This window comes from Streptomyces parvulus, assembly GCF_014648855.1.
Taxonomy (GTDB): Bacteria; Actinomycetota; Actinomycetes; order Streptomycetales; family Streptomycetaceae; genus Streptomyces; species Streptomyces parvulus.
Genome location: NZ_BMRX01000004.1, coordinates 168,896 through 396,680 on the forward strand (window position 1 = coordinate 168,896; position 227,785 = coordinate 396,680).

Below are 227,785 nucleotides of genomic sequence, written 5' to 3' on the forward strand. Positions count from 1 at the left end.
GGGCGGCCGCGCCGTCTTCGACACCCGGCGCGCGCTGTACGTGTGGGAGTGGCCGCCGTATCCGCAGTACACCGTCCCGCTCGACGACCTGGCCGAGGGCGTGGCGCTCTCCGCCGAGGGGGAGACCAGGACGCTGGGTGCCTGGCCCGCCCGGCGGCACGCGCTGCGCATGGGCTCCGAGGTCCGCGAGGCCGCCGCCTGGGTGTGGGACGAGGAGGCGCCCGCGCGGGTGCGCGGCACCGTCCGTTTCGAATGGGAGGCGCTGGACGGCTGGTTCGAGGAGGACGAGCCGGTCTTCGTGCATCCGAGGAGCCCGTACTCGCGCGTCGACGCGCTGCGTTCCTCCAGCCGCGTCCGCGTGGAACTGAACGGTGAGCCGCTCGCGGACGCCCCGCACTGCGTCACCCTGTTCGAGACGGGCCTGCCCACCCGCTACTACCTCGACCGCGCGTACGTCGACTGGACGCGGCTCGTGCCCTCGGACACGGTCACCCGCTGCCCGTACAAGGGGACGACGAGCGGCTACTGGTCCCTGCGCTCGGCCCCGGACGCCCACCCGGACATCCTGTGGACGTACGACTTCCCGACCCCGGCGGTCCACCGGATCGCCGGGATGGTCGCGTTCTACGGCGAGCAGGTCGACCTCCTGGTGGACGGCGCGCCTCTCTGACCTGGTCGTCAGTCCGTCGCTCCCTCCGGCGTGTCGCGCAGGTCGACGACGGTGGCGGCGAACGCCAACGGGCCCGGCAGCAGCGGGACCAGCACGGGTATGGACCAGGCGACCAGCGCGGCCGGCACCAGCGCCGCCGCCAGCAGCAGGGTGCCGCGCGGGCGGGCGACGGAACGCCGGAAGCCCTCACGGAGCGAGAGCCGGTGCGGGGCGGGCAGCGCCGTGGTGCGCAGGGCGACCACCGCGAGGCCCAGGGTGAGCAGTAGCAGCGCGGGGGCCATGAGGGCCGCCCCGGGCAGACTGGCGCGGATCAGCGCCGAGTCCACCAGCAGGACGCCGGCGAGCAGCGGCACGGCCAGGCCGCCGGACAGTGAGCCCGGCGTCAGGTGGGCCCGCAGATCGGCCAGGTAGCCGCCGGCGCCGACGGGCGCCCCGGCGTCCGCGGCCCGGCGCAGGGTCGCGGACGCGGCGGCGAACGCGGCGGGCGCGGTGACGACGGGGAGGCAGGCGAGGCTGGTGAGCAGGCCCACGAGCAGCATGTCGGCGAAGAGGGTGAAGCCCGCCGGGAAGACCTCCCCGGGTTCCCGGCGGTCGCTCGGCGGCAGGGTCGGTGCCTGGGTCACGGTGTCAGCCCTTCAGTCCGGAGGTGGCCATGCCCTGCACCAGGTAGCGCTGGAAGACGAAGAAGAACAGCACGATGGGCAGCACCGAGATGACCGACATCGCGAACATGGGCCCGTACGCCGAGGTGCTGGACTGGTCGACGAAGCTGCGCAGGGCCAGGGTGATGGTGAACTTCTCGGGGGCGAACAGGTAGATCATCTGCGTGAAGAAGTCGTTCCACGTCCAGATGAAGGTGAAGATCGCCGTGGTGATCAGCGCCGGCCGGCTCAGCGGAAGCGTCACCGACCAGTAGGTGCGGAAGGCGCCGCAGCCGTCGATGCGGGCGGACTCCTCCAGTTCGCGCGGCAGTCCGCGCATGAACTGGACGATGAGGAAGACGAAGAACGCCTCGGTGGCGAGGAACTTGGGCAGGATCAGCGGCCAGTAGGTGTCCACCATGCCGAGCTGGTTGAAGATGATGTACTGCGGGATGAGCACGACGTGGTGCGGGAGCATCAGCGTCGCCACCATGAAGGCGAACATCACCTTGCTCATCCGGAAGCGCAGCCGGGCGAACGCGTAGGCGGCCAGCGAGCAGGACACGACGTTGCCGACGACGGCGCCGCCCGCGATCAGCACGGTGTTCCAGAGCAGCCGGGTCACGGGGACGCCGGACACGCCGTCGAGGGCGGTCGTGTAGTTCGACCACTCCAGGTGGCTGGGCCACAGGTCGAGGCTGGTCACCACCTCGTCGGCGGGCTTCAGCGACGTGGCCAGCAGCCAGGCCAGGGGGTACAGCAGGACGAGCAGGCCCACGACGGCGATCGTGTGCGGGATCCATCGCCTGGTGGTGAGGTTCATCGTCCCTCCTCGTCCGCGTAGAAGACCCAGGACCTGGACGTCCTGAACAGGATCAGGGTGATGATGCCGATGACGACGAGCAGCAGCCAGGCCATGGCCGCGGCGTAGCCCATGTGCGAGGCGGTGAAGCCGCGTTCGTAGAGGTAGAGGGTGTAGAAGAGGGTCGAGTCGGCGGGGCCGCCCTCGCCGCCGCTGACCGCGAAGGCCGGGGTGAAGACCTGGAAGGACTGGATCATCTCCAGGACCAGGTTGAAGAAGACCACCGGGGACAGCATCGGCACGGTGACGGAGACGAACTGCCGCCACCGTCCGGCACCGTCCAGCGCGGCCGCCTCGTACAGCTCGGGCGAGATCTGCTGGAGCCCGGCGAGGAAGATCACCATGGGCGCGCCGAACTGCCACACCGTCAGCAGGACGATGACGTAGACCGCGAGGTCCGGGCTGCCGACCCAGCCGCCGGTGTCGATGCCGACGGAGCCGAGGATGTCGACGACCGAGCCGCCGTCGTTGAACAGCGCCCGCCACACCAGGGCGATCGTCATGCTCGCCCCGAGCAGCGACGGCGCGTAGAAGGCGGAGCGGTAGAAGGCGCGGCCCCGGCCGAGGTTCTTCAGGAGCATCGCCGCGCCGAGGGCGAGGAGCAGCTTGAGCGGGACGGCGATCACGACGTACAGCAGCGTGGTGCCGACCGACCGCCAGAACCGGGGGTCCTCGGTGAGCATCTCCTGGTAGTTGCGCAGGCCCACCCACCGCGGTGGGTCGAACAGGTTGTAGTCCGTGAACGAGAGGTAGAGCGACACGGCCATCGGGACGAGGGTCAGCACGGCGGCGCCGAGCATCCACGGCGTGAGGAACACGTAGGCGGGCCACCGCTGTTCGCGGCGCCGGGCCCGCCGGCGCCGGGCCGGTGGCCGTGTCCCGGCCGGGCCGTCGGCGCGCGCGGGCGCCCTGGTCGACACTGTGCTCATGACCGCAGCTCCCGTTCGGCTTCGTCGATGAATTCCCGGGCCGCCGCACGCGGAGAGGCCAGGTCGTACATCACGCGGTGGTAGGCGCGCTTGAACGCGGTCTGTATGGCCACGTCGCCCCGCGGCGGTGCGGGAGGCGGAGCGTCCAGGCCGTACTTCTCCATCCGCTGCGCGTACTCGTAGATCTCCTTCTCCGCGCCTTCCAGGGTCCTGGCGACGCGGGCGGCGATCCCCCGGTTGGGCGGCGTGGAACGGGTGAAGCCGAGCACGTCCCCGGCCCGTTCGTCGTTGAGCAGGAAGTCGACCAGCGCGGCCGCCTCCTTCGGATGTTCGCTGCCGGCACCGACCCCGAGGAGCATGGAGGGCTTGAAGTAGGCGCCCTGGCGCCCGTCGGCGGTGGGCACCGGCGCGAAGTGGACCTGGTCGCCGAGCAGGGCCGTGTAGCCGGGGAACGGCGCGTCCCAGGTGAAGTCGGCGGCGGCGAGCCCGCGGCCCATCGGCGACAGTTCGGTGGTGTTGGCCTGCGAGGTGTCCTCGGCCTCGGCGACCACGCCTTCGTCACGGAGCTTGTCGCAGAAGGTCCAGAACTCGGTCAGGTCGTCCTCGGTGAAGCCGAGTTCGGTCTGGCTCCGGTAGAGCTTGCCGCCGCGGCTGCGCAGCCAGTCTTCGAAGATGTCCTCGTTGACACCGTTGTCGTTGGCGCCCACCACGGTGCGTCCGTCGGGGGACTCGAGCCCCAGGTCGGTGATCCGGCGGTTGGCCCGCGCCCACTCCTCCCAGGTCCAGTCGGGCCGGGGCGTGGGGATGCCGGCCTTCTCGTAGACGGCGGAGTCGTAGGCGTAGCCGGTGATGCCGCGGCCCATCGGCAGGGCGTACTGCTCGCCCTCGTACAGTCCCGTGCGGACGAACTCCTCGTCCATCTCGGAGGTGCGTATCGTGCCGTCCGCCAGGGCGTCGCCCAGGGGCAGGAGCGCGCCGCCGCCCGCGTACTGGGAGATCTGCCGGTAGTCGAGCTGGGCCACGTCCGGGATGCCGCCGCCGGCCGCCTGCGTGGCCAGCTTCTGCATGTACGAGCCGAAGTCCGCGTTGGAGGTGCGGACGGTCACGCCGGGATGTTCCTTCTCGAAGAGCTCGACGGCCTTCTTGGTTCGTGCGGCGCGGTCGTCGTTGCCCCACCAGGAGAACGTGAGGGTCACGCCGCCGGACGACACGTCGCCGGAGGAGGAGCACGCGCTGAGCGAGGCCGTGAGCGCGGTGCTGAGACCGACGGCGGCCGCGGCCAGGACGGCCCGGCGGCTCAGCGGTCGGCGCCGGCCGCTTCGGGGCTCGGGCATGGGGGCCTTCCCAGGGGTTGCGAGGACGGATGGGCGGGAGCGGCGGGACGGCACGGGGCCCTCCCACCGGGATGCCACCGGCATGTCACCGGGGCGGGCGGTGCGGTCAGATGCCGGGGTAGACGGCCAGCCGGCCGCACATGCCGAAGCGTCCGGTCGCCGTGGGGCCGGTGGCGGACACCTTCGCGTCGGCCAGGTGTCCGTCGTCCTCGCCGCGCAGGGCGGCGAGCTGGGCCCGGGTGGCCTCGGCGGCGGCGTGTGCGCCGTCGGCCCAGCGCCGTCCCCAGTCGTCCAGGCGGGGCCGCACCAGGTCGGCCGCGGCCCGCCGGAACGCGGCCAGGGGTTCGGGGTCGCCGTTCTCGGTCGCCTCGCGCAGCTCCAGGAAGCGCCGCGTCGCCAGGTCGCGGCGGGCGCGCGCGACCCTCGCCTGCTCGTCCTCGGGGGCGTCGGACGGGATGCGGACGGCGTCGGCGTACGTGTCGGGGTCGGTCAGCCGGTCCTGGGGCAGGGTGAGGACCGCGTCGCCGGCCTCGGGCAGGCCGCTGTTCTGCATCACCACGGTGATCTCCAGACCGCCGTCGTTGACCAGGCGGTGGATCGTGCCGGGCGTGAACCAGGCGACCGTGCCCGCTTCCAGCGGGGTCTCCCGGAACCCGGAGGCGGTGAGGGTCTGCACCGTGCCCCGGCCGGCCGTGACGACGTAGCCCTCGCTGCACGTGAGGTGCAGGTGCGGGGTGCCGCCGCCGGGCAGGCCCTCGACGGTCGGCCAGTCGTACACGGTCAGGCGCGACACACCCACCGCGCCGGGGAAGCCGTCGTAGGCCGTGCTCACCATGCGAGTCCCTCCAGGTGTGCGGCGACCCGCGCGTGGTCCCAGGCCCCGTCGGCGACGACCACGCGGTAGGCGCGGGCCAGGGTCTCGCCGGGCGGGAGGACCAGTTCCTCGTGGAAGGCCCAGGACGGTGCGACGGCGGCGAACGGGTCGCTGCGCACGAACCAGTGCGCCGGGTGGGTGCCCTTCTCTCCCAAGTGGTCGTTGGACGGGGCGTGTTCGAAGACGACCGTGGCGTGGCCGTCCCGTCCGTCGTGCTCTCCGACGTAGGCGAGCCATGGGGCCTGGGAGCCCATCGGGTCACCGTCGGCGGACTCGGCGGTGAACACCCGGCCGTCGCGGAAGGCGCGCGGGCCGCGCCAGAAGAGGCCGGTGTATCCGGCGGCGGGGCGGCCGTGGGTGGTGGGGCTGCCGAAGCGCAGGTCCTCGTCGCGCCGGTTGGTGATCGCCGACGTCCAGACGAGCGTCCAGCTGCCGGACTCGGGGTCGACGTCCCGTACTTCGACGCGGCGCTCCTCCTCGGCCCACAGCTCGCCGCCGTGCGGGTGCCACGTCAGGCGTTCGGCGATGACCGCGCGGTCGCCCGCGGCCTCGACCCGCTCGAAGGAGACGTGGGCCATCGAGCCGACCTTCTCCGGCAGGGCGAGGTAGCCGTCGCCGTGCACGTAGGTGTTGCCGCCCCACAGGTTCTGGCCGGACAGGTGGGAGGCGGTCAGCTGGAGGCCCTTGTGCCAGCGGTGGTCGTTGGGCCGGTAGTCGGTGACGACGCCGCCGGAGAGGGTGCGGACCGGGTGCAGGTACGGCTTGGGCGCCTCCCAGTCGGCCTCGGGCCGGTACACGCACGAGAACAGCTCGGTGCCGGCCGCCCCGTGGGCCACGGTGATCCGGTCGCCGTGGACGTGGGTCAGTGAGAGCGTCATGCCTGGTCCTCTTCCTCGGGGGTACCGGCGGGCGCCCAGCCGGGGGCGCCGCCGTGCAGTTCGGTGTAGTAGGGGTCGCCGGGGCCGATGTCACCCGCGCGCACGGTCGTGTCGGTGAAGGCCGACTTGTAGAGGGCGGTGACGAGTTCGAGCGTGCGCCGGCCGCCCGCGCCGCTGGTGGCATGGCGCCGCCCGTTCCTGATGTCGTCGACCAGGACGCGCAGTTGGGCGAGGTGCGAGCTGGGCTCGTCGGCGCCGAAGTCGCGCCAGGCCGCCGCGGTCTCCTCGGGGACGCCGGGCGCGGGGGTGATGCGCCAGTCGGCGTTGCGGTAGCCGTAGAGGTGGGTCACCTCGACGGTGGCCAGTTCGCAGTCGATGCGTATCCGGCTGACCTCGTCGGGGCTGAGCACGCTGTTGACCAGGGTGGCGACGGCGCCGTCGGCGAAGCGGACCAGGGCGGTGGAGACGTCCTCGGTCTCCACGTCGTGCACCAGGCGGGCGGCCATGCCGCGCAGCTCGGTCCACGGGCCCATCAGGTCGAGCAGCAGGTCGGTCTGGTGGATGCCGTGGCCCATGGCCGGGCCGCCGCCCTCGGTGGCCCAGCGTCCCCGCCACGGCACCGCGTAGTACGCGCGGTCCCGGTACCAGGTGGTCTGGCAGTGGGCGACCAGGGGCCTGCCCAGGGCACCGCCGCGCAGCAGGGCGCGGACGTGCCGGGCCGCCGAACCGAAGCGGTGCTGGAAGACGATGGACGCGTAGGGCGCCGCGTCGTCTCCCGGCTCTGCGGCCCCGACGGCGTCGTAGTCGGCCAGCGAGGGGCAGGGCGGCTTCTCGCACCACACCCAGGCGCCGGCCCGGAGCGCGGCGACGGACTGCTCCCGGTGCACGGAGGGCGGGGTGCACAGCACGACGAGGTCCGGACGCACCCGGGCGAGCGTCGCGTCGAGGTCCGTGGACGCGTGCGGGATGCCGAACTCGTCGGCGAACGCGCGTACCGCCTCGCCGTTCACGTCCACCGCGGCCACGATCTCCACCTCGCCGTCGGCGGCCAGTCTCCGCAGGGCGGGCAGATGGCTGGAGCGTGCGATGGATCCCGTACCGACCACCGCCGTGCGCAGGGGTGCGGGCGAAACGTGCGAAGACATGCGGACCCTCTCGTGAGCCGGACGACGGGCACCGCGGGCACGGTGGCGATGTGCCGATGCGGGGCGGCGGGGATTCGGGTCACCGGGCGCGAGGCACCTCGTAGCAACCGCTTGCTATCGTGTTCCAACGTTGTAACCGGCGTGCGTCCGCAAGGTCAACCCTCCGTCCGGAAAAGACTCGAGGCCTTTCCACACATGCTGACAAGCGGGCCGACGGGCACATAATCTGCGGAGACTCGGGGTGAGGGGGACGAGCGGTGGCCGCGGCGACACTCAAGGACGTGGCGGAACGCGCGGGCGTTTCGATCAAGACGGTGTCCAACGTTGTACGCGGCGCCCCGCGGGTCTCGGACACGACCCGCGCGCGGGTGCTGCGGGCGGTGGAGGAGCTGGGCTACCGCCCCAACCCCTCGGCCCGCAGGCTGCGTACGGGGCGCAGTGGCCTGATCGCGCTGGTCGTCCCCGAGCTGGCCACCCCGTACTTCGCCGAACTCGCCCACCACGTGCGCAGGGAGGCCAATCTCCTGGGCCTGACGGTCCTGACGGAGGAGTCGATGGGAGACACCGCGGAGGAGCTGCGGCCGGCCAACGGGGTCGGCGCCTCCCTGCTCGACGGCGTGATCCTCTCGCCGCTGCGGGTGACGCCCGACGAACTCGCCTCCGTCACGGACGAGTTCCCGCTGGTCCTGCTGGGTGAGCGCACCTACGGGCGGGACCGGGTCGTCGCCGATCACGTGCTGATCGACAACGTCGCCGCGGCCCGCGACGTCACCGCCCACCTGACCGGGCTGGGGCGCCGCCGGATCGCCGCGATCGGCGTCGACCACCAGGGTTCGGCGACCAGCCGGCAGCGCCTGGAGGGCTACCAGCGGGCGCTGCACGCCGCCGGGCTGCCCTTCGATCCCCGACTGGCGCCGCGGGTCGAGGAGTTCGACCGGCGCAACGGCCTGCTGGCGATGCGCTCGCTGGCCGCCCTGCCCGCCGCCGAGCGGCCCGACGCGGTGTTCTGCTTCAGCGACCTGCTCGCCGTGGGCGCACAACGCGCGCTGCACGAGGCGGGCCTGGACATCCCCGGCGACGTGGCGGTGGCGGGCATCGACGGCTCCGAGGAGGCGCGGTACAGCACCCCGTCGCTGACCTCGGTGGTACCCGACAAGGCGGCCATCGCCTCGCTGGCCGTCAAGTGCCTCGCGGCGCGCATCCGGTCGCAGGCGCCGCTGCCGTTCGAGGTCCATGTGGCGCCGCACTGGCTGGCGGCGAGGGAGTCCACGGTGGGCGGGCGCCACCCGGTCGACGCCTGAGCCGCCCGGGGGTCGTGAGGGCAGACAACGTTGCCCCCGTCGCGGCGCGAGGGCGCGCGGGGGGCCGCTGAGCTTCACCGTTCGTCCACCTAGGCTCGGCGACCATGGAGATCCCGAGAAGCCTCATCGAGCTCAAGCGCGCCGCCGACGCCGCGGACGACCGGTACCGCAGCAACTCCGGGGAGAACGCGTCGGTCGCCCTCGCGGTGTGGTCCGACGCCACCGCCGCGCTGGTCCGCGGCATCACCGCGTACGCCGAGGAGCAGGGGATCCCGCGCCAGGACGTCGAACGCGCCGTGGAGCGGGCGGTGCGTCCGCACCTCACCATGGACTGAGCACGGGCCCGCCCGCCGGCGATCCGGGACGGCGCCGGGCCGGCGCCGTCGGGACGACCTGGTCGCCCGCCTCGCTCACTCCCCCGTCCCGGACGCGAGCACCGAGACCTTCGCCCGGGAGGAGTTGCCGGAGACCGGCACCTCGCCGCCCTTCCAGTCCACGGTCAGCGAGTCGCGCTCGTTCGGCGGCGTGACCAGGAGGGTGGCGGGGGTGGCCGTCTTGGCGCCGCTGATCTCGGGGTTGGAGAAGGAGAGGCCCGCCCAGGCGGCCGCGCCCGGCTTCAGCGTGATCGTGCCCGGGCTGCCGGACGTACGCTCCGGATCGCTGCCGACCTGCTCGCCGTCCGCGTCGGCGAAGGCGGCGCCGGGGTAGCCGCGCAGGGTGCAGGTGTGGCCGGAGGTGTTGGTGAACACCACGGAGAAGTTCTCCTGCCCGGCGCCGGGGTGGTTCGGCCCGACGGAGGCCCGCAGCTCCGAGGTGTGGCAGCGCTCGGTCGCCGTACCGCCCGCGGACTTGGTCGCGCCGGACCCGGAGCCGGACGGATCCGCCGGCTTCGCGGAGTCCGAGGGGGGTGTCTCCCCTGCGGGGTCGCCGTCCGGGGACGCGCTGCCGGCGGGGGACTCGCCGCCCCCGTCCGTGGCCATGGGGGCGGCCGTGCCCGCGACGGCCTCGGGGGTGTCCGCGCCCTCGTCGCCGGAACCGCACGCCGTGAGCAGCCCCAGCGCGGCACTCGCGCTCGCCAGCACGACGGCCGTCCGGAAGGTCCGCGATGTCTGCGCCATGTCCGTCTCCCCTGATCGCTTGCCGCACCGGCCGGTGCGGGCCTGCGGCGCCTCGTGCGCCGTCAGGTGATGCGATGCGCCTACCCGCGGAAAAGTTCGCGATCACCCCGAACGGATTTCCTCACTCCGCCGGAACGGATGGCGTCACCCCGCCGGCACCCCGCCGGACCGGGCCGGCGGCGGTTGCGCTCAGGCGGTGACGCGTACGGAGTCCAGCACCCGGCTGACGTCGGCTTCCGTGCCCCGCAGCCGGATCTGCACATACGCCTGGGGCCGGCTCGCGCCCCCGGCCGGACCGAGGGCGGCCTCGACCAGCGTCTCGCCCCGGTGGAAGCAGTCCGCCCAGGTGCGCACCCGGCCCGTGGACTCGGCGCCGGTGAAGGCACGCGCCCCTTCGTAGCGGCACTCGTCGTGGCCGATGCCGTCCACTTTGGCGGTGACGTCCCCCTCGCCGACGAGCCCGACGAAGACGCCCTGGGCCTCGGCGTCCCGATCGCCCCACGCGCTCAGGTCGTCGGCGACGGTCAGCCCCGGTTCGTGCCCCGCGCGCAGCCCCAGTGCCACGGGGTCCCAGCCGCCGGTCTGCTTCTGGCCGCCCCAGGCGGCGGGGACGCGGACGCCGACCCGGCCCGTGGTGTCCTCGACCGTCACCTCGGACGCGGCGGCGCGGCCGCGGTCGACGAGCACGGTCGTCGCGGTCACCGCAACGGCCAGGACGAGGGCGCCGGCGGCCAGGAGCAGCGTCCGCCGCCCGGCGCGGGGGCGGCGCAGGGGGATGCGGCCACGGTGCTCGCCGGCCGACTCCAGTTCCTCCGCGAACGCCCGCGCCGTGGGCCAGCGTCGCTCGCGGTCCGGCTCCAGGGCCCGCGTCACCGCGTGCGCCGGCCGCGGCGGGAGATCCGGCCGGAGTCGGCCCACCGGGGCCACCTGCCCGGGCGCGGCGGGGACGGTGCCGGTGAGCAGGTGGTAGGCGACGGCGCCGAGGGCGTACACGTCGGCCCGCTCGTCGATGCCCCCGCCGGGCTGCGCCTGTTCGGGCGGCTGGTAGCCGGCGCTCCCGGCGGCGAGGGTGAGCCCGGAGGCGTGGGCCAGGCTCTTGGCCAGTCCGAGATCGGCGAGGAGCACCCGGCGCGAACCGTCCGGTGCCGTGGCCAGCAGGACGTTGGACGGCTTGATGTCCCGGTGCACGACGCCGGACTCGTGCAGGGCCGCGGCCCCTCGGGCGGCCAGCGCGGTCAGGCGCAGGACGTCCGGCAGGGCCAGGTCTCCGTCGGCGAGGTCGCCGAGGGTGCCGCCGTCGGCGTACTCCATGACGAAGTACGGGCGTCCGTCGGGCAGCTCGCCGATGTCGTAGACCTGCACCACGTGGGCGGAGCGCACCTTGCGGAGCATGCGGGCCTCGGAGAGGAAGCGCTCCCGCACGTCCAGCCGCTCCGACCAGTTCTCGGCGAGGACCTTGACGGCCACGGGCGCCTGCAACTGGTCGTCGTGGGCCAGCCACACGACGCCGAAGGCACCCGTGCCCAGACGCCGCTCCAGCCGATAGCGCCCGATCCGGTCGGAGGAAAGCATGTGCCTATCATGCATTGCCCCGGATCCGCCCGACCGAGAGGACCACCGTGCACGACGCGCCCCGCACCGAGGAACTGGCCGGGCGGGCTGCGGCCGGTGACTCGGCGGCGCTGGACGAACTGCTGGTGGGCATCCGCCCGGAGGTGGTCCGGCGCTGCGGGCGCTTCCTGCCGTGCCGGGAGGACGCCGAGGAGGCGGCTCAGGACGCGCTGCTCCAGGTCGCGCGGAAGATCGGGACCTTCGAGGGCCGGAGCCGGTTCAGCACCTGGCTGTACACGGTCGTCGCGAACTGCTCCCGGCAGAAGTACCGCGAGCTGAAGCGGCGCAGCGCCGAACAGCCGGCGGTGATCGACGACTCGCAGCACGTCGATCCGCGCACCACGAGCGTCATCGCCGGCTCCCGGCTGCTGCTCCTGGACGCGCTCGACCGGCTGGAGCGGGAACATCCGCACCTGGTGGCGCCGTTGGTCTACCGCGACCTGTGCCAGCTGGAGTACGCGGAGGTGGCCGAGCGGGTGGGGGTGCCGCTGGGCACGGTGAAGTCGCGGCTGCACGAGGCGCGCCGGAGGGTGAAGTCCTACTTCGGCGACGCCTCGGCCTGAGCACGCCCGGCCCCGGAGCGCACGGGGCCCGCGCCGGAAACGCGGCCGTCACGCCGCGGAGAGCGGTCGGAAACGCATCCGACCTACCGTCGTCCGCCATGAACACGACGAGCGTGCCGCGCTCGTCCCCTACGGCGGAAGAGGCGTGGATGAGCGTCGAGCCACAGCTGACGGAGGCCACGGAACCACGGCCGGGACCGGGGCAGGCGCCCCGCACCGACCAGGCCGTACGGGAGACCCTGGAGGACTACACCCTGCGCTTCGCGCCGCGCGGTTACCGGCGTTGGAGCCCGTTGGTCGTGGCCACCACCGCACTGGGCGGGATCGCCTACATGGCGGACTTCTCCATCGGCGCCGGCATCGGGCTCACCCACGGCACCGGCAACGCGCTGCTGGCGATCGCGGTGGCGGCGGTGGTCATCTTCGTCACCGGCTTCCCGCTCGCCTACTACGGCGCCCGCTACAACATCGACCTCGACCTGATCACCCGAGGCTCCGGCTTCGGCTACTACGGGTCGGTGCTCACCAGCGTGATCTTCGCCAGTTTCACCTTCATCTTCTTCGCCCTGGAGGGGTCGATCATGGCCCAGGGGCTGGAGTACGGCCTGGGGATGCCCCTGTGGCTGGGCTACCTGGTCTCCACCGTCATGGTGATCCCCCTGGTCATCTACGGGATGAAGGCACTGAGCCGGCTCCAGGTCTGGACGACGCCCGTCTGGCTGCTGCTGATGGTCGCGCCGCTGGTCTACCTGATCGCGACCGATCCCGGATCGGTCGACCGGTTCCTCGCCCACGCGGGCACGGACGGGGACGGCGGGGTCGACACCGCGTCGGTCCTGCTGGGCGCCGGGGTGTGCCTGTCCCTGATCGCCCAGATCGGCGAGCAGATCGACTACCTGCGCTTCATGCCCCCGAAGACCGAGGCGAACAAGCGCGCCTGGTGGACGGCGGTCGTCATGGCGGGACCCGGCTGGGTGGTGCTGGGCGCCCTCAAGCAGGCCATCGGCGTCTTCCTGGCCGTGTACATCCTGGCGGAGGTCGGGCCGGCCAGGGCGACCGAGCCCATCCAGCAGTTCAGGAGTGCGCTGGACGCGATGCTGCCGTCGTGGACGGTGGTCCCGCTGGCGCTCGCGCTCGTCGTGATCAGCCAGATCAAGATCAACGTCACGAACGCGTACTCCGGTTCGCTGGCCTGGACGAACTCCTTCACCCGGGTGACCGGCACCTATCCCGGCCGTCTGGTCTTCGTCCTGGTCAACCTGGGCTTCGCCCTCGCGCTGATGGAGGCCGACATGTTCAGCTTCCTCAACAGCCTCCTCGGGTTCTACTCGAACTGCGCGATCGCCTGGGTGGTCACGGTGGCCACCGACATCGGCGTCAACAAGTACCTGCTCCATCTGTCCCCGCACGCACCCGAGTTCCGGCGCGGCATGCTCCACGCCGTCAACCCGGTCGGGGTGGTGTCCTTCGTCGCCGCCTCCGGGCTGTCCATCGCGATGTACTTCCATCTGCTGGGCGACGCCATGCAGCCCTACTCCCCCGTCGCCGCGGCGGTGATCGCCTTCGTGCTGACGCCCGTCATGGCCGTCGCCACCAAGGGCCGCTACTACCTGCGGCGCACCGACGACGGCATCGCGGAGCCGCTGCTGGACCCGGAGGGCAACCCGAGCGCGGTCACCCTCGAATGCCACGTCTGCGGGGAGCGCTACGAGCGGCCCGACATGACGGCCTGCCAGGCCCATGCCGCGTTCGTCTGCTCACTGTGCCTGAGCACCGACAAGACCGGCGTCCACGTGCTGCCCCCGTCCCCCGCACCCGCCTGAGCGCATCCCCGTTGACAGCGGTGGCTAACAGCCATAGCCTTGAGCTAACAGCGTTAGCCACTGCGGGTTCACCACGGGGAGTGTCATGACCGAGTACCTGGCCGTCGACGGCGGCACGATCGCGTACGAGGTGGCGGGATCCGGGCCGCTGATCGTTCTCGCCCACGGCATGGGCGACAGCCGGGCCGCCTACCGTGCGGTGGTGCCGCCCCTGGTGGCGGCGGGTTTCCGGGTCGCCGCCGTCGACCTGCGCGGCTGCGGCGAGTCCAGCGCCGACTGGCCGGCCTGGAGCCGCACCGACATCGCGGGCGACCTGCTCGCCGTGGTGCGCCACCTGGGCGGCCCGGCCGTGCTCGTCGGCCACTCGATCTCCGGCGGCGCGGCCACGGTCGCGGCGGCCCGCGAGCCCTCGCTGATCACCTCGGCGGTGGAGCTGGCGCCGTTCACGCGCGCCCAGTCGGTACGCCTCGGCGACCTGCGCGTACGGCGCGTGCGGCGGGGCACGCTGCGGCTGCTCGGCGCCGGCGTCCTCGGCAGCCGGCCGCTGTGGCGCTCGTACCTCGACGTCGCCTACCCGGGCGCGAAGCCGGCCGACTGGGCGGAGCGGCTGGGCCGGGTCGACGCCATGCTGCGCGAACCGGGACGCATGAAGGCCCTCCAGGGCATGGGCCGCAGCACCCCGGGCGACGCCGGCGCGCAGCTGGCCAACGTGCGCTGCCCGGTCCTGGTGGTGATGGGCACCCTCGACCCCGACTGGGCCGACCCGCGCGCCGAGGGCACGGCCGTCGTCGACGCCCTGCCCCCGGGCCTCGGACGCCTGGAGATGATCGAGGGCGCCGGGCACTACCCGCACGACCAGTTCCCGGAGCGGGTGGTCTCCCTCGTGCTGGACTTCGTGCGGACGGACGCCGCGCGGGCCTAGCCATCGGGCACGAGTGGCCGGTGTCCCGGGAGGAGACCACACTGGGGAGGGCGTGCCATCCGGAACCTCCGAAGGGAGGACGCCGCCGTGACCTCGTTCTCACCCGGCTTCCACGGACGCCCCCGCGCCCTCGCCGACCGGCTGCCGCCCGGCCAGTACCCCACCGAGTCCTTCCCGGTGCTCTCGGCCGGCCCGACGCCCCGCGTCCCGACCGAGACGTGGACCTTCACCGTCACCACGGAGACGGGTGCCACGCGCAGCTGGACGTGGGACGAGATGATGGCGCTGCCGCAGCAGGAGACGGTGCACGACATCCACTGCGTGACCCGGTGGTCGAAGTTCGACACCCACTGGCGGGGCGTGCCCCTGACCGCCTTCCTCGACGACGTCGAGACCGCGGCCGACCACGTGGTGGCCGAGGCCCACGGCGGCTACACCACCAACCTGCCGCTGGAGGACGTCCTCGACGGCCGGGCGTGGGTGGCGCACACCTACGACGGCTACCCCCTCTCCCCCGAACACGGCGGTCCCGCCCGTCTGCTCGTGCCCCACCTGTACTTCTGGAAGTCGGCGAAGTGGGTGAGCGGCCTGCGCCTCACGGTCGAGGACGAGCCGGGCTTCTGGGAGTCGGTCGGGTACCACAACTACGGCGACCCCTGGCGCGAGCAGCGCAACTGGGGCGACTGAGCGTGGCGGCCCACTGGTTCGGCGCCCGGCTCGTGGAGCGCCGCGCGCAGACCGCGACCGGCCGCACCCTCGTCCTCGACATACCCGGCTGGCCGGGCCATCTGCCCGGGCAGCATGTGGACGTGCGGCTGACCGCGGACGACGGCTACCAGGCCGTGCGCAGCTACTCCCTGGCCGCCCCCACCGACGGGGAGCGGGTCGAGCTGGGCGTCCAGGCCGTCCGGGACGGCGAGGTGTCGCCCTACCTGGCCGACGTGCTGCCGACGGGCGCACGGGTGGAGCTGCGCGGGCCGCTCGGCCAGTGGTTCGTCTGGCGGACCGGGCAGAGCGGGCCGGTGCTGCTGGTCGCGGGCGGGTCGGGGGTCGTGCCGGTCACGGCGATGCTCCGGGCCCACCGGGCGGCACGCTCGGACAGCGCTTTCAGCCTGCTGTACTCGGTACGCGATCCCGACGAGATCTGGTACCGCGAGGAACTCGCCGCCCCGGACGACCGGCTCGACGTGCGCGTGCTCTACACCCGGCGCGCGCCCCGCGGCGAGGTCAGACCGCCGGGACGCATCGCGGCGGCCGACCTCGGCCCGGCCCAGGCCGGCCCCGGGACCGTGTACGTCTGCGGCCCCACCGGCTTCGTGGAGTCCGTCGCCGACCTGCTCGTCGGCCTCGGGCGGCCCGCCGCCGACATCCGCACCGAGCGGTTCGGCTGAACCGCACGCACCCACGGGAGACGCTCATGGCACAGGACACCGGCCGTCCCTCCGGGACCCACCAGGACGGCAACCGCCTCGCCGGCCCGCTCTCGGAGATCCTCCGCGCGGAGCCCACCACCGCCTGGTGGCGCTGCCCCGACTGCGGCCGCTCGGGCCCTCTGGCCGAACTGCACGTCTACGGCCCGGAACCGGGCCTCACCGCCCGCTGTCCCGCCTGCTCGCGCGTCGCCCTGCGCATGGTGCCCGAGGAGGGGCACCTGTGGCTGAGCCTGGGCGGCGCGACCGGGGCCTTCCGGTTCCGCACGGCCTGACGCGGGGTCACGCGCCGGGACACGCGCGCGGAGCCCGGGCCTCAGCCCAACGGCACGTCCGCGGAGCGGCTCGGGACGGCGTCCAGGGACGCGAGAGCCGCGCCGTCGAGGGCGACTTCGCCGACCTCGGTGTTCGCGGCCAAGTGGGCGGCGTCGGCGGTACCCGGGATGAGCAGCACGTGGGGGGCGTGGTGGAGCAGCCAGGCGAGACCCACCTGGGCCGGCGTGCGGCCGAGGGAGCGGGCCACGGCGCGCACCGCGGGCTCGTCGGCGACCTTGGGCATGGCGGGGAAGGCGCCGCCGAGCGGGAAGTAGGGCACCCACGCGATGTCCTCGGCGGCGCACAGCCGGAGCAGGTCCTCGTCGGACCGGCTCACCAGGCTGTACGCGTTCTGCACGCAGACGACGCCGGCCGGCAGGGCCCGGCGCAGGCCCTCCAAGGTCACACTGCTGAGGCCGATCGCGCCGATCTTTCCCTCGTCGCGCAGGGCCGTCAGCACCGCCAGCTGGTCGTCGAGGTCCACCACCTGGTCGCCCTCGGCCCGCAGCCCCGGACCGGTGTCGAGGCGCCGCAGGTTCACCACCGCGAGCCGCTCGGTGCCGAGGCTCCTCAGGTTGTCCTCGACGCTCGCCCGCAGCTCCTCGGGGCGTTGCGCGGGACGCAGCGGGAGAGGGCCGTCGGGGTCCGGGCCCGCACCGACCTTGGTCACGACCACGACGCCGTCAGAACCGTCAGAGGGGCCCAGTGCCTCCCGGACGACCTCGTTGACGAACCCGTGGCCGTAGAACTGGGCGGTGTCGACGTGGTCGACGCCGAGCTCCACCGCGCGGCGCAGGAGGGCGACGGCGGCCGCCCGGTCGGTGTGCAGGCGTTCGAGCTGCATCGCGCCGTAGCCGATCCGCGAGACGGTACGGCCGGCGAGCCGTCCCGCGCCGCCGGGGCGGGGCACTCCGGCGGCCGTGACTCGGGCGGATGAGGTACCGGATGACGTCATGGGAGCCCGTCCTCGTGAGATGATGACAGAAGCGGAGGACCCTCCGCTAATTCGACTGTAGCACTACCGGAGGGCCCTCCGCTTTGAGTCCGGACCAGGAACCCACACCCCGGAGCACGGACCCCGGGACACCCGCGGCCGACCGCCCGCTGCGCGCGCACGCGCGGCGCAACCGCGAGAAGCTGATCGCCGCGGCCCGGGAGGCGTTCACCGCCGCGGACGACGGTGCCCCCCTGGAGGGCATCGCCCGGGAGGCGGGCGTCGGCATCGGCACGCTCTACCGGCACTTCCCGACCCGTGAGGCGCTGGTGGAGGCCGTGTACGCCGCCGAACTGGAGGCCGTCACGGCCGACGCGACGGCCCTGCTCGACGAACTGCCGCCCGAACGCGCCCTCCGCGCCTGGATGGAGCGCTACGCGGGCTTCGTCGCCACGAAGCGCGCCATGGTCAACACCCTGCACAGCGGATGGGCCTCCGGACGGATCACGGCACCGGCCACGCGGGAACGCATCACGGCCGCGATCGGATCGCTCCTGGCCGCCGGGGCGCGTACGGGCGCCCTCCGCGAAGACGTCGAGGCCGACGACGTCACCGCGATGCTGCTCGGCGTGTTCCTGTCGACGGCCGCCGAGGACGACCCGGCGCGCACCGGCCGGCTCCTCGACCTCGTCGTGGACGCGCTGCGCCCGCCGGTCCCCTCGCCGTGACGCGCTCAGCGGGCGAGACCGCGGGAGGCACCGGGCGCCGGCTCACAGGAGGCCGGCCTCCCTCGCCGTCCACACCGAGGGGACCAGGGGCCGGTAGCCCAGCTCGCGCCGGATGCGGTCGGTGGACAGCACGCCGTGCCAGGGGTCCGGGGTCTCGCGGTCGCGGACCTCCCCCGGCACGGGAAGACCGTTCAGCAGGAACAGGTCGACCGTGGTGACCGGGGCGTCGTCCGCGATGTTGTAGACGCCCCGCGCGCTCGGCGCGTACAGCAGCCGTCTGAGGCCCTGCGCCACGTCCACGTGGTGCCCCATGTGCAGGCGCTGCATGGCGGGCCACCGCGGAGCCCACGCCATCACGTCGGCGAGATGCGGGTCGCCCTCGCCGTAGACGAAGGGCAGCCGGGCGATGCGCAGGTCCCGCAGGCCCTCCAGCCGGGCGAGCGCGCGCTCCGCCTCCCACTTGGACTCGGGGTAGGCGCCCCACAGATGCGTGCCCGGCACGGTCTCGTCGCTCTCCACCAGCGGCCTGCCCCTCCCGGCGCCGTAGACCAGTCCCGTGCTGACCTGGACGAACCGCCCCACGCCCGAGGCGGCCGCCGCCCGGCCCAGCTCCACGGCCGCGTCGTGGTTGACCGCCCGCGCCTCCTCGTCCGGGACACCGCGGAAGGCGGCGGCGACGTTGACCACCGCGTCCACGCCCGCCGTGGCCCTGCCGAGCACCTCCGCGTCGCGCAGGTCGCCCACCAGCACCTCGGCCCCGAGCGCGGCGAACCGCTCGCCGCGCGCCGCGTCCCGTACCAGCACCCGCAGCCGCTCGCCGGGGGCCGCGCTCCGCAGCAGCCTCGGCACCAGCCGCCGTCCCACCTGTCCCGTCGCCCCCGTCACCAGGGTCAGCACGGCCGCCTCCTCATGTGTCGTATTCATGTCCGAAAGCGTGGCGCCGCCGCGGCCGCGGCGGGAGAGACGCGGTCATCCAGGGAGCGGCTCTCCCTGGATACGGGTGCGGTCGCGAGGGATGCTGGAGCCATGGATCGCACCGGTCTGGCCGACTTCCTGCGGCGCGCCCGCACCCGTCTGAGCCCCGGCGACGTGGGTCTCAGCGCGGGCCCGCGGCGCCGTACTCCGGGGCTGCGCCGCGAGGAGGTCGCTCTTCTGGCGGGGATGTCCACGGACTACTACGCGCGGCTGGAGCAGCGGCGCGGCTCGCACCCCTCCCGGCAGATGCTGACCGCTCTCGCCCGCGCGCTGCGGCTCACGGACGCCGAGCGGGACCACCTGTTCCACCTGGCGGGCGAGGAGCCGCCCCGGCCGGGTGGTTCCTCGGACCACGTCCGCCCGGGCCTGCTGCTGATCCTGGACCGCCTGCACGACCTGCCGGCCGCGGTCGTGAGCGACTGGGGCGTGATGCTGGCGCAGAACACGATGTCCGTCGCCCTGACCGGTGAGCACACCGGCACGAACCTCATCCGGCGCTGGTTCACGGTGCCCGGCGCACGGGGCATCGCCCCGCCGGAGAACCACGCCCAGCACACCCGGGCCCACGTGGCGAGCCTGCGGGCCGTCACCGCGGCCCGCCCCGACGATCCGGGGCCGGCCGCCCTCGTGGCCGAACTCCGGGCCCGGTCGGCCGAGTTCGAGGCGCTCTGGCTGGAGCACGACGTGGTGGTCCGCCGCCCGTCGCCGAAGAGCTTCGTGCACCCCGTCGTCGGCGTCCTCGACCTCGACTGCGAGGTGCTGCTCGGCGACGGCCACAGCCAGCAGCTGATCGTCCACTCGGCGCGTCCGGGCACCACGGCGTACGAGCGGCTGGCCCTGCTGCGGGTGATCGGGGTGCAGGACCTCGCTCCCCGGCCGTAGGGACGGCGCCACGGGGCGGGGAGCCGGGGCCGGCCGCCGCGGGCCGGTCGGGGCCGCCCCGTTCACGGTCCACGCGTACGGCGACGCCCGCCCCGGGACGGCCCGGGGCGGGCGTGTGGCGGCACGAGGCGGGCGCGGCTCACGGGCTTCCTGGTCCGGGACGTCCGGTAACGCGCCGTTCCCCGGTCGAGGCCCGCCCGGCAGGGTTCAGTTGGTGGCCAGCATGCCCTCCCTCAGGCGGCCCAGGAGACGCGAGATCAGCCGGGAGACGTGCATCTGCGAGACGCCGAGCCGCTCGCCGATCTCCTTCTGGGTCAGCTCGTCGACGAAGCGCCAGTGGATGATCTGCCGGTCCCGCTCGTCCAGTTCGGAGATCATCGGCGCGAGCGCGTGGAAGTCGTCCACGAGCGCCAGCGCGGCGTCGTCGGTGCCGATGAAGTCGGCCAGGGCCGCCTCGCCGTCCTCACTGCCGCTGATGGCCGCGTCCAGGGACGAGGAGTTGTAGCCGTTGGAGGCCACCCGGGCCTCGCGGACCTCCTCCTCCGGCAGGTTCATCAGCTCGGCCAGTTCGCCGGTCGTGGGGGTGCGCCCGAGCCGGCTGCGCAGCTCCTCGGTGGCGCGGGCCAGCTGGACGCGGGCCTCCTGGAGGCGCCGCGGGACGTGCACCGCCCACGAGGTGTCCCGGAAGAAGCGCTTCATCTCGCCGACGATGTACGGCACGGCGAACGAGGTGAACTCCACCTCGCGCGAGATCTCGAACCGGTCGATGGCCTTGATCAGGCCGATCATGCCGACCTGGACGATGTCCTCCATCTCCTCCGGCCCGCGGCTGCGGAACCGGCCGGCCGCGAACCGGACCAGCGACATGTTCATCTCTATGAGGGTGTTGCGCGCGTACTGGTATTCCGGCGTGCCCTCCTCCAGCACGGCCAGCTGGTCGAAGAAGAGTCTCGACAGCTCCCGGGCGTCCTTGGGCGCCACTTTGGACGGATCCGCCACTTCCGGCATCGCGGCGCGGCACCCGGCCGCCTGCACGGTCGTCGCCATCATCTATTCCCTCCCGCATCGCTCCGGCGCTCGCCGGACCGTGAAATTGACGTTGCACGGCGTACCCCGCCTTCCTCCCGACATGCCTGGCGATTTCGTCCGTGAGGCGAGGCTCACGTCGGACGGCCGTAGGCCCAGGTGGGAGGCGCGCCGACCGGCCCCCGCACGACCGGTCCTCCGACCCGGGACCAACCCGCCTCGGACCCAGGTCTGAGCCCTCCCTGGACCGCGGTCGGGGCAGGGGCCGTCCGCAGGGCCGATGTGCCGGCCGGAGCCGGTGCACAGACTCGTCACGTGCCGGTCCGGCCCCCCACAGGAGGACACCTCATGCGCAGAAGTATGTCCCTCGCCCTCACCGCCGCCGCCTTGGCGGCGACCGCGCTGCCCGCGGCCGCCTCGCCGCCGGCCAGCAGCCGGGCACCGGCACCGAGCGCCCTGGAGTGGGGCCCCTGCCCCGAGGGCGCCGACGCGCCCCGCCTGCAGTGCTCGACGCTCGAAGTCCCCCTGGACTACCGCGAACCGGACGGACGGCGGATCGAGATCGCCGTCTCCCGGCTGGCGAGCGAGAAGCCGTCCCTGCGGCGCGGCGTCCTGATCACCAACCCGGGCGGACCGGGCGGGGCGGGACTGTCGTATCCGGCCGTACTCGCCGCCTCGGGCCTGCCGCGCAGCGTGCTCGACTCCTACGACATCATCGGCTTCGACCCGCGCGGCGTCGGCCGCAGCGCCCCCGTGACCTGTGACCTGACGCGGGAACAGCAGTGGCGCGGCAACTTCCCCCCGTACGCCCGCACCGCGGCCGACGTACGGCGCGAGGTCCCCTACGCGCGGCGGATCGCCGAGCAGTGCGCCGGCTCGCGGACGGCGTGGATGCTGCCGCACACCACCACCCCCAACACCGCGCGGGACATGGACCGCCTGCGCGCTGCCCTGGGCGAGCGGAAGATCTCCTACCTCGGCGCCTCGTACGGCAGTTACCTGGGCGCGGTCTACACGACGCTGTTCCCGCGGCGCGGCGACCGGATCGTCCTCGACAGCAACATGGGGCCCGGCGGCTACGACATCACGGCCATGCGGCTGCTCGCCCGGGGGATGGAGGACCGCTTCCCCGACTTCGCGGCCTACGCCGCCGCCCACCCCGAGTACGGTCTCGGCTCCACGCCGGGGCAGGTCAAGGCCAAGTTCTACGAGCTGGTGAAGCGCCTGGACGCCGAGCCCGTGCAGGGCGTCAACGGCATCGCCTTCCGCGGGCACACCTTCGAACAGCTCTACGCGGACGGCTCCATGCCGAAGCTCGCCGAGTTCTGGCAGGCGGTCGACACGGGTGCCGAGCTGCCGGTTCCCGAACCGCCCGCGACGCTGGAGAACCTGCTGGCCTCGCGCTTCGCCGTGGTCTGCGGTGACTCTCGCTGGCCGGGTGCGGTCCGGCAGTACCAGCGCAACGTCGCCGTCGACCGGCTCAAGTACCCGATGCTCGGCGGCTCGACGGCGAGCATCAACCCCTGCGCGTTCTGGCCCGAGGAACGGACCGAACCGCCGGTGCGCATCACCGGCCGCGGGCCCTCGAACGTGCTGATGCTGCAGAACGAGCGCGACCCGGGCACCCCGCTGGCCGGCGCACAACGACTCCGGCGGGCGTTCGGCGGGCGGGCCACGATGGTGACCGTCGACCAGGGCGGCCACGGCGTCTACCCGTACGGCCGCAACACCTGCGCCAACGACGCGGCGACGGCCTTCCTCACCACCGGCGAACGCCCCGCGCGCGATCTCGCCTGCGCCGCCCGTCCGTAGCGCCGGCGCTCAGGGTGCGGTGACCCGCTTCACGACGGTCCCGGTGTCGGGGGCCGTCGTGAAGAAGTCCTCGAGACCCGAGAGCGTGAACAGACGCCGCACCGTAGGCCTGAGCGGCCCCGTGATGACGAGAGCGGGCAGCCGGTGGTGGGCGCGGATGAGGGCGTTGAGGGTGGAGGAGTCGCCGAAGACGAGCGCGGAGAGGTCCACCACGGTCGTGTGCGGTCTGTCCGCCACGCTCTGCTGGAGGGCGAACTGCAGAACGGGCGCGGTGTCGATGTCGACCTCTCCGGCGACGCGCAGTACGCGCAGCACGCCGCGGCCGGGCACGGTCATGTCCTCGGCCGTCACTTCGAGGATGCCGTCGTGCCAGCGCCCGCTGGGTACGAAGCCGTTCGCGGCCCAGTCGGCGATGTCCATCTCGGTCCTTCCTTGGGAGCGGGCGGTGCGGAAACGTCACAGCGGAAGGCAGGCCACTATCGTCTTGCCGCTGCCGTCCGGCAGCGGCCGGACGTAGAGGGTGCGGCACAGGCGGCTCGCCAGCGCCCAGCCGAAGCCCCCCGGCGTGCTGCGCTCCGCCTCCAGCACATGGGGCGAGAGGGGGCTGCGGTCGGTGATCTGGAGCATCAGCTCACCGTGCACGACGTGGGCGCTGAACGCCGTGAGGCCGCCGCCGTGCCGGTTGGCGTTGGTCACCAACTCGCTGGTCACCAGCAGCGCGTCCGCCACCTCGGTGCCGGACGGCCCGCCCCGCGCCGCGTAGTGGCCGTCGAGCAGGTGCCGGACGGTGTCCCGCGCCTCGCCCGCCGTCATCGGCGGCGGCGACTTGCCCGGAACCGGCGGACCGAGCGGTGCGACCCCCTCGGGGGGCGTCCGCGTCAGATCGCCGTGGTGCGAATCCATCACTTACCTCCCGGAACACCACCGGGACAGCCATCCGGCCCGGTTTGTCCCTACCTCCTGCCCCCACTCCACCAGTTCAACGCTGTCCCCGGGGGCATCACGCTCCACATACGCCGGAAGGTGGACACTTGACGGACCGTGAGAGGATGGTGTGACAAGAGTCCGACCGCCCCTCTGGACCTGAGGGGGCCCATTGGATCCGGGCGTTGCCCTCACCACGGGAAACCGGATCTGCCACCGCCACGGCCGCGACCACCCGGCCGGGCCGTCGCAGGTGGTGGACTCACACGACCCCCATGAAGGGGGGCGAGCATGAGCATCCCCGTCACGATCGACGGCGACCGGGCCGTGATCTCTCCGCGCGGAGCGATCGACCAGGACACCCGGCCCGGCCTGTCCACCGCGGCGGACTCGCTGCCGGCCTCGGTCACCTCGGTGACCTGGGACCTGCGCGAGGTCGTCTTCATGGACTCCGCGGGCCTGCACCTGCTGGAGGACCAGCACCGCACGGCACTCGGACGGGGCGGCAGCATCACGCTGGCCGGCCCGCAGACCCAGCCGCTGCACCTGCTGCGACTGGCCGCGCAAATGTACCCGGCGGGCCCGTGGAGCCCGCTCCTCGCCGGCCTTCCGCCGACGGACGCGGCCTGAGGACGGCGCCAGTGCGTCACACCGTGGCGCCCGCCGCCCCGCCGCCCCCGTCCGGCCGCCCGGCCACCCCGTCCCTCTCCGGGACGGCGCGTCAGGCGGCCGGGCGGGAGGCTCGGCGGCCACCCTGCCGACGCCGCCGGGCCACCGATACGGCGCCCGTCCGCTCCTGCCACTCCGCCTCGGCCGTCTCCGCGGCCGCACCCCGGTAGGCCGGGGCCAGGAACAGGTTCCTCCACTGCGGCGTCGGCGCCACCGCCGACGGCCGGCCGTCACTCGCCACTCGCTTCTCACTCGGCCCTCGTCGCATGCTCACACCTTCGCTCACCGGCGGCCGGCCCGCTGCGGGCCCACGACCGCGACCGCACGCGCGGCCACCCCTCCGATGTCCCGCACACCGGCCCGCAAACGTCCGGCGCGTCCCACGCGAGGGCCCGGTGCGCGCCGGCCGCCGATCCATGGACAGCCGCCAACCTGCTGTGATGTGATCCGTCCGGCGGACGGACGGGTCCGTCCCCCCAGGCTCGAAAGTTCCGTACACATGCAGAAGACCAAGGCCGCACTCTGGGAATTCCTCCAGGGGCTCGGCAAGACGTTCATGCTCCCGGTGGCCCTGCTCGCGTTCTGCGGCATCATGCTCGGCATCGGCTCCTCCCTGTCCAGCGACGCCGTCACTGACAACGTTGCCTTCCTGAAGGGCGAGGGCTGGCACCTCGTCTTCACGTGGATGGCCAACACGGGCCTGGTCGCCTTCACGTTCCTCCCCGTCCTCTTCGCGATGGCGATCCCGCTCGGCCTGGCCCGCGAGGACAAGGGCGTGGCGGCCTTCTCCGGCTTCGTCGGCTTCGCCGCCATGAACCTCGCGGTGAACTTCTACCTCACCGCCAAGGGCGTCGACTTCGAGGACGAGAAGGCGATCGAGCACTACGGCATAGCCGACGTGCTCGGCGTGCAGTCCATCGACACCGGACTGCTCGGCGCCGTGGCCGTTGGCATCGTTGTCAGCCTGCTGCACACGCGCTTCCGCACCCAGCGGATGCCCGACGCGCTCGCCTTCTTCGGCGGGCTGCGCTTCGTCCCGATCGTCTCCGCCCTGGTCCTGAGCGTGCTCGGGCTGCTGATCCCGCTGGTGTGGCCGACGTTCAACGGCTGGATCACCGCCGTGGGCCGGGGTATCGGGCACACGGGGGTCTTCGGGCCGTTCTTCTTCGGCATGGGCGAGGTCCTGCTGCGGCCGATCGGGCTGCACCACATCCTCGTCGCCATGTTCCGCTTCACCGACGTCGGCGGCTCCGGGGCCGTGTGCGGGGACCACGTCTCGGGTGCCCTGAACATGTTCTACGCCCAGCTCGACTGCTCGGCCGCGCCCACGTCCGCGGTCACGGACGCGACGCACTTCCTCTCCCAGGGCAAGATGGCCGCCTACCTGGGCGGTCTGCCCGGCGCCGCGCTGGCGATGTACCACTGCGCGCAGCGGCGGATGCGCCCGGAGATCAAGGCGCTGCTCGTCTCCGGCGTCGTGGCCTGCGTGGTCGGCGGCATCACCGAGCCGCTGGAGTTCCTGTTCCTCTTCGTCGCCCCGTGGCTGTACGCGATCCACGCGGTCCTCGTCGGCCTCGGATTCCTCACGGCGGCCGTGCTCGGTGTCTTCATCGGCAACACGGACGGCAACGTCATCGACTGGCTGGTCTTCGGCGTGCTCCAGGGCTCGACGACCAAGTGGTACCTGGTGCCGGTGATCGCGGCGGTGTGGTTCGCGGTGTACTACTTCCTCTTCCGCTGGGCCATCCGGCGCTTCGACCTGAAGACCCCCGGCCGCGAGGACGACCCGGACGAGGGCGCCGAGAAGGGCGCCGAGCGGCGGGACGAGGAGGCCGGGACGGCGGCGGAGGGCTCGGCCGTCGAGCAGGCGCCCGCGCGTGAGCTGGTCGCGGGGAAGTACGACGCCGTCGCCATCCTGGACGCGATCGGCGGCGCCGGGAACATCCGGACCCTGGACAACTGCATCACCCGGCTGCGCATGACGGTCGAGGACACCGGGCGGGTCGACGAGGCACGGCTGAAGAAGCTGGGCGCCGTCGGCGTGGTCAAGCTGGACGCGCACAACGTGCAGGTCATCATCGGCCCGCAGGTCCAGTCGGTGAAGGACGCCATCGCCACGATGATCCCGGTGGGCTGACCCGTGGCCTCGTCACCGACGTACGACTTCGACACCCCGGTGGACCGGCGCGGGACCTGGTGCACGCAGTGGGACTACGTGGAGGACCGGTTCGGCGTGCCGGACCTGCTGCCCTTCACGATCTCCGACATGGACTTCGAGACGGCGCCGGAGATCCTCACCGCGCTCCGCGGGCGCCTGGACCACGGGGTGCTCGGCTACTCGCGCTGGCGCCAGGACGACTTCCTCTCCGCGATCACGCACTGGTACGCCACACGGCACGCCACGGAGGTGGACCCCGGGTCCGTCGTGTACGCGCCCTCGGTGGTCTACCAGATCTCGCAGCTGCTGCACCTGTGGTCGCGGCCGGGTGACGGCGTGGTCGCCCACACCCCCATGTACGACGCGTTCCCGAGGACGGTGGCCGCGAACGGGCGCCGGCTGCGGGAGTGCCCCCTGGACGACTGGGCCGAGTTCGAACGGCTCCTGGCGCTGCCCGACACGTCCGTGCTGCTGCTGTGCTCGCCGCACAACCCGACGGGCCGGGTGTGGTCCGGGGCGGAGCTGGACCGCATGGCCCGGCTGTGCGAGCGGTACGGCGTCGCGGTCGTCAGCGACGAGATCCACTCCGACCTGGCGTACGCCCCGCACGTCCACCACCCCTGGGCCCGGCACGGCGGGGAGGGACGGTGGGCGGTGCTCGGCTCGGCGTCTAAGTCGTTCAACATCCCGGCGCTGACCGGGAGTTGGGGGATCATCGGCGACGCGTCCTCCCGGGAGGCGTATCTGCGCCGGCTGAAGGACGCCGACGGGCTCTCCTCGCCGGCGGTGCTGTCGCTGGTCGGCCACATCGCGGCTTACCGGCGCGGAGCCCCGTGGCTCGACGCGCTGCGCGGGTATCTCGCGGGCAACCTCGCGCTGGTCGCGGACCGGCTGGGCGCCGCCTTCCCGCACCTGGGCTGGGAGCCCCCGCAGGCCGGGTACCTGGCCTGGATCGACCTGCGGTCCCTGGGCGTGGACGACGACGCGCTCCAGCGCGCACTGGTGGAGGTGGAGAAGGTGGCCGTCATGCCGGGGTCCGCCTACGGCTCGCCGGGGTTCGTGCGGCTGAACGTCGGGTGCCCCCGGTCCAAGGCCGAGGCGGGGGTCGACGCGCTGGTGCGGGCGGTGCGGCGGGTCGCGCCCGGAGCCCGGTGAACACGGCGTTCGTGGAGCGCGGGGGCCGGGCCGGGCCGTAGGACCGGCCGGGATCCGGGCTCCGCGCCGTGGCCCGGCCCCGCGTTGCGGGCGTCCGGGACCCGGCGGACACTGGCCGGGACTGGCAGCCGGCCGGAGAGGGCCTGGACGATGGGTGACTACGCCGACCTTCCTGGGGTCAGGACCTGGTACGAGACCGAGGGGGCCGGCGACCCGCTGGTCCTGCTGCACGGCGGCTTCTGCACCAACGAGACCTGGGGCGCCCAGCGCGCCGACCTGGCCGCCGCCCACCGGGTCCTGCTGCCCGAGCGGCGCGCGCACGGGCACACCCCGGACGTCGCCGGACCGCTGACCTACCAGGACATGGCCGACGACACGGTGGCGTTCCTGGAGACGGTGGTGGGCGGCCCCGCGCACCTGGTCGGCTGGAGCGACGGGGGCGTCGTCGCGCTGCTGGTGGCCCTCGCCCGGCCGGACCTGGTGCGCCGGGCCGTGGTGGTCGGGGCCACCTTCCGGCCCGCCGGCGAGGCCTTCGCCGACCCCGGGATGCTGGACGCGATGACGCCCGGCAGCCCGGACATGGAGTTCTTCCGAGAGATGTACGAGGCCGTGTCGCCGGACGGCGCCGGCCACTGGCCGGTGGTGGCGGCGAAGGTCCTCGACATGTGGCGCACCCAGCCGGCCCTCACCGAGCGGGAGCTGGGCCGGATCGCCGCGCCGGTCCTGGTCGTGTCCGGCGACGACGACCTGATGACGCTGGAGCACACCACCGCCCTCTACCGCGCCCTGCCCGACGCGCGGCTCGCGGTGCTGCCCGGCGCCTCCCACCTGGTGCCGCTGGAGAAGCCGGGCCTCCTCAACGGGCTGATCCTGGACCACCTCGCTGAGCGGGGTCCGGTGGAGACGATGATGCCGGTGCGCCGCGCGGGCGGGTGACCGGCGTCAGGGCCGCCCGACCGGGTCCAGGGCCAGGGCCGCGAAGGTCGCCAGCCAGTGGTCGGTGGTGAAGTCGCCGCGCTCCACCGCCGGGAGGCCCGCCGCCAGGTGTGCCTCGGCCGCCGTGTCGAGGCGGGCGCGGGCCGGGCCGTCGGGCAGGGCGCCGGCGAGCGCGCGCAGGGCGGCGGCCCGGCTGAGCGCCAGGCCCAGCAGGTGGCCGATCTGCGGGTCGGCGTGGTCGGAGACCACGGGCACGTCGAGGAGGGCGCAGGGCGCACCGGTGGAGAGGGCGGGCAGGAACCCGTCCAGCCACGCCGCGAACCGGTCCGGCGGGAGCACCCTGCGCATCGCGTCGGCCTCGGTGAGCGCCGGGGAGAGGAAGTCCTGGCCGGACGGCTCCCAGTGCGCGGGCGCGTCGTGGTCGTCGGCGAACCAGGCGAGGAGCCGTTCGCGGACCGCCCGGTCGGTGCCGGGGGACAGTTCCCCCGAGTCGAGCGCGAGGCCCAGGGCGAAGGCGCTGTTGGGGTGGTTGCCGTGGCGTACGGGATAGGTGGCCTTGGGGAGCCAGTCGGCCAGCAGCGCGTCGACCGCGGTGACGGCGGGGGCCAGGGCCTCGGTCCAGCGGGCGCCGGCCGCGCCGCCGTGGGCGCGGCACTCCCCCGCCAGGGCGAGCAGCCAGGCCCAGCCGTAGGGCCGCTCGAAGGACGGGTGGTCACGGAGGTAGGCGGCCTCGACCGTCAGGTTCCCGGGGGTGAGGTGGCGGTCCAGCGCGTCGAGGAACGGTGCGGTCTCCGGCAGTGCGGGGGTGCCGGCGTGGCGGCGCAGCAGTCGGACGAGCAGCCAGTGCATGTGCGCCGAGGAGTGCCAGTCGTAGGCCCCGTAGAAGGCGGGGTGCAGGGAGCGGGGTGCCGGCTGCTCCCCCGCGGAGGTGATCAGGTGGGCCGGGAAGTTGGGGTACTCGCGGGTGATGTTGGCCAGGGCGATCCTGGCGAACGGGGCCGCGTGGGCGCCGAGCGGCATCAGTGGGTGGCTCCTTCGGTGACGTTCAGGTCGTGCCCGGCCGGGGTGCGCGCGGCCGTGGCCAGCAGGGCGCGCAGTCCGTGGGCGACGGTGGCGGGCGGCAGGCAGGGGGCGGTGCCGTCGGGGACCTGCTCCGGCGCCCAGGGCACGTGCGCGAACCCGCCGCGTACGTGCGGGAACTCGGTGGCCAGGAGGTGGCCGAGGCCGTAGGCGACGTGGTTGCAGACGAAGGTGCCGGCGGTGTTGGAGACGGCGGCCGGGACGCCGGCCTCGCGCAGCGCCGCGACGCACGCCTTGACCGGGAGGGTCGAGAAGTGGGCGGCGGGGCCGCCCGGCACCACCGGTTCGTCGACGGGCTGCCGGCCCGCGTTGTCGGGTATGCGCGCGTCGTCGACGTTGACGGCGACGCGTTCGACGGTGACGCCCGGCCGGCCGCCCGCCTGCCCGAGGCAGAGAACCAGGTCGGGGGCGTGCGCAAGGACGGCGTCGCGCAGTGCGTCGAGCGACGTGCCGAAGGCGCAGGGCAGTTCGACGGCGGTGACGTCGAGGCCGGCGGGCGGTTCGGCGGCCACCAGGGACGCCGCCTGCCAGGACGGGTTCACGCGCTCGCCGCCGAAGGGGGCGAAGCCGGTGATGAGGACGCGGGTCATGGGCGTTCCTTGCCGTGCGGTTCGGGGTGGGGTCAGAAGGCGAAGAGCGCCATGATGACGGTGCAGCAGCCGAGCAGGGCGATGCCCGTGGGGAGCTGTGCCTTGATCGGGCCGTACTGGTCCTTCAGTTCGAGCAGGGTGGCCGGGACGATGTTGAAGTTGGCGGCCATCGGGGTGCACAGGGTGCCGGCGAACCCGGCGAGCATGCCGATCGCGAGGACGGCCGGTTCGTTGCCGTGCATCTGCTGGATGAGCACGGGCCAGCCGATCGCCGCGGTCATGACGGGGAAGGCGGCGAACGCGTTGCCCATGATGACCGTGAAGAGGAACATGCCCACGCAGTAGGCGACGACGGCGAGGTACTTGGAGTCGTCCGGCAGCACCTTGTTCACGATGTCGCCGACCTGCTCGCCGACGCCGGCGACGGCGAAGATCGAGCCCAGCACGGCCAGCAGCTGGGGCAGCAGCAGGGCGGAGCCCATGGCCTCCAGCATGGAGCGCCCGGAGTGCAGCGGCACGGACGGCTTCTTCTCGCCGGTGACCAGCATGCCGACGACGAGCGCGACGACGCAGCCGAGTCCGAGACCGAGGAGGGTGGCCTTGCCGGTCTCGAAGAGCCCGGACTCGTCCAGCACCGAGGCGCACACGATGGCGACGAGCGGGATGGTCAGCGCCGGGATGAAGATCCGGTTGCCGAGCCGGCCGGCCGAGGCCTCGCGCTGTTCGCCGGTCGTGGTGACCGGGACGCCCTTGCCGAGGAAGTTGAAGCCGGCGAGCACGATGAGAGCGAGGACCGCCACGCCGAGCGGCTCGGCGGGCAGCGTCCAGCCGCCGTTCTTCGCGGTGGCGTTGGCGACGCCGGTGCCGTAGGGGAAGGTGAGGCCGAGCAGGCCCCAGAAGGCGGCGGACGTCCACCGCTTGGGGTTGCTGCGGTCGGCGGCCATCTGCGCGGCCATGACGACGAAGACGAGGCCTATCAGCCAGTACAGCCATTCGACCTTGATCACTTGTCGGCCCCCTCGGGAAGCGGCAGCTCGTGTTCGGCGGCGGCGAGCGCCATCTCGCGCTCCAGCTGCCTGTCCATCAGCAGCAGCCGCGCGCCGTGGATGAGGAAGGCGCAGACGGCGAGCGGGATCGCCCACAGGGCCAGCTGGGTCGGTTCGATGTCCTGGTGGTAGGTCGAGTTCACGAAGCCGGTGATCAGGAGGATGGAGCCGATGGCGATGAAGCAGTCCTCGCCGAAGAAGACGCCCACGGTGTCGGCGGAGGCCGAGTAGGAGCGCACCTTCTCGCGCAGCCGGTCGGGCAGCTTCGCCCCCGTCGTGCGTTCGGCGGCGGCCTCGGCCATGGGCGCCACCAGGGGCCGCACGGTCTGGGCGGGGCCGCCGATGCTGTTGAGTCCGAAGGCCGCGGTGACCTGCCGGACCAGCAGGTAGACGGTGAGGAACCGGCCGGCGCTGAGCCTGCCGAGCCGTCCGATGAGATTGCGGGCCTGTTCGCGCAGGCCGTAGCGCTCCAGCAGGCCGATCACCGGGAGCACGATGGCGTAGACGGTGACCGAGCGGCTGTCGGCGAAGGACCGGCCGAAGGCCGCGAGGACCTCCAGCGGGTCCATCCTGCCGAGCAGTCCGGTGACGATTCCGGCGACGCCCACCACGAGGACGGGGTTGCGGCGCGTGACGAATCCGAGGATCACCACGACCACACCGAGGAGAACGATCATTCGGTGGCCTTCTTCAGGCATGAGGGGGCGGGGCAGCACGGATCCGGGGTCATCGGAGCCGTGACTTCAGCGGTCCCCGGACCATAGCCCCAGATACGTGGCAGATGCACGGACACTAGCGATCGTTCAACGATCTAACAAGGGGTGGATTTCACGCCGCATTCCGGAGCACGATCGCCATGGCCTTGTCGGATCGTTCAACAATCGTCTACGTTCGGGATGTGATCGACCTCAACGCAGACCTCGGCGAGGGCTTCGGCCGCTGGACCCTCACCGACGACGACGCCCTGCTCTCCGTCGTCACCAGCGCCAACGTCGCCTGCGGCTTCCACGCCGGCGACCCCTCCGTGATGCACCGCGTGTGCGCCCTCGCCGCCGAGCGCGGCGTCCGGATCGGGGCCCAGGTGTCCTACCGCGACCTGGCCGGCTTCGGACGGCGCGCCATGGACGTACCGCCCGCGGAACTGGCGGCCGAGGTGGCCTACCAGATCGGCGCGCTGCGGGTCTTCGCCGAGGCCGCGGGGTCGGAGGTGGCCTACGTGAAGCCGCACGGCGCCCTCTACAACCGCACCGTCCACGACGCCGCGCAGGCCCGTGCCGTGGTGGCCGGGGTACGGCTGGCGGGCGGGGCGCTGCCGGTGCTCGGCCTGCCCGGCTCCCGCCTGCTCGACGCCGCCGCCGAGGCCGGGCTCCCCGGCGTCCCGGAGGCCTTCGCCGACCGCGCCTACACCGCGCGGGGCACCCTCGTCCCGCGCGGCGAGGCGGACTCCGTGGTGACCGACGCGGACGCGGTGGTCGACCGCGCGCTCGGGTTCGCGGTGCGGGGCGGGGTCGCGGCGGTGGACGGCACGACCGTCGCGGTCGCCGCCAGGTCGCTGTGCGTCCACGGGGACACGCCGGGCGCGGCCCGGATCGCGGCGCGGGTGCGGGCGGCCCTGGAAGCGGCCGGGGTCGGGATCGGGGCGTTCGCGTGACGGGCGCCCGGGCGCGCTCGGCCCACCCCGCCGGACGCCACGCGCTCCTCGTCGAGCTGCCGGACGCCGAGCACACCGCGGCCTTCCACGCCGAGGTGCTGCGCCGGCGGGCCGCCGGGACGCTGCCGCCGGTGACGGAGGTCGTACCGGGGGCGCGGACCGTGCTGCTCGACGGGGTGCCGGACCCCGCGGCGATGGCCCGCGAGGTGCTGGGCTGGGAGGTGCCGCCCGTCCCCGACGGCGACGGCGAGGTGGTGGAGATCCCGGTGCGCTACGACGGCCCGGACCTCGCCGACGTGGCCGCCCGGTGGGGAGTCGCACCCGAGGAGGTCGGCGCCCGCCACGGCTCGTACACCTACCGGGTGGCGTTCTGCGGGTTCGCGCCCGGCTTCGGGTACCTCACCGGCCTGCCGGACCACCTGCACCTGCCCCGCCGGGCCACACCCCGGACCCGGGTGCCCGCCGGGGCCGTCGCGCTGGCCGGCCCCTACAGCGCGGTCTACCCCCGTTCCACGCCGGGTGGCTGGCAGCTGATCGGCACCATGCCGGACCCGCGGCCGCTGTGGGACCCGGCGCGCGAGCGGGCGGCGCTCCTCACGCCGGGGACCCGGGTGCGCTTCGTCGCCCCGGACGGTGCCCGCGGGGAGGCCGCGGCATGACGGCCAAGCTCACGGCCGTGCGCGCCGGCGCGCTCACCACCGTGCAGGACGCCGGCCGGCCCGGCCACGCGCACCTCGGCGTGCCGCGGTCGGGTGCCCTGGACGCGCCCGCGATGCGGCTGGCCAACCGGCTCCTGGGCAACGATCCGGACGCGGCCGTCCTGGAGACCACGCTGACCGGCTGCGCCCTGCGGCCCGACCGCGGCATCACCGTCGCCGTCGGCGGCGCTCCCTGCCCGGTCACCGTCGACGGGCGGCCGGCGGCCTGGGGCGCTCCGGTGCGCGTGCCGGCGGGCGCGGTCCTGGACGTGGGCGCCGCCGTGACGGGCGTCAGGTCGTACGTGGCGGTCGCGGGCGGCGTCACGGCCGAACCGGTGCTGGGCAGCCGCTCCACCGACCTCCTGTCGGGACTGGGACCACTCCCCCTGCGGGACGGCGACCTCGTCCCGGTGGGCACGCCCGCGCGACCGGTGCCGCAGTCCGCGGCCGCCCCCTGGCCGGGCCCGCCCGGCGAACTGGTCCTGCCGGTGCGCCTCGGCCCCCGCGCCGACTGGTTCTCGCCGGCCGCCCTGCACACCCTCACCTCGGCCGTCTACCGCGTCTCCCCGCACAGCAACCGCATCGGCCTGCGCACCGAGGGCCCGCCGCTCGAGCGCACCTCGACGGGCGAACTGCCCAGCGAGGGAATGGTGTTGGGCGCCGTGCAGGTCCCGCCGGACGGACGGCCCGTGATCTTCCTCCACGACCATCCGACGACGGGCGGCTACCCGGTCGTCGCGGTCGTCGCGGAACCCGCCCTCGCGGCGGCGGCCCAGGCCCCGGCCGGCACCCCGGTACGCTTCACGGCCGGCTGACGGCGTTCCGCCGCCGACGCCCTATGGCGTACGCGCGTAGACCTCGGGCACCATCGTGCTGCACCGCATGCTCAACCACCCCACAGGAAGCATGACGTTCAGGCATGGAGGTTCCCCCATGAGGTCTCCCAGCACACGGGTCCGGGCGGTCGTCACGGCCCTCGCCCTGGTCGCCGCACCCGGCGCGGTCGTCGTCGCCGGGGCCGGCGACGCCTTCGCGGCCACGAAGATCAGTCACGCGACGGCCACCTCGATGTTCCGCGAGGTCGGCATCACCTGGTCGTCCTCCGGCAACTGCTCCAACCGCAACAACGGCACGTGCACCTCGTTCGACCAGCTCAACCTCGCCACCGCGCAGGGCGCGCAGACCCTCAAGCGGGCCAGCGGGTGCGCGCTGAACATCACCGGCGGGACCGAGACCGGACACGCCTCCGGCACCTACTCGCACTGGAACGGCTACAAGCTCGACTTCGGCAAGACCACCTGCGTCGGCAACTACATCAAGAACACCTTCACCTACATCGGCCTGCGCGGCGACGGCGCCCCGCAGTGGCAGTCCGGTTCGGGCAACGTGTACGCCGACGAGGGCAACCACTGGGACGTGACCTACCACAACTGCGGCGGCTGCTGAGCGGCGGCCGGCGTTCGCGGGGGGAGGCCCGGTGCTGCGAGTGGACTTCGACGAGGGCGCGTTGGCACGGATGGGCGTGGCCCGGGGTGCCGATCCGCTCTGGGAGACGGCACTGAGCCTCCACCTGCTCCAGAACGGCGAGGAGCCCCTGGTCTACGGCCCCTGGCGGCGCGAGGTGCGCGGCGCGCTGCGCCGGACCCAACTCGCGGACGAAGTGCGGGCGTTGATGCGGCTGTGCCCGCCCACCGGGTACTTCCCCGACTTCCTGACGCCCGGTCGCGGCGACCTGGACCTGGTGGACGGCGTGGACCGGGTGCGCTCCACGCCCCGGCGCCGGCTGGTCGCGGAACTGACGCGACTCTGCGGGGACCTGCGCGGACCGGTGCCGCCCGCGGTGCGGTGGGTGGCCTCCGGGGACGCGGCCGCGCTGCGCTGGCTCGGCGGGGCGCTGAGCCGCTACCACGCCGTGGCCGTGGCTCCCTATCTTCCCGTCATCCGCGCGCGGGCCGGCGAGGACCGGGCGCGGCGCGCCGAGGCGGCGCTCAGCGGCGGTGCGGAGGCCCTGCTGGCGAGCTACGCGGAACTGCCGGGCTGGCGGCGGGACGGCACCCGGCTCGCCGCCCCCTACCCCGAACCCCGCTCGCTCAGGCTGGGCGGACGCCCGCTGACGCTGGTGCCCGCCTTCTTCTGCGTACGCACTCCGCTGGCCCTCGTGGACGAGTCGCTGCCGCCGGTGCTGGTCCATCCGCTGCGTCCGGCGCCGGACTGGCTGCCGCGGCTGCGCGCCGGTGCGGCCAGACCCTCGGTGGCGCAGCTGACCGGTCCGTCGCGGGCCCGGATGCTGGAGTCGCTGGAGACGCCGATGACCACGACGTCGCTGGCCGCGGCGCTCGGCCTGGCACCGTCCACGGCGAGCCGCCACGCCTCCGTCCTGCGTGAGGCCGGACTGGTGGCGACCCGCCGTGAGGGCAACCGGGTGCTGCACCGGCGCACCGCCCTCGGGTCCGCGCTGCTGGACGGGGACGTTCAGCAGGTGGGCACGCCCGGGAGCCACGCGTCGGCGACGTCGATGAAGATGTTGGAGACGTAGCCGCCGTAGTCGGGCAGGTAGGACCAGGCGTCGTTGCTGTACTCGTCGTAGTTCACCAGCTCGCCGTGGACCTGGCAGCGGACCCGGACGGTCGTCGGTCCGGACAGGCTCGCCACCCGGGTGGAGCCCGTCGTCGCCTGCTGCCGGATGCTCACGTCGGTGCCCCACGTCGGGAACGACGTGGTGTCGCCGCCCGCGTCGGTCCACAGGTAGGTGACGGTCACCCAGCCGTTGTCGTTCAGGCCCACGTTGTAGAAGGTGCCGTCGGCCAGGTCGATGCCGGCCGGGTTGGCGACCTGGCGGCCGAACTCGTCGCGGCCGCCGTTGTAGTCGTCCTCGTAGGCGGCCTGCGCCTCGGGGAGGCCGCGCGGCAGGTCCTTCCACTGCTCGCGCTGGGTTGAGGGGTTCCAGTGGTCGTCGTGGGTGTTCCACGGACCGACGTCCCACACGGGGGCCGTCTCGCAGCGGGCGGGACCGCACACCTGCACCGAGTACTGGCCACTGCCCTTGGGCGACAGGGCCCGGCGGGAGGGGAGCGCGACGAAGTGGTCGTTGGCCGTGATGACGTGGCCGTTGGCCGTGGTGTGGCCGACGAGCCCCTCGCGGGTGGCGTAGACGCGGGCGGAGAAGGCGGCGGCCGTGGGCGCGGACCCGGCGGCGGCGCTGCCCGCGTGGTCCGCCGTGAGCGTCAGGGCGCGCACGGCGGCGGTGGCCTCGCCCTCGGCGTTCCACAGGGTGAGCCGGGCCTGGACGTCGACGACGTCGCGCGGCAGCCGCGCCGGGGTGCCGGCGGCGGCCCTGCGCCACTCGGTCCAGGTGCCGTCGGCCGCCCGTCCGCGCACGTCGACCTCCACTCCGGCGGCCTCGGGCACGGTCGCGTCGAGGGTCACCGAGACCCGGTTGACGGGCCGTTCCACGCGGTGCGTCTCCAGTACGGCGGACGCGTAGCCGCGGTCGCCGCCGAGGGAGGCGGGGGCGACGGACCCGTCCGTGACCCGCAGGGCGCCGTCGCCGTAGCGGACGTTGACGTCGTCGCCGCCCGCCGGGGTCAGGCCGGGGGTCCAGGACTCCGCGGCCGGCGGCGAGCCGGCGTCGGCGGCGGGGGCCGGGGCGGCGGCCAGTGCCGTGCCCGCGAGGGTGAGGGCGAGCAGGCACGCGGTGCCGGTCAGGGCTCGCACCGGACCCGGTCTGCGGCGCGGGGTGGGAGGGGTCAGCATGTGGGCACTCCTGGGAGCCAGGCGTCGTCGACGTCGATGAAGATGTTGGACACGTAGCCGCCGTGGTCCGGCAGGTACGACCAGGCATCGTTGCTGTAGCCGTCGTACTCGACGAGGCCGCCGCGGACCTGGCAGGCCACGCGGACGGAGGTCGGACCGGGCAGACTCGCCACCCGGGCGGAGTCCGTCGTGGGCTGCTGACGGACGCTCACGTCCGTGCCCCAGGTCGGGAAGGGGGTGCCGGTGCCGCCCCCGTCGCCGCGGACCAGGCTCATGTAGTACGCCCAGTCCCAGTGCGGGCCGGGGTCCGTGTGGTCGTTGCCGGGGACCTCGCTGTGCCCGACGATGTGCGCGCGGTCCCGGGGGATGCCGTACCTGTCGGTGAGGTGGCGGGTCAGCGCCGCCGAGGAGCGGTACATGGCGTCGGTGAACCAGGCGGGGTCGCTGACGTACCCCTCGTGCTCCACGCCCACGGAGTGGGGGTTGGCCGAGCGCGCGTGCCAGGCGGTGTCCCCCTCGCGGACGCTCTGGGTGATCTGGCCGTCGGAGGACCGCACCACGTAGTGGGCACTGACCTGGGCGGACGAGTTCTGGAACCAGCTGATGGAGCCCGCGTAGGAGCCCTGCGTGACGTGGACGACCACGGTGGTGACCGCCGCGCTGCGGCCGGCGGTGTAGTTGCCGGAGTACGCCGGGTTCCAGAGGGCCGGCGGGTAGTCGGCGGACGCGCTCACCCCTGCCCCGGTGCCGACGTCGGCGTACTCGCCGCGCTCGGGCCGCACCCGGCGCGGGGGCACGGTGACCTGTTCGCCGTCCTCGGCGCGGGCCCGGACGCCGTCGCCGAGGAGGTCGTAGACGGCGTCCGCGTACAGGCGTGCGGCGGCGTCGGTGCCGGGTGCCCCGTAGCGGGCGACGACCGGATACCAGGCGCCCGGGCGGTCCCGGTCCGCCGCGTCGAGACCGGCCTCGTCGGCCAGGGCGCGCAGCACGGCGGCACCGCCGTGGATGTTGGCGCGGGTGTCGCGGCGGAGGTCGGCGACGCTCTCGCCGGTGATGCGCGCCGCCTGTTCCAGGGTGTGCCGTTGCGGGTTGCTGACCAGGTGCATCACGCCGTAGCCGTTGTCCTGGCTGGGGAGGCCGTCGTGCCCGTCCAGGCGGGTCTCGCCGTAGCCGACGGCGACCAGCAGGTCGCGGGGGACGTCGTGGGCGTCGGCCGCCGAGGCGAACGCCCGGTCGAGGGAGGTGCCGGCCGGGTCCGGCGCGGGAGCGGCCGCGGCCGGGGACGCCTGGCCGGTGAGAGTGAGGGCCGCGGCGACCAGCGCTGCGCACAGCGCGGTTCTCGCACGTCGGACGGGGAGTGAGGAGGTCATGTGTGGGGGTGCTCCGCTCTCTCCGGTGCCCACGGCGTGTGGGGGCGGTCCGTGTGCGGCCGGGCGGGCTGTCCCGGCGGCGGCCGCGCGGGCACCGGGTGGTCGCGGCCTGCCGGGCGCGTGAACGGGCCCGTGCGGGACGGGGGTTCACGCGCTCCGGTCGTCGCATGATGGGCCGTCAAACTTGTCGTGAGCAAGTCATTGCAGTGTGAGCGAATGACGGCGTGGCGGCGGGCGCCCGAGGCCGTCGAGGGCTTCTGTACCGGGTGCCGGAATATTGCTTTGCCGGGCGGGCGTCGCCGCGGGTGCAATGTCCGGCACGGCCTACAGAGGGGACTTCGTCGCGTGAACACGCCTTCGCAAGCAGCACGGACCGGCGGACCGACCGTCCGGATCGGCGCCCTCGCTCCCCTGTCCCGGCCGGGGTGGGCCGAGGCGGGCCGCCATCTGCTCGCCGGTCTGGAACTGGGCGTGCGGGAGGTCAACGAGGGCGGCGGGATCACCGGCCGGCCGCTGGAGCTGCTGGTCCGGGACACCGCGGCCGACCCGCGCGGGGCCGAGGCGGCCGTGGAGGAACTGGCCGGCCTGGGCGTCGCCGCGCTGGCGGGCGAGTACCACAGCGTCGTCGCCCGCGCCGTCGCGGCCAGGGCCGGCGCCCTGGGCGTTCCCTTCCTCTGCTCGTCCGCGGTACTCGACGCGCTCGTCGACGAGCCGACGGACCTGGTCGCGCGGATCGCGCCGGCGCAGTCCCACGGCTGGCGGGTCTACGGGGACTTCCTGCTCGACGCCGGGCACGACCGCGTCGCGGTGGCGACCCAGCCGAGCGTGTACTGGACCGCCGGGACGCGCCTGCTGCGGGAGCACCTGGAGCCGCGCGGTGGCACCGTCACGGGACTCGACCTGAGCGCGCTCAGCCCCGCCGCCCTGTGCGACGCGCTCGCCGACGACGGTGCGACCGCGCTGCTCCTCCTGCTCGGCCATCCGGATCCGGTGCTGCCCGTCGTCAGAGCGGTGCGCCGGGATCCGCGCCTGGCCGGGATCGCGCTGGGCGCCCCCGCCGGGCAGCCGGAGTTCGCCGACTGGGCCGAGGAACTGGGGGCGGACGGTGCCGGGGTCCCCTTCCTGCGCTACCTGCCCGAGCGGTTCGGCCCGCTCGGCGTACGGGTCGGCGCGGCCCTGCGTGCGCGACTGTCCGCGGCGCCCTCCTTCGTCGCCTTCGAGGGCTACGACACGATCGTCGTCCTCGCCGACGTCCTGCGCGAGGGCGCCGAGGACCCGGCGGACGGCCCCGCCCCGTGGTCCCGGGCCGACGTCGAGGGCACCCGGGGGCGGATCCGGTTCACCGGCCCCACCGGCCCCGGTGTCTGGCAGTGGGCCCATGCCCCGGTCCAGGTCGTGGACCGCGACCCGGCGCGTCCCGGCGCGTTCCGCGTCCTGCGCACGGGCTGAGCCGGGGCTCCACCGGAGAAGAGACCGCACCGGCGCATTTATACAGCCTCATCTGTACAGCTGAGGCTGTGGAAGTTAACCTGGCGGCATGAGCGAGAACCAGAACCTGTCGCCGTCGGCGGTCGAGGCGTCGCGCGAGGTCCGCGCGGTCATCCGGCGGCTGCGGCGCCGGATCCTGAAGGCCTCCGAGGCCGAGGACATCACCGTGGGACAGGCGACCCTGCTCGCCCGCCTGTCGGACCGCGGCGGGGTCACCGCCAGCGAACTCGCCGCGAGCGAGGGGGTCAGGCACCAGTCGATGACGGCCACCATCGCTCCGCTCGCCGCCCTCGGGCTGGTGGAGCGGCGCCCCGACCCCGGCGACGGGCGGCGCCTGCTGATCACCCTGACCGACGAGGGCCGCCGCCGCGTCGCAGTGGACCGGCAGGCCCGCCGCGAGTGGCTCGCCGGGCAGTTGCAGGACAAGTGCACGGAGGAGGAGCGCGAAACGGTGATCGCGGCCATGGCCGTCCTGGAGCGACTGACCCGTGACTGAGGCGAAGACGGGCGGCGGCCGGACGCGCGCCGCGGACCGGCCCGGCTTCGACCGGCGGCTGCTGCCGCCGATGCTGCTCGGCTCGGTCCTCAACCCGGTCAACTCGACGATCATCGCCGTAGCCCTCGTCCCCATCGGCCGGGCCCTCGGAGCGCCCGCCTCGCAGACGGCGTGGCTGGTCTCCGCGCTCTACCTGGCCACCTCGCTCGGCCAGCCGGTGGTGGGCCGGCTCATCGACCTGTTCGGCCCGCGCAGGCTCTTCCTCCTGAGCACCGGTCTCGTCGGGGTCGCGGGAGTCGTGGGCGCCCTCGCGCCGAACCTGGGCGTGCTCATCGCCGCGCGGGTCCTGCTCGGCTTCGGCACCTGCGCCGGCTATCCGGCGGCGATGGCGCTGCTGCGCAGCGAGGCGGAGCGCACCGGGCGGGACAGTCCGGGCGGGGTGCTGACCGCGCTGGCGGTGGCCAACCAGACCATCGCCGTCGTCGGCCCGCTGCTCGGCGGGCTGCTGATCACCGTGGGCGGCTGGCGGGCCACCTTCGCGCTGAACGTCCCGCTGGCCGTCGTCGCGGTGGCGCTCGGGATGCTGCGCCTGCCCCGGCCCGCCGCCCCCGGCGGCCCCCGGCGGCGCGGGGAGCTGGTCGCGCGGCTCGACCTGCCCGGGATGGGGCTGTTCGCCGCGATGCTGGTCTCGCTGCTGCTCTTCCTGATGAACCTGCATCTGCGCGACTGGTACCTGCTCGCCCTCACCGTCGTCGCGGGCGCCGCGTTCGCGTTCCGGGAGCTGCGGGCCGCCACGCCCTTCATCGACCTGCGGGTGCTGGGCGGCAACACGCCGCTCCTGGCGACCTACGGACGCGCCCTGGTCGCCTACGTCGTCGCGTACGCCTTCCTCTACGGCTTCACCCAGTGGACGGAGGAGGGCTTCGGGCTGTCCCCCTTCCACGCCGGGCTGGTCCAGATACCGATGTTCCTGCTGGCCATCGGCGTCTCGGTCCTCTCCGGGCGGCGCCGGGGCGTGCGGGGGAAGCTGCTGCTGGGGGCGGTGGGCCAGATCGTCGCCTGTGCGGTGATCCTCACGCTGACGGGCGAGAGCCCGCTGTGGATGCTGATCCTGGTCGCCCTGGTCTTCGGTGTCCCGCAGGGGCTCAACAACCTGGCCCTGCAGAACTCCGTCTACTTCCAGGCGGATCCCGAACGCACGGCCTCCTCGGCCGGCCTGCTGCGCACCTTCGCGTACGTCGGCTCCATGATCGCCTCTTCCGCCTCGGCCGCCGCCTTCGGCCACCACGCGGACACCGCGGGCATGCACACCCTGGCCTGGGTCATGCTCGGCGCCGGGGTGGTGTACCTCCTGCTGACCCTCTTCGACCGCACCCTGGGCCGAGGAACCGGCCCGGACGCCAAAGCCGCGGCCTAAGGACTCTCCCCCTGGCTCTGCGAGCCCCCCGCGTTCAGGTGCTGCAGGGCCTCGACCAGTTCCTGGCAGGCACGCTCCACCGACCGCCTGGTGTTCAGCTGCTCGGTGATCACGGCGGACAGCAGGAGCGCGGTGAGCCCCAGCGTCCCGTTGAACGCCTGGAGCCGCATCATCGTCTCGATGTCGCTGAGCCTGCCGAAGGCGCCGACCTCCTCGCGGGCCACGACGGTGGCCAGGACCGAGGCGTACAGGGCGCACGGAATGCCGCCCGCCAGCTGGAAGCGCAGCACGGACCAGATCAGCAGGGGGTAGACCAGGAAGAGCAGGCTGACCGTGCTGTACATGATCAACGGGACCAGGAAGGCGACGAGCACGGTGAGCCCCACGGCCTCGGCCCAGCGGGCGGACGCCGGGGGCAGCCGCGCGCGGTACAGCAGGAGCAGCAGCGGCGTGACGAGGAGGACACCCATCGCGTCACCCACCCACCAGGCCAGCCAGACGAGCCCGAGGTCGCCGGACGGCAGCTTGTCCGACACCACGAGCATCCCGACGCCCATCCCCGAGCTGATCAGCATGGCGGTCAGCGCGCCCAGGAAGACGAGCGCCACCCCGTCGCGCAGCCGGCTCAGGCTCACGCGGAAGCCCACCGCCCGCAGCATCAGGTAGGAGCAGACGGGGGCGACGGTGTTACCGGCCACGATGCCGATGCTCTCGACACCCGGACGGCCCAGGGAGACGATCACCAGCAGCGCGCCCAGCGCGATGCCCGGAACGCAGCGCGCCCCGAACAGCAGCAGACAGGCCACGGCGAGGCCGGTGGGCGGCCAGATGGGCGTGACGACCGCTCCGTCGGCGGTCAGCTGCTGCGACAGGCCGAGGCGCCCCGCCGCGTAGTAGACACCGGCGACGAGCAGCGTCCCGCAGAGGAGGACGACCGGTCGCGGCCAAGCGCGGATATCCACCACAGGCCCATCAGACACCGGCCCCGCCCGGTCAGCGAGGCGGGAGCCGTCCCGTCCCGCCCTACGGCGTAACGCCGGGTCCGTGGCCGACGACGAGGACGGCGGCGTCGTCCTCGTGTCCGATCAGTTCGGCGTTCTTCAGCACGGCCGCCGCGAGGGCCTGCGCCTCCATGCCCGCGACGGCGGCCAGGCCCGCCAGCCGCGCCACCCGGTCCAGTCCGTCGTCGACGCTGAGGGAAGGCCCTTCCACGACACCGTCGGTGACGAGGACGAGCACTCCGCCCGAGGCGAGCCGGTAGCGCGTCACCGGGTAGTCGGCCCCCTCCAGGACGCCCAGCGGTGGCCCGCCCTCGTCGCGGCAGATCTCCGCCCTGCCGCCGGCGGTCGCACGGACGCAGGGGATGTGGCCGGCCCGGGCGCTCTCCAGGATGCCGGTGACCGGGTCGAAGCGGATGAACGTGCAGGTCGCGAAGAGGTCCTTGTTCAGGGTGAGCACGAGTTCGTTGGTGCAGGCGAGCAGGTCGCCGGGCTCGCTGGTCACGGAGGCGAGCGCCCGCAGGCCCACCCGGACCTGGCCCATGAAGGCGGCCGCGTCGATGGCGTGGCCCTGGACGTCGCCGACGGACAGACCGACGCGGCCGTCGGGCAGTTCGAAGGCGTCGTACCAGTCGCCGCCGACGTTGAGTCCGGCGTACGCGGGCGCGTAGCAGGCGCCCAGGCGGAAGCCGGGGACCTCGGGCAGGTCCGCGGGCAGCATGTCGCGCTGCAGGGCGATCGCGAGTTCGACCTGGGACCTGCGCAGCTCGGCCAGCTCCCGGGCCTGAGTGGTCAGTGACGCCAGCCTGGCGAGCAGCTCTTCTCCGTCAGGTGCGGGGCGCTTGCGGAACATCGGCCACTCCCGGGCCAGACCGCCTCCGTGCGGGCGTCGGCCGCCCGGCGGCCTGGCAGTGCAAGTCTGTCACCCGGCCCCTGGAAGAGCACCTCGGGACGTCGGGCCGGTCCCGCCCGCGGAACACGGCCCGGCACCGGCGGCCGGCTCCCGCTCCCCCACCGCCGACGGCCGCCGCCCGCGAAGGCACCGCGTTTCCGTACCCTTGCCGCATGCGCATGCGCCCCACCCTGAGCTGGACCCCGGACGCCGATCTGCCGCCGGGCACCACGGACCTGGAGCCCGTCGCCGAGGCGCTGGCCGCCGGCGGCGTGCTGGTGCTGAGCGGGGCCGGCATCTCGACGGAGTCCGGCATCCCGGACTACCGGGGCGAGGGCGGCAGCCTGAGCCGGCACACGCCGATGACATACCAGGACTTCACCGGCAGCGCGGCGGCCCGGCGGCGCTACTGGGCCCGCAGCCACCTCGGCTGGCGCACCTTCGGCCGGGCCAAGCCCAACGCGGGCCACCGGGCCGTCGCCGCGTTCGGGGACCGCGGCCTGCTCGCCGGAGTGATCACGCAGAACGTGGACGGTCTGCACCAGGCCGCCGGCGGCGAGGACGTCGTCGAACTGCACGGGAGCCTGGACCGGGTCGTCTGCCTCACCTGCGGCGCGTTCAGCCCGCGCCGCGAACTCGCCCGGCGGCTGGAGGCGGCGAACCCGGGGTTCGAACCGGTGGCCGCCGGGATCAACCCGGACGGCGACGCCGACCTCACCGACGACCAGGTCGGGGACTTCCGCGTGGTGCCCTGCGCGGTCTGCGGCGGCGTACTCAAGCCGGACGTGGTCTTCTTCGGCGAGGCCGTCCCGCCGGCGCGCGTCGAGCACTGCCGCGAGCTGGTGCGCGGGGCGGCCTCGCTGCTGGTCCTCGGCTCCTCGCTGACGGTGATGTCGGGGCTGCGGTTCGTCCGGCAGGCGGCCCGGGCCGGGACACCGGTGCTGATCGTCAACCGGGACCCGACCCGCGGCGACCGGGAGGCCGTCACGCGGGTCGCGCTGCCGCTGGGCGAGGCCCTCACCACCGTGGCCGCCCGGCTCGGTGTCTCCGCCGCCGACCCGGCCGGGACCTGAACGGGCCCGCCGAAGTCCCCGGCGCCACCCCCTTGACCGCGGTCGCTCCACTCCATATGGTCCTCGCACCTCACGAGGTACATCGATTAACCAATCGTTAACCGCTTGGTTGGAGACCCCCGCTGTGCGCTCATCGCTGACCCGGCGCGACCTGCTCGCCGCCGGTTCCGGTCTGGCTGCGGCCGCTGCCCTGCCCGCTCTGTCCGGCTGTTCGTCGTTGGCGTCGGCGGACTCCGATCCGGACACCCTCGTCGTCCACACCCAGCTCGGCACCACCGCGCCGGGCTCCCCCACCTACCTCGCCGCCGTCGACGGCTTCCGCGAGGAGAACCCGGGGGTGCAGGTCAAGAACCTCGTCAACGGCGACGACCTCGGCCAGGTCTACGAGACCTCGCGGCTGGCCCGCAAGGAGGCCGACGTCGTGATGGTCAACCTCTACGACAAGACGCTGGCCTGGACGGACGTCGGCGCGACCGTGGACGTCGGCCCCTACCTGGACGAGTGGGGGCTGCGCGGGCGGGTGCTGCCCGCCGCGCTGGCCGACTGGACCGACGACGAGGGCCGCCTCAGGGCGTTCCCCTACTTCGCCACGAACTGGCCCGTCGCCTACAACCGCGCGCTGCTCGACCGGGCCGGCGTCGACGAGATCCCCACCACGGGGGACGCGCTGATCGCGGCGGCCCGCAGGCTGCGCGCCAAGGGTCTCGCCCCCGTGACCGTGGGCGGCAACGACTGGACCGGCCAGAAGCTGATGGCGCAGATCATCCAGACGTTCCTCACCGAGGAGGAGGCCCGGCACGTCTACGCCACGGGCGACTTCGGCGGCCGCGGCGCCCTGCGCGGCATCGAGTACTTCACGCACCTGCGCGACGCCGGCGTGTTCGCGGACAAGGCGCAGGGGCTGACGTCCGACTCGATGACCACGCAGTTCAACACCGGCGAGGCGGCGATCCAGTCGGCCATGTCCTCGGCGCTCGCCAAGGTGCCGGAGCAGGTGGCCCGGCACACCGAGGTGGGTGGCTGGCCCCTGGCCGACGGGGCCGCGCACGAGGCGCCGACCGTGATCCGCGCCCAGACCCTCATCGGGTTCTGGGTCAGTCCCAACGGCGTGCGCAAGATCGAGCAGGTCGAGAAGTTCCTGCGGTTCATGTACCGGCCCGACACGGTGGCCCGGTTCGTGACGGAGAGCGGCCGGGACATGGCCCTGCGCACCGACGCGGTCAGCACGGACTTCCCGTTGGTGGGGGCGGCCCAGCGGCTGGGTTCCGAGGTGAGCCAGGTGCTCCTGCCCGACGTGTACGTGCCGCCCGCCGCCGCGCAGCCGCTGATCACCGCGACCAGCACGTCCTTCACCCGGGGCACGAGCGCGGCCCGGGTACGCGCCGCCCTCGAGTCCGCGTACCGGTCCGCATGAGCCGCCCGGTCCCCCTCGCATCCGCCACCCGTTCTCCGGGAGTCACCGCATGACGACGCTCACGACGACGCCGGACGGCCGCGCGGCCCGCCGGTCCGCACCGCCGCCCGCTCCGGCCTCCGCCGCGCGGCGGCCCCGGCAGGGCGGCACCGTCCTCGCGGTGCCCGCGCTGGTCTGGTACCTCGTGTTCATGGTCGGGCCGCTGCTCGCCATCTTCGTGATCGCGGCCCTGCACTGGCCGGGCATGCTGCAGCTGGTGTCCTTCGCGGGCCTCGACAACGTCCGCGCGGTGCTGGACGATCCGGTGTTCTGGGACGCGATCCGCAACACGGCCGTCCAACTGGCCGTCGCCCTGCCCGTGATGATCGTGTGCGCGTACATGCTGGGGTACTACGTCGCCCAACGGCCGCCCGGTCACCGGGTGATCCGGTACCTGCTGTTCATCCCGGGGCTGATCTCCACGCCGGCGAAGGCGATGGTCTTCTACGCCGCGCTGTCCCCGGACGGCCTGCTCAACGGCGCCCTGTCGGGTGTCGGCCTCGGCTCGCTCACCGACGCCTGGCTGGCCTCGCCCTCGACGGCGCTGGCCTGCCTGATCGCCCTCGACATCTGGAGCGGCATCGGCTTCACCGCCGTACTGTTCGCCGCGCGGCTGGGCAGTGTGCCGGACGAACTGGGCGAGGCCGCCCAGCTGGACGGGGCGGGCCACTGGCGGACGATGTGGTCGGTGCACTTCCCGGTGATCCGGGACTACGTGGGCGTGGTGACGATGCTCCAGTTCCTGTGGACGCTGTTCGGTTCGGCGCAGCACGTGCTGCTGCTGACGCAGGGCGGCCCGGGGACGTCGTCGACCACCCTGTCCTTCCTCGTGTACCAGAAGGCGTTCATCGCCGCCGACCTCGGATACAGCCAGACGGTGGGCGTCCTGCTCTTCCTCGCCGGTCTCGTCGGGCTGCTGACGATCCGCCGCGTCTTCCGCCAGAACTACTGATCGGAGCAGCACCCATGAAGCTCGGCAAGCGCTGGCTCCCGGCCCACGTCCTGGTGTGGACGTACGCGGTGCTGCTCGTCGTCCCGCTGTACTACTTCCTCGCCTCGGCCTTCAAGTCGAACGAGGAGATCTTCGCCCACCCCTTCGCTCCGCCCACCTCGCTGGGCCTGGACAACTTCCGGACCGCCTTCGACAGCGCCGACCTCGGGCTCGCGGTGGTCAACTCGGCGCTGGTGACGGTGTTCTCGCTGGCGCTGACGCTGCTGCTGGCGATCCCGGCCGCGTTCGCGCTGGCCCGTTCCACCGGGCGGCTGGCGGGGGTGGTGGAGAAGGTCTTCTCCCTCGGGTTCCTCATCCCGACCTTCGCGGCGCTCTTCCCCACCTTCCTGCTGGCGGCGGCCACCGGGCTGTTCCACACCCGGATCTTCATGGTGCTGTTCCTGCCGGCGACGGCGCTGCCGCTGTCGGTGGTGATCCTGGTGCAGTTCATGCGCACCATCCCGCCGGAGATGGAGGAGGCCGCGCGGCTGGACGGGGCGTCGACCTTCGCGGTGCTGCGGCACGTCTACACGCCGATGTGCCTGCCGGGCATCGCCACGGTGCTGCTGCTGAACTTCCTGACCTTCTGGAACGAGTACCTGTACTCGCTGGTCATCATCGGCCCGGACCCGGCGCAGCGCACGGTCCAGGTGGCGCTGCCCACGCTCAAGTCGATCACCGGTACGGACTACGGCGTCCTGACGGCGGGCACGGTGCTGACCCTGGTACCGGTGTGGGTCGTCTACACCGTGCTCCAGAAGCGCATGCAGCAGGCCCTGGTCAGCGGGGCGGTGAAGATGTGAGCGTGTCCACCGGGCGGCCGGGCCGGCGTCCGACCATCAAGGAGGTCGCCGCCGCGGCCGGCGTGTCGACGGCCGCCGTCTCGCAGGCCTTCAACCACAAGGGCCGGCTCTCCGAGGCGACCCGACGCCGGATCCTCGACGCTGCGCTGGAGCTGGGGTGGAGTCCCAACGCGCCCGCGGCGGCGCTGCGCAACGCGCGGACCCGCAGCCTGGCCCTGGTGGTCCGGCGCCCCACCGACGTGCTGGGCTCCGACCCGCACTTCAGCGAGCTGATCACCGGTATAGAGGGCGAGCTGGCGCCGCGCGGCTACGGTCTGCTGCTGCACCTGGTGAGCGGTCACCGGGAGGAGTACGCGCTCTACGAACGCCTCGCCGCGGAGGGCCGGGTGGACGGGGCGGTGCTCACCGACGCCCGCGACGCGGACGCCCGCCCCGCGCTGCTGGCCCGGCTGGGGCTGCCCGCGGTGCTGCTGGGCGCGCCGGACGGCACGGCCGTCGTCCCGCGCGTCGGGCTGCGCGACCAGGGGGCGGGGATCGCCGAGGCGGTCGCGCACCTGCTGGCGCTCGGCCACCGGCGTGTGGCCTACGTCAGCGGGCCGCCGGAGCTGGAGCACACCCGGGTGCGCCGAACCGCGTTCGAACAGGCCCTGCGCGAGGCCGGGTTGCGGCCCTTCGCGGTGCTGCCGACCGACTTCAGCGAGCGGCACGCCGTCGGAGCCACCGAGGCGCTGCTGGCGGCCGCGGAGCGGCCCACCGCGCTCGTGTACGCCAACGACTCGATGGCGGTCTGCGGCATCGGCACCGCGCAGCGCGCCGGCCTGGCCGTCCCCCGCGACGTGTCGGTCGTCGGCTACGACAACCTGCCGCTCGGCAGCTGGCTCCATCCCCGGCTGACCACGGTCGACCAGCAGGTGCAGCGGGTCGGCGCGGCCGCCGCGCGCACGCTGCTGGCGCTGTGCGGCGAGCCGGTCGAGGAGACCGGCGTCGACGGCCGGCCCCGGCTCGTCGTCCGCGAGTCCACCGGCCCCGCCCCGCCCGGCGGCGGCGCCACGGGTGCGGCCGCAGGCTGACCCGAGGGCCGCGGAGCGCCGCGGCCACGCACCATCCGAACCCCCACGACGCGAGAAGGACCATGCGACGCCACAGCGCCCAGCTCACCCACCAGCCCGCCGTCCTGCCCTGGCTCGGCGCCAACTTCTGGTCCCGCACCGGCGGTCCGCTGATGTGGCGGGACTACGACCCGAAGACGGTCCGCGAGGAACTGCGCGTGCTGGGCGAGCACGGACTCAACATGACCCGGTCGTTCTTCTACTGGCCCGACTTCCACCCGGAGCCGGACCGCGTCGACGAGGAGCTGTGCGCGAGGTTCGAGGACTTCCTCGACGCCCACCGGGAGGCGGGCATGGGGACGGTGCCGACCTTCATCGTCGGCCACATGTCCGGTGAGAACTGGGACCCGGCCTGGCGGGGCGGCCGCGACCTGTACGAGGACGTGTGGATGGTGGGCCGCCAGGCGTGGTTCGTCTCCCGCATGGCCCGCCGGTTCAAGGACCACCCGGCGGTGACCGGCTGGCTGATCACCAACGAGATGCCGGGGTACGGGCGCGTCTACCAGGTCGACCCGCCGTCCTCCGACGTGGTCACCGCGTGGACCCAGGCCATGTGCAACGCGGTGCGCGCGACCGGCGCGACGCAGCCGGTGTCCCTGGGCGACGGGGCGTGGGGCATCGAGGTCACCGGCCGCGACAACGGCTTCTCGCTGCGGGACACCGCGGAGTACGTGGACTTCGTGGGCCCGCACGTGTACCGGTCCGACACCGACCGGCCGCGCCAGCACTACCGGGCGGCCTTCGAGTGCGAGCTGGCGGCGGTGACCGGGCAGCCGGTGGTGCTGGAGGAGTTCGGGCTGTCCACCGACACCGTCTCGGCCGCCAACGCCGGCCACTTCTACCGCCAGACCCTGCACAACTCGCTGCTGGGCGGCGCCACCGGGTGGATCGCCTGGAACAACACCGACTACGACGACCTGTGGGACCGGTCCCCGTACGACCACCACCCCTTCGAGATGCACTTCGGCATCACCGACTCCACGGGTGCCCCCAAGGAACCGCTGCGGGAACTGGCCGCCTTCGCGGACGTGCTGAGGGCCGTGGACTTCCCCAACTGCTCGCGGTCGGAGGCCGACGCCGCACTGGTGGTGCCCGCCTTCCTGGAACGCGGCTACCCCTACAGCCGCCCCGCCGACCGGCCGCTCATCTTCACCTCCCTGCACCAGGGTTACGTCACCGCGCGCGCCGCCGACCTGCCCGTCGCCCTCACCCGCGAGGCCGACGGACTGCCCGGCGAGGCGTCGCTGTACCTGCTGCCCGCGACCCGGCAGCTCACCACCCGCACCCGGCGGGAACTGGCCCGCCGCGCCGCCGACGGAGCCACCGTCTACCTGTCGTTCTGCTCGGGCGAGCACCCCGGCACGCGCGGCCCCTGGTTCGACGACCTGGACGGGCTCTTCGGCGTGGAGCTGCAGTTGTCGTACGGCGTCGCGGAGCCGATAGAGGACGACGTCCTGGAGATGACGTTCACCGAGGACTTCGGCGACCTGCGCGCCGGCGAGGTGCTGCGCTTCCCGGTCGCGGGCAACGAGGACAGCCGCGCCTACCTGCCCGTGGTCCCGCGGGCCGGCCGGGTCGTCGCGGTGGACGCGCACGGCCGGCCGGCGCTGGTGGTGCACGAGACGGGCACGGGCCGTACCGTGCTGGCCACCTACCCGCTGGAGCACATGGCGGCCCGCACGGCGCGGGTGAATCCGGAGGAGACGCACCGGCTGTACGCGGCGCTGGCCCGGGTGTCCGGCGCGCGGCGGCCGGTCACCGTCGCCGATCCGCACGTGGCGGCGGACGTCGTCGCGCACGCGGACGGCCGGCGCTTCGTCTGGCTGGTCAGCCAGAGCGCCGAGCCGCTGGTGGTGCGCCCGCAGACGGACGGGAGGCTGCACGGCCTGTCCGACGGCGCGCCGGTCGAGGACGTGCGGATCGACGCCTACGGGGTCGTCGTCCTGGAGCTGCGATGACCGTCGCCGTCCCCCGCTACCGCGATCCGGCGGCGCCGGTGCCGGAGCGCGTCCGCGACCTGCTCGGCCGCATGACCCTCGCGGAGAAGGTGGGCCAGCTCAACCAGCGCATGTACGGCTGGCACGCCTACGAACGCACCCCGGACGGGCACCGCCTCACCGACGCGTTCCGCGCCGAGGTCGCCGCGTTCGACGGCATGGGCGCGCTGTACGGGCTGCAGCGGGCGGACGCCTGGTCGGGCGTCGGCTTCGGGGACGGCCTCGACGCCCGGGACGGCGCGCTCACGGCGGCGGCCGTGCAGCGGCACGTCGTGGACGGCACCCGGCTCGGCATCCCCGTCCTGCTGGTGGAGGAGATGCCGCACGGCCACCAGGCGCTGGACGGCACGGTGCTGCCGGTCAACCTGGCGGCGGGCGCCACCTGGGACCCGGAGCTGTACGCGGACGCGGTGGCCGGCGCGGCCGCCGAACTGCGGGCCCGGGGCGCCCACGTCGCCCTGGTGTCCGCGCTGGACCTGGTGCGCGATCCGCGCTGGGGGCGCAGCGAGGAGTGCTTCGCGGAGGACCCGTACCTCGCGGCGCGGATGACCGAGGCCCTGGTCGCGGGGGCGCGGCGGGCCGGCGTCGCCGTGGTGCTGAAGCACTTCGCCGGGCAGGGCGCGACGGTCGGGGGACGCAACAGCGCGGCGACGGAGCTGGGGCACCGCGAGCTGCACGAGATCCACCTGGCGGCGGCGCGGGCGGGGGTCGCGGCGGGCGCGGCCGGGGTGATGGCGGCCTACAACGAGTTCGACGGGGTGCCGTGCGTCGCCAACCGGTATCTGCTGACCGGGCTGCTCCGCGAGGAGTGGGGCTTCGACGGCGTCGTGATGGCGGACGGCACGGCGATCGACCGGCTGGTCCGTCTGACCGGCGACCCCGTCTCGGCCGCCGCGATGGCCCTGGACGCCGGCTGTGACCTGAGCCTGTGGGACGACTGCTTCCCCCGGCTCGGCGAGGCCGTGGATCGGGGGCTGGTGTCCGGGCGGGCGCTGGACGCCGCGGTGGCGAGGGTGCTCACGCTGAAGTTCCGGCTGGGCCTGTTCGAGCGGCCCGTGCCCGAGGCCGGTCCCGGGCCCGGGGCGGCGCGAGAACTCGGCGTCCTGGGCGAGCGGATCGCCCGCGCGTCGGTGACGCTGCTCGTCCACGAGGGCGGCGCACTGCCGCTGTCCCGGGCGGCGCGGCGGATCGCGGTGCTCGGCCCCAACGCGGATTCCGTCGCCCAGCAGATCGGCGACTACACGGCGCCGCAGCGGCCCGGGGACGGCGTCACCGTCCTGGAGGGCATCCGCGCGGCCGCCGGTCCGGACACCGAGGTGGTGTGCGCCCGGGGGTGCGAGCTGGTGGGGGACGACGTGTCGCGGGTGGCCGAGGCGGCGCGACTGGCCGCCGGGGCGGACGTCGCGGTGCTGGTGCTGGGCGGTTCCAGCGCCCGGACCCCGGACACCGCCTTCGAGGCGAACGGGGCGGCCGTCACCGGGGCGGGCGCCCCGTCCGGCATGACCTGCGGCGAGGGCGTCGACCTGGCGGACCTCTCGCTGCCGCCGGCCCAGCGGGCCCTGCTGGCGGCGGTGTCGGCGACGGGAACGCCGGTCGTGGTGGTGCTGGTGCAGGGCCGCCCGCACGCCCTGCCCGAGTTCGAGTCACCCGCCCGGGCGGTGCTGAGCGCCTGGTATCCGGGGCCGCGGGGCGGGCGTGCGGTGGCCCAGGTGCTGTTCGGCGACGCCGAGCCGCGCGGCCGCCTGCCGGTGTCCATGCCGCGTTCGGCCGCCCAGCTGCCCGTCTTCTACAACGGCAAGGACCACCGCTACCGCGGCTACGTCGACCAACGCGCCACGCCCCGCTACGCGTTCGGTCACGGGCTGTCGTACACGAGCGTCGAGTACGGGGCGCCCCACCTGTCGCGCACCCGGGTCTCCGTCGACGCGCCGCGCCTGACCTGCCGGGTGGCCGTCCGCAACACCGGGGCCCGGCCGGCCGACGAGACGGTGCAGCTCTACGTGCGCCGGCTGTCCGGAGGCGCGACCTGGCCGCGCGTACGGGAGCTGCGGGGATTCGCCCGCCTGCGTCTCGCGCCCGGCGAGCGGGCCGACGCGGTCTTCGAGGTGGACGCGGAGACGCTGGCGTCCGTGGGGCGGGAGCTGCGGCTCGTCGTCGAACCGGGCGCCGTCGAGCTGGAGACGGGCCCCGCGTCCGACCGCACCCGGGGAGTGCGTCTGGAGATCACCGACTCGGAATCGAACGAAACTTAGGCTAGCCTTCCCTTCATGGCGAAGGTTCGTCGGCTCACGCCCCAGCAGCCCGAGATGTTCCGCGCCCGCGTGGTGCGCACCGAGCGGGTCACCCCGTCCATGCAACGCGTCACGGTCACCGGACCGGGGCTCGGCGCCTTCCCGTGGATGGGGTACGACCACTGGTTCCGCCTCTTCCTCCAACTCCCCCACCAACGCGCCCTGCGGCTGCCGGAGTTCACCGGCGCCCAGTGGTGGCAGCCGTACCTCGCCATCCCCGAGGCCGAACGGCCGCACTGCGCCAACTACTCGGTGGCCGGCTTCCGCCGCGAGAGCGCGGAGATGGACATCGACTTCGTCGTCCACCGCGGCCCCACGGGCGAGGTCGAGGGCCGGGCCGCGATCTGGGCGTGCGCCGCCCGGCCCGGCGACGCGCTCGCGGTGCTCGACCAGGGCATCCTCTTCGACTGCCCGGAGGGCGCCTCCGAGGTCACGGTCGTGGCCGACGAGACCGGCCTGCCGGCCACCGCCGGCATCCTGCGCTCGCTGCCCGCCGACGCGGTGGGCCGGCTCATCCAGGAGATCCCGACCGAGGCTGACCGGCGCGAGCTGCAGGGTCCGCCCGGCGTGAGCGTGACCTGGGTCGTCCGCGAGGACCACGACGAGGTGCCGGGGGCCGCGGCCCTCGACGCGCTGCGCCGGGTCACCCGCGCCGACGCGGCGGGCTACGCCTTCGTCGTCGGCGAGTCGACGCTGGCCACCGAGGGGCGCAGGCATCTGCACCGCCTCGGCCTGCCGAAGGAGCGCATCACGTTCTCGGGCTTCTGGAAGCACGAGAGGGCCGAGGTCGCGGCCTGAGCGGGGTCGGGACCGGGCGCCCTCGACCCGCCGGCAGTGGCGACCGGCCACCGGCGGGTCGTCCCATGGCCGCACCCCGCCCCTAGGACCGTACGAAGGCCAGGAGGTCGGGGTTGACGACCTCCGGGTGGGTCCCGTGCATGCCGTGCGGGAACCCCTCGTACGACTTGAGCGTGCCGTTCTTCAGGAGCTTGGCGGACAGCGGCCCCGCGTCGGCGTAGGGCACGATCTGGTCGTCGGTGCCGTGCCCAACGAGGACCGGTACGTCGATCTGCCTGAGGTCCTCGGTGAAGTCGGTCTCGGAGAACGCCTTGATGCACTCGTAGTGCGCGTTGGCCGCTCCCCGCATCCCCTGCCGCCACCAGTTGTCGATGAGCCCCTGCGAGACCTTCGCGCCCTCCCGGTTGAAGCCGTAGAACGGCCCGGTCGGCAGGTCGATGTAGAACTGCGCGCGGTTGGCCGCGAGCGCCGCGCGGAGTTCGTCGAAGACCTCGATCGGCGTCCCGCCGGGATTGGAGTCGGACTTGACCATGACCGGCGGCACGGCGCTGAGGAGCACGGCCTTCGCCACGCGGCCCGGCTTGGCACGCGCCACGTAGTGCGCGACCTCGCCGCCCCCGGTCGAGTGCCCGATGTGCACGGCGTCCTTGAGGTCCAGCGCGTCGGTCACGGCCGCGACGTCGGCGGCGTAGGTGTCCATGTCGTGACCGGTGGAGGACTGGCTGGAGCGGCCGTGGCCGCGCCGGTCGTGGGCGATCACGCGGTAGCCGTGCGAGAGGAAGAACAACATCTGGTTGTCCCAGTCGTCTCCGCTGAGCGGCCAGCCGTGGTGGAACACGATGGGCTGGGCGTCGCGCGGACCCCAGTCCTTGTAGAAGATCGTCGTGCCGTCGGAGGTGGTGACCGTGCCCATTGCTGATCCTTCCGCTTCCAGGCATGAGAACGTGCGGGACCCGCACCGGGCGCCCGGGGGGCCGCGGTCGAGTCCGTCACGGCAACCCTACGCCGATGTCCGCCATGCCACATTTCCACCCGAAATGATGATCGCGAGCGCGCGCCGCGGCCGTCACACGGCGTTGACCGGGTGCCGCACGACCGCGTCGAACAGGTAGCCCTGCGTGTTGTGCGCGGTGGCGTCGGGCTGGGTCCGGCCGGTGCGGTCGGTCGCCCGCGCCAGCAGGGTGTACGGGCCCGGCGCCGTCGGGCGCCAGTGGGTGGACCAGCGGACCCAGCCGTCGCGACGGGGCGCGTCGTGCAGCCGGGCGGGGCGCCAGGAGGCTCCCCCGTCGGTGCTGACGTCCACGCGGACCACGCCGCCCCCGCCGGACCAGGAACGGCCGGTGAGGCGGTGACCGACGCCTGCCGCCAGGTTCGCCCCGGCGTCCAGTTCCCAGGCGCTCTTCACGGTCTGCCGGGTGAGCGGCGCGCTTCCCTCCTGCGGGTACCCGTGGCCGAACAGGCGGTAGAAGTCGGTGTTCCAGGGCGAGTACAGCGGCTCGGCGGAGACCTCGATGTCACCGACCCACTTGACGGACGCGATGCCGATCCAGGAGGGGACGAGGACGCGCACGGGGTGTCCGTGGTCGGGCGGCAGGGGTGCGCCGTTCATCTCGTAGGCGAGCAGTACGTCGTCGAGTGCCTTGAAGAGCGGGAGCGGACGCCGGACCCGCCCGAGGTCGACGCCCTCGGCGGTGACGTAGTCGGCGTCGAGGCCGCGGGGCATCACGTCCACGGCCCGCCGGCTCAGCCCCGCACGCCTGAGGACGTCGGCCAGGCGCACTCCCCGCCACCGGGCGACACCGATCGCGCCGAGGGTCCAGGCGGTCCCGCTGACGGTCTCGCCCTGCTGACTGCCGAAGAAGCCGCGGCCGTTGCCCGCGCACTCCACGAACGCGCTGTGGGAGACGGACGGCAGTCGCTTCAGGTCGGCCAGCGAGAACTCGGCTCTCCGCTCACGGGTGAGGCCGTCCCCGTGGACGGTGAGGGTCCAGTCCTCGGCGGACAGGACGGGGGTGGACGTGTGGTTGCGGACGAAGAAGCGGTCGTTGGGCGTGTGGTAGCCGGCGCCGGCCAGTGCGGCGAACCGTGTCTCGGCGTTCGTGCCGCGGAGGGTGAACAGTTCCTCGGGCACCGGTTTGACGATGCCGGGGGCGGCGCCGGTGGCGGCGCCTGCCGGACCGCCGAGAGCCACGGGTGCGGCGCCGGCGACCCCCGCCGCGGCGAGGAGCCGGAGCATGACACGCCGGGAGACGCCGTCCACCCGGGCCTCGCCGGACAGGAACTGGCGGAGTCTGCGGCGGTCGTAGGAGGACTCGGGGGTACGCATGAGGACCTGCCTTTCGCAGGGTGGACGACGCGGGGAGCCCCGCGCGGGTCAAGGGGTGCCCGCACATCGGGCGGCGGCGGGCGACGGACCGGCCGGAGGTGCGCGGCGCAGCGGCCGAACAGGCCTGTTCCGGCGGGGGCTTACGGGGTGAGGATCAACAACAGCCGTGGGGCACGAGCACGCGGGACCGCTGGACGGCGAGGCGGCGCGGGCTGAGGATCATGGCGCCATCGTACGGAAGGGGCGCCCCCGGTGAGTGCCGGTGCGGCGAACTCGCGGGAGAACGTAACGTCCGGCCGTATGGAACCGCCACTGGACCACGCGACCCCCTCGACCGGCACCCCCCGCCCCCGCGCCCGTGACCTCGGTCTCGTCATCGGGACGGGGCGCCCCGGGCCGCACAACGCCATCACGGACGTGCCGGGCGTCCGCGTGGGGCACACCACCGTGCGCCGGAGGCCCGACGTCCACACCGGGGTCACCGCCGTCGTGCCCGACCTCGTCGGACCGCACACCCCGCTGCCGGCCGGGGTGTTCACCGGCAACGGATACGGCAAGCTCGTCGGCGGCACCCAGCTCGCCGAACTGGGCACCCTGGAGACGCCGGTCCTGCTCACCTCCACCCTGTCCGCCTTCCGGGTGGCGGACGCGCTGGTCGGCTGGGTGCTGGAGCGGCCCGGATGCGAGGAGGTGCGCAGCCTCAACCCCGTGGTGGGCGAGTGCAACGACGGCTTCCTGTCGGACATCCGGGCGCGTCCCGTCCGCGAGGAACACGTGCGCGCGGCCCTGGACACGGCGTCCGGCGGTCCGGTGGCCGAGGGGTGCGTGGGCGCGGGCACCGGCACCGTGGCGCTGGGCTTCAAGGCCGGCGTGGGCACCTCGTCGCGCACCCTCGAAGTGGGCGGCCGGCGCGGCACGGTGGGTGTCCTGGTGCAGGCGAACTTCGGTGGCACGCTGCGGGTGCGGGGTCGGACCGTCACCCCGGGGTCCCCGGACGGCACCGGGGCGGAGGGTCCGGAGCCCGCCCCCGACACGGGCTCCTGCATGATCGTGGTGGCCACCGACGCGCCTCTAGACGCCCGGCAGCTGACCCGTGTGGCCCGCCGCGCCGTCTTCGCACTGGCCCGCACCGGCGCTTCGTACAGCCACGGCAGCGGTGACTACGCCGTCGCCTTCGCCACCCGTCCGGGCGGCGGCCCCCTCGTGGCCGACGCCGATCTGAACCCGCTGTTCGAGGCGGTGCTGGACGCCGTCGAGGAGGCGGTGCTCAACTCCCTGCTCGCGGCGACCACCACCACCGGCGTGGGCGGGCGGGCGGTGGCCGCACTGCCCCCGGAGTCCGTGGCCGTGCAGGCCTCGGGAAGGGGCCCGACCGACGCCACTTGATAGGCAAGTCGATACTTGCCTATGGTGGGGGCATGACGCAGGATGTGTTCAAGGCACTGGCCGATCCCACCCGTCGGCGCATCCTCGACGAACTCGCGGAACGGGACGGCCAGAGCCTGTTCGAGATATGCGCCCGCCTCACCGCCAAACACGGCCTGAACCTGTCCCGTCAGGCGGTCAGCCAGCACCTGGCCGTCCTGGAGACGGCGGGCCTGGTCGTCCCGAGGCGCGAGGGCCGCTACAAGTTCCACGACCTCGACACCCAGCCACTGGAGCGCATCGTGACGCGATGGCTCCGACCCGACCCACCGGAGGGCACCCCATGAGGATCCACATCACCAGCGTTTTCGTGGACGACCAGGAGACCGCGCTGCGCTTCTACACCGATGTCCTGGGCTTCGCGAAGAAGCACGACGTGCCCATGGGCACCGACCGGTGGCTGACGGTGGTCTCACCGGAGGACCCCGACGGGACGGAGCTTCTGCTGGAGCCCTCCGGCCACCCCGCGGTGCGGCCCTACAAGGAGGCCCTCGCCCACGACGGCATCCCCGCCGCCTCCTTCGCCGTGGACGACGTACCGGCGGAGTTCGAGCGGCTGCGCGGCCTCGGGGTGCGCTTCACGCAGGAGCCGCTGGAGATGGGTCCCGTCACCACCGCGGTGCTCGACGACACCTGCGGCAATCTGATCCAGATCGCGCACAGCAAGTAGCGGCGGGACCCCCGTCACGCGCCGGGCGGACGGAACTGGGGGCCGTAGGTGCCCCCGCCGTCCGGCAGGGCGGTCTCCATCAGCCGCAGCGCCGGGGCTTCCAGCGCGCCCATGGCGCGCACCGCGGAGCGCAGGGTGCGGGCGTCGCCGTCGGCCCACGCCGCCTCCAGGGTGGTCAGCACCTTGGCGTACGCCGTGTCGAACCGGTCGAGCAGGTCCTGGACCGGCGCGGAGACGCCGGACCAGCCGCCGGCCGGGACGCGGGCCATGGGCCGGGCGGCGGGGAAGGGCACGGGGGCGCCGGTGAACTGCCAGCCGTCCTCCGTCTCGCGCAGCTGCCGGCCGTGGTAGATCTCGCCGAACGCGTAGTAGTGGGCGGGGTGGTCGTCGCCGAAGGCGTCCGCCGGGGAACTGGCGGTGCCCTCGCCCTGCTCCTTGATGATCCCGATCGCGCGCTCGACGCCGTCGAGGTCGGTCACGGGTTCCAGGACGTCGGTGCCGATGCGCTCGGACAGCTGGCCCCGCGCCGACAGCTCGGGCGCCGTGGTCCTGAAGACGTCCAGCAGGGCGTCGTAGAAGTCGCCGATGCCCGGTGAGGCGCCTGCGCTCCGGGCCAGCGGCTCGTCGGGGGCCTCGATCGCCATCATCACGTCGTGCACGAAGGGCCGGGTGAGGCCCGAGAGGTACACGGTGACCTCGGACCGCACCCCGCCGGGGAGGGGCCCCGGATAGACGGGCGCCACGTCCGCGACACGGGGCCGGCCGCCCACGGCGACCAGCAGATTGCAGACCACACCCATGTGGTACATCTCGTCGGCCAGGATGCGCCGGATCAGCCGCGCCGCCTGGCCCGAGCGGTCCTCCACGGACCACCAGCCGCACAAGTAGGGCGGCAGCGTGGCGAGTTCGAGGGCGACGGCGACCTGCAGGGACTCCCTGAGCCAGGCGACGTCCCGGCTCGCGTCGGGGACGGCGAGCAGCGTCGCCACGGACCGGCAGCCGGCCGTGCCCGCCGGGCCGTCGGCCGCACGGACCGGAGCGGCCGCCGCCATGGGAGCCGCCGCCGCGGTGAGCGCGGCCGACGCCATGAAAGTACGCCGCCCGAGCGGGGCACGTGCCCCCGACGATTCCGCGCGCACACCTGTCACCCGCTGCTCCTTTCACCTGTGGACCCGCGCCTCGACCGAGGCGTCCGATTTCCTCCGACGGCTGGCGAAACTAGCAGCGCGGACGCCGTTTCCCCGGCGCGCGCCGCCGAGTGCGGCATCGCCCACCCGGTCGGCCCTGCCGGGGACCGGTCCCGTGCGGAGCCGGCCGGGGCTCCGAGCGGACGGCGCCCCGCACCACCTCAGCCGGTGGCGGGGCGGCAGGAGCGTCCCGTGCGCAGGTTCGTCGTCGCGCCGTCGATGACGGAGTCCAGCCGGGCGCGGCTGTCGGTCAGCTCGCCGATCCGGGCGTCGAGGCGGTCCCGTTCCTCGGCCAGCCGGTCGAGGAGCGCCGTGGTGGCCCTGCCGTCGGCGGCGTGGGGCAGCATCTCCAGGATCGCCCTGCTGGACAGACCCGCGGCGTAGAGCTCGCGGATCAGCCCGACCCGGTCGACGGCGCCCTCGGGATAGTGCCGCTGGCCGCTGGAACTGCGGTCCGGGACGAGCAGGTCCTGTTCCTCGTAGTAGCGCAGCGCGCGGACGCTGGCACCGGTCCGGGCGGCGAGTTCACCGATGCGCATCCCCGTCTCCTCCGCTCCCGTGAGCCGCGCCACAGCGCTTGCCTCTCACGTCGACGTGAGGTTTTAGCGTAACCCGCGTGGTCCCCGCCTCGTCCGGGGCGCCCGTTCCCTCCCTTCGATCCCCTCGATCCCTCGACAGCAGAAGGAAGTGCCCTTCCATGACCTCGTCAGCCACGGTGTCGCCCGGCGTCCCCGAAGCCGTACCCGTCGTCTCGGTCAAGCCCGTCGTGCTGGATGCGCCGGAACGCGGCGCGGACCTGCGGGTCCGCGTGTCCGCTCCGGTCACCGGCAGTGGCCTGCCCGTCGTGCTGCTGGCCCACGGCTTCGGCTCCTCCCTCGACGGGTACGGGCCGCTCGCCGATCACTGGGCCGCGCACGGCTTCGTGGTGGTCCAGCCGACCCACCTCGACTCCAGGACCACGGATGGGGCCGCCGGCGGCCCGCACGGCCCCCGGCTGTGGCGGTCGCGGGTGGACGACATGCGGCTGGTCCTCGACCGCCTCGACGAACTGACGGCGGCCGTCCCCGGTCTCGCCGGGCGCACGGACCACGGCCGGATCGCCGCGGCCGGGCACTCGTTCGGCGGCCAGACGGCGGGCCTGCTGCTGGGGCTCAGGGTGCGCGACCCCGAGACCGGGGTGGTGGAGGACCTGTCGGACCCCCGGGTCGGCGCGGGGGTGCTGCTCGCCACCGCCGGCCGCGGGGGCGACTCGCTGACGCCCTTCGCCGACGAGCACCTCCCCTGGCTGCGGGACCCCGACTTCACCCACATGACCGGCCCCGCCCTCGTCGTCATGGGTGACCGGGACGAGTTGCCGCTGACGGTGCGGGGCGCGGAGTGGACGGCCGATCCGTACGTCCTGAGCCCCGGCGGGAAGAGTCTGCTCACGCTGTTCGGCGCACAGCACTTCCTGGGCGGCATCTCCGGTTACGAGGTCGCCGAGACTACGGACGAGAACCCCGCGCACGTCGCCCTGGTCCAGCGGGTCACCCTCGCCTACCTCCGGCACGCGCTCGGCGTGGACGGGGACGGCTGGCGGGCGGTGCGGCGGGAGTTCGCGGACGGCGCCCACCCCCTGGGCCGCCTGGAGTCCAAGTAGGACACAGGCACGCCGGGCGGGGGCGCCCGCGGGGCCGACGGGTCCGACGGTCAGGAACCCGCCGTCGCGTCCGCCGGCTCCGGCGCGTCCACCGGGCCGGAGTGGCGCGGACCCCGCGCGAGGACGTAGAGGAACAGGACCGCCATGACGGCGACGCCGGCCCACATGGCCTGCTGCCAGCCCTCGACGAACGACTCCCGGGCCGCGCGCGCCAGCGCCCTCGCCTGCGGTCCCGCCCGGTCGGCGGCGTCGAGCGCGTTGGCGACGCCCTCGCGCGCGGTGTCCGCGGTCGCCGCGGGGACCCCGTCGAGCCGGTCGTCGACGGCACCGCGGTAGCCGGCGGAGAGCAGCGCCCCGAGCAGGGCGACGCCGAGGGCGGTGCCGAACTCGCGAGTGACGTCGTTGAGCGCGGAGGCGACGCCCTGGTGCTCCCGCGGGAGGGCGCCGGTGATGGCCTCGGTGGAGGGTGTCATCGCGAGGCCCATGCCGGCGCCCATGGCGAGCATGCCGGGCAGGACGGACAGGTAACCGCCGTCGACGGAGACGACGGCCGCCATCAGCGCCAGCCCCGCCCCGGCCAGCAGGATCCCGGCGGCCATGGTGGCCCGCGGCCCGACCCGCGCGGCCAGCCGGGGCGCGAGGCCGGAGGCGGCCATCATCAGCACCGCCATCGGCATCAGCGCCAGGGTGGACAGCAGGCCCGACCAGCCGAGGACGGCCTGGAAGAACGGGAACAGGACCACGAAGATGCCCGCCTGGACACCGAACACCGCGAGGAGGGTGACCGAGCCCCCGGCCAGGGCGCGTTCGCCGAACAGGCGCACGTCGAGCAGCGCGGCCTCGCGCAGGCGCAGTTCCCATGCCACGAAGGCGACCGCGGCGACGGCGCCGACGGCCAGCGCGAACAGGGTCACGGGCGCGCCCCAGCCGCGCTCGGGCCCCTCCTGCAGGACGAAGATGAGCCCGACCACGGCGACGACGGAGGTCAGCGCGCCGACCGTGTCGAAGGTGTGACGGGGCACCTCGCGGGAGTCGGGGACCGAGCGCAGCGTCAGCGCGAGGGCGGCGGCGACGAGCGCGACGGGCAGCACGAACAGCCACCGCCAGCTCGCCACGTCGACCAGGGCGGCCGAGAGGAACATGCCCAGGATGCCGCCGCCCCCGGCGACACCGGTCCAGACGCCGATCGCCTTCCCCCGTTCCTTCGCGGGGAACGTCGAGGTGATCACGGCGAGCGTGATGGGCATGATCATGGCCGCGCCCACGCCGCTGAGCGTGCGCGCGGCGAGCATGACCTCGCTGGACGGCGCGAGCCCGGCCGCGGCGCTCGCCACGCCGAAGACGACGAGTCCGGCGACCAGCGCGGGTTTGCGGCCGAGGCGGTCGCCGATCGCGCCCAGCGGCAGCAGCAGCGCGGCCAGGGTGAGGGTGTAGACGTTGATGAACCAGAGGATCGTGCTCTGCGAGGCGCCGAACTCCACGGCGAGGTCGGGCTGGGCCACGTTGAGCCCGGACACCGAGGCGATGACGGCCATCAGCGCGACGCAGACGGCGATCAGGATCACGCGGCGCCGGCGCGCGTCGGGCAGGGCGTCGTCCGGGGCGGCGTCGTCCGCCGCGCGGATCGGCTGGGGAGGCTGGTGCGTACTCATGGGTCCTCTCGGGCGGGACATGCGGAGCCGGCGGCGGCCGGGGCGCACGGACGGTGGAGGTGCGGCCCGGGCGGCCGTCCGGGTGGCGGCGCGGGGCGGCACACGGACGACGCTAACGGGACCTTGCCGTGAAGGCATACGATGTTGCCTATGACGCAAGACGATGGTGACCTGGACGGCCTGGTACGCAAACGCATCCGCGCCCTGCGCGTGGCCCAGGGCTGGTCGCTGGAGGAGCTGGCCGCCCGGGCCCGGCTCAGCCAGTCCACGCTCAGCCGCATCGAGAACGGCCACCGCCGCCTCGCCCTGGACCAGCTCGTCACGCTGGCCCGCGCCCTGGACACCTCCCTGGACCAGCTCGTGGAGACCGCCGCGGACGACGTCGTCTCCTCCCCGATGACCGACGCGGCGCACGGGCTGATGCGGTGGCCCGTGAAGTACGACCCGGGCATGACCGTCGTACGCCGGCGCATGACCGAGCCGGCCTCCGACCACCCCGGACGGATGCGGGCCCACCCCGGGCGCGAATGGCTGGTGGTCCTGTCGGGCACCGCGACGCTGCTCCTCGGCAACCGGCGCTTCCGCGTGGAGACCCACCAGTCCGCGGAGTTCCCGACGATGCTGCCGCACAGCATCGGCGCCGAGGGCGGGCCCTGCGAGATCCTCGGCATCTTCGACCGCGACGCCCGGCGCGGCCACCAGACGGGCGAGACGGAGCCCCCGGCGCGGTGAGCGCGGACCCCTCGCAACACTCTTGACACGCTCACGTCGACCGCTTGTATGGTCTAGTCCAACAGAACTCGCCGCTCCGTTTGCGGAGTTGGGCCCTGTCCGGGGCCCGGCTCCCCGCGAGGACGGCGAGTGCGCGTCACCTTCGCGCCTCTTGGCCCCACCCACGAGAGGCCGTACTCGGCGTGCGCGGCCACCCCCACATAAGGCCGCGTGCGTCCTGGAGCGGCCTGATGTGAAGGAGTTCCCCATGCACATGCGCAAGAAGACCGCCGCACTGATCGGGGCGGCCCTCGCCCCCGTCGTCGCCGTCAGCCTCCCCGCCTCCTCGGCGAGCGCGCACGGCTACATCTCCGACCCGCCCAGCCGCCAGGCGCAGTGCGCGGCGGGCACGGTGTCCTGCGGCGACATCCAGTACGAGCCCCAGAGCGTCGAGGGCCCCAAGGGCCTGACCAGCTGCAGCGGCGGCAACAGCCGCTTCTCGGAGCTGGACGACGACAGCAAGGGCTGGGCCGTCACCCCGGTGTCGAAGACCACGACGTTCTCCTGGAAGCTCACCGCCCAGCACAACACGAGCACCTGGGAGTACTACGTCGGCGGGCAGCGGATCGCGCTGTTCGACGACGGCGGCGCCAAGCCGGGCGCGGTCGTGAACCACCAGGTGGACTTCGGCGGCCTCTCCGGCCAGCAGAAGGTCCTCGCCGTCTGGAACGTCGCCGACACGTCCAACGCGTTCTACGCCTGCATCGACGTCAACGTCGGCGGCTGACGGACCGGCAGGAGGAGACCGGGAGCGCCCGCACCCCGACCGGGTGCGGCCGTTCCCCCTCCCCCGCCGCTCCGCGCCGTCCCCCCACCGAGCAGGAGTCGATAACCGTGCAGCACCGCAAACTCGCACTGCTGGCCGCCACCGGCGCGGCCGCCGCCCTGTGCAGCCTGACCATGGCACCTTCGGCCGTCGCCCAGAAGTCCGGCACCCAGGGGTCCGACGCCCGGGCCGCCGCCGAATTCGTGGTCAGCGAGAGCCAGTTCAACCAGATGTTCCCGAGCAGGAACTCCTTCTACACCTACAGCGGCCTCACCGCCGCGCTCAGCGCCTACCCCGGCTTCACCAACACCGGCAGCGACACGGTGAAGAAGCAGGAGGCCGCCGCGTTCCTGGCCAACGTCAGCCACGAGACCGGCGGGCTGCAGTACGTGGTCGAGCAGAACGAGGCCAACTACCCCCACTACTGCGACGCCAGTCAGCCGTACGGCTGCCCGGCCGGCACGGCCAAGTACTACGGCCGCGGGCCGGTCCAGCTCAGCTGGAACTTCAACTACAAGGCGGCCGGGGACGCGCTGGGCATCGACCTGCTCAACAACCCCGACCTGGTCCAGAACGACGCGGCCGTGGCCTGGAAGACGGGCCTGTGGTACTGGAACACGCAGAGCGGGCCCGGGACCATGACCCCGCACGACGCCATGGTCAACGGCGCGGGCTTCGGCGAGACCATCCGCGCCATCAACGGCAGCCTGGAGTGCAACGGGGGCAACCCCGGGCAGGTCCAGAGCCGCATCGACAACTACCAGCGCTTCACCCAGCTCCTCGGCGTCGAGCCCGGCGGCAACCTCAGCTGCTAGCCGGCCCCACCGGCCCTTCGCGGCCACCGGCGGTGCCGGTGGCCGCGAAGGGCCGCGCGCTCGTTTCCGGGCTCCCCGGAGGCCTACGCGGACAGGGTGGAGCGCAGCCGGTACAGGTCGCGGAGCACCGCGATCTCGGACATGTGGTGGATGAACTCCAGGTTGGCTCCCGCCAGGACGGTGATGTAGTGGTCGTCCGGGTCCGAGCCGTAGGGGTACTGGGAGAAGCCCACCGTGTCCAACTGCCGCTCGGTGACCCGGCCGACGTCGGCGCGCCAGCGGTCGATCAGCGCCCAGAAGCGTTCGAGGGCCACGTCGGCCGCGGGGCTGAAGTCCACCAGCAGGTGCGGGTCGCGGCGGCGTTCGCCGAAGGTCCACTCCCACTGGCCGGCGAAACAGGAGTGCAGGTGTCCGAGCCGCCAGGCCAGGGTGGTGAAGGGCGCCTCGTCCGGCGGCGGTTCGCCGGTGTGGGCCAGGACCTGCTCGATGCGCTCGACGCTCACACTCCAGTCCGCGGCGATCTTGGCCACCGACATGCCGCCGGCCGCCTGCCGGGCGACCTCCGCGTACTCGTTGGCCGGGATGTCCGGGGCGCCCTTGTCCAGCACCCACTCGCCCGGCCCGTACGCCCTGGGCGTCGTGGCCTCGGCCCTGCGCCGGACCGACCAGCAGCCGGCCAGCGGCTCCCACAGGTACTCCTCGTCGCCGAGCCCCGCGAGTCGCACCTCGGCCATCTCCCTGGCCTGGTCGAACTGGTCGAGCAGCACCCCCAACCGGTCGGTGCGCGCACCCGTCTCCTCCATCACCGGCTCCCTTCGCGGTCCCCCGCGCCTCGCTGCCTCGCTGCGGTCAGGCGGAGGCTAACCACTGACGGAGCGGGGCGCGACCGAATTCCCGGCGGGCACTACGGGGCGTCGGTCCCGGCGGGGCGGCCGTCGACCCAGGTGGACACCACCTCGATGCCGCCGATGCGTGACGGGTCGACGCGTCGCGGGTCGTCGCCCAGCACGGCCAGGTCGGCGCGCTTGCCGGGGGTGAGGCTGCCCAGGTCGTCCTCCCAGTGGCAGGCGCGGGCGCCGGCGACGGTGTAGGCGTGCAGGGCCTCGTCGACGGTGATGGCCTCGGCGGGGCCGATCCGCCGTCCCGACGCGGAGGCGCGTTCGACCATGAACTGGACGGCGCTCAGCGGCGCGCCGTCGGTGACGGGGCGGTCGGAGCTGCCCACCAGCGGGATGCCGTGGTCGAGGAACGCCCGGCCCCGGTAGAGCCAGGGGGCGCGCTCCGCGCCCATGATGCCGGCGTAGTCGTCGCCGAAGTGGCGCAGGAAGTTGGGCTGGACGACCGCGGTGACGCCGAGCCGGGCGAAACGCGGGAGCTGGTCGGGGCGGATCAGTCCGGCGTGCTCGATGCGGTGCCGGGCGTCCGGCCGGGGGCGGAGGGTCTGGGCGCGTTCCAGCGCGTCCAGGGCGACGTCGGCCGCGCGGTCGCCGATGGCGTGCACGGCGAGCTGCCAGCCGGCGAGGTGCCCGTCGACGATGGTCCGGGCGAGGGCGTCGGGGTCGTCCTGCAACTGGCCCGCGTGGTCGAGCCCTTCGTAGGGGCTGCTGAGCGCGGCGGTCCTGGCCATCATGCCGCCGTCGGTGAACACCTTCAGCGCGCCCACGGAGAGCCGGTCGTCGCCGAAGCCGGTGCGCAGCCCGAGGTCGAGCGCGCGGGGGATGCCGTCGGCCTCGTGGGCGCCGACGGGGTGCAGCCGGTCCGCGGCCACCATGAGCTGCACCCGCAGCGGCAGCAGGCCGCGCTCCCGGGCGAGTTGGTACGCCCCCAGCTCGACCGGGCTGTGGCCCAGCAGCGTGCCCCCGATGCCCGCCTCGGCGACGGCGGTGACGCCCTCGGCGAGGCAGCCGCGGGCGGCCCGCCCGATCGCCTCGGCCAGCTCGCCCTGCGCGTGCGGCAGGCGCAGGGCGCGGGCGGCGCCCATGGCGCCCTCGGCGAGGAAGCCGCCCTCGTGCGGGGTGCCGGGCGGGAGCAGGTCGAGTACGGCGGTGTTGACCGCGCAGCCGTGGCCGGAGTCGTGCGCCAGGTAGAGCAGGTGTCCGTGGCTGACGCCGTCCAGTTCGGCGGCGGTCAGGTGGCGGCCGAGGGCCCGCTGGTCGTAGCCGGCGACGCTCACCCAGGAGCCGGGCTCTCCCTTGCGGGTGACTGCCTCCGCCACGACCGCCAGGACGTCGTCGATCCGGGTCAGTCCGGCGATGCTCGGGGTGTTCTGCTTGAACCCGGTCCAGGCGAGGTGGACATGGGCGTCGACGAAGCCCGGCAGGACGGTGGCGCCGTGGAGGTCGACGACCTCGCGGGCGGGCAGCGAGGTCGCGGCCTCGTCCAGCCCCACGATCCGGCCCCGCCAGACACCCAGGTCGTGGGCGACGGGGTGGTCCGGATCCATGGTGAGGAAGCGGGCGTTGGTCAGCCTGGTGCAGAGCATCGGGGTCAGAACTCCGCGGGGCGGGCGAAGGGTTCGGTGCGCATTCCCGGTGCCTCCTGAGGCATTAGGTTAGGCTCGCCTAATGGACGGCGAGCTTAGCCGTCCCCCTTTCCGCTCCACAAGGAGACGTTGATGAGGCTGGTGGGGGAAGAGACCTTCGCCGCGTACGGGCTGGCCGGCGCACCCGGCACCGACGCCTTCTGGGCGGAGGCCCGGACACCCGCGACGGTCCCCGACGGCGACGGCTGGACGGCCCTGTTCCTGCGGCGCGCCGGGGAGGCGGCGGACATCGGCTTCGAGAGCTGGTCGCCGCCGGTGCCGCTGCGCCGGTGGGGTGTCACGGACTGCTGGTACGCCGAGGTCCGGATGCCGGCGCGGCTGCGGGTGACGTACCAGTTCCTGGAGGGCGACACGGCGTACGCCGATCCGCTCAACCCGGTGGGCGCGGGCGGCGAGCGGTCCCTGTTCGCGACGCCGGACGCCCCGCCCCAGCCGCACTGGCCCGCCCTCGGCGCCGACGACGTCCTGCCCCTCCCCCGCACCCGGCTGCGCTGGACCAGTGAGCGGCTCGGCGGGCGGCGCACCGTGCGGGTCCACGAGGTGGGCGGGGGCGGTCCGGTGGTCCTGCTGCTCGACGGGGACGACTGGCTGTACCTGCATCCGGCGGCGACCGCGTTCGAGTCGGCGGTCAGGTGCGGCGAGATGCCGCCGGTCACGCTCGTGTTCCTGCCGGCCAAGGACCGGCAGGCCGAGTTCGGCTGCCGCCCCGCCCTGTGGGAGGCGGTGCGGGACGAGCTGCTTCCCCTGATCGCGGAGAGCGCCGTGCACGCGGACCCGGACCGGCTCGTGGTCACGGGTCAGAGCCTCGGCGGGCTGAGCGCGCTCTACGCCGCCCTGGAGTTCCCGGACCTGGTCTCCCGCGTGGCCTGCCAGTCGCCGTCGGTGTGGTGGACGCCGGACGCCGTGCACCGGCCGGACCCGCTGGGCGGCCCGGTCGGTGGCACCGTCGCGGCCCGGCTGCGCGGCGGCCCGGACCTGTCCGGCCTCCGGGTCGCCTTCGACGTGGGGGAGCACGAGACGCGGATGCTCCCCCACTGCGCCCTGGTGGAGCGCCTCACCGAGCAGGCCGGCGCGACGGTGTCCGTCAACCGCTCGGCCTCCGACCACGACCGCGCGGGCTGGCGCCACGCACTGCTGCGGGACGTGGGCTGGGCGCTCAACGACGCCTAGGGTCTGTCGTTTGGATCATGCCGGCGTCGCGGGGCGTGGCATGCCCCGCTCGGGTGGGCCGGCAAGGACCCTCCCTCTCAGCCGGCCAGATCCAAACGACAGACCCTAGGGCGCCGGGACGGTGGAGAGGTCGAGTGCCCGGTCGGCGTCCTGGGGCCGCAGGACGCGCATGATGCCTTCCAGCAGGTAGTAGTCGGCGTACGGGAGGGAGATCTCGACGCCGTCCTCGGCGGGCCGGTTGCGGGTGCAGCGGGCGACGACCGCGTCGGCTCGGCGGGACTGCCGGGTCAGGCAGGTCCGTGCCAGCGCGGTGAGCAGCCGCAGGGCCGTGTCGCGGTACGCCTGACGGCCGGTGGCCTTCGCCAGGTCGAGCAGGCCGCAGGCCATGACGGCGCCCGCCGAGGCGTCCTTGACGTCGTACGGCTGCTGCGGCGCCAGGTAGTCCCAGACGGGGACGTGGTCCTCGGTCAGGGCGCCGGTCGCGAAGTCGGCCAGGGCGCGGGCGGTGTCCAGGAAGGCGCGGTCGCCGGTCCTGCGGTACATCGTGGTGAAGCCGTAGACGCCCCAGGCCTGGCCGCGCGCCCAGCACGAGGCGGGGCTGTACCCCTGGACGGTGCCGGGGCCGACCGGTGCACCGCTGCCCGGGTCGAAGTCGTAGACGTGCGGGGTCGATCCGTCGGGGCGGGGGAACACCCGCCGGGTGGTCCGGGCGTGCTCGGTGGCGATGTCCAGGTACTTCCCGTCCCCCGTCTCCCGGCTCGCGAAGGCCAGGAGGTCGAGGTTCATCATGGTGTCGATGATGACCCGGCCCGCGTTGCCCGGGTCGGACAGGGCGCCCCACGCGCGGATGAAGCGGCCGCGCGGGTTGTACCGCTGGATCAGGGAGTCCGCCGCCCGGACCGCGCCGTCCCGCCACTCGGCGTCGCCCGTCAGGCGCCAGGCGGTGACCCACGACGGATAGAAGAGGAACCCCAAGTCGTGGGTGGAGGTGTCGTACCGGCGGGGGGCGAGCCCGCGGGCCGAGTCGATCGCCAGGGTACGGAAGCCGTCGTCGCCGCTGTACAGGTGCGCCATCCACAGCGTTCCTGGCCAGAACCCGCCCACCCAGTCGCCGTTCGGCGAGTAGACCCACTTCTCGAACTTCGTCCCCACCGGGAAGCCGGTCACCCCGGGCGCGACGGCCCGGAGCTTGGCCACGGCGTAGTCCGCGGCGTCGCGCAGGACACGGTCGGTGGCCGGCGCGGGCGCCCCGGTGCCGGCGGCCGCGGCCTGCTGCGACAGGGCGTGCACGCCCACTGCGCCGGTGGCCGAGGCCAGCACGGTTCGACGGGAGACACTCATGGGTGCGTCCTCCAACTGAGCTACGGGGCCGGGGAGTTGTCCGAGCGTGGCACAAGCGGAACCGGGGTGTACACCCTTGAGCGCCGTTCTTATACGTGAACATCGAAGACCAGCCACGGCCTCGCGCACAGGGTCTTTCCCGTCCGGCGCACACGTGCGATGCTCCCCGGAATTCCATCGCGAACGCCATTCACATACATGTCCAACAACGAGGGGGCGGGTATGTCTCACGAGGAGAGCCGCGGCAGCTCGGGCGGGGACGCCGGTTCGATCGGCAGACGGGGTCTGCTCGGGGGTGCCGCGGTCGTGGCCGCGGGTGTCATGACCGGAGCACCGCCCGTGCTCGCCGCGTCCGGGACGCCGTCCGGCGCGGGTTCCGGTGTCGTGCCGTCCCTGTGGCGGGAGTTCACCCGGAACCCCTTCACTCACCCCCAGATCCCGTTCGTGGGCCGGGCGGGCTGCCGGGGCGGCTCGACGCGGCGGCCCAGGCCCCGCGTGGTCGCCGACGTCCGCGACTTCGGCGCGGTGGCGGACGGCACCACCGACTGCGCCCCGGCGATCAACCGCGCCCTCGCCGCCGCGGGACGGGCCGGCGGCGGCACGGTCACCCTGCCGCCCGGCACCCTCCGCATCGACGGCCTGATCCGCGTGGCCCACTCGGACGTCGTGCTGCGCGGCGCCGGAAGCGACCGGACGGTCCTGAAGGCCGCCCGGCACCTCACCGACCTGGTCGGCCCCTACGGCTCCCGGTACGGCGGCGACAAGTCGTCCTGGTCGTGGGCGGGCGGGCTGATCTGGCTGGCCCCCGAGGCCCGCTGGAAGTCTCTCACCGAGGCCATCGGGGCGAAGCAGTGGCCGTTCGAGGGCTGGACCGGCAACCGGCGCGACGAGTGGCGGACGCTGGCCACCGTCTCCCCCGCCCGCCGGGGCTCCTGGACGGTCCGGGTCAGCGACACCTCGCGGCTGCGCCCCGGCGACCTCGTCCTGCTGCGCGTCGCCGACGACGCCGAGCACACCCTGCTCGCCCACATGGCGGGCGACGGCCCCGGCACCGGTTCCTACTCCTGGGACGACAAGACGAAGCTGACGTCGTACGTGCCCTACGAGTGGCCGGTGCGGGTGACGGAGGTGCACGGCCGCCGCGTGACCCTGGAGCGTCCGCTGCCGCTCGACCTCCGGCCCGAGTGGGACCCCCGGCTGACGACCCACGTCGGCGCCCTGACGGGCGCGGGCGTCGAAGGGCTCACCCTGGAGGCCCCTAACCTGCCGCAGCAGCCGCACCTGCTGGACCTCGGGTACAACGGCGTCGTGCTCCAGTGCGCCTACGACTGCCGGATCGACGACGTCACCGTGCGCAACGTCGACAACGGGTTCGGGCTGGTCGCCGCCTCGGCCTGCACGCTGAGCCGCACGCGGGTCGCCGGACGCGGGGCCCACCACCCGTACTTCTGCCGCGAGGGATCCCACGACAACCTCGTCGAGGACTTCACCGTCGAAGAGCGCACGACTCCCGCGCCCGCGGGCACGCAGCTGCACGGCATCAACGTGGAGGGCCTGTCCTCGTACAACGTCTGGTCACGCGGTGTGATGGAGATGGGCACCTTCGACAGTCACCGCGGCATGCCCTTCGCGAACGTGCGCACCGACATCACGGTCAACAACAACGGACGGCACGGTGGCGACGCGAGCGCCGGCCCGCTCTTCGGGGCGCGCTTCGCCCACTGGAACATCCGGGTGACGAACGGCCGGGCCGGGCTGACGCGGATCGACGGCCTGGCGCCCTGGTCCGCCACCGTCGGCATCAACGAGGTGCGCGAGTTCGACCAGATCGACGTCCCCGACTTCACCGGCGACCTGAACGCGCGCCTGGAGCTGTACGGCACGACCGGCGCCGTACGCCCCGGGAACCTGTACGAGGCCCAGCGCGGGCTGGGGCGGTAGGGCCGCGCAAACGCGTCGGGTGGGTGGCTCGCGCCACCCACCCGAGACGACGGGACGTCCTCAGCTCTGCGGACGGCTACCGTGGTTGGCGCCGTTCTTGCGGCGGGCCTTCTTCTTGCGACGTCGCTTCGAGGACATCGAAACCTCCTTGCTGATCACTTTTCACACGCTGTGCACCGGATTGTCGGCTCCGGTGATCACAGATCCCCTTTCCCGTGTGTGCCACGGCAAACATCCGGGACGGGTGCATCGCGGGACACCTGTGCGAGACCTGCGTTACCGGCTTCACCGGGTCACCGGGTCACCGGGTCACCGGGTCACCGCCAGTCGGTACTCCTCGTCGGCGGCCAGCAGGTTGCGGTGGGTGTCCTCGGCCGTGATGACGCCCTCGTCGAGGACCAGGACGCGGTCGGCCGCGTCCAGGAGGGCGGGGCTGCTGGTGATCACGAGGGTGGTGCGGCCCCGGCGCAGCTTCGCGACGTTGCGGGCGATGAGCTGTTCGGTGACCGCGTCGACGGCCGTCGTCGGGTCGCGCAGGACGAGCACGTCGGTGTCGGCGGCGAGCGCGCGGGCCAGGGAGAGCCGCTGGCGCTGGCCGCCGGACAGGTTGGCGCCGCGGTCGCGGACGGCGTAGTCCAGGCCGTCGCGGTGCAGGGCCACGACGTCGGTCAGCATCGACGCCTCGACCGCCGCGTCGACCGGCCGGCCGGTGCCCGAGGGGTCGATGTTGGTGCGCAGGGTGCCCGCGAAGATCTCCCCGTCGTACGGGTTGACCAGCAGGTGCTCGCGGACGGCCGCCACCGGGAGGTCCGCCAGGTCGCGGCCGCCGAGCCGCACGGTGCCGTCGTACGCGTCGGGCGGCACGTTCAGCGCCAGCACCGAGGCCAGTTCGGCGGCGGCGCGCGGCTGGTAGGCGGCGATCGCCACGAACTCGCCGGCGCCCACCCGGAACCGCACCTTGCGCAGCGTCCCGTGCCGCACGCAGTCGACCTCCAGGTCCGGGCCCGACGGCGGCCGGCCCGTGCCGGGCGTGGTCACCGGCGGGGCGCTGAGCACCAGCGCCATCCGCTCGGCCGAGGCCCGGGCGATCATCACGTACTTCGGCATCTCCGAGAACAGCCTGAGCGGCTCCATGATGAACTGCGCGAGCCCCACCGCCATGACGAGTTCACCGATGTTGATCCGTCCGGCGAAGGCCAGCCAGCCCGCCGTCAGCGTCACGGCGGCGGCGAGCACCGCGTTGAGGGCCAGGGCGGTGCCCGCGTAGACGCCGTTGACCCGGGCGACGGTGATGGACTGCTGCTTCGCCTCCGTGCTGACCCCGCGGTACGCGCGGAAGGCGGCGCTGTTGCCGCCGAAGCCGTGCAGCGGGCGCAGGCCGATGATCAGGTCGGCGACCTTGGCGCCCGCCCGCGCCACCCGGGCCTGCTGTTCGCGGGTGCTGGAGCCGATCCGCTTGGACATGACGCTCAGCACCGTGAGGATCGCGGCCGTCCCCACGATTACCAGCAGGCCGAGCCGGACGTCGGCGAGGCCCAGCGCGACCGCCGCGATCAGCACCGCGACCAGCGAGCTGATCAGCAGCGGGACCACCTCGATGATGTCGGCGGTCTGGTCGGCGTCCTCGGTGGCGATGGTCAGCACCTCGCCGGACTTGAGGTCGGCGTCCCGGGCCACGGGCTCCAGTCCGCGGCCCGCGACCAGGACCCGCCAGCGGTGCGCCTCGGTGGTGTTGGCCTTCTGCAGCACCCGCATCCCGAACCGCCACGACAGCGACACGGTGGTGATGATCACGGCCAGCGCGCCGATGGAGACACCGAGCGAGCCCGGGCCGCGGTCGCGCATCGTGTGTTCCACGATCAGCCCGAGCGCGATGGGGAAGGCGGTCTCGGCGGCCTGGTAGAGGCCCATGAGCACGGTGCCCGCGACCATCGCGCCGAGGTTGCGCCGCAGGGCGGTGCGGAGGATGCCGGACCCCTGGCGGGTCCGCTGCTTGTCAGGAGTTTTCATCGAGGTGGCGGGCAATCGCTTCCGGGGTTCGCAGGGTGAACAGATCGCGGATGGTGATCACCGGACCGTACTCCCGGCGGAGCAGTCCGGTCAGCCGTACCGCCAGCATGGAGTGCCCGCCGAGGGCGACGAAGTCGCCGACCGCGCTCACCTCGTCGTCGTCCAGGTCCAGTGCCTCGGCGAAGAACTCGCACACGGTGGTCTCGGTCTCCGTGCGCGGGCCGCGCTCCCCCGCCGTGGTCAGCGCGCCGAGCGGCCTGGCCTCGGGCAGTGCCTTGGTGTCGGCCTTCCCGTTCACGGTCAGCGGGATGGCGTCGACCCGCGCGTAGTGCGTGGGGCGCAGGAAGTCCGGGAGCGCGGCGCCGACCTCGGCCGCGACCTCCGCCAGCTCGGCGCCGTCGAGGACCAGGTAGGCGGCCAGCCGGTGGGCGCCGTCGACCTGCGGGTCCGGCTGGGCGACGGCGGCGGCGAACCGTACCGCCGGGTGCGCGGCGAACACGGCCTCGACCTCGCCGAGTTCGACCCGGTGCCCGCGGATCTTGACCTGCTGGTCGGTGCGGCCGAGGTAGGCCAGATTGCCGTCGGGGCGGCGGACCACGAGGTCGCCGGTGCGGTACATGCGTTCGCCCGGGGCGCCGAACGGGCAGGCGACGAAGCGGTGCGCGGTCTGCGCCGGCTGGCCCAGGTAGCCGCGCGCGATGCCGATGCCGGAGACGTACAGCTCGCCGGGGACGCCGTCGGGCGAGGGGCGCAGCCAGGGGTCCAGGACGTAGACGTCGGTGTTGTCGATGGCGACCCCGACGACGGGGTCCTGGCATTCGAAGGTGCCGACGCCGAGGGTGTTGATGGTGTACTCGGTGGGTCCGTACAGGTTGTAGCCCACGGTCCCCTCGGTCTCGGCGAGCCGCCGCCACAGGGCGGGGGTGACGGCCTCGCCGCCGAGCAGCACCAGTGCGGGCCGGTGGGCGGGGTCGTCGAGCAGCCCCTCGGCGACCAGCTGCTGCGCGTAGGTCGGGGTGACGTTGACGACGTCGATGCCGTGCTTGAGGCAGTACTCGACCAGCCGGGGCGCGTCGCGGCGCAGTTCCTCGTCGCATACGTGCACCTCGTGGCCGTCGGCGAGCCAGAGCAGTTCCTCCCACGACATGTCGAAGGCGAACGACACGGTGTGGGCGATCCGGAAGGTCCGGTGGCCGTGCTCGGCGAGGACCGGTTCGAAGATCCGGCGCTGGTGGTTGACGAGCATGTTGGTCAGTCCGGCGTACTCGGTGACCACGCCCTTGGGCTTCCCGGTGGAGCCGGAGGTGTAGATCGTGTACGCGGGGTGCCGCAGCCGGTGCGGGTCGTCCGGCGCGAACGTCGTGTACGGGGCGGCGTCGGGCAGCGGGCGGTCCAGCTCGATCAGGTGGCCGGTCAGCCGCGGGGAGACGGCGCTCACGGTGAGAGTGACGTCGGGGCGGGCGTCCGCCACGATGGCGGCGATGCGCTCGTCGGGGTGGTCCAGCTCCAGCGGGACGTAGGCGGCGCCGACGCGCAGTACGGCGAAGAGGGCCACGATGGAGTCGAGCGAGCGCGGTACGGCGATCGCGACGGTCGTCTCGGGGCCGAGGCCGCGCCCGGCGAGCACGCCCGCCACCGCGCGGCTGCGGTCGCGCAGTTCCGCGAAGGTCATGGTGGCGCCGTCGGCGACGAGCGCCACCCGCTCCGGGGCGCGGCCGGCCGCGAGGTCGAAGCGGTCGACGACGGTGTCGGTGCCGACGTCGGTGCGTCCGGCGGGGCGGGGTGCGGGACCGAGGCCGGTCAGCGCGCCCACCGGGCCGGTGGAGCGGGCCAGGTCGTCCAGGACGCGCAGGTAGTCGTCGAGCAGGCGGCGGGCGTTCGCGTCGTCGCGGTCGCGGTACTCCAGCTTGACGGTGAGGCGTTCGCCCGGGGTGACGACCCAGGTGAAGGGGTAGTGCGTGGAGTCGTCGGCGCGCACGGAGGTGATGCCGTGCCGGGCGTTCATCTCGGCGAAGGCGTCCAGGTCCAGGAAGTTCTGGAGCACGAAGAGGTTGTCGAACAGGGTGTCGTGGCCGGCGGCGCGCTGGATCTCGCCGAGGCCGAGGTGTTCGTGCTCCATGGCGTCGGCCCTGGCCGTCTGGACGGCCGTGAGGTAGTCGCGGACCGTGTCGTGCGGCCGGGCGCGCGTCCAGGCGGGCACGGTGTTGAGCAGCACGCCGACGATGTCGCTCAGTCCCTCGCCGTCGCGGCCGGAGACGGTGACGCCGAACACGGCGTCGGTGCGGCCGGTGCGGGCGCCGAGGAGCAGGCCGAAGGCGCCGGTGAGGACGGAGTTCAGCGTGACGCCGTGTGTCCTTGCGGCCTCCCGCAGCCGCTCGGACCGCTCGGCGTCCAGGGTGTGGACCAGGGCGCGCGGCAGGTCGTCGGTGAGGTCGGGGCCGGGGCCGGCCAGCAGGGTCGGGCCGGACAGGCCGCTCAGGTGGCGCGCCCAGAACCGCTCGGAGACGGCGGGGTCCTTGGCGGCGAGCGTCCGGGCGTGGTCCTCGAAGCCGGGTGCGGCCGGGACCGCGGCGGGCGGCGAGCCCGCGAGGACGGCCTCGTAGGCGTCGAAGAGGTCCCGCAGCACGATCTCGCGCGACCAGCCGTCCCAGAGCAGCAGGTGATAGCTGAGGAGCAGTCCGTCGCGGCCGTCCGGCAGGCGTACGACGGTCAGCCGGATCAGCGGTGGTGCGGCGAGGTCGAAGCCCGTGTCCCGGTCGGTGAGCCGCAGCTCCTCGGCCTCGGCGTCCGTGGCCGCCTCGACGGTGCGGACGACGGCCCGCCGGCCGGCGGCGAGGACCTGTACGGGGTCGCCGTCGTCGTCCGTCGTGAAGCCGGCGCCCACGACCGGGTGCCGGGCGATCACGGCGGCCATGGCGTCGGCCAGCGCGTCGGCGTCCAGCCGCCGGTCGAAGGTGAAGTAGCTCTGGGCCACGTAGTGCCCGGCTGGGCCCGCCAGTTGGGCCTGGAAGAACAGGCCCCGCTGCAGCGGGGTGACCGGCGCGGTGCGTTCGGCGGTGGCGGCCGCCTCGGCGATGTGCCGCAGGGCGGCCAGCCAGTGTTCGGTGAGGGCGTCGGGGACGCCCGCGGCGAGGATGAAGTCCGCGTGCAGGGCGCCGGTGGCGGCGTCGGTCCACGCGTTCACCTCGACGGCGTACGGGCTGGTGCCCTCGTCCCCGGTCAGGCGCGGGGCGTGGGACTCGTCGCCCCGGCCCAGGTAGTTGAAGAGGACTTGCGGGTGGGTGTCGAGGAGCGGCGCGGTCTGCGGGTTGAGGTACCTGAGCCGGCCGTAGGCGGCGTGCGCGCCCTCGTCGGGCTGCCGTTCGGCGGTCTCGCGGGCGGCGGCCACGGGGTCGGTGTGCGGGGTGAGCCGTACGGGGGCGATGGCGGTGAACCAGCCGACGGTGCGGGTGTAGTCGTGGTGGGCGAGGGCCGGGACGCGGCCGTGCCGCTCCAGGTCGATCGCCAGGTCGGTGGGTTCCGTCTGGACCCGGGTCAGCGCGGTGCGCAGGGCGCCGCACAGCAGTTCGGTGAGGCCGAGTCCGAGTGCGGCGGGTGCGGTGCGCGTCAGGCGCTCGCTCACCTCGGCTTCGAGGACGGCCGTGGTCTCGCGCAACCCCTTGGCCGGGGGCAGGGGGGTGGGGGCCGCCAGCGTCGTGAGCCAGTGGTCCAGGCCGTCGGTGTCGGCGGCGGACCGGTGGGTCAGCGCCTCGGCGTACTCGGCGTAGGAGGTGGTCGGCGGTGCGAGGGGTGCGCCGCGCAGCGCGTCCGCGAGGTCGTCGAGGAGGATCAGCCAGGACACCGCGTCGACGGCGAGGTGGTGCACGACGACGACCAGGGTGCGGCTCGCCTCCAGCCAGGTGAACGCGGCGACCGCGCCGGCCTCGGGGTCGAGCCGGCCCGCGGCACGCTCGGCGGCGGCCGTCGTGTCGGTGCCGTCCTCGGGGACGACGGTCGCCTCGCGGGCGGGTTCCGTGCCGAGGGACCAGACGCCGTGCCGGACGCGCAGGCGCAGGCGCAGCGCCGGGTGCGTGTCCACGACGGCCCCGGCGGCGCGCCGTACGTCGGCGAGGCCGGCGCCCTCGGGGACCGGGACCGTCCTGGCCTGGGCGAACCGGGCGAGCGGGCCGCCCAGTTCGCGCCGGCGCAGGATGATCGGCGTGGGGGCCACCGGGCCGTCCTCGCGCGGGGTGGGCGCGGGGGGCGCGGTGCTCGGCACGCGGGTGCCGAGGTGTTCGGCGAGGGCGCGGGGTGTCCTCAGCAGGAACACGTCGCGCGGGGCGAGGGGCAGGCCGAGGGCCCTGGCGCGGTTGACGACGGTGATGGCGACGATGCTGTCGCCGCCGGCGGCGAAGAAGTCGGTGGCCGCGTCCACGGCGGTGCCGGGCAGCGCCTCGGTGAAGACGCCGACGAGGGCCGCGAGGGCGTCGGCGTCCGGCCGGTCCGCGGGGGCCGGGGCGGTGGGCGGTGCCGGGTCGGGGGCGGCCGCCGCGGCGCGCGCGGTCAGGGCCGCGCGGTCCAGTTTGCCGTTGACGGTCAGCGGGAGCGCGTCCAGCGGCAGCACCCGGCCCGGCACCATGTGCGCGGGGAGCTTCGCCGACAGGAGCGCGGTGAGGTCGTCGGGCGCGCGGCCCACGACGTGGGCCACCAGGTGGTCGCCGGTGTCCGCCACCGTGACGGCCGCGTCGACGACTCCGTCGAGTTCGCGGAGCGCGGCCTCCACCTCGCCGGGTTCGATGCGGAACCCCTTGAGCTGGACCTGGTCGTCGGCGCGGCCCACGAACTCCAGCTCGCCGTCGAGGGTGCGGCGGGCGAGGTCCCCCGTGTGGTACATGCGGGTGCCGTCCCCGGTGAACGGGTTGGCGACGAACCGGCCGGCGGTGAGTCCGGGCCGGCCCAGGTAGCCGAGCGACACCTGGTCGCCGGCGACGTAGATGGCGCCCACCCGGCCGGGCGGCACGGGGCGGAGCCGGTCGTCCAGCAGGTGGGTGACCAGGCCGGGGATCGGACCGCCGATGGGGCTGACGTCCTCGCCGGTGACGAAGTCCGCGTCGCCGAGGACGCGGTGCGTGACGTGGACGGTGGTCTCCGTGATGCCGTACATGTTGACCAGCTCGGGGGCGGCGGTGCCGTGCCGTTCGACCCAGCCGCGCAGGCGCCCGAGGTCCAGCGGTTCGCCGCCGAAGATGATCCGGCGCAGCGCCGGGAGCGGTCCGCCGGCGTGCAGGTCTGCCTCGGCGAACCGGTGGAACGCCGACGGTGTCTGGTTGAGCACGGTCACCCCGCGCTCGCGAACCAGCCGGTGGAAGTCGACCGGGGAGCGGGTCAGCGCGTAGTCGGGCAGCAGCAGTTCGGCGCCGTGGGTCAGCGCGCCCCACAGCTCCCAGACCGCGAAGTCGAAGGAGAAGGAGTGGAACTGGACCCACACGTCGTGCGGGCCGAACCCCATGTCGGGCCGCGTCCGGGCGAGCAGGGTGACCACGGCGGCGTGCGGGACGACGACGCCCTTGGGCCGGCCAGTCGAACCGGAGGTGTAGATGACGTAGGCGGGGTCGCGCCAGTCCGGCTCGCGGGCCGGCTCGGTGGTGTCCGCCGCTGACGGCTGCGGGGGCTCCTCGCCCGGTACGAGCAGGCGGGCGGGCACGCCGGCGCGGTCCAGCAGCCGGGCGAAGCGGTCGCGCTGTTCCGCGGCCACGAGGACGACCTGCGGAGCGGAGTCGGCCAGGACGTACTCCAGGCGCTCGTCCGGGTAGGCCTCGTCCAGCGGGACGTAGGCTCCGCCCGCGCCGACCACCGCGGCCAGGGCGACCACCTGCTCGGCGGAGCGCGGGACGGCGACGGCCACGCGCCCGCCCGGCCCCACCCCGGCCGCGCGCAGTACGGCGGCGAGGCCGTCCTTGGCGTGGGCCAGTTCGCCGTAGGTCAGGGACCGGGTGGTGCCGTCCAGGGCGCACTGGGTGACGGCGGTGGCGGCGGGGTCGCGGCGTGCGGCGGCGTCGAGTAGGGCGCCGAGGGTGGCGGGGGCGACCTGCTCGGCGGGCTCCTCGGTGGCGAGGTGGGCGGCCGGGGCGTCGGGGCGGGTGAGCAGGCCGGTGAGGGTCCGGGTGAAGGTGTGCAGGAGGTGCCGGGCGCGGGGCTCCCGCACCAGTTCGCCGTCGTGGATGAGGTTGAAGCGCGGCCGGCCGTCGGGGGCGCGCTCGACCACCAGCGTCAGCGGGTAGTGCGGGGCGCCCTCGTTCACGATCGCGGTGATGGCCAGGGTGTCGCCGGGCCGCCGCAGCTCGTCGGTGTCGGTGGCCACGTCGAAGACCACGAGGGTGTCGAAGAGGGGGCCCGCGCCCGCCTCCCGGGCGATGCCGGCGAGCGGGACGTGCTGGTGCGGCAGGACCGCGCTCTGGTGTGCGCGGACCCCGGCGAGCAGGTCGCGCGCGGTCGTGTCCGCGGTCCACCGGGCGCGCAGGGGGATGGTGTTGATGAAGAGGCCGACCATGTCCGCGATGCCGGGCACGTCGGCGTCGCGTCCGGAGACCGTCGAGCCGAAGACCACGTCGTCGCGTCCGAGGACACCGCCGAGGGTCAGCGCCCAGGCCGCGTGCACGGCGACGCTGAGCGGCACCCCGGCGGCGCGGGCGGCGGCGTCGACGTCGGTGTCCGGCACCACGGCGGTGTCGGCGAACCGCTCGGAGGGGGTGTGGCCCTCGGCGACGAGTGAGGGGCCGGGCAGTCCGGCGAGCTGCTCGCGCCACACCCGGGCGCTCTCCTCGCCGTCGCGCCCGGCGAGCCGGCGCACGTGGTCGGGGAAGCCGCCGAGGGGGTGGACGGTGCCCGGCGCGTGGTATTCGGCGAGCAGGGTGCGCAGCATGGGCGGCACCGACCAGCCGTCGGCGATGATGTGGTGCACCGTCTGGACCAGGACGTGCCGGCGCTCCGCGGTGCGGACGAGGGTGTACCGCATCAGCGGGCCGGTGGTCAGGTCGAAGCCGGCGCGGCGGTCGCGCTCGGCGAGTTCGCGGATCTCGTCGTCGGTGATGCCGGGGCGGTCGAGGACGGTGAAGGGCGCCTCGACGCCGTTCTCCAGGACGGAGACCACCCGGCCGTCGCCGATGGCCACGAAGCGCGCGGTCAGGTTCGGGTACAGGGCGAGCAGCCGGGTGGCCGCGGCGGCGAGCCGGTCCGGGTCGGCCTCGCCCTCCAGGGTGAGCAGTTGCTGTTCGACGTAGCTGCCGTGCGCGTCGTCGTCGTAGACCGAGTGGAAGTACAGGCCCTCCTGGAGGGGGGTGAGCGGCAGGACGTCCCGCAGCGCGGGGCCGTCGAGGGCGTCGACGTCGGCCTGCGTGAGGGCCAGCGGTCGGAAGTCGCTGGGCGAGTGGCCGCCCCCGTCGAGGGCGGCGAGCCCGTTGAGGGCGTCCAGGTAGTACCCGGTGAGGACGGTGATGTCCTCGTCGGTGAACATGCCGTCGGGCCAGGAGACGGTGGTGACGAGCTGGTAGCCGCCGCCGGCGCCGGGTTCGGCGACGGCGTTGAACTCCAGGGCGCGGGGCAGGCGCATGCGCGGGTCGCGCTTCTCGCCGAGCTGCTCGGTGTTGCCCGCCAGCTGCCAGTCGCCGGGCGCGCCGGCGTCGAAGCGGCCGAGGTAGTTGAAGAGCACCTGCGGTGCCGGGGCGTCGAAGGTGACGCCCGCCAGGTGGCGGAGGGCGCCGTAGGAGACGCCGTTGTCCGGTATGCGGGCGAGGTCCTCCTTCACCGCCTTGAGGGCGCCGGCCAGGTACCCGGGCGCGGTCGGGTCGGGGGCGGTGCCCGGGTCGACGACGACCGGGAAGAGCGTGGTGAACCAGCCGACGGTGCGCGAGAGTTCGGGCTCGAAGCCGGCGGACGGGGCGACGAACCGTCCCTCGCGGCCGTGGCCCTCCAGCTCGATGTGGGCGAAGGTCTGGTCCTGGCCCAGGTCGCGGCGGCGGCGGGCGAGGGCGACGGCGAGTGCGGTCAGCAGCACGTCGTTGACGCCGGTGTGGAACCGGGCGGGCGTCTCGCCGAGGACGGCGGCGGTGGCCTCGGGCGTGAGGGGCACGGTGCGCACCCGCTCCCGGGCGACGGTGTCGGCCGGGGACAGGGGGCGGTGGGCCAGCGGCTGGTCGGGCCCGGGCAGCGGGCGTCGGTAGGGGGCGCTGTCGGCGTCGTAGGAGGCGCGCTCGAGGAGCTGTGTCCAGCGCCGGAAGGAGGTGCCCTCGCGGGGCGGTTCGACGGGGGCGCCGGTGGAGAACTGGCGCCAGGCCGTGGCCAGGTCCTCCATGATGATCCGCCAGGACACGCCGTCGACGACGACGTGGTGGGCGACGACGACCAACTGCCGGGCCGCGCGGCGCCAGACGGCGCTCAGCATGACGCCGGCGGCGGGGTCCAGTGCCTCGGTGGCGAGGGCGACGCACGCGTCGAGCGGGCGGTCGCTCTCCTGCCAGGGGGCGGCGGGTGCCTCGTCGGGGATGTCGAAGCTCCAGCGGTCGCCGCGGACCAGCCGGGCGCGCAGCATGGGGTGCCGGCCCGTCACGGCGCCGAGGACCGCGTCGAGGGCGTCCGGGCCGAGGTCGGCCGGGGTGTTGAGGACGACCGACTGGACGAAGCCGTCGACGGCGTCCGTGGTCTCGCCGAGCCACTGCACGATCGGGGAGCCCACGACGGTGCCGGCCGGGACGTCCCGGTGGTCGACGACGGCGGTGTCCTCGCGGCTCGCCACCGCGGCCAGGGCTCCCACGGTGCTGTGGGTGAAGATCTGCCGGGCGGTGACGTACAGTCCCGCCTCGCGCAGCGCGCCCAGGAGGGAGATGGCGAGGATGCTGTCGCCGCCGAGCTGGAAGAAGTCCTGGTCGACGCCGACCTCGTCCAGGCGCAGGAGGGAGGCGACCGCCGCGCACACCGTCCGCTCGTCGTCGGTCGTGGGAGGGGCGGACGCGGCGGCGGGGGCCACCGGTTCGGGCAGCGCCTTCCGGTCGACCTTGCCGTTGGCGGTGAGCGGGAACTCCGGCGTCACGACGACGTGGGTGGGCACCATGTACTCCACCATGTGTTCCCCGGCCCAGGCCTTGACCTCCTCGGCGCGCAGGTCCTCGTGGCCGGCGGCGGGGATGACGTAGCCCACCAGATAGGTGCCGCCGGCGGCGTTCTTCTTCGCGACGACGCAGGTGTGGCGCACCCGGGGATGTTCCGCGAGGCCGATCTCGACGTCCTCGATCTCCAGGCGCATGCCGCGGATCTTGACCTGGTTGTCCGCGCGGCCGAGGAAGTCCAGGGAGCCGTCGGGGGCGTAGCGCGCGAGGTCTCCGGTGCGGTACAGCCTGGAGCCGTCGTCGGCGAACGGGTTGGCCACGAACCGGGACGCGGTCAGTCCGGGCGCACCCACGTAGCCGCGGCCCAACAGGAAGCCGCCGACGTAGAGTTCGCCGCCGACGCCGACCGGGACCGGCCGCAGCTCGTCGTCGAGGACGTACAGCTGGGTGTTGGGGTTGGCCTTGCCGATCGAGGTCGACAGGCGTTCGGCCGCACCCCGGTAGACGACGTGGGAGACGCCGATGGTCGTCTCGGCCGGGCCGTAACCGTGGTACAGGGGGATGTCGAGCCGGGTGCGGAAGCGTTCGTACAGTTCCGGGGTCAGCACCTCGCCGCCGCACCACACGTGCCGCAGGCTGTCCAGGCGCCCGGAGTCGCCCGCCATCTCCAGCAGGACGTCCAGCATGGACGACACGAGGTAGGTGAAGGTGACGCGCTGTTCGGCGATGACGCCGAGGAGGTGGTGGGGGTCGCGTTCGCCGCCGGGCCGCAGGACCACGAGCCGTCCGCCGCGGACCAGGGGCAGGAAGATCTCGTTGACGGAGATGTCGAAGGACAGCGGCGCCTTGAACAGCGACACGTCGTCGGGGCCGAAGCCCAGGATCTCTTGGGACTGCCACAGGAGGCGTTCGCTGATCGCGGCGTGGCGGATCATCGCGCCCTTGGGCCGCCCGGTCGATCCGGAGGTGAAGATGACGTACGCGAGGGAGTCGCCGTGCACGAGGGTCTGCGGGGCGTCGGCGGGGTGGGAGCCGTGGCTCCAGTCCCCGAGGTCGACGGGCAGCGCGTCGGGTTCGTCCGGCGCGGGTACGCCCGTGGCGTTGAGCTGCGCGACGATGCCGGCGTCCGCGATGACGACGGCGCGGCGCTCTGCGGGCCAGTGCGGGTCGAGCGGTACGAAGGCGCAGCCGGCCCGGAGGACGCCGAGCAGGCCGACGACCAGGTCGGCGGAGCGCTCCAGGGAGATGCCGACGGTCTGCTCCGCGGTCAGCCCGCGTCCGGCCAGCGCGTGGGCCAGCTGGGCGGAGAGGGTCGCCACCTGACGGTAGGTCAGCGTGCGGTGTTCGTCGACGACGGCGACCGCGTCCGGTCGGGTGCGGGCCTGTTCGAGGAACATCTCGACGAGGGTGGGGCGGTCGCGGTCGGCGTGGGTGTCGTTCCACTCGGCCAGGCTCGCGAGCCGGGCCGCCGGGCCGGAGGGGCCGATGGTGCCCAGGGGCCGGTCCGGGAAGTCGGCGAGGTCGTCGAGGGCGAGCTGCGCGTCCTCCGGTACGACACCGTCCGGGAGGGTGATGGTACGGCCCTCCGCTCCGACGACCCAGCCGCCGGGTGTGGCACCGCCGTTGGCGACCCAGCCGAGCACGTCGCCGAAGAGGGTGCCGTCGGTGAGGTCGAGCCCCGCGGGGCTGCGTCCGGTCGCCCAGTACGACAGGCCGACGGCGCACGCGGCGGCGATGGTCCGGTCGTCGAAGTCCCCGGTGCGCCTGCGGATGTCGGTGAGGTGCTTGGGAGAAAGCAGTACGAGCCGAGCGGTCGGTTCCATCATCGAAGACTCAACGCCCTTCCAAGGAATGACGGCAGGCTAACCCAAGTAAGGGTTACCTAACCACCCCTGATCAACTACCTTCTCGCCAGGCCCGCCACAGTCGCGCGTACCGGCCGCCCAGCGCCACCAGTTCCTCGTGCGTCCCCTCCTCGACCACCCGCCCGGCGTCCAGGACGGCGATCCGGTCCGCGGCCATGGCCTGGGTGAGCCGGTGCGCCACGAACAGGGTGGTGCGGCCGGCGCAGGCGGCCGTGACGGCCCGTTCCAGCTCGGCGGCGCCCTCGCTGCCGGCCTCCGCCGTGGACTCGTCCAGCACCACCACGGGTGAGCGGCTGAGCACCAGCCGGGCCAGGGCGACCTGGGCCACCTTCGTCCCGTCGAGGCGCTCGCCGCCCTCACCCACCGGGGTGTCCAGTCCGTCGGGCAGGGTGTCCAGCCAGTGGCCGGCGCCCACCGTCCGCAGGGCGCCGTCGAGTTCGGCGTCGGTGGCGTCGGGGGCGGCCAGCCGGAGGTCGTCGGCGAGCGGGCCGGAGAACACGTGCGTCTCCTGGGTGAGGATGCTCACCAGCGCCCGCGCACCGGCCTCGTCGACTCCGGCCAGGTCGACCGCTCCCACCCGCACCGATCCGGACTGCGGTGTTCCGATGCCGGCGATCAGCGCGGCGAGCGTCGTCTTGCCCGCACCCGTCGCGCCGACCAGGGCGAGCGAGCCCCCGGCGGGGATGGTCAGGTCGACGTCCCTGAGGACCGGTTCCTCGGCGCCCGGGTAGGTGAACGTCAGCCCCTCCACCCGCACCGGGTGGGCACCGGCGGCCGCGGCAGCGGCACCGGCGTCGCCGACCAGCCGGTCCTGCGTGTCCTCGCCCAGCACTCCGACCAGGCGGGTCAGGCTCGCGCCCGACTTCTGCGCCTCGTCGAAGGTGAACATGATGGCGCCCAGCGGGGTGAACAGCCGGTGGAAGAGGAGCGGGGCGGCGGACACCTCGCCGAGTGTCGCGGCGTCGGCCTCCAGCAGGGCGTACCCCACCAGGAGGATGAGCGTCAGACCGATGAACTCGGCGCGGTTCTCCCGGCCGACGAAGCGGCCGAAGAACCGGAACACCTCGATGCCGAGGTCGCGCACCCGCCAGGACTCGCGGTCCACCTGCTCGCGGAAGCGGTCCTCCAGCCGGTACGCCCGCACGGTGTCGATGCCGTTGAGGCCGCTGATCAGGGCCTGGGCGCGGTCGGCCTGGGCCACCCGCTGGCGCCGGTAGAGCGGGGCGGAGCGCGGCAGGTACCAGCGCAGGGCGAGGGCGTAGGCGGGCAGCGCGCCGGCGCCCGCGAGGCCGAGCCGCCAGTCCAGGCCGAACATGCCGGCCGTGGCGATGGCGACGAGCACACCGGCCGAGAAGACCGTGGGGACGGCGGTGCGGATGCCCTTGGAGAGGACGGCCACGTCGTCGCCGACCCGGGACAGCACGTCCCCGCGGCCCACCTGTTCGACGCGCGCGCTGGGCATCCCCAGCACGGCGCGCACCGCGCCCTCGCGCAGCCGGGCCAGCAGGTCGGCGCCGAGCCGCCCGATCAGGTACGTCGACACCGCGGTGGCGGCCGCGCCGAGCAGCGCGGCCGCGACCATCACGGTGCCGATCGTGACCAGGACCGAGCGGGACTCGCCGCCGACGACCGCGTCGACGACGCGGCCGAGCAGGAGTACCGGGAGAACCTGGAGGGCCGCTCCGGCCACCGTGGTGAGCGCCGTGGCGAGGGTCAGCCACGGCACCTCGCGGCAGTGCGCCCCGACCCAGCGGGCGGCCTCGCGTCCGGTGGCCGTACGCAGGGCGGCCGGGGCGACCCGGGTGTCTGTCGCGCTCACACCTACCCGGCCGACTTGACGAGTTCGTCGACCGCGTACGGCATGGACAGCAGGGTGCCCTGGGAGATGGCCGCGCCGACCGCGGGGCCCTCGCTGTCCAGGAGGTAGGTCACCTTGCCGTTCTTGGCGGCGTCGAGGTTGGCGAAGAGCTTGAACTTCTTCAGCGCGTCCTGGTCGGCCTGGTCGTTGATGACGAAGACGCGGTCGACGTCGACGAGGTCGACGCGCTCGGGCGAGAGCGTGGTGTAGAAGTCGCCGCCGGCCACTTCGTCGATCTTCGTCTGGTACTTGAAGCCGATGCCCGTCACCAGGCGTCCGCGCACGTCGGTGGAGGTGAACGGCGCGACCGAGTCCTTGTACCAGGAGAGCACCACGGCGGTCTGGTCCGCGAACTCGGGGTGGTCCTTCTTGGCCGCGTCGAGCTGTCCCTGGATGCCGGCCACCATCTTCTCGCCCTCCTCGGCCTTGCCGAGTGCCTTGGCGATGTGCACGGCGTTGTCCTGCCAGGGGGCGCTGAACGGCTCCTTCTCGGCCTTGGTGCGTCCCACGGTCGGCGCGATCTTGGAGAGCTTGTCGTAGGCGGCCTGGTCGACCTCGGAGTACACCGCGATGATGAGATCGGGGCGCAGGGCGGCGATCTTCTCGTAGTTGGGGCCGGTGTCGCCGTTCTTCATGATGACCTCGGGCTTGGCGTCGCCCCACTTGTCCTTCACCCACGGCCACTGGGTGTTGATGTCGGGGCTCTGGCCCTCGGGGTTCGGGTACTGGTCGACCATGCCGACGGGCTTGATGCCGAAGGCGAGGACGGTCTGGTCGTCGGTGTAGCCGACGGTGACGACCCGCTCGGGCGCCTTGGTGACCTTCGTGGTGCCGAACGCGTGCTCCACGGTGACCGGGAACGCGCCCGCCCCGGCGGTGGAGTCGTCGCCGCCCGCGCTGTCCGCCGGCTCGTCCGAGTCGGAACCGCACCCCGCGAGGAGGCCGACGCCGAGTGCGGCGGCGGAGAGCGCCGCCGCCAGTCGTCGCCAGGGCGTCATACGCGTCGTTCTGAGGAGCATCCGGAGATCCCTTGCTGTCGCGCCGTCCACTGCGCCCCGGATGAGGGCAGCAAACCATATCGCGTCCGAGTGAGGTTAGCCTACCCTCACTGTGCCAACTCCGCGGATACCGGGTCGAGTTCCACGTGGGCACGCCCGATCGGGACGATGAGGGGCCGGTCCCCCACCGGGTCGTCGATCACCTTGGCGCGCAGCCCGAACGCCTCGTGCAGCAGTTCGGCGGTGATCACCTCGCGCGGATGCCCCTGGGCGAGGATCGCCCCGTCCCGCATCACGACCAGGTTGTCGCTGTAGCGGGTGGCGAGGTTGAGGTCGTGCAGCACCATGACCACCGTGCACCCGGACTCGTGCAGGTCGTCCACCAGGTCGAGCACGTCGATCGCGTGCGCCAGGTCCAGGTAGGTGGTGGGCTCGTCGAGCAGCAGCAGGTCGGTGCCCTGGGCCAGGGTCATGGAGATCCAGACGCGCTGCCGCTGCCCGCCGGAGAGCGAGTCCACCGGCCGGTCGGCGAGGTCGGCAACCCCGGTCATGGCCAGCGCCCGGCCCACCACGGCCGCGTCGTCCGAGGACCACTGCCGCAGCCAGCTCTGGTGCGGGTGGCGGCCCCTGGCGACCAGGTCGGAGACCGTCAAACCCTCCGGGGCGACCGGCGCCTGGGGCAGCAGTCCGAGCTTCTTGGCGACGTCCCGGGTCCTGAGGCCCGCGATGTCCTCGCCGTCCAGCACGACGGTGCCGCTGGTGGGCTTCAGCAGCCGGGACAGGGTGCGCAGCAGGGTCGACTTGCCGCAGCCGTTGGGCCCGATGATGGTGGTGACGACTCCGGGCGGGATCGCCACGTCGAGCCCGTCGATGACCGGGCGGGCGCCGTAGCCGACCGCCACTCCCCTGGCGGACAGCCGTGCGCTGCCGCCGGCCGCCGGCACGGCGCCGGTGATGGACTCAACGGCCACTGGACCCCCCTCAATCAGGCTTGCCTTACTTTGTAGCAGCTATCGGCGGTTCGCCCGCACCAGCAGGTAGACCAGGAAGGGCCCGCCGATCGCCGCGGTGACCACGCCGACGGGCAGCGACACCGGCAGCGCCGTGCGCGCGACCAGGTCCGATCCGGTCAGCAGCAGGGCCCCCACCATGCCGGAGGCCACCAGCGGCGGCGTCGGGCACCTCGCCAGCCGCATCGCGACCTGGGGCGCCACCAGCGCCACGAACGGCACCGGGCCGGCCGCGCTCACGGCCACGCCGGCCAGCAGCACCGCGCAGAGCAGGAGCACCGCGCGCACGGCGGCGTAGCGGACGCCGAGCCCCGCGGCGATCTCGTCGCCGAAGTGCATCGGCTTGAACTGGAAGGCGGCGCACGAGACCACGGCCAGCAGAACGAGCGTGCACCAGAGCGCCACCCGCACCTCGTCCCAGGACCGGTTGTCCAGCGAGCCCACCAGCCACGCCTGGGCCCGCGCCACGTCCCTGATGTCGGCGGTGACGAGCAGCCAGGTCGTGACGGCCTGCATGACGGCGGTCACCGAGACGCCGATGAGGATGAGCCGGAGGCCGTCGACGCCGCGGCGCCAGGCCAGGAAGTAGACCAGCAGACCGGTGCCGAGCCCGCCCGCGAGCGCCGCCGCCGACAGGCCCACGGAGTCGACCACGGCCGTCGCGGCACCGCCCGACGCCGTCACCAGGAACACCGCCACGGCGCCCGCGCCACTGGTGATGCCGAGGACGTCCGGGCTGGCCAGCGGGTTGCGGGCGATGGACTGGGTGAGAGCGCCTGACACGCCGAGCGCGATGCCCACCACGAGTCCGGCCAGCGCCCGCGGCATGCGCAGGTCCAGGATGACGAACTCGTCGACCTGCTCGCCCCGGCCGGCGATCGTGGCCAGGACCCGGGGCAGCCCGATGGGGAAGTCCCCGACGCCGATGGACAGGCAGAACACCAGGAAGGCGGCCGCCGCGAGCAGCACCGTGACGCCCGCGGTCCAGGGCCGCCAGACGAACGACACACCGCCGAGCCGCACGCCCGGCGCCACCGGCACCTTCACGGCCGTCCCGCCCGGCCGCACGCCCGTACCGTCCTTCACACCCGCCCCGTTCACGTGTTCTTGAACTTCCCGCGCCACACCAGTACGGCGAAGAACGGCGCCCCGAGCAGCGAGACGACGACCCCGGCGTCCAGCTCCCCCGGCCGTACCACCAGGCGTCCCACGATGTCGCAGACCAGCAGCACCACCGCGCCGAGCAGACCGGCGTAGGGCACCAGCCAGCGGTAGTCGGGCCCGGTGAGGTGGCGGGCGACGTGCGCGACCATGAGCCCGAGGAAGGCGATGGGCCCGCAGGCCGCGGTGGCCGCGCCGGCCAGCAGGGTGATGGCGACGATGCCCGCCGTCCGGCTGCGGGCGGCGTTCACGCCGAGCCCGCGCGCCACGTCCTCACCGAGGTTGAGGAGGTTGACGGCGGGCAGCGTGGTGAGCGCCAGCAGGAGGCCGACGGCGATGAACGCGGTCACCGGCCAGATGACGTCGAAGCCGACCCCGGCCGTCGAACCCGAGTTCCAGAACCGCAGCGCGTTCAGCGAGGCCTTGTCCGTCAGCGAGACCGCCGTGGTCATCGCCGCGAGGAACACCGCGATCCCCTGGCCCGCCAGGGCGAGGGTCAGCGGGTTGCCCGCACCCCGGCCGATGCTCGACAGGCCGAACACCACGGCACCGGAGAGCGCGGCGCCGAGGAAGGCGAGCCAGACGTACTGGAACGGATCGGTCAGGCCGAGCAGGGCGATCCCCGACACGACGGCGAACGAGGCGCCGGCGTTGATGCCGAGGAGCCCGGTGTCGGCGATGGGGTTGCGGGTGTACCCCTGGATGAGGGCCCCGCCGACCCCGAGGGCGATGCCCGCCACGACCGCGAGCACCGTGCGGGGCACCCGCACGGTGCGCACGATGAGCCGGATCTCGGTCAGCCGCTGGTCCGCCTCGGGCGCGGCCGCCAGCCCGTGCCAGACCTCGGCGGGGGTCAGCGCCCGCGCGCCGACGGCCAGCGACGCGGCCGCCGCGAGCACGAGCAGCACCGCGAGCACCGCCAGCCCCGCGACCCGTCCGCGACGGGCCCGATCCGTGGTGCCCCCGGGCGCGGGGCGCTCAACAGCAGTCGTGGTCATGGCGGCTTACACTAACGCGCGCCGTCGCCGGTCCCGTCGGCGACGGTCCGGGCCTCGTCCGAGGCGGACTTGAGGCTCCGGGCGACCACCGACTCCAGGATCTCCCCCACCCTGATCGCGGTGTTGGAGAGCAGCGACGACGTGATGCCGTGCGTGTGCTCCGTACCGCCCTGGAGGTAGATGCCGCAGCGCAGCGCTGCGTCGGTGGCGACGCGGTAGTCGCGCTCGACGCGCACCCGTCCCTCGTCGTCGCGCAGGCAGCGGTCCGCGACCTCGCCGAGGAGGCCGAGGGGGTCTGCCGGGCTGTATCCGGTGGCGAGGACCACGACGTCGGCGTCGAGGTGCGTCTCCTCGCCGGTGACCAGGGACGTCACCGTGGCACGGACCCGGTCGGAGGTCTCCTTGACGTCGGTGAGCCGGGAGACGTTGAGGAAGCGCAGGCGCTCGGCGCCGAGGACCTTCTCCCGGTACATCTGCCGGTAGAGGTCGTCGATCAGGTCGATGTCGACCACGGAGTAGTTGGTGTTGCCGTGGTAGTCCATCAGCCGGCGTTTGACGGTGCCGGGCGCGGCGAAGTAGTCGTCCACGGCCGCCGGGTCGAAGATCCGGTTGGCGAAGCCGCTGTCGTCGGCCGGGCTGTAGCCGTAGCGGGCGAAGACCGCGCACACCTCCGCGCCGGGGAAGCGGCGGTGCAGGTAGGCCACGTTCTCGGCGGCGCTCTGTCCGGCGCCGACGACGACGAACCGCGAGGGCGAGGTGCCCTCCAAGGAGTCGACGCGCGCCAGCAGTTCGGAGTTGTGCCAGACCCGCTCGCCGCGCTCCACGCCCTCCGGCAGCAGCGGGCGCAGACCGGTGCCGATCACGAGGTTGCGCGCCCGGTGGACCTCCAAGCCCTGGCCCGAACGGACCGTCACCTCGACGTGGTCCACGGCTCCGTCGCGCTCCACGGGGGTGACGCCGACCACCTCGTGGCCGTAGGAGACCTGGTCGTCGACCTGGGCCGCGGCCCACTCGAAGTAGTCGTGGAACTCCACCCGCAGCGGGAAGAGGTTCTTGTGGTTGATGAAGTCGATCAGCCGGCCCTTGCTCTGCAGGTAGCAGAGGAAGCTGAACCGGCTGGCCGGGTTGCGCAGCGTCACGAGGTCCTTGAGGAAGGAGACCTGCATCGTCGCGTCGTCGATCAGCATGCCGCGGTGCCAGCCGAAGCGCGGCTGCTGCTCGAAGAAGCGGGCGCTGACCGCCTCCTGGCCGCCGGTCTGTGCGTTGTGCTCGCGGATCGCGATCGCCATGGCGACATTGGACGGGCCGAAGCCGACGCCAATGAGGTCGTGGACCAGCGTTGCGTCATCAGGAAGAACCTGTGACATGTCACTCCCATCGTGCGGGACAGTCGCCTGTGAGGCCTGGGGGGTACCGAAATGGGACATGCCGACGGAACGGCCCGCCGGAAACTTAGGTTAGCCTAAGTTAAGACTCTGAAACTGTCGATAGGGCGACCCGACGGGCATGGCCGCCAACTGGGGTGTTGCGCACCGACGTTGCACACTAAGGTAAGCCTTGCCCAACTTGCCGGGGCAGCCCCTGTCTTGAGGAGGTACCCCATGCGGGTCGTCATGTTCGGTTACCAGACCTGGGGGCACCGGACCCTGCAAGCCCTCCTGGACTCCGAGCACGACGTGGTGCTGGTCGTGACCCATCCCAAGAGCGACCACGCCTACGAGAAGATCTGGAGCGACTCGGTCGCCGATCTCGCCGAGGAGCACGGCGTCCCGGTGCTCATCCGCAACCGCCCCGACGACGACGAGCTGTTCGAGCGCCTCAAGGACGCCGATCCGGACATCATCGTGGCCAACAACTGGCGGACCTGGATCCCGCCGCGGATCTTCGCGCTTCCGCGCCGCGGCACGCTCAACGTGCACGACTCGCTGCTGCCGAAGTACGCCGGGTTCTCGCCGCTGATCTGGGCGCTGATCAACGGCGAGTCCGAAGTCGGCGTCACCGCGCACATGATGAACGACGAGCTGGACGCCGGCGACATCGTCCGGCAGGAGGCGGTGGCGGTCGGGCCGACGGACACCGCCACCGACCTCTTCCACAAGACGGTCGACCTGATCGCCCCGGTCACCGTCGGCGCTCTCGCGCTCATCGCCTCCGGGCAGACCGAGTTCACCCCGCAGGACCGGTCGCAGGCGACCTTCTTCCACAAGCGGTCCGCGGAGGACATCCGCATCGACTGGAACTGGCCCGCCGAGGACCTGGAGCGGCTGGTCCGCGCCCAGTCCGAGCCCTACCCCAGCGCCTTCACCTTCCACCGGGGCAGGCGGCTCGAGGTCCTGGCCGCCGTGGTCTCGCAGGGCCGCTACGGGGGCACGCCCGGCCGGATCTTCTACCGCGAGGGCGACGGGGTGGTGATCGTCGCCGGGGCCGACGCGCGGACGGGGCGCAACCACGGCCTGGCCGTCACACGGGTGCGGACGGAGGACGGCCGGGAGCTGTCCGCGGCCGACTACTTCACCTCCATGGGCGGCTATCTGACCAGCCGTCCGTGACCGGACGACCGTGACGAGGGCGGGGCCCGGCCGTGTCACCACGGCCGGGCCCCGCCTCGTACGACCGGTCCCGGTCTCAGCCGCTCTTGCGGCGGAACGACCGCTGGTTCGCGGCCGGTCCGTGGGCTCCGCGGATCTTCGCCACGTCGGCGTTGGCCGCGAGAGCGGCGGCCTCCGCCTGCTTGCCGCGCTTGCGCTCCAGGGCCTCGCGGAACTTGTCCTTGAGGTCGTACCGGCCGTTCTCGTCGGGTGTCAGGGCGGGCCCCCCGGTCTCCGCCGGTTCCGAACCTGCCTGCGATGAAGACTCTTCAGCCATGACGACCTCCTGGGCTCGGACAATCCGGAGCACAGCTTGTCACGGCCGGCCACCCGGAACCACCGAATACGTTCCCGGCCCGGCCGGCAGCGTCACCGTGTACTGGCTCAGGTAGGTGTCCAGGTACGGCGACCGGTCACCGGCGGTGGGGACGTCGTCGGCCGGGTCGTCCAGGGCGAGCCGCAGCCGGGCGTCGCCGACCCGGACGGTCTCGCCGGAGGGGGTGTCGCGCCAGGACCCGGTCTGGACGGACCCGATCTCCACGGCCAGCACGTGCCCGGCGGCCAGGGTCCAGTCGGTGGCCTTCAGATCGACGGCCAGCCGGCCGGAGTCCACCAGTGAGACCTGCTCGTCGAACATGACGGCGGTGCCGTCCGGGGCCACGTCGTACAGCTTGACCATGAGGTTGCCCTCCCCCCTGGCCTTCAGCGACAGCCGCGGGGTGCCGGTGACGCGTACGTCCTCGCGCAGCGGCCTCGACCACACGAAGAAGCTGGAGCCGGCCTCGCCGGCCCGCTGACGCTCCGCCAGCTCCGCCGCCAGTCCCCGCGGGGCGGGCGGCTCGGTCGCCGGGGCGTTCTCCATGTCCCACTCACCGGTCGGCCGCGGCGTCTCCGGGGGCGCCGGCCGCCCGGCCGCGGCCAGGTCCGCCCGGACGGACGCCCCGCCGTCGTCGACGTAGGAACCGCCGCCCAGCGGCAGGTCCACCGTCCGCTCCGTGACCGGCCAGGTGCGCTGGGCGCGCCAGGCTCCGGTGGAGTCCTCGACGGCGTAGGCGGGGTAGCGCACGGTCGGCCGGACGCCCTTGAGGTACTGGTCGTAGAAGGACAGTGTCTCGTCGTACCAGCCCTCGCGGCCCATCGCCAGACGGCCGTCGCCGACGCGGTCACCGCCGCGCACGTGGTCCCACTGGCCGACCCAGCCGCGCTCGGGGCCCCGGTGGTTGTCGAGGTACTCCTGCATCTCCTCGGGCTTGGTGTTGTTCTCGATGAAGCCCTGGGTGACGAAGAGCGGTGTGTCGCTGCCCCTGGCCATCCTCGCGAGGTCGCGGGAGGTCCAGTGCTCGTCCCGCTGGTCGGATATGCGGTAGCCGGCGGAGTTCTCGGTCAGGCACTCCGGATGGCTCTCCTCGTACCGCGCGGCCTCCTGATAGCGCGGATCGTCGTCGGCCATCGGCGGCATCGTGGCGATCGAGTTGTAGGCGCCGGCGGTGCCGGTCACGTTGGGGCGGGGCACGCCGTTGGAGTAGATGTACTGGTACATGTCCCACAGCGGCTCCTGGGCGACGACGGCCCTGAGCGCGCGCTGGTCCAGGTTGTTGCCGATGAGGCCGGTGACCGCGTCGTACGACTTGCCGTACATGCCCACCGCGCCGGTGGACCACGGCTGCCGCGACGCCCAGTCGATCGCCGCCTTCACGTCGGCCTGCTCACCGGGGCCGCCCCAGTCGAGGCAGCCGGTGGAGCCCCCGAAGCCGCGCAGGTCGACCATGACGAAGGCGTATCCCCGGTCGAAGAGGTCGGTGCCCTCGATGAAGTCCTGGAAGCGGGCGGACGGGCCGCTGCGGGTCCAGCCCTCCGGGCCGGTCTGGCCGGCGTGGGCGAAGTAGGGGCCGACCGAGAGGATGACCGGCACCTCCTCGTGTCTGCCCAGCCCCTCGGGGAGCAGGACGTCGGCGTGGAGCCGGGTGCCGGAGCGGTCGGCGGACGGGAAGTAGTGCTGGGTCCAGACCGAGCCCTCCGGGACCCGGTCGTTCTCCTCGTGCGTGACGGGGTCGCCCGGGGTGGCGGCCGGCCGGGCGCCGGCCGGGTCCGCGGCGACGGCGGGGCCGGCGAGTCCGGCGGTCAGGGCGAGGACGGCGACCAGCGCGGAGGCGCCTCGGACGGCCGCGCGACGAGCTCTCACATGCTCCTCCTTGGACGGTGGGTGCAGGTGGTGCGGGCAGGTCGGGTGAGGGGGGCGGTACCGGCGGTGCGGGCTGCTGTGCAGGTCTAGCAGTGATGCGCGCGTACGTCGATGGGGCGTCCGACTCCGGCTCTGCCGTGGGCAGATCCCGTGGCCTTGGCCCATGCGGCGCGCCAGCATGGGGACATGACGACGCGAACCGAGGTACGACGGCTGGACCTGGGGTACTTCGTGCGGCCGGCCGAGGAGACCGGCGGGCCGCGGCCGCGCGTCGAGCCGGTGCTCGCCCATCTGGTGCGGCACGAGCGGGGGCTCCTCCTCTTCGACACCGGGATGGGTCCTGCCGACGAAGCGACTGAGGCGCACTACCGGCCCCGCAGGCGTGCGCTGGGCGCGGCGCTGGCGGCGGCGGGAGCCGGGCCGGACGAAATCACCCTGGTGGTCAACTGCCACCTGCACTTCGACCACTGCGGCGGCAATCCGCTGCTGGCCGGCCGGCCGGTCCTCGTGCAGGGCCGGGAGCTGGCCGCGGCGCGCGAGGGCGGTCACACCTTCGAGGAACTCGTCGACTTCCCCGGCGCGGTGTACGAGGAGCTGGACGGGGAGGCCGAGGTTTGGCCGGGCGTCCGGATCGTCCCGACGCCGGGCCACACCGAGGGGCACCAGTCGCTGGTCGTCGCGCGGGACGACGGCACCGTGATCCTCGCCGGGCAGGCGCACGACTCCGCCTCGGAGTTCGGCGCGGACCAGCTGGCCCGCCTGGCCGCGCTGGAGGGCACGGCACCGCCCCTCCCGGAGTACCGCCCCTGGCTGGACCGGCTGGCCGCGTTCGATCCGCGGCGCGTCCTCTTCGCCCACGACTGCTCGGTCTGGGAACCCTCCCGCCCGCCCGGAATCGCCCGCGCGTCGAACCCTGCCTAAGGTTGAGCACGCCGACCGAACCGGAGTTCTTGCCGACCGCGGGAGAGTGGGACGACATGGCGCGCGGTGTCGAATCGATCCGGCGGGCCGCTCTCGGTGCCGTCGGCGCCGTTGTGCTGGTGATCGGCGTCGCGCTGCTGGTCCTGCCCGGCCCGGGGCTGCTGCTCGTCTTCGCCGGAGTGGTGCTGCTCTCGCGCGCGATCCCCGCCCTGGACCGGTTCGTCGCCCCCGTGCGGGCCCGGGCGCTGCGCGCGGCCGAGGAGAGCGTCTCCTCCCCCTGGCGGATCGCCGGGGCGGTGCTCGTGGGGCTGTTCCTCGTCGCGGCCGGGGTGGTGTGGGGCCTGCTGCCCGAGCTGCCGTACTCCGGTTGGGCCACCGGGACGAGTCTGATCATCTCCGGCTGCGTCCTCTTCGCGCTGCTGGTGTGGAGCCACCGCCGCGTCCTGGCGGAGCGACAGGCGGCGGAGACGGCCGGGCACCGCACGCCCTGACCCAACGGGCATACGGAGTTCCGGACTTGGGGCGTCCAGAACTTTGAACACATCGATGACAAAGTATGGACATGCCAAGCGGAAGTCTCCTACCTTTGCGGCGGAACACCGTCCTGCCGCTCATGACCGGAGCGATTTCCGGCACGGTCCGGTCCCCACCCCACTGGAGGACCAATGCCCCCACGGCTGTTCTCGCGCGCCCGAAGACACCTCATCCTGCTGCTCGCGTCGGCGGTGTCCGTCGGTGGCGTCCTGGCGGCCCCGGCCTCCTCGGCGGCCCCGGCGGACATCCCGCCGCAGGAGCCCGGGATCACCATGCGGGTGTTCGACGTCCAGACGCCCCTGAACGAGCTGTGCGCCCTCAAACCGGGCCAGACCCCCAACCACGACAGGCTGATGCCGACGGTCGACTGGTCCAGTACGGCCGACTTCGGCGGCATCGCCGACAACTTCGTGACGGAGGCCTCCGGTTACCTGGTCGCCCCGCGCGACGGCACCTACGCCTTCCGCCTCGTCAGCGACGACGGCTCCCGGCTCACGCTGGACGGCTCGACGGTGATCGACCACGACGGCCTGCACGGCGCGGAGCCGAAGGACGGCACGGTCGAACTCACCGCCGGAACGCACCCGCTGCGCATCGAGCACTTCGACCGCGGCGGCGACCAGCAGCTGCAACTGTCCTGGATGCCGCCGGGCGAGAGCGCCTTCGCCGTGGTGCCGCAGGAGGCGCTGAGCACCGACGCCGGGGTCGTCCGGGTGACGGCACCGGGCCGCAAGGAGTGCGAGGCGGGCACCGACACCCCCGGCGACGGCCTGCCGCTGAACTCCGTGCGCCCCGACCTCACCCTCACCGACCTGCGCCCCGAGGGCTTCGAGCCGCAGGTCACCGGCATGGACTGGCTGCCCGGCGGACGCCTCGCGATCAGTACCTGGGGCGGCACCGACAACGTTGCCGGTGAGGTCTACCTCCTCGACAACGTCACCGGCGAGACCAGCCGGGACGAGGTCACCGTCAAGAAGGTGGCCGAGGGCCTGCGCGAGCCGATGGGCGTCAAGTACGTCGACGGCGCGCTCTACGTCTCGCAGAAGCACGAGCTGACCCGGCTGGTCGACGCGGACGGCGACGAGGTGACCGACGAGTACCGCACGGTCGCCACCTGGCCCTACGGGGGCAACTTCCACGAGTTCGCCTTCGGCCTGCTCTACCGCGACGGGTACTTCTACGTGAACCTCTCCGTCGCCATCGACCTGGGCGGCGCGACCACCACGCCGCAGCCCGCACCCGGCCGCGGAACGACGTACAAGATCAACAAGAGGACCGGGAAGATCAGCCCCGTCGCGGGCGGCCTGCGCACGCCCAACGGCATCGGCTGGGGCCCCGGCGGCGACCTCTTCGCCACCGACAACCAGGGCGGATGGCTGCCCTCCTCGAAGCTCGTCCAGATCAAGCAGGACCGCTTCTTCAACCACTACACCGAGCCCGCGGGGCCCTTCGAGGGCTCCCCGGTCACCGAACCCGTGCTGTGGCTGCCGCAGAACGAGATCGGCAACTCGCCCTCCACTCCCCTGTACCTGAGCAAGGGCGCCTTCGCCGGCCAGATGCTGATCGGCGACGTCACCTACGGCGGTCTCCAGCGCGCCTACCTGGAGAAGGTGAAGGGCCAGTACCAGGGCGCCGTCTTCCGCTACACCCAGGGCCTGGAGGCCGGCGTCAACCGGATCTCCCTCGGCCCCGACGGCGCGGTCTACGCCGGCGGCCTCGGCGCGGACGGCAACTGGGGCCAGGAGGGCAAGCTCAAGTTCGGCCTGCAGAAGCTGACGCCGAACGGCGGCGACACCTTCGACATCCAGAAGATGCGCGCCGTGCCGGGCGGCTTCGACCTCACGTACACCCAGCCGCTCTCCGAGGAGACCGCCGCCGAACTCGCCGACCGCTACCAGGTCGAGCAGTGGGGCTACACGCCGACCGCCGACTACGGCGGCCCGAAGATCGCCGAAGAGGAGCTGGCCGTGCGGTCGGCGACCCTCTCGGCCGACGGCCGGACCGTCCGGCTCCGTCTCGACGGGCTCCGGGCGGACCGTGTGGTGCACGTGCGCTCACCGCGCCCGTTCGCCTCGGCATCCGGCGAGACGCTGTGGAGCACCGAGGCCTGGTACACGCTCAACGAGATGCCCGGCAAGGAGCCTCCGCCGGCCACCCTCTACGAGGCTGAGGAGGCGCGCCTGACGGGCACGGCCGGCATCAACACGGACCACGCCGGCTACTCCGGCAGCGGCTTCGTCGACCGCTACGCCACCGAGGGCAAGGCCGCCACGGCCTTCGACGTCACGGTCCCGAAGTCCGGCACCTACGACGTGGGCCTGCGCTACTCGAACGGTCCGAACCCCTTCGAGGGCACCAAGTCGCTGTCCGTGTACGCCAACGGGAAGAAGGTGCGCCAGACCGCGCTCCCCTCCACCGGGGACTGGGACACCTGGTCCACCCGCACCGAGCGCCTGCGGCTGAGGGCGGGGCACAACACGGTCTCCTACCGCTACGACGCCGGGGACACCGGCCACGTCAACCTCGACCTGGTCACGGTGCACCCGCCGGGCGCCCGCACCCTGTTCGACGGGACCGCGGCCTCGCAGGAGCGGTGGCAGCACACGGACGGGCGGCGGGTGGCGTGGCCGCTCGCCGAGGAGGAGTCGATGGAGGTGTGCTGCGGTGACATCCGCACCAAGGACGCCTACCAGGACTTCAAGCTGCACGTGGAGTTCCGCGTGCCCCTGCTGCCGCCCGACGTGACCGGCCAGGACCGCGGCAACAGCGGCATCTTCCTGCAGGACCGCTACGAGCTGCAGATCCTCGACTCCCACGGTGACACCACCCCGGACACCAACGAGGCGGGGGCGATCTACCTCAAGAAGGCGCCCGACACCAACGCGGCGGCGGCCCCGGAGACCTGGCAGACGTACGACGTGGTCTTCCGTGCCGCCCGCTTCGACGACGGCGGACGCAAGACCGCCGACGCGCGGGTGACGGTGGTCTGGAACGGCGAGACGGTCCACGACGACGTCGTTCTCGACGGGCCCACCGCCTCCGGGCGGGCCGAGTCGCCCGCCGCCGGGGCGATCCGGTTGCAGGACCACGGGAACAAGGTCCGGTTCCGCGACATCCGGGTGGAGCCGCTGACCTGACCCTCGCGTGTGCGGGGCGGCCCCCGACGGCCGCCCCGCACCTTTCCGGCTCCGCTCGGTAGGGTGAGTGACCAGGCCCTGTGAATCGAACAAGGAGCGGAATTGAGCGAGCCGGCATCCATCGCCCTGCAACTGGAGATCGCCCGGGAGCTGGAGGTCGCGGAGACCTTCGACGCCGACCGGGAGATCGAGCGCCGGGTGGCCTTCCTGGCCGACCGGCTGACCTCCACCGGCCTGCGCTCCCTCGTGCTCGGCATCAGCGGCGGCGTCGACTCCACCACCGCGGGACGGCTGTGCCAGCTGGCCGTGGAGCGGGCCAGGGACGCGGGTCACGAGGCGCGCTTCTACGCCATGCGGCTGCCGCACGGCGTCCAGGCGGACGAGCACCACGCCCAGCTCGCGCTCTCCTTCATCCGTCCCGACCAGGTGCTGACCGTCGACATCAGGCCCGCGAGCGACGCGATGCTCGCCGCCCTGCTCGACGCCGACGTGGCGTTCCGCGACGACCACCACCAGGACTTCGTGCACGGCAACATCAAGGCCCGGCAGCGCATGATCGCGCAGTACGCCGTGGCCGGGGCCCACCAGGGGCTGGTCGTCGGCACCGACCACGCGGCCGAGGCGGTCTCCGGCTTCTTCACCAAGTTCGGCGACGGCGCCGCCGACGTCGTCCCGCTCACCGGCCTGACCAAGCGGCGCGTGCGTGCCGTCGCGGACCGGCTGGGGGCGCCCGCCGAGCTGGTGGGCAAGGTGCCGACGGCCGACCTGGAGTCCCTCGACCCCGGCAAGGCCGACGAGGACGCCCTCGGCGTCACCTACGACGAGATCGACGACTTCCTGGAGGGCAAGCCCGTCAAGGACGAGGCCTTCCAGAAGATCGTCGACCGGTACCGGCTGACGGACCACAAGCGGAAGCTGCCGATCGCGCCCTGAGCGGCCGGTCACCCGTACGGAGCACCCGGGCCGGACCGGAGGGCGCCCCCGGGCGGGGGCGCCGGGCGGGGCGCCCCCGCCCACGTCCGGGCGCTCCGCCACGAGGTGACCTCTCGTCACGCTTGTCCTTTATGTGCGGTTTGCCGGAAGCGACCTTAGTCTGTGCGAGGAGAGGCTCGAACAGTCGACAGCCGGTCATGCCGGCGGAAGGTGAGCTTCCATGGCTGAGCGGCTCAAAAGACATGGTCTGATCGGTGAGGTTTCGGCCGAATTCGCCGGCACGATGATCCTCATCCTCTTCGGCTGCGGCGTGGTCGCCCAGGTCGCGGCGGGCGGTGCCCTCACCGACCCGGCCGGCGGCCTGGGAGACCACGACAGCATCGCCTGGGCGTGGGGCTTCGGTGTCACCCTCGGCGTCTACGTGGCGGCCCGGCTGAGCGGCGCGCACCTCAACCCCGCGGTGACGCTCGCCCTCGCCACGTTCAAGGGCTTCCCCTGGCGCAAGGTGCTCCCGTACGCACTGGCCCAGACGGCGGGCGCCTTCGTGGCGGCGCTCATCGTCCGCTGGAACTACAGCGAGGCCCTGGCGAAGGCCGACCCCGGTCACACCATCAAGACGCAGACGGTGTTCTCCACGCTTCCCGCCAACGGGAACCCGGCGCTGCCGGTGCACGAGTGGGGAGCCTTCCGCGACCAGGTCATCGGCACGGCCATCCTGCTGCTGCTGATCCTGGCCGTCACGGACATGCTGAACACCCCGCCGGGCGCGAACCTGGGCGCCTTCATCATCGGCCTCATCGTGGTCGCGATCGGCATGGCCTACGGCACCAACGCCGGCTACGCCATCAACCCGGCCCGCGACTTCGGCCCCCGGCTGGCCAGCTTCCTCACCGGGTACGGAGGAGCGTGGCGAGATCAGTACGGAAACCTCTACTTCTGGGTGCCGATCCTCGGTCCGCTGATCGGAGGCGTGCTCGGCGCCGGTCTGTACAAGGTGTTCGTCGGCCGGTTCCTGCCGACGGCCGAGCCCGAACCGCCGGGGCGTGTCCCGGCTTCAGAACGCTGACACCGGCCGGAGAGGCGGCACAACCATGGCGGACTTCATCGGCGCGGTGGACCAGGGGACCACCAGCACCCGGTTCATGATCTTCGACCACGGCGGCAACGAGGTCGCCAAGCACCAGCTGGAGCACGAGCAGATCCTCCCGCGCTCCGGATGGGTGGAGCACGACCCGGTCGAGATCTGGGAGCGCACCAACTCGGTGATGCAGAACGCGCTGCGCAACGGCGGGCTGTCGGGCAGCGACCTGGCGGCGATCGGCATCACCAACCAGCGCGAGACCACGGTGGTCTGGGACCCCCGCACCGGGCGTCCCTACTACAACGCCATCGTGTGGCAGGACACCCGCACCGACGCCATCGCGGCGAACCTGGAGCGCTCGGGCCGGGGCGACGTCATCCGCCGCAAGGCCGGGCTGCCCCCGGCGACGTACTTCTCCGGCGGGAAGATCCAGTGGATCCTGGAGAACGTCGACGGGGTCCGGGAGGCCGCGGAAGCGGGCAACGCCGTGTTCGGCAACACGGACTCCTGGGTGCTGTGGAACCTCACCGGCGGTCCCGACGGCGGCATCCACGCCACCGACGTGACCAACGCGAGCCGCACCATGCTGATGGACCTGGAGACGCTCGACTGGGACGAGGAGCTGCTGGGCTTCTTCGGGATCCCGCGGAGCATGCTGCCCGCCATCCACCCGTCCTCGCACCGGGAGGCCTACGGCACGACCCGGACCTCCCGGCCGCTGCGCGCCGCCGTGCCCATCACCGGCGTCCTGGGCGACCAGCACGCGGCCACCGTCGGGCAGGTCTGCTTCTCGCCCGGCGAGGCGAAGAACACCTACGGCACCGGCAACTTCCTGGTGCTCAACACCGGTACGGAACTGGTCCGTTCGCAGCACGGCCTGCTCACCACGGTGGCCTACCAGTTCGGCGACAGCCCGGCGGTCTACGCGCTGGAGGGCTCCATCGCGGTGACCGGGTCGGCCGTGCAGTGGCTGCGCGACCAGATGAAGATCATCAAGACCGCGGCGGAGAGCGAGGAACTGGCCCGCACCGTCGAGGACAACGGCGGCATGTACTTCGTCCCCGCCTTCTCCGGCCTGTTCGCCCCCTACTGGCGCTCCGACGCCCGGGGCGCGATCGTCGGGCTCGCCCGGTACAACGACAACGCGCACCTGACGCGCGCGACGCTGGAGGCCATCTGCTACCAGAGCCGCGACGTCGTCGAGGCCATGGAGCAGGACTCCGGTGTCCACCTGGACGTGCTCCGGGTCGACGGCGGCGTGACCGCCAACGACCTCTGCATGCAGATCCAGGCTGACGTCCTCGGCGTGCCGGTCAGCCGCCCCGTCGTCGCGGAGACCACCGCGCTCGGCGCCGCCTACGCGGCCGGGCTCGCGACGGGCTTCTGGCGCGACACCGACGAACTGCGCACCCACTGGAGCGAGTCCAGGCGCTGGGAACCGCAGTGGTCCGAGGAGCGGCGCGCGGAGGGCTACGCCGGGTGGAAGATGGCGGTCGAGCGCACCCTCGACTGGGTCAAGGTGCCGGAGAGCTGAGCCCGGCGCGGGTCCTCGCCCCGACCCTCACCTCGGGAGACGACGGGGGTTGCCCATAGGGTGACCTCCATGTCTGCCAGATTGAGTTCCGCGAGGACCCGCGCCGCGTTGCGCACCGGCGCGCGCGTCTCTGCCGAGTTGCTGCTCGTACTCGTCATGCTCGCGGTGGCCCTGTGGCTGCTCGGCCGCATGTGGTCGGTCGTGTGGCCCCTGATAGTCGGTCTGCTCCTGACCACGCTGACCTGGCCGCCGGCCCGTTTCCTGCGCCGGCACGGATGGCGCCCGGCGCTCGCCGCGGCGACGGTCACGGTCGGGTTCCTGCTGGCCGTGTTCGGCATCGTGGCGCTGATCGCGGTGCCGATGTCGTCCCAGACCGGCGAGTTGACCGACGGCGTGGTGGAGGGCATCGAGCGGCTGCGCGAGTGGGCGGCCGGCCCGCCGCTGAACATCGGCGACGACCAGATCACGGGTGCGCTCGACTCGGCCATGGCCCGCGTCCAGGACAGCGTCGGCAGCGTGGTCACCGCGGTGACCACGGGGGTGAGCGCCGTGGTCAACGGCCTGATCACCGCGGTGCTGGGCGTCTTCCTGATGTTCTTCTTCCTCAAGGACGGACCGCGGTTCCTGCCCTGGCTCACCCGCCAGCTGCCGGGCCGGCTGGCCACCGACGTCCCGGCCGTGGCCCTGCGCGGATGGGAGACGCTGGGCTCCTTCGTCCGCTCGCAGGCGCTGGTGGGCCTGCTCGACGCGGTCTTCATCGGTCTCGGGCTGTGGATCCTCGGCGTGCCGCTGGTGCTGCCGCTCGCGGTGCTGACGTTCGTGTCCGCCTTCGTGCCCATCGTCGGCGCCCTGTTCGCGGGCTTCGTCGCGGTGCTCATCGCCCTGGTGTCCAACGGCCTGACGGACGCGCTGATCGTGCTGGCGATCATCGTCGTCGTCCAGCAGCTGGAGGGCAACGTGTTCCAGCCGATCATCCAGAGCCGGGGTCTCGGTCTGCACGCGGCCGTGGTCCTGCTGGCGGTGACGCTGGGCGGCAGCCTGGCCGGGATCGTGGGCAGCCTGCTCGCCGTGCCGATCGCCGCGCTGATCGCGGTGGTCTGGAACTACGTACGGGAGCAACTCTCCGAACCGCCGGAGGAACCCGCTCAGTCCCCGGCGGCGGCGGGGGTCTGAGCGTCCGCCTCCCGGGGTCTCCCGGGACCGGCCGGAAACCGGTCGCCGCCGGCCCGCCCGTGCTGTTGGCTTGCGGGCATGGAACTCTTCTCCAGCTCCTGGGCGGCCCTGCGCTCCACCGTGGCCGGCCTCGCCGACGAGGACTTCGCACGACCGTCCGGCTGCACCGGCTGGCTGGTCCGGGACCTGGTGTGCCACCTGGTCATCGACGCCCAGGACGTCCTGATCACCCTGGCGACTCCCGCCACGGGGGAGCCGACCAGGGACGCAGCGACCTACTGGAACGTGGTCCCGACCCCCACGGGCGACGATCCGCTGGACGCGCTCACCGTCCGGCTGGCCGCCGCCTACGAGGAGCCGCGGCTGCTCAAGTTCCACCTGGACGACGTGGGTTCGGCGGCCGGCCGCGCCGCCGGACTCGCGGACCCGGGCGCCCGCGTGGAGACGCAGGAGCAGGTGCTCACGGCGGGCGACTACCTCTCGGCGTACGTCCTCGAATGGACGCTGCACCACCTGGATCTCGTCGCCGGTCTGCCGGACGCGGCCGGGCCTTCGGCCGAGGCCCTGGCCGGGGCGCGGGCGCTGCTGGAACGGGTGGCGGGCGAGGAGTTCCCCCGGTCCCTCTCCGACGCGGACGCGCTGCTGGTCGGCACGGGCCGCCGCGCCCCGACCGCGGACGAGGCGGCGGCGCTCGGCGCACTGGCCACGCGGCTGCCCTTCGCGGTGGGCTGACGCGGCCACCGCTACCGCACCGCACCGCACCGCACCGCACCGCACCGGCGGCCGGGTCGACCGATCGGACGACGGGCCCGTCCCCCGCCCGGTCACGGGCGAGGAGCCGGTGCGCCGAACGCGGCCCGGGGGCAGGGGGCGAGGATGGCGGTACACGCCCCCGACACCGCGGAGTCCTCCGTCATGACCCCCATCCCGCCCGACCCCGACACCCCCGATCTGGTGGCCGCCCTCGCCGACCGGGTCGAGACCGCCGGGGTGCTGGTCGCCGCGGGCGCCGACGTCAACGCGCAGGACGCGCGCGAGGACAGCCCGTGGCTCGTCACCGGGGTCACGGGCAGTGTGGCGATGATGCGGGCCCTGCTGCCAGGCGGCCGGGACGTGACGCTGACCAACCGCTTCGGCGGCGTGTCCGTGATCCCGGCCGGTGAACGCGGGCACCTGGCCTACGTGCGCGCGGTGCTCGCCGAGACCGGGACGGACGTCGACCATGTCAACCGGCTCGGCTGGACGGCACTGCTGGAGCCGGTCGTCCTCGGCGACGGCGACCGCACGCACCTGGACGTGGTGGCGGCGCTGCTCGCCGCGGGCGCGGACCCCTCCCTGCCGGACGGCGACGGGGTCACCGCGCGTGCGCACGCGGAACGCCGGGGCTTCGTGGCGATGGCCGGCCTGCTCCGGCGCGCCGAGGACGGCGCCACCCGCGGGCACCGGGGAGGCGGGCGGCCGTGAAGCGGCGCGCCCTCGCGGGCTCCCTGGCCCTGCTGGCCGCCGTCACCGCGACGGCGACCGGGTGCACGACGGCCGGGGACGGGGAGGCACCGGCGGCACCGTCCGCGTCCTCCCCCGGCGGGGCCCCGGGCGCCCGCTCCGCTCCCGCCCGCACCTCCGACGGCACCCTCGTGGTCACCGACTTCGGCGCCGACACCGTCACCTTCGTCGACCCCGGCCGACGCGGCGCGGCGGCCGATCTGGGCTCGGTCGAGGTCGGGACGGCCCCGTACGGCATCGCGGTCGGCGAGGACGGCACGGCCTGGGTGGCGACGGCGGAAGGCGTGGCCGCGGTGGACACCCGAACCCGGGAACGCACCGCGCTGATCCCCCACCGGACCGCCACCGGCCCGGTGACGACCGGCGAGTACCGGGGCGGGGGCATGGGGATCGCCCTGTCCCCGGACGGCCGCAGCCTGTACGTCGGCGTCAACGTGCCGGGAGGCGACGGCACGCTGGAGGTCGTCGACACCGCACGCCGGGAGGTGACCAAGACCGTGCGGGTGGGCCGCCGCCCCTTCGACGTCGACGTCTCGCGCGACGGCCGGCAGGTCTATGCCACCGGGCACGACTCCTTCGACGTGACCGTGGTCGACACCGGCGACTGGTCCACGCGCCGCGTCGAGGTCGCGCCGTACGGCACCGAGGGCGGCCTCGGCTCCTGGCTCAAGCCCCACTACGCCGCCGTACGCCCGTCCGACGGGGCGCTGCTGCTGCCCTTCGAGGGCGAGCGGCTGGCCGTGCTCGATCCGCGCGGCGGCCGGGTCCGGATCGAGGCCATGACCGCCGACACCCACCAGCACGGCGTGGCGGTCGGCGCCGACGGCACGCTCTACGTGGTGGGGACCGGGCCGATCGACCCGGCCGAGGACGAGGGGCCGTCCCTGACCGTCCGCGCGCCCGGCGGCGACGAGCGCGTCATCGCCCTGGACGGTCCGCACGAGTCGGTCGCCGTGTCGTCCGACGGCCGCACCGCCTACGTCTCGGGCGGCTTCACCCGCGACGGCCACTGGAACGGGCTGAGCGTCGTCGACGTCGGGAGCGGCACCGTGACGCGGCTGCCCGTCGGTGTTCGCCCGCTGGGCGTCGCGGTCCTCGGGGCCCCGGTGGCGGGGTGAACCGGGGCTTCGCGCGGAGGGCTTCGTTCCGTCTGTGCCCTCGGTGAACCGGTGTACAGGGGACGCCTGTTGCGACGTAGGTTGAGGGACGACATCCACGCCTCGGCTGAAAGACGGACCGCCACGATGAACGAGCCCGCGACGACGCCCGGTCACTCGGTACAGCAGAAGATCGACACTACGGTGCCGCACTCGGCCCGCATCTGGAACTACTGGCTGGGCGGCAAGGACAACTACCCGGTCGACGAGGAGGCCGGGGACGCGTACACGGCCGTCTTCCCGGGCATCGTCACCATCGCCCGCAGCAGCCGCGCCTTCCTGCGCCGCAACATCACCCACCTGGTCGCCGAGGCGGGCATCCGGCAGTTCCTCGACATCGGCACCGGCCTGCCCACCGCCGACAACACCCACGAGGTCGCCCAGCGCCTCGCGCCCGAGACCCGCATCGTCTACGTGGACAACGACCCGATGGTCCTCGCCCACGCCCGTGCGCTGCTCTACTCCACCCCGGAGGGCGCGACCGACTACATCGACGCCGACGTGCTCGACGCGGACACCGTCCTCGCGGCGGCCGCCGAGACGCTGGACCTCGAGCGCCCCGTCGCCCTCATCCTCAGCAACATCCTCGGCCACGTCGCCGAGTACGACCGGGCGCGTGCCCTCGTCACCCGGCTGATGGGCGCCCTGCCGTCCGGCAGCTACCTCTCCGTCAACGACGGGTCGCGCGGCACGGACCCGGAGTTCGAGCGGGCGCAGGACGCGTACAACGAGAGCGGCGCGGTGCCCTACATCCTGCGTACCGTCGACCAGATCACGGCATACTTCGACGGGCTCGAGCTGGTGGAGCCGGGCGTCGTGCCGGTCACCCTCTGGCGTCCGGAGGCCGGCGGCCCCGCCCCGGAGCCCATCGGCGAACACGGCGGCCTCGCCCGCAAGCCGTGACACCACGCGCGCCGCGTCCCGTGGACGGCGCGGCGCGCCCGACCGGGAGGAGCACCCGCCGATGTCGTCCTGGCAGCTGCCCGAATCGTTCCGCAGCGCCTCGGGCACCGTCCGCTGGAACCGGCTGGGTCCCGCGGACGGCCGCCCGGTGGTGCTCCTGCACGGCACGCCGTTCTCGTCGTACGTCTGGCGTGCGGTGGCCCGTTCGCTCGCGCCTGCGTACCGGGTGTTCGTGTGGGACATGCCCGGCTACGGGAGGTCGGAGAAGTTCGCCGGCCAGGACGTGTCGCTCGCGGCGCAGGGCCGGGTCCTCACCGAACTGCTGGACCACTGGGGGCTGACGGAGCCCCTGGTGGTGGCGCACGACTTCGGGGGCGCCGTCGCGCTGCGGGCGCATCTGCTGCACGGGGTCCCGTACCGGGCGCTGGCCCTGGTCGACCCGGTGGCGCTGGCGCCCTGGGGGTCGCCGTTCTTCCGGCTGGTCCGCGACCACGCCGAGGTCTTCGAGCAGCTGCCGCCGGCGCTCCACGGGGCCCTGGTGCGCGAGTACGTGGGGTCCTCCGGCGGTCCCGGGCTGCACCCGGCGGTGCTGGACGAGCTCGTGGGCCCCTGGCTCGGCGAGTCGGGGCAGCCCGCCTTCTACCGGCAGATCGCCCAGGCGGACCAGCGCCACACCGACGAGATCCAGGACCGCTACCCCCGGATCGGCGTACCGACGCTGATCTGCTGGGGTGAGGACGACGCCTGGATCCCCGTGGCCAAGGGACGGGAACTCGCCGGTCTCGTGCCCGGGGCACGGTGGGAGCCGATCGGCGGGGCGGGCCACCTGGTCCAGGAGGACGCCCCCGCCGAGCTGACGGCGGCGCTGCTCGGCTTCCTGCGCGAGGCGGCCTGACGGTATGCCACAGGGCAGGGCCCCCGGAAACTCATGGTCTCCGGGCGCCCTGCCCCGTTCGGCGGTCCGCCGGATCAGGCGGGGGTGATGTTCTCCGCCTGCGGGCCCTTCTGGCCCTGGGTGATGTCGAAGGTGACGGCCTGGCCTTCCTGGAGCTCGCGGTAGCCCTGGGCGTTGATGTTGGAGTAGTGCGCGAAGACGTCGGGACCGCCGCCGTCCTGCGCGATGAAGCCGAAGCCCTTTTCAGAGTTGAACCACTTGACAGTTCCGCTGGCCATGCCTTTTGCCTTTCAGCCGTTATCGGATCCGCACCGCGCGAACCCGGAGGTGGTCGTCCTGGTCCTCCGGCATTGCACAGCAAACCGCCCGCACTCCGGGGCGGGCGGTCTGGGCGAACCACGACATCTGCTGCTGACGCTACACGGCATGTCCGGGCCCCACCAGTGAGTAAGGGGTGTGAGCGGCAACGATGTTGCGTACGAGGGCCCGGAAAGGCCGCCGCGCGGGTCCGTTCTGCGCCATCCGGGGGAGACGGCGGGCCGAGCGGACACCCCGGTTCCGGAAGTGGTCTAGCTATGAGTAGTCCACATACGGAGTCGGAGATCGATATGACCGTCAGGAAATGCCTGGCCCTGGTGATCGGCGCTGTCCTGTGCACCGGCGCGCTGGGGACCGGCTGCGCCCGGCAGCACGCGGACGCCTCCCTGCAGGACGCGCACGCGCCCGGCACTCCCACGGCACGGCACGCCTCTCCCCTGCCCGCTCCCCCGCGCCACTTCCCCCGCCCCCTGCCGGGGGTCGGGCCGGTGATGCGGGACCTGGTGCCGGCCGGTACGCGGCAGGCCCTGGTGGTCACCGGCGAGAACGAGACGTCGTCGCAGGCCGAGGTGGTGCTCTACGAGCAGTACCCGGCGCAGGGCTGGCGGGCGGTCGCCGGCCCCTGGCCCGCCCACAACGGGCTGCGCGGGTGGACCGAGGACCACGAGGCGGGCGACCTCCATTCGCCCATCGGTGTCTTCGGGCTCAGCGACGCGGGCGGCAGGCTGCCCGACCCGGGCAGCCTGCTCCCCTACGACCAGGACCCCGAGTTCGCCGTGTCGGGCACCGGGCACCTGGGCGAGCCGCTGGAGGGGTCCTTCGACTACGTGATCGCCATCGACTACAACCGGGTCCCCGGCACCACCCCGCTGGACCTGACCCGCCCGCAGGGCGAGGACGCGGGCGGCGGCGTCTGGATCCACGTCGACCACGGCGGTCCCACCAACGCCTGCGTGTCCCTGGACGAGGAGCACATGCGCGCCCTGCTGACCGCCGTGGACCCGGACAAGGAACCGGTCGTCGTCATGGGCCCGCGGGAGATCCTGGCCCGGTAGCGCCTGCGGCCCGCGTCCACCGGATGTAGACGCGCGGTGCGAACCGGCAACGGAGCACGACGTCCCCGCGCCGGTCTCCGGGGACCGGTTCGCCCGGCACGGTCTTGACGCGACGGGGCGCGCTCGGCCTACTGGAGGCACACCTGGACGTCTTCGGGGGACTGGACCAATGTCGGCCCGTGCGTCCGCCCCGGCCGGGACTGAGGTCAGGAGTCCGAGAGTGCGGCGTCCACGGGCAGCGGCGGCGGTACTGCTGGCGTGGGCGCTGCTGTTCCTCCTCGCCCCCGGCTCCTCCGCACTCGCCGAGTCCCCCGCCGACCCTGCCCGGGTGGCGGTCGCCGCGGTGACCGAGACCGCCGGGGAGGCGGGCCCCGGCGAGGGGGAATCCGCCCACCGCCATGCCGCCGTACGGGCGCCGAGGGCCGCGGGGCCGTCGGGCGCCGACGACCGGGGCACCGCCCGCGCCGCGCGGGCCGACGCGCGGCTGCCGGACGGGACGCGGAGCCGCCGTCCGTGTCCGTCCCCCGGAGGGCCGGCCGGCGCCGGCGCCCGGGACGTGCGCGAACTCCAGACGTTTCGCTGCTGAGGGCGGTACCGACCAGGTCTGCACGGCGCTCACGGCGTACCGCCCGTGGCGACGCGCTGTCCGGCAGGCCTTCCGGGTGTCCCCAGTCACGACGACGCAGGAGGCAGGCGCGTGTCCGACAGGCGCGTAGAGGTGATCGGGCCGGGGCGGCTCGGCGCGGACGACCACAAGATCTGGCGGGAGATCAGGGCCGCCTCCGGGGCACCGGCGAACCCGTTCCTGGACCCGGTGTTCACGTCGGCGGTGGGGCTGGTCAGACCGCGGGCCGAGGTGGCCGTCCTGCGGGAGGACGGCGTCCCGGTGGGCTACTTCCCCTACGAACGCGGCTTCGCCGGCCAGGGGCGGGCGATCGGGCTCGGGGTGTCGGACAGCCAGGGCGCCGTGCTGCGGGACGGCGTCCGGCCGGACGCCCGGGCACTGCTGCGGGCCTGTGCGCTCTCGTCGTGGGAGTTCGACAACCTGGAGTCGGGGCAGGACGTCTTCCTCCCGCACACGGCCGAGGTGCTGGCCTCGCCGGTCGTCGACCTGGACGAGGGCTTCGAGCACTACGCGCGGGGCCTGCGCGCCGGGTCGCCCGGCTTCCTGAAGCAGACCCTCGCCAAGGAGCGAAGACTCGCCCGGCAGGCCGGGGAGGTCCGCTTCGAGTACGACGAAGCCGACCCCGGGGCCCTGCGGACGCTCATGCGCTGGAAGTCCGCGCAGTACCGGCGCACCGGCCGGCGCGACCGCTTCGCTCAGGAGTGGATCACCCGGCTGGTGGAACTGCTCGCCCGCGGCGAGGATCCGGGGTGCCGCGGAGTGCTGTCGGTGCTGTACGCCGGCGGCCGGCCCGTGGCCGCCCACTTCGGGCTGCGCTCGCCCACGGTCCTGTCCTGGTGGTTCCCGGCGTACGACCCCGCGTACGGCAGGTACTCCCCCGGGCTGCTGCTGTTGCTGCGGATGCTGGAGGCGGCGGCCGCGGAGGGGATCGAGGCGGTGGACCTGGGCAGCGGTCCGGCCCGTTACAAGGAGTCGTTCAAGACCCGGGACCTGCGGGTGTACGAGGGTGCGGTGGTGGTCCCCGGGCCGGGCGGCGCCGTGCACCGGCTGCGCCGGGAGCCGGTGCGGGCCGCCCGGCGCTTCGTGCGCGACCGGCCGCGGCTGGCCCGCACCGCGGCCCGGGCGCTGGCGGAGCTGGGCCGGGTGCGGGACCGCTGACGCGGACCGGGATACGGCGGACGGGGGTTCAGCGTGCGGGCGGCATCTCGGTGGGTGTCGAGTCAAGGCCGGGCCTGCGCTCGCGCCAGGCGCCCCGGGTGAAGTCGGGGATCTCGACCGGGCGGCCGCCCCTGTCCAGCGAGGCGGCGCTCAGCGGGACCGGCGCGCACCAGGCGGCCGAGTCGTAGACGTCGATGTCCGGTACCAGTCCGACCCGCATGAGCTGGACCAGGCGCCACTGGAGGACGTAGTCCATGCCGCCGTGGCCGCCGTTGTTCGCGGCGTCGTCGCCGACCTTCTGCCACAGCCAGTGGTCGTACTCCTTGCGGTAGGTCTCGAAGTCCCGCCAGGTGTGGCCGCTGTGGTCCGGTTCGACGTAGATCCGGGCGCCGGTCGGGGCGGGTCCGGCGTAGTCCTCGACGATGCCCCGGCTGCCGGCGAGGGTGTTGATCCGGCTGTAGGGACGGGGCGAACTGACGTCGTGCTCCGCCCGGATGGTCCGGCCCCGCGCCGTCTCGATCATGCAGGTGACCAGGTCACCGTTGATGTAGGTCTCCTTCCACGACGGGTGGTCGCGCGGGACGAAGCGCGCCCGGTAGTCGGCCAGGCCCTTCGGCGCGGTCGAGGTCGCGGTCAGGGTGGTCATGCGGTCGCCGCGGTTGACGTCCATGGCCGCGGCGATGGGGGCCAGGCCGTGCATCGGGTAGAAGGAGGCGGTGCTGCGGGTGTGCCAGAGCCGGCGCCAGGAGTCGGTGTAGTACGTGTCGGAGAAGAGGAGTTCACGCAGGTCGTGGAGGTAGCCGCCGTGGCCGTTGGTGATGTCGCCGAACAGGCCGTCGTGGGCGGCCTTCAGCATCGCCAGTTCGTTGCGGCCGTAGCTGCAGTTCTCCGACAGGAGCAGGTGCCTGCGGGTGCGCTCGGAGGTGTCGACCAGGTCCCAGAGCTGGCGCAGTTCCGTCGCGACGGGCAGTTCGACCAGGGCGTGCTTGCCGCTGAGCAGCGCGGCCCTGCCCTGCTCGTAGTGGAACTCCCAGGGGGTGGCGATGTACACGAGGTCGATGTCGTCGCGCCGGAGCATACGGGCGTAGGCGTCGGCCGAGCCGCCGTACTCGGCGGGGCGCGGGTGGCCCTTGCCCGCCAGCCGGTCGGCGGCGCTCTTGGCGCGGTCGGCGCGGATGTCGCAGACGGCTGTCACCGTACAGCCGGGTACGGCGGCCCAGCCGGTGATCATGCCGCCGCCCCGGTTGCCGAGGCCGATGACGCCGACGCGGACGGTTCTGCGGGGCTCGAAGGGCACGCCGATCATCGACTTCTGACCGGGCCGGCGGCGGGGCGCCTGGTCCGCGGCCGAGGCGGACGGGGCGGCCGCGGTCATCCCGGCGGCGGCCGCGCCGGTGGCGACGGCGGAGCCCAGCAGCAGTCGGCGTGAGACAGCGGGCTTTTCGGACATGACGGCAACACTCCTCGTGGGCGGTCGGCTGCACGGTGGGGGCGCGGACGGGCGTTGTCGAGCACTGTCGGGGCATGACTCTGCGGCGTCAGCCCTGACATGTCAACACGTGCTCGATACAAAGCCATTCCGAGCAACTCCGCGCACCGGAGGGTCAGCCGTCCCCGTGTCTACATGCCGTCCTGCACCACCCCGCGGGTCGAGAGCGTGACGGGGTCCTTGGTGGTGAAGTCGCCCGGCGGGATGCCCGGATGGTGTCCCTGTCCCGGGCCCTGGCCCTGCCCCGGCGGCGGTAGCTGGTCGCGCGGGCCCAGGGTGAGGCGGGAGACGATGCGGTAGCGGTCGCCCCGGTAGAGCGAGTGCACGTACTCGACGGGGCGGCCCGCCGTGTCGGTGGTCAGGCGCTCGAAGAGGAGCGCCGGGGAGAGTTCGGGGACGTCGAGGAGGTCGGCCTCGGCCCGGGTGACCACGGTGGGCTCGATCGACTGGACGGCCTCGCTGACCCGGACGCCGTGGCGCTCGGCCAGGTGCGCGTAGAGGTCGCCCTGCTCCAGTTCCTCACTGGTCAGGTCGGCCACGAGGTCGGCCGGGACGTGCAGGTACTCGATGGCCATCGGCGCCCCGTCGACCAGCCGCAGCCGGGCCACGTAGTGGATCCGCGCCGCCGGCGACATGCGCAGCTTGCGCCCCACCCGCGCGCCCGCGGGCAGGGTGCGGACCTCCAGGAGCCGGCTGGTCCAGGCGCCCGCGGCCTGCGGGAGGCTGAAGGCGCGGCGGTCCGAGACCAGTTCCTGGGTGATCTTCTCGGCGGCGACGAACATGCCCCGGCCGTGCTCGCGCACCAGCAGTCCGGCGACCACCAGTTCGTCGACCGCCGCCCGCAACGTGGGCCGGGACACGCCCAGTTCGGCGCAGAGGGTGCGCTCGGAGGGGATGGCATCCCCCGGGTGCCGCTCCTCGATGAGTTCCAGGATCGCGTCCCGGACGCGCTCGCGTTTGAGCACCGCCCCGGAGGCGGCGGCGTCGATCTCCATGCGGTACTCCCGTAACTGGTCTGCTGGTCAGCCGAGCTTACCTGTCCACCTCTGCCGTGATCCAGCCACCGATCGAGGTGCGGCGGCTGAACTTGCGTACATACACGAGGGGTTGACGCCCTCATTGGTCCATGCCACCTTCGTCCCACACCGACTGGTAAGCCCTGCGCCCCTTACTGGTCAAGTGTGGGTGCGTCTCCCTTCCAGCTCTCCCAGAGGTGAACCGTGAAGTACCGCTCCCTCGCCCTGTTCTCCACGCTGGTGCTCGGTGCCGGGCTGGCCGCCTGCTCCTCGGGCGGCTCCTCCGACGACGCCGGCACCGGCCGGACCGCGCTCGACGTGTGGCTCATGCGCGACAGTGTCTCGGCCGGCTTCCAGCAGGAGTTCGAGACGGGCTTCGAGAAGGCCCACCCCGAGATCGACCTGAAGATCCAGATCCAGGAGTGGGAGGGCATCGGCGAGAAGGTCACGGCCGCCCTGGCCAGCAACGACGCCCCCGACGTCATCGAGGTCGGCAACACCCAGGTGGCCCAGTACGCGCAGAGCGGCGGCCTCACCGACTTCTCGGACCGGGTGGACGAACTGGGCGGCGGCGCCTGGCTGAAGGGGCTCGCGGAGCCCGGGGCGTACGAGGGGAAGCAGTACGGCATCCCCTACTACGCGGCCAACCGGGTCGTCATCCACCGCACCGACCTGTTCGAGAAGGCGGGCGTGGACCCCGCCTCCATCAGGACCCGGGACCAGTGGATCGCCGCCACCCGCAAGCTCGACGCGGGCGGCACCCAGGGGATCTACCTGCCCGGGCAGAACTGGTACGTCCTGTCGGGCTTCGTCTGGGACGAGGGGGGCGACCTGGCCGTGAAGTCCGGCGGCGGCTGGAAGGGCGGCCTGGACAGCCCCGAGGCGCTGCGGGCGATGGACTTCTACCAGCGCCTCCAGGCCCTCGGCAAGGGCCCCAAGGACTCCGACGAGTCCCAGCCGCCGCAGGCGGAGGTGATGGCCAAGGGCCAGGTCGCCCAGATCATCGCCGTCCCCGGCGGTGCCAAGGTCATCGAGGAGAAGAACCCCGAACTCAAGGGCAAGCTCGGCTTCTTCCCGATTCCCGGCAAGACCGCCGACCGGCCCGGCGCGGTCTTCACCGGCGGTTCCGACCTGGTCGTCCCGGCCGTCGCCGCGCACCAGGAGGAGGCGTTCACCCTCATCCGGGAACTGACGGGCGACGCCTGGCAGAAGAAGCTCGCGGTCGCGATGAGCTACGTGCCGAACAAGACCACCCTGGCGGACGCCGTCGCCGGCGACCCGGGCACCGCGGCCATGGCGGCCGGCGCCGTCAACGGACACGCCACCCCCAACACCCCGCAGTGGGCCGCGGTCGAGGCCAAGAACCCGGTCAAGGAGTACATGACCGCCGTGCTCACCGGTGAGGACCCCGCGTCCGGGGCCGCGAAGGCCTCCCGGACCATCACCGACACCCTCAACAGCGACTCCTGACCGCCACCCCGACGACCCCGACGATCCCGAGGGACAGGAGACACCGTGTCGACCGTCCGTGAGCGGAGCGTGCCGCGCGAGGCGGCCCGCCGCCGTCCGGCCACCCCCGCCGGCTCCCCCCGCGGGCCCGGCGGGGCGGGGCGGGGCACGCCGTGGCCGTACCTGCTGGTCGCGCCCGCCGTGCTCGGCATGCTGTACCTGCTGCTCTATCCGCTGGGCCGCGCCCTGCTCATCTCCGTGCAGGACTTCCGGCTGCGCCAGCTCATCCTCGGCGACGCCGAGTTCGTGGGCCTGCGCAACTACCGGACGCTGCTCGGCGACCCGGAGTTCTGGGAGGTGGTGCGGCGCACCTTCGTCTTCATGGCGGTCTGCGTGGTCGCCATCATGGTCCTGTCGACCCTGGTGGCGCTGATGACCGAGCGGCTGGGCAGGGTGGCCAGGACCGTGGTTCTCAGCTCCCTGGTGCTGGTGTGGGCGGTCCCCGTGGTCGCGGCCACCACCGTGTTCCAGTGGCTGTTCCACTCCGAGTTCGGCATCGTCAACGAGACCCTGACCGGCCTCGGCCTCGACTCGTACGAGGGATACACCTGGTTCGCGCACGGCGGCACCGCGTTCGCCATCGTGGTGGTGCTGATCGTCTGGCAGTCCGTGCCGTTCGCCGCGATCACGCTCTACTCGGCGCTGGTCACCGTGCCGGCCGAGCTGTACGAGTCGGCGCGGATGGACGGCGCGGGCGGCACGCGCGTCTTCCGCTCCGTCACGTTCCCGCTGATCCGGCCGATCTTCATGCTGGTCCTGTCGCTGGAGGTCATCTGGACGTTCAAGGCGTTCGTGCAGATCTGGGTGATGACCCGGGGCGGCCCCGGCGAGGCCACCACCATCCTGCCGGTGTACGCCGTGCAGACCGCGCTCTCCGGGCAGCGCTACGACCTGGGCTCGGCCGCCTCGATGCTCACGGTGCTGCTGATGAGCGGCGTCCTCGTCCTGTACTTCCGTCAACTCTTCCGTCAGGAGGGCGAGCAGCTGTGAGCGTCCCGCGCCCCTCGCCGCCTCGCGCGCCCCGCCGCGCGCTGCGCCGGCTGCCGCTCAACGCGGCGGCCCTGTTCACCGTCCTGGTCTGCCTGTTCCCCGTGTACTGGATGGTCACGACCGCCCTCAAGCCGTCCACCGACATCCAGTCGTACGACCCCCGGCTGATCCCCGGCGCGTGGACGCTGGACCACTTCCGGCGGGCCGTCGGGGCCGACGGGTTCGCGCTGTTCTGGCGCAACAGCGTCCTGGTCACCCTGAGCGCCGTGCTCCTCGCCCTGCTGGTCGCCCTCGGCGCCGCCTACGCCGTGGCGCGGATGCGCTGGCGCGGGCGGCGGCAGTTCATGCTGGCGGTGTTCATCGCGCAGATGGCGCCCTGGGAGTCACTGATCATCCCGATCTACATCATCTCCCGCGACACGGGGATGCTCGACCGCCTGCCCACGCTGACCCTCGTCTACTTCATGATCACGCTGCCGTTCACGGTGGTCGTGCTGCGCGGCTTCATCGCCGGCATCCCGCCCGAACTGGAGGAGGCGGCGCAGGTCGACGGCTGCACCCGGGCCGCCGCGTTCCGCAAGGTCGCCTTCCCGCTGCTGGCGCCCGGTCTGATGGCGACCTCGCTCTTCGGCTTCATCACCGCCTGGAACGAGTTCACCTACGCCAACTTCCTCATCATCAAGCAGCAGGACAGCCGCACGCTGCCGGTCTGGCTGTCCTCGTTCCAGTCGACGTTCGGCACCGACTGGGGCGCCACCATGGCGGCCTCCACGCTCTTCGCCCTCCCCGCCCTGGTGGTCTTCCTCGCCCTGCAGCGCCATGTGACGGCGGGGCTGGCCTCGGGAGGCGTCAAGGGCTGACCGCGCACGGCCGCCCACCGCCCTCCCCCACCCGCCGCGTCCCCGCCCGACCCCCGGAGCCGCCCCGTGGACCTGCCACGCCCCGAACTGGCCCTCGTGCCCCGCCCCCGACGCCTGTCCACCCGTTCCGGCCGCTTCCGCCTCGACGAGACGACCCGGCTGCGGGTCACGCCCGGGGCCGGACCGGCGGCCGCCCTGCTGCGCTCCCTCCTCGCCCCGGCCACAGGCCTGCCGCTGCCGGCCTCCGCCGACGGGGCCTTCGTCCTCGCCCTCGACCCCGCCCTGACCGGCCTCGGTGAGGAGGGCTACGGCCTGACCGTCAGCCCGCAGGGCGTCCTCCTGCGCGCCGCCCACCCGGCCGGGCTGCTGCACGGCGTGCAGACGGTGCGGCAACTCCTGCCGTACGACGCCCTGTCCGGAGAGCCGGTGCGCGGCGTGCCGTGGGACCTGCCCGCCGTGGAGATCACCGACGTTCCCCGGCACCCCTGGCGCGGCTCCATGCTCGACGTGGCCCGGCACTTCCAGCCGGTGTCCTACCTGCGGCGGTACGTCGACCTGATGGCGCTGCACAAGCTGAACGTCTTCCACCTCCACCTCACCGACGACCAGGGCTGGCGGATGCCGGTGGCCGCGTACCCGCGGCTCACAGAGGTCGGCGGGGTGCGCACGGAGTCGATGGCCGGTCCCGCCGGCACCGACCGCTTCGACGGCGTGCCGCACGGCGGTGCGTACACCCGGGCGGAGCTGCGGGACCTGGTCGCGTACGCGGCCGAGCGCGGCGTGCGGGTGCTCCCGGAGACCGGCGTGCCCGGGCACGTGCGGGCCGCCCTGGCCGCCCACCCCGAACTGGGCACGGACCCCGGCCGGCGCCTGGACGTGTGGACCCACTGGGGGGTGTGCGAGAACGTCCTCGGCACCGACGACCACGTCCTCGACTTCTTCCGCACCGTCCTCGACGAGGTCATGGACGTCTTCCCCTCCCCGTACGTCCACCTCGGGGGCGACGAGTGCCCCACGGTCGAGTGGGAGCGCAGCGCGGCGGCGCGGGCCCGGGCCGCCGCGGAAGGGCTGCCCGGGCCCCGCGCGCTGCACCCCTGGTTCATCTCCCGCATGTCCGAGCACGTGGTGCGCGCGGGCCGCCGCCCGGTCGTGTGGGCCGAGAACGGCGTCACCCTCCCGCTGGAGTGCACGGTGATGAGCTGGCGCGAGCCCGCCCACGCGCACGCCGCGGCACGGCGCGGGCACGAGGTGGTGCACGCCGACCACCGGGCCACGTACTTCGACTACCCGCGCGGCCCCGGCGCCGGTGAACCGCCCGGCCAGCCCGGCGGGTTCGTCGACCTGCGCGCGGTGTACGACGTCGACCTGGCGCCGCCCGAGCCCGGGGCCGCGTCCCGGGTGCTGGGCGCCCAGGGCCAGTTGTGGACGGAGTTCGTCCCCACGCCGGAACACGTCGAGTACCTCACCTACCCGCGGCTGTGCGCGCTCGCCGAGCGGGTCTGGGACGGCGCGTACGGCTGGCGGGACTTCACGGCCCGGCTGGCCGGTCACCGGGCCCGGCTGGACGCCCTCGGCGTCCCGCACGCCGCGGCGCCGGCCCGGGTGCCGGCGCCGCACCCCACCGACCTCACACCCCCCACGCTCCCGCACCGGCGGGAGCCCTGCGGAAAGGACTCCGGATGAGCAACCGACCCACCGGCCGATCCACCGGCCGGCCCGGCCCCGGGCGCGCCCGACTGGCGCTCGCCCTCGCGGCCCTCCTGGGCGGCGGTGTGCTGACCGCCCTCCCGGCCCAGGCCGCCCCCGCGGCGGCGGACGGCCTGAGCGTCCAGTACCGAACGAGCGCGGGCGGAGCCACCGCGGACCAGACCGAGCCCTGGCTCAAGGTCCGCAACACCGGCTCCTCCCCGGTGCAGTTGAGCCAGGTGAAGGTCCGCTACTACTTCAAGGCCGACTCGCCGAGCGACACGTACCGCTTCGCCTGCTCCTGGGCGGTGCGCGGCTGCTCGGTCGTCACCGGCACGTTCGGCACGCTGGGCAACCCGACGGCGACGGCCGACCGCTACCTGGAGATCGGCTTCACCCAGGCGGCCGGCACCCTGGCCCCCGGCGCGGACACCGGCGACCTCCAACTGCGCTTCCACCGGGCGAACTGGCAGACCCTGCGGCAGAGCGACGACTACTCCTTCAACGGCGCCCAGACCTCGTACGCTAACTGGGACAAGGTCACCGCCCAGCTCGCCGGTGCCACCGTGTGGGGCGCGGCCCCCGAGGGCAACGACCCCACCGACCCCACCGACCCCACCGACCCCACCGATCCGACCGATCCGACCGACCCGCCGGGTGGCGGACAGTCACTGTTCGACGACTTCGACTACAGCTCGCACACCGACCCGGCCATCTCCGCGCACGGCTGGAACGTGCGGGCCAACTCCGGTGGGCCCGGCGTCCCGGGGGCCACCTGGGACCCGTCCAAGGTCACCTTCGTCTCGGCCGGGGGCAATTCGGTGATGAACCTGGAGACCTCCACGGCCGGCACCGGCGCCTCCACCACGCACACCGAGGTCCTCACCCGGGCCACGAAGTTCAGGAACGGCACCTACGCCGCGCGCGTGAAGTTCTCCGACGCGCCCAAGTCGGGGCCCGACGGCGACCACCTGGTGCAGACGTTCTTCACCATCAACGACCTCAAGGCCCCGATGGCCGACGACTACGCCGAGTACGACTTCGAGTACCTGCCGAACGGCGGCTGGGGCGAACCGGCGAACATCCTCTACACGACGTCCTGGGAGACCTACAACCCGGAACCCTGGCAGGCCGTCAACCAGCACTCGGAGCAGCGCCGGAGCTACGCGGGCTGGCACGACCTGGTCGTCACGATCGACGACAGCGCCATCACGTACTACGTGGACGGGCAGCACTTCGGCACGCATGACGCGCAGTACCTGCCCGAGCGGCCGATGTCGATCAACTTCAACCAGTGGCTGATCGACCTGAACGGCCAGACGTCGACGGCCCCGCGCGCCTACGACCAGCAGGTCGACTACGTCCTGCACGTCAAGGACCAGGTGCTCACCCCGGCCCAGGTCGCCGCGAAGGTCGCCGGCTACCGGAACGCCGGAACGGGCTTCGTGGACGAGGTGCCCGCCACCTGACTCCCGGCGGGGACGGTCAGAACAGCCGCTCCTGGGCGGGTGCGGACCGTCCCCGCCGGCCGCGGGGCCGGGAGCCGGGTGCGGGCGCCTCCTCCCCGAACAGCGGGGCGGTGCCGTACTCGTCGGGTTCGGCCGGCACGGTGGCGGGACCGGTGCCCACGTTGAGGACCAGCGGGGCGTCCCGGTCGAAGTCGCCGGGTGTCATCGCCACCCACTCTCGGTCCTGCCGCTCTCCCACGCACCGACACCTCTCTCGCGCCGCCCGCCGCGACCACGCGACGCTACCAGCCTCGCGGCCACCCGGTGATCAGGGCTCCGACCTGGCTCGCTCCCATCGTTCCCGGCGATCCGCCCACCGACGCATGATGATTGATTCTGCACCGAACAGAGCCTCTTCGATCAGCTTCAAGCACCCGCTCTCTCGATTCGAACCCTTGACAGAGCCTGGACCCGGTCGATTTACTCCCGGTCAACGCCGATGCCACGCGATCGGCGGCAGAGGTACGCCCAGCCGGTAGCTGGCCCGACGCCAGGAGCCCGGACTGAGTCGCCAGGACGGCCGAGCGCGTCCGAGGCGGGGCCGTGCCCACCATCCTCCGGAGCTCGAACCATGAGCCGCACGCAGGTGCACACCTCGAAGAAGAAGCCGGTGCTGGCGGGCGTCTGCGCCGCCGCCGTCCTCGCCACCGCCGCCGCCCTCGTCCCAGGCAGCACCCCCGCCGAGGCCGCGGTACCGGCCCCGCCCCCGGCCGGCGCCGGCTTCGACTACCAGATCGGCGGCGCCTACACCCCGCCTTCCGGCGTACGGGTGGTCAGCCGCGACCACACGGCCTCCCCCGCCGCGGGCCTCTACAACATCTGCTACGTCAACGCCTTCCAGGCCCAGCGGGGCGCCGAGGGCGAGTGGGACGACGACCTGCTGCTGCGCGACGGCGCGGGGAAGGTCGTCTACGACACCGAGTGGAAGGAGGCCCTGCTCGACACCCGCACCGCCGACAAGCGCCGGCGCATCGCCGACAAGGTCGGTACCTGGATCGACGCCTGCGCGGACAAGGGCTTCCAGGCCGTCGAGCCGGACAACTACGACAGCTACACCCGCTCGAAGAATCTCTTGGACGCCGCCGACGCCCAGGCCTTCGTCAAGCTGCTCGCCGAGCGCGCGCACGCCGGAGGACTGGCCATCGGGCAGAAGAACACCGTCGAACTCGCCGGGAACCGCGTCGCCAACGGTCTGGACTTCGCGGTCGCCGAGGAGTGCGGCGAGTGGGACGAGTGCGGGGACTACACGGCCGAGTTCGGCGACCACGTGATCGTCGTCGAGTACACCGCCGCGGGCCTGAGGAAGGCGTGCTCCGGGTTCGGCGACACGCTGAGCATCGTACGGCGCGACCTGGACGTCTCGCCGAAGGGCAGCAGCTCCTACGTCCGCGAGACCTGCTGACTTCACCCGACGGCCAGTCCTTGGAGGTACAGATGGATGCGGTCCGACGTGCCGTCGGCCCCTCCCGCAGGAGGGTGCTGCGCTCGGGCTCGGGAGCGGTCCTCGCGGCGGCCGCCGGCGGTGCGCTCGCCGGCTGCGGAGCCGGCGCGGACGACGGGGTCGGCCCCGACGGCACGGTCACCATCGAGATGTGGCACGGCCAGGCCGACACCGCGAAGAAGGTCCTCCAGGGCCTGGTGGCCGACTTCGAGCGCGGTCACCCGCGCATCAAGGTGTCGCTGGGCGGCGGGGTGCTGTCCGACGTGATGCTCCAGAAGGTGACCGCCGCGCTCGCCGCCGGCTCCTACCCGGACATCGCCTACATCTTCGGATCGGACCTGGCACGGGTGGCCCGCAGCCCGCAGGTCGTCGATCTCACCGAGACGGTGCACGGCGCCGCCGTGCCGTGGAAGAGCCACTGGGCGGCGGCGCGGGAGGCCGTGACGGTCAACGGCCGGGTCCGGGCCGCCCCCGCGCTGCTCGACTCGCTCGCCGTGGTGTGCAACAGGAAGCTGTTCCGCGAGGCCGGACTGCCGCTGCCGGAGGCCGGCTGGACCTGGCGGGAGTTCACCGACCGCGCGCGGCGCCTCACGGACCAGGGCCGGGGCCGCTTCGGCACCGGCTGGCCCGGCACCGGCGACGAGGACACCGTCTGGCGCCTGTGGCCGATGATCTGGGACCTCGGCGGCGACGTGGTGGACGACGGGGGCAAGGGCATCGGCTTCGCCGACAGCGGCACCCGCGCGCTGGAGGTGGTGGCCGGTCTGGTCCGCGACCGCAGCGTCTACGTCGACCCGAAGCCCGGCAGCGAGCAGATGTACCAGGTGTTCCTCTCCGGCCGGATGGGCATGGCGGTCACCGGGCCCTGGCAGCTGCCCGACATCGAGCACGCGGGCATCGACTACCACGTCGCTCCCCTGCCGACCTTCAGCGGCCGCCCGGTCACCATCTCGGGGCCCGACACCTGGACCGTGTTCGACAACGGCGAGGCGCGGTCCCGGGCCGCCCGCACCTTCCTGGGCTGGCTGAACCGGCCCGAGCAGGACGTCCGCTGGGACGTCGAGGCCGGCAGCCTGCCGCTCAGCCGCCGCACCGAGGCCCTGCCCGCCTGGCGCGACAAGGTCGCCCGCACCGAGGGCCTGGCCGTGTTCACCAAGGCACTGGAGACGGCGCGGGTGCGCCCCGTCCACCCGGCGTACCCGGAGGTCTCGCAGGCGCTGGGGCAGGCGATCGTCGCCGTGCTCCTCGGGCGGGCCACCCCGGAGAAGGCGTTGCGCGCCTGCGCCGACGACGCCAACGCCGCCCTGCTCATACCGCGCTGAGGAGCCACACCGCCATGCCGCGCCTCCCCCAACCCATCACCGTCGCGGGCCCGGCGCCCGAGCCGCCGGCCCTGCGCCGCAAGCGCCGGCGCGAGTCGGGCACCGCCTGGGCCTACGTCTCGCCGGCCGTCCTGATCGTCCTCGGACTGAGCATCGTGCCCGTCGTCTGGTCGCTGCTGCTGTCCTTCCAGGCCAGCGACCTGGTGACGCCGAGCCGCTGGGTCGGCCTCGACAACTACCGCGCCCTCGCCCAGGACCCGAACTTCAGCCAGGCGGTCCGCAACACCCTGCTCTACACGGTCCTGTACGTGCCGCTGAGCATGTTCTTCGGCCTGCTCCTCGCCCTGGTGCTCAACCGGCGGATCCGTCTGGTGGGCCTGTACCGGACCCTGATCTTCGTGCCGTTCGTCCTGTCGGCGACCGCGCAGGGCGTGCTGTTCTCCTTCATCCTGGACCCGGAGTTCGGCGCGGCCAACTCGGTGCTGCACCGCCTCGGCGTCTCGTCGCAGGGGTTCCTCTCGGACCCCTCCCAGGCTCTGCCGGTGCTGGTGGCGATCACGCTGTGGAGCGGTACCGGGTTCTGTGTCGTCGTCTACCTCGCCGCCCTCCAGGACGTTCCGCAGTCCCTGATCGAGGCGGCCCGTCTCGACGGCGCGGGCCGCCGGCACCTGCTGCGCCACGTCACGCTGCCCACCCTCACGCCGGTCACCGTCTTCCTGGTGGTGTGGCAGACCATCCAGTCGCTCCAGGTCTTCGACCTCGTCTACGTCACCACCAAGGGCGGTCCGCTCGGCTCGACCACAGTGATCGTCTACTTCATCTGGGAGCAGGCGTTCAAGAACGCCACCGCCGGATACGGGGCCTCGGCCGCCTACGTCCTGGCCGTCGCCCTCGGGCTGGCCGCCGGGGCCGTCCGCATCGTCCGGCGTCGGGGACGCCACCGTCTCGAAGGGGCCCGATCATGACGGCGACCTCCACCCGGCCCGGCACCGTGCGCGCCCTCGCGGCACAGCCCGCCGCGACCCGGCGGCGCCGGCCGCGGCTCCCGTTCAGTCCGTGGCACCTGCTGCTCGCGCCGCTCGCCCTGACCTTCGCCGTACCGCTGGTCTGGCTGCTGCTGAGTTCCGTGATGAGCAACGCGGAGATCAACCGCTTCCCGCCCGCCCTGTGGCCGTCCGGCATCGATCTCGGCGGCTACCGCTACGTGCTGGGCAACGCGATGTTCCCGCGCTGGTTCGCCAACTCGCTGATCGTCTCCGCCGTGACCGTCGCGGCGAACCTCGTCCTCGGTTCGCTCGCGGGATACGCCTTCGCCCGGATGCGGTTCGCGGGGTCCAAGGTGATGCTGGGGCTGATGCTGGCCACCATGGCGGTGCCGTTCCAGCTGACGATGATCCCCACGTTCCTGGTGATGAAGAAGCTGGGGCTGATCGACACCCTGGGCGCGCTGATCGTGCCGTCGCTGGTCACGCCCTTCGCGGTCTTCCTGCTGCGGCAGTTCTTCCTCTCGCTGCCGCGGGAGCTGGAGGAGGCGGCCTGGATCGACGGCTGCTCCCGGCTGCGGGTGCTGTTCCGCATCGTGCTGCCGCTGTCGCGGCCGGCGCTGAGCACCGTGGCCGTGCTCACCTTCCTCACCACCTGGAACGACCTCACCTGGCCGCTCATCGCGATCAACCACGACACGCAGTACACGCTGCAACTGGGCCTGACCACCTTCCAGGGACAGCACCACACCCAGTGGGCGGCGGTGATGGCCGGCAACGTCATCACCGTGCTCCCGGTGCTGCTCGCCTTCCTCGGCGCGCAGAAGACCTTCATCCAGTCGATCACCTCCAGCGGCCTCAAGGGCTGACGTCCCGACACGTCCCGCCCCGCCACCGCCCCCTCCGTCATCCCAGGGAAGACCCATGCCGCACACCTTCGACCTGCTCGTCGTCGGCGACGCCAATCCCGACGTCGTCCTCGGGCCGCTGGACGCCCCGCTCGCCTTCGGGCAGCGCGAACAACTCGTGTCCGACGGGGCCCTCACCCTCGGCGGCTCCGCCGCGATCATGGCGTGCGGCGCGGCCCGCCTCGATCTGCGGGTGGCGTTCGCCGGACGGGTCGGCGACGACGACGCGGGCCGCTACATGCGGGACGGCCTGCGCGCGCACGGCGTCGACACCACCGCCCTGCACACCGACCCGACGCTGCCCACCCCGCTCACCGTGGTGCTGACCCGGCCCGACGGGGACCGGGCCATCGTGACCGCGCCGGGCACGCTCCGGTCCACGACGGCCGCCGACGTGCCCGGAGACCTGCTGGCCTCGGTGCGTCACGTGCACGCCGCCTCGTACTTCCTGCTGCCCGGTCTCGCCGCCGGTCTGCCCGGCCTGCTGCGCACCGCGCGCTCGCACGGCGCGACCACGTCCCTCGACACCAACGACGACCCCTCGGGGCGCTGGGACCCGCCCGGTCTCGACGCCGTACTCGCCCACACCGACTACCTGCTGCCCAACGCGGCCGAGGCGCGGCGGCTCGCCGGACTCGACACCGCCGGCCCCGGCGAGTCCGCCGCCACCCTCGCGAAGCGGGGACCGACGGTCGTCGTCAAGAACGGGGCCGAGGGCGCCCTGTGCCACGACGGTGACGTCCTGCTCACCGTGCCGGGCGTCCCGGCACGGCCCGTCGACACGGTCGGCGCGGGCGACAGCTTCGACGCCGGCTTCGTCGCCGCCGTCCTCGCCGGGCTCGCCCTGCCCGACGCCGTACGGTTCGCCGCCGTCTGCGGCGCGCTGTCAACCCGGGCCCACGGCGGCACCACCGCCCAGCCCACCTGGGACGAAGCGTTCGCCCAGGTCACCCGCAACGGAAAGAACCCCGCATGAGCACCGCCCAGCCGACCGCCCCCAAGATCACCTTCGTCGGCGCAGGCAGCGTCGTCTTCACCCAGGGCCTGCTCGCCGACCTCTTCGCGTTCGACGAGCTGAAGTCCGCGCACATCGCGCTGCACGACATCGACCCGGAGCGCCTGTCCACCGCGCGGGCCGCCGCCGAGTACATCGCCGCCGAACGCGGCGCCCGCCCCCGCGTCACCGCCCACGCCGACCGCCGCGAGGCCCTGGCCGGCGCCGACTTCGTCATCAACATCGTGCAGGTCGGCATGCGGGAGGCGACGCGCACCGACTTCGAGGTCCCGGCCGGGTACGGGCTGCGCCAGACCATCGGCGACACCCTCGGCGTCGGCGGGATCTTCCGCGCCCTGCGTACCTTCCCGCTGCTGCGGGAGCTGGGCCGGGACATCGCCGAACTGTGCCCGGACGCCTGGCTGCTCAACTACACCAACCCGATGGCGATGAACGTCCAGTACCTGGCCGAGGCGACCGGCCTGACCCGGGTGGTCGGCCTGTGCCACTCGGTGTACTGGACCGTCCAGGGCCTGTGCGAGCTGCTCAAGGTCCCCTACGAGGAGGTCACCTATCGGGCGGCGGGCGTCAACCACCAGGCGTGGGTGCTGCGTCTGGAGCACGGGGGCGAGGACCTGTACCCGCGCCTCGACGCCCTGATCGCCGAGGACGGGCAGTTGCGCCGGCGGGTGCGCGTCGACATGTACCGGCGCCTCGGCGCGTACCCGACGGAGACCAGCGAGCACTCCTGCGAGTACGTCCCCTGGTACCTGCACCACGACGGCGAGATCGAGCGGCTGCGGCTGCCCGTCGGCGCCTACCTGGACATCGTGGACGAGAACGTGGCCGAGTACGAGCGCACCCGGGACGCGCTGGCCTGCGGCGCGCCGCTCACCGTCGAGGGCACCATGGAGTACGCCCCGCAGATCATCCACAGCATCGTGACGGGCACGCCCCGCACGGTCTACGGCAACGTGCCGAACCACGGCCTCATCGACAACCTCCCCGCCCACGGCGCGGTCGAAGTGCCCTGCCTGGTGGACGCCTCGGGCATCCAGCCCACCCGGATCGGCGCGCTGCCCCCGCAGTTGGCGGCCCTCAACCGCACGTACCTGAGCACCACCGAACTCGTGGTGCGGGCCGCGATCGAGGACGACCCGCGCCGCATCAGGCACGCCGCGATGACCGACCCGGCGACGGCCGCGGCGCTGCCGGTCGAGCGGATCTGGGAGCTGTGCGACGCCATGGTCCGCGCCCACGGCGACCGGCTGCAGCCGGGACTCCGGGCCGTGCTGGGCAGCTGAACCGGCGTGACGGACACCCCACTACGCGAAGGAGGCACGGCGATGCCCCGAGTGACGCTGGCCCTGGTCGGCGCCGGGCTGCGCGGGCTGACGTACGCGCGCCACGCGCTGGCCGCCGGCACGGGCGAGGTGGTGGCGGTCGCCGAACCCGACCCCGCGCGGCGGGCCGCCGCCGCGCGGGAGTTCGGCGTCCCGGCGGAGCGGCTGTACGCCGGCTGGGAGGAGCTGGCGGGGCGGGAGCGGCTGGCGGACGCGGCCGTGGTCGCGACCCAGGACCGCCTGCACACGGCACCCGCCGTCCGGCTGGCCGGGCTCGGCTACCACCTGCTGCTGGAGAAGCCGATGGCGACGGAGGAGCGGGAGGCGGCGGCCATCGCCGAGGCGGCCGAGCGGGCCGGGATCACGCTCGCGGTCTGTCACGTCCTGCGCTACACGCCCTACACGCGGGCCCTCAAGTCCCTGCTGGACGGCGGCGGGATCGGCAGGCTGGTCAGCGTGGAGCACCTGGAGCCGGTCGGCTGGTGGCACCAGGCCCACTCGTTCGTGCGCGGCAACTGGCGCCGGGCCGACACCTCGGCGCCGATGCTGCTCACCAAGGCGTGCCACGACGTGGACTGGCTGGTCCACCTCGTGGGCTCCGTGCCGCGGCGGGTCTCGTCCTTCGGGTCGCTGACGCACTTCCGCGCCGAGGAGGCGCCCGCGGGTGCCGCCGCGCGGTGCCCGGACTGCCCGGTCGAGTCGGACTGCCCGTACTCGGCGAAGCGGCTCTACCTGGGCTGCCTGGGCGACGCGGACACGGAGTTCTGGCCGCTGTCGGCGGTGACGGACACCTTCACCGAGGAGGGCGTGCTGCGGGCGCTGCGCGACGGGCCCTACGGGCGCTGCGTGTACGCCTGCGACAACGACGTCGTGGACCACCAGGTGGTCGCCATGGAGTTCGCGGACGGGGCCACCTGCTCGTTCACGATGAGCGCGTTCACGCCGATGGGGCACCGGCGCACCCGGCTGCACGGCACGCACGGCTTCGCCGAGGGGGACGGGACGAGTATCCGGCTGGTCGACTTCCGCACGGGCGACGAGTCGGTGGTCGACACGGCGGCCGGGGCGGGAGCCTCGGCGGCGGACGGGCACGGGGGCGGCGACGAGGCGCTGGTCGAGGCGTTCCTGAACGCGGTCGCCACCGGTGACGCGAGCGCGCTGGCGTCGGACGGGGCCGCCAGCCTGGCGACGCACCGGGTCGTCTGGGCGGCCGAACTGGCGCGCCGTACCGGTGAGGTGGTCACGGTCGACGCGTGACGCCGGGACGGCGGGACGGCGGGACGCCTGGGCGTTGGTGCGGCCCCGCGTACGGGGGATGACGCGGGGCCGCACCAGCAAGCTAGCGGAGGAATCCGCGCCCGGCCAGACCCGGCGCCCCGGCGGTCGCCCCGTTCGCGCCGGTTCTGCCCGTTCGGGCAGCTTCCTCTGCCTCGGCGTCTCATGACCCGCCCGGCGCCCCCGCGTTACCTTCCTCGGGTGAGCATCACGTCCCGGCGAGCGGCCAGATGAACGACGAGCGGCTGACCGTGGCGGAGGCGGCCGGCCCCGCGGACGGGGAACCGCCGGAGCAGCCGGAGGAGTCCGCGCGGCCGGAGAAACGGAAACGCAAGCGCCGGGGTCCGGGACCCTTCACGCTGTTGCTGCTGCCGGCCCTCGTGACGGTGATCGGGGTGGCCGGATTCCTCGCGCTGACGGGCGGACTGCCGACCCCCTGGCCCGACGACTCCGGCTCGAAGTCCGCCGCGGACGTCGACGTCGACCCCTCCTACGTCCCGTGGCTGCGCAAGGCGGCCTCGGCCTGCACCGTCCTCGACCCGTCGGTGCTCGCCGCCCAGATCGACCAGCTCTCCGGCTGGAGCGACGACACGGACGAACTGTCGGGACAGAAGGGCATCGCCGCCTTCACCGACTCCGAGTGGCGGGCCTGGGGCAAGGACGACGACGGCAGCGGCACGTCCTCGCCGCGCGACCCGGCGGACGCCATCATGGCGCTGGGCCGGCGGGACTGCTCCCTGGCCGGGGAGGTGACCGAGCTGCGCACCGAGGGGCGTGTCAACGGCGATCTCGTGGACCTCACCCTCGCCGCCTACGCGACCGGGACGGACGCCGTGCGGAAGGCGGGGCGCGTGCCCGCGGAGGCGGAGACCTATCTGGCGGAGGTGCGCGCCCTGCTGCCGCGTTACGAGGCGCTCGACCGGGAGGACCCCGCGGGTGCGGGCGGGGCGGCGGGTGCCCTGCTGACCGCGCCGGTCAGCCCGCTCACCGTCACCTCGCCCTACGGGTCGCGCGAGCATCCGCTGACCGGCGTGACCAAGCTGCACACCGGCGTGGACTTCGCGGCACCGCAGGGTGCGCAGGTCGTCGCGGCGCGCCGGGGCCGGGTGGTGTTCGCCGCGCACACCCGGGCGTACGGCAACCGCGTCGTGGTCGACCACGGCACCATCCAGGGAAAGCGGCTGGAGACGACGTACAGCCACCTGTCGGTCCTGGAGAGCGCCGTCGGGCAGTCGGTGGAGGCGGGGACACCGATCGGACGGGTCGGCTCCACCGGCCTGTCCACCGGTCCGCACCTCCACTTCGAGGTGGTCCTCGACGGGTATTACACGGATCCGGGGCCCTGGCTCGTCCGCGGCGGCTAGGGACGGCCGGACAGGGAACCCGTTTGATCCGCCGGATCCCGTCCAAGGACTCAACATGACCCAGTCGAAGCGAGAGACAGAACGCAAGTACGAGCCCGCCACCCGCGGCGTCGGCGGGCTGCCCGATCTCACCGGAACCGGCCCGGTCGCCTCGGTGACGGAGGCCGCGTCCGAGAAGCTCGACGCGGTGTACCACGACACCGCCGACCTGCGGCTGGCCGGAGCCTCGGTCACCTTGCGCCGCCGCACGGGCGGCGCGGACGCGGGCTGGCACCTGAAGCTGCCGCTGACCGGCGACACCCGGGAGGAGGTGCGGGCGCCGCTGTCGGACGAGGTGCCCGAGGCGCTGCGCGCGCTGGTCCTCTCCCGTACCCGGGGCGCACGGCTGCGTCCGGTGGTGCGGATCCGTTCCAGGCGGGTGGTGCGGCACCTGCGCGACGCCCGGGGCGCGGTGCTCGCCGAGCTGAGCCTCGACGACGTGCGCGCCGACTCGCTGCTGACCGGCGGCGGCCGCGCCGAGTGGAGCGAGCTGGAGGTCGAACTCGCCGACGGCGACGGACCGGACGGGCAGGCGGCGGGCACCGAGCTGCTGGACCGTGTGGAGAAGAAGCTGCGCAAGAAGGGCGTCGTGCGGTCCGACAGCCCCTCCAAGCTCTCCCGGGCCCTGCGCGACACCGGTTCGGGGGCGGCGCGCGAGGTGCCGAGTCCGGTCGAGGTGGTGCACGCCTCCCCCGGGTCGTACGTGCTCGGGTATCTGCGCGAGCAGGTCGAGGCCCTGGTGGCGCTGGACCCCGCGGTCCGCCGGGACCTGCCCGACGCCGTGCACCGGATGCGCGTCACCTGCCGGCGGCTGCGCAGCTGCCTGCGCTCGTACCGGTCGGTGCTCGACCGGCGGACCACCGATCCGCTGCGGGCGGAACTGAAGTGGCTGGCGGGCGAGCTGGGGGTGGCGCGGGATCAGGAGGTGCTGCGCGAGCGCATCGGCGGCGCGCTCGACGAGCTGCCCGAGGACCTGGTGCTGGGCCCCGTCGCCGCCCGGCTGCGGGTGTGGGACGTCTCCCGCGGCGGCGACGCCCTGACCCGGACCCGCGAGGCCCTGGACACGCCCCGCTACCTGCGGCTGCTGGACGCGCTGGACGCCCTGCTGCGGGAGCCGCCGCTGCGGGCCAGGGCCTCGGGGAAGCCGGCCCGGACGATGGCCGCCGCGGTACTCAAGGAGTACGGGCGTCTGGCCGGACGCATGGAGCACGCCTTCGAGCAGGAGGCGGGCCCGGCACGGGCGACGGCGCTGCACGAGGCGCGCAAGGCGGCCAAGAAGGTGCGCTACGCGGCCGAGGTCGCCCGCCCCGCCCTCGGCAAGCCGGTCGGCCGGCTCGGCAAGCGGGCCAAGAAGGTGCAGAAGGTGCTCGGCGACCACCAGGACGCGGTCGTCGCCCAGGAGGCGCTGCGGGCGCTGGCGGTGAAGGCCCACGGCGCGGGCGAGTCGGCCTTCACCTGGGGGCTGCTGCACGGCAGGGAGCGGGCGGCGGCGGAGGCGCGGCAGCGCGAGCTGCCCGAGGTGTGGCGGGCGGCCTCGGACCCGTCGCTGCGCGCCCCGCTGGAGCACTGAGCGTCCGGCGGCATCGAGCACCGGGCGTCGGCGGCCCCTCGGAGGCTCTGCTTCCGAGGGGCCGCCGTCCGGCCCGTCTCAGTCCTTCGATTCCGGGTGCAGCCCGGGGCCGTCGCCGTGGTCGGCGAGGGGGGTCGGCGAGAGGTCGGCCGGTTCCTCGTCGGCCTCCAGCAGGGTGTCGGCGGCGCCGACGATCAGCGGGTCGGGCCGGCCCACCGCCTGCTGGTCCTTCGCCGGGTAGTCGCAGCGGTCCAGCAGGCTGCGCATCGCCTCCAGCCGGCCGCGGCGCTTGTCGTTGTTCTTGACCACCGTCCAGGGCGCGTGCTCGGTGTCGGTGGCCCGGAACATGTCGACCTTCGCAGCGGTGTAGTCGTCCCAGCGGTCGAGCGAGGCGAGGTCGGTGGGCGACAGCTTCCAGCGGCGGACCGGGTCGACCCGGCGGATCGCGAACCGGGTGCGCTGCTCTGCCCGGGAGACGGAGAACCAGAACTTCACCAGCAGGATGCCGTCATCGGTGAGCATCCGCTCGAACAGCGGCGCCTGTTCGAGGAAGGCGCGGTACTCGGGCTCGGTGCAGAATCCCATGACGCGCTCGACGCCCGCCCGGTTGTACCAGGAGCGGTCGAAGAAGACGATCTCGCCGCGGGCGGGGAGCTGGGAGACGTAGCGCTGGAAGTACCACTGGCCGGCCTCCCGCTCGGTCGGCTTGTCCAGCGCGACCACGCGCGCGCCGCGGGGGTTGAGGCGCTCGGTGAAGCGCTGGATGGTGCCGCCCTTGCCGGCCGCGTCGCGCCCCTCGCACAGGACGACGATCCGCTGCCCGGACTCCTTGACCCAGCGCTGCATCTTCAGCAGCTCGATCTGCAGGACCCGCTTCTCCCGCTCGTAGTCGCTCCGGCGCACCTTGCGGTCGTAGGGGTGGTTCTCCCGCCAGGTGTCGATGGGGGTCCGGTCGGCGTTGAGGAGGACCGGCTTCTCGGGCCGGCGCTCGTCGATGCGCAGGCCGTCGAGGAGATCCCTCTCGGTGGAGCCCTCGGCCGCGTCGTCGCGCCCGGCCCCGGAGCCGTCGTGCCGTGCCGCCTCGTCGCGCTCGGCGCCGTCCCGGCTCACGCGGCACTCACCCGTCGGGGCAGCACGCGCACGGCCGCCATCGGGGTGCGGGTGGCGCGCACGCGGTACGTGGTCCGCGCCGGGTCGGCGACGGGGTCGCCGAGGGTGATCCGACCGGCGGCGTGCAGCGCGTCGCAGTCGGCGGTGGGCAGCGCGACGTAGCAGCCGCCCCGGCCGGTGGTGGAGTCCAGCGGGCGCCAGTAGCTGTATCTGCGCCGCCCGCCCTCGCGCACGGTGACGAAGACGGGGGTGCGCGCGTCGGCGACTATCCGCAGGACCTCGGCCTCACCCTGGCCCATCGGGGTGTGGCGCGCGGTCGCGCGGGAGGCGGTGGTCCGCGGTCGGACGGCGTGAAGCGGCATCGGCAATGGCCCTTCCAGGTCAGTGACTCGAGACCGCCTACCCGGTCCGGCCGGTGTTGATCTCGGTTACCCGCATTCTGCGGCAACACACTGACAACGACGCGGTCCGCCCGCCGGAACCACAGGTCAGCCGACGGCGGGGGCGCGCACGCCGCCGGACGTCCGGCGCAGCGGGTGCGGATTGACCCGGGCGAAGCCCTCCTGGCGCTCGTAGGGGAAGTACGGGTAGGGGGCGGTCTTGGCGCTCGCGGCGTCCAGCCTGGCCACCTGCTCCTCGGTCAGCGACCATCCCACGGCGCCGAGGTTCTGCCGGAGCTGCTCCTCGTTGCGGGCGCCGATGAGGACCGAGGAGACGGTCGGGCGCCGCAGCAGCCAGTTGACGGCGATCTGGGGGACGGTCCGGCCGGTCTCCTCGGCGAGCGCGTCGAGGCAGTCCGTCACCCGGTACAGGAGGTCGTCCGCGACCGGCGGCCCGTAGTCGGCGGTGGCGTGCAGCCGGCTGCCCGCGGGCAGGGGCCGGCCGCGGCCGATCAGTCCGGTCAGCCGTCCCCACCCGAGCGGGCTCCAGACGACGGCCCCGACCCCCTGGTCGTCGGCGAGCGGCATCAGCTCCCACTCGTAGTCCCGTCCGACGAGGGAGTAGTAGACCTGGTGCGCGGCGTAGCGCTGGTGTCCGCGGGTGTCCGCGTCGGCGAGCGACTTCATCAGCTGCCAGCCGCTGAAGTTCGAGACGCCGGTGTAGCGGATCTTCCCGGCGCGGACCAGGTCGTCGAGGGTGGCCAGCACCTCGTGGACCGGGGTGCCCGCGTCGAAGGCGTGGAGCTGGAAGAGGTCGATGTAGTCCGTGCCGAGCCGGCGCAGGGCCTGGTCCACGGCCCTGATCAGCCGGGCCCGCGAGGTGCCGGCGTCCGCCGGTCCGTCGCCGGTCGGCAGGCCCGCCTTGGTGGAGAGCAGCACCTGGTCGCGGCGGCCCTTGACGGCGGCGCCGAGGACTTCCTCCGAGGCGCCCGCGGAGTAGACGTCGGCCGTGTCGAACATGTTCACCCCCGCCTCCAGGCAGATGTCGACGAGCCGGCGCGCCTCGGCGGCGTCCGTGTCGCCCCAGGCGCCGAACAGCTCTCCGCGCCCGCCGAAGGTGCCCGCCCCGAAGCTCAGTGCCGGGACCATGAGTCCGGAGGCGCCCAGTCTCCTGTATTCCACAACCGCATCCCCTCGTCCGGCCGCGGCGTCGCGTCGCGGCACAACGGCAGCTTTTAACGGGACTTTCGTTCCGTTAACATGCCGCACAGGCTAGCACCGTCAGGCCCATTAATGGAACAGGAGTCCCGTTATGACATCCGAGAGCACCGGCCCCGGCAGCGTCCGCCCCGGAGGCCGCACCGCACGGGTGCGCTCCGCGGTGCTCCGGGCGGCCGGGGACGCACTCGCGGAGCACGGGCTGGCGGGCCTCGACCTCGCCGACGTGGCGCGCCGCGCGGAGGTGGGCAGGACGACGGTGTACCGCCGCTGGGGGACCCCGGCCTCCCTGGTCGCGGACCTGCTCGCGGACATGGCCGAGCAGTCGCTGCCGCGCACCGAGTCCGGCTCGCTTCTCGGCGACCTGCGGGCCAACGCCCGGCTGGTGCGGCGCACCCTCGCCGACCCGCGCCAGGGCGCCCTGTTCAAGGCGGTCCTGGCCGCCGCGACCTGCGATCCGCAGACCGCGGCCGCCCTGCACCGGTTCTACGAGGTCCGAGTCGCGGAGTGGGAGCCCTGCGTCCGCCAGGCCGTGGAGCGCGGCGAGCTGCCGGCGGCCACCGACACCCGCGAGGTGATCCGCGCCGTCTCCGCCCCCCTCTACTACCGCCTGCTGACCACCGGCGACCCGCTCGACGAGGCCGCGGCCGACCGGGCGGCGGAGGCGGCCGCGGCGGCCGCCCGGGCGGGGGCCTTCGTGCCGCCGACGGCCTGACGGGAAGGTCCGGACGGGCGCCGCCGTCCGGACGTCTTGCCCGAAGTCTTGCCCGGACTCTTGCCCGATCGAGACCTCACTACTTAAATCACACCTTGAACTAAGCCGCCGCGTACAGCGGTTGGCGCTGGGCCCCTCCTTGTCCGCACCCGCAGAAAGCCCACGTATGAGACTCAGATCCTTGGGTGTCGCGCTCGCCGCCACGGCGGCCCTCGTCACCCTTCCCGCACCCGTCACGGCCACCGCGGCCGACACGCCCCTCTCCCAGGGCCGCACGGCCACCTCGTCCTCGGCCGAGAACGCCGGCACACCGTCCGGCAGCGCCGTGGACGGCGACGCGAACACCCGTTGGTCGTCCGCCGCGAGCGACGACCAGTGGCTCCAGGTCGACCTGGGCGCCACCGCCTCCGTCACCAGGGTCGTCCTCAACTGGGAGGCGGCCTACGGCAAGGACTACAAGATCCAGCTCTCCCCGGACGGGAGCACCTGGACCGACGCGAAGACGGTCACCGGCGGCGACGGCGGCACCGACACGCTGGACCTCTCGGGCCAGGGCAGGTACGTCCGCATGCAGGGCGTCCACCGGGCCACGAACTGGGGTTACTCCCTCTGGGAGTTCCAGGTCTTCGGCACCGCCGGCGGTACCGCCCCCGGCTCCTGCGACAGCGCCGACGCCGCGCGCGGCCGTCCCGCCTCCGCCTCCTCCGTCGAGAACGCCGGGACGCCCGCCGCCGCGGCCTTCGACGGCGACGCCGGCACCCGCTGGTCCAGCCAGGCCGCGGACCCGCAGTGGCTGCGCGTCGACCTCGGCTCGGTTCGCGACCTGTGCAAGGTGGACCTGAACTGGGAGGCCGCGTACGCCAAGGACTTCCGGATCGAGGCCTCCTCGGACGGGCAGAGCTGGCGGACGCTGAAGAGCGTCACGGGCGGCACCGGCGGCAAGGCCTCCTACGACGTCAGCGGTTCGGGCCGCTACGTCCGCGTGTACGGCACCGCGCGGGCGACCGGCTACGGCTACTCGCTCTGGGAGTTCGCCGTGCACACCGGCACCACCGGCACTCCCCCGGTCGAGGGCGGCGGCGACCTCGGTCCCAACGTCATCGTCGTGGACCCCTCGACCCCGAACCTCCAGCAGCGCTTCGACCAGGTCTTCGCCCAGCAGGAGTCGGCCCAGTTCGGCAGCGGGCGCTACCAGTTCCTGCTGAAGCCGGGCACCTACAACGGCATCAACGCCCAGCTCGGCTTCTACACCTCGGTCTCCGGTCTGGGCCTCAACCCCGACGACGTCCAGCTCAACGGCGACATCACCGTGGACGCCGGCTGGTTCAACGGCAACGCCACCCAGAACTTCTGGCGTTCGGCCGAGAACCTCGCGATCCGGCCCGTGAGCGGCACCAACCGCTGGGCGGTGGCCCAGGCGGCGCCCTTCCGCCGCATCCACGTGCAGGGCGGCCTCAACCTCGCGCCCAACGGCTACGGCTGGGCCTCCGGCGGCTACATCGCCGACTCGAAGGTCGACGGCACGGTGGGCCCGTACTCCCAGCAGCAGTGGTACACCCGCGACAGTTCGGTGGGCGGCTGGACCAACGGCGTCTGGAACATGACCTTCACCGGCGTCGAGGGCGCGCCCGCGAGCAACTTCGAGACCGGCCCCTACACCACGCTGGACACGACGCCGATCTCCCGTGAGAAGCCGTTCCTCTACCTGGACGGCAACGAGTACAAGGTGCGGGTGCCCGCGAAGCGGACCAACGCCCGCGGGGTGTCCTGGCCCGCCAACGCCGGCGGCACCTCCCTGCCGCTCAGCCAGTTCTACGTGGTCAAGCCGGGCGCGACGGCCACGACCATCAACGCCGCGCTCGACCAGGGTCTCAACCTGCTGTTCACGCCCGGGGTTTACCACATCGACAAGACCATCGAGGTCGACCGCGCCAACACCGTCGTGCTGGGGCTCGGCCTGGCCACGATCATCCCGGACGGCGGCGTCGACGCCATGCACGTGGCCGACGTGGACGGCGTGCGGCTCGCGGGCTTCCTGATCGACGCCGGGCCGCAGAACTCCCAGACGCTGCTGCGCATCGGGGCGCCCGGTTCGAGCGCGGACCACGCGGCCAACCCGACCACCATGCAGGACGTGTTCATCCGCATCGGCGGCGCGGGCCCGGGCCGGGCCACCGACTCCGTCGTGGTCAACAGCGACGACGTGCTGATCGACCACACCTGGATCTGGCGGGCCGACCACGGCGAGGGGGTCGGCTGGGAGACCAACCGCGCCGACTACGGCCTGCGCGTCAACGGCGACGACGTCCTCGCGACGGGACTGTTCGTCGAGCACTTCAACAAGTACGACGTCTACTGGAGCGGCGAGCGCGGACGGACCATCTTCTTCCAGAACGAGAAGGCGTACGACGCCCCGAACGAGGCCGCCATCACCCACGACGGCATCGTCGGCTACGCGGCCTACAAGGTCGCCGACTCGGTGAACGAGCACGAGGCGGTGGCCCTGGGCAGCTACTGCAACTACACGTCCGATCCGGGCATCGTCCAGCACCACGGGTTCCAGGTGCCGGTCAAGCCGGGCGTCAGGATGCGCAACCTCCAGGTGATCTCGCTCGGCGGCATGGGCCAGTACCGCCACGTGATCAACGACACCGGCGCACCCACGTCGGGGACGAGCACCGTGCCGTCCAAGGTCACGCAGTTCCCGTGACCGGGAGGTAGGACGCGGTGCACCCGCGCGCACGGGGGTGGGCCCCGGGCGCGCGGGTGCATCCGCCGGGTCAGGCGAGTTGCACGAGCAGGTCGCCGCCCTCGACCTGCTGGATGCGGTTGATGGCGAGGCGGGTGACCGTGCCGGCCTTCTGGGCGGTGATCGTGGCCTCCATCTTCATCGCCTCGATGGTGGCCACGGTGGCACCGGCCTCCACCTCGTCGCCCTCGGCTACGGCGAGCGTCACGACACCCGCGAAGGGCGCCGCGACGTGACCGGGGTCGGTGCGGTCCGCCTTCTCGGTGACCGGGACGTCGGAGGCCGCCGAGCGGTCGCGGACCTGGATGGGCCGGATCTGCCCGTTGAGCGAGGACATCACGGTGCGCATGCCGCGTTCGTCGGCGTCGCCGACCGCCTGGAGTTCGATGAGCAGCCGGACGCCCGGGTCCAGGTCGACCGTGTACTCCTTGCCCGGGCGCAGCCCGTAGAAGAAGTCCTTGCTGTCCAGCACGCTGGTGTCGCCGTAGGACGAGCGGTGCGTGTCGAACTCGCGGGCCGGGCCGGGGAAGAGCAGCCGGTTGAGGGTCGCCCGGCGCTCCTTGTCCAGCCCCTCCCGGTCGTCGGCGCTCAGCTCAGGCACCGGCTTGGCCTCGGCCCGCCCGCGCAGCGCCTTGGTGCGGAACGGCTCGGGCCAGCCGCCGGGCGGGGTGCCCAGTTCGCCGCGCAGGAAGCCGACGACCGAGTCGGGGATGTCGAAGCGGTCGGGCTCCGCCTCGAAGTCGGCCGGGGAGACGCCGGCGCCCACCAGGTGCAGGGCCAGGTCCCCGACCACCTTGGAGGAGGGCGTGACCTTCACCAGGCGGCCCAGCATCCGGTCGGCGGCCTCGTACATCGCCTCGATGTCCTCGAAGCGGTCGCCGAGCCCGAGCGCGATGGCCTGGGTGCGCAGGTTGGAGAGCTGCCCGCCGGGGATCTCGTGGTCGTAGACCCGGCCGGTCGGGGAGGCGAGGCCCGCCTCGAAGGGGGCGTAGACCTTGCGGACGCTCTCCCAGTACGGCTCCAGGTCGCCGACGGCCCTGAGGTCCAGGCCGGTGGGCCGGTCGGTGTGGTCGGTGGCGGCCACGATCGCCGACAGGGACGGCTGCGAGGTGGTGCCGGCCATGGACGCGACCGCACCGTCCACGGCGTCCGCGCCGGCCTGGACGGCGGCCAGGTAGGTGGCGAGCTGGCCGCCGGTGGTGTCGTGGGTGTGCAGGTGCACCGGCAGGTCGAACTCCCGGCGCAGCGCGGACACCAGGGTCGCCGCGGCCGGGGCGCGCAGCAGTCCGGCCATGTCCTTGATCGCGAGGACGTGGGCGCCCGCGTCGACGATCTGCTCGGCGAGCCGCAGGTAGTAGTCGAGCGTGTAGAGCCGCTCGGCGGGGTCGGACAGGTCGGCGGTGTAGCAGAGGGCCACCTCCGCGACGGACGTGCCCGTCTGCCGTACGGCCTCGATGGCGGGCCGCATCTGCTCGACGTCGTTGAGGGCGTCGAAGATGCGGAAGATGTCGATGCCGGTGGCAGCGGCCTCCTGCACGAAGGCGTCGGTCACCTCGGTCGGGTAGGGGGTGTAGCCCACCGTGTTGCGGCCGCGCAGCAGCATCTGGAGGCAGATGTTGGGCACCGCCTCGCGCAGGGCGGCCAGCCGCTCCCAGGGGTCCTCGGCGAGGAAGCGCAGCGCCACGTCGTAGGTGGCGCCGCCCCAGCACTCCAGGGAGAGCAGCTCGGGCAGCGTGTGGGCGACCACCGGGGCGACGGCGAGCATGTCCTTGGTGCGCACCCGGGTGGCGAGCAGCGACTGGTGCGCGTCGCGGAAGGTGGTGTCGGTGACGCCGATGGTGGACGCCTCCCGCAGCCGGCGCGCGAAGCCCTCGGGGCCCAGTTCGGCCAGCAGTTGCCGCGATCCGGCCCGGGGTTCGCCGGCGGGCACGGCCGGCAGCTTGGTCATCGGGTCGATCAGCTCGGGGCGCTCACCGTGCGGCTTGTTCACGGTGACGTCGGCGAGGTAGGTCAGCAGCTTGGTGCCGCGGTCGGCGGAGTGCCGGGCGGTGAGCAGGTGCGGGCGCTGCTCGATGAACGAGGTGGTGACCCGGCCCGCCTGGAAGTCGGGGTCGTCCAGGACCGCCTGGAGGAAGGGGATGTTGGTGGCGACGCCGCGGATGCGGAACTCGGCCACCGCGCGCCGGGCGCGGTTCACGGCGGTGGTGAAGTCCCGCCCGCGGCAGGAGAGTTTGACCAGCATCGAGTCGAAGTGGGCGCTGATCTCCGTACCGGCGTGGGTGGTGCCGCCGTCGAGCCGGATGCCGGAGCCGCCGGGTGAGCGGTAGGCGCTGATCTGGCCGGTGTCCGGTCGGAAGCCGTTGGCCGGGTCCTCGGTGGTGATGCGGCACTGGAGGGCGGCGCCGCGCAGGGTGATGTTCTCCTGCGCGAGCCCGAGGTCGGCGAGCGTCTCGCCGGCGGCGATGCGCAGCTGGGACTGGACCAGGTCGACGTCCGTGACCTCCTCGGTGACGGTGTGCTCGACCTGGATGCGGGGGTTCATCTCGATGAAGACGTGATTGCCGTCGCGGTCGACGAGGAACTCGACGGTGCCGGCGTTGCGGTAGCCGATCCGCCGGGCGAAGTTCACGGCGTCCGCGCAGATCCGCTCGCGCAGGGCGGGATCCAGGTTGGGCGCGGGCGCCAGCTCGATCACCTTCTGGTGCCGGCGCTGCACGGAGCAGTCCCGCTCGAAGAGGTGGATGACGTTCCCCTGCCCGTCGGCGAGGATCTGCACCTCGATGTGGCGGGGTTCCACGACCGCCTTCTCCAGGAAGACGGTGGAGTCGCCGAAGGCGGAGGCGGCCTCCCGGGAGGCCGCCTCGATGGCCTCGCGCAGCTGGCCGGGTTCCTCGACCCGGCGCATGCCGCGCCCGCCACCGCCGGCGACCGCCTTGACGAACACCGGGAAGCCGATGCCGTCGGCGGCGCGGACGAGTTCGTCCACGTCGGTGGAGGGCGCGGAGGAGCCGAGCACCGGTACCCCCGCCTCGCGGGCGGCGGCCACGGCGCGGGCCTTGTTCCCGGTCAGTTCCAGGATCCCGGTGTCGGGTCCGACGAAGGTGATGCCGGCCTCTTCGCAGGCACGGGCCAGCTCGGGGTTCTCCGACAGGAATCCGTAGCCGGGGTACACGGCGTCGGCGCCTGCCCGCCGCGCCGCCCGGACGATCTCCTCCACGGAGAGGTACGCGCGCACCGGATGCCCCGGCTCCCCGATCTCGTAGGCCTCGTCGGCCTTGAGCCGGTGCAGCGAGTTGCGGTCCTCGTGCGGGAAGACGGCGACGGTGCGCGCGCCGAGCTCGTAGCCCGCCCGAAACGCGCGGATCGCGATCTCACCGCGGTTGGCGACCAGCACCTTGCGGAACATTCTTGATCCCTTCAGCCTGCCGGGTGACGAGACCATCGTGTCGGCGCCACCTCCGGTACGCCATGTGAGCCGGGCCACTCAAGACCCGGGGGTCTCCGGGGGCGGGTTCACACGTCGGAGTCGATCCCGGTGACGACCGAGGGCCCGAGCGGCACACTGTCGCGGTCGAGCCCGGCGGCGCGCAGGGCGGAGTCCGCCACCTCCTGTGCCCGGCCCTCCGCGTGGGCGCGGGAGTCCGCCTCGACGGTGAGGCGCATGGTGAAGGTGCCGTCGTCGTTGACCGACAGGGCGTCGAGGTCCTCCTCGTCCCCCAGGTGGGTGCGGTGCGGGTCGGCCGGGCGCAGCGCCCGGGCCAGCCGGTCCTTCGTGACGTCCGGTACGGCGCCGGTGAACGTACCCGGCACCGAGATGACGTACGTGGTCATGACACTCCTCCTTCGGGTGTCTCTTCCCCCTACCCCGGGACCGGCTCCTCACCTCAGCGGAGTTTGGCGGCTCTTTTAAGGCTTTCTGAAGATGACCTTCGAACGGCCGTTTCACCGCCGTTCGGGTCCTAGGCTCTCGGACACCCCCCACAGTCCCGGTGGGCGCGGTCGCGTCCACCGGGTCCGGGTGCGGGGTTTCCGACCGACGACAGACAAGCCGAGGTGTCCTGCGTATGGGTTCCCGCCGAGCCGCTCGCCCGTCCCGCTCCCACGCCCGCCCCCGCGGCGGGCTCCGGACCCGCGGTACCGCGCTGGTGCTCGGCGCGGTCACGCTGACGGCGGGCGTGGGGATCACGCTGGCCGTCGCGGACGGCGACGACGGGGCCTCGGACCGGGTGAGCGCGAACGCCGCCGGGCAGGCGGCGGAGGCCGAGGAGGCGGCGGGCGAGGCGTCGCCCCTGACGTCGCCGTCGGCGAGCCCGAGCGTCACGGCGAGCCCCTCGCCCAGCAGGAGCCCCGAGGCGAAGAAGAAGCCGACGAAGACGGCGAGCCCGTCCAGCGGCACCGCGAAGGCGGCCGCTCCCGCCTCCCGTACGCCCGAGCGGGCGACCGCGAAGGGCGGCGGCGACCGCTCGTCGGGCGGCGGTACGGGCTCGGACGGCGGCACGGGCGGCGGCACGGGGTCGGGCTCCGGCTCGGGATCCGGCGGCTCGGGCGGGCCCGAGGCCCAGGTGCTGGCGCTGGTGAACGAGGAGCGGGCCGCCGCGGGCTGCTCGCCGGTCACCGCCAACGACAGGCTGACCCGGGCCGCGGACGACTACAGCGACGTCATGGCGAGCAGCGGCGTGATGTCCCACACGGGTCCGGACGGCTCGACGATGGCGAGCCGCGTGGAGGCCGCCGGTTACCAGTGGTCCACGCTCGGTGAGAACATAGCGCGCGGTCAGGCGGACGCGGCGTCGGTGATGGACTCGTGGATGAACAGCGAGGGCCACCGCGCGAACATACTCAACTGCTCCTTCAAGGAGCTGGGCGTCGGCGTCCACTTCGGCGACGGCGGCCCCTGGTGGACGCAGGACTTCGGCACCGGCCGCTGATCCGCCTCAGCGCTGGGCGCCCTCGCCGGCGCCGGCCAGTGCGAAGGATACCCGCACCCGCGCGCCGCCCAGCGGCGCGCGGGTGATCGTCAGTTCCCCGTCCGCCGCGCGGGCCGCACGGGCCACGATGTCGAGCCCGAGCCCGGTGGAGCCGCCGACGCTGACGCCCCGGGTGAGCGCCGCCTCGGGGTCCGCCACGCCCGGCCCGGCGTCGTCGACGGTCAGGAACACGTGCCCGCCCTCCCGCTCCACCCGCACCACGAACGCGGTGCCCTGCGGGGTGTGCCGGAAGACGTTGCCGATCAGCGCGTCGACGACCGCCGCGAGGTCGTCCTCGGGGAAGGCGACGGGCGCCGGGCGCGGGGTCAGGGAGCGCTGGTAGGCCCGGCCCTGCTGGCCGGCGAGGACGGACCAGAAGTCGAGCCGCATGGCGACCACCTCGGCGACGTCGCACGGCTTGCCCGCGCCGGCCGCCGGGCCGCCGGACCGTACCGACGCCAGCGGGGTGCGCGCCGCCGCGATGATGGCGTCCAGCTCGCTCTCCAGCTGGCCGGCCGCCTCCGTGACCCGCCGGGCGCTCGGGGTGGCGCCCATGCGGTCGGCCTCCAGGTAGAGGGCGGTCAGCGGGGTGCGCAGCCGGTGGGAGAGGTCGGCGACCAGTTCGCGTTCGACGGCGAGCAGGTCCACGACCCGGTCGGCCATGCTGTTGAACGCCACACCGGCCTCCTGCAGCTCGGGCGGCCCGTCCGGTTCCACGCGCACGTCCAGGTTTCCGGAGCCGAGGGCGAGCGAGGCCCGCTTGAGGCCGCGCGAGGAGCGCACGACGCGGGCGCCGAGCCGGTCGGCGACGAGCACCGAGCCGCCCACCAGGCCGAGGGCGAGCAGGGCCATGACGCCCCAGGAGGCGGCGACGCCCCGGGTGAGGTCGGCGGCGGGCACGTAGGCCTCGACGACCGCGACCCGGTCGCCGCGCAGGACGACGGGCTGGAGGTAGACCCAGCCGTCGTCGGTGTCGACGGCCAGCGTCTCGCGGCCCCGCACGGCCCGGTCGAGGGCGCTCTCGGGGGCGTGCGGGGTGCCGACGAAGCCGCCGTCGGGCAGGCGCACCACGAGCTGGTCGGACGAGCCCAGCTCGGCGACGGCCTGCTGCACGTCCGCGCGCCGGGTGGTGAGCGCGAGCACCGGCGACAGGGCGGAGGCGCGCTGCTCGGCGGCGGTGGTGACCCGGTCGCGGGCCTGTTCGCGCACGAGCAGGGCGAGTGGGATGAGGAACGACAGCGCCACCATCGAGGTGACGGCCAGGGCGATCCCGGCGAGGGCACGTCTCATGGTGAGCTGACCAGCTTTATGCCGATACCGCGCACGGTGTGCAGGTAGCGGGGCTTGCGCGCCTTCTCGCCCAGTTTGCGCCGGAGTGCGGAGAGGTGGACGTCCACCGTCTGGTCCTCCACGTACGGCTGCTGCCACACCTCGGAGAGGATCCGCTGCCGGGAGATGACCTGGTCGGCGTTGGCGGCGAGGTAGGCGAGGAGGTCGAACTCGCGCCGGGTGAGGGGCAGTTCCCGTCCGGCGAGGTGCGCGGTGCGGGCGGTGGCGTCGATGCGCAGGTCGGCGACCTGGAGCACCGGCCGGCGAGCCGCCCGGACGTCGGCGGGTGCCGAGCGGCGCAGTACGGCGGCGAGGCGGGCGGCGAGCTGGCCGCCGGAGAAGGGCTTGACCATGTAGTCGTCGGCCCCCGCGTTGAGCAGCCGGATGACCTCGGTGTCGTCGTCGCGGGCGGTGGCGACCAGCACGGGCACGCGGGAGATGCCGCGGATCATGCGCAGCACGTCGAGCCCGTCGAGGTCGGGCAGCCCGAGGTCGAGCACGACGATGTCCGGCGGGCTCTGGGTGATGTCGCGCAGCGCCTCGAAGCCCTGGTGCGCGGTCTTCACGGCGTAGCCGTGCCCGGTCAGGACCTCGATCAGCGCGGCCCGGATCACGGGGTCGTCCTCGACGACGAGTACGGAGGCCATGGGCAGGCACGTTAGCCGGTCCGTCACTATGGTGTCGTGTCCCGCCTCCTGCGCTACCTGATCATCTGGCTGTCGTGCACCGCGGCCAGTGTCACGGCCGTCATCATCACGATCCACTTCGTGGTGGGTTCGACCCGGCCGACGGCACCGGTCGCGCAGTCGGCGCCGAAGGAGCTCCCGGCCTCCCCCGCGCCGGCGCCGTCCAGGACCGCGAAGCCCTCCCCCAGCCCGTCGGCGACCAGCCGCAGGCCCAGCCCGTCCCCGTCCCGCACGACGACGAGGCCGCCGAGCCCGGCCGCGACCCCGACGCCCACGGCGCCCGCCACCTCGGCGCGCCCGACGTCGGGCGGCGTGGACCCGGGGTGCGAGGAGGGAGGCGCGGGCGTCTACACGGTGCCGTCGGAGGGCGGCAAGGCGACCGTGCGGTTCGGCGGCTCGGGGGTGTGCCTGATCTCGGCGGTGCCCAACCAGGGCTTCACGGTGAGCACCGAGCAGACCGAGCCGCAGAACCTCACGGTGACGTTCTCCGCGAGCCGGCACCGGTCGGAGATCACCGCGACCACGCGGCCCCAGAGCCAGGCCGGTGTCCGCGAGGTCTCCTGGTGAGGGACGGTGGTGACCTCCCTCACGCCGCCGGCCTCCGGGCGCTCAGCCCTCCTCGCGCAGGCCCCAGGGCGAGCCGTACTCGGTGAGCAGGTCGAGGAAGGGACGCGGCGGGAAGGCCTCGGGGCCGAGGACCCCGGTGCCCTGCCAGGCGCCGGTGGCGAGGAGTTCCAGGGCGACGACCGGATTGACGGCGGTCTGCCAGACGACGGCCTGTGAGCCGTACTCGCGCATCGACCACTCGTTGTCGACCACGTGGTACAGGTACACCTCGCGCGCCGCGCCGTCCCGGGTGCCCCTGACCCAGGTACCGGCGCAGGTCTTGCCGGTCATCCGGTCGCCCAGGGTGGCGGGGTCGGGCAGGCAGGCGGCGACCACGTCACGCGGGGAGACGCGCACGGGTCCGTCCTCGCCGGGCACGGTCACCTTCGAGGTCGAGTCCAGTCCCAGTTCGTGCAGGGTCCGCAGCTTGGAGATGAAGTCCTCGCCGAGGCCGTACTTGAAGGTCACGCGCCGCGCGTCCACCCAGCGCGGGATCAGCAGCACCTCCTCGTGCTCGACGTTCACGCACTCGACGGGGCCGATGCCCTCGGGGAAGTCGAAGGTCTCGGGCTCGCTGAACGGCGCGGTGGTGAACCAGCCGCGGTCCTTCTCGAAGACGACCGGCGGGTTGAGGCACTCCTCGATGGTGGTCCAGATGCTGAAGGACGGCGCGAAGTCGTAACCCTCGACGGTGAGGTTCGCGCCGTCGCGGACACCGATCTCCTCGATGTCGTCGAAGAGTTCGTCGGCGGCGTACCGGGCGAAGACGTCGGACAGGCCCGGCTCCACGCCCATGCCGACCAGGGCGACCCGGCCGGACTCGTCCCAGCGGCCGGTCAGCGCGAACTGGTCGTCGCCGAGCTTCACGCCGCACTCCTCGTGCGGACGGGAGGCGTGCGGGACGGAGAGCGACATCGCCATGTCGAGGTAGTGGGTTCCGGCGGCGAGGGCGGCTTCGAACAGGGGCATCACGAAGCGCGGGTCCGTCGCGTTCAGGAGGACGTCGCAGCGCTGCTCGGCGAGCATCCGGCGTACCGCCCCGCCGTCCGAGGCGTCCAGCCGCGCGGCGCTGAAGCGGTCGCCGTCGGCACCGAGCGCCGCGACCGCGGCCTCGGCGCGGGCGAGGTCGTAGTCGGCCACGACCATGTGGGTCAGGAAACCCCTGCGGGCGGCGATCCTGGTGACGGCGGTACCGACACCGCCCGCGCCGACGAGAAGTACACGCATGTCGGACACCTTTCTGGCTCGTCACGGAAGACGGGCGCCTCCCGGGTACCCCCGATGGAACGGGAGCCCGAACGGTAAGGTCAACCGTGTTGGCATAAGGCCGCGGAGGGCGGCGCGACGAGGAGGAGTGCGATGCCCAAGCCGGTGGTACGGGACGAGGCGCGCCGCAGGCGGCGGCCGACCCGGCAGGGCACGGTGCTGTCGGAGGCGCTGATCGTGGACACGGCGCTGCGCCTGCTGCGGGAGCACGGCGGCGGCGGGCTGACCGCCCGGCGCCTGGGCCTCGCGCTGGGCGCGGATCCGAGCACGCTGTACCGGTACTTCGCGGGGATGGACGACCTGACGCGGGCGATCGGCGACGAGCTGATGGGCCGGGCGCTGGGGAGCTGGGCGGCGACCGGCCGGTGGCGCGACGACCTGCGGGCGCTGGGTCTCGCCGTCCACGCGGCCTACCTGGCGCACCCGCAGGCCGCCGTGCTCACCGCGAGCCGAGTCACCGGGCGTCCGCGCGAGATCGCGGTGGACGAGACGATCCTGGGCATCCTGCGCGGCGCCGGTCTGCCGGACGAGGACGCCGCCCGGATCTACCACACCTTCATCGACCAGAGCCTGGCCTTCGCGGCGCTCGACGCCGGGGCGCTCGCGCTGACGGAGGAGAGCCGCACGGCCGACGAGGGCATGTGGGCCACCACGTACGCGCGGCTGCCGGCGTCGTCGCACCCGCACATCGCCGCCACGGCTCCGCTGCTGGCCCGGCGGATGCCGCACAGCGCCTATCCGGGCGCGCTGGAGATGCTGCTCGACCACACGGCGGCGCGGCTGCGGGCGGCGCGGGCGGCGGGTGGCTGACGCGCGCGGTCAGTCCACCGTCACCACCACGGAGTGCCATCCGCTCGCGCCGTCCGGCACGGTCTTCGTGCGCTTCTCGGTCTGCACCTCGCCGGTGCGGTCGGTGGCCCGCACGGTCAGGGTGTGACCGCCCTTGGCGGCCTTCCAGGCGTAGGACCACTGGCGCCAGGTGTCGCGCGAGTCCTCGGCCGCCAGGGTCGCCTCCTCCCAGGGCCCGTCGTCGACGCGGACCTCGACCTTGTCGACGCCGCGGTGCTGGGCCCAGGCGACACCGGCGACCATCACCGTGCCCGCGCCGGGCCGCGCGAAGGGCTTCGGTGTGTCGATCCGGGACTGGGTCTTGATCGGGGCCTCGCGGGCCCAGTCGCGCTTGACCCAGTACGAGTCGTAGTCGTCGAACGTCGTCAGCTCGATGTCCTCGATCCACTTGCAGGCGGAGACGTAGCCGTAGAGGCCGGGCACGAGCATGCGGACCGGGAATCCGTGCTCGAAAGGCAGCGGTTGGCCGTTCATGCCGACGACGAGCATCGCGTCGCGGCCGTCCATGACGTCCTCTACCGGGCTGCCGATGGTCATGCCGTCCGTGGAGCGGGCCACCAGCTGGTCGGCCCTGCCGCCCGCCGACGGCGGCCGCACTCCGCACTCCTCCAGCAGGTCGGCCAGCCGGACGCCGATCCAGCGGGCGTTGCCCACGTAGGGGCCGCCGACCTCGTTGGACACGCAGGTGAGGGTGATGTCGCGCTCGATCAGCTCGCGCCGCAGCAGGTCGTCGAAGGTCAGCGTCCTCTCCCGGGTGACCCCCTTGCCGTGGATCCGCAGCTCCCAGGCCGTCGCGTCCACCTTGGGGACCACCAGGGCCGTGTCGACGCGGTAGAAGTCGCTGTTGGGGGTGAAGAAGGAGCTGGTGCCGTCGACCCGCACCTGGGCGCGGCGGGGTACCGCGGGCGCGGGTGAGGCGGGCTTCGGCAGGGTGATGTCGTTGCGGGAGGCGACCGCCTCCCGGCCGTCCGCGCCGCCCAGGGCCCGCCCGAGTACGCCGGCGCCGGCCGAGGCGGCGGCAGCGGCGGTCGCCGCGATCACGAAGCGGCGCCGGTCCCATGCGCCGTCCTGTCCCGCGGGCGCGTCCCCGCCCCGTGCGGGCAGGCGGCCGACGAGGAAGTACAGCAGCACCGCGCCGGCCACCGCGCCCAGCGCCGAGGGCAGGGCGTCCGGGGTGCCGGCGGAGTCGGGCCTGCTCAGCGCCGCGGCGGCGCCCACGACGCCGAAGACCAGGACGCCCGCGGCGCCGGTGCGCCGGTGGCGGAGGGCGAGCACGCCGAGGGCCAGGGCGATCAGCGTCAGGACGGCGAGGATGCCGAACTGGAGGACGAGCTTGTCGTTGGTGCCGAAGGAGCGGATCGCCCAGTCCTTGACCGCGGTCGGCGTCCGGTCGATGGCGGCGCCGCCGACCGCGACGACCGGGCCGGCCTGCGGGCGCACCGCCGCCGCCGTCAACTCGGCGACACCGAGGGCCGCGCCGCCCGCCAGCAGACCGCTCAGCGCCCCCAGTCCGAGGCGGGTCCAGCGGGCGGCCGGCGGCTTGCGCGGGGTCTTCTCGTCGTCACTCACGCCGGTAATCCGGCGCCGGGCGGCGGGCGGATTGGTGGCCGTGGGCGGCCGGCCCGAAGGTGTGCCGGAGTACCGCCCGCATGGCGTGCCGGATCGCCGCGCGCGCCTCGTCGGTGTGGTCGACGGTCTCGAATCCGTGGTGGCCGTGCGGTACGTCGACCACCTCCAGGTCCGCCCCGCGGTCCCGGGCCGCCGTCAGGAACTCCTCGACGGTGGCGGCGATCTCGGGCATCTCGCGTCCCACCCGGGTGAGTACGAGGGGCAGCGCCCCGGCGCCGGCCACCGCGCGCGCCGGGTGGAAACGGGTGCCGGACAGCCCCCAGTTGGGCAGCGGGGCGAGGACCGGATAGGTCGCGGCGAGGCAGCGCAGCCACGGCGGGGGCGCGGCCAGCCAGTCGGCGGCGAGCAGGCCGCCGCCGGAGAAGAACCACAGCGCGATCCGGCCGGCGTCCACGCGCGGGTGGTCCCGCACCAGTTCGACGGCGGCGGCGACGTCGGCGGCGGCGCGGTCGTGGTCGCCCAGGTCGTGCAGGCGGTGGTCGAGGAGGACGCCGACCGCCCCCCGTTCGGCCGCGTACCGGGCGTACCCGGTCAGGCCCGGCCAGTCGCGGGGGGTCGGGACGGCGTCGGCGGGCACCGGTCCGCCGTGCACGAACACCACGGCCGGCCGGGGCTCTTCGGCGGCGGGCAGGTGGAGGTCGACGCGGCCGTGCCGCTCCCGGGGGACTTCGGGGACGTCCAGCAGGAACGGCCTGAGGTGCGCGGGGTGTTCGTCGGCGTCGACGGATGTCAGCCGGTGCCCCTCGCCGGCCGCCGCGCGCAGCAGCACGTCGGCCAGTTCGGCGGGGCGGGAGAGCATCGGCCAGTGTCCGGTGGGGAGTTCGAAGAACGTCACGCGGGGGTCGGTGAGGGTGCGCAGCGCCGGGTCGCCGAGGCCCACCAGCATCTGGATCAGGTCGATGCTGCTGCCGTTGCCGGTGCAGAGCACACCGGTGGAGGGCAGGGTGCCGGCGGCGCCGGTCAGCCGCAGCGGCTGGAGCAGGGTGCCGAGCGGCTGCGGCGCGGCGAGGGCGGTGAGCCGGTCCAGCGAGGCCGCGGGTACGCCCTCGGTGCTGCCCCAGCGGGGCCATTCGTCGTGGGCCGGGGGCGCCAGCACTCCGTCCGCCCGTCCGTCCCCGGCCGCCGGGCCGGCCATCCGCTCGCGCAGGGACTGGTCGGGCACGGCGGCCAGGGCCGGGACGCCGTCCCGCGGCAGGCCCGAGTCGAGGTGCACGATCCGGGCCACCCGGTCCGGGCGGCGGTCGGCGGCACCGACCGCGGGGTGGATGCCGTAGTCGTGGCCTACCAGGACGACCTTGCCGTCCGGACCGGTCTCCACCGCGTCGACGACCGCGAGTACGTCCGCGATGTGGGTCTCCAGGTCGACGTCGGCGTGCCGCGCCGAGCGGGGTCCGTCGAGCCCGGTGAGGGCTGCGGTGTGCGCCCGAGCGCCGGCGGCGGTCAGGCGGGCGGCGGTGTCCTGCCAGACGTGGGTGCCGGTGAACAGGCCCGACACCAGGATGAAGGTGGTCATGGTCGCTCCCTCGTCGCGGGGGTCCGGTTGCGTCGCGGGTACGGTAGGAACTCCCCCTGAGGGAGGTTCAAGTGCTCGTTCCGGACGACGGCCTGTGCGGCATCGGCGAACTCGCCGAGCGGGCGGGTGTCACGGTCAAGACGGTCCGCTTCTACTCGGACCGCGCCCTGCTCCCTGAGGCCTCCCGCAGCGCGGGCGGACACCGGCGCTACGGTCCCGGGGCACTGGACCGGCTGCGGCTGATCCGCTCCCTGCGCGCACTCGGCCTGTCCGTGCCCGAGGTGCGCCGGGTGCTCGACGAGGAGGACGGAGAGGACGTCCCCGGTGGCGCGGGCGGGGTGCTGGAGGAGGCCGTCGCGGGGCGGCTGAGCGAACTGGGCTCGCAGTTGCGGGCGATGCGCTGGCGGGAGGCGGCGCTGCGGCTGGTGCAGGAGTGTCCGCCGGGCGAGCGGGCGGGGCGGCTGCGGCTCATCGGCGCCCTGTCGCTGCCGCCGAGCACGGTGCCGCTGGTCCGGTTCTGGCGCGGCTGGCTGCCGGCGCGGATGCCGGCCCCGGCGTCCGGAGCCTTCCTGGACGTCGCGGTGCCGCAGCCGCCCGACGACCCGTCGCCGGACCAGCTGCTGGCCTTCGCGCGTCTCAACGCCCTCACGCTCGCCCCGTGTCCGGGTGGCGCGCAGCCGCAGCCGGAGGCGCACCGTGCCGCCGGGGCGCGGGGGGCGGCGGTGCTGTACGCCGGGCTGGCGGAGGCCTACGAGCTGGCCGGTGCGCACCTGCGCCGGGGCCGGGAGCCGCGACCTGGCGAGGCGTTGGACGGTTTCGTCGCCGCGTACTCGGATGCGTACGGGGTCCGGGACACCCCGGGTTTCCGGAGCGGGCTGGCCGGGCAGCTCGCCGCCGATCCGCGTCTCGACAGCTACTGGGAACTGGTCTCGCGGGTGCGAACGCCGTCGGGTGCCAGGCCCGAGCCGACGCCCGGGGCGGCGCACGACTGGCTGCTCGCCGCACTGACCGCGCAGTCGCAGGCGTTCGGAGAGGGGTCGGCCGCGACGGGAGCCGTCGCGGACGAGGGGGTGGATCAGGGCACGTCGCCGCGCCAGTCGAAGCGGCGCGGGTCCCCCGGCCTCGGCGCGTACGCGGAGCGGCCGCCCGCGCCGTAGCGCCCGATCTCGGTCGCCAGCGCGACCGGCCGGGCGCGCTCCGGGTCGGTGAGGTCCGTGACGTCCAGGAGGAGGCCGTCCAGGGGGCCGCCCACGAGGTGCGCGTAGACGCGTCCGGCGCGTGGTCCGGGGCTGTCGTGGTCGGCGCCGTAGACCCTGCCCCGCATGAACTCCACTTCATCCATGACGGGCAGCCTCGCATCCGCCACTGACAACGGCCGGGCTCCGCGGACGGGGCGGCGTCAGAGCGGCGGGTCGTCGAGCAGTTCGAGCAGGCAGCGTGCGCCCGCCTCCGCGGTGGCGGCACCGGTGGTGCCGGACGTGGTGGGGAACAGCCTGCCGTAGGCGGCGGCGCGGCCGAGGGCGCTGAGCCGCCAGGCGAGGCTCACCGCGCGCCGCAGGTCGGCCGTGCTCCGGCCGGCGCCCGTCCAGGGCTCCAGGTAGGCGTCGCGCAGGCGGGGAAGTATCCCGGGCCCGTGGTCCTCGCGGGCCCGGCGGGCGGGGACGGTCAGGCCCGCGAAGGGGTGGGAGACGAGGGCGTCGCCCCAGTCGAAGAAGGTGAAGCGGCCCGGCCGGGGCCGGAACACCTGGCCGTCGTGGAGGTCGGCGTGGTCCAGGGAGTCCGGGACGCCGAGGGACGCCAGTTCCGCGCACCAGTCCGGCAGCCGCGGGCGCAGTTCTCGCAGGCGCGCGCGTTCGCGATCGTCCAGTGGGGTGGCGTCGAGGCGGTCGAGGACGCCGGGGAGCGAGGTGACGGGGACGGCGGGGACGCCCAGCCGCGTGATCTCCGCCGTGTGCGGGGTGAGGGCGTACTGCGTGGCCGCGTACTGGCGCACCAGTTCCTCCCAGTCACCGGCTCTGGCGGCACCCCGCGCGAGGACGTCGCGGAAGAGCGGTCCCCCGTCGGGGAGGAGCGCCCAGCCGCGCCGGGCGTCCACCGCCAGCGGTTCCAGCACGTGCCCCGGCACCCACCGGGCGAGGGCCTCGGTGAGCGCCCCCTCGAAGGCGCTGCCGGGCGGATTGGCCTTGAACCAGACCGCCTCTCGTCCGCCCGCGACGGGCAGGCGTACGAGCACGGACCACGGGCGCAGCCGCACCCGCCACTCCCCCGCAGGCCCGAGACCCCGGCGGGCCAGTACGTCCACGGCCCAGCCGAGGGCCTCGGCCCGCCAGGGCCGGTCCTCCCACGGGGTCACGGCGTCCTGGTACCGCCCCCGGTCCACGACCACCGGCACATCATCGAGCATCAGGCCATCCCAGCACCGCGCCCGGCGGGCGGCCACCGCGTTTCGTGCCGGTGGCCGCGGGGCTCGGGTCCGGGCCGGCCCCTGGGCCGGCCCGGACACCGGTGGATCAGACCAGGTCGAAGCGGTCGAGGTTCATGACCTTGACCCAGGCGTCGACGAAGTCGAGGACGAACTTCTCCTTGGCGTCGTCGCTGGCGTAGACCTCGGCCAGCGCACGCAGCTCGGAGTTGGAGCCGAAGACCAGGTCGGCGCGGCTGCCCGCCCACTTGACCTCGCCCGAGGCGGCGTCGCGACCCTCGAACGTGGTCTGGTCCTCGGACGTCGACTTCCACGTCGTGCCCAGGTCGAGCAGGTTGACGAAGAAGTCGTTCGTCAGCACGCCGGGCGTCCGGGTGAGGGCACCGAGCTGGGACTGCTGGTAGTTGGCGCCCAGCACGCGCAGCCCGCCGACCAGGACGGTCATCTCGGGGGCGCTCAGGGTGAGCAGGTTCGCCCGGTCGAGCAGCAGGAACTCGGCGGGCAGGCGGTTGGCCTTGCCGTGGTAGTTGCGGAAGCCGTCGGCGGCCGGCTCCAGCGCCTCGAACGACTCGGCGTCGGTGTGCTCCTCCGTGGCGTCCACGCGGCCCGCGGTGAAGGGGACCTGCACCTGGAAGCCGGCCTCCTTGGCGGCCTTCTCGACGGCGGCGGAGCCACCGAGGACGATCAGGTCGGCGAGGGAGACCTTCTTGGCGCCGGAGTTGAACTCCTGCTGGACGCCTTCCAGGACGCGCAGCACCTGCGCCAGCTCGTCGGGCTCGTTGACCTCCCAGCCGCGCTGCGGCTGGAGGCGGATGCGGGCACCGTTGGCACCGCCGCGCTTGTCACTGCCGCGGAAGGTGGACGCCGAGGCCCACGCGGTGGAGACCAGCTGCGCGACCGACAGACCGGACTCGAGGAGCTTGGTCTTGAGGGTCGCGACGTCCTCGGCGCCGATGGGCTCGCCCTCGGGCTCGGGCAGCGGGTCCTGCCACAGCAGGGTCTCCTGCGGGACCTCCGGGCCGAGGTACAGGGACTTGGGGCCCATGTCGCGGTGGGTCAGCTTGTACCAGGCGCGGGCGAAGGCGTCGGCGAACTCCTGCGGGTTCTCGTAGAACCGGCGGGAGATCGGCTCGTAGACCGGGTCGAAGCGCAGCGACAGGTCGGTGGTGAGCATCTTCGGGCGGTGCTTCTTCGACGAGTCGTGCGCGTCCGGGACGATCTCCGGAGCGTCCTTCGCCACCCACTGGTTGGCGCCGGCCGGGCTCTGCTCCAGCTCGTACTCGTACTCGAAGAGGTTCTTGAAGAACCCGTTGCTCCACTGGGTGGGCGTCGTGGTCCAGGTGACCTCCAGACCGGAGGTGATGGCGTCCCCGCCCTTGCCCGTGCCGTGGGTGTTGCGCCAGCCCAGGCCCTGCTCCTCCATGGAGGCGGCCTCGGGGTCGTCACCGACGGCGTCGGAGGGGCCGGCCCCGTGGGTCTTGCCGAAGGTGTGGCCGCCCGCGATCAGCGCGACGGTCTCCTCGTCGTTCATCGCCATGCGGCGGAACGTCTCGCGGATGTCGCGGGCCGCGGCGATCGGGTCCGGGTTGCCGTTCGGGCCCTCCGGGTTGACGTAGATGAGGCCCATCTGGACGGCGCCGAGCGGGTTCTCCAGCTCGCGGTCACCGGTGTAGCGCTGGTCGTCGAGCCAGGTGGTCTCGGGGCCCCAGTAGACGTCCTCCTCGGCCTCCCACACGTCCGCGCGGCCGCCGGCGAAGCCGAAGGTCTCGAAGCCCATCTGCTCCAGGGCGACGTTGCCGGTGAGGACCAGCAGGTCGGCCCAGGAGAGGCTCTGGCCGTACTTCTTCTTGACGGGCCACAGCAGGCGGCGGGCCTTGTCGAGGTTGACGTTGTCCGGCCAGCTGTTGAGCGGGGCGAAGCGCTGCTGGCCGGCCCCGGCGCCACCGCGGCCGTCGCTGATGCGGTAGGTGCCCGCGCTGTGCCAGGCCATGCGGATCATGAGCGGGCCGTAGTGGCCGAAGTCGGCCGGCCACCAGTCCTGGGAGGTGGTGAGCACCTCGGCGATGTCCTGCTTGACGGCGGACAGGTCGAGGTTCCCGAAGGCCTCGGCGTAGTCGAACTCCGCACCGAGCGGGTTGGCCACGGCGGGGTTCTTGGCGAGGATCTTCAGGTTGAGCCGCTCCGGCCACCACTGGCGGTTGCCGCCGCCCTGGGTCGGGTGCAGGGCACGTCCGTGGGCGACCGGGCAGCCGCCCGTCTCCTCGGGTTTGTCGTCGGTGACGATGGCGTCGTGGTTCTCGGACATGCGGGGGAAATCCTTCCGAACGGGGCGGATCAAGGTGCTGGGGAACTGCCGGGGGTGGAGCAATCGGGGCACAGGCCCCGGTAGATGACCTCGGCCTCGTCTATCGCGAAGCCGTGGTCGTCGGAGGCGGTCAGGCAGGGCGCGTCGCCGACCGCGCAGTCGACGTCGGCGAGGGCACCGCAGGACCGGCACAGGACGTGGTGGTGGTTGTCGCCGACCCGTCCCTCGAACCGCGCCGGGCTCCCGGGCGGTTCGATACGGCGTACGAGGCGTGCCGCGGTGAGCGCGTGCAGGGCCTCGTACACGGCCTGGAGGGAGACCTGTCCGACGCGTCGGCGCACTCCGGAGGCGAGCGCGTCGGCGTCGAGGTGGTCGCCCGCCCGGACCGCCTCCAGCAGCGCGACGCGGGCCGCCGTGGCGCGCAGGCCCGCCGCGCGCAGCTCGGCGGCCGTGGCCGGGTTCCGGGATGCCGTCATGGCGGCGAACCTACTCCCTGGAACACGAATGACTCAAGGAAACGAACGATTCCATTCTTGGTGGCCGTCCAGGACGGGCCGTCCGGGTCCTGTCGCGGCGGGCCCGGAAGATCGTGGTAGACAACCTGGGTGGCGGGCACTGGCATGGGATGCCACACCCGCACGTGACGACAGGAATGAGTGGCCGGTGCTTCTGAAGACGTTCCGCTGGGCCTTCGCCGTCACCGCCCTCGGTCTGGCCGTGGGCGTGCTGTACGACGGCTGGGCCGCCCTCGGCATCGTGGCGATCCTCTCCGTCCTGGAGGTGTCGCTGTCCTTCGACAACGCGGTGATCAACGCCGGGATCCTGAAGAAGATGAACGCCTTCTGGCAGAAGATCTTCCTCACCGTCGGCATCGTGATCGCCGTGTTCGGGATGCGGCTGGTCTTCCCGGTGGTGATCGTGGCGATCAGCGCCCGGCTCAGTCCCTGGAACGCGGTGCATCTCGCGCTCACCGACAAGCAGCGCTACCAGGAGCTGGTCACGGACGCCCATCCGTCGATCGCCGCCTTCGGCGGCATGTTCCTGATGATGATCTTCCTCGACTTCATCCTCGAGGACCGGGAGATCAAGTGGCTGGGCCGGCTGGAGCGTCCACTGGCCAAGCTCGGCAGGGTGGACATGCTGTCGGTCTGCGTCGCGCTGGTCGTGCTGCTGGTCTCGGCGATCACCTTCGGCGCCCACGCGCACCAGCACGGCGGCGTCCACGCCGACAAGACGGAGACCGTGCTCCTGGCCGGCGTGGGCGGCCTGATCACCTACATGGTCGTCGGCGGTCTCTCCGGCTTCTTCGAGCAGCGGCTGGAGGACGAGGAGGAGCGCGAGCGCGAGGCCGAGCAGCGGGCGGAGCGCGGCAAAGGCCCGGGGTCGCCGGTGAAGCTGGCCGGCAAGGCGGCGTTCTTCATGTTCCTCTACCTGGAGGTCCTGGACGCGTCGTTCTCCTTCGACGGCGTCATCGGCGCCTTCGCCATCACCAACGACATCGTGCTCATGGCCCTCGGCCTCGGCATCGGCGCCATGTACGTCCGGTCGCTGACCGTGTACCTGGTCCGCCAGGGCACCCTCGACGACTACGTCTACCTGGAGCACGGCGCCCACTACGCCATCGGCGCCCTGTCGGTGATCCTCCTGGTGACCATCCAGCACGAGATCAACGAGATCGTCACCGGCCTGATCGGCGTGGTCCTGATCGGCGCCTCCTTCTGGTCCTCGGTACGCCGCAACCGGGCGCTGCGGACCGCCTCCTGACGCTCCGAAGGGGTGCGCTACATTTTGCAGCGCCTTGACCACGATCACTCGCGATCCCTCACCCAACGGAGCCGGCTACCCCATGAGCGACATCGTCAACGGACTCGGGCGGGCCGCCGCTTACGGCGGCCTGGGCCTGGTCCTCCTGGTCCTCGGGATCGTCCTCGTCGACGTGCTGACCCCCGGCAAGCTCGGCCGGCAGATCTGGGAGCAGCGCAACCGCAACGCCGCCCTGGTCCTCAGCTCGGCGCTGCTGGGCATCGGCGGCATCGTCTTCACGTCCATCTGGACGACGTACGAGGACTTCGGCAAGGGCCTGGTGTCGACGGCGGTCTTCGGGCTGCTGGGCCTCGTCATGATGGCCGTCGCCTTCCTGGTGGTCGACCTGATCACCCCGGGCCGGCTGGGTGCCACGCTCGTCGAGCAGGAACCGCACCCGGCGGTGTGGGTGACGGCGTCCTGCAACGTCGCGGTCTCGGCGGTGATAGCGGCGTCCATCGCCTGACGCCGGCGCCCGGTCGCTGCAGGCGCCCGATGTCCCCGCGCACCCCGTGGAAGCCGCCCGGCGGGGCGTGCGGCGCGTCGACCGCGTACCGCGCGCCGGGCGGATCGCCCTCGGGAACTGAACGTTCCAGGACGGGTCGTACCCCTCCGACACCACGTGGATCCGGGTCCGGCCGCCCGGGGCACGGTCGTGCCTCTCCGGCCGGCGCCGGACGGTCCCGTCAGGCGGTCCGCTCGACGCTCCACGACGGCAGCGCCGCGAAGAAGTCGACCGCCTCCGCGCGCCACCGCGGCCGCCAGCCCTCCGCCACCAGCCGGGCCTGCTCGGCGTACCGCCGCATGTCGGCCCGCATCAGGGCGTCCACGCCGTGCCGTTCGCCGATCTCCCGGATCTCGGCGACGGTGCCGGGACCGCAGGTGGAGTCCCCGAGCGCCCGCTGCACCACCGCGCGCTCCGCGCCGGTCACGCCCGACAGCAGGCGGACGACGGCGTAGCTGCGCCTGCCCTCGCGGATGTCCGACCCGGTCGGTTTGCCCATGGCGGCCTCGTCGCCGAACACGTCGAGGTAGTCGTCACGCATCTGCCCGCAGATCCCGACCAGCCGGGCGTACCGCCGCAGCTCCTCCTCGTGGGCGCCCGGCGGCAGGCCGGCCGCCAGGAGTCCGAGGCGCATCGGTGCGAGCACCGAGTACCGGGCCGACTTGCGGTCGGCGACGTCGTGCAGGACCTCGTCGTCCGGGACCGTACCGGTGAAGTCGCGTTCCAGGTCGGCGATCTGGCCCACGACGGTGTCGGCCGCGGCCCGCGTCTGCACCTCGGCCATGGCCTGGCGCACCTCGGCCGGCAGCCCGGCGTCCAGCAGCGCGCGCAGCGACAGGGCGAGCGCGAGGTCGCCGGCGAGCACGGTGAGGGCGAGCGCCGCCCGCGGCTGCCCGGGGAACTTCTCCCGGTAGGCGTAGTACGTCGTCGGGCCGCCCCTGCGGGTCGCGCTGTCGTCGATGAGGTCGTCGTGGACCAGGCCGTGGGTCTGGAGCAGCTCCACGCTCAGCGCGGCCGCGTCCAGCCCCTCGACGGGCCCGTCGGTGACCAGCCGGGCGGCCTCGTGCAGGAGCACGACGCGCATCCGCTTGCCGCCGCGCAGGGACAGGTCCCGCAGCAGCTCCAGGCACTCCGGGGTGAAGCGGCTGAAGGACGGCGCGTCCAGCGTCCGGGCGAGGTCGTCGAAGTACTCCGCGAAGAGCCTGTCGAACCGGCGCCCGTAGCGGGCGAGGCGGGCCGGCGGCTGTTCGGTCATGGCGAAGTCCTCCTGAGGGCGGGCGGGTGACGCGCTCAGCAGTGTGTCAGCCGGCGATCGCGGCGCCGCCGCCCGGGCGGTGGGGCCGGTGCCGGGGGCCGGAGCGCACCCCACGCGCGAAAGGGCCCGGCCCCGCGAGTGCGGGGCCGGGCCGGGGACCCGGGCCGCTCAGCCCTGGCGGGCCTTGAAGCGCGGGTCCTTCTTGTTGATCACGTAGGTCACGCCCCGGCGGCGCACCACCTGCGCGCCGGGCCTGGCCTTGAGCGAGCGGAGGGATTTGCGCACCTTCATGGGGTCCTCCTCGTTCGGTGGCGGCGCGGGGTCAGCGTTCCTCGCGGAAGGCGACGTGCGCCCCCGCGACCGGGTCGTACTTGCGCAGCACGAGGCGGTCGGGGTCATTGAGCCGGTTCTTGCGCGTCACATAGGTGACGCCGGTGCCCGCCGTCGACTTCAGCCTGACGACGGGGCGTGTGGTGCTGCGTGCCATGGGTGCTCCTTCCGACCGAGGACGCGGTGCCGGTTCCTGTTCTGACCCGCGCATGTCAGTCGGACGTCTCAACACCGTCCCCCGCCGGCGCATTCCCGCCGCGGCGAGTCGCCTTCCCGGCGGGACTCAGCAGTCCTGCCACAACCGCGTCATGACCCGCACCCCGAACCGCAGCCCCTCCAGCGGCACCCGCTCGTCCACGCCGTGGAAGAGGCGGCCGTAGTCGAGGTCGTGGGGCAGCTTGAGGCCCTTGAAGCCGAAGCAGCGGATGCCGAGCTTGGTGAAGGCCTTCGCGTCGGTACCGCCCGGATTGCAGTACGGCACCGGGTGGCCGCCCGGGTCCTCGGCGCGCACGGCGGCGCACATGGCGTCGACGAGGGGGCCGTCGAAGGACGTCTCCATCGCGACGTCGTGGTTGACCCACCGCCGGGACACCGAGGGCAGGAGCAGCGCGTCGATCGCGTCGAGCAGTTCCTGTTCGTGGCCCGGCAGGAAGCGGCCGTCGACGCGGGCGGTGGCCCGGCCGGGGATGACGTTGGTCTGGTAGCCGGCGGTGAACATGGTCGGGTTCGCCGAGTTGCGCAGCACGACCTGCATGAAGTCGGCCACATGGCCGAGCCTGGCCAGCTCGGCGTCCAGGTCGTCGGCGTCGAGGTCGAGGTCGACGCCCTGGAGGCGCGCGGCCTCGGCGAGCAGGGCGCGCACCGGTTCGATCAGCCGGACGGGGAACGTGTGCCGGCCGATGCGGGTGAGGGTCTCGGCGAGGTCGGTGACGGCGTTCTCGTCGTTCGGGGAGGAGCCGTGGCCGGCGCGGCCGTCGGCGGTCAGCTCCATCCAGGCCATGCCGCGCTGGGCGTTCTCGATCGGGTAGAGGCGCCGGGTGTCGTCCAGGGCGTAGCTGAAGCCGCCGCCCTCGCCGATCGCCTCGGTCACCCCGGCGAACAGGTCGGGGCGGTGCTCGACCAGCCAGTGGGCGCCGAACCTGCCGCCCGCCTCCTCGTCGGCGAGGAAGGCGAGGACGATCTCGCGGGCCGGACGGGTGCCGGTGCGGGCGAAGTGGCGGGCGGTGGCCAGCATGACGGCCACCGTGTCCTTCATGTCGATGGCGCCCCGGCCCCAGAGGTAGCCGTCGCGGATCTCGCCGGAGAACGGCGGCACCTGCCATTCCGCGGGGTCGGCCGGTACGACGTCCAGGTGGCCGTGGACCAGCAGGGCGCCGCGCGCCGGGTCGGCGCCGGGGATGCGGGCGATCACGTTGGCGCGGCCGGGGGCGCTCTCCACCAGTTCGGAGCCGATACCCGCCTCGGCGAGCAGCTCGACGACCCGGTCGGCGCAGGCGCGCTCGTCGCTGGTGGGGTTGGAGGTGTCGAAGCGGATCAGCTCGGCGCACAGCTCGACGACTTCCCGCTGCGCCTCCTCGGAGGCCGGGACGGGGGCGGGGGCGGTGGTGCTCACGGTGCTCCTACGGGGGCCGTGCCGGTGGCGGCCGGGGTGGGTTCGGTGGTGTCGTCGAGGGCGGTGGTGCCGTACGTCCTGATCCAGCCGGGCAGGCCGAGGGCGCAGTAGAGGACGAACGCGGTCAGCAGGGAGTTCAGGGCGGGGATGCCGCCGTCGTAGAACTTGCCGACGCAGAACGCGGCCGCCCAGATGACCAGGGACATCGGCACCCAGGTCGGCGAGGAGGCGGGCAGCGTCCCGGCCTCGCGGGTGGCGTCCAGGGGTGCCCGCATGCGGCGTACGACCCAGTACTCGGCGACGATGATGCCGCCGACCGGCGGGATGGCGACGCCCAGCACGGACAGGAACTCGGTGAAGTGGGTCATCATGCCGACGGCGGACAGCAGGGTGCCGGCGATGCCGAGGGCGATGGTGACCGCGCCCCGGTGCAGGCGCTTGCCGAAGACGACCTGGAAGAAGTTGACGACGCCGAGGGAGGAGCCGTACAGGTTCCAGTCGTTGATCTTCGCGGTGGACATCAGGACGACGAGCACGCCGAAGACGCCCGACGTGGAGAGCACGATCTGGGAGACCTGGCCGCTGCCGACCATGTGGCCGAGGAGCACGCCGGTCAGGCCGACGATGTACTCGGAGAGGATCATCGACGACGCGCTCTGCAGGAAGACGTGGCTGCCCCTGCGGTTGTAGCGGGTCATCTCCGGGGAGACGATCGCGCCGGTCATGAAGCCGCCCGCGATGGCGGTCGCGGCGACGGCGAGCGGGATGGTCTCGCCGGGCGCCGGGGAGTTGATCAGCTCGGAGAGTGAGTGGTCGCTCAGCGCGTCGGTCACCGACCAGGCGACCATCGCGAAGAACAGCGGGGTGACGATCTTCGCGAAGACGGCCATGTACCTGAAGCCGAAGATCACCAGGACGGTGATGCCGACGCCGGCCGCCACGCACCACAGCCAGGAGGGGCCGCCGACGAGCGCGGAGACGCTGTCCCCGAAGATCGTGTTCTGGACGCCGAACCAGCCGACGAGGCTGACCGAGATGACCAGGCTGACCAGGGCCGAACCGTTGCGGCCGAAGCCGGCCCAGCGGGTGAGCAGCGGCGTGGCCAGGCCCTCGCGCATGCCGGCCAGGCCGATCGCGAAGATCACGACCTCCAGGATCACCGCGCCCAGGGTGAAGGCGAGGAAGGCGTCGCCGAAGGTCATGCCGACGCCGATGGTGGCGCCGAGGGTGAACTGGGAGATGGAGCCCGACTGCGCGAGCCACTGGAGCAGCATCGTCCAGAAGCCGAGCCGCTTGTCGCGCGGGACTCGGGAGAGGGCGTAGTCGTCGCTGCCGACGGCGCGCCCGGCGCCCGTGGCGGGCTCGGTGCCGGCGTTCTCGTCCGCGGTGCCGGTGTTCTTGTGCGTGGCCATGATCACGACTCCCCGGGTTCGCGGCCGAGGGTCTGCAGCCGGGTCAGCGAGCCGTAGCGGGACACGAGCGCGTCGAACTCCTGGTCGTCGTGGAAGTCGATCCGTCCGCCGCCGTACGCCTTCGCGGTCTCGACGGCGAACCGGGCCGCCGCCGCGATGTCCGTCTCGTGGCTTGCGCCCGTCTGGCAGCCGGGCACGGCCGCCGCGGAGGTGATCGCGAGGCCGACGACCGGGGCGGCCGTCGCCGTGGCCGGCTGAAGGATCGAATTGATGTGGTGTACACCGTTACCGTACGGGGTGATGTCCTGGGTGGTCACCGGGTACGTGACCAACGGCTCACCGGTCACCACGGCCAGCAGTTCGCCGAGCTGCTCGCTGACCCGGAGCACCCAGCCCTCCTTGACGGTGGGCGACAGGGCGAGCCCCTTGTGGTTGATGATCCGGTTGCCCTTGGTGGTGTCGACGGACAGCACGGCCTCCATGTCGGCGGTGACCTCGTGCCGGTTCATGGTCGCGATGTCGACGGGCGAGTCCATGAAGGGCACCGGGTCGTGCGGCGCGGTCGGGGCGTCCGGGCAGATGTGCGTGGCGACGACCACGTCGCCGTCGAGGACGTCGCCGCGGCGGCGCATGTCGAGGAGCTTGGCGGCGGTGGCGAGCGCGGCGACCGCGCCGTCGGCGTCGGAGACCAGGCCGGTCATCTCGGGGCGGGCACCGATGCCGCCGAGCCGCCCCACCACGCCCAGGGTCCGTGCCCGGCCGCCGCGGCCGCGGCCGCGGCGGCCCGGGATCCGCACGAGCACGAAGTCCGTCGAGCCGCGCTCGCCGGTGACGGTGGTGACCTCGGCGCCGGACCCCCCGGGCCCCGCGACGGAGTCGAGGTGGGCGGCGACGCTCTTTCCGTCGACGTCGGGATCGTCCAGCAGATCCACGAGGTCCAGGACGTACTTCAACATGGGCAGTTCTCCTGATCCGCACCGGGAGCGGTGCTGACAGCAGGTTCGGGATCGATTAACGTTCTCCGCAACTGTTTCCCGTTATCTGCAATACCCGTCTGCATGGCGAGATGGAGAGGAGGCACCATGACCGAGCCGCCGTCGGTGCGGACCGCGGACCGGAAGACCCCGGCCGGGGCGCTCCAGACCGTCGACCGCGCCCTGCTGGTGCTGCTGGCCTTCGAGCGCACGCGGCCGGACTGGGGCGTCACCGAGATCGCCGCCGAGTTCGGCTGGGACACATCCGTCGCCCAGCGCCTGCTGTCCACGCTCGCGGGCCGCGGCTTCCTGGTCTCCGACCCTGCGACCCGCCGCTACCGCATCGGGCCGGCCGCGCTGCGCCTGGGGCGCCTCTGGGAGCGCTCGGGCTCCCTGGAGCTGCTCGCCGAGCCGGTCCTCCAGGAGCTGCGCGCGGCGACCGGCGACACGGTGCTCTTCTGCCTGCCCGACAACTTCCACATGCGCTGCGTGGCCGCCGTCGAGGGCGAGGAGGGGCCGCTGCGCTACTACCCCCTGGTCGGCGAGCTGTATCCGGCGCACGCCGGGGCCACCAGCAAGTCGTTCTACGCCTTCCTCCCCGACGACCAGCGCCACCGGCTCTTCCGCGACCGCCCCATGGCCCGCTTCACCGAGCGCACCGTCACCGACGCCGACCGGCTGGAGCAAGAGTTCCGGCAGATTCGCGCGCAGGGCTACGCCTGGACGACCGGTGAGTACGACGCCGGCATCGGCACCGTCGCCGTGCCCGTGTTCCTCGGCGCGGAGCCGTACGGCAGCCTCAGTCTCGGCGCCGCCAAGGAGCGCTTCCCCGAGGGGCCCGAGGACCGCCTTGAGACGCTGCGCCGGGCGGCCCGCCTGCTGGAGCAGCGTCTGACGCATCCGCCCCAGCACCACCGGCGCCCCCGCCCACCCCGCACCACTTGACCCGCATCACCCCGCCCCACCCGACTCGCACCACCCCGCCCCGCCCATCGGCCCACCCGCCTTCAGCCCCGTCGACGAGGACCACCCCATGCATCTCCTGCTCCTGTCCAACTCCACCCAGCACGGCCGCGGTTACCTGGAGCACGCCCTGGACACCGTGACCGGCTTCCTGCCCGCGGGCGGCCGCCTGGTCTTCGTCCCGTACGCCATCGCCGACCACGACGGCTACACGGCGCAGGTCCGCGGCGCGCTCGCCGGGGCCGGGATCGACGTGCGGGGCGTGCACGAGGGCGGCGACCCGCTCGCCCGGCTCGGCGAGGCGGACGCCGTGTTCGTCGGCGGCGGCAACTCGTTCCGGCTGCTCTCCGCGCTGTACCGCACGGGGCTGCGGGAGGCGCTGATCAAGGCCGTCGGCGCGGGACTGCCGTACATGGGTGCCAGCGCCGGCACCAACATGGCGGCGCCGTCACTGCGCACCACCAACGACATGCCGATCGTCGAACCGCCCTCCTTCGAGGCGCTCGGCCTCGTCCCCTTCCAGATCAACCCGCACTACCTCGACCCGGACCCGGCCTCCACCCACAAGGGCGAGACCCGCGAGGAACGGCTGACGGAGTTCCTGGAGGAGAACGACGTGCCCGTCCTCGGGCTGCGGGAGGGTTCCTGGCTGCGGGTCGACGGCGATCGGGCCGCCCTCGGCGGCGCACGCGACGCCCGCCTCTTCCGCCGAGGTGCCGCGCCCCGCGAGATCGCGGTCGGCACCGACCTGTCCGAACTGCTCGACACCACCCCTGCGTTCGACTCCCCGGCGTAGGCGCCCGTCCGGCCGAGACGGGGCCGCGCGCGGGCTGTCGGGGCGGACGGGTGGTCAATAGCCTGTCGGTGTCAGGCCGTTGTCGACCGAGGAGCCCCATGTCCACCGCGCAGCAGGTCCCCGACATCCTCTCCCCCGAGTTCGCGGCGAACCCCTATCCGGTCTACCGGGCGATGCGCGAGAGCGCGCCCCTCGTCTGGCACGAGGCGACGCGGAGCTGGATCGTCTCGCGCTACGACGACGTGGAACGCGTCTTCAAGGACCGGAACGGGCAGTTCACCACCGAGAACTACGACTGGCAGCTCGAACCCGTGCACGGCAAAACCATCCTCCAGCTGAGCGGCCGGGAGCACGCGGTCCGGCGCGCACTGGTCGCGCCGGCCTTCCGCGGGGCCGAGCTACAGGACCGGTTCATGCCGGTGATCGAACGCAACTCACGCGAGCTGATCGACGCGTTCCGGGACACCGGACGCGCCGATCTGGTCGCCGACTACGCGACCCGCTTCCCGGTCAACGTCATCGCCGACATGCTGGGCCTGGACAAGGCGGACCACGGCCGGTTCCACGGCTGGTACACGTCGGTCATCGCCTTCCTGGGCAACCTCTCGGGGGACCAGGAGGTCGCGGCCGCCGGGGCGCGCACCCGCGTGGAGTTCGCCGAGTACATGCTCCCCGTCATCCAGGAGCGCCGTGAGAACCCGGGCGACGACCTGCTGTCCACGCTGTGCGCGGCGGAGGTCGACGGGGTCCGGATGAGCGACGAGGACATCAAGGCGTTCTGCAGCCTGCTGCTCGCGGCGGGCGGGGAGACCACGGACAAGGCGATCGCCGGCATCTTCGCCAACCTGCTCTCCCACCCGGAGCAGTTGGCGGCCGTGCGCGAGGACCGGACCCTGATCCCCCGCGCCTTCGCGGAGACGCTGCGCTACACCCCGCCGGTGCACATGATCATGCGTCAGTCGGCGTCCGAGGTGGAGCTGAGCGGCGGCACGATACCGGCGGGCGACACCGTCACCTGCCTGATAGGCGCGGCCAACCGGGACGAGAGCCGCTACCGCGACCCGGACCGCTTCGACATCATGCGGGACGACCTGACCACGACGACGGCCTTCTCGGCCGCCGCCGACCACCTCGCCTTCGCGCTCGGCCGGCACTTCTGCGTCGGTGCGCTGCTGGCGAAGGCGGAGGTCGAGACCGCTGTGGGGCAACTGCTGGACGCCATGCCGGACCTGCGGCCGGACGACGGCTTCGACGCGGCGGAGCGCGGCGTGTTCACCCGCGGCCCGCAGTCGCTGCCGGTGCGCTTCACGCCCCGCGCCGGCTGACGCGGTGTTCACCCCCGTCACGCCACGACGGGGGTGAACACCGCCGGCAGGGCGGTCAGTCCGCGCATCCAGATCGAGGGGCGCCAGGTCAGCGCCTCGGGCTCCACCGCGAGGACGAGGTCGGGGAGGCGTTCGAGCAGGGTCTCCACCGCGGTGCGGGCGATGACGTCGGCGAGCAGCGGTGCCGGGTACGGGCACCGGTGCTCGCCGTTGCTGAAGGACAGGTGCGCGGAGTTCTCGGCGCCGACGTGCGCCTCGGGCCAGAGCTGCGGGTCGGTGTTGGCCGCGGCCAGGCCGAGGACGAGGCAGTCCCCCGCGCGGATCTGCCGGCCGCCGAGCTGGGTGTCGTTCACGGCCCAGCGGCCGATGAAGTTCTGCGTGGGCGTGTCCAGCCACAGCACCTCGTTGAGCGCCTCCCCCACGCTGAGCCGGCCGCCGGACACGTTCAGGGCGAAGCGTTCGTCGGTGAGCAGCAGCCTGAGGGTGTTGCCGATCCAGTTGGCGGTGGGCTGCTGGGCGGCGGCGATGACGGAGATCAGGTCCTGCACGGTCTCCTCGTCGGTCAGGCCCGCGGGGTGGGTCAGCATCCGCGAGGTGACGTCGGGGCCGGGCCGCTCGCGCTTGTGCCGGACCAGGGCGTGGATGCGTTCGCCGACGCGCGTGTACGCGGCGACGGGGTCGTCCCCCTCGGCGGCGTCGAGGGAGATGCGCAGGTCCTCGACGAGCTGCGTGGTCTCGGCGGCGCCGTGCGGCATCCCGCACACGCGCACCGCCGCGCGCATGGGCAGGGCGTGGGCGTAGGCGCTCATCAGCTCGGCCCGGCCGCTGCCGGCGAAGGACGCGATGAGCCGGTCGGCGAGCAGGCGGCAGTCCCGGGCCAGCTCGAACTGGTCGACGCCGCTCAGTGCCTGGGTGATCACGTCGGCGCGCCGCCGGTGCTCCTCGCCCTCGGTGAACAGCACCGACGGCTGGTGGCCGACGTAGGGCATGAGCGGCCAGTCGGGCGGGATGCGGTCCCACTGGTTCCAGCGCCGCGAGTCCCGCGCGAACAGCTCGTCGTGGCTGGTCACGTAGCTGACCTCGGGGTAGCCGAGGACCAGCCAGGCGGGGATTGCGCCGTCCAGGAGCACCGGTGCGACGGCGCCGTGCTCGCCCCGCAGCCCCCGGTACAGCTCCGACGGCGACTGCTGGTACTCGAGGCCGGCCAGCGGCACGGCGTCGGGGTGGGCGGGGCAGCCGGGCGCGGCGAAGGGGTGCGGAGCGGGGTCGATGTCGGTCACGGTGCGCCCTCCTGGGCCAGGGCCAGTTGGTAGAGGTGGTCCACGAGGGTGACCAGCACGTGCTTGCCGGAGGTCCGCACCCGGGCGTCGCAGTCGATCAGCGGCACGCGGTCCGGGAGCGCGAGGGCCAGGCGGATCTCGTCCAGGGAGTGCCGGGCGGCGTCGTCGTCGAAGCGGTTGACGGCGACGACGAAGGGGGTGCCGTGGTGTTCGAGCCGGTCTATCGCGTACCAGGAGTCGTCCATCCGTCGGGTGTCGACGAGGACGACGGCGCCGAGGGTGCCGGAGAAGAGGCGGTCCCACAGGAACCAGAAGCGCTCCTGGCCGGGGGCGCCGAACAGGTAGAGCACCATGCGTTCGTTGAGGCTGATGCGGCCGAAGTCGAAGGCGACCGTGGTGGTGGTCTTCGCGGTGACCTCGCCGGTCTCGTCGACGCCGACGCCGGCCTGGGTCATCACCTCCTCCGTGTTGAGCGGCCGGATCTCGCTGACCGAGCGGACCAGGGTGGTCTTGCCGACGCCGAACCCGCCGACGACGACGATCTTCAGGCCGGTCTCCGCGGCGTGGGTCAGGGGTGTGCGGCCGGAGGCGGCGGGGTCCGCGGCGGCGGGGGTGTCAGAGGTTGCGGAGCCCATGGAGCACCTCCTGGAGAAGGGCGGTATCGGGGTGCGTGGCGGCGGACTGCCCCAGGCGCGGGTGGCGGGCGGTGATCCGGCCGGTGGCGAGCAGGTCGCCGAGCAGGATGCGGACCACCGTGATGGGCAGGGCCAGTTCGGCGGCGAGTTCGACCACCGCGGTCGGGTGCCGGCACAGTTCCAGGATCCGCACGTGTTCGGACTGCATGCCGGCCGACGGCTCGCACTCGCCGACCACGAGGGTGACGAGGTCGAAGGAGTCGTCGGCGCGGCTGCGTCCGCCGGTGACCGTGTAGAGCCGGTCGGGTGCGCCGGTGTCCACGGGCCTGCGTGTCACGACGTGCCGCTCCCGGGGACGGTGTGGCGCGGCTCGGCCCGCAGGTGCTCGCCGATCTGCTCGACCATCTCGGTCATCTGGTGGCCGACGACGCCGGGGTCGGCGTCCTCCACCGCCACGACGGCCAGGTGCGCGCCCTCGCCGGCCTCGACGATGAAGAGCAGTCCGCCGTGGAACTCGGTCATGGAGTGCCGCACGCCGCCGGTCCCGTTGCCGAACTCGACGGAGGCTCCCTGGGCGAGGGCCTGGATGCCGGAGCAGATCGCGGCGAGCTGGTCGGCCCGGTCCAGCGTGAGGTGTTCGGTCCAGCAGAGCCTGAGGCCGTCGCGGGACAGGACGAGGGCGTGGCGCGTGCCGGGGGTGCTGTCCAGGAGGTTCTGGAGGAGCCAGGTGAGGCTGTTGTCGGTGGTCTGCATGATGGGTGGGGCGACGGTGGGTGCTGCTGCTCCGGTCACCGGCCCGTTCCTCCAATCTCACGAACTCGGGGGCGAGGAGGCGCCGTTACGCGCCTGCGGTGGGGCGCGCGGTCTACCCCGAGGCGGGCGGCTCCGGCGGCCGCGCCACGCCGGCGGCCCCGGACCGGCGTCCGCGGTGGAAGGCGCCGAAGCTGGAGCCGGCGTCGCGGGAGGCCGTCGCCGGCCGGTCCGCGGGCCGCGGGGGCGGGTCCCGGCGTTCCCGTTCGGCCTCGGCCATGGTGCGACCCGGGGAGCGCACGGGAAGTCCGCCGGGGGTCGAGGCGGGCGGGCGGAGGGGCGGCGCCTGCTCGGGCGGCCGGGTGGCGGAGGGCCGGGCGTCGGGGACACGGGGCGCGGCCGGCGGCGCCTCGGCGGCCGGTGCGGGTCCGGGAACGGGGACGCGGGCCGCGCCGCCGAGGGTGCGACCGGTGAGGGCGGGCCCGGGGTCCCGTTGCTGGGCGAGCAGTTGCGGAGGCACCAGGACGACGACGCCGGTGCCGCCGCGCGAGGAGGGCCGGTAGCTCACGCCGACGCCGTACTTGGCGGCCAGCCGTCCGACCACGGCCAGACCCAGCCGGGTGCCCTGCAGCGTGGCCAGGTCGGTCGCCCGTCCCGACACGGCCTGTTCGGCGTGGCGCATGGCGGCGTCGGCCATCTTGAGGCCGCTGTCCTCGATGGTGATGACGATTCCGGCGGTACGTTCCTCCACGTAGACGTGGACCTCGTCGATGGGCGGCGAGAAGTTGGCAGCGTTGTCCATCAGCTCGGCCAGCAGGTGCATGACGCCCTCGGCGGCGTAGCCGGAGATGGCGGCGCCGGTGGAGCAGTGCATGCGGACGCGCTGGTAGGCGGCGATCCGGCCGACGGCGCCGCGCAGGATGCTCTCCATGACGATGGGCTTGTTCCAGGCGCGGCTGGAGCGTCCGCCCATCAGGAGTGCCAGGCGGTCGGTGATCAGGCCCAGCTGGGAGGTGCTGTGATCCAGCCGCAGCAGGTCCCCGAGGACCTCCTCGCCGTGTCGGTCCTGCATGTCCCTGAGGTCGGCGAGCATGCGTACCGCCTTGGCCTGGACCCGGCTGAGGGACTTGGCCGCGGCGGCCTCGGCGGCGGCGGTGCGGCGTTCGCTGTGGGCCAGTTCCCGGACGAAGAGTTCGGCGCAGGCGCGCGGTTGGGGCTCCCGGGGCAGTTCCAGCTCGGCGAGGACGACCTCGGCCGAGGTGCCCTCGCGCAGCCTGCGCACGGCGGCGGGCAGGATGTCGGCCGTCAGGTGCTCCAGCTCGCCGGCGGCGCGGCGCCGCTCCCGGAGCGTCTGCTGGTGGCGGTGCTCGGCGTCCGCGGCCCGGTGCGCGGCGTCGGCCGCGAGGGAGGCGAAGCTCTGCACGGCCTGGCGCAGGTGCGGCCCCGAGACCGGGGCGGTGGCGGCGACCGCCTCGTCCGCGCCGGCGCCCTCGCGCACCTGCTGGGCGACGCCCGGAAGCGCCACGTTGACGAGGTGCACCAGGCCGGCGTTCTCCTGGGCGAGCCGGGCCCTGAGGGTGCCGACCTCGGCCCTGCGGTCGGCCGCGGCGCGGCGGGCCCGTCCGACCAGGTGGGAGCAGAGGACGACGGCGACGGCGACGCACAGCCAGGAGGACAGGGCGAGGGTCGCGGTCCAGCCCCGGGCGTCCTCGGGCGCCGCGGCCCAGGCGGCGGCGGCGCCCGCGGCGGTCGCGGGCAGCACGAGCAGGGCGACGGCGGGTGTGCGGCGGGGGGCTTTCTGCGTCCGGGGCGGCGTGGGGGGTGCAGACACTGACATTCCGCGGTCCCTCTGGTCCTTGAGAGCGGAGAAGGGCCGATCGACAGGGGTCGGCCCGCGGGTCGGAGCCGTTCCACCGGGTGCTGTTGATCACTCCGGCGGGCTTCCGGCTCATGCTAGTCAGCGTCCACCACGCCCATCGCCGACCCGCCGGGAATGCCACAGAGGAGCGAACTTCCCGCGCTTCCCGTCGATCGAACACACCTGTGTGATACAGGCGTTGAGGGAGGGGCGAAGGGGAAGGACGCGCCGCCTCAGGGCCGTTCCGCCGGTCCCTCCGGCCGGGGCACCGGTGTCTCCGGCATGCCGTTGAGCAGCATCCGCAGGATCCAGGTCCGCCGCTGCCGGGGCGTGCCGGAGAGCAACTGCCCGGCCCGCCCGGCGACGTGGGGGTGGTCCCGCGGTGAGGCGTTCTCCAGCGCCCCGGTCAGCGCGCTCCACTCGTCGCCGGCGTGCGGCGACTGGGCGCGGGTGGACTGCTCCGCCGCGCTCGCGGTCGCCACGAGGAGCAGGACGTCCACGCCCCAGGCGGCCCGGTCGTCCGGGACGCCGCCCTCCTGGAGCAGCGCCAGCAGCCCTTCGAGCAGGTTCAGGTAGTGCGGTCCGGACGGGCGGGCGGTCACGGCGCTGCGGGCGAGCCCGGGGTGCCGGTGGAGGACGTCCCCGTAGGAGCCGAGGACGGCCTCGACCCGTTCGCGCCAGTCCCCCGCCGCGCGGACCGGGGCGAGGTCGACCTCGCCGAGGAATTCGTCCAGGACGGCGGCGTGCAGTTCGGCGGTGTCGGCGACGTAGACGTAGAGGGAGGCCGGCCCGGTGTCGAGTTCCTGGGCCAGCCGCCGCATGGTCACGCGCTGGAGACCCTCGGCGCGCAGGACGCGAACGGCGGCCGCCACGATCCCCTCGCGGGTGAGGGCGGGTTTGGCGGGGCGTTCGCGGCGGCTGGGGCGCGGGGTGGGGGCGGCGGGCATGGACTCACGCTAGCGAACATGTTCGGCGGGGCCAAAGCCGGCCGGGGCACCGCCGGGAAGGCGGTCGGCACCTGTGCGACCTGGTGCGAACTTGTTCGTAACGAACATGTTCGTTACCGTGGTGAGGCAAGGACGGAGCACCGCGTGAGGAGGCGGATCGCCATGAAGGAACACCAGCCGGTCGCGATCATCGGCGCGGGCCTCGGGGGACTGACCCTGGCCCGCGTGCTGCACACCCACGGCATCCCCGCCGTGGTCCACGAGGCCGAGGGGGCGCGCGGGATCCGCGCCCAGGGCGGCATGCTCGACATCCACGAGGAGAGCGGTCAGGCCGCCCTGCGCGCCGCCGGCCTCCTCGACGGGTTCCGCGCGCTCGTCCATCCGGGCGGCGAGGCCGTCCGGGTCCTCGACCGGCACGGCAGGGTGCACTGGGAGGAGGCCGACGACGGCACCGGCGGCCGGCCCGAGGTGGACCGGGGCCGGCTGCGCGACCTGCTGCTCGACTCGCTCCCCGAGGGCACGGTCCGCTGGGGGCACAAGGTCGCCGGCGCCCGCCCGCTCGGCGACGGACGCCACGAGGTGACGCTCGCCGACGGATCCGCCTTCACCACCGGCCTGCTGGTCGGGGCCGACGGCGCCTGGTCGCGGGTCCGTCCGCTGCTCTCCCCCGCGCTCCCCGCCTACGCGGGCGTCTCCTTCGTCGAGGCGGACCTGTACGACGCGGACGTCCGGCACCCCGCGAGCGCCGCCGTGGTGGGGGGCGGCATGCTGTTCGCGCTGGGCGGTGGCCGGGGTTTCCTCGCCCACCGCGAGACCGACGGCAGCCTGCACGTGTACGCCGCCGCCCGGATCGCGGAGGACTGGCTCGACTCCGTCGACTTCTCCGACGCCGGGGCGGCCGCGGCGGCGGTGCTGCGCCGGTTCGACGGCTGGGACGAGAGCCTCACCGCCCTCGTCGCCGACGCCGACGGCCCGTTGGTCCCCCGCAAGCTGCACGCGCTTCCGGCGGACCACCGCTGGGAGCGCGTTCCGGGGGTGACGCTGCTCGGCGACGCCGCGCACCTGATGTCGCCGTTCGCCGGCGAGGGCGCCAACCTCGCCATGCTCGACGGCGCCGAACTGGGCGGCGCGCTCGCGGCGCACGGGGATGACACCGAGAAGGCCCTGGCCGCCTACGAACAGGACCTGTTCCCGCGCAGCGGCGCGAAGGCCGCCGAGTCCGCGGCGAGCCTGGAACTCCTCCTCGGCTCCGGGGACCCGGTCGGCCAACTGATCGCGCTGTGGTCCGGGCCGGGCGAACGGGCCGGGACACCGTCTGGGTGACTGTGGGATGCGGTGGGGCGCGACAGCGGATCGTATGGGTGCCATGCGCAGACCCATAGCCGTGGCCTCGGGCCACACACGCCTGCTCACGGCAGGCGTGCTCCTCGCCTCCCAGTCACTCCTGCTGACCCTGTCGGCGGTCCCCGCGACCGCCGGCGACTCCACGACGCCCGTGCGCGGTTCGGCCTACATGGGCCGGGGCGTCCTCGCCCACGAGGGTGTCCAGGGCCGGCCCGTCGAAACCCGCGCCTCCCAGACCGAGGGCGTGGACGTCTCCAGCCACCAGGGCAACGTCGCCTGGTCGACCCTGTGGAAGAGCGGGGTCAAGTGGGCCTATGTGAAGGCCACCGAGGGAACCTCCTACCGCAACCCGTACTTCGCCCAGCAGTACGGCGGCTCCTACGACACCGGAATGATCCGCGGCGCGTACCACTTCGCGACCCCGGACACCTCCGGCGGCGCGGCCCAGGCGGACTACTTCGTCAGCCACGGCGGCGCCTGGTCGAAGGACGGCAAGACGCTGCCCGGCGTCCTCGACATCGAGTACAACCCGTACGGGGCCACCTGCTACGGGAAGACGAAGACCCAGATGGTCACCTGGATCCGGAACTTCCTGGACCGGTACCAGGCGCGCACCGGCCGCGAGGCCGCGGTGTACACCTCCACCAACTGGTGGACGCAGTGCACCGGCAACTACAGCGGTTTCGGCGCCAGCAACCCGCTGTGGGTCGCCCGTTACGCCTCCAGCGTGGGCACGCTGCCGGCCGGCTGGGGCTTCCACACCATGTGGCAGTACACGTCGACCGGCAAGACCGTCGGGGACCACAACAAGTTCAACGGGTCGCTGGACCGCGTCAAGGCCCTGGCCAAGGGCTGACAACGGGCCTTCGGGGCGCCGGCCGCGGTGTCAGCGGCCGGCGAGGGGGTCCAGGATGCCGGCGACCTGCTCGCGCATCACGTCCCGGGCTCCGGACGGGAGTCCGCCGAGATCCGTACCCTCCAGGGCGCCGACGGCCTCGTCGGCGCCCGCTTCGCACGGGGCCGACCCGCCGACCACCTCGTAGCCGTCCCGGACGGCGACCCGGAGCAGCGGCCGGCCCTCGCCGTCGGCGTGCACGGCGGTGGCGACGACCAGCGGAGGCGGTCCACCCGCCGCCGCGGGCTCCTTGCGGTAGCCGGAGGCGATCGGGGTGCGCCAGCGCAGACCGAGCAGCAGGTGGCGCTTGGCGATCACCTCGGCCAGGTCGGTCTCGTAGGCGCGGTCGGGGCCCAGCACCGTGGCGCGGGCGTCCAGCACCAGGGCCGCGGGCAGCAGGCAACGCAGGGTGCTGCCCACCAGGTTGCCGCCGACGGTCGCCGTCCGGCGCACCGCTCCGGTGCCCACCGAGCCCGCCGCGCGCCGCAGCACCTCGGGTACCCGCTCGTCTATGCGGTGCAGCAGGACGGCCGCGCCCAGCGCCTCGGGTTCGAGTGCGGTCGCCTCCGGCAGTTCACGCAGGGACATGGCCAGTTCGGGGAAGCCGTCGCGTTGCCAGGCGGCCCACACGAGAGTGGCCCCGCCGACGGGCACCGCTCCCTCCGCCAGGCACTCCTGTGCCTCGGACACGGACGTGGGCAGACGCAACAGCATGCTGATCGACCTGCTTTCCCGGCAGTAGGCGGTCGCGCGGCGAGGCGTCTCCGCCGTGTGATCACGGCCACTGCGATTGTCCGTTCGGCCGAGGGGGCGCGTACAGGGCTCACTCAATTCCGATGTGCGCCCTCCGCGCGCCGGTGCACCACCTCCGGCGCGCGCTACGGGCGCCGGGCGACGAACACGAGTTCGCGGCCCTCGCGGTCGGGAGCGCCGCGCACCTCGCGGAGTTCGAACCCCTCGCCGGCCAGGTCGGCCTCCACCTCCGCCCGCTGCCGGAAGCGCAGGGTCGAGTCGGAGGTCAGCTCCTCGCCATCCGCGGCGAAGACGTATGTCCACCGGAAGGTGACCAGCGGCCCGCTCACGTCCAGCACCCGGCACCAGCTCTCCACGGCGCCGCTGCCCGGGACCTCCACGACCCGGTGCGTGTGCTCCCGGTCCCACTGCTCCCAGGCGCGCCGGGCCGGGTCCCGGGTCTCGAACACCAGGTGCCCGCCGGGCCGCAGGGCCCGGTGGGCGCCCCGGAGGGTGGCACGCCACGCCAGCGGACCGGTGATGGCCTGGGCGACGTTCGCCGTCATGGTCGCGAGGTCCGCGCCCAGCGGGGGCAGCGCGGCCGCGTCGCCCTCGATCCAGCGCACCCGCGCGGCCCCCGGCTTGGCGCGGGCGACGTCGAGGGAGGCCGCGGCCGGGTCCACGCCCACCACGTCCAGGCCGCGGCCCGCCAGCAGCAGCGCGAACACGCCGGTGCCGCAGCCGATGTCCAGGACGGTGCGGGCGCCGAACTCGGCGGCCATGCCGAGGTAGGCGTCGAGGTCGCCGCGGTCCGCGTCGAGCGCGTCGTAGACGGCGGCGAGCCGGGGATGCCGGAAGCACTCGTCAGCCATACGGGCGACGATAGCGCCCACCCGCGCGCGTGCGGTCGGACGCGGGCCCCGCCGGGTTCCCGGCGGAGGCGGCCCGGCGGGAGCGGCGGAAGCGGACGCGGGGAGCACCGGCGCACCGGCCGCCGCCCGGCGTGCCCCCGCGCCGGGCCCGCGGGCGCGTCCCGGGGGCGCGCTCCGGGTATCTCCCAGGCAGTCCACCCGGACCGCCGCCCCGGACACCCGGGCGGCCGACCGTCCCTCACGGAAGGCGCACCGACATGACCGAGCCTCACGGCCTGGAGCCCGTGGCCACGTTCTGCGGGAACTGCGACTGCGGCTGCCCCCAGCTGTTCGTCGACCCCCAGGCGCCGGCGGAGCGGCGGGTCGTCCTGACCGACGACTTCGGCCAGCGCGTGCAGATGAGCGCCGACCAGTTCTCGTCGCTGATCGACGACGCCAAGCAGGGCAGGCTGGACGGCGTCGCCCTGGCCTGAGCGGTCCCGGGGGCCGCAGGCCGTCCGGGTGAACGAACGCGCGCTTCCCCGGTCGGCGCGCGCCGATCGGGGAACAGGGACAGACATGCGCGCACTGGTGGTCAACTGCACCCTCAAGCCCTCCCCCGAGCCGTCCAACACCGAGGCCCTCGCCTCCACCGTCATCGCCGCCCTGAAGGGCCACGGTGTCGAGGTGGACGTCGTCCGGGCCGTCGACCTGAACCTGAAACCGGGCGTCGAGACCGACATGGGCGACGGCGACGAATGGCCAGGGGTGCACGAGAAGCTCCTGGCCTCGCAGATCCTGATCCTCGCCTCGCCCACCTGGGTCGGACACCCGTCCTCGGTCGCCCAGCGCGTCCTCGAACGGATGGGGGCCATGCTGAGCGAGACGGACGACGAGGGCCGCCCCGTCGCCTACAACCGCGTCGCCGGCGTCCTCGTGACCGGCAACGAGGACGGCGCCCACCACGTCATCGCCGAGCTGAGCGGCGGACTCGCGGACATCGGCTACACCATCCCCGGCCAGGCCTGGACCTACTGGCACCTCGGTCCCGGCCCCGGACCGGACTTCCTCGACGACGAGCGCGGCCACGACTGGGCCCTCTCCACCGGCCGCGCGATGGCCTCCAACCTCGTCCACGCGGCGCGTGCGCTCGGCGCGATGCCCGTCCCCGCCCCGCCGTCCTGACCTCGCCGGCGTCCGGCCGGGCCGCGAGGCCACCGACCTGGCGCGCGGATGTCTGAGGGTGTCGATACGGGGCATTCGTGCACGAGGCAATGACGTACGAAACGCATGAGGAGCTGAGGTCCGCCATGACGCACGACCTGACCCCGAAGTACACGGTCCCCGGCATCGAGCGGGAGGCCGCCGGACGACTGATCGGCGTGCTGCGGATGCGCCTGCACGCCCTCAACGATCTGCACCTGACCCTCAAGCACGTGCACTGGAACGTCGTCGGGCCGCACTTCATCGCCGTGCACGAGATGATCGACCCGCAGGTCGACCAGGTGCGCGAGATGGCCGACGACGTCGCGGAGCGCATCGCCGCGCTCGGCGGTGTGGCGCAGGGCACGCCGGGCGCCCTGGTGTCGGAGCGCAAGTGGGACGACTACTCCATCGGCCGGGCCGACGCCATCGCCCACCTGGCCGCACTCGACGTCGTGTACACCGGGGTCGTGGAGGACATGCGCGCCGCGGTCGAGGAGGCGGGCAAGATCGACACCGCCACCGAGGACCTGCTGATCGGCCAGCTCCGTGACCTGGAGCAGTTCCAGTGGTTCGTGCGGGCCCACCTGGAGAGCGCCGGAGGCACCCTGGCCACGGGGAACGCGACGTCCGAGACGGAGGCGGCCGCCCGGGGCGCCGAGGTCGGCTGAGGGACCGTGCCGTGACCGGCGGGGCGTGCCGGAGGCGCCGTGAACGGCGTCCGGCCGCCCCGCGGACGGTTCAGCGCCGGCCCAGCCGCCGTTCGCCGCGGCTGCCCGGCTCGTACGGCAGGCGGTAGTGCTCGAAGACCGCGCCCTCCTCGTCGGCCGCCAGCTCGCCGTCCGGATCGATCCCGGGGGCGTCCTTGACCAGGTTCTTGTCGTAGGTCACCTTCACGTAGCCGGGTCCGACGGTCGCCTTGTCCACCGGGACGAAGACGAGCCGCCGCCGGGTCGGCAGACCGACGGTGACCGTGGCGAACGCGGGCCGGTCGGTCAGGGTGTCGAAGTAGATGGACTCCAGGGACCCGATCTTCTTGCCGTCCAGGTCGACGACGTCCTGGCCACGCCAGTCACGAATGTTCTCGGCTTCGAACATGCCCACTCTCCCCTTACGAGTACTCGCTGACTGACTAGTTCCCCGCTTCGCGCGACTGTCGCGCCCTGTCCCCTCACCGGCGTAGACCGGCGCACCCCACGTCTCCTTCGTCACATCCTGAAAATCGGCAGGTGTGCGGTGTCTGACCCGGGGTAAGCGCTCATTCGTCGGCCTACAAGGCGCAGACGACGGGGGCCGATCGACAGGGAGGGCACATCATGGCGACGACGACCGCACGGGCGACCGCACACAGCACGACGGAGATGCCGGAGATCACGGACCCGTCCAAGGTGGCGCCCAAGGACGCGCGGGAGTTGTCGAAGCTGTTCTTCGAGCAGCTGGCGGTGCTGGAGGAGGGCACGCCCGAATACCAGTACGCGCGCAACACCCTGATCGAGATGAACATGTCCCTCGTCCGCTTCGCGGCCGGCCGGTTCCGCAGCCGCGGGCCGGAGGAGATGGAGGACATCGTCCAGGTCGGCATGATCGGCCTGATCAAGGCCATCGACCGGTTCGAGCTGACCCGCGAGGTCGAGTTCACCTCGTTCGCCGTGCCGTACATCGTCGGCGAGATCAAGCGTTTCTTCCGGGACACCTCGTGGGCGGTGCACGTCCCGCGGCGCCTCCAGGAGGCCCGCGTCCAGCTGGCCCGCGCCACCGAGGAGCTGCGCAGCCGCCTGGGCCGCAACCCCACGACGCAGGAGCTGTCCGAGCTGATGAGCCTGCCGGAGGACGAGGTCGTCGAGGCCCGTCTCGCGGCCAACGGCTACAACTCGGCCTCCCTGGACGCGGCCATCAACGGCAGCGAGGACGGCGAGTCGGCGCTCGCGGACTTCATCGGCACCGACGACGCCGCGCTGGCCCTGGTGGACGACTTCCACGCGCTCGCCCCGATGATCGCCCAGCTGGACGAGCGGGACCGGCAGATCATCCACTGGCGCTTCGTCGAGGAGCTGACCCAGAAGGACATCGGCGAGCGGCTCGGCGTCTCGCAGATGCACGTCTCCCGGCTGATCTCGCGTCTCCTCGGCCGTCTGCGGGAGGGCATGCTCAGCACCAGCTGAGCACCCGGACACCTGATCCACGGGCGCCGCCCGGGCCGGACTCCGGCTCAGGCGGCGCTCTTCTTCTTCCCCCGGCCGCCGGTGCCGGCGAGCGCGTCCACGAGCTGGGCGCGGCTCATCCTCGACCGGCCGGCGATGTCCCGCTCGGTGGCCCGCTGGTACAGCTCGGCCTTGCTCAGCTCGCGCAGCTCGGCCCGGTCGGGGCGCGCACCGCCGGAGGGGGCGGTGGCCTTCTTCCGTTTCCGCGGCTCGGCCCCGCGCTTTTGCCGCTCGGCCGACGACCGCTTGCCGCCGGCGCCCCGTGCCTGCTCCAGGCTGCCGCGCAGCACGTCCATGAGGTCGACGACGTCGGTGGCGCGCGGGGCCTCCTCGGCCACGGCGATCTCCTCGCCCTCGGCCTTCGCCCGGACCAGCTCGCGGACCTTCTCCTGGTACGTGTCGTGGTAGCGGGACGGGTCCCAGGAGCCGCTGAGGGCGTCGACCAGGCGCAGCGCCATGTCCAGTTCCTTGCCGCGGCCGACCCGGCCGGACGGCAGCTCGGGCAGTTCCTCGACGGGGTCGCGGACCTCGTCGGCCCAGTGCAGCGTCTGGAGCAGCAGCACCCGGTCGGCGGCGCGGAGCGCGGTGAGGTACTGCCGGTTGCGCATCACGAAGGTGGCGACGCCCGCCTTGCCGGTCTCGGCGAGGGCGGTGCGCAGCAGCTCGTACACCCGGACGTACTCCTCGCCGCGCGGGGCGAGGTAGTAGGTGCGGCCGAAGTAGACCGGCTCGATCCGGTCCAGGTCGACGAAGTCGGTGATCTCCAGGGTGCGGGAGCGGCCCGGCGCGATCTCGTCGAGTTCGCCGGGTTCCACGACGACGTACTCGCCGTCGCCCACCTCGAACCCCTTGACGATGTCCGCGGAGTCGACCTCCTCGCCCGTGCGCTGGTTGACCCTGCGGTTGCGGATCCGGTCCGAGGTGCCGCGCTGCATCTGGTGGAAGTGGACCGTGTGGTCCTCGGTCGCGGTGAAGAGGCCGACGGGCACGGAGACCAGCCCGAACGTGATCACTCCGGTCCAGATCGCCCGTGCCATGTCCGTCCGCTCCGTCCTGTCCCGCGCCTTCCCGGCTCTCCACGCTGGCACCGGGCCCGCGCCCCCGCGCGCCGGGCGGAGCACTCGGGTGGGGCGGCGCGCCCGGAGATGCCGGGGCGGCCCGAACAGCCCGGCAGACCGCGCGGATCGGGCGCCGGCGGGGTTCCCTGTGTGAGGGGACGGCGGCCCCGCGGACCGCGCCCGCCGCCTCCCCCACCCGACGACGTCGAACGAAGGGGCGCCGCCCATGAGCCCGCACGTGAAGGCGATCAGCCGCGAGGAACACCTGCGTTTCGTCGCGGCCCGGCCGTCCGTGAGCCATCTGCAGACCCCCGCGTGGGGGGACGTGAAGCCCGACTGGCGGGCCGAGAGCCTGGGCTGGTTCGACGAGGGCGGCACCCTCGTGGGCGCCGGGCTGGCGCTGCTGCGGCCGCTGCCGGTGCTGCGGCGATGTCTGGCCTACCTGCCCGAGGGGCCGGTCGTCGACTGGGACGCCGCGGACCTGGCGGGCCTCCTGGAGCCGATGCTGGCGCACCTGCGGTCGCGGGGTGCCTTCTCGGTGAAGATGGGCCCGCCGGTGGTGGCGCGGCGCTGGAGCGCCGACGCGGTCAAGGCGGCGATCGCCGACCCGTCGGCCCACCGGCTCGGGGACGTGGAGCCCACGGTGCGGGAGGCCGGTGCCGACGAGATCGCGGAGCGGCTGCGCCGGATGGGCTGGCGGCGCGCCGAGGCGGGCGCGGAGGACGGCTTCGCCGCGGGCCAGCCGCGCCACGTGTGCCAGGTGCCGCTCGCGGGGCGGTCGCTGGAGGATCTCCGCAGCGGCCTCAACCAGCAGTGGCGGCGCAACGTCAAGAAGGCGGAGAAGGCCGGTGTGAAGGTGGTCCTGGGCGACCAGGAGGACCTCGCCACCTTCTACGAGCTGTACGTGGAGACCGCCGAGCGCGACCGGTTCCGCCCCCGGCCCCTGGACTACTTCCGGCGCATGTGGACGGCGCTGACGGCCGAGGACCCGGACCGCATGCGCCTGTACCTCGCGCACCACGACGGGGAGGTGCTGGCCGCGGCGACGATGCTGACGGTCGGGGACCACGTCTGGTACTCCTACGGCGCGTCCACCGCCCGCCGCCGCGAGGTGCAGCCCAGCAGCGCCCTCCAGTGGCGCATGATGTGCGACGCCCACGAAGCGGGCGCCGCCGTCTACGACTTGCGCGGCATCACCGACACGCTGGACGAGGACGACCACCTGCTGGGACTGCTGCGGTTCAAGGTCGGGGCGGGCGGGCAGGCGGTCGAGTACCTCGGGGAGTGGGACTACCCGCTCAACAAGGTGCTGCACAAGGCTCTGGGGCTGTACATGTCGCGCAGGTGAGGCGCGGAAGGGTGGGGGGCGATGGCGCGGGTGCTGGTCGTGCAGAATCACGCCGGCGGCGGGCCGGGCCGCTTCGGTGAGTGGCTGGCCGCGGAGGGGCTGTCGCTGGACGTGGTGCACGCCTACGCGGGCGCGCCGCTCCCCCGGCGGGCCGGCCACCAGGGCGTGGTGGTGCTCGGCGGCGGCTTCCTGCCCGACGACGACGAGCGCGCACCCTGGCTCGCACCGACCCGGGCGCTGGTCGCGGAGGCGGTGGAGCGCGGTGCCGCCGTGTTCGGGATCTGTCTGGGCGGGCAGTTGCTGGCGCGGGTCGCCGGCGGGACCGTACGGGGCGACCACGGCGAACCGGAGTACGGCAGCACCCCGCTGAGCCTGCGGGCCGAGGCCGGGGACGATCCGCTCTTCCGGCGGCTGCCGTCACGGGTGACGGCGGTCGAGCACCACAAGGACGCCGTCACCGCCCTGCCGCCCGGCGCCGCCTGGCTGATGGAGAGCGAGCGGTGCCCCTACCAGGCGTTCCGGGTCGGCGGGCGGGCGTGGGGCGTCCAGTTCCACCCCGAGGCCGGGGCGGACCGGGTCCGCGGCTGGGACGCGGGCCGGGTGCGGGCGAGGGGGCTGGATCCGGAGGAGCTGGCCCGCCGGGCGGAGCGCGACGAGCCCGCCGCCCAGGCGGTGTGGCACGAGGTCGCCCGGCGCTTCGCGGCGGTCGTGGCGAGCTGAGGGTCAGCCGCCGAAGGCCCCCCGGGCGGCGAAGGCCAGCCCGGCGAAGCGTTCGCCGATGCGGCGGTGGGTGGCCGCGTCGGGGTGGAGGCCGTCGGGCAGCGGCAGCTCGGCGGTGTCGGCCTCGCCGTAGAGGTCGCGGCCGTCGAGGAGGTACAGGTTCGGGTCCTCGGCGGACCGCCGGGCGACGATCCCGGCCAGCTCCTCCCGGATGACGTTCAGGGTCAGTTTCCCGGCCGCCCGCTCCGCGGGATCGCCCGTGGCCACCCAGCGCATGCTCCCGTCGGCGAGGCCGGAGAAGTCGGGGGCGAGCGGGCCGGGCGTGTCCTCGTGGAGGGGGCACAGGATGGGTGAGACGACCAGCAGCGGCGCGGTGGGGTGACCGTCGCGGATGGTGTCGAGGAAGCCGTGCACCGCCGGGCCGAAGGCCCGCAGCCGCATGGCGTCCGCGTTGACGACGTTGATGCCGATCTTGACGCTGATCAGGTCGGCGGGGGTGTCGCGCATCGCGCGCGCGGTGAACGGGTCGAGCAGCGCGCTGCCCGCCAGTCCGAGGTTGACGAGTTCGACGCCGCCGAGCCGCGCGGCGTGCGCCGGCCAGGTGGAGGTGGGGCCCGCGGCGTCGGAGCCGTGGCTGATGGAGCTGCCGTGGTGGAGCCAGACCCGGCGGCCGTGGTCCGGGACGGGGTGCACGGGGGCGTCGGTGCGCAGGGCGACGAGTTCGGCGGTCTCGTTGTGCGGCAGCCAGACCTCGACGTCCTTGTCCCCCTCGGGGAGGCCGGCGAAGCGCAGGGTGCCGGCCGGGCCCTTCTCCACCTCGGTGGTGCCCGTGGTCATGTCGATGGTCAGGGTGTTGCCGCCGGTGACGGTTCCGCTGCCGGCCGGGCGGCCGTCGACGAGGAGTTCGTAGACGCCCTCAGGTCGCGGCGGGGCACCGACGTAGACGCGCTTGGTGGGGAGGGTGTCCAGTTCGAGGACGGTGGCTCGGGTGCGCAGGACCAGGCGTACTCCGGAGGGCTGGGACTCGGCCATGGCCAGCTGGGCGTCGGTGTTCTGGGCGCGGGCGGCGGCGGGCAGCCGGTGGGGCAGCAGGCCGTGCTCCGTGCGCTCCACGTCGAGGGCGCCCCGCAGGAGGTCCCCGGTGAGGGGGGTGGTGATCCAGTCGTCCGTGCTGTGCATGTCGCCTCCGGCGGTGGTGGTGCGTTTCGCTGCCTCACACTTTCCTTCGCCGATTATGCGCTTGCCTAATTCAATTAGGCAACGTGGCCTGCGTCGCATGCGAGCAGTCGCCGTCCGGGAGATCCGCCCGGTCGCGCGTGGCGATGGTGACATCCTTCAACGGGAAAACGCCAAGCTCACGGAGACGTCGCTGACCTGCGGTTCAATGGACGTCGAGGCGGCCGGGGCCACGGCCGCCGTCCCGTGAGGAGGTGTCTTCCGGCCATGCACACCGTCGCCGTCCTGGCGCTGGACCGGGTGATCCCGTTCGACCTGTCCACGCCGATCGAGGTCTTCACGCGGACCCGCCTGCCCGACGGCCGCCCCGGCTACCAGATCCGGGTGTGCGCCGAGCGGCCCGAGATCGACGCGGGCGCCTTCACGCTGCGCGCGCCGTGGGGCCTGGAGGGGCTGCGCGACGCCGACACGATCATCGTGCCCGGCACGGCCGCGGTCACCGACCCGCCCTCCGCCGCCGTGGTCGGCGCGCTGCGCCGGGCCGCGGCCGACGGCACCCGCATCGCGTCCATCTGCTCGGGCACGTTCCCGCTGGCCGCGACGGGTCTGCTCGACGGGCTGCGGGCCACCACCCACTGGATGGCGGCCGACCTCCTGGCCGCGGCACATCCCGCGGTCGAGGTGGACCCGGACGTCCTGTACGTCGACAACGGGCGGATCCTGACCTCGGCCGGGGCCGCCGCCGGACTCGACCTGTGCCTGCACATGATCCGGTGCGACTACGGCTCCGCGGTCGCCGCGGACGCCGCCCGCCTGTCGGTGATGCCGCTCGAACGCGAGGGCGGCCAGGCCCAGTTCGTCGTGCACGACCACACCCCCGTGCCTCGCGGCTCCGCCCTCGAACCCCTGCTCGACTGGCTGCGCGACAACCTGGCCCGCGACCTCACGCTCGCCGACATCGCGGGCCACGCCGGGATGAGCACCCGGACGCTGATCCGGCGCTTCCGCGAACAGACCGGCAGCACGCCGCTCCAATGGCTGCACCGGGCCCGGGTCCGGCAGGCGCAGCACCTGCTGGAGACCACCCAGCACTCCGTGGAACGCGTCGCGTCACAGGTCGGCTTCGGCTCGCCCACCGCCTTCCGCGACCGCTTCAAGCGCACCACCGGGGTCAGTCCCCACACCTACCGGCGCACCTTTGCCGGGCGGTCGCCCGATCCGGCCCGGGACCACCCGGCGCACCTGCCCGGCGCCGTTCCGGTCGCGGGGCGCGCGGGGCGGCCGTAGACAGGAGGTACCGGCGCGGGCCGCGGTCAGCCGTCCGCGGAAGAGGAGGCGCAGGGGCATGCGGCGCAGGAGCGGGAAGGGCGAGGGGACCGGGGATCCCGGCGGAGGATCCGTCGAGTCGGTCCTCGACGAGCTGTACGCGACTCCGCCGCCCGAGTTCACCGCCCGCCGCGAGGAGCGCGCCGCCGCGGCCAGGACCGCCGGCCGCAAGGAGGACGCGCGCCTGATCCACGCCGCCCGCAGGCCCACGCTCGCGGCCTGGGCGGCGAACCTGCTGGCCCGCTCGGAGCCCGAGGAGAGCCGCCGGTTCCTGGAACTGGGCCGTGAACTGCGGGAGGCGCACCGCTCCCTGGACCCGGCGGGGCTCAGGGAGCTGTCGGCGCAGCGGCGGCGCATCGTCACCGCGCTGTCCCGGCAGGCCGCCGGGCTCGCCGACGAGGCCGGGCACCGGCTCTCCCAGGGGGCGCTGCGGGAGGTCGAGGCGACCCTGCGGGCGGTGCTCGCCGATCCCGAGGCGGCCGAACGGTGGTCCGGCGCGCGCCTGGCGGTCTCGCTCACCCCGCCGTCGGAGTTCCCCTCGGACACCGCCCCGGCCGCACCCGCGAAACCCGGGCCGCCCGGCGAACCGGCACCGGCCCGAAGCCGCGCCAAGGACGAACTCGCCGACCGGCGCCGCAAGCGGCGGGAGGAACTCGCCGGCGCCGAACAGGAGGCGGAGCGGGCCGCGGAACGGCTGCGCGACAGCCGGGCGCGGCGGGAGGACGCCGAGGAACTGCTCCGGCGGACCGGCGAGGAGCACGACCGGGCCCGCGAGGAGGTGTCGGCGGCGGAGGAGCGGCTGCGGGTCGCACGCGAGGACCTGGACGGGACCGGCCGGCGGCTGAAGGAGGCCCAGGAGGAGGCCCGTACGGCCGGCGGAGCGGTGACCGGTGCCGAGCGCGAGGCCCGTACGGCCGCCCGCAGGGTGGACCGACTGGCCGCGCGGGGCAGGTAGTACGGACCCTCCGGTTGAGTATCCGTACTCATGATGTGCCTCTCCCCCGCGCGGCACGCTTGCGGCACCAGCCACCCGAAGGAGCCCATCGTGCGTACCGGCAAGCGAGTTCACCTGATCCTGGCCTGCGCGGCCGCGGCGGCGGTCATGACCGGCTGCTCCATCGAGGAGGCGACCTGCGGCGGCGGTGAGTACCCCGTGCTGAGTGTCGGCGGCACCGGGAGCGCCTGTGTGCCCAACGACCAGGAACCGCCCAAGGGTTACACCCGCTACCCCGAGGGCAAGGTGCCCGAGCACGTGGGCGACGAGTGGGACACCTACTGGCAGACGCACACCGTCGACGAGGACGGAAGGATCGTGGAAGTGCCCCAGGGCGGGTGAACCGCGGGACACACATGGTGCGAACACACGCACGAGATTGCGACGGCACATACCACGCGGACGGCCGTACGTGGTATACCGGCCCGGCAGCAAACAGGGGAACAACAGGCGTTGTTCGTCCGTACTATCTGTGTGTCCCGCCGTTCCTCAAAGGCCTTCACGGCCGCGAATCGAGGAGAGTCACCCTCATGTCCGAGAGCACGACGCAGTCCGCCACCCAACTGGCGTCGCAGTACAGCGTCCAGGTCACCGACGACCTGGAGCGCAACGTCAAGGAGCAGGAACGTGTCAGCGCGGAACTCACCGCCCTCCAGCAGCAGTTGGCCGCGCTCCAGCACGACCACGCCCTGCTGGTGAACGTGCAGCAGGCGCTCGGCATCACCGCGCCGGAGCACCCGGCCGCGGCCGCCACCGTGCCCGCGCCCCGCGAGAGCGCACCCACGGCACCCGCCGCGCCGGCCTCCCGCGGACGCTCGCGGGCCAGGAAGGCCGCCACCGCGCCCAAGCGTGCCGCCGCGCCGAAGCCCGCCGCCAAGCAGGCCGCCAAGTCGCCGGCGACGAAGGGCACCGCCAAGCCGGCCGCCAGGCCCGCCGCGAAGCAGACGGGCAAGCCGGCCACCAAGCAGGCCGGCAAGGCCACCACGAAGGCGGCCACCAAGCCCGCCGCCAAGCCCGCCGCCAAGAAGGCGCCCGCGCAGGCGGCCGCCCAGCCCACGCTGGTCGAACTGGTGCGGACCCACCTCGTCGAGGCGAACGAGCCGCGGTCCGCCGCCGAGGTCACCACCGCGCTGGGCAAGGCCCACGCCGAGCGCAACGTCAAGACCACGGTCGTGCGCACCACACTCGAAGGGCTGGTCGCCAAGAACCAGGCCCAGCGCTCGAAGCAGGGTTCCTCCGTCTACTACACCGCCACCGGCGCCGCCGAGGCGCAGGGCAAGCAGGAGACCGCGGACGCGGAGCCGGCCGCGCAGAGCGGCAGCTGAGCACACCCTCCCCCTGGGCGCGGTGCGGCGCGCGGCCGGGGGGAATCGGGGTGAGTATCGGTGGATGGGCTTCGTGCTGCCGGTGCTCTTCGCACTCCTCGCCGCGTTCAGCAACGCGCTGGCCACCGTGCTCCAGCGGCGTGCCGCGCTGACCGTGCCGCAGTCGCAGGGCTTCCGCCCGGGACTCGTCCTCGACCTGCTGCGGCGGCCCGTGTGGCTCGGCGGCATGCTGGCCGTGGTGGTGGCGGGTGTGGGGCAGGCGGTGGCACTGGCGACGGGGCCCCTGTCACTCGTCCAGCCCCTGTTCGTGCTGGAACTTCCCCTGGCCCTGCTGCTCGCCTCGCTGCTGACCGGGGGCCGGATGCCGCAGGTGATGTGGCTCGCCGTGGGCGCGGTGGTCGTCGGCCTCGGTGTCGCGCTGGCCGCGGCGGCCCCGGACCACGGGGCGCAGGAGGTGCCGCTCGACCGCTGGATTCCGGCGCTGGCGGCCTGTGCGGGGGCGGCCGTACTGCTCGCCTCGGCCGGGCTGCGGCGGCCCGTCGGCAAGGCACGCGCCGGATGCCTGGGCGCGGCCACCGCGGTGTGCTACGCGCTGACGGCCGGTCTGATGAAGGACTCCATGCGGGTCCTGGACTCCGACGGGGTGACCGGCTTCCTGACCACCTGGCAGACCTACGGCTTCGCCGCGGCCGGGGTGTGTGCCGTGCTGCTGCTGGAGCACGCGATGCAGGGCGGTCCGCTGGTCGCCTCCCAGCCCGCCCTCACCCTGGGGGACGCGACGGTGAGCCTGCTGCTCGGGGTGGTGCTGTACCGCGAGGACGTGCGCGGCGACTGGTGGGTCGTGCCGCAGCTGATCGGTGTGGGCCTGATCGTGACGGGCGTGCTCAGCCTCGCCCGGCGCGGCACCGACCTGCGCACCGCGCAGTGAGCGCCGGCCCGGCCGGGATGCCCGCGACCACCACCTGAGGCACAGTGGTCCCAGTCGCCCAGCCACCCGGAGGGACGGCATGCCGCAGGCCACTGCGTCCGACGCCGACAGCGCGTCCCCGCCCACCGCCAAACTGCCGTTGCTCACGCTGACCGCCATGGTCGTCGGGTCGATGGTGGGCGCCGGCGTGTTCTCGCTGCCGGGGCGGTTCGCCGAGGAGACCGGTGTGGCCGGGGCCCTCATCGCGTGGGCCGTCGCCGGCACCGGCATGCTGATGCTGGCCTTCGTCTTCCAGTCCCTGGCCGTGCGCCGGCCCGACCTCGACGCGGGTGTGTACGCCTACGCCAAGGCGGGCTTCGGCGAATACCTGGGATTCTTCGCCGCCTTCGGCTACTGGGCGAGCACCTGCGTGGGCAACGTGACCTACTGGGTCCTCATCATGTCGACCGCGGGCTCCATCTGGCCGGCCCTCGGCGACGGGGACACCGCGCTCGCGGTCGTCCTGTCCTCCCTCGGGCTGTGGGCCTTCTTCTGGATCATCCGGCGCGGGGTGAAGGAGGCGACCGCCATCAACCGGGTGGTCACGGTCGCCAAGCTCGTCCCCATCGTCTTCTTCGTGATCCTGGCCCTGGTGTACTTCGAACCGCGGGTGTTCGCCGACAACTTCGGCGGCGCCGACTACGCCGGCTCCCTGTTCACCCAGGTGCGCGGCACCATGCTGGCCACCGTCTTCGTCTTCCTCGGCGTCGAGGGGGCCAGCGTCTACTCGCGGCACGCCCGGCGCCGCGCCGACGTGGGCCGGGCGACGGTGCTGGGGTTCCTCAGCGTCTTCGCGGTCTTCGCGTCGGTCACCATCGTGTCGTACGGCATCCTTCCCATGGACGAGATCGCGGCGCTGCGCCAGCCGTCCATGGCGGGCGTACTGGAGTCGGCCGTCGGCACCTGGGGCCGGGTGTTCATCAGCGTCGGGCTCGTCGTGTCGGTGCTGGGCGCCTACCTCGCCTGGACGCTGATGGCGGCGGAGGTGCTCTTCGTCGCGGCCAAGGACGACGACATGCCGCGCTTCCTGCGGCGCGCGAACGCCGCGGACGTGCCGGTGCCGGCGCTGCTGATGACCTCACTGCTCACCCAGGCGGTGCTGGTCGCGACGAGCTTCTCGGACGACGCGTTCAACTTCGCGCTCAACCTGACCAGCGCCCTCTCGCTCGTCCCGTACCTGCTGGCCGCGGCCTTCGCGGTGCGGATCGGCAGCCGGCCCGACCCGCGCACCGAGGTCGGCCGGACCTCGCGCCGGGAGCTGGTGTGCGCGCTGGTGGCGACGCTGTACACGGCGTTCCTGCTGTACGCCGCCGGCCTGAAGTTCCTCCTGGTGTCCTTCATCCTCTACGCCCCGGCGACCGCGCTGTTCGTGATGGCCCGGCGGGAGCAGGGCCGGCGGCTGTTCTCCCCCGGCGAACTGGTCGTCCTGGCCGTCTCGGTGGCGGGTGCCGTGCTCGGTCTCGTCGCCCTGGCGGCCGGGTGGATCAGTCTGTGAGTCATTCCCAAGGAGGCTGTGTGACCAGCAAAGAGAGCGTCGCGATGCCCGCGCTCGGCGTCCATTCCGAGGTCGGCAGACTGCGCAAGGTGCTGGTGTGCTCGCCGGGCCTCGCGCACCGGCGGCTCACCCCCACCAACTCCGACGACCTGCTCTTCGACGACGTGATGTGGGTGGAGAACGCCCAGCGTGACCACGCCGCGTTCGTCGGCGAACTGCGCCGGCGCGGGGTGGAGGTGGTGGAGCTGCACGACCTGCTGGCGCGGATCATGGCGATCCCGGAGGCGAGGGACTGGCTCCTGGACCGGAAGATCGTCGCCAACCGGGTCGGGGTCGGCCTCGTCGACGCGACCCGCGCCTACCTGGAGACCCTGTCGCCGAGGGAACTCGCGGAGTACCTCGTCGGCGGCCTCGCCACCGCCGACCTGCCCGAGGACTTCCGCTCCCCCTACCTTGCGCTCGCCCGCGAGGCGCCCGGTGCCCGCGAGTACCTGATGCCGCCGCTGCCCAACACCCTGTACACCCGGGACACCACCTGCTGGCTGTACGGCGGGCTCACCCTGAACCCGCTGTACTGGCCGGCGCGGCACGACGAGACGCTCCTCATGAAGGCGATCTACACCTTCCACCCCGACTTCAAGGGCTCGACGGTGTGGTGGGGCGACCCCGAACGCGACTGGGGCCAGGCCACCCTGGAGGGCGGGGACGTCATGCCGGTCGGCAACGGCGTCGTCCTCATGGGCATGAGCGAGCGCACCTCGCGCCAGGCGATCACCCAGGTCGCCGCCGCGCTCTTCCGGGCCGGCGCGGCCCAGCACGTCGTGGTCGCCGGGATGCCGAAGCTGCGCTCCGCGATGCACCTGGACACGGTGTTCACCTTCGCCGACCGCGACGTGGTCACCCTCTACCCGCGCATCATGGACGCGGTCCACACCTTCTCGCTGCGCCCCGCCGACCGGGCGCCCGGCTTCGAGGTCGTCGACGAGGGCACGACCCCCTTCGTCGACGTCGTCACCAAGGCGCTCGGCCTCTCCTCGCTGCGGGTGGTCGAGACGGGCGGCGACGCCTACGCCTCCGAACGCCAGCAGTGGGACAGCGGCAACAACGCCGTGGCCGTGGAGCCCGGCGTGGTCTTCACCTACGACCGCAACACGGCGACCAACGCGCTCCTGCGCGAGGCCCGCGTCGAGGTCGTCCCCATCGTGGGCGCGGAACTGGGCCGCGGCCGGGGCGGAGGGCACTGCATGACGTGTCCGCTGGTGCGCGACCCGGTGGATTTCTGAGCGGGCGATCCTTGCGAGCGCTGCCCCGTGGGCGGTCGGGCTGCTCCGTACGAGTGGTGGGTTCCCCGGGCCGGCCGTACGGTCGTACGGGAATAGGAGAGCGGGGGCAAGCGATCCCGAGACGACTGGGAGCCGACATGGGCAGGAACCCGATGAGGGCGGCGGTCACGCTGTGTGCCGCCGCCGCGCTCGCAGTACCCCTGGGCACGGCCTCCGCCGCGCCGTCGGCGCGGCCCGCGGCGCAGAGCCGGCAGGCGGCGGAGCCGGTGGTGGTGGACTGCGCCGGGCAGCCGGAGGTGCGGCCGGGGTCGTACATCCTGGCCTGCGGGGACGGCAACAGCCGTCTGGTCTCCCTGCACTGGTACCGCTGGGGCTCCGAGGCCGCGGTGGGCCGGGGCAGCAACGCGGTCAACGACTGCGACCCCTACTGCGCGGCGGGCGCGTTCCGCTCGTACCCCGTGACCGTGCGGCTGGACCGGCCGACGGCCGCGGACGGAAACGCGGGTGAGCGGCACTTCAGCCGGATCACCCTGACCTACACCGACGGCAGGCCGGACGGGGCCCCGCGCACGGTGAGCTACCCGCTGCCGGGCTGAGGGTCGCCCGGCGTCAGTCGGGGAGCACGAGGCGGCAGGTGTCGCCCGGCTGGAGACGCACCTCGCGGTCCGGCAGCCGCACGTCGATCGGGAGCGGACCGGACTCGGGTACGGCGATCTCCAGCCGCCCGTGCTCCAGCCGGAAGCGGACGCCCCAGTGGCCCTGGTAGCGGACGGAGAACCCGTACGAGGACAGCTCCGGCAGCGGCACCGGGTCCAGCCAGAGGGCGCCCGCGCGGGTCTCCAGGCCGGTCAGGCCGCGCTGGACCAGGTCGAGGGTGCCCGCCATGGCGCCGAGGTGGATGCCCTCGCCGGTGGTGCCGCCCTGGAGGTCCGCGACGTCGCCCTTGAGCGCCTCCTGGCAGAACGCCCAGGCCTCGGCGCGGCGGGCGCGGGCCAGGATCCAGCCGTGGACGAGGCCGCTGAGGGTGGAGCCGTGGCTGGTGCGGGCCAGGTAGTAGTCGACGGTGCGCTGCCAGGTCTCCTCGTCGAGGCGGTAGCCGAGCCTGCCGAAGAGGGCGAGGAGTTCGGTCGGGGAGAACAGGTAGCCCAGCATCAGCACGTCGGCCTGTTTGGACGCCTGGTAGTTGTTGACGCTGTCGTTCTCGGCCTCCAGGACGCGGTCGAGCCGCCGGATGTCGCCGTAGCGCTCGCGGTAGCCCGCCCAGTCGAGTTCGGCGAGGTCGCCGTAGCCCTCGAACTGGCTGACCACGCCCTCGTGGAAGGGGACGTGGAGGGTGCGGGAGACGCTGTCCCACTGCTCGAGTTCGCCGTCGTCCAGCGAGGTGCGCTCGACGAGTTCGCGGCGCCGGGGCTCGGGGAGGTCGGCGAGGACCTCCAGGGCGCGGGTGAGGACCCAGGAGGCGGTGACGTTGGTGTACGCGTTGTCGTCGAGGCCGGGGCGGCGGGCGCCGGGGTAGGCCTCGTGGTACTCGTCGGGGCCGACGACACCCCGGATGCGGTGCCGCCCGAGCCGGTCGTCCCAGTCGGCGGAGTCGGCCCAGAAGCGCGCGATCTGGAGGAGCGTCTCGGCGCCCTTGGTGTGCAGGAACTCGGCGTCGCCGCTTGCCTCGCAGTACTGCCACACGTTGTACGCGATCGCCGAGCCCACGTGGTGCTGGAGGTGGGAGTGGTCGGGCAGCCAGCGGCCGGACCGCGGGTTGAGGTGGAGCTGCTGCGTCTCCTCCCGGCCGTCGCTGCCGCTCTGCCACGGGTAGAGCGCTCCGCGTCGGCCGATCGCGCGGGCGGCGGCCCGGGCGCGCTCCAGGCGGCGGTGGCGGTAGTGGAGCAGGGCCCGGGACACCTCGGGGAAGTGCAGGTTGAGGTACGGCAGGACGAACAGCTCGTCCCAGAAGACGTGCCCGCGGTAGGCCTCGCCGTGCAGTCCGCGCGCGGGCACGCCGACGTCGAGTTCGGCGGTGTGCGGGGAGAGGGTCTGCAGCACGTGGAAGAGGTGCAGGCGCAGGATGCTGCCCGCCTCGCCGGGCACGTCGAGTTCCGCCCGGCGCCACAGCTGGCCCCAGGCGGTCCGGTGGGAGACCAGCAGTTCGTCGAAGCCGGGAGCGGCGGCCACCCGGTCGATCGCGGCCTGGAGCGGGTCGCTGATCGCCGGGTCGCGTGAGGTGTGCAGGGCCACGATCTTGTCGACGGTGACGGTGCGGCCCGGTTCCGGGCGCAGGGTCGTGCGCTGGGTGACGCACAGGTGCTCGCGCGCCGGGGTGACGGGCTCCTCGGCGGTCGTGCGGGCCGCCATGCCCACCCGGATGTCCGAGGTGCGGGTGCGGCAGCGCAGCCACACCGCGCCGTCGGCGCCGCCGGTGTGCACGTGGACGAGGTGGCGGCCCTCCAGTTGCCGGTAGCGGGGCACACCGGAGTTGGTGACACCGCCGTCCAGGGCCGACTCGACCTCCAGGTCGACCGGTCCGGACTCGGTGGTGAACTCCGTGCGCAGGGCGGCGAGATGCGGGTAGGCCATGTGCACGAGGCGCAGCTGGCGCACCGACAGCACGCGGCCCCCGCCGAGGCCGAACCGGGTGCGGCGCTCCAGGACGCCCGAGTCCAGGTGCACCGTCTGCCGGTGGTCGAGGACCTGCGCGGTGTCCGGCGTCAGCCACTCCTCCCCCACGGGTCTGAAGCGCAGCGGCAGCCAGTTGGGCAGGTTGACCATGTCCTCGTTCTCGACCTCGCGGCCGGCGACGGTGGAGGTGAGCCGGTTGTAGCAGCCGGCCGCGTAGGTGCCCGGGTAGTGGAGGTCGTCCGCGGCGCACTCGGGGAGCGCGCCGCGGGTGGCGAAGTAGCCGTTGCCGAGGGTGCACAGTGACTCGCGCAGCCGCTCCTCGGCCGCGTCGTAGTGGTCGTAGTCCCAGGTCGACGGGGTGGCCGTCACCGGGAGTCCTCCCAGCTCCAGTCGGCGATCTCGGGCAGGTCCACGCCGTGTTCGCGGATCCATTCGTGGTGGCGCAGCCGGGCGTCCGCCATCCGCTGCCGTACGTCCGCGGCGCGTACGGCGAGGCCGGGCACCCGGTCGATGACGTCCATGACGAGGCGGTAGCGGTCCAGGTCGTTGCCGACCACCATGTCGAAGGGCGTGGTGGTGGTCCCGATCTCCTTGTAGCCGCGCACGTGCAGGTTGGCGTGGCCGGGGCGCCGGTAGGCGAGCCGGTGGATGAGCCAGGGGTAGCCGTGGTAGGCGAAGATCACCGGCTTGTCGGGGGTGAACAGGCCGTTGTACTCGAAGTCGCTCATGCCGTGCGGGTGTTCGCCGCTGGGCAGCAGGCGGGCGATGTCCACGACGTTGACCACGCGCACGGCCAGTCCGGGCAGGTGGCGGCGGACGAGCTGGGCGGCGGCGAGCACCTCCTGGGTCGGGACGTCGCCGGCGCAGGCGAGCACCACGTCGGGTTCGCGGCCGCCGTCCTCGGTGCCGGCCCAGTCCCAGATGCCCGCGCCGCGCGCGCAGTGCGCCTTCGCCTCGTCCATGGACAGCCAGTCGAAGCAGGGCTGCTTGCCGGCGACGATCACGTTGACGTAGTCGCGGCTGCGCAGGGCGTGGTCGGCGACGGAGAGCAGGGTGTTGGCGTCCGGCGGCAGGTAGACCCGTACGGCCTCGGGGCTCTTGTTGAGGATGTGGTCGACGAAGCCGGGGTCCTGGTGGGAGAAGCCGTTGTGGTCCTGGCGCCAGACGTGCGAGGTGAGCAGGTAGTTGAGCGAGGCGATGGGTGCCCGCCAGGGCAGGCGGCGGGTCACCCGCAGCCATTTGACGTGCTGGTTGACCATCGAGTCGACGATGTGGACGAAGGCCTCGTAGCAGGAGAAGAGTCCGTGCCGGCCGGTGAGGAGGTAGCCCTCCAGCCAGCCCTGGCAGGTGTGTTCGGAGAGGATCTCCATCACCCGCCCGTGCCGGTCCAGGTCCTCGTCGACGGGCAGGGTCCGCTCCTGCCAGGCCTTGCCGCTGGCCGCGTAGACGGCCTGGAGGCGGTTGGAGGCGGTCTCGTCGGGGCCGACGAGCCGGAAGTCGCGCCGGTCCGCGGTGGCGTCCATGACGTCCCGGAGCAGGTCGCCGAGGACGCTGGTGGGTTCGTGCACGGTGGCGCCGGGCGCGTCGACGGTCACGGCGTACTTCTCCAGCGGGGGCAGGGGCAGCTCCCTCAGGAGCAGGCCGCCGTTGGCGTACGGCGTGGCGCCCAGCCGGCGGGAGCCCTCCGGGACGGCGGCGAGGACGGCGGGCCGCGGGGCACCGGTGTCGTCGAACAGTTCCTCGGGCCGGTAGGAGCGCAGCCACCGCTCCAGCTGAGCGAGGTGGCCGGGGTTGGTCCTCACACCGGAGAGGGGCACCTGGTGGGCGCGCCAGGTGTTCTCCACCGGCAGTCCGTCGACCTCGGCCGGTCCGGTCCAGCCCTTGGGCGTGCGCAGCACGATCATCGGCCAGCGGGGGCGTTCGGTGGCCCCGTCCTCCCGGGCGGCGCGCTGGATGGCGGCGACGCGGTCCAGGGCGGTGTCCATGGCGTCCGCCATGGCGCGGTGGACGGCGGCGGGGTCGTCGCCGGTGACGTGGAGCGGTTCGTGGCCGTAGCCGCGCAGCAGGGCGTCCAGCTCGTCCTCGGGGAGGCGGGCCAGGACCGTCGGGTTGGCGATCTTGTAGCCGTTGAGGTGCAGCACGGGCAGGACGGCGCCGTCGTGCACCGGGTCGAGGAACTTGTTGGAGTGCCAGGAGGTCGCGAGCGGGCCCGTCTCCGCCTCGCCGTCCCCGATGACGCAGGCGACCAGCAGGTCCGGGTGGTCGAAGGCGGCGCCGTAGGCGTGCGAGAGGGCGTAGCCCAGTTCGCCGCCCTCGTGGATCGAGCCCGGTGTCTCGGGCGCCACGTGGCTCGGTACGCCGCCGGGGAACGAGAACTGCCGGAACAGCCGGGCCATGCCCGCCGCGTCCCTGCCGACGTCCGGGTAGGTCTCGCTGTACGACCCCTCCAGCCACGCGTTGGCCAGGACGGCGGGCCCGCCGTGGCCGGGGCCCCAGACGCACAGGGCGTCGAGGTCGCGGGCCTTGATCACCCGGTTGAGGTGGGTGTGGACCAGGTTGAGTCCGGGCGAGGTGCCCCAGTGCCCGAGCAGCCGGGGCTTGACGTGCTCGGGGCGCAGGGGTTCGGCCAGCAGGGGGTTGGCCATGAGATAGATCTGGCCGACGGACAGGTAGTTCGCGGCGCGCCAGTGGGCGTCCAGTCCCGCGAGCTCCTCGTCGGTGAGCCCGGGGGGCGCCTGCTGCGTGTCGGCGGACATGGGGGTCCTTTCCGGGTCGGGACGGCGGTCGTGCGGCGAGGGCGCGGGGTCCCGTGCACATCCCAACCCCGCGCGGAGCGAGCGGGTACCCGAGAGGGCCGTTCGGCTCACGTCGCGTTCCGGACGGGCTAGGGGGAAGGAGGGCCGGCCTGCCGTGCCCGGCAGTCGGTGGCGGGTCGGCACGGCGGCGAGCAGCGCGGCCGTCACCGGCGCCGACCCCGGCGTCGGCCGCGCTGCTGCCGGTGTACCCCAACTTCGGCGCGGGCCATAGAAGTTGTTCATGCTCTGTGACAAAGGGGCGCGAGGGTGCGAGGACGGACGGTCCGGTCAATTTTGCAGACCGTGCATCTTTGCATACCATGCAACTTATGTCGGAGAAAGGTGCCGCGGGGGGTGGCCTGCGGGAGCGGAAGAAGCGGGCGACGCGCGCGGCCCTCGCCGAGGCCGCGGTGCGGCTGGCGGCCGAGCACGGGGCGGACAAGGTCACCGTCGAGGCGATCAGCGCCGCGGCCGGAGTGTCGGTGCGCACGTTCTTCAACTACTTCGACTCGCGCGAGGACGCCTTCGTCGTCATCGACGCGGACGCGGGAGCGCGCATGCGGCGCGCCGTCCTCGACGCGCCGGCCGCGCTCTCCCCGCTGGAGGCCCTGCGCGAGGCCATGGCGGCGGAACTCGCCGAGGCCGAGCAGCAGCACGAGCTGTGGCGGCTGCACGCCGAGGTGCTGCACGCCTCGCCCCATCTCCTGGCACGCGGCGTCGGCGCCCACATGGCGGCCGAGGCCGACCTGGCCGAGGCCCTCGCCGAACGCCTCCGCGCCACCGGCGGCGGGGCCACCGCGTCCGGCCTCTACCCCCGGCTGCTGGCCGCCGTGGCGGGCGCCGCCGTGCGGACCAGCGTGGACCACTGGTCCGCCCACCAGCAGGAAGCCGCCTTCCTGGACGTCTTCCACGAGGTGTTCACGCTCCTCGCCGCCGGCCTGCCGGCACCCTCCGCGTAGCCTGCGCCGGGCCCGCGACCCACCCCGACCACCACCGAAAGAGATGTCGTGACCACATCCCAGGCGCCCGCCGACGCGCCGCCCACCTCGATGACCCACCGGCAGATACTCCAGGCCATGTCCGGGCTGATGGCCGGCATGTTCGTCGCGATCCTGGCCGGCACCGTCGTGGCCAACGCGCTGCCCACGATCATCGCCGACCTGGGCGCCAGCCAGTCCTCCTACACCTGGGTCGTGACCTCCGAGCTGCTGGCGATGACCGCGACGGTCCCGCTGTGGGGCAAGCTGTCCGACCTCTTCAACAAGAAGCTGCTGCTCCAGCTGTCGCTCGCCATGTTCGTGGTGGGCTCGCTGCTGGCCGGCTTCTCGCACGGCGTCGGCCTGCTGATCTTCAGCCGGGTCGTGCAGGGCATCGGCGCGGGCGGTCTGACCGCCCTCGCGCAGGTCGTGATGGCCTCCGTCATCCCGCCCCGCCAGCTGGGCAAGTACGCCGGCATCTTCGGTGCCGTCTTCGCCGTGGGCACGGTCGCCGGGCCGCTGGTCGGCGGCGTCCTGGTGGACACCTCGTGGCTGGGCTGGCGCTGGTGCTTCTTCATCGGCGTCCCGTTCGCGCTGCTCGCCATCGCCCTGCTCCAGCGCACCCTGCGGCTGCCGACCACGCGCCGCGAGGTGCGGATCGACTGGCTGGGCGCCTTCCTGATCGTCGCCGGCGTCTGCGCGCTGCTCATCTGGGTCTCGCTGGCCGGCAACGAGTTCGACTGGGCGTCCTGGCAGACCGCCGCGCTCGCCGGCGGCGGCGTGCTGCTGCTGGTCGCGGCGGTGCTCGTCGAGGCGCGTACGCCCGAGCCGGTCATCCCGCTCGACATCTTCAGGAACCGCACCGTCACCCTGACCACGGTCGCCAGCCTCCTGGTCGGCGTCGCCATGTTCGGCGGGACCGTCTTCCTCTCGCAGTACTTCCAGGTCTCCCTGGGCAAGTCCCCGACGGTCGCCGGTCTGATGAGCCTGCCGATGATCCTCGGCCTGCTGGTGTCGTCCACCGTCGCCGGCCAGGTGATCAGCCGCACCGGCAAGTGGAAGCGGTACCTGGTGGCGGGAGCGGTCGTCATGGCCGTCGGTCTCGCGCTGCTGGCCACCATCGACGCCAAGACCCACTTCGGTCTGCTCAGCCTCTACATGGCGGTGCTCGGCGTCGGCGTCGGCATGCTGATGCAGAACCTGGTGCTGGCCGCGCAGAACGACGTGCCCGCCGCCGACCTGGGCGCCGCGACCTCCGTGCTGTCGTTCTTCCGCAGCATGGGCGGCACCATCGGCGTCAGCGTCCTCGGCGCCGTCCTCGCCAACCGCGTCGCCAGTGAGACGGCCAAGGGGCTCAGCCAGGCGGGCGTCAAGGTGCCCGGCGGTGAGGGCTCGGGCGAGGGCAGCGTCCCGGACATGTCCGTGCTGCCCGCGCCGATGCGGGCGATCGTCGAGCACGCCTACGCCGTCGCCACGGCCGACCTGTTCCTCATCGCCACGCCGTTCGCGGTGCTGGCCCTGGTCGCGGTCGTGTTCATCAAGGAGAAGCCGCTCAAGACCACCAGCGGTATGGAGCGCCTGGCGGAGGAGACCGGCGAGACCGCCGGGACCGCCGCCACCGCGGCGGACAAGGGTCCGGCGGCGCCCGTCGCCTGAGCCCGCCGGCGATCCGGTCGGCACAGGGTCGGCACAGGGGGGCCGCCCGTCCGCTTCGGACGGGCGGCCCCCCTGTCGTCGTGGAGGGAGCGTCAGCCGCGGGCCATCGCGATCGACCCGGCCAGCCGCTCACCCGCCTCGTAGACCATGTACGGCACCCCGCCGTCCGTGCCGAAGGAGGGCGCTGCCGCACGGCCGTTCTCCGGCGCGGAGCCGCGGGAGTCGTAGAAGACGCCGAGGTGCCTGCGGAGCGAGAAGTCGTCGCCGACCTCGGTGATCATCAGGTCGCCGCCGCTCTCCTTGTCCTTGTTGTAGACGACGTACGTGCTGCCGTCGCGGTGCAGCAGGTGGGGGCCGCCCACGTTGACCGCGCCCACGTCCGTGTGGCGCACCAGCAGCCGCTGGTCGAAGGCCCAGGTCCGGCCGTCGGCGGACCAGCCCCAGCCGATGTCCCGGTGGTTGGTGGTGTTGTTGATCATGAAGACCATGACGTAGCGGGCGCCGCGCGAGGGCAGGTCGTGCCGGAAGACCCGCGCGTACGAGGTCTCCGTGGTGCCGGACGGCAGCATCGAGGTGGTCAGCACCACCTTGTCGTACGTGAAGTTCACCCCGTCCTTGGAGCGGGCGAGGCGGGTGGTGGTGTTCTCGCCGTGGAAGTACAGCCACATCTCCTTCGCGTCCGCGTTCCACATCACGTGCGGCGAGGAGACGTGGCTGACGGAGTAGTGCGGCGCCCACTCGTTGGAGACGATCGGGTTGTGCGGGTACTCCGTGAACGGGCCCTCCAGCGAGTCGCCGTAGGCCAGGCAGATGCCGCCGGGGGCGTCGTGCGGGGCGTAGTAGAGGTAGTAGCGGCCCAGCCGGCCGCTCGCGGGCAGCCGGTCGTAGACGCCCCGGACGGTCGGGAAGATGATCTCGCCGGTGGGGTTGTAGGCGAGCCGGGACGGCGTCAGCAGGGTGCGGACGTAGGTGTAGTCGGGGAAGCCGCCGGGGGCGGCGGAGGCGGCGGGTACGGCGGTGGCGCCCAGCACGAGGGCGGCGCCGGTGACGGCCGTGCCCTTCAGGAACAGACGGCGGTCGAGGTGCGGCTCGGGCATGTCGACTCCTGGGGAGAGGGAGGGGTCAGAGGTAGAGGGCGGCGGTGACGCACATGCCGCCGAGGGCGACCAGCCACACGTAGGGCAGGGTGCGGACCATGACCTGCTGCGGGGAGACGCCCGCGTACTGGGCCGCCCACACCGTCTGCGTGCTGGTCGGGTCGGCGACGCCGAAGACCTGGTTGTACGAGGTGGCCATGCCGAGGACGGCGACGGCCGGGTAGATGCCGGTGGCGATGAGCACGCCCGCGATGCCGGCGCCGAGACCGAACACGTTCAGCGGACCGCGGTACAGGCACAGCGGCACCAGCAGCGTGAAGACGAGGACGAACAGCACCGGGTTCTGCGGGCTGACCGCCTTCATCAGCGGCTCCAGCGCCTCGACGGCGCCGGGGAGTTTGACGGCGGCGAGCAGGATGCCGATGGCGACGAACAGGGCGAGCGGGGGCGCCGCCACTTCGAAGCCGCCGTACAGGGTGCGCAGCAGCCGCTTGTTCATCTCGCCGGGCCGGGTGGTGGTGACCAGCGCGTAGACCACGCCCGCCAGCAGGGAGGGGATGATGGCCACCTCCAGGCCGAGGGCCAGCACCAGCGGGACCACCGGGGCGAGCAGGGCGTACCAGGGCGCGTCGCCGAGGCGTTCGCGGCGCGGGGCGGGCTTGGCGGCCACCGACTTCAGCGACCAGGCGTGCTCGGTGCCGCGCCGCCGGTTCTCGATCACCACGTAGGCCACCGCGGCGACCAGCGCGAACGGGAACAGCTTCACCATGAAGCCGCGCACCGTGTCGACCGGCAGGTCCAGCGCGGTGGAGAAGAACTGCCAGACGGGCAGCTCGAAGGGGACGCCGACCGCGATGCCCATCAGCACGGTGCCCGCGGCCGTCACCTTCGGCACGCCGACGGCGACCATGGCGGGGATGCCGATGATGCCGGCCAGCATCGCCGCGGGCGCCGAGCCGGTGACCGTGCCGACGAGGGCGGAGACCGCGAGGACCCCGAGGGCGACGACGGTGGGCCGGTCGCCGCCGAACTCGACGATCTTGCGGACCAGGGTGCCCGCGATGCCCGTCTCGTCGAGAAGCCTGCCCAGCCATGAGCCGAGGATGATGGCGACCATGGTGGCCGCGAGCGCCGGGGCGCCTTCCTGGAGGACCGTGTCCAGGACGCTGTTCTCGCCGGTCAGGGGCGCGCCGGAGAGGAAGGCGATGACCACGGCCAACAGCACCAGGGCGAAGGCGGTGGGGAGTTTGCGGGTGAGCATCGCGGCGACGCCGGCCGCCATGACGAGGAGGATGACGACACCCATGGGTCAGTTCTCTCTTCTTGCGTCACGTGCGGATGAGGGGAGGTTTCCGGTCCCGGCCTCGGTGGCCAGCGCGGCGGTCAGCAGCAGGGGGCTGCGGCCGAGTCCGCAGACGGTGCGGGCGTAGGCGTGCGCGGCCACCTCCTCGGCGCCGGCGACGTGTCCGGGCACGCGCAGGCGGCCCAGGCGCAGGGCGTGGTGGCCGAGGGCGCGCTTCAGGGCGGCGCGGGCGGGGCCGTGGTGGAGGTGGGCGTGCACCGCCTCGTGGGCCAGGGCGGCGGCCCGCACCGAGCCCGCGGGGTACCAGGCGCGCCAGCCGCGGGCGTCGACGACACGTTCCGCGAGGGCGATGGTGTCGGTGAACAGCTCGACCGTGGGCGGTCTGGAGGTGTACCGGGCCAGCAGCCCGTGCGCGAGGCCGCCGTCGCTCTCCACGATCCGCGCCGAGCAGGCGACGGGCGCGAGGGCGGCGCCGAACGCGTCGGCGGTCCGGGCCCAGTGCCGCAGCAGCTCAGGGTCGCGGTGCTCGTGGGTGGGGGTGGCGGCCAGCAGCCGCACCGCCCAGCCGATGTCGTCGGTGGCGGCGGGGTCGGCCGTCGCGGGGGCGTCCTGGAGGGTCATTCCCGCACCTCCAGGACGGCGACGACCGGTTCGCCGGCGGCGCGGGAGCGCAGCTCGCTGCGGGCCAGGGCGAGCAGCGGCGCGGGGTCGAGGACACCGGAGAGGTCGGCGATGCGGTTGCCGACCAGCAGCCGCACGGCGGGGGCGCGGACGCCTCCGTCGCCGTAGGAGGTGGCCTCGGTCACCAGCTTGGCGAGTACCTCGGGGGCGCTCGCGACCGTGGTCGCCTCGACCCGGGCGTCGGCCGCGTGGTGGCGTACGACGCCGTCGGCGTCCACGACCCGCACGGGGTGGCGGACGGGGCGGAAGCGGCGGCGCACCTCGGTGCCGTAGACGGTATGAGCGGGGGTGCCGGCGAGCACGTCCACCTGTGACGGGTCGGCCCTCAGGCTGGTGGCTGCCAGACGCAGCCGCTCGCCGTCGTCGGCGCGGTGGGCCCGGTCCTGGGTGCGCAGTTCGGTGGCGCCGGTGGCGACGGCGCGTACGACGTTGGTCTGCGGGTCGACGGTGACCTCGACCTCGACGCCGTCGGCGGCGGCACCCTGCTCGACCACGGCGCGTTCGGCCTCGGCGCGCACGGCGAGGATCTGCTCCTGGGTGGCGCCGGGGACGATCCGCTCGACCTGTTCGCGGACCAGCGCGAGGGCGACGCCGATGGGGCTGATGACCTCGTTGTTCCGGGCGATGCGGCCGGTCATGCCGGTACGGTCGGCCAGGTGCGGGGTGACGGAGGCCGCGCCGCCGCCTCCGCCGACCAGTACGGCGTGGTCCGTGTCGAGGCGGTACTCGCGCACCAGGTCGTCGACGACCGACCTGACCTGGTCGGTGCCCGCGTCCAAGAGCCGGGCCGCGGCGGTGGGCACGTCGGTGCCGAGCGCGGCGGCGAGCGGGGCCAGCGCGGCGCGGGCGGTGCCGGTGTCGCAGCGGGCGAAGTCGCCCTCGGGCACCCGGCCGAGCGCGTTCGCGGCGCAGGTCATGGTGAGCGCGAACCGGCCGCCGGCGGCGTCGAGCACCGCGTAGTCGGCGGGGTCGCCGGGCAGCGGGCTGATCGTGGTGAGCCGCGCGTCCCGCAGGTCGGCCGGGTCGGCGAAACAGGCGTACGGCAGACCCGCGATGTGCGCGCTGCGCGGGCCGGCGCCGGTGACGCGGCCGCCGGAGACGCGCACCATGGAGCCGCCGCCGACGCCGACCGTGCGCACGTCGAGGGCGTTGAGGTACGAGGTGCGGCCGAGGACGGTGGCGTGGCGGACCGCGACCTTGCCGCGCTTGACGACGCTGATGTCGGTGGAGGTGCCGCCCGTCTCCAGGAACACGCCCTCGCTGACGCGTTCCCGCATCAGCGCCCCGGCCACCCCGGCCGCGGGACCCGACAGCACGGTCAGCAGGGGCCTGCGCCGCATCTCGTCGAGGGACATCACTCCCCCGTCGCAGCGCATCACCATCAGGGGCGCGGTGACGCCGGCCTTGGTGATGGAGGCGTCGACGAGGTCGGCGGTGGCCAGCATGCGGGGCAGGATGGCCGCGTTGACGACGGCGGTGCGGGTGCGCTTGCGCAGGCCGTAGAGGGAGGTGATCTCGTGGGCGGCGGTGGTGGGCAGACCGGTGGCGCGGGCGGCCTCGGCGACCGCCGTCTCGCCCTCGGGCCGGTCCACGCCGAACGGTTCGCTGGTCACCAGGGCCTCGGCGCCGGCCGCGGTGAGCCGCTCCACGGCGGCCCGTACGGCGCCCGCGTCGTCGGGGTCGGGCACGTGCGCGTAGTGCAGCGGGAGCCGTTTGCCGGGGGTGAGTTCGAGCTTGGCGAGCGAGGCCAGGCGGCGGGTGAACCAGGAGCCGCCGCCGGTGCCGATGCCGAGGAGGCCGACGGTGGCGACGTCGCCCTCCAGCAGGGCGTTGGTAGCCTGGGTCGTGCCGTGTGCCAGGAAGGCGACGTCGGCGGGTGCGTGTCCGGTCTGCTCCAGCAGCCGGTCGAGCGCTTCGACGATGCCGTGGGCGACGCCGTCCTCGTGATGGTGGCTCGTGGGGACCTTCACCTGGCCCACGAGCCCGAGCGTCGTGGCGTCGACCGCCACGGCGTCGGTGAAGGTTCCGCCCACGTCGATGCCGACGCGGATGCGGTGGGTGGTCATGTCCGGGCACCTCCTTGTGCTGGGTCGGTCCGCACGCGGGCGGTCACCGGGCGGGGCAGGTGGAGCTGCCCCGCCCGAACTCCCGCCGCGCGCGGGGTCGTTCAGTAGCCCCTGACGTCGGGCCAGTGACGCTGCACGCCGCCGCGGTCGAGGACCTTGGCGAACTCGTCGTACCTCTTGTCCTCGGCCTGCACCTGGTGCGGTTCGACGTTCTCGGTGAGGCAGTGGGCGGCGAGGGCTCCGGCGACCTCGCCGATGTTCCACTCCACCGGATGCAGCCGGTAGCAGCCGTTGGTGATGTGCGTGGTGCCGAGGTTCTTGCCGGCCGGCAGCAGGTTGCGCACCCGGCGCGGCACCAGCGCCCCGAGCGGGATCTCGAAGGGCACGGAGCCGATGTCGACGTAGTTGTCACCGCCGGTGGAGGGGTGCAGGTCGATGCGGTAGTTGCCGACGCCCACGGAGTCCCGGTGGCGGGTGCCGCCGTAGGGGCCGACGAGGTCGATGGCGACGTCGTGCTCGGTGACGGTGGTGACCGCCTTGATCCGGCGGGACTCGCGGACGTACGCCGCCTTGGCGAGCCCGTCGGGGGTGCCGGTCACGTCGGGGCGCGGACGCAGTCCGGGGAATCCGGTGCCGCCGTCGGCGCGCGGCGCCTCGGTCTGCAGCCAGTACAGCACCGAGAGGGACAACTGCCGTGCCTCGCGCAGGGCTTCGGCCTCCTGGCCGATGTAGGGCTTCAGCCAGTAGTCGTTGAGGGGCCAGTTGACGAGGGTGATGTCGGAGTCGAAGGCGCCCTCGGTGTGCAGCTTGCGGGCGAGGATGCGGCGGAAGCCCCACAGCTCCTTGTCGCCCGCGTCGGCGCTCTGGTCGGCGTTGACGGCCAGCGGGTCGAGGTCCGGGTTGGGTTCGAAGGTGCGCGCCACCGGTTCCAGGCTGCGCGGGTCGGGCGCCTCGAAGCCGAGCAGCGGGCCGGGCCAGAAGTCGGGCCGGTAGGCGCGCCAGAAGTCGTAGTCGGAGGGGCGGTCGACGGTGTGGTCCTCGCCCTCGTGGTGGGAGAGGGCGAAGCAGACGGTGATGCCCTGCTGGTTGTCCGGCTGGGCGTGGTCCGGGGCATGGGGTTCGTCGAACTCCGCCCTGGACTCGGCGCCGTTGGCGTGTTCGACGCCCGCGAGGTGGAGGAGTTCGCCGGTCTCGGTGGCGTCCAGGACGTAGCGGGCGGCGACCGTGCGGCGGGTGCCGTCGCGCACGTCCTCCAGGGTGACGGCGCGCACGACATCGTTGTCCGACTCGGCGGCCACGGGGCGGTGCTCGGTCAGCACGGTGAGCCGTCCGGCCGCCAGGTGCGGGGCGAGCATGCCCTCCAGGACGGCGAGGGCGGCCTTCGGCTCGTGGCACAGCTTGCTGACCCGCCCGGCACCCGGGTTGAGGTCGGTGAGCGCCAGGGCCTCGGCCCGCAGGGGGTACCACTGGCGGTAGTACTGGCGGATGCCCTCGCGCAGTCGCCGGTAGGTGGCGGTGGTGCCGAACTGCTCGACCCACGGGTGTTCGTCCGGCGGGACGGCCTGGCTGGTGAGCTGGCCGCCGATCCAGTCCGTCTCCTCGGTCAGGACGACGCTGCGGCCGGCCCGGCAGGCGGCGAGGGCCGCGGCGACGCCGCCGAGGCCGCCGCCGACGACGAGGATGTCGGGTTCCGGTATCACGCTGCTCCTCTGGTGGTGCGGTTCGTACGGGGTGGTGGGTGACGGGGGTTCAGGGGCCGGCCGGCGGGGCGGCGGTGGTGCCCGGCCGGAAGGCGCAGGCGACGAGCGTGCCCCGCGCGGGCTCGCCGGCGACACGGGCCGCGAGCAGCCGCACCGCCTCGGCGCCCAGCGTGGGGCGGGGGATGTCGAAGCCCATGGGGGCCGGTTCGTCCGCGAGGTCGGCGGGCGGGCTGCCGAGCAGCGCCAGCGACACCCGGCCCGGGCAGTCCAGGCCGGCCGCGTCGACGGCCGCGCGCAGCGCCCGCCAGGCGGTGCCGGTGTCGGTCTCCTCGGCGACGAACGCGGTCACGCCCTCGGCCAGCCAGGCGCTGACGCGGTCGGCGGTGAGGTCGCGGCGCAGGTCGCCGGAGCGGAACACGGCGTCCGGACCGGCGGGCAGTCCGCTCGCCGACAGGCCGTCCAGGAAACCGCGTTCGCGGTCGGTGGAGGCGGGGGCCTCGTCGTCCTCGCGGACCAGCACGACCCGCCGGTGGCCGAGTCCGGCGAGGGTGGTGACGACCTCGCGGCTCGCGCTGACGTAGTCGGCGCCGACCCAGGCGAGGCCCTCCGCGTCGTCGGGGCGGCCGACGTGGACGACCGGGAAGTCGTCGGCCACCAGCCGGCGCAGCTCGTCCGCGGGGGCGTGGCGGCCCAGGAAGAGGCAGCCGTCCGCCAGCCGCACCCGGTTGAGCGCCCCGGCCCCGGACGCCCCCGCTCCCCCACTGCTGGAGCCCGTGAAGAGCACCAGGTCGTACCCCTGCGCGGCGGCCTCCTGCTCGACGCCGACGAGGAAGGGGTAGTACGAGTGCCGCACGTCCGTCGGGAAGGTCGCGGTGAAGCTGAAGACGCCGAGCAGGTTGTTGCGGGCGGCGGCGAGGCGGCTGGCGGCGGGGTCGGGGACGTAGCCGAGGCTGCGGGCGGCGTCGAGGACCTTGCCGCGGGTCTCGGCCGAGATGGGGCGGCCGGTAGCGAGGTCGCGCCCGGAGAGCACCAGGGACACCGTCGCCTGCGAGACGCCCGCGAGCCGGGCGACCTCCGCCTGCCTGGGCCGGCCCCGCCTGCCGGGCGGCGCGGGGGCCCGCCCCGGCTTCGCCCGCCCTGTGGCCTCCTTCGCCACCACTGCTCCCCTCGGTCGCGTTAATGCGCATTACCTAATGCGCATTAACCAGTAATGTGAAGGACCCCGGACGCCGGGTCAAGGGGTTGGACCGAGGAAAATGCCGGGTGCCGGCGGGAGGGAGTCCCGCCGGCACCCGGCGTACGGGGAGCGGCCGCGGATCAGATGCCGAAGGGCGCCGCGTAGCGGACGGTGCCGGCGGGCAGCGGGTGGGCGGCGTCCAGGGTGAGGGCCATGAGGGCCTCGTCCGGGACGTCGATGCTCAGGCCGATGCCGTGGGCCGAGGCCCGGGTGAAGCCGAACCGGGGGTAGTACTCCGGGTCTCCGAGGACGACGACATGGTGCTCGCCGAGCCGGGCGGCCGCCGCGAGCGCGGCCCGCACGGCCGCGGAGCCGGCGCCGGTCCGCTGCGCCTCGGGCCGTACCGCGACGGGTGCCAGGCAGAGCGCCGGCCTGCCGCCGATGTGGCAGCGGGTCAGCAGGGCGTGGCCCACGGGGCGGTCGTCGCCGTCGACGGCGACGAGGGACAGGCCGTCGATCCACGCCCCGGGGTCGGCGCGCAGCGCGTCGACCAGGGCGGCCTCCTCGGGGGTGGGGAAGGCGGCGCGGACGATGTCGCGGATGTGGGGGGCGTCGGCGCCGGTCTCGGCGCGGGTGTGCCAGTTCTGGGACATGACGGGACTGGTGATCCGTTTCTGGTGTGCGTTCGTCGGATGCGAGGTCAGGCCGCCGCTCGGGGCGCGAGGGAGATCCGGGCGCCGCGAAGGGCGGCGTCGAGCACGGTCATCAACCTCACCTCCCCTTCCTCCCGCTCCGTGGAGCCGATCGAACGCGAACGAGGGCCAGTGTACCCGTGGGAGGGTGGGCGTCGGGCGAGGTCACCGGGTGCTTCTGCGGTCCGCCGACCAATCCGCGGGCCGCCCGGCCCCGGATTACGCGGGGACATCCCCGCCCGTCGCGTTCTTTTGGAGAAACCGTCGTGAAGGAAGCCGTACACATCGGCAGAAATCCATCGTCACAGCCCGACCTGCAGCAGCTGATCCGTGAGGTGGCCCTCGGCGACCAGGACTCCTTCGCCGCGGTGTACGACGCGATGGCGGGGTCAGTGCTCGGGGTGGCCCGTGCGGTGCTGCGCGACCAGGCGCAGTCCGAGGAGGTGGCGCAGGAGGTGCTGGTCGAGGTGTGGCGCACCGCTCCCCGCTACCGGCCCGAGCGGGGCACGGTGGTGAACTGGATCCTGACCCTCGCCCACCGGCGGGCGGTGGACCGGGTGCGTTCGGTGGAGGCCGCGGCGGCCCGCGACCACAAGGCCGCGCTGCTCGACCGCACGCCCGAGTTCGACGAGGTGACGGAACAGGTGGAGGCCCGGCTGGAGCGGGAGCAGGTGCGGCGCTGTCTGCGCACCCTGACCGACATCCAGCGCCAGTCCGTCACCCTGGCCTACTACCGCGGTCTGACCTACCGGCAGGTGGCCGAGGCGCTCGCGCTGCCGCTGGGCACGGTCAAGACGCGGCTGCGTGACGGCCTCATCCGACTCCGCGACTGCCTGGGGGTGAGCGCGTGATGCGCACCGAGGACCTGCACAGCCTGACGGGCGCCTACGCCCTGCACGCGCTGCCCGACGAGGAGCGGACCGCCTTCGAACGGCATCTGGCGCAGTGCGACTCCTGCGAGCGGGAGACCCGTGAGTTCGCGGCCGCCACGGCCCGGCTGGGTCTGGCCGCGACGCTCGTGCCCGGCCCCGCGATGCGGGACCGGGTGCTGCACCGCGTGGCCTCCGTGCGCCAGGTCCCGCCGGGCGGCGGCGCGGCCGGGAAGGCGCGTCGTGTCCTGCCCAGGGGCAGCGGCATGGCCCGCTGGGCGCTGGCCGCCTGCCTGGCCGCCGCGGCGGGGCTGGGCGGCACGGCGGCGTGGCAGTACGAACGGGCGCAGGACGCCGGGGAGCGGGCCGCGCAGGCCGAGCGGCGGGCCGAGACCCTCGCCGGGGTGCTGGCCGCGCCGGACGCCGAGTCGCGCACCGCGCGCCTGGCCGACGGCGCCACGGGGACCGTCGTGGTCTCGGGCGGCCAGGACCGGGCCGTGTTCCTGGCCTCGGGGATGGCCGAGCCGCCGAGCGGCAAGGTCTACCAGCTCTGGTTCGACGATCACGGGACGATGCGGTCGGCGGGGCTGATGGATCCCGGCCGGTCCAGTCAGGCGGTCCTGATGGAGGGCGCCGTCGACGGCGCGGGCGGCGTCGGCATCACCGTGGAGCCGGCCGGGGGGTCGCCGCAGCCGACGTCCGATCCGGTCGCCCTGCTGGGCATGCCGGCCTGAAAGGGGTGAGGGCCCGCGCAGGGCCCTCACCCGCCGCCCGCACGGCCCTCAGGCACCACCGCCGCCCGCGCGCCGCGGCCGCCGGCGCGGCGGGCGCGGGAAGAAGCCGCTGGTGCGGTCCGCGTACGCGGACCAGCCCGGGCGGTCGGCCATGCGCCGTTCCAGCAGCCGCTTGCCGCTGCCGCCGATCAGCAGGTACGTCATGACCAGCGGGGAGACGACCGAGACGGCGGCGGCCGCGGTGCCCGCGTCGCAGGCGACCAGGAACAGCCCCCACCAGACGAGGAAGTCGCCGAAGTAGTTGGGGTGCCGGGTCCAGCTCCACAGGCCGCGGTCCATGATGCGGCCCTGGTGGGCGGGGTCGGCCTTGAACCGGGCGAGCTGCGCGTCGCCGACGGCCTCGAACACCAGCCCGGCCGCCCAGACCGCGGTGCCGGTCCAGGCGAGGAGGGTGACCGGGCCGGAGCCGTAGGCGGCCGCCTGGACGGGCAGTGACACCAGCCATACGAGGGCGCCCTGGAGCAGGTAGACCATGCGCAGGGCGTACAGGTTCCGGTTGCCGGGTGCCTTGGCCAGCATGGCGTCGTAGCGCGGGTCCTCGCCGTGGCCGCGGCCGCGGCGCCCGATGTGCACGGCGAGCCGCAGCCCCCACACCACGGTCAGGACGGTGACCAGCACCTGGCGGACCGGGTCCCCCTCCCCCGCCGCTGCCGCCACCGCCGACGTGACCACGGCGACGGCGGCGAAGCCCACGCCCCAGGCCGCGTCCACGACCCGGTGCACGCCCTTGCGCACCGCGACCGCGAAGGTGACCAGCATGACGGCGAACGCGGCCGCCGCCGCCCAGCCGAGGCCGGCGCCGAACGCGCCCCACGGGAGGCCGCTCACGACGCGTCCAGCCGCTCGTACCACCGCGCCGGCGTGGCGGGCATCCCGCTGACACCCTCGGCGGTCGGCCGTACGGCGAGGATCTGGTCGACGCCCATCCGCCGCTGTTCGAAGGCGAGCGCGCCGCCCACCAGGTACAGCCGCCACACCCGCGCGGTCTCCTCGCCGACGAGGGCGGTGAACTCGTCCCAGCGCTCCTCCAGGGTGCGCTCCCACGCGGCGACGGTCAGGACGTAGTGCTCGCGCAGGGACTCGGTGTGGCGCACCTCGAGTCCCGCGTCCTCCAGCAGCTGGACGGTCTCGCCCAGGGGCCGCATGTGCATGTCGGGGGCGATGTAGGCCTCGATGAAGGCGCCGCCGCCCGGGGCGTTGCGCCCGCGCGACATCTGCTGCACCAGGACGCGTCCCCCGGGCCGCACCCTGCGGTGCAGCGAGGCGGCGAACGCCGGGTACTCGGCGTCTCCCACGTGCTCGCCCATCTCGATGCTGGAGACGGCGTCGTAGTCGCCGCCGGTGATGTCGCGGTAGTCCTGGTTGACGACCTCCACCCGGTCCTCCAGGCCGCGCTCGCGCACCTGTTCGCGAACGTGGGCGGCCTGCTCCACGGCCAGGGTGACGGCGGTGACCCGCGCCTTGTGGTGTTCGGCCGCGTGCAGGGTGAGCGAGCCCCAGCCGCAGCCGATGTCGAGCAGCCGGGCGCCTGCGGTGAGGCCCAGTTTGCGGCAGACCAGCTCCAGTTTGGCCCGCTGCGCGGCGGCCGCGTCGGCGTCGGTGTGCTCCTCGGTCCACAGGCCGCACGAGTACGCCATGGTGTCGTCGAGGAGGAGGCGGTAGAAGTCGTTGGAGAGGTCGTAGTGGTGGCTGATCGCCGCGCGGTCGCGGGACTTGGTGTGCAGGCCGCCGCGGAGCCGGGCCTGGGTGGCGGGTACCGGCGGGCGGGGGCCGACGGCTCCGAGGCGGACGGCCGTGGCGGCGGCGCGGGCCCGGTCGGTGAGGCCGGGGCGGGGCGGGTGCAGGCGGCGTTCGCGTGCGGCGGCCCACATCCGGCGCAGGCCGTCGGCCAGGTCGCCGTCCACGTCGAGTTCGCCGGTGACGTAGGCCTGGGCCAGGCCGAGTTCGCCGGGCTGCCAGAGCAGGCGGCGCAGGGCGCGCCGGGAGCGTACGACGACCACGGGGCCGTCGGCGGGGCCGGTCTCGGTGCCGTCCCAGGCACGCAGCCGGACGGGGAGCGGGCCGCCGAGCGCGTCCTCGACGAGGGCGGCGAGCCGGTGGGCGGCGCCGGTCCGGGTGGTGCGGTCCGGGGTCATCGGGCGGTGCCCTCCTTGGTGAACAGGTACTGCTGGACGTCGAGGTAGGCGGCGCGGAAGCCGGCCTCGGAGTAGGCGAGGTAGAAGGTCCACAGGCGCCGGAAGGTCTCGTCGAACCCGAGGGCGCCGACCTCGGCGGCGCGTTCGGTGAACCGCTCCCGCCACAGCCGCAGCGTCTCGGCGTAGTGCGCGCCGAAGCCGTCGCGGCGGGCGACGTGCAGCCCGGTGTGGTCGCGGACCGTCGTCTCGATCGCCTCGGTGGAGGGGATCAGGCCGCCGGGAAAGACGTACTTCTGGATCCAGGTGTGGGTGGAGCGGGAGGCGGTCATGCGGGCGTGCGGCAGGGTGATGGCCTGGAGCGCGGCTCTGCCGCCCGGTGCGAGGCGGTCGTCGAGGGCACGGAAGTAGACCGGCCAGAACTCGGCGCCGACGGCCTCGATCATCTCGACGCTGACGACGGCGTCGTAGGTGCCCCTCTCCTCGCGGTAGTCCCGCAGTTCGACCCGTACGCGGTCGGAGAGTCCGGCCTCGCGGGCGCGCTCAAGGGCGCGGTCGCGCTGTTCGCGGGAGAGGGTGAGGGAGGTGACGTGGGCGCCGCGCGCGGCGGCGCGGAGGGCGAGTTCGCCCCAGCCGGTGCCGATCTCCAGGAGCCGGGTGCCGTCGTGGACCTCGGCGAGGTCGAGCAGCCGGTCGATCTTGCGCTGCTGGGCGGCGGCGAGGGACTCGCGGCGGGCCGGGAAGCCGAGGAAGACGGCCGAGGAGTAGCTGAGGGTCTCGTCAAGGAAGAGGGCGAACAGGTCGTTGGACAGGTCGTAGTGGCTGCTGATGTTGGACCGGGCGCCCTCGGGTGTGTTGCGCAGGGCGGCGGGCTGCCGCTGGTGCCACAGCCGGCGCAGCCGTTGCAGCGGGCGGGGCACCAGGTCCGCGGCGTTGGCGGCGAGCACGCCGAGGGCGCCGACCAGGTCGGGGGCGTCCCATTCGCCGGCCATGTAGGACTCGCCGAAGCCGATGAGGCCCTGGGCGCCGATCCGCGCGTGGAAGGCGTCGGGGTCGTGGACCTCCACCAGCGGCCCGCCCAGGCCGACGGTGTCGCCGCTGGCGAACCGCACCCGCAGCGGCAGCCGTCCGAGGGCCCGGCGGACCACGGCGGCGGCCGCCGCGCGGCGTATCCGGGTGGCCTGGGGCGGGGCGGCGACGTCGGGCCAGCGGTGCGGGTCCACGGGGGTGGAGCGGGCCGGGGTGACGCCGGCCGGGGCGGCGGGGCGGGGGTGGGTCGTGGTCATGTCGCTTTCTCCGTGGTGCGGTTGCTCGGGCGCGGCTGGACGGGCAGGCCGCGCAGGTAGAGGCGGACGCCGTGCCGGCGGATGCCCGCGGACACCGCCAGCGTGGACAGCGGGTGCCGCAGGGCGAGCCGCAGCAGGGCGGCGGGGGCGGCCTCCCGGCGGGTGCCCCGGACGGTGGCGGTGAACGGGGCGGAGCCCGGCCGGTCCAGTCGCACGGTCAGGTCGAGGCGGTCGCCGGGCAGTGGCAGCCGCATGCGGTACGCGCCGTCGACGGGGAAGAACGGCGAGACGTAGAAGTCCTTGCCGGTGTGGGCGACGCCCGCCTCGTCGGGGTGGAGCAGGTAGGCGTGGCGTTCGCCGTAGGTGTTGTGCACCTCGGCGACGACGCAGCGCGGGGCGCCGTCGGGGCCGTGGCACCAGTACAGGGTGAGCGGGTTGAAGACGTGACCGAGTACGCGGGCGTGCGCGAGCATGAGGACCCGGCCGCCCTCCAGGTCGACGCCGCGGGCGGCGAGGAAGCGGTCGAGGCCGGCGCGGAGCGTGGGGGCGTCGCCGGTGAAGTGGTCGCGGGCCCGGAAGCCGGCCAGGGGTCGCAGCGGGCGCGGCAGTACGGGGAGGCGGTCGAGGTCGACGAGCCACATGTAGGTGCGGTGCCGCAGCGTGTAGCGGATGGGGTCGGTGCGTACGTGGACGGTCTCGCAGGGGTAGAGGCCGGCCCGTGTCGTGGGGGCGCCCGTCACCAGGTCACTCCGAGGGCCGCGGCGGCCTCCACTCCGGAGCGGCAGCCGTCCTCGTGGAAGCCCCAGCCGTGGTAGGCGCCGGCGTAGGCGGTGACCGGGGTGCGCAGGCCGGGCAGCCGGCGCTGGGCGGCGACCGATTCGGGTGTGTAGACGGGGTGTTCGTAGGTCATGCGGGCCAGTACGCGGCCGGGGTCGACGCGGTCCTGGCCGCCGAGGGTGACGACGTAGGTGTCGGTGGCGTCGAGGCGTTGCAGGCGGTTCATGTCGTAGCTGACGCGGACCCGGTCGGCGCCCGCGTCGCAGGACGGCATGAGGTAGTTCCAGGAGGAGCGGGCGCCCGCGGCACGGGGCAGCAGGGTGGTGTCGGTGTGCAGGAGGGTGTCGTTGCGTGAGTAGCGGAACACGCCGAGGACCTCCTTCTCGTCGGGCGTCGCGTCGGACAGCAGCTCCAGGGCCTGGCCGGGGTGGACGGCCACGACGACGTGGTCGTAGGCCTCGGTGGTGCCGTCGGCGGCGGTCACGTCCGCGCCGTCCGGGTGCCGGGTCACGGAGTGGACCGGGGTGGCGGTGCGTACGTCGGGCAGGCGCTCGGCGATCCGGTCGACGTAGCTGCGGGAGCCGCCGGTGACCGTGCGCCACACCGGGGAGCCGCCGACGGCGAGCATGCCGTGGTGGTGCAGGAAGCGGAACAGGTAGGCCGCCGGGTAGCGCAGGGCGGTGACCGCGTCGCAGGACCAGACGGCGGAGACCACGGGGGTCATGAAGTGGGCGCGGAAGTACGCCGGGAACCGCTCCCGGTCGAGGAACTCGCCCAGGGTCAGCTCCTGTTCGTCCTCCGCTTCGAGCAGCCGGCGGGCGGCGCGGTGGAAGCGGGGCACCTGGGCGAGCATGCGCAGGTACGGTCCGCGCAGGGCGTTGCGGGGGCGGGCGAAGAGCCCGGCGGGGCCGCGGGCGCCGGCGTATTCGAGTCCGCACCCCTCGCACCGCACCGACATGCTCATCTCGGACTCCTGCGTGGCGACGCCCAGTTCGTCGAAGAGGCGCAGCAGGTTCGGGTAGGTGCGGCGGTTGTGCACGATGAATCCGGAGTCGACCCGGTGGATCCGGCCGTCGGCGGCGGCGAGTTCGTGGGTGTGGGCGTGGCCGCCGAGGCGGTCGTCGGCCTCGTAGAGGGTGACGCGGTGCTTGCGGCCCAGTACGTATGCGGCGGTCAGACCGGCGACGCCACTGCCGATGACGGCGGTGCGGCGTGCGGTCTCCCCTGACGCTCGCGGCATTTTCGCTACTCCTCCACCCCGTGGTGATCAACACTGGCGTGGGTAATCCGGAGCCGGGTCGCGAGCGGATTGGGGCAGGTTGCGGACCGTTGCCGGGCGAGCCGTCCGCGGGGCGCGCGGCAACGAGTCGAGAGGGGAGGAAACGGTGCGGGTGCGCCGGCGGCATCCGGGTTCGGCTGGGGCCGGGACGGGCGCGGGCTGTTGCTGGTCGACGCGCTCAGCACTCGCTGGGGGGACCGGCCCGGTTCGGGAGGGCACACTGTCTGGGCCGATCCGTGCCGACGGTCGACCCATCCGCGGGCGGCGCGGCAACGGATCACCGATGACGGGCGAGGCCAGGGGAGGCACCGGATGAGCGCGCGGAGCGGACCGCCGGAAGGGGCGCTGCTGGTGCGGCGCAGGCCGCGGCGGGCGGGAGCGGCGGTGCTGGTGCTGCACGGGGGGCGTGCGGAGAGCCGCCGGACCGCGCGGGCCTGGCACCTCGCGGCGCTGCGGATGCGCCCGTTCCTGCGTTCGCTGGACGCGGCCACCGACCGCGACGACGTGCTCCTGGGGCAGGTGCGCTACCGCAGCCGCGGCTGGAACGGCGCGGCCGAGGACCCGCTGCGGGACACCCGGCGGGCGCTCGCCGAGTTGCACGCCCTCGTCGGTGACGTGCCGGTGGTCCTGCTGGGGCACTCCATGGGCGGCCGGGCGGCCCTGCGCGCCGCGGAAGCCGCGCAGGTACGGGGCGTGGTGGCCCTCGCCCCGTGGGTTCCGCCCGGCGAGCCGGTCACCCATCTGCGGGACCGGCGGATCTTCGTGATGCATGGCGACCGCGACCGCGTCACCGACCCGGCGGAGTCCGCCGCGTACGTCTCCCGCGCCCGCACGGCGGGGGCCCGCGCGGATCTCCTCGTCGTCCCGGGCGGCGACCACGCGATGCTCCGCCGGCACGCCCACTGGCACCGCCGGGCGGCGACGGCGGTCGGGGACCTGCTGTCCTCCGCTCCGGCCGCACGGTGACGGCGGGCCCTCGGACCCGCACCGGGATCGGCGGCCGGATCGCCGTTCAGGGCGGCCTCCCGCCCCCCACCCGCACCTCTACACAGGTGTAGAGTTTAGTCTGCTCCCGGGATGACCGTCCCACGAACGGCACAGCAGTGGGGAGCACACGCATGGGTATCGTCGCCTGGCTTGTCCTGGGCCTGCTCGCCGGAGCGATCGCCAAGGCGATCCTGCCCGGCCGGGACCCGGGAGGCTGCGTGGGCACCACCCTGATCGGCATCGCGGGCGCCTTCCTGGGCGGCTGGCTGTCGTCCGAGTTCCTGGACCGCCCGGTGCGCCGGGAGTTCTTCGACGCCGCGACGTGGGGTTCCGCGGTCGTCGGCGCCCTCGTCCTGCTCGTCGGCTACCGCCTGCTGTTCGGCAACTCGCGGGACAGGTAGCCCGCACCCGCCCGGTGACCACCAGACCCGCATCGAGGGACGGCGGGGCGAAACCGTGCCTTGGGCACGCGTACGGAGGACGAGAACCAACATGATCACGCTGACCAAGGAAGACGGCCCGGCCGACCTCGACGGGGTGACCCATCTGACCATCGGCGTCTCCTGGGACCCGACCGCGGGCAGCAGCGGCGGGGTCCTCGGCAAGCTGCGCCGCAAGACCGGGACCGACCTGGACCTGATCGCCGTCGCCATGCAGGGCGGCGAGCCGGTACGCCTCGCGGGCCTGGACTCGCTGGATCCCATGGGCAACGGCTCGCTCGCGCACAGCGGCGACAACCAGACGGGACACGGTGACGGGGACGACGAGACGGTGACCGTGGAATTCGCCCGCCTCCCGTCGGCGATCACCTCGATCGTGTTCGTCGCCGCCGCCTACAAGAAGGGCAGTTCCTTCCAGAAGGCCCGCAACATCAGCTTCAAGGTCTACGACGCGACCGGCGGCACCACCCAGCAGGTCGCCGACATCTGGCCCAGCCTGCTGAGCCAGGACAACGGGTGCGCCGTCGCCAAGGCCGTACGGGTGGGCGGCGCCTGGAAGCTGGAGGTCGTCAACGAGACCGGGAAGATCAAGCAGGGCGACGAGCACGCGCTGATGCGGTTCGCGGTCAGCAAGTAGCTTCTCCGCGCGGGCACTTGCCCGGGTGCGGGCCGCCGCACCCGGGCGCCCCACCCGGACGACGGCGTGCCGCTAGCCCCGCAGTGTGCCCAGGAAGCGCACGTGCGGGCGTTCGTCGGGGCCGGTGCGGGTGATCTCGGCGTGGACGCCGTAGACCTCTGCCACCAGGTCGGCGGTCAGCACCTCGGCCGGTCCGCCGCGGGCCACGACGCGCCCCGCGGACAGGACGACGAGGTGGTCGCAGTACATCGCGGCGAGGTTGAGGTCGTGCAGGGCGACGACGCTGGTGACGGGCAGGGCGGCGACCAGGGCCAGCACGTCGAGCTGGTGCTGGATGTCCAGGTGGTTGGTGGGTTCGTCCAGCAGGAGTTCGCGGGGCTGCTGGGCGAGCGCGCGGGCGATCTGGACGCGCTGGCGCTCGCCGCCGGAGAGGGTGTGCCAGAGCCGGCCGGCCTGCCCGGTGAGACCGGTGCGCGCGAGGGCGTCCGCGACCGCCTCCTCGTCGGCCGCCGATTCCGGTGCCCAGGCGCGGCGGTGCGGGATCCGGCCGAGCCGGACGACATCGCGGACCGAGACCTCGACCAGCGTGTCCGCCTGCTGTTCGACGACCGCCACCCGCCGGGCGACCTCGCGGCGGCCCAGCCGGTCCAGCGGCCTGCCGTCCAGGGTGACCACGCCGGAGGTGGGGGTGAGCACGCCCGCCAGCAGACGCAGCAGGGTGGACTTGCCGGACCCGTTGGGGCCCAGCAGACCGGTCATCACCCCGGGCCGGAGGCCGAGTTCGACGCCGTCCAGGATTGGCCGGCCGCCCGCGGTGCGGGAGACCCGTTCGGCGTTCAGGGTCACCGTGCCCTCCGGGTGCGGTGGAGGACGAGGACGAAGGCGGGCACGCCGATCAGCGAGGTCACCACGCCCACCGGCACCTCCTTGGGCGCGAGGACGGTACGGGCCAGGGTGTCGACCCACACCAGGAACACGGCGCCGGCGAGGGCGCACAGCGGCAGGAGGCGTGCGTGCCCCGGTCCGGTGAGGGCTCGTACCGCGTGCGGCAGCACCAGCCCGACGAAGCCGATGGCTCCCGCCGAGGCGACGAGGGCCGCGGTGAGCAGGGCGGTGGCGCACAGCAGCACCAGCCGGGTGCGGGCCACGTGCACGCCGAGGGCCGACGCGGCGTCCTGCCCGAAGGCGAAGGCGTCCAGCGTCCTGCCGTGGCCGAGGCAGACGGCGAGGACCAGCACCAGGACCGCCGTGCCGGTCCCCACGTCCGTCCAGCCGGCCCCGCCGAGCGAGCCGAGCAGCCAGAACAGGACGCCGCGGGTGGTCTCGGCGTCGGCCGCGGTCATCACGACGAACGAGGTGAGCGAGGAGAAGAGCTGCATCGCCGCCACGCCCGCGAGGACCACCCGGTCCGGGGTGCCGCCGAGGCTGTGGCTGAGCAGCATCACCAGCGCGAAGGAGCCCACCGCGCCGAGGAACGCCCCGCCCGGCACGGACAGCGCGCCGCCGCCGACGCCGAGCACGACGACCAGGACGGCGCCGGTCGAGGCGCCGGAGGAGACGCCGAGCACGAAGGGGTCGGCCAGCGGGTTGCGCAGCAGGGACTGGAGGACGGCGCCGCACACGGCGAGCCCCGCGCCGCAGACCGCGGCGAGGAGCGTGCGGGGCAGCCGCAGGTCCCAGACGATGCCGTCGCGGATCGGGGTGACGTCCGCGGCGGCGGGATCTCCCCCGAGGTGGGCGACGATGACGGACCAGACGTCGGCGACGCCGATGTCCGCGGGTCCGACGGTGACGGCGACGGCCACGGAGGCGCCCAGGGCGAGGACCCCGGCCAGGGCCCACAGGAGAGGGGCGCGGCGGGCCGCGGCGCGTATGCCGGAGGCCGTCGCCGCCCGGCTCGCGGACGTCACTTGGCCAGGCCGTACTCGCGCAGCGCCGCCGCCACCTGCTCGACGCCCTCTACGGTGCGGATGGTGGGGTTCATGGCCTGCCCGCTGAGCAGGACGTAGCGCTTCTCGCGGACGGCGGTCATGTTCCGGGTGACGGGGTCGGACTCCAGGAACTCGATCTTCTTCGCGGCGGTCTCGGCCGTCTGGGACCTGCGGGTGAGGTCGCCGAGGACGAGGACGTCGGGGTCGCGGTCGGCGACGGTCTCCCAGCCGACCTGGGGCCACTCGTCGCGGGTGTCGTCCATGGCGTTCTTCGCGCCGACCGCGCGGGTCATCACGCCGGGGGCGCCGCAGCAGCCGGCCAGGTAGGGCGAGGTGGAGTTGGCGAACCAGTACATGAGGGTGGCGTCGGAGGCGTCGATGCCGGACGTGGCCCTGCGCACCCGGGACTTCAGCTCGGCCACCAGTTCCTCGCCGCGTTCCGCGACGTCGAACAGCCGGGCCAGGTCGCGGACTTCGCGGTAGACGGTGTCCATGGTGAAGGGCTCGCTGCGGGAGCCGTCGCCGTCGCCGCTGTTGTCCTTGCCGACGCAGTCGGACGGGGAGAGGTAGGCGGGTACGCCGAGTTCGGCGAACCGCTCGCGGGTGGCCACTCCCCCGGTGCCGAGGGTGGAGGCGAAGGAGGCGGCGACGAAGTCCGGTTCGGCGTCCAGGACCGTCTCGAAGGACGGCATGTCGTCGGCGAGCCGCGGCACACCGGCGTTCGCCTTCTCCAGCCCCTTCATCACCGGGTCGGTCCACGTCGCGGTGCCGGCCATGCGGTCGGCCAGGCCGAGGGAGAGCAGGATCTCGGTGGTGCCCTGGTTGAGGGAGACCGCCCGCCGGGGAGGCGCGGTGACCTCGACCTCGTGCCCGCAGTCGCGGACGGTGCGCGGATAGCCGACCGCCGAGTCGGGCGCGGCGGAGTCGCCGCCGCCGTCCTTCCCGGAGCCGCAGCCGGCCGCCAGCAGGACGCCGACGAGCAGGGGGACGGTGCCGCGGAGCGCGCGACGAGGGGCGAAGGGGCTTCGGCGGCCGACGGGGCGCGCGGCGGGAGGAGCGGCGGGCAAGGGGGATCCTCTGGCGTCGAGGGCTCGTACGCGAAGCCCGTTCGTACGGTGCGTCCCGCGCCGCGGGCGGCGCGGGTGCCAGCAGGTCTTCGGACTCGGGATCCACCGGACGGGACGCCTTCCCGGGCGGCGTCCGCCGCCCAGTGGCCCGTGTCCCGCCCGTCACCCTCACCGCTGCGCGTCAGTTCCGGATTCGCACCGGATTCCCTGACCCACCAGGTGGGTTCGACTGGCTTTCGCAAGCTACCACAGGGTCCGCACGCCGCCGGGGGGCGGGCAGCTGCCTCACCCGCCCCCGGCGCCGACGTGCCCGTCCACGTCAGCTCTTGGGCATCAGGACGCTGTCGATGATGTAGACGTTGGCGTTGGCGGTCTTGACGTTGCCGCAGACGACGTTGGCGGAGTCGTTGACCTTGTACGCCTCGTCCGAGCCCGACGTGGTGAGCTTGGACTTCTGGAGCGTGTCGAAGGAGCCGTTCTCCAGGTCCTTCGGGGCGAGCTTCTGGCCCACGACGTGGTAGGTCAGGATGTCGGTGAGCATCGCCTTGTCGTTGAGGACCTTGTCCAGGTCGGCCTTCGGGATCTTGGCGAAGGCGTCGTTGGTCGGGGCGAACACGGTGATGTTCTCGGCGTTGTTGAGGGTGTCGACCAGGCCGGCCTTCTTGACCGCCGTCACCAGCGTGGACAGGGCCGGGTTGTTCGACGCGGCGGTGGCGACCGGGTCCTTGGCCATGCCGTCGAACGAACCGGCGCCGTCCTTCGGCACGGTGGAGCAGGCCGGGCCGAACGGCTCGTCGGAGCCGGCCATGCCGCCTGAGGTGTCCTCGGACTGCTCGTCGGTGGCCGCCGGGGCCGAGGACTGGGCCTGCGCCGAGTCCGAGGAGCCGCTGTCGCCGTCGTCGGAACACGCGGCCAGCGACAGGGGCAGGACGGCGGCCGCGACGACGGCGACGGCGGAGCGGCGGATACGGGCGTTCATGGAATCTCCCTGGAAAACGGCAGCACTGAGTCAGCGCTGGTGCGAAGAGTGGTACTCGTCAAGGTGAAGCGGTGGTCCGCCCGGCGGGCGGTCCCCCTAGGCGGTGGCCGGCCGGCCCGGATCCGGGGCTGGTCGCCGGACCGCCGGTCCGGGGTGGGCGTGAGGAGACCGGGCCACCCCGCGTATGGCGGGCAGGGAACGCGGGCGGGCGGTCCGCTGTCGGTGTGGTCTCGGTTCTTCCCTCACACGGGGAATCCGGAGCCGGCCGGGTTCCGGATTGGCCGATCACCCGATCGAGTGAGGAAGTTTCCAGGAAACGTCTCTGACCAGGGACTTCAGGGGCTCTTCCCGGTGATCTCCGTCGACGTGACGGTCGCTCAGAGCGGGGTCGCGGCCCGCAGGATGAGGAACATGGTGACGGCGGCGTTGGCCGATGACATGGCCGACACGGCCGTTCCGGCGGCCGCGGCCCAGGCGGCCAGGCCCACCGAGGTGAACACCGACGGCCAGGTGCGGACGGCCGGCGCGGGACCCAGCAGGGCGGCCACCCGGCGCGGCACGGGGCCGGGCGCCGCGAGACCCGCCAGGGTGGCGACCGGGGTGCCGCGGGAGACCAGGGCCGCCTTGCCGATCGCGGTCGCCACGGCGCGACGGTCGCCGACGGTCTTCGCGGCCTCCTCGTCCGCCCAGCGTTCGGCGGTGTAGGCGACCGCGGTCCGCAGGGGGCGCAGGAAGGGGTTGGCCAGCGCGGCGAGCCGGACCGCCAGCAGGAAGCGGTGGTGGCGGGCGGCGAGGTGGGCCCGCTCGTGGGCGAACAGGGCGCGCCGCTCCGCCGGTTCGAGGCAGTCGAGCAGCGCGGTGGTGACCACCACCCGGTCCCGGCGCCCGCCGCCGGGCAGCGCGTACGCGTAGGGCACGTCGTCCGGCAGCACGGCCACCGCGGTACCGGGGAGCCCGGCCAGGGCGCGGTGCGCGCGGCGGCGTACCCGGCCGTGCCGCCACAGGGCCCGGGCCGAGACCAGGACCACGGCGCAGAGCGCGGGGATGGCGGCCTTGCCGACGACCTCGTCGTACGGCACCGCCGCCCGCACCTCGGGGTCGGACCAGCCGTCGGGCAGGGGGTTGCCGGGCAGTTGCGCGGTGCCGACCACCATGACCAGCGCCAGGCACACCGTGCTGCACAGCGCCATGACGGCGGCGACGGCGGTGAGCAGCCTGGTCGCGGTGCGCGGGTGCAGGCGCTGCTCGGCCAGGCGGGCGACGGGCCAGGCCGTCAGGGGCAGGACCAGCGGCAGGAAGACGAAGACCCCCATGGCGGTGTCAGCCGTCCTCCGCGCCGCGCGCCTGTCCGAGCAGGTCGCGCAGGAGCCGCTCGTCGTCCGGGTCGAGGCCGGTGACGAAGCTGGCGAGCACCGCCTCCCGGTCGCTCTCGGCGTCCAGCACCTTGCGCATCCGGCGGGCGGCCAGACCGGCCTGGTCCGCGGGCGTCCAGGCGAAGGAGCGGCCCGCCCGCTCGCGGGTGACCGCGCCCTTCTCCAGCAGGCGGGTGAGGATCGTGATCACCGTGGTGTACGCGAGGCCGCCGCCCAGGCGCTCCTGCACCCAGCCGGCCGTCGCGGGGCCCTCCGCCTCGCGCAGCGCCGCCAGTACCAGCGCCTCCAGCTCGCCCTGGCCCCGTCGCCTCGCCCGCCGGTGATCCGTCACGCGCCGCCTCCTTCCACCGCTGTGCGCCCTTCGCGGAGGCCATCGTATAGAAGGCCGTTTTCTACAGTGTTGTAGATTGACCGCTCGATCGAAGGTGGACACCCAGTCGGCACGACGAAGGAGAACACAGTGGGAGTTTCCCTGGCCAAGGGCGGCAACGTCTCGCTCAGCAAGGAGGCGCCCGGCCTGACCGCCGTGCTGGTCGGTCTGGGCTGGGACGTGCGCACCACGACCGGCACCGACTACGACCTGGACGCCTCGGCGCTGCTCCTGGACGCCTCGGGCAAGGTGCTCTCTGACGGGCACTTCGTCTTCTACAACAACCTCACCAGCCCGGACGGCTCGGTCGAGCACACCGGCGACAACCTCACCGGGGAGGGCGAGGGCGACGACGAGGCGGTCAAGGTGAACCTCGTCGCCGTCCCCGCGGAGGTGGACCGGATCGTCTTCCCGGTCTCCATCCACGACGCGGAGAACCGCGGCCAGAGCTTCGGCCAGGTCCGCAACGCCTTCATCCGGGTGGTCAACCAGGCGGGCGGCCAGGAGATCGCCCGCTACGACCTGTCCGAGGACGCCTCGACCGAGACCGCCATGGTCTTCGGCGAGCTGTACCGGCACGGTGCCGAGTGGAAGTTCCGGGCCGTCGGCCAGGGGTACGCCTCCGGGCTCGCGGGCATCGCCGCGGACTTCGGCGTCAACGTCTGATCCGGGCCCGGACCGGTCACCGGTCCGCGCCGCAGCAGCCGGGGCCGTCGGCGCCGGACCGGCCGGCGGCCGTCCCGGCGACGGTGGGCGCGGTGTCGAGACGGCAGTAGCAGGACGCCTCCACCGGTACGTCGGCCAGCGCGGTGGCGAGTCTCAGCTGCCGCGCCACGATCCGCGCCTCCCCCGGCCGGTCCAGCCGCACCAGGCACTCGTGCAGGCCGTGCAGCGCCCAGACGTTGCCCGGGTGCTGGAGGGGGCGGGGCAGGGTGTCGTCGAGGCCCAGGTCGGCCCGGTAGACCGCCTCGGCCTCGGCGACCCGGCCCTGCTCCAGGAGGAGGGCGCCGTACGCGTGCCGGGTGGGCTGCATCCAGCCCCACGGCTCGTCGTAGGGGAGGGAGTCGTCCAGCGCGATCGAGCGCTCCAGAGCGGCGAAGGCGGCCGCGTAGTCGCCCTTGCGGTACTCCAGTTCGCCGTCGAGCATGGCCGAGGCGATGGCGAGGATGTCGGCGCAGGTGTTGTTGAACAGCATGCGGGTGTCGGGCACCCGGGCGACGGCGTCGCGGAAGAGGACGCGTTCGGCCTCCGCCTCGGCGGTCCGGCCGGTGGCCGACAGCGCGACGCCGCGGGCGTAGTGCAGCATCGCGGTGCTCACGCAGTACAGGTCCGGGTCGGCGGGCATCGGCAGGGCGAGGGCGTCGGCCCAGCGGCCGAAGCGGATCAGCACGTGCACCCGCATCGCCAGGAAGCCCTCCAGCCAGTCGGCCATGGGCGGGCTCTGCACGCGCAGCAGCTCCTCGGGGACGGACGCCTCCAGTGCGGCGGCGGTGTCGAGGGCGACCCGGTACTGGCCGAGGAACATCGCCCCGTAGATCCGGAAGTGGTAGTCGTGCATCCGGTAGAGGGTGTAGAAGTTCATCGCCCCCGCCCGCGCGCGGTACTTCTCGTCGGCGGCGATGGCGGCGCTGTTGTCCGACACCACCCGCCGGTAGTCGCCGCACAGCACTTCGAGGTGCGACGGCATGTGCAGGAGGTGGCCCGCGTCGGGGACCAGCCCGCGCAGCCGGTCGGCGACGGAGAGGGCCGCCTCCGGGGTCGCCGACATCTCCATCAGGTGCACGTAGAGGTGCAGGACGCCGGGGTGGTCGAGTCCTCCCTCGGCGGCCAGGGCACGGTCGAGGACGTCCTTCGCCGCCAGGGTGCGGGCGCCCTCGGCGGGCAGGCCCGTGCGCAGGTCCCACAGCTGCCAGGGCGTCAGGTTCATGAGGGCGTCGGCGTAGAGGGTGGCGACGTCGAGGTCGTCCGGGGCGAGTTCGTGGACGGCGCGCATGCTGTCCGCGTACGGCGCGTTCCAGACCGAGCAGTCCTCGACGGCGCTCGCCTGCGGGTAGCGAGCGCGCAGGGCGCCGATGAGGGCGCGTTCGACGGGGGTGGCGCGGGCCGCCTTCTCGTGGGCGAGTTCGACGGCGGCGTGGGTGCGGTCGACGGCCCGGGTCAGCTCCTCGGCGTCGAAGGCGTCCCAGGGCTTGTTGTAGTTGGGGCCGAGGGCGTAGGCGATGCCCCACTGGGCCATGGCGCAGTCCGGGTCGGCCGCCGCGGCTGCCTCGAAGCAGGCCACGGCCTCCTCGTGGTTGAAGGCGTACGTCCACACCAGCCCGCGGTCGAACCACCGCTGGGCCTCGGGCGACGAGGTGGTCACGGGACGGCCGTGGACGCCGAGGTCGTAGTACTCCATGCAGGGACGTATACCGCACCGCGGGACGGGCGGGCGGGAAAAGGACCCGCCCGCCCGCCGTCACACCGGTGCCGGGCTCCGCGTCAGAGCGCGCGCCGCCTGGAGCGGACCAGCAGGACACAGCCGCCGGCGAAGAGGACGCCGCCGGCCGCGGCGGGCCACAGGCCGAGACCGGAGCCGGTCTCGGCGAGTCCGCCCTGCGCCTGCGGCCGGGGTGCGGAGCCGCCGGCGGCCTCGGTGGCCTCGGGCGCGGCCACCGCGCTGCTCACGTCGCCGGGCGCGTCGGCCGGTGTCGTCGCGGCCTTGGGCGCGGCGCTCGGGGAGGCGTCGCCGTCCTGGCCGCCGGCCGGGGGTGCGGACTGCTCCGCGCCGTTCCCGCCGGCGTCCTGTCCGCCGTCCTGACCCTGGCCCTGCTCCTGCTCGTCCTTCTGGCCGTCGTCCTGGCCCGGGGCCTTTCCGTCGTCGCCGCCGTTCTGGCCGCCCTTGCCGCCGTCGCCGTTCTGGCCGCCGTCCACCGGTGCCGAGGCCGTGGCGGTCTGCTCGGCCGGGGGCGCGGTCGGCTCCTCGCCCTGCCCGTCTCCCGGCTGCTCCTCGCCCTGCCCGTCGTCCGGCGCCTCGGTGGCACCCGGGTCCTCACCCTGGCCGGGGTCCTCACCCTGGCCCGGGTCCTCGCCCTCGCCCTCGCCCTCGCCCTCGCCCGGGTCGGAGCCCGGCGGACGCGTGCCGTCACCGCATTCGCGGCCGGAGTTGATGCAGTCGGTCATCTCCCGCATC

General features: G+C 73.5%; 205 protein-coding genes, 1 pseudogene and 1 riboswitch (2 of these 207 cut by a window edge). Of the genes and pseudogenes, 106 read left to right on the top strand and 100 right to left on the bottom strand.

Annotated features, from left to right (window positions below; all coding sequences use genetic code 11):
- Window positions 1-670: the 3' portion of a DUF427 domain-containing protein gene (locus IE108_RS08640; protein ID WP_064731442.1), read on the top strand. 86 nt of this gene lie to the left of the window's left edge; the window shows 670 of its 756 coding nt (coding positions 87-756); its start codon lies off the left edge, out of view; it ends in the stop codon at window positions 668-670.
- Window positions 671-678: 8 nt separating this feature from the next.
- Here IE108_RS08640 and IE108_RS08645 read toward each other — a convergent pair whose 3' ends face one another.
- From IE108_RS08645 to IE108_RS08675, 7 genes are all read right to left on the bottom strand, one after another.
- Window positions 679-1,293, bottom strand: coding sequence for a hypothetical protein (locus IE108_RS08645; protein WP_064731441.1), 615 nt, complete (start codon window positions 1,291-1,293; stop codon window positions 679-681).
- 4 nt (window positions 1,294-1,297) lie between these two features.
- Window positions 1,298-2,134: a carbohydrate ABC transporter permease gene (locus IE108_RS08650; protein WP_064731440.1), complete on the bottom strand. Its 837-nt coding sequence runs from the start codon at window positions 2,132-2,134 to the stop codon at window positions 1,298-1,300.
- Entirely contained in the window at window positions 2,131-3,102 is a 972-nt protein-coding gene (locus tag IE108_RS08655) for a carbohydrate ABC transporter permease (RefSeq protein WP_064731439.1), read from the bottom strand. Before IE108_RS08655 ends, IE108_RS08650 begins: the two co-directional genes overlap by 4 nt.
- Window positions 3,099-4,436: an ABC transporter substrate-binding protein gene (locus IE108_RS08660; protein WP_064731438.1), complete on the bottom strand. Its 1,338-nt coding sequence runs from the start codon at window positions 4,434-4,436 to the stop codon at window positions 3,099-3,101. Before IE108_RS08660 ends, IE108_RS08655 begins: the two co-directional genes overlap by 4 nt.
- Before the next feature lie 106 nt (window positions 4,437-4,542).
- Entirely contained in the window at window positions 4,543-5,271 is a 729-nt protein-coding gene (locus IE108_RS08665) for a cupin domain-containing protein (protein ID WP_064731437.1), read from the bottom strand.
- Window positions 5,265-6,188, bottom strand: a complete 924-nt coding sequence (locus IE108_RS08670) for a DUF6807 domain-containing protein (protein WP_064731436.1) — start codon at window positions 6,186-6,188, stop codon at window positions 5,265-5,267. Before IE108_RS08670 ends, IE108_RS08665 begins: the two co-directional genes overlap by 7 nt.
- A complete protein-coding gene (locus tag IE108_RS08675) occupies window positions 6,185-7,333 on the bottom strand; it encodes a Gfo/Idh/MocA family protein (RefSeq protein ID WP_064731435.1) in 1,149 nt (382 codons plus the stop codon). Before IE108_RS08675 ends, IE108_RS08670 begins: the two co-directional genes overlap by 4 nt.
- A 257-nt stretch (window positions 7,334-7,590) precedes the next feature.
- On the opposite strand from IE108_RS08675, the gene IE108_RS08680 reads away from it, so the two are divergent.
- Together IE108_RS08680 and IE108_RS08685 are read left to right on the top strand one after the other, a co-directional pair.
- Entirely contained in the window at window positions 7,591-8,634 is a 1,044-nt protein-coding gene (locus tag IE108_RS08680; RefSeq protein ID WP_064731434.1) for a LacI family DNA-binding transcriptional regulator, read from the top strand.
- 104 nt (window positions 8,635-8,738) lie between these two features.
- Complete coding sequence (locus IE108_RS08685) at window positions 8,739-8,969, top strand: hypothetical protein (protein ID WP_064731433.1); 231 nt, start codon at window positions 8,739-8,741, stop codon at window positions 8,967-8,969.
- A 75-nt stretch (window positions 8,970-9,044) separates the two neighbouring features.
- Here IE108_RS08685 and IE108_RS08690 read toward each other — a convergent pair whose 3' ends face one another.
- A complete protein-coding gene (locus IE108_RS08690) occupies window positions 9,045-9,752 on the bottom strand; it encodes a DUF4232 domain-containing protein (protein WP_064731432.1) in 708 nt (235 codons plus the stop codon).
- Window positions 9,753-9,941: 189 nt separating this feature from the next.
- Window positions 9,942-11,324, bottom strand: coding sequence for a serine/threonine-protein kinase (locus IE108_RS08695; protein ID WP_064731431.1), 1,383 nt, complete (start codon window positions 11,322-11,324; stop codon window positions 9,942-9,944).
- A 47-nt stretch (window positions 11,325-11,371) separates the two neighbouring features.
- Between IE108_RS08695 and IE108_RS08700 the strand changes: the two genes are divergently transcribed.
- The 6 genes from IE108_RS08700 to IE108_RS08725 all read left to right on the top strand — a co-directional run bounded on the left by IE108_RS08700 (window position 11,372) and on the right by IE108_RS08725 (window position 16,376).
- A complete protein-coding gene (locus IE108_RS08700) occupies window positions 11,372-11,926 on the top strand; it encodes an RNA polymerase sigma factor (protein ID WP_064732101.1) in 555 nt (184 codons plus the stop codon).
- Window positions 11,927-12,075: 149 nt separating this feature from the next.
- Window positions 12,076-13,749, top strand: a complete 1,674-nt coding sequence (locus IE108_RS08705; RefSeq protein ID WP_064731430.1) for a purine-cytosine permease family protein — start codon at window positions 12,076-12,078, stop codon at window positions 13,747-13,749.
- Window positions 13,750-13,834: 85 nt separating this feature from the next.
- Window positions 13,835-14,671, top strand: a complete 837-nt coding sequence (locus IE108_RS08710) for an alpha/beta fold hydrolase (protein WP_064731429.1) — start codon at window positions 13,835-13,837, stop codon at window positions 14,669-14,671.
- 87 nt (window positions 14,672-14,758) lie between these two features.
- Entirely contained in the window at window positions 14,759-15,358 is a 600-nt protein-coding gene (locus tag IE108_RS08715) for a molybdopterin-dependent oxidoreductase (protein ID WP_064731428.1), read from the top strand.
- A 2-nt stretch (window positions 15,359-15,360) separates the two neighbouring features.
- Window positions 15,361-16,062: an FAD-binding oxidoreductase gene (locus IE108_RS08720; protein ID WP_064731427.1), complete on the top strand. Its 702-nt coding sequence runs from the start codon at window positions 15,361-15,363 to the stop codon at window positions 16,060-16,062.
- Window positions 16,063-16,088: 26 nt separating this feature from the next.
- Window positions 16,089-16,376: a DUF6510 family protein gene (locus IE108_RS08725; RefSeq protein WP_064731426.1), complete on the top strand. Its 288-nt coding sequence runs from the start codon at window positions 16,089-16,091 to the stop codon at window positions 16,374-16,376.
- 41 nt (window positions 16,377-16,417) lie between these two features.
- On the opposite strand, the gene IE108_RS08730 is transcribed toward IE108_RS08725, so the two are convergent.
- Window positions 16,418-17,371: an aldo/keto reductase gene (locus IE108_RS08730; protein WP_064731425.1), complete on the bottom strand. Its 954-nt coding sequence runs from the start codon at window positions 17,369-17,371 to the stop codon at window positions 16,418-16,420.
- 83 nt (window positions 17,372-17,454) lie between these two features.
- Here IE108_RS08730 and IE108_RS08735 point away from each other — a divergent pair, with 83 nt between their 5' ends.
- Window positions 17,455-18,078 (top strand): TetR/AcrR family transcriptional regulator, encoded by a 624-nt coding sequence (locus IE108_RS08735; RefSeq protein WP_064731424.1) that lies wholly within the window; start codon window positions 17,455-17,457, stop codon window positions 18,076-18,078.
- Window positions 18,079-18,120: 42 nt separating this feature from the next.
- On the opposite strand, the gene IE108_RS08740 is transcribed toward IE108_RS08735, so the two are convergent.
- Window positions 18,121-18,975: an NAD-dependent epimerase/dehydratase family protein gene (locus tag IE108_RS08740; protein WP_064731423.1), complete on the bottom strand. Its 855-nt coding sequence runs from the start codon at window positions 18,973-18,975 to the stop codon at window positions 18,121-18,123.
- Between the two features lie 129 nt (window positions 18,976-19,104).
- Between IE108_RS08740 and IE108_RS08745 the strand changes: the two genes are divergently transcribed.
- Window positions 19,105-19,935 carry a helix-turn-helix transcriptional regulator gene (locus IE108_RS08745; RefSeq protein WP_064731422.1) on the top strand — a complete coding sequence of 277 codons (831 nt, stop codon included), beginning with the start codon at window positions 19,105-19,107 and terminating at the stop codon, window positions 19,933-19,935.
- 207 nt (window positions 19,936-20,142) lie between these two features.
- On the opposite strand, the gene IE108_RS08750 is transcribed toward IE108_RS08745, so the two are convergent.
- Window positions 20,143-20,985 (bottom strand): RNA polymerase sigma factor SigF, encoded by an 843-nt coding sequence (locus tag IE108_RS08750; protein ID WP_064731421.1) that lies wholly within the window; start codon window positions 20,983-20,985, stop codon window positions 20,143-20,145.
- A 324-nt stretch (window positions 20,986-21,309) separates the two neighbouring features.
- On the opposite strand from IE108_RS08750, the gene IE108_RS08755 reads away from it, so the two are divergent.
- Window positions 21,310-22,773 (top strand): alpha/beta hydrolase, encoded by a 1,464-nt coding sequence (locus IE108_RS08755; protein ID WP_064731420.1) that lies wholly within the window; start codon window positions 21,310-21,312, stop codon window positions 22,771-22,773.
- 9 nt (window positions 22,774-22,782) lie between these two features.
- Here the strand turns inward: IE108_RS08755 and IE108_RS08760 are convergent, their stop codons facing one another.
- Both IE108_RS08760 and IE108_RS08765 read right to left on the bottom strand, forming a co-directional pair.
- On the bottom strand, window positions 22,783-23,193 hold the full coding sequence (locus IE108_RS08760; RefSeq protein ID WP_079163774.1) for an STAS domain-containing protein: 411 nt from the start codon (window positions 23,191-23,193) through the stop codon (window positions 22,783-22,785).
- A 36-nt stretch (window positions 23,194-23,229) separates the two neighbouring features.
- Window positions 23,230-23,676, bottom strand: a complete 447-nt coding sequence (locus IE108_RS08765; RefSeq protein ID WP_229851728.1) for an ATP-binding protein — start codon at window positions 23,674-23,676, stop codon at window positions 23,230-23,232.
- Between the two features lie 312 nt (window positions 23,677-23,988).
- Here IE108_RS08765 and IE108_RS08770 point away from each other — a divergent pair, with 312 nt between their 5' ends.
- From IE108_RS08770 to IE108_RS08785, 4 genes are all read left to right on the top strand, one after another.
- The gene (locus IE108_RS08770) at window positions 23,989-24,327 is read left to right on the top strand and encodes an STAS domain-containing protein (RefSeq protein WP_064731419.1); all 339 of its coding nucleotides are present in this window, start codon (window positions 23,989-23,991) and stop codon (window positions 24,325-24,327) included.
- 538 nt (window positions 24,328-24,865) lie between these two features.
- On the top strand, window positions 24,866-26,503 hold the full coding sequence (malX, locus tag IE108_RS08775; protein ID WP_064731417.1) for a maltose/glucose-specific PTS transporter subunit IIBC: 1,638 nt from the start codon (window positions 24,866-24,868) through the stop codon (window positions 26,501-26,503).
- Between the two features lie 3 nt (window positions 26,504-26,506).
- Window positions 26,507-27,679 (top strand): MalY/PatB family protein, encoded by a 1,173-nt coding sequence (locus IE108_RS08780; RefSeq protein ID WP_064731416.1) that lies wholly within the window; start codon window positions 26,507-26,509, stop codon window positions 27,677-27,679.
- A 150-nt stretch (window positions 27,680-27,829) separates the two neighbouring features.
- On the top strand, window positions 27,830-28,615 hold the full coding sequence (locus tag IE108_RS08785; protein WP_064731415.1) for an alpha/beta fold hydrolase: 786 nt from the start codon (window positions 27,830-27,832) through the stop codon (window positions 28,613-28,615).
- Window positions 28,616-28,621: 6 nt separating this feature from the next.
- Here the strand turns inward: IE108_RS08785 and IE108_RS08790 are convergent, their stop codons facing one another.
- The 4 genes from IE108_RS08790 to IE108_RS08805 are packed head-to-tail and all read right to left on the bottom strand — an operon-like array spanning window position 28,622 to window position 32,008.
- Window positions 28,622-29,635: a DUF2891 domain-containing protein gene (locus tag IE108_RS08790; protein WP_064731414.1), complete on the bottom strand. Its 1,014-nt coding sequence runs from the start codon at window positions 29,633-29,635 to the stop codon at window positions 28,622-28,624.
- Complete coding sequence (gene pcp, locus IE108_RS08795) at window positions 29,635-30,285, bottom strand: pyroglutamyl-peptidase I (RefSeq protein WP_064731413.1); 651 nt, start codon at window positions 30,283-30,285, stop codon at window positions 29,635-29,637. The genes IE108_RS08790 and pcp overlap by 1 nt, the downstream gene beginning before the upstream one ends.
- A gap of 32 nt (window positions 30,286-30,317) precedes the next feature.
- Entirely contained in the window at window positions 30,318-31,292 is a 975-nt protein-coding gene (locus tag IE108_RS08800; protein WP_064731412.1) for a DUF979 domain-containing protein, read from the bottom strand.
- Window positions 31,289-32,008 carry a DUF969 domain-containing protein gene (locus tag IE108_RS08805; protein WP_064731411.1) on the bottom strand — a complete coding sequence of 240 codons (720 nt, stop codon included), beginning with the start codon at window positions 32,006-32,008 and terminating at the stop codon, window positions 31,289-31,291. The genes IE108_RS08800 and IE108_RS08805 overlap by 4 nt, the downstream gene beginning before the upstream one ends.
- A 221-nt stretch (window positions 32,009-32,229) precedes the next feature.
- On the opposite strand from IE108_RS08805, the gene IE108_RS08810 reads away from it, so the two are divergent.
- The 5 genes from IE108_RS08810 (at window position 32,230) to IE108_RS08830 (ending at window position 36,216) form a co-directional block, all read left to right on the top strand.
- A complete protein-coding gene (locus IE108_RS08810) occupies window positions 32,230-32,982 on the top strand; it encodes a LamB/YcsF family protein (protein ID WP_064731410.1) in 753 nt (250 codons plus the stop codon).
- Window positions 32,979-33,641: a 5-oxoprolinase subunit B family protein gene (locus IE108_RS08815; RefSeq protein WP_064731409.1), complete on the top strand. Its 663-nt coding sequence runs from the start codon at window positions 32,979-32,981 to the stop codon at window positions 33,639-33,641. The genes IE108_RS08810 and IE108_RS08815 overlap by 4 nt, the downstream gene beginning before the upstream one ends.
- Window positions 33,638-34,495, top strand: coding sequence for a 5-oxoprolinase subunit C family protein (locus IE108_RS08820; RefSeq protein WP_064731408.1), 858 nt, complete (start codon window positions 33,638-33,640; stop codon window positions 34,493-34,495). The genes IE108_RS08815 and IE108_RS08820 overlap by 4 nt, the downstream gene beginning before the upstream one ends.
- Window positions 34,496-34,613: 118 nt before the next feature.
- Entirely contained in the window at window positions 34,614-35,126 is a 513-nt protein-coding gene (locus IE108_RS08825; protein WP_064731407.1) for a hypothetical protein, read from the top strand.
- Between the two features lie 31 nt (window positions 35,127-35,157).
- Window positions 35,158-36,216, top strand: a complete 1,059-nt coding sequence (locus tag IE108_RS08830) for a winged helix-turn-helix domain-containing protein (protein ID WP_064731406.1) — start codon at window positions 35,158-35,160, stop codon at window positions 36,214-36,216.
- On the opposite strand, the gene IE108_RS08835 is transcribed toward IE108_RS08830, so the two are convergent.
- Window positions 36,153-37,433, bottom strand: a complete 1,281-nt coding sequence (locus IE108_RS08835; RefSeq protein ID WP_064731405.1) for a DUF8814 domain-containing protein — start codon at window positions 37,431-37,433, stop codon at window positions 36,153-36,155. The two genes, IE108_RS08830 and IE108_RS08835, sit on opposite strands and share 64 nt — an antisense overlap.
- Complete coding sequence (locus IE108_RS08840; RefSeq protein WP_064731404.1) at window positions 37,427-38,803, bottom strand: N-acetylmuramoyl-L-alanine amidase; 1,377 nt, start codon at window positions 38,801-38,803, stop codon at window positions 37,427-37,429. The genes IE108_RS08835 and IE108_RS08840 overlap by 7 nt, the downstream gene beginning before the upstream one ends.
- Window positions 38,804-39,148: 345 nt before the next feature.
- Between IE108_RS08840 and IE108_RS08845 the strand changes: the two genes are divergently transcribed.
- The 3 genes from IE108_RS08845 (at window position 39,149) to IE108_RS08855 (ending at window position 42,204) form a co-directional block, all read left to right on the top strand.
- A complete protein-coding gene (locus tag IE108_RS08845; RefSeq protein WP_064731403.1) occupies window positions 39,149-40,252 on the top strand; it encodes an ABC transporter substrate-binding protein in 1,104 nt (367 codons plus the stop codon).
- 88 nt (window positions 40,253-40,340) lie between these two features.
- Entirely contained in the window at window positions 40,341-40,787 is a 447-nt protein-coding gene (locus tag IE108_RS08850; protein ID WP_064731402.1) for a MarR family winged helix-turn-helix transcriptional regulator, read from the top strand.
- A gap of 70 nt (window positions 40,788-40,857) precedes the next feature.
- Entirely contained in the window at window positions 40,858-42,204 is a 1,347-nt protein-coding gene (locus IE108_RS08855; RefSeq protein WP_107420529.1) for an MFS transporter, read from the top strand.
- Here IE108_RS08855 and IE108_RS08860 read toward each other — a convergent pair.
- Window positions 42,201-43,169, bottom strand: a complete 969-nt coding sequence (locus IE108_RS08860) for an MASE1 domain-containing protein (RefSeq protein ID WP_064731400.1) — start codon at window positions 43,167-43,169, stop codon at window positions 42,201-42,203. The two genes, IE108_RS08855 and IE108_RS08860, sit on opposite strands and share 4 nt — an antisense overlap.
- Before the next feature lie 58 nt (window positions 43,170-43,227).
- Window positions 43,228-44,055, bottom strand: a complete 828-nt coding sequence (locus tag IE108_RS08865; RefSeq protein ID WP_064731399.1) for a PP2C family protein-serine/threonine phosphatase — start codon at window positions 44,053-44,055, stop codon at window positions 43,228-43,230.
- 212 nt (window positions 44,056-44,267) lie between these two features.
- On the opposite strand from IE108_RS08865, the gene IE108_RS08870 reads away from it, so the two are divergent.
- The 8 genes from IE108_RS08870 to IE108_RS08905 all read left to right on the top strand — a co-directional run bounded on the left by IE108_RS08870 (window position 44,268) and on the right by IE108_RS08905 (window position 54,609).
- Entirely contained in the window at window positions 44,268-45,167 is a 900-nt protein-coding gene (locus IE108_RS08870) for an NAD-dependent protein deacetylase (protein ID WP_064731398.1), read from the top strand.
- A gap of 124 nt (window positions 45,168-45,291) precedes the next feature.
- Window positions 45,292-46,581, top strand: coding sequence for an ABC transporter substrate-binding protein (locus IE108_RS08875; protein WP_064731397.1), 1,290 nt, complete (start codon window positions 45,292-45,294; stop codon window positions 46,579-46,581).
- Window positions 46,582-46,630: 49 nt separating this feature from the next.
- A complete protein-coding gene (locus IE108_RS08880; RefSeq protein WP_064731396.1) occupies window positions 46,631-47,572 on the top strand; it encodes a carbohydrate ABC transporter permease in 942 nt (313 codons plus the stop codon).
- Between the two features lie 14 nt (window positions 47,573-47,586).
- Window positions 47,587-48,414 (top strand): carbohydrate ABC transporter permease, encoded by an 828-nt coding sequence (locus IE108_RS08885; RefSeq protein WP_064731395.1) that lies wholly within the window; start codon window positions 47,587-47,589, stop codon window positions 48,412-48,414.
- Complete coding sequence (locus IE108_RS08890) at window positions 48,411-49,484, top strand: LacI family DNA-binding transcriptional regulator (RefSeq protein WP_064731394.1); 1,074 nt, start codon at window positions 48,411-48,413, stop codon at window positions 49,482-49,484. Before IE108_RS08885 ends, IE108_RS08890 begins: the two co-directional genes overlap by 4 nt.
- Window positions 49,485-49,546: 62 nt before the next feature.
- On the top strand, window positions 49,547-51,481 hold the full coding sequence (locus IE108_RS08895; protein ID WP_064731393.1) for a glycoside hydrolase 5 family protein: 1,935 nt from the start codon (window positions 49,547-49,549) through the stop codon (window positions 51,479-51,481).
- Complete coding sequence (locus IE108_RS08900) at window positions 51,478-53,772, top strand: glycoside hydrolase family 3 N-terminal domain-containing protein (RefSeq protein ID WP_064731392.1); 2,295 nt, start codon at window positions 51,478-51,480, stop codon at window positions 53,770-53,772. Before IE108_RS08895 ends, IE108_RS08900 begins: the two co-directional genes overlap by 4 nt.
- A gap of 15 nt (window positions 53,773-53,787) precedes the next feature.
- A complete protein-coding gene (locus IE108_RS08905; RefSeq protein ID WP_064731391.1) occupies window positions 53,788-54,609 on the top strand; it encodes a siderophore-interacting protein in 822 nt (273 codons plus the stop codon).
- 82 nt (window positions 54,610-54,691) lie between these two features.
- Here IE108_RS08905 and IE108_RS08910 read toward each other — a convergent pair whose 3' ends face one another.
- Together IE108_RS08910 and IE108_RS08915 are read right to left on the bottom strand one after the other, a co-directional pair.
- Window positions 54,692-55,522 carry an alpha/beta fold hydrolase gene (locus IE108_RS08910; RefSeq protein ID WP_064731390.1) on the bottom strand — a complete coding sequence of 277 codons (831 nt, stop codon included), beginning with the start codon at window positions 55,520-55,522 and terminating at the stop codon, window positions 54,692-54,694.
- Window positions 55,523-55,675: 153 nt separating this feature from the next.
- On the bottom strand, window positions 55,676-56,935 hold the full coding sequence (locus IE108_RS08915; RefSeq protein WP_064731389.1) for a sulfite oxidase: 1,260 nt from the start codon (window positions 56,933-56,935) through the stop codon (window positions 55,676-55,678).
- A gap of 300 nt (window positions 56,936-57,235) precedes the next feature.
- Here IE108_RS08915 and IE108_RS08920 point away from each other — a divergent pair, with 300 nt between their 5' ends.
- Genes IE108_RS08920 through IE108_RS08930 form a run of 3 tightly spaced genes read left to right on the top strand, consistent with a single transcriptional unit; the run spans window position 57,236 to window position 59,030 of the window.
- Window positions 57,236-58,321 carry a P1 family peptidase gene (locus tag IE108_RS08920; protein ID WP_064731388.1) on the top strand — a complete coding sequence of 362 codons (1,086 nt, stop codon included), beginning with the start codon at window positions 57,236-57,238 and terminating at the stop codon, window positions 58,319-58,321.
- Window positions 58,322-58,353: 32 nt separating this feature from the next.
- Complete coding sequence (locus IE108_RS08925; protein ID WP_064731387.1) at window positions 58,354-58,647, top strand: ArsR/SmtB family transcription factor; 294 nt, start codon at window positions 58,354-58,356, stop codon at window positions 58,645-58,647.
- The gene (locus IE108_RS08930; protein WP_064731386.1) at window positions 58,644-59,030 is read left to right on the top strand and encodes a VOC family protein; all 387 of its coding nucleotides are present in this window, start codon (window positions 58,644-58,646) and stop codon (window positions 59,028-59,030) included. Before IE108_RS08925 ends, IE108_RS08930 begins: the two co-directional genes overlap by 4 nt.
- A gap of 14 nt (window positions 59,031-59,044) precedes the next feature.
- On the opposite strand, the gene IE108_RS08935 is transcribed toward IE108_RS08930, so the two are convergent.
- Both IE108_RS08935 and IE108_RS08940 read right to left on the bottom strand, forming a co-directional pair.
- The gene (locus tag IE108_RS08935) at window positions 59,045-60,118 is read right to left on the bottom strand and encodes a ferritin-like domain-containing protein (RefSeq protein ID WP_064731385.1); all 1,074 of its coding nucleotides are present in this window, start codon (window positions 60,116-60,118) and stop codon (window positions 59,045-59,047) included.
- Window positions 60,119-60,378: 260 nt separating this feature from the next.
- Complete coding sequence (locus IE108_RS08940) at window positions 60,379-60,756, bottom strand: MerR family transcriptional regulator (RefSeq protein ID WP_064731384.1); 378 nt, start codon at window positions 60,754-60,756, stop codon at window positions 60,379-60,381.
- Between the two features lie 158 nt (window positions 60,757-60,914).
- Between IE108_RS08940 and IE108_RS08945 the strand changes: the two genes are divergently transcribed.
- The gene (locus tag IE108_RS08945; protein ID WP_064731383.1) at window positions 60,915-61,856 is read left to right on the top strand and encodes an alpha/beta hydrolase family protein; all 942 of its coding nucleotides are present in this window, start codon (window positions 60,915-60,917) and stop codon (window positions 61,854-61,856) included.
- A gap of 50 nt (window positions 61,857-61,906) precedes the next feature.
- On the opposite strand, the gene IE108_RS08950 is transcribed toward IE108_RS08945, so the two are convergent.
- Entirely contained in the window at window positions 61,907-63,508 is a 1,602-nt protein-coding gene (locus IE108_RS08950) for an MFS transporter (protein ID WP_064731382.1), read from the bottom strand.
- Window positions 63,509-63,649: 141 nt separating this feature from the next.
- Between IE108_RS08950 and IE108_RS08955 the strand changes: the two genes are divergently transcribed.
- From IE108_RS08955 to IE108_RS08965, 3 genes are all read left to right on the top strand, one after another.
- Window positions 63,650-64,240 (top strand): helix-turn-helix domain-containing protein, encoded by a 591-nt coding sequence (locus tag IE108_RS08955; protein WP_064731381.1) that lies wholly within the window; start codon window positions 63,650-63,652, stop codon window positions 64,238-64,240.
- Window positions 64,241-64,487: 247 nt separating this feature from the next.
- Window positions 64,488-65,006, top strand: coding sequence for a lytic polysaccharide monooxygenase auxiliary activity family 9 protein (locus IE108_RS08960; protein ID WP_064731380.1), 519 nt, complete (start codon window positions 64,488-64,490; stop codon window positions 65,004-65,006).
- A gap of 107 nt (window positions 65,007-65,113) precedes the next feature.
- Window positions 65,114-65,860 (top strand): chitinase, encoded by a 747-nt coding sequence (locus IE108_RS08965; protein ID WP_064731379.1) that lies wholly within the window; start codon window positions 65,114-65,116, stop codon window positions 65,858-65,860.
- Between the two features lie 83 nt (window positions 65,861-65,943).
- On the opposite strand, the gene IE108_RS08970 is transcribed toward IE108_RS08965, so the two are convergent.
- Together IE108_RS08970 and IE108_RS08975 are read right to left on the bottom strand one after the other, a co-directional pair.
- On the bottom strand, window positions 65,944-66,663 hold the full coding sequence (locus IE108_RS08970; RefSeq protein ID WP_064731378.1) for a DinB family protein: 720 nt from the start codon (window positions 66,661-66,663) through the stop codon (window positions 65,944-65,946).
- A 101-nt stretch (window positions 66,664-66,764) separates the two neighbouring features.
- Entirely contained in the window at window positions 66,765-68,342 is a 1,578-nt protein-coding gene (locus IE108_RS08975) for an amidohydrolase (protein ID WP_064731377.1), read from the bottom strand.
- A gap of 132 nt (window positions 68,343-68,474) precedes the next feature.
- On the opposite strand from IE108_RS08975, the gene IE108_RS08980 reads away from it, so the two are divergent.
- A complete protein-coding gene (locus tag IE108_RS08980; protein WP_064731376.1) occupies window positions 68,475-69,572 on the top strand; it encodes an alpha/beta hydrolase-fold protein in 1,098 nt (365 codons plus the stop codon).
- A 105-nt stretch (window positions 69,573-69,677) separates the two neighbouring features.
- On the opposite strand, the gene IE108_RS08985 is transcribed toward IE108_RS08980, so the two are convergent.
- Window positions 69,678-70,913: a glycoside hydrolase family 88 protein gene (locus tag IE108_RS08985; protein ID WP_189397602.1), complete on the bottom strand. Its 1,236-nt coding sequence runs from the start codon at window positions 70,911-70,913 to the stop codon at window positions 69,678-69,680.
- A gap of 222 nt (window positions 70,914-71,135) precedes the next feature.
- Between IE108_RS08985 and IE108_RS08990 the strand changes: the two genes are divergently transcribed.
- Window positions 71,136-72,854 carry a glycosyl hydrolase family 28-related protein gene (locus IE108_RS08990; protein WP_064731375.1) on the top strand — a complete coding sequence of 573 codons (1,719 nt, stop codon included), beginning with the start codon at window positions 71,136-71,138 and terminating at the stop codon, window positions 72,852-72,854.
- A gap of 60 nt (window positions 72,855-72,914) precedes the next feature.
- Here the strand turns inward: IE108_RS08990 and IE108_RS35305 are convergent, their stop codons facing one another.
- The 9 genes from IE108_RS35305 to IE108_RS09030 all read right to left on the bottom strand — a co-directional run bounded on the left by IE108_RS35305 (window position 72,915) and on the right by IE108_RS09030 (window position 93,201).
- The gene (locus tag IE108_RS35305) at window positions 72,915-72,992 is read right to left on the bottom strand and encodes a 50S ribosomal protein bL37 (protein WP_370443954.1); all 78 of its coding nucleotides are present in this window, start codon (window positions 72,990-72,992) and stop codon (window positions 72,915-72,917) included.
- A gap of 171 nt (window positions 72,993-73,163) precedes the next feature.
- On the bottom strand, window positions 73,164-74,864 hold the full coding sequence (locus IE108_RS08995) for an ABC transporter ATP-binding protein (protein ID WP_064731374.1): 1,701 nt from the start codon (window positions 74,862-74,864) through the stop codon (window positions 73,164-73,166).
- Window positions 74,851-85,770, bottom strand: coding sequence for a non-ribosomal peptide synthetase (locus IE108_RS09000; RefSeq protein WP_064731373.1), 10,920 nt, complete (start codon window positions 85,768-85,770; stop codon window positions 74,851-74,853). The genes IE108_RS08995 and IE108_RS09000 overlap by 14 nt, the downstream gene beginning before the upstream one ends.
- A gap of 70 nt (window positions 85,771-85,840) precedes the next feature.
- Window positions 85,841-87,628, bottom strand: coding sequence for an ABC transporter ATP-binding protein (locus IE108_RS09005; RefSeq protein WP_064731372.1), 1,788 nt, complete (start codon window positions 87,626-87,628; stop codon window positions 85,841-85,843).
- A gap of 2 nt (window positions 87,629-87,630) precedes the next feature.
- The gene (locus IE108_RS09010) at window positions 87,631-88,686 is read right to left on the bottom strand and encodes an iron-siderophore ABC transporter substrate-binding protein (protein ID WP_064731371.1); all 1,056 of its coding nucleotides are present in this window, start codon (window positions 88,684-88,686) and stop codon (window positions 87,631-87,633) included.
- 86 nt (window positions 88,687-88,772) lie between these two features.
- Window positions 88,773-89,636, bottom strand: coding sequence for an ABC transporter ATP-binding protein (locus IE108_RS09015; RefSeq protein WP_064731370.1), 864 nt, complete (start codon window positions 89,634-89,636; stop codon window positions 88,773-88,775).
- 39 nt (window positions 89,637-89,675) lie between these two features.
- Entirely contained in the window at window positions 89,676-90,761 is a 1,086-nt protein-coding gene (locus tag IE108_RS09020) for a FecCD family ABC transporter permease (protein WP_064732097.1), read from the bottom strand.
- 11 nt (window positions 90,762-90,772) lie between these two features.
- Window positions 90,773-91,834, bottom strand: a complete 1,062-nt coding sequence (locus IE108_RS09025) for a FecCD family ABC transporter permease (RefSeq protein ID WP_064731369.1) — start codon at window positions 91,832-91,834, stop codon at window positions 90,773-90,775.
- An 11-nt stretch (window positions 91,835-91,845) separates the two neighbouring features.
- Complete coding sequence (locus IE108_RS09030) at window positions 91,846-93,201, bottom strand: lysine N(6)-hydroxylase/L-ornithine N(5)-oxygenase family protein (protein ID WP_064731368.1); 1,356 nt, start codon at window positions 93,199-93,201, stop codon at window positions 91,846-91,848.
- A 234-nt stretch (window positions 93,202-93,435) separates the two neighbouring features.
- On the opposite strand from IE108_RS09030, the gene IE108_RS09035 reads away from it, so the two are divergent.
- Entirely contained in the window at window positions 93,436-94,383 is a 948-nt protein-coding gene (locus IE108_RS09035; protein ID WP_064731367.1) for a methionyl-tRNA formyltransferase, read from the top strand.
- 76 nt (window positions 94,384-94,459) lie between these two features.
- On the opposite strand, the gene IE108_RS09040 is transcribed toward IE108_RS09035, so the two are convergent.
- Window positions 94,460-94,699, bottom strand: coding sequence for a DUF5302 domain-containing protein (locus IE108_RS09040; protein ID WP_064731366.1), 240 nt, complete (start codon window positions 94,697-94,699; stop codon window positions 94,460-94,462).
- Window positions 94,700-94,738: 39 nt separating this feature from the next.
- On the bottom strand, window positions 94,739-96,604 hold the full coding sequence (locus IE108_RS09045; RefSeq protein ID WP_064731365.1) for a CocE/NonD family hydrolase: 1,866 nt from the start codon (window positions 96,602-96,604) through the stop codon (window positions 94,739-94,741).
- 186 nt (window positions 96,605-96,790) lie between these two features.
- Between IE108_RS09045 and IE108_RS09050 the strand changes: the two genes are divergently transcribed.
- The 12 genes from IE108_RS09050 (at window position 96,791) to IE108_RS09105 (ending at window position 110,375) form a co-directional block, all read left to right on the top strand.
- Entirely contained in the window at window positions 96,791-97,525 is a 735-nt protein-coding gene (locus tag IE108_RS09050; protein WP_064731364.1) for an N-acyl homoserine lactonase family protein, read from the top strand.
- Window positions 97,526-97,581: 56 nt separating this feature from the next.
- Window positions 97,582-98,016: a PGPGW domain-containing protein gene (locus tag IE108_RS09055; RefSeq protein WP_064732096.1), complete on the top strand. Its 435-nt coding sequence runs from the start codon at window positions 97,582-97,584 to the stop codon at window positions 98,014-98,016.
- A 174-nt stretch (window positions 98,017-98,190) separates the two neighbouring features.
- Window positions 98,191-101,196: a 3-keto-alpha-glucoside-1,2-lyase-like domain-containing protein gene (locus IE108_RS09060; protein ID WP_064731363.1), complete on the top strand. Its 3,006-nt coding sequence runs from the start codon at window positions 98,191-98,193 to the stop codon at window positions 101,194-101,196.
- Window positions 101,197-101,298: 102 nt separating this feature from the next.
- Entirely contained in the window at window positions 101,299-102,129 is an 831-nt protein-coding gene (gene nadE / locus IE108_RS09065; RefSeq protein WP_064731362.1) for an NAD(+) synthase, read from the top strand.
- 220 nt (window positions 102,130-102,349) lie between these two features.
- Window positions 102,350-103,195, top strand: a complete 846-nt coding sequence (locus IE108_RS09070; RefSeq protein WP_064731361.1) for an MIP/aquaporin family protein — start codon at window positions 102,350-102,352, stop codon at window positions 103,193-103,195.
- Between the two features lie 25 nt (window positions 103,196-103,220).
- Window positions 103,221-104,744: a glycerol kinase GlpK gene (glpK, locus tag IE108_RS09075; protein WP_064731360.1), complete on the top strand. Its 1,524-nt coding sequence runs from the start codon at window positions 103,221-103,223 to the stop codon at window positions 104,742-104,744.
- Window positions 104,745-104,813: 69 nt separating this feature from the next.
- Entirely contained in the window at window positions 104,814-105,917 is a 1,104-nt protein-coding gene (locus tag IE108_RS09080; RefSeq protein WP_064731359.1) for an AI-2E family transporter, read from the top strand.
- Window positions 105,918-105,995: 78 nt separating this feature from the next.
- Window positions 105,996-106,649: a maleylpyruvate isomerase N-terminal domain-containing protein gene (locus IE108_RS09085; protein WP_064731358.1), complete on the top strand. Its 654-nt coding sequence runs from the start codon at window positions 105,996-105,998 to the stop codon at window positions 106,647-106,649.
- A gap of 183 nt (window positions 106,650-106,832) precedes the next feature.
- Complete coding sequence (locus IE108_RS09090; RefSeq protein WP_229851734.1) at window positions 106,833-107,381, top strand: ankyrin repeat domain-containing protein; 549 nt, start codon at window positions 106,833-106,835, stop codon at window positions 107,379-107,381.
- Window positions 107,378-108,538 carry a YncE family protein gene (locus tag IE108_RS09095; RefSeq protein ID WP_064731356.1) on the top strand — a complete coding sequence of 387 codons (1,161 nt, stop codon included), beginning with the start codon at window positions 107,378-107,380 and terminating at the stop codon, window positions 108,536-108,538. The genes IE108_RS09090 and IE108_RS09095 overlap by 4 nt, the downstream gene beginning before the upstream one ends.
- A gap of 126 nt (window positions 108,539-108,664) precedes the next feature.
- Complete coding sequence (locus tag IE108_RS09100; RefSeq protein ID WP_064731355.1) at window positions 108,665-109,480, top strand: SAM-dependent methyltransferase; 816 nt, start codon at window positions 108,665-108,667, stop codon at window positions 109,478-109,480.
- A gap of 61 nt (window positions 109,481-109,541) precedes the next feature.
- Window positions 109,542-110,375: an alpha/beta fold hydrolase gene (locus IE108_RS09105; RefSeq protein ID WP_064731354.1), complete on the top strand. Its 834-nt coding sequence runs from the start codon at window positions 109,542-109,544 to the stop codon at window positions 110,373-110,375.
- Window positions 110,376-110,449: 74 nt separating this feature from the next.
- On the opposite strand, the gene IE108_RS09110 is transcribed toward IE108_RS09105, so the two are convergent.
- Window positions 110,450-110,653, bottom strand: coding sequence for a cold-shock protein (locus tag IE108_RS09110; RefSeq protein ID WP_003978336.1), 204 nt, complete (start codon window positions 110,651-110,653; stop codon window positions 110,450-110,452).
- A gap of 330 nt (window positions 110,654-110,983) precedes the next feature.
- On the opposite strand from IE108_RS09110, the gene IE108_RS09115 reads away from it, so the two are divergent.
- The 3 genes from IE108_RS09115 to IE108_RS09125 all read left to right on the top strand — a co-directional run bounded on the left by IE108_RS09115 (window position 110,984) and on the right by IE108_RS09125 (window position 113,531).
- Window positions 110,984-111,748 carry a hypothetical protein gene (locus tag IE108_RS09115; RefSeq protein ID WP_064731353.1) on the top strand — a complete coding sequence of 255 codons (765 nt, stop codon included), beginning with the start codon at window positions 110,984-110,986 and terminating at the stop codon, window positions 111,746-111,748.
- 220 nt (window positions 111,749-111,968) lie between these two features.
- Window positions 111,969-112,334 (top strand): hypothetical protein, encoded by a 366-nt coding sequence (locus IE108_RS09120; protein ID WP_064731352.1) that lies wholly within the window; start codon window positions 111,969-111,971, stop codon window positions 112,332-112,334.
- Window positions 112,335-112,445: 111 nt separating this feature from the next.
- Entirely contained in the window at window positions 112,446-113,531 is a 1,086-nt protein-coding gene (locus tag IE108_RS09125; RefSeq protein WP_064731351.1) for a GNAT family N-acetyltransferase, read from the top strand.
- Window positions 113,532-113,559: 28 nt separating this feature from the next.
- Here IE108_RS09125 and IE108_RS09130 read toward each other — a convergent pair whose 3' ends face one another.
- Window positions 113,560-114,981: a Gfo/Idh/MocA family protein gene (locus IE108_RS09130; RefSeq protein ID WP_064731350.1), complete on the bottom strand. Its 1,422-nt coding sequence runs from the start codon at window positions 114,979-114,981 to the stop codon at window positions 113,560-113,562.
- Between the two features lie 170 nt (window positions 114,982-115,151).
- Window positions 115,152-116,015 carry a GntR family transcriptional regulator gene (locus IE108_RS09135; protein WP_064731349.1) on the bottom strand — a complete coding sequence of 288 codons (864 nt, stop codon included), beginning with the start codon at window positions 116,013-116,015 and terminating at the stop codon, window positions 115,152-115,154.
- Window positions 116,016-116,240: 225 nt separating this feature from the next.
- On the opposite strand from IE108_RS09135, the gene IE108_RS09140 reads away from it, so the two are divergent.
- The 5 genes from IE108_RS09140 to IE108_RS09160 all read left to right on the top strand — a co-directional run bounded on the left by IE108_RS09140 (window position 116,241) and on the right by IE108_RS09160 (window position 122,550).
- A complete protein-coding gene (locus IE108_RS09140; RefSeq protein WP_064731348.1) occupies window positions 116,241-117,506 on the top strand; it encodes an extracellular solute-binding protein in 1,266 nt (421 codons plus the stop codon).
- A 45-nt stretch (window positions 117,507-117,551) separates the two neighbouring features.
- The gene (locus IE108_RS09145) at window positions 117,552-118,535 is read left to right on the top strand and encodes a carbohydrate ABC transporter permease (RefSeq protein ID WP_064731347.1); all 984 of its coding nucleotides are present in this window, start codon (window positions 117,552-117,554) and stop codon (window positions 118,533-118,535) included.
- Window positions 118,532-119,395, top strand: coding sequence for a carbohydrate ABC transporter permease (locus tag IE108_RS09150; RefSeq protein WP_064731346.1), 864 nt, complete (start codon window positions 118,532-118,534; stop codon window positions 119,393-119,395). The genes IE108_RS09145 and IE108_RS09150 overlap by 4 nt, the downstream gene beginning before the upstream one ends.
- 66 nt (window positions 119,396-119,461) lie before the next feature.
- Window positions 119,462-121,078, top strand: coding sequence for a beta-N-acetylhexosaminidase (locus tag IE108_RS09155; RefSeq protein ID WP_064731345.1), 1,617 nt, complete (start codon window positions 119,462-119,464; stop codon window positions 121,076-121,078).
- Window positions 121,075-122,550, top strand: a complete 1,476-nt coding sequence (locus tag IE108_RS09160; protein WP_064731344.1) for a cellulose binding domain-containing protein — start codon at window positions 121,075-121,077, stop codon at window positions 122,548-122,550. Before IE108_RS09155 ends, IE108_RS09160 begins: the two co-directional genes overlap by 4 nt.
- Before the next feature lie 16 nt (window positions 122,551-122,566).
- Here IE108_RS09160 and IE108_RS09165 read toward each other — a convergent pair whose 3' ends face one another.
- The gene (locus IE108_RS09165; RefSeq protein ID WP_064731343.1) at window positions 122,567-122,788 is read right to left on the bottom strand and encodes a hypothetical protein; all 222 of its coding nucleotides are present in this window, start codon (window positions 122,786-122,788) and stop codon (window positions 122,567-122,569) included.
- 372 nt (window positions 122,789-123,160) lie between these two features.
- Between IE108_RS09165 and IE108_RS09170 the strand changes: the two genes are divergently transcribed.
- The 9 genes from IE108_RS09170 (at window position 123,161) to IE108_RS09210 (ending at window position 133,828) form a co-directional block, all read left to right on the top strand.
- Complete coding sequence (locus tag IE108_RS09170) at window positions 123,161-123,991, top strand: endo alpha-1,4 polygalactosaminidase (RefSeq protein ID WP_064731342.1); 831 nt, start codon at window positions 123,161-123,163, stop codon at window positions 123,989-123,991.
- A gap of 32 nt (window positions 123,992-124,023) precedes the next feature.
- Window positions 124,024-125,352 (top strand): ABC transporter substrate-binding protein, encoded by a 1,329-nt coding sequence (locus IE108_RS09175; protein ID WP_064731341.1) that lies wholly within the window; start codon window positions 124,024-124,026, stop codon window positions 125,350-125,352.
- A 14-nt stretch (window positions 125,353-125,366) separates the two neighbouring features.
- Complete coding sequence (locus IE108_RS09180) at window positions 125,367-126,317, top strand: carbohydrate ABC transporter permease (protein WP_064731340.1); 951 nt, start codon at window positions 125,367-125,369, stop codon at window positions 126,315-126,317.
- Window positions 126,314-127,204, top strand: coding sequence for a carbohydrate ABC transporter permease (locus tag IE108_RS09185; protein WP_064731339.1), 891 nt, complete (start codon window positions 126,314-126,316; stop codon window positions 127,202-127,204). Before IE108_RS09180 ends, IE108_RS09185 begins: the two co-directional genes overlap by 4 nt.
- Window positions 127,205-127,259: 55 nt before the next feature.
- Window positions 127,260-128,219: a carbohydrate kinase family protein gene (locus IE108_RS09190; protein ID WP_064731338.1), complete on the top strand. Its 960-nt coding sequence runs from the start codon at window positions 127,260-127,262 to the stop codon at window positions 128,217-128,219.
- On the top strand, window positions 128,216-129,541 hold the full coding sequence (locus tag IE108_RS09195) for an alpha-glucosidase/alpha-galactosidase (protein WP_064731337.1): 1,326 nt from the start codon (window positions 128,216-128,218) through the stop codon (window positions 129,539-129,541). The genes IE108_RS09190 and IE108_RS09195 overlap by 4 nt, the downstream gene beginning before the upstream one ends.
- Before the next feature lie 42 nt (window positions 129,542-129,583).
- A complete protein-coding gene (locus tag IE108_RS09200) occupies window positions 129,584-130,837 on the top strand; it encodes a Gfo/Idh/MocA family protein (protein ID WP_064731336.1) in 1,254 nt (417 codons plus the stop codon).
- Window positions 130,838-131,085: 248 nt separating this feature from the next.
- Window positions 131,086-132,219, top strand: coding sequence for a M23 family metallopeptidase (locus IE108_RS09205; protein WP_064731335.1), 1,134 nt, complete (start codon window positions 131,086-131,088; stop codon window positions 132,217-132,219).
- Window positions 132,220-132,274: 55 nt separating this feature from the next.
- On the top strand, window positions 132,275-133,828 hold the full coding sequence (locus tag IE108_RS09210; protein WP_064731334.1) for a CYTH and CHAD domain-containing protein: 1,554 nt from the start codon (window positions 132,275-132,277) through the stop codon (window positions 133,826-133,828).
- Window positions 133,829-133,906: 78 nt separating this feature from the next.
- Here IE108_RS09210 and ppk2 read toward each other — a convergent pair whose 3' ends face one another.
- From ppk2 to IE108_RS09225, 3 genes are all read right to left on the bottom strand, one after another.
- Window positions 133,907-134,938 (bottom strand): polyphosphate kinase 2, encoded by a 1,032-nt coding sequence (gene ppk2 / locus IE108_RS09215; RefSeq protein WP_064731333.1) that lies wholly within the window; start codon window positions 134,936-134,938, stop codon window positions 133,907-133,909.
- Complete coding sequence (locus IE108_RS09220; protein ID WP_064731332.1) at window positions 134,935-135,300, bottom strand: hypothetical protein; 366 nt, start codon at window positions 135,298-135,300, stop codon at window positions 134,935-134,937. The genes ppk2 and IE108_RS09220 overlap by 4 nt, the downstream gene beginning before the upstream one ends.
- Window positions 135,301-135,426: 126 nt before the next feature.
- Entirely contained in the window at window positions 135,427-136,500 is a 1,074-nt protein-coding gene (locus tag IE108_RS09225) for an aldo/keto reductase (RefSeq protein ID WP_064731331.1), read from the bottom strand.
- 130 nt (window positions 136,501-136,630) lie between these two features.
- Between IE108_RS09225 and IE108_RS09230 the strand changes: the two genes are divergently transcribed.
- Complete coding sequence (locus IE108_RS09230; RefSeq protein ID WP_064731330.1) at window positions 136,631-137,251, top strand: TetR/AcrR family transcriptional regulator; 621 nt, start codon at window positions 136,631-136,633, stop codon at window positions 137,249-137,251.
- A 166-nt stretch (window positions 137,252-137,417) separates the two neighbouring features.
- Window positions 137,418-139,961 (top strand): discoidin domain-containing protein, encoded by a 2,544-nt coding sequence (locus tag IE108_RS09235; protein WP_064731329.1) that lies wholly within the window; start codon window positions 137,418-137,420, stop codon window positions 139,959-139,961.
- Window positions 139,962-140,031: 70 nt separating this feature from the next.
- On the opposite strand, the gene IE108_RS09240 is transcribed toward IE108_RS09235, so the two are convergent.
- Together IE108_RS09240 and IE108_RS09245 are read right to left on the bottom strand one after the other, a co-directional pair.
- A complete protein-coding gene (locus IE108_RS09240) occupies window positions 140,032-143,406 on the bottom strand; it encodes a pyruvate carboxylase (RefSeq protein ID WP_064731328.1) in 3,375 nt (1,124 codons plus the stop codon).
- Between the two features lie 107 nt (window positions 143,407-143,513).
- Entirely contained in the window at window positions 143,514-143,831 is a 318-nt protein-coding gene (locus tag IE108_RS09245; protein ID WP_064731327.1) for a hypothetical protein, read from the bottom strand.
- 233 nt (window positions 143,832-144,064) lie between these two features.
- Between IE108_RS09245 and IE108_RS09250 the strand changes: the two genes are divergently transcribed.
- Window positions 144,065-144,928: a CAP domain-containing protein gene (locus IE108_RS09250; protein ID WP_064731326.1), complete on the top strand. Its 864-nt coding sequence runs from the start codon at window positions 144,065-144,067 to the stop codon at window positions 144,926-144,928.
- 6 nt (window positions 144,929-144,934) lie between these two features.
- On the opposite strand, the gene IE108_RS09255 is transcribed toward IE108_RS09250, so the two are convergent.
- From IE108_RS09255 to IE108_RS09265, 3 genes are read right to left on the bottom strand one after another with little or no spacing between them, the layout of a single operon-like run.
- On the bottom strand, window positions 144,935-146,257 hold the full coding sequence (locus IE108_RS09255; RefSeq protein WP_064731325.1) for a sensor histidine kinase: 1,323 nt from the start codon (window positions 146,255-146,257) through the stop codon (window positions 144,935-144,937).
- Window positions 146,254-146,943 carry a response regulator transcription factor gene (locus IE108_RS09260; protein WP_064731324.1) on the bottom strand — a complete coding sequence of 230 codons (690 nt, stop codon included), beginning with the start codon at window positions 146,941-146,943 and terminating at the stop codon, window positions 146,254-146,256. The genes IE108_RS09255 and IE108_RS09260 overlap by 4 nt, the downstream gene beginning before the upstream one ends.
- 53 nt (window positions 146,944-146,996) lie before the next feature.
- Window positions 146,997-147,257 carry a hypothetical protein gene (locus IE108_RS09265; RefSeq protein WP_064731323.1) on the bottom strand — a complete coding sequence of 87 codons (261 nt, stop codon included), beginning with the start codon at window positions 147,255-147,257 and terminating at the stop codon, window positions 146,997-146,999.
- Window positions 147,258-147,294: 37 nt separating this feature from the next.
- Between IE108_RS09265 and IE108_RS09270 the strand changes: the two genes are divergently transcribed.
- Entirely contained in the window at window positions 147,295-147,549 is a 255-nt protein-coding gene (locus tag IE108_RS09270; protein ID WP_064731322.1) for a hypothetical protein, read from the top strand.
- 42 nt (window positions 147,550-147,591) lie between these two features.
- Here IE108_RS09270 and IE108_RS09275 read toward each other — a convergent pair whose 3' ends face one another.
- Window positions 147,592-148,815, bottom strand: coding sequence for a saccharopine dehydrogenase family protein (locus tag IE108_RS09275; protein ID WP_064731321.1), 1,224 nt, complete (start codon window positions 148,813-148,815; stop codon window positions 147,592-147,594).
- 132 nt (window positions 148,816-148,947) lie between these two features.
- On the opposite strand from IE108_RS09275, the gene IE108_RS09280 reads away from it, so the two are divergent.
- Window positions 148,948-149,664 carry a TetR/AcrR family transcriptional regulator gene (locus IE108_RS09280; RefSeq protein WP_064731320.1) on the top strand — a complete coding sequence of 239 codons (717 nt, stop codon included), beginning with the start codon at window positions 148,948-148,950 and terminating at the stop codon, window positions 149,662-149,664.
- A gap of 9 nt (window positions 149,665-149,673) precedes the next feature.
- Here the strand turns inward: IE108_RS09280 and IE108_RS09285 are convergent, their stop codons facing one another.
- Both IE108_RS09285 and IE108_RS09290 read right to left on the bottom strand, forming a co-directional pair.
- A complete protein-coding gene (locus IE108_RS09285) occupies window positions 149,674-151,272 on the bottom strand; it encodes a sulfite oxidase (protein WP_064731319.1) in 1,599 nt (532 codons plus the stop codon).
- The gene (locus tag IE108_RS09290; protein ID WP_064731318.1) at window positions 151,265-152,845 is read right to left on the bottom strand and encodes an alpha/beta hydrolase; all 1,581 of its coding nucleotides are present in this window, start codon (window positions 152,843-152,845) and stop codon (window positions 151,265-151,267) included. The genes IE108_RS09285 and IE108_RS09290 overlap by 8 nt, the downstream gene beginning before the upstream one ends.
- Window positions 152,846-152,916: 71 nt before the next feature.
- On the opposite strand from IE108_RS09290, the gene IE108_RS09295 reads away from it, so the two are divergent.
- Window positions 152,917-154,002 carry a MerR family transcriptional regulator gene (locus IE108_RS09295; RefSeq protein WP_064731317.1) on the top strand — a complete coding sequence of 362 codons (1,086 nt, stop codon included), beginning with the start codon at window positions 152,917-152,919 and terminating at the stop codon, window positions 154,000-154,002.
- Here IE108_RS09295 and IE108_RS09300 read toward each other — a convergent pair.
- The 4 genes from IE108_RS09300 to IE108_RS09315 form a co-directional block, all read right to left on the bottom strand.
- A complete protein-coding gene (locus IE108_RS09300) occupies window positions 153,921-154,187 on the bottom strand; it encodes a hypothetical protein (RefSeq protein ID WP_079163771.1) in 267 nt (88 codons plus the stop codon). The genes IE108_RS09295 and IE108_RS09300 overlap by 82 nt on opposite strands.
- Before the next feature lie 57 nt (window positions 154,188-154,244).
- Window positions 154,245-155,249 carry a phosphotransferase gene (locus tag IE108_RS09305; RefSeq protein WP_064731315.1) on the bottom strand — a complete coding sequence of 335 codons (1,005 nt, stop codon included), beginning with the start codon at window positions 155,247-155,249 and terminating at the stop codon, window positions 154,245-154,247.
- 106 nt (window positions 155,250-155,355) lie between these two features.
- Entirely contained in the window at window positions 155,356-157,572 is a 2,217-nt protein-coding gene (gene katG / locus IE108_RS09310; RefSeq protein WP_064731314.1) for a catalase/peroxidase HPI, read from the bottom strand.
- 29 nt (window positions 157,573-157,601) lie between these two features.
- Entirely contained in the window at window positions 157,602-158,048 is a 447-nt protein-coding gene (locus IE108_RS09315) for a Fur family transcriptional regulator (protein WP_064731313.1), read from the bottom strand.
- A 187-nt stretch (window positions 158,049-158,235) separates the two neighbouring features.
- Here IE108_RS09315 and IE108_RS09320 point away from each other — a divergent pair, with 187 nt between their 5' ends.
- The gene (locus IE108_RS09320) at window positions 158,236-159,336 is read left to right on the top strand and encodes a DUF475 domain-containing protein (RefSeq protein ID WP_064731312.1); all 1,101 of its coding nucleotides are present in this window, start codon (window positions 158,236-158,238) and stop codon (window positions 159,334-159,336) included.
- An 82-nt stretch (window positions 159,337-159,418) separates the two neighbouring features.
- Complete coding sequence (locus tag IE108_RS09325; RefSeq protein ID WP_064731311.1) at window positions 159,419-159,841, top strand: DUF350 domain-containing protein; 423 nt, start codon at window positions 159,419-159,421, stop codon at window positions 159,839-159,841.
- A gap of 19 nt (window positions 159,842-159,860) precedes the next feature.
- On the opposite strand, the pseudogene IE108_RS34785 reads toward IE108_RS09325, so the two are convergent.
- From IE108_RS34785 to IE108_RS09355, 7 genes and pseudogenes are all read right to left on the bottom strand, one after another.
- A pseudogene (locus IE108_RS34785) lies at window positions 159,861-160,018 on the bottom strand (WGR domain-containing protein); the annotation flags it as partial.
- Window positions 160,019-160,061: 43 nt separating this feature from the next.
- Window positions 160,062-161,135: a polyprenyl synthetase family protein gene (locus IE108_RS09330; RefSeq protein WP_064731310.1), complete on the bottom strand. Its 1,074-nt coding sequence runs from the start codon at window positions 161,133-161,135 to the stop codon at window positions 160,062-160,064.
- A 168-nt stretch (window positions 161,136-161,303) separates the two neighbouring features.
- The gene (ykgO, locus tag IE108_RS09335) at window positions 161,304-161,426 is read right to left on the bottom strand and encodes a type B 50S ribosomal protein L36 (protein ID WP_064731309.1); all 123 of its coding nucleotides are present in this window, start codon (window positions 161,424-161,426) and stop codon (window positions 161,304-161,306) included.
- A gap of 31 nt (window positions 161,427-161,457) precedes the next feature.
- Entirely contained in the window at window positions 161,458-161,622 is a 165-nt protein-coding gene (gene rpmG / locus IE108_RS09340; protein ID WP_064731308.1) for a 50S ribosomal protein L33, read from the bottom strand.
- Window positions 161,623-161,748: 126 nt separating this feature from the next.
- Window positions 161,749-163,077 (bottom strand): M20/M25/M40 family metallo-hydrolase, encoded by a 1,329-nt coding sequence (locus IE108_RS09345; protein ID WP_064731307.1) that lies wholly within the window; start codon window positions 163,075-163,077, stop codon window positions 161,749-161,751.
- Window positions 163,074-164,489 carry a cytosine permease gene (locus tag IE108_RS09350; protein ID WP_064731306.1) on the bottom strand — a complete coding sequence of 472 codons (1,416 nt, stop codon included), beginning with the start codon at window positions 164,487-164,489 and terminating at the stop codon, window positions 163,074-163,076. Before IE108_RS09350 ends, IE108_RS09345 begins: the two co-directional genes overlap by 4 nt.
- Before the next feature lie 2 nt (window positions 164,490-164,491).
- The gene (locus IE108_RS09355) at window positions 164,492-165,445 is read right to left on the bottom strand and encodes a DUF1177 domain-containing protein (protein WP_064731305.1); all 954 of its coding nucleotides are present in this window, start codon (window positions 165,443-165,445) and stop codon (window positions 164,492-164,494) included.
- A gap of 126 nt (window positions 165,446-165,571) precedes the next feature.
- Between IE108_RS09355 and IE108_RS09360 the strand changes: the two genes are divergently transcribed.
- From IE108_RS09360 to IE108_RS09370, 3 genes are all read left to right on the top strand, one after another.
- Window positions 165,572-166,408, top strand: coding sequence for an IclR family transcriptional regulator (locus tag IE108_RS09360; RefSeq protein ID WP_064731304.1), 837 nt, complete (start codon window positions 165,572-165,574; stop codon window positions 166,406-166,408).
- Between the two features lie 88 nt (window positions 166,409-166,496).
- A complete protein-coding gene (gene pepE / locus IE108_RS09365; protein WP_064731303.1) occupies window positions 166,497-167,222 on the top strand; it encodes a dipeptidase PepE in 726 nt (241 codons plus the stop codon).
- Window positions 167,223-167,320: 98 nt separating this feature from the next.
- Window positions 167,321-168,547: a cytochrome P450 gene (locus tag IE108_RS09370; protein ID WP_064731302.1), complete on the top strand. Its 1,227-nt coding sequence runs from the start codon at window positions 167,321-167,323 to the stop codon at window positions 168,545-168,547.
- 17 nt (window positions 168,548-168,564) lie between these two features.
- On the opposite strand, the gene IE108_RS09375 is transcribed toward IE108_RS09370, so the two are convergent.
- The 6 genes from IE108_RS09375 to IE108_RS09400 form a co-directional block, all read right to left on the bottom strand.
- Window positions 168,565-169,827: a cytochrome P450 gene (locus tag IE108_RS09375; protein WP_064731301.1), complete on the bottom strand. Its 1,263-nt coding sequence runs from the start codon at window positions 169,825-169,827 to the stop codon at window positions 168,565-168,567.
- Window positions 169,824-170,462, bottom strand: a complete 639-nt coding sequence (locus IE108_RS09380) for a GTP-binding protein (protein ID WP_064731300.1) — start codon at window positions 170,460-170,462, stop codon at window positions 169,824-169,826. The genes IE108_RS09375 and IE108_RS09380 overlap by 4 nt, the downstream gene beginning before the upstream one ends.
- Complete coding sequence (locus IE108_RS09385; RefSeq protein ID WP_064731299.1) at window positions 170,443-170,799, bottom strand: DUF742 domain-containing protein; 357 nt, start codon at window positions 170,797-170,799, stop codon at window positions 170,443-170,445. The genes IE108_RS09380 and IE108_RS09385 overlap by 20 nt, the downstream gene beginning before the upstream one ends.
- A complete protein-coding gene (locus IE108_RS09390) occupies window positions 170,796-171,215 on the bottom strand; it encodes a roadblock/LC7 domain-containing protein (protein ID WP_064731298.1) in 420 nt (139 codons plus the stop codon). The genes IE108_RS09385 and IE108_RS09390 overlap by 4 nt, the downstream gene beginning before the upstream one ends.
- 112 nt (window positions 171,216-171,327) lie before the next feature.
- Window positions 171,328-173,049, bottom strand: a complete 1,722-nt coding sequence (locus tag IE108_RS09395; protein ID WP_064731297.1) for a sensor histidine kinase — start codon at window positions 173,047-173,049, stop codon at window positions 171,328-171,330.
- Between the two features lie 254 nt (window positions 173,050-173,303).
- A complete protein-coding gene (locus IE108_RS09400; RefSeq protein ID WP_064731296.1) occupies window positions 173,304-174,017 on the bottom strand; it encodes a TetR/AcrR family transcriptional regulator in 714 nt (237 codons plus the stop codon).
- Window positions 174,018-174,179: 162 nt separating this feature from the next.
- Here IE108_RS09400 and IE108_RS09405 point away from each other — a divergent pair, with 162 nt between their 5' ends.
- Together IE108_RS09405 and IE108_RS09410 are read left to right on the top strand one after the other, a co-directional pair.
- Entirely contained in the window at window positions 174,180-175,340 is a 1,161-nt protein-coding gene (locus tag IE108_RS09405; RefSeq protein ID WP_064731295.1) for an FAD-dependent oxidoreductase, read from the top strand.
- A 43-nt stretch (window positions 175,341-175,383) separates the two neighbouring features.
- Entirely contained in the window at window positions 175,384-176,217 is an 834-nt protein-coding gene (locus IE108_RS09410; RefSeq protein WP_064732095.1) for a lysozyme, read from the top strand.
- Window positions 176,218-176,247: 30 nt separating this feature from the next.
- On the opposite strand, the gene IE108_RS09415 is transcribed toward IE108_RS09410, so the two are convergent.
- Both IE108_RS09415 and IE108_RS09420 read right to left on the bottom strand, forming a co-directional pair.
- On the bottom strand, window positions 176,248-176,970 hold the full coding sequence (locus tag IE108_RS09415; protein WP_064731294.1) for an FAD binding domain-containing protein: 723 nt from the start codon (window positions 176,968-176,970) through the stop codon (window positions 176,248-176,250).
- A gap of 164 nt (window positions 176,971-177,134) precedes the next feature.
- Window positions 177,135-177,860: a class I SAM-dependent methyltransferase gene (locus IE108_RS09420; RefSeq protein WP_064731293.1), complete on the bottom strand. Its 726-nt coding sequence runs from the start codon at window positions 177,858-177,860 to the stop codon at window positions 177,135-177,137.
- 257 nt (window positions 177,861-178,117) lie between these two features.
- Here IE108_RS09420 and IE108_RS09425 point away from each other — a divergent pair, with 257 nt between their 5' ends.
- The 3 genes from IE108_RS09425 (at window position 178,118) to IE108_RS09435 (ending at window position 179,713) form a co-directional block, all read left to right on the top strand.
- Window positions 178,118-178,333 carry a hypothetical protein gene (locus IE108_RS09425; RefSeq protein WP_064731292.1) on the top strand — a complete coding sequence of 72 codons (216 nt, stop codon included), beginning with the start codon at window positions 178,118-178,120 and terminating at the stop codon, window positions 178,331-178,333.
- Between the two features lie 85 nt (window positions 178,334-178,418).
- The gene (locus IE108_RS09430; protein WP_064731291.1) at window positions 178,419-179,024 is read left to right on the top strand and encodes a flavodoxin family protein; all 606 of its coding nucleotides are present in this window, start codon (window positions 178,419-178,421) and stop codon (window positions 179,022-179,024) included.
- A 125-nt stretch (window positions 179,025-179,149) separates the two neighbouring features.
- Window positions 179,150-179,713: a Dps family protein gene (locus IE108_RS09435; RefSeq protein ID WP_064731290.1), complete on the top strand. Its 564-nt coding sequence runs from the start codon at window positions 179,150-179,152 to the stop codon at window positions 179,711-179,713.
- A gap of 70 nt (window positions 179,714-179,783) precedes the next feature.
- On the opposite strand, the gene IE108_RS09440 is transcribed toward IE108_RS09435, so the two are convergent.
- On the bottom strand, window positions 179,784-180,140 hold the full coding sequence (locus tag IE108_RS09440) for a PRC-barrel domain-containing protein (protein ID WP_064731289.1): 357 nt from the start codon (window positions 180,138-180,140) through the stop codon (window positions 179,784-179,786).
- A gap of 218 nt (window positions 180,141-180,358) precedes the next feature.
- Here IE108_RS09440 and IE108_RS09445 point away from each other — a divergent pair, with 218 nt between their 5' ends.
- Window positions 180,359-181,204 (top strand): RNA polymerase sigma factor SigF, encoded by an 846-nt coding sequence (locus IE108_RS09445; RefSeq protein WP_064731288.1) that lies wholly within the window; start codon window positions 180,359-180,361, stop codon window positions 181,202-181,204.
- Between the two features lie 47 nt (window positions 181,205-181,251).
- Here IE108_RS09445 and ku read toward each other — a convergent pair whose 3' ends face one another.
- Window positions 181,252-182,280 (bottom strand): non-homologous end joining protein Ku, encoded by a 1,029-nt coding sequence (gene ku, locus IE108_RS09450; RefSeq protein WP_064731287.1) that lies wholly within the window; start codon window positions 182,278-182,280, stop codon window positions 181,252-181,254.
- A gap of 247 nt (window positions 182,281-182,527) precedes the next feature.
- On the opposite strand from ku, the gene IE108_RS09455 reads away from it, so the two are divergent.
- Window positions 182,528-183,649, top strand: coding sequence for a lipid II:glycine glycyltransferase FemX (locus IE108_RS09455; protein WP_064731286.1), 1,122 nt, complete (start codon window positions 182,528-182,530; stop codon window positions 183,647-183,649).
- Window positions 183,650-183,670: 21 nt separating this feature from the next.
- The gene (locus IE108_RS09460; RefSeq protein ID WP_064731285.1) at window positions 183,671-184,369 is read left to right on the top strand and encodes a type 1 glutamine amidotransferase; all 699 of its coding nucleotides are present in this window, start codon (window positions 183,671-183,673) and stop codon (window positions 184,367-184,369) included.
- A 3-nt stretch (window positions 184,370-184,372) separates the two neighbouring features.
- Here the strand turns inward: IE108_RS09460 and IE108_RS09465 are convergent, their stop codons facing one another.
- The gene (locus IE108_RS09465) at window positions 184,373-185,548 is read right to left on the bottom strand and encodes a GDSL-type esterase/lipase family protein (RefSeq protein WP_064731284.1); all 1,176 of its coding nucleotides are present in this window, start codon (window positions 185,546-185,548) and stop codon (window positions 184,373-184,375) included.
- A gap of 264 nt (window positions 185,549-185,812) precedes the next feature.
- On the opposite strand from IE108_RS09465, the gene IE108_RS09470 reads away from it, so the two are divergent.
- From IE108_RS09470 to IE108_RS09505, 8 genes are all read left to right on the top strand, one after another.
- Window positions 185,813-186,832, top strand: a complete 1,020-nt coding sequence (locus tag IE108_RS09470; RefSeq protein ID WP_079163770.1) for a GlxA family transcriptional regulator — start codon at window positions 185,813-185,815, stop codon at window positions 186,830-186,832.
- A gap of 58 nt (window positions 186,833-186,890) precedes the next feature.
- The gene (locus tag IE108_RS09475; RefSeq protein ID WP_064731283.1) at window positions 186,891-187,826 is read left to right on the top strand and encodes a hypothetical protein; all 936 of its coding nucleotides are present in this window, start codon (window positions 186,891-186,893) and stop codon (window positions 187,824-187,826) included.
- A 90-nt stretch (window positions 187,827-187,916) separates the two neighbouring features.
- The gene (locus IE108_RS09480) at window positions 187,917-188,207 is read left to right on the top strand and encodes an SCO0607 family lipoprotein (RefSeq protein WP_372462824.1); all 291 of its coding nucleotides are present in this window, start codon (window positions 187,917-187,919) and stop codon (window positions 188,205-188,207) included.
- A 188-nt stretch (window positions 188,208-188,395) separates the two neighbouring features.
- Window positions 188,396-189,190 carry a BlaI/MecI/CopY family transcriptional regulator gene (locus IE108_RS09485; RefSeq protein ID WP_064731282.1) on the top strand — a complete coding sequence of 265 codons (795 nt, stop codon included), beginning with the start codon at window positions 188,396-188,398 and terminating at the stop codon, window positions 189,188-189,190.
- 64 nt (window positions 189,191-189,254) lie between these two features.
- A complete protein-coding gene (locus tag IE108_RS09490) occupies window positions 189,255-190,118 on the top strand; it encodes a DMT family transporter (RefSeq protein ID WP_064731281.1) in 864 nt (287 codons plus the stop codon).
- Window positions 190,119-190,197: 79 nt separating this feature from the next.
- Window positions 190,198-191,652, top strand: a complete 1,455-nt coding sequence (locus IE108_RS09495) for a basic amino acid/polyamine antiporter (protein WP_064731280.1) — start codon at window positions 190,198-190,200, stop codon at window positions 191,650-191,652.
- A 44-nt stretch (window positions 191,653-191,696) separates the two neighbouring features.
- Window positions 191,697-192,935, top strand: coding sequence for an arginine deiminase (locus IE108_RS09500; protein ID WP_202545669.1), 1,239 nt, complete (start codon window positions 191,697-191,699; stop codon window positions 192,933-192,935).
- Window positions 192,936-193,072: 137 nt separating this feature from the next.
- Window positions 193,073-193,531 (top strand): hypothetical protein, encoded by a 459-nt coding sequence (locus IE108_RS09505; RefSeq protein ID WP_064731278.1) that lies wholly within the window; start codon window positions 193,073-193,075, stop codon window positions 193,529-193,531.
- A 13-nt stretch (window positions 193,532-193,544) separates the two neighbouring features.
- On the opposite strand, the gene IE108_RS09510 is transcribed toward IE108_RS09505, so the two are convergent.
- The gene (locus IE108_RS09510; RefSeq protein WP_064731277.1) at window positions 193,545-195,917 is read right to left on the bottom strand and encodes a glycoside hydrolase family 65 protein; all 2,373 of its coding nucleotides are present in this window, start codon (window positions 195,915-195,917) and stop codon (window positions 193,545-193,547) included.
- Entirely contained in the window at window positions 195,914-198,304 is a 2,391-nt protein-coding gene (locus IE108_RS09515; protein WP_064731276.1) for a phosphoketolase family protein, read from the bottom strand. The genes IE108_RS09510 and IE108_RS09515 overlap by 4 nt, the downstream gene beginning before the upstream one ends.
- Before the next feature lie 359 nt (window positions 198,305-198,663).
- Here IE108_RS09515 and IE108_RS09520 point away from each other — a divergent pair, with 359 nt between their 5' ends.
- Together IE108_RS09520 and IE108_RS09525 are read left to right on the top strand one after the other, a co-directional pair.
- A complete protein-coding gene (locus IE108_RS09520; RefSeq protein ID WP_064731275.1) occupies window positions 198,664-199,302 on the top strand; it encodes a TetR/AcrR family transcriptional regulator in 639 nt (212 codons plus the stop codon).
- A 90-nt stretch (window positions 199,303-199,392) separates the two neighbouring features.
- Window positions 199,393-200,976, top strand: coding sequence for an MDR family MFS transporter (locus IE108_RS09525; RefSeq protein WP_189397610.1), 1,584 nt, complete (start codon window positions 199,393-199,395; stop codon window positions 200,974-200,976).
- Between the two features lie 92 nt (window positions 200,977-201,068).
- Here the strand turns inward: IE108_RS09525 and IE108_RS09530 are convergent, their stop codons facing one another.
- From IE108_RS09530 to IE108_RS09560, 7 genes are all read right to left on the bottom strand, one after another.
- Entirely contained in the window at window positions 201,069-202,073 is a 1,005-nt protein-coding gene (locus IE108_RS09530; protein WP_064731273.1) for a twin-arginine translocation signal domain-containing protein, read from the bottom strand.
- 25 nt (window positions 202,074-202,098) lie between these two features.
- Window positions 202,099-203,379, bottom strand: a complete 1,281-nt coding sequence (locus IE108_RS09535) for a TRAP transporter large permease subunit (RefSeq protein WP_064731272.1) — start codon at window positions 203,377-203,379, stop codon at window positions 202,099-202,101.
- A 3-nt stretch (window positions 203,380-203,382) separates the two neighbouring features.
- Entirely contained in the window at window positions 203,383-203,997 is a 615-nt protein-coding gene (locus IE108_RS09540) for a hypothetical protein (RefSeq protein WP_064731271.1), read from the bottom strand.
- Complete coding sequence (locus IE108_RS09545; RefSeq protein ID WP_064731270.1) at window positions 203,994-206,123, bottom strand: hydantoinase/oxoprolinase family protein; 2,130 nt, start codon at window positions 206,121-206,123, stop codon at window positions 203,994-203,996. The genes IE108_RS09540 and IE108_RS09545 overlap by 4 nt, the downstream gene beginning before the upstream one ends.
- Before the next feature lie 101 nt (window positions 206,124-206,224).
- On the bottom strand, window positions 206,225-207,823 hold the full coding sequence (locus IE108_RS09550) for an FAD-dependent oxidoreductase (protein WP_064731269.1): 1,599 nt from the start codon (window positions 207,821-207,823) through the stop codon (window positions 206,225-206,227).
- Between the two features lie 49 nt (window positions 207,824-207,872).
- Window positions 207,873-208,982 (bottom strand): LacI family DNA-binding transcriptional regulator, encoded by a 1,110-nt coding sequence (locus tag IE108_RS09555; RefSeq protein WP_079163769.1) that lies wholly within the window; start codon window positions 208,980-208,982, stop codon window positions 207,873-207,875.
- Window positions 208,983-209,140: 158 nt separating this feature from the next.
- On the bottom strand, window positions 209,141-209,653 hold the full coding sequence (locus IE108_RS09560) for a GNAT family N-acetyltransferase (RefSeq protein ID WP_064731268.1): 513 nt from the start codon (window positions 209,651-209,653) through the stop codon (window positions 209,141-209,143).
- 305 nt (window positions 209,654-209,958) lie between these two features.
- Between IE108_RS09560 and IE108_RS09565 the strand changes: the two genes are divergently transcribed.
- On the top strand, window positions 209,959-210,543 hold the full coding sequence (locus IE108_RS09565; protein ID WP_064731267.1) for a sigma-70 family RNA polymerase sigma factor: 585 nt from the start codon (window positions 209,959-209,961) through the stop codon (window positions 210,541-210,543).
- Window positions 210,543-211,295, top strand: coding sequence for an anti-sigma factor (locus IE108_RS09570; protein WP_064731266.1), 753 nt, complete (start codon window positions 210,543-210,545; stop codon window positions 211,293-211,295). The genes IE108_RS09565 and IE108_RS09570 overlap by 1 nt, the downstream gene beginning before the upstream one ends.
- Window positions 211,296-211,343: 48 nt before the next feature.
- Here the strand turns inward: IE108_RS09570 and IE108_RS09575 are convergent, their stop codons facing one another.
- From IE108_RS09575 to IE108_RS09595, 5 genes are read right to left on the bottom strand one after another with little or no spacing between them, the layout of a single operon-like run.
- Entirely contained in the window at window positions 211,344-212,183 is an 840-nt protein-coding gene (locus tag IE108_RS09575) for a DUF1295 domain-containing protein (RefSeq protein WP_064731265.1), read from the bottom strand.
- On the bottom strand, window positions 212,180-213,490 hold the full coding sequence (locus IE108_RS09580) for a class I SAM-dependent methyltransferase (protein ID WP_064731264.1): 1,311 nt from the start codon (window positions 213,488-213,490) through the stop codon (window positions 212,180-212,182). The genes IE108_RS09575 and IE108_RS09580 overlap by 4 nt, the downstream gene beginning before the upstream one ends.
- Window positions 213,487-214,773 (bottom strand): SAM-dependent methyltransferase, encoded by a 1,287-nt coding sequence (locus IE108_RS09585; protein ID WP_064731263.1) that lies wholly within the window; start codon window positions 214,771-214,773, stop codon window positions 213,487-213,489. The genes IE108_RS09580 and IE108_RS09585 overlap by 4 nt, the downstream gene beginning before the upstream one ends.
- Complete coding sequence (locus IE108_RS09590) at window positions 214,770-215,513, bottom strand: DUF1365 domain-containing protein (RefSeq protein ID WP_064731262.1); 744 nt, start codon at window positions 215,511-215,513, stop codon at window positions 214,770-214,772. Before IE108_RS09590 ends, IE108_RS09585 begins: the two co-directional genes overlap by 4 nt.
- Window positions 215,510-216,790 (bottom strand): NAD(P)/FAD-dependent oxidoreductase, encoded by a 1,281-nt coding sequence (locus IE108_RS09595; protein ID WP_064731261.1) that lies wholly within the window; start codon window positions 216,788-216,790, stop codon window positions 215,510-215,512. Before IE108_RS09595 ends, IE108_RS09590 begins: the two co-directional genes overlap by 4 nt.
- A 351-nt stretch (window positions 216,791-217,141) precedes the next feature.
- Between IE108_RS09595 and IE108_RS09600 the strand changes: the two genes are divergently transcribed.
- From IE108_RS09600 to IE108_RS09610, 3 genes are all read left to right on the top strand, one after another.
- The gene (locus tag IE108_RS09600) at window positions 217,142-217,795 is read left to right on the top strand and encodes an alpha/beta hydrolase (RefSeq protein ID WP_064731260.1); all 654 of its coding nucleotides are present in this window, start codon (window positions 217,142-217,144) and stop codon (window positions 217,793-217,795) included.
- Between the two features lie 152 nt (window positions 217,796-217,947).
- Window positions 217,948-218,217 (top strand): GlsB/YeaQ/YmgE family stress response membrane protein, encoded by a 270-nt coding sequence (locus tag IE108_RS09605; RefSeq protein WP_064731259.1) that lies wholly within the window; start codon window positions 217,948-217,950, stop codon window positions 218,215-218,217.
- 91 nt (window positions 218,218-218,308) lie between these two features.
- Window positions 218,309-218,893: a TerD family protein gene (locus IE108_RS09610; protein ID WP_064731258.1), complete on the top strand. Its 585-nt coding sequence runs from the start codon at window positions 218,309-218,311 to the stop codon at window positions 218,891-218,893.
- A gap of 72 nt (window positions 218,894-218,965) precedes the next feature.
- Here the strand turns inward: IE108_RS09610 and IE108_RS09615 are convergent, their stop codons facing one another.
- The 6 genes from IE108_RS09615 to IE108_RS09640 form a co-directional block, all read right to left on the bottom strand.
- Complete coding sequence (locus tag IE108_RS09615) at window positions 218,966-219,739, bottom strand: ABC transporter ATP-binding protein (protein ID WP_064731257.1); 774 nt, start codon at window positions 219,737-219,739, stop codon at window positions 218,966-218,968.
- Window positions 219,736-220,803 (bottom strand): FecCD family ABC transporter permease, encoded by a 1,068-nt coding sequence (locus IE108_RS09620; protein WP_064731256.1) that lies wholly within the window; start codon window positions 220,801-220,803, stop codon window positions 219,736-219,738. The genes IE108_RS09615 and IE108_RS09620 overlap by 4 nt, the downstream gene beginning before the upstream one ends.
- Window positions 220,800-221,807, bottom strand: coding sequence for an ABC transporter substrate-binding protein (locus IE108_RS09625; RefSeq protein WP_064732092.1), 1,008 nt, complete (start codon window positions 221,805-221,807; stop codon window positions 220,800-220,802). The genes IE108_RS09620 and IE108_RS09625 overlap by 4 nt, the downstream gene beginning before the upstream one ends.
- A gap of 147 nt (window positions 221,808-221,954) precedes the next feature.
- Window positions 221,955-222,140, bottom strand: a riboswitch (cobalamin riboswitch).
- A 70-nt stretch (window positions 222,141-222,210) separates the two neighbouring features.
- Entirely contained in the window at window positions 222,211-222,870 is a 660-nt protein-coding gene (locus IE108_RS09630; protein ID WP_064731255.1) for a fasciclin domain-containing protein, read from the bottom strand.
- 377 nt (window positions 222,871-223,247) lie between these two features.
- On the bottom strand, window positions 223,248-224,183 hold the full coding sequence (locus IE108_RS09635) for a M56 family metallopeptidase (RefSeq protein ID WP_064731254.1): 936 nt from the start codon (window positions 224,181-224,183) through the stop codon (window positions 223,248-223,250).
- Window positions 224,184-224,190: 7 nt separating this feature from the next.
- Window positions 224,191-224,574 carry a BlaI/MecI/CopY family transcriptional regulator gene (locus IE108_RS09640; RefSeq protein ID WP_064731253.1) on the bottom strand — a complete coding sequence of 128 codons (384 nt, stop codon included), beginning with the start codon at window positions 224,572-224,574 and terminating at the stop codon, window positions 224,191-224,193.
- Window positions 224,575-224,703: 129 nt separating this feature from the next.
- Here IE108_RS09640 and IE108_RS09645 point away from each other — a divergent pair, with 129 nt between their 5' ends.
- Window positions 224,704-225,279 carry a TerD family protein gene (locus tag IE108_RS09645; protein ID WP_064731252.1) on the top strand — a complete coding sequence of 192 codons (576 nt, stop codon included), beginning with the start codon at window positions 224,704-224,706 and terminating at the stop codon, window positions 225,277-225,279.
- 16 nt (window positions 225,280-225,295) lie between these two features.
- Here IE108_RS09645 and IE108_RS09650 read toward each other — a convergent pair whose 3' ends face one another.
- Both IE108_RS09650 and IE108_RS09655 read right to left on the bottom strand, forming a co-directional pair.
- Window positions 225,296-227,011, bottom strand: coding sequence for a tetratricopeptide repeat protein (locus IE108_RS09650; protein WP_079163767.1), 1,716 nt, complete (start codon window positions 227,009-227,011; stop codon window positions 225,296-225,298).
- A gap of 83 nt (window positions 227,012-227,094) precedes the next feature.
- Window positions 227,095-227,785 carry the final stretch of a DUF1996 domain-containing protein gene (locus IE108_RS09655; RefSeq protein ID WP_189397603.1) on the bottom strand. It continues 1,499 nt past the right edge of the window, so only the last 691 of its 2,190 coding nucleotides appear in the window; its start codon lies off the right edge, out of view; it ends in the stop codon at window positions 227,095-227,097.

Coding starts and splice junctions, on each gene's coding strand:
- IE108_RS09395 (WP_064731297.1), bottom strand. CDS start 173,049: ATGTCAGTGTCTGCACCCCCCACGCCGCCCCGGACGCAGAAAGCCCCC.
- IE108_RS08710 (WP_064731429.1), top strand. CDS start 13,835: ATGACCGAGTACCTGGCCGTCGACGGCGGCACGATCGCGTACGAGGTG.
- IE108_RS08880 (WP_064731396.1), top strand. CDS start 46,631: ATGACGACGCTCACGACGACGCCGGACGGCCGCGCGGCCCGCCGGTCC.
- IE108_RS08730 (WP_064731425.1), bottom strand. CDS start 17,371: ATGACGTCATCCGGTACCTCATCCGCCCGAGTCACGGCCGCCGGAGTG.
- IE108_RS09105 (WP_064731354.1), top strand. CDS start 109,542: ATGTCGTCCTGGCAGCTGCCCGAATCGTTCCGCAGCGCCTCGGGCACC.
- IE108_RS09010 (WP_064731371.1), bottom strand. CDS start 88,686: ATGCTCCTCAGAACGACGCGTATGACGCCCTGGCGACGACTGGCGGCG.
- IE108_RS08660 (WP_064731438.1), bottom strand. CDS start 4,436: ATGCCCGAGCCCCGAAGCGGCCGGCGCCGACCGCTGAGCCGCCGGGCC.
- IE108_RS09130 (WP_064731350.1), bottom strand. CDS start 114,981: ATGTCCGAAAAGCCCGCTGTCTCACGCCGACTGCTGCTGGGCTCCGCC.
- IE108_RS09445 (WP_064731288.1), top strand. CDS start 180,359: ATGGCGACGACGACCGCACGGGCGACCGCACACAGCACGACGGAGATG.
- IE108_RS09560 (WP_064731268.1), bottom strand. CDS start 209,653: ATGTCCCAGAACTGGCACACCCGCGCCGAGACCGGCGCCGACGCCCCC.
- IE108_RS08930 (WP_064731386.1), top strand. CDS start 58,644: ATGAGGATCCACATCACCAGCGTTTTCGTGGACGACCAGGAGACCGCG.
- IE108_RS09190 (WP_064731338.1), top strand. CDS start 127,260: ATGCCGCACACCTTCGACCTGCTCGTCGTCGGCGACGCCAATCCCGAC.
- IE108_RS09350 (WP_064731306.1), bottom strand. CDS start 164,489: ATGGCCACGCACAAGAACACCGGCACCGCGGACGAGAACGCCGGCACC.
- IE108_RS08750 (WP_064731421.1), bottom strand. CDS start 20,985: ATGATGGCGACGACCGTGCAGGCGGCCGGGTGCCGCGCCGCGATGCCG.
- IE108_RS09325 (WP_064731311.1), top strand. CDS start 159,419: ATGAGCGACATCGTCAACGGACTCGGGCGGGCCGCCGCTTACGGCGGC.
- IE108_RS09440 (WP_064731289.1), bottom strand. CDS start 180,140: ATGTTCGAAGCCGAGAACATTCGTGACTGGCGTGGCCAGGACGTCGTC.
- IE108_RS09505 (WP_064731278.1), top strand. CDS start 193,073: ATGGGCAGGAACCCGATGAGGGCGGCGGTCACGCTGTGTGCCGCCGCC.
- IE108_RS09420 (WP_064731293.1), bottom strand. CDS start 177,860: ATGGCTGACGAGTGCTTCCGGCATCCCCGGCTCGCCGCCGTCTACGAC.
- IE108_RS08960 (WP_064731380.1), top strand. CDS start 64,488: ATGCACATGCGCAAGAAGACCGCCGCACTGATCGGGGCGGCCCTCGCC.
- IE108_RS08900 (WP_064731392.1), top strand. CDS start 51,478: ATGACCGTCGCCGTCCCCCGCTACCGCGATCCGGCGGCGCCGGTGCCG.
- IE108_RS08910 (WP_064731390.1), bottom strand. CDS start 55,522: ATGGGCACGGTCACCACCTCCGACGGCACGACGATCTTCTACAAGGAC.
- IE108_RS09170 (WP_064731342.1), top strand. CDS start 123,161: ATGAGCCGCACGCAGGTGCACACCTCGAAGAAGAAGCCGGTGCTGGCG.
- IE108_RS08755 (WP_064731420.1), top strand. CDS start 21,310: ATGCGCAGAAGTATGTCCCTCGCCCTCACCGCCGCCGCCTTGGCGGCG.
- IE108_RS08870 (WP_064731398.1), top strand. CDS start 44,268: ATGCGCATGCGCCCCACCCTGAGCTGGACCCCGGACGCCGATCTGCCG.
- IE108_RS09545 (WP_064731270.1), bottom strand. CDS start 206,123: ATGACCACCCACCGCATCCGCGTCGGCATCGACGTGGGCGGAACCTTC.
- IE108_RS09290 (WP_064731318.1), bottom strand. CDS start 152,845: ATGACCACCTTCATCCTGGTGTCGGGCCTGTTCACCGGCACCCACGTC.
- IE108_RS09405 (WP_064731295.1), top strand. CDS start 174,180: ATGAAGGAACACCAGCCGGTCGCGATCATCGGCGCGGGCCTCGGGGGA.
- IE108_RS09110 (WP_003978336.1), bottom strand. CDS start 110,653: ATGGCCAGCGGAACTGTCAAGTGGTTCAACTCTGAAAAGGGCTTCGGC.
- IE108_RS08920 (WP_064731388.1), top strand. CDS start 57,236: ATGGAACCGCCACTGGACCACGCGACCCCCTCGACCGGCACCCCCCGC.
- IE108_RS09250 (WP_064731326.1), top strand. CDS start 144,065: ATGGGTTCCCGCCGAGCCGCTCGCCCGTCCCGCTCCCACGCCCGCCCC.
- pcp (WP_064731413.1), bottom strand. CDS start 30,285: ATGACCCGCGTCCTCATCACCGGCTTCGCCCCCTTCGGCGGCGAGCGC.
- IE108_RS08955 (WP_064731381.1), top strand. CDS start 63,650: ATGTTGCCTATGACGCAAGACGATGGTGACCTGGACGGCCTGGTACGC.
- IE108_RS09380 (WP_064731300.1), bottom strand. CDS start 170,462: ATGGGCTCCGCAACCTCTGACACCCCCGCCGCCGCGGACCCCGCCGCC.
- ykgO (WP_064731309.1), bottom strand. CDS start 161,426: ATGAAGGTGCGCAAATCCCTCCGCTCGCTCAAGGCCAGGCCCGGCGCG.
- IE108_RS09080 (WP_064731359.1), top strand. CDS start 104,814: ATGTCTGCCAGATTGAGTTCCGCGAGGACCCGCGCCGCGTTGCGCACC.
- IE108_RS08980 (WP_064731376.1), top strand. CDS start 68,475: ATGAGGCTGGTGGGGGAAGAGACCTTCGCCGCGTACGGGCTGGCCGGC.
- IE108_RS08650 (WP_064731440.1), bottom strand. CDS start 2,134: ATGAACCTCACCACCAGGCGATGGATCCCGCACACGATCGCCGTCGTG.
- IE108_RS09035 (WP_064731367.1), top strand. CDS start 93,436: ATGCGGGTCGTCATGTTCGGTTACCAGACCTGGGGGCACCGGACCCTG.
- IE108_RS09355 (WP_064731305.1), bottom strand. CDS start 165,445: ATGTTGAAGTACGTCCTGGACCTCGTGGATCTGCTGGACGATCCCGAC.
- ku (WP_064731287.1), bottom strand. CDS start 182,280: ATGGCACGGGCGATCTGGACCGGAGTGATCACGTTCGGGCTGGTCTCC.
- IE108_RS09435 (WP_064731290.1), top strand. CDS start 179,150: ATGACGCACGACCTGACCCCGAAGTACACGGTCCCCGGCATCGAGCGG.
- IE108_RS08690 (WP_064731432.1), bottom strand. CDS start 9,752: ATGGCGCAGACATCGCGGACCTTCCGGACGGCCGTCGTGCTGGCGAGC.
- IE108_RS08705 (WP_064731430.1), top strand. CDS start 12,076: ATGAGCGTCGAGCCACAGCTGACGGAGGCCACGGAACCACGGCCGGGA.
- IE108_RS09160 (WP_064731344.1), top strand. CDS start 121,075: ATGAGCAACCGACCCACCGGCCGATCCACCGGCCGGCCCGGCCCCGGG.
- IE108_RS09570 (WP_064731266.1), top strand. CDS start 210,543: ATGCGCACCGAGGACCTGCACAGCCTGACGGGCGCCTACGCCCTGCAC.
- IE108_RS08670 (WP_064731436.1), bottom strand. CDS start 6,188: ATGACGCTCTCACTGACCCACGTCCACGGCGACCGGATCACCGTGGCC.
- IE108_RS09525 (WP_189397610.1), top strand. CDS start 199,393: ATGACCCACCGGCAGATACTCCAGGCCATGTCCGGGCTGATGGCCGGC.
- IE108_RS09580 (WP_064731264.1), bottom strand. CDS start 213,490: ATGACCCCGGACCGCACCACCCGGACCGGCGCCGCCCACCGGCTCGCC.
- IE108_RS08945 (WP_064731383.1), top strand. CDS start 60,915: ATGACCTCGTCAGCCACGGTGTCGCCCGGCGTCCCCGAAGCCGTACCC.
- IE108_RS08790 (WP_064731414.1), bottom strand. CDS start 29,635: ATGCCGCTCGGCGCCCACGCGGCCCCGTTCGCCAGGATCGCCCTGGCC.
- IE108_RS09410 (WP_064732095.1), top strand. CDS start 175,384: ATGCGCAGACCCATAGCCGTGGCCTCGGGCCACACACGCCTGCTCACG.
- IE108_RS09100 (WP_064731355.1), top strand. CDS start 108,665: ATGAACGAGCCCGCGACGACGCCCGGTCACTCGGTACAGCAGAAGATC.
- IE108_RS08840 (WP_064731404.1), bottom strand. CDS start 38,803: ATGACCTCCTCACTCCCCGTCCGACGTGCGAGAACCGCGCTGTGCGCA.
- IE108_RS08975 (WP_064731377.1), bottom strand. CDS start 68,342: ATGCTCTGCACCAGGCTGACCAACGCCCGCTTCCTCACCATGGATCCG.
- IE108_RS09070 (WP_064731361.1), top strand. CDS start 102,350: ATGGCTGAGCGGCTCAAAAGACATGGTCTGATCGGTGAGGTTTCGGCC.
- IE108_RS08915 (WP_064731389.1), bottom strand. CDS start 56,935: ATGCGTACCCCCGAGTCCTCCTACGACCGCCGCAGACTCCGCCAGTTC.
- IE108_RS09180 (WP_064731340.1), top strand. CDS start 125,367: ATGCCGCGCCTCCCCCAACCCATCACCGTCGCGGGCCCGGCGCCCGAG.
- IE108_RS09220 (WP_064731332.1), bottom strand. CDS start 135,300: ATGCCGCTTCACGCCGTCCGACCGCGGACCACCGCCTCCCGCGCGACC.
- IE108_RS09040 (WP_064731366.1), bottom strand. CDS start 94,699: ATGGCTGAAGAGTCTTCATCGCAGGCAGGTTCGGAACCGGCGGAGACC.
- IE108_RS09605 (WP_064731259.1), top strand. CDS start 217,948: ATGGGTATCGTCGCCTGGCTTGTCCTGGGCCTGCTCGCCGGAGCGATC.
- IE108_RS09585 (WP_064731263.1), bottom strand. CDS start 214,773: ATGACCACGACCCACCCCCGCCCCGCCGCCCCGGCCGGCGTCACCCCG.
- IE108_RS08970 (WP_064731378.1), bottom strand. CDS start 66,663: ATGGAGGAGACGGGTGCGCGCACCGACCGGTTGGGGGTGCTGCTCGAC.
- IE108_RS09050 (WP_064731364.1), top strand. CDS start 96,791: ATGACGACGCGAACCGAGGTACGACGGCTGGACCTGGGGTACTTCGTG.
- IE108_RS09245 (WP_064731327.1), bottom strand. CDS start 143,831: ATGACCACGTACGTCATCTCGGTGCCGGGTACGTTCACCGGCGCCGTA.
- IE108_RS09275 (WP_064731321.1), bottom strand. CDS start 148,815: ATGCGTGTACTTCTCGTCGGCGCGGGCGGTGTCGGTACCGCCGTCACC.
- IE108_RS09465 (WP_064731284.1), bottom strand. CDS start 185,548: ATGCACAGCACGGACGACTGGATCACCACCCCCCTCACCGGGGACCTC.
- IE108_RS09630 (WP_064731255.1), bottom strand. CDS start 222,870: ATGAACGCCCGTATCCGCCGCTCCGCCGTCGCCGTCGTCGCGGCCGCC.
- IE108_RS09500 (WP_202545669.1), top strand. CDS start 191,697: ATGCCCGCGCTCGGCGTCCATTCCGAGGTCGGCAGACTGCGCAAGGTG.
- IE108_RS08725 (WP_064731426.1), top strand. CDS start 16,089: ATGGCACAGGACACCGGCCGTCCCTCCGGGACCCACCAGGACGGCAAC.
- IE108_RS08925 (WP_064731387.1), top strand. CDS start 58,354: ATGACGCAGGATGTGTTCAAGGCACTGGCCGATCCCACCCGTCGGCGC.
- IE108_RS08950 (WP_064731382.1), bottom strand. CDS start 63,508: ATGAGTACGCACCAGCCTCCCCAGCCGATCCGCGCGGCGGACGACGCC.
- IE108_RS09210 (WP_064731334.1), top strand. CDS start 132,275: ATGACCCAGTCGAAGCGAGAGACAGAACGCAAGTACGAGCCCGCCACC.
- IE108_RS09455 (WP_064731286.1), top strand. CDS start 182,528: ATGAGCCCGCACGTGAAGGCGATCAGCCGCGAGGAACACCTGCGTTTC.
- IE108_RS09025 (WP_064731369.1), bottom strand. CDS start 91,834: ATGACCACGACTGCTGTTGAGCGCCCCGCGCCCGGGGGCACCACGGAT.
- IE108_RS08770 (WP_064731419.1), top strand. CDS start 23,989: ATGAGCATCCCCGTCACGATCGACGGCGACCGGGCCGTGATCTCTCCG.
- IE108_RS09240 (WP_064731328.1), bottom strand. CDS start 143,406: ATGTTCCGCAAGGTGCTGGTCGCCAACCGCGGTGAGATCGCGATCCGC.
- IE108_RS08765 (WP_229851728.1), bottom strand. CDS start 23,676: ATGGATTCGCACCACGGCGATCTGACGCGGACGCCCCCCGAGGGGGTC.
- IE108_RS09305 (WP_064731315.1), bottom strand. CDS start 155,249: ATGCTCGATGATGTGCCGGTGGTCGTGGACCGGGGGCGGTACCAGGAC.
- IE108_RS08905 (WP_064731391.1), top strand. CDS start 53,788: ATGGCGAAGGTTCGTCGGCTCACGCCCCAGCAGCCCGAGATGTTCCGC.
- IE108_RS09460 (WP_064731285.1), top strand. CDS start 183,671: ATGGCGCGGGTGCTGGTCGTGCAGAATCACGCCGGCGGCGGGCCGGGC.
- IE108_RS09470 (WP_079163770.1), top strand. CDS start 185,813: ATGCACACCGTCGCCGTCCTGGCGCTGGACCGGGTGATCCCGTTCGAC.
- IE108_RS09230 (WP_064731330.1), top strand. CDS start 136,631: ATGACATCCGAGAGCACCGGCCCCGGCAGCGTCCGCCCCGGAGGCCGC.
- IE108_RS08895 (WP_064731393.1), top strand. CDS start 49,547: ATGCGACGCCACAGCGCCCAGCTCACCCACCAGCCCGCCGTCCTGCCC.
- IE108_RS08655 (WP_064731439.1), bottom strand. CDS start 3,102: ATGAGCACAGTGTCGACCAGGGCGCCCGCGCGCGCCGACGGCCCGGCC.
- IE108_RS09490 (WP_064731281.1), top strand. CDS start 189,255: ATGGGCTTCGTGCTGCCGGTGCTCTTCGCACTCCTCGCCGCGTTCAGC.
- IE108_RS09515 (WP_064731276.1), bottom strand. CDS start 198,304: ATGTCCGCCGACACGCAGCAGGCGCCCCCCGGGCTCACCGACGAGGAG.
- IE108_RS08805 (WP_064731411.1), bottom strand. CDS start 32,008: ATGATCGTTCTCCTCGGTGTGGTCGTGGTGATCCTCGGATTCGTCACG.
- IE108_RS09400 (WP_064731296.1), bottom strand. CDS start 174,017: ATGCCCGCCGCCCCCACCCCGCGCCCCAGCCGCCGCGAACGCCCCGCC.
- IE108_RS09475 (WP_064731283.1), top strand. CDS start 186,891: ATGCGGCGCAGGAGCGGGAAGGGCGAGGGGACCGGGGATCCCGGCGGA.
- IE108_RS09430 (WP_064731291.1), top strand. CDS start 178,419: ATGCGCGCACTGGTGGTCAACTGCACCCTCAAGCCCTCCCCCGAGCCG.
- IE108_RS08935 (WP_064731385.1), bottom strand. CDS start 60,118: ATGGCGTCGGCCGCGCTCACCGCGGCGGCGGCTCCCATGGCGGCGGCC.
- IE108_RS09085 (WP_064731358.1), top strand. CDS start 105,996: ATGGAACTCTTCTCCAGCTCCTGGGCGGCCCTGCGCTCCACCGTGGCC.
- IE108_RS09195 (WP_064731337.1), top strand. CDS start 128,216: ATGAGCACCGCCCAGCCGACCGCCCCCAAGATCACCTTCGTCGGCGCA.
- IE108_RS09330 (WP_064731310.1), bottom strand. CDS start 161,135: ATGACCGAACAGCCGCCGGCCCGCCTCGCCCGCTACGGGCGCCGGTTC.
- IE108_RS08885 (WP_064731395.1), top strand. CDS start 47,587: ATGAAGCTCGGCAAGCGCTGGCTCCCGGCCCACGTCCTGGTGTGGACG.
- IE108_RS09495 (WP_064731280.1), top strand. CDS start 190,198: ATGCCGCAGGCCACTGCGTCCGACGCCGACAGCGCGTCCCCGCCCACC.
- IE108_RS08695 (WP_064731431.1), bottom strand. CDS start 11,324: ATGCTTTCCTCCGACCGGATCGGGCGCTATCGGCTGGAGCGGCGTCTG.
- IE108_RS09610 (WP_064731258.1), top strand. CDS start 218,309: ATGATCACGCTGACCAAGGAAGACGGCCCGGCCGACCTCGACGGGGTG.
- IE108_RS09535 (WP_064731272.1), bottom strand. CDS start 203,379: ATGGGTGTCGTCATCCTCCTCGTCATGGCGGCCGGCGTCGCCGCGATG.
- IE108_RS09175 (WP_064731341.1), top strand. CDS start 124,024: ATGGATGCGGTCCGACGTGCCGTCGGCCCCTCCCGCAGGAGGGTGCTG.
- IE108_RS09135 (WP_064731349.1), bottom strand. CDS start 116,015: ATGGAGATCGACGCCGCCGCCTCCGGGGCGGTGCTCAAACGCGAGCGC.
- IE108_RS09235 (WP_064731329.1), top strand. CDS start 137,418: ATGAGACTCAGATCCTTGGGTGTCGCGCTCGCCGCCACGGCGGCCCTC.
- katG (WP_064731314.1), bottom strand. CDS start 157,572: ATGTCCGAGAACCACGACGCCATCGTCACCGACGACAAACCCGAGGAG.
- IE108_RS09370 (WP_064731302.1), top strand. CDS start 167,321: ATGTCCACCGCGCAGCAGGTCCCCGACATCCTCTCCCCCGAGTTCGCG.
- malX (WP_064731417.1), top strand. CDS start 24,866: ATGCAGAAGACCAAGGCCGCACTCTGGGAATTCCTCCAGGGGCTCGGC.
- IE108_RS08685 (WP_064731433.1), top strand. CDS start 8,739: ATGGAGATCCCGAGAAGCCTCATCGAGCTCAAGCGCGCCGCCGACGCC.
- IE108_RS09600 (WP_064731260.1), top strand. CDS start 217,142: ATGAGCGCGCGGAGCGGACCGCCGGAAGGGGCGCTGCTGGTGCGGCGC.
- IE108_RS08820 (WP_064731408.1), top strand. CDS start 33,638: ATGACGGCCAAGCTCACGGCCGTGCGCGCCGGCGCGCTCACCACCGTG.
- IE108_RS09280 (WP_064731320.1), top strand. CDS start 148,948: ATGCCCAAGCCGGTGGTACGGGACGAGGCGCGCCGCAGGCGGCGGCCG.
- IE108_RS08835 (WP_064731405.1), bottom strand. CDS start 37,433: ATGCTGACCCCTCCCACCCCGCGCCGCAGACCGGGTCCGGTGCGAGCC.
- IE108_RS08855 (WP_107420529.1), top strand. CDS start 40,858: ATGCTGCTCGGCTCGGTCCTCAACCCGGTCAACTCGACGATCATCGCC.
- IE108_RS09300 (WP_079163771.1), bottom strand. CDS start 154,187: ATGGATGAAGTGGAGTTCATGCGGGGCAGGGTCTACGGCGCCGACCAC.
- IE108_RS08825 (WP_064731407.1), top strand. CDS start 34,614: ATGAGGTCTCCCAGCACACGGGTCCGGGCGGTCGTCACGGCCCTCGCC.
- IE108_RS09485 (WP_064731282.1), top strand. CDS start 188,396: ATGTCCGAGAGCACGACGCAGTCCGCCACCCAACTGGCGTCGCAGTAC.
- IE108_RS09360 (WP_064731304.1), top strand. CDS start 165,572: ATGACCGAGCCGCCGTCGGTGCGGACCGCGGACCGGAAGACCCCGGCC.
- IE108_RS09060 (WP_064731363.1), top strand. CDS start 98,191: ATGCCCCCACGGCTGTTCTCGCGCGCCCGAAGACACCTCATCCTGCTG.
- IE108_RS08990 (WP_064731375.1), top strand. CDS start 71,136: ATGTCTCACGAGGAGAGCCGCGGCAGCTCGGGCGGGGACGCCGGTTCG.
- IE108_RS09115 (WP_064731353.1), top strand. CDS start 110,984: ATGACCGTCAGGAAATGCCTGGCCCTGGTGATCGGCGCTGTCCTGTGC.
- glpK (WP_064731360.1), top strand. CDS start 103,221: ATGGCGGACTTCATCGGCGCGGTGGACCAGGGGACCACCAGCACCCGG.
- rpmG (WP_064731308.1), bottom strand. CDS start 161,622: ATGGCACGCAGCACCACACGCCCCGTCGTCAGGCTGAAGTCGACGGCG.
- IE108_RS09000 (WP_064731373.1), bottom strand. CDS start 85,770: ATGATGGAACCGACCGCTCGGCTCGTACTGCTTTCTCCCAAGCACCTC.
- IE108_RS09200 (WP_064731336.1), top strand. CDS start 129,584: ATGCCCCGAGTGACGCTGGCCCTGGTCGGCGCCGGGCTGCGCGGGCTG.
- IE108_RS08985 (WP_189397602.1), bottom strand. CDS start 70,913: ATGAGTGTCTCCCGTCGAACCGTGCTGGCCTCGGCCACCGGCGCAGTG.
- IE108_RS08865 (WP_064731399.1), bottom strand. CDS start 44,055: ATGTTCCGCAAGCGCCCCGCACCTGACGGAGAAGAGCTGCTCGCCAGG.
- IE108_RS09540 (WP_064731271.1), bottom strand. CDS start 203,997: ATGACCCTCCAGGACGCCCCCGCGACGGCCGACCCCGCCGCCACCGAC.
- IE108_RS09055 (WP_064732096.1), top strand. CDS start 97,582: ATGGCGCGCGGTGTCGAATCGATCCGGCGGGCCGCTCTCGGTGCCGTC.
- IE108_RS09260 (WP_064731324.1), bottom strand. CDS start 146,943: ATGGCCTCCGTACTCGTCGTCGAGGACGACCCCGTGATCCGGGCCGCG.
- IE108_RS09520 (WP_064731275.1), top strand. CDS start 198,664: ATGCAACTTATGTCGGAGAAAGGTGCCGCGGGGGGTGGCCTGCGGGAG.
- IE108_RS09595 (WP_064731261.1), bottom strand. CDS start 216,790: ATGCCGCGAGCGTCAGGGGAGACCGCACGCCGCACCGCCGTCATCGGC.
- IE108_RS09650 (WP_079163767.1), bottom strand. CDS start 227,011: ATGGAGTACTACGACCTCGGCGTCCACGGCCGTCCCGTGACCACCTCG.
- IE108_RS09415 (WP_064731294.1), bottom strand. CDS start 176,970: ATGCTGTTGCGTCTGCCCACGTCCGTGTCCGAGGCACAGGAGTGCCTG.
- IE108_RS08675 (WP_064731435.1), bottom strand. CDS start 7,333: ATGTCTTCGCACGTTTCGCCCGCACCCCTGCGCACGGCGGTGGTCGGT.
- IE108_RS35305 (WP_370443954.1), bottom strand. CDS start 72,992: ATGTCCTCGAAGCGACGTCGCAAGAAGAAGGCCCGCCGCAAGAACGGC.
- IE108_RS09390 (WP_064731298.1), bottom strand. CDS start 171,215: ATGCAGACCACCGACAACAGCCTCACCTGGCTCCTCCAGAACCTCCTG.
- IE108_RS09255 (WP_064731325.1), bottom strand. CDS start 146,257: ATGAGACGTGCCCTCGCCGGGATCGCCCTGGCCGTCACCTCGATGGTG.
- pepE (WP_064731303.1), top strand. CDS start 166,497: ATGCATCTCCTGCTCCTGTCCAACTCCACCCAGCACGGCCGCGGTTAC.
- IE108_RS09205 (WP_064731335.1), top strand. CDS start 131,086: ATGAACGACGAGCGGCTGACCGTGGCGGAGGCGGCCGGCCCCGCGGAC.
- IE108_RS08995 (WP_064731374.1), bottom strand. CDS start 74,864: ATGAAAACTCCTGACAAGCAGCGGACCCGCCAGGGGTCCGGCATCCTC.
- IE108_RS08760 (WP_079163774.1), bottom strand. CDS start 23,193: ATGGACATCGCCGACTGGGCCGCGAACGGCTTCGTACCCAGCGGGCGC.
- IE108_RS08850 (WP_064731402.1), top strand. CDS start 40,341: ATGAGCGAGAACCAGAACCTGTCGCCGTCGGCGGTCGAGGCGTCGCGC.
- IE108_RS09030 (WP_064731368.1), bottom strand. CDS start 93,201: ATGTCACAGGTTCTTCCTGATGACGCAACGCTGGTCCACGACCTCATT.
- IE108_RS09635 (WP_064731254.1), bottom strand. CDS start 224,183: ATGGGGGTCTTCGTCTTCCTGCCGCTGGTCCTGCCCCTGACGGCCTGG.
- IE108_RS09185 (WP_064731339.1), top strand. CDS start 126,314: ATGACGGCGACCTCCACCCGGCCCGGCACCGTGCGCGCCCTCGCGGCA.
- IE108_RS08745 (WP_064731422.1), top strand. CDS start 19,105: ATGGATCGCACCGGTCTGGCCGACTTCCTGCGGCGCGCCCGCACCCGT.
- IE108_RS09425 (WP_064731292.1), top strand. CDS start 178,118: ATGACCGAGCCTCACGGCCTGGAGCCCGTGGCCACGTTCTGCGGGAAC.
- IE108_RS09530 (WP_064731273.1), bottom strand. CDS start 202,073: ATGCCCGAGCCGCACCTCGACCGCCGTCTGTTCCTGAAGGGCACGGCC.
- IE108_RS08940 (WP_064731384.1), bottom strand. CDS start 60,756: ATGCGCATCGGTGAACTCGCCGCCCGGACCGGTGCCAGCGTCCGCGCG.
- IE108_RS08665 (WP_064731437.1), bottom strand. CDS start 5,271: ATGGTGAGCACGGCCTACGACGGCTTCCCCGGCGCGGTGGGTGTGTCG.
- IE108_RS09315 (WP_064731313.1), bottom strand. CDS start 158,048: ATGACGGCATCCCGGAACCCGGCCACGGCCGCCGAGCTGCGCGCGGCG.
- IE108_RS08785 (WP_064731415.1), top strand. CDS start 27,830: ATGGGTGACTACGCCGACCTTCCTGGGGTCAGGACCTGGTACGAGACC.
- IE108_RS09090 (WP_229851734.1), top strand. CDS start 106,833: ATGACCCCCATCCCGCCCGACCCCGACACCCCCGATCTGGTGGCCGCC.